The 222285-nt window shown below is 70.4% G+C and carries 225 protein-coding genes, 4 tRNA genes and 2 pseudogenes (2 of these 231 cut by a window edge); 74 read left to right on the top strand and 157 right to left on the bottom strand.

The window, feature by feature from the left end; translation table 11 throughout:
• The 3 genes from ACIQZO_RS07695 to ACIQZO_RS07685 form a co-directional block, all read left to right on the top strand.
• Positions 1 to 281, top strand: the 3' portion of a protein-coding gene (locus ACIQZO_RS07695; protein WP_403621596.1) for a sensor histidine kinase. It extends 763 nt beyond the left edge of the window; 281 of the gene's 1044 nt are visible here — the last part of the coding sequence; the start codon falls outside the window, past its left edge; its stop codon occupies positions 279 to 281.
• A gap of 115 nt (positions 282 to 396) precedes the next feature.
• The gene (locus tag ACIQZO_RS07690) at positions 397 to 1593 is read left to right on the top strand and encodes an LCP family protein (RefSeq protein ID WP_403621594.1); all 1197 of its coding nucleotides are present in this window, start codon (positions 397 to 399) and stop codon (positions 1591 to 1593) included.
• Entirely contained in the window at positions 1581 to 2996 is a 1416-nt protein-coding gene (locus ACIQZO_RS07685; RefSeq protein WP_403621591.1) for an FtsW/RodA/SpoVE family cell cycle protein, read from the top strand. The genes ACIQZO_RS07690 and ACIQZO_RS07685 overlap by 13 nt, the downstream gene beginning before the upstream one ends.
• A 344-nt stretch (positions 2997 to 3340) precedes the next feature.
• Here ACIQZO_RS07685 and ACIQZO_RS07680 read toward each other — a convergent pair whose 3' ends face one another.
• Together ACIQZO_RS07680 and ACIQZO_RS07675 are read right to left on the bottom strand one after the other, a co-directional pair.
• Positions 3341 to 4228 carry a polysaccharide deacetylase family protein gene (locus ACIQZO_RS07680; RefSeq protein ID WP_403621588.1) on the bottom strand — a complete coding sequence of 296 codons (888 nt, stop codon included), beginning with the start codon at positions 4226 to 4228 and terminating at the stop codon, positions 3341 to 3343.
• A complete protein-coding gene (locus ACIQZO_RS07675; RefSeq protein ID WP_403621584.1) occupies positions 4225 to 5172 on the bottom strand; it encodes a polysaccharide deacetylase family protein in 948 nt (315 codons plus the stop codon). The genes ACIQZO_RS07680 and ACIQZO_RS07675 overlap by 4 nt, the downstream gene beginning before the upstream one ends.
• 111 nt (positions 5173 to 5283) lie before the next feature.
• Here ACIQZO_RS07675 and ACIQZO_RS07670 point away from each other — a divergent pair, with 111 nt between their 5' ends.
• Positions 5284 to 6522: a methyltransferase domain-containing protein gene (locus ACIQZO_RS07670; protein WP_403622119.1), complete on the top strand. Its 1239-nt coding sequence runs from the start codon at positions 5284 to 5286 to the stop codon at positions 6520 to 6522.
• Between the two features lie 211 nt (positions 6523 to 6733).
• Here the strand turns inward: ACIQZO_RS07670 and ACIQZO_RS07665 are convergent, their stop codons facing one another.
• The 4 genes from ACIQZO_RS07665 to tsaB are packed head-to-tail and all read right to left on the bottom strand — an operon-like array spanning position 6734 to position 9309.
• Positions 6734 to 7006: a hypothetical protein gene (locus ACIQZO_RS07665; protein ID WP_403621581.1), complete on the bottom strand. Its 273-nt coding sequence runs from the start codon at positions 7004 to 7006 to the stop codon at positions 6734 to 6736.
• Positions 7003 to 8154, bottom strand: a complete 1152-nt coding sequence (tsaD, locus tag ACIQZO_RS07660) for a tRNA (adenosine(37)-N6)-threonylcarbamoyltransferase complex transferase subunit TsaD (RefSeq protein ID WP_403621578.1) — start codon at positions 8152 to 8154, stop codon at positions 7003 to 7005. The genes ACIQZO_RS07665 and tsaD overlap by 4 nt, the downstream gene beginning before the upstream one ends.
• Positions 8147 to 8626, bottom strand: a complete 480-nt coding sequence (gene rimI, locus ACIQZO_RS07655; RefSeq protein WP_403622115.1) for a ribosomal protein S18-alanine N-acetyltransferase — start codon at positions 8624 to 8626, stop codon at positions 8147 to 8149. The genes tsaD and rimI overlap by 8 nt, the downstream gene beginning before the upstream one ends.
• 20 nt (positions 8627 to 8646) lie before the next feature.
• A complete protein-coding gene (tsaB, locus tag ACIQZO_RS07650) occupies positions 8647 to 9309 on the bottom strand; it encodes a tRNA (adenosine(37)-N6)-threonylcarbamoyltransferase complex dimerization subunit type 1 TsaB (protein ID WP_403621575.1) in 663 nt (220 codons plus the stop codon).
• 121 nt (positions 9310 to 9430) lie between these two features.
• Between tsaB and ACIQZO_RS07645 the strand changes: the two genes are divergently transcribed.
• Positions 9431 to 9982 (top strand): hypothetical protein, encoded by a 552-nt coding sequence (locus ACIQZO_RS07645; protein WP_403621572.1) that lies wholly within the window; start codon positions 9431 to 9433, stop codon positions 9980 to 9982.
• A gap of 59 nt (positions 9983 to 10041) precedes the next feature.
• Here the strand turns inward: ACIQZO_RS07645 and ACIQZO_RS07640 are convergent, their stop codons facing one another.
• From ACIQZO_RS07640 to ACIQZO_RS07605, 8 genes are all read right to left on the bottom strand, one after another.
• Positions 10042 to 10227, bottom strand: coding sequence for a hypothetical protein (locus ACIQZO_RS07640; protein ID WP_107470028.1), 186 nt, complete (start codon positions 10225 to 10227; stop codon positions 10042 to 10044).
• A 114-nt stretch (positions 10228 to 10341) separates the two neighbouring features.
• On the bottom strand, positions 10342 to 10908 hold the full coding sequence (gene tsaE / locus ACIQZO_RS07635; RefSeq protein WP_403621569.1) for a tRNA (adenosine(37)-N6)-threonylcarbamoyltransferase complex ATPase subunit type 1 TsaE: 567 nt from the start codon (positions 10906 to 10908) through the stop codon (positions 10342 to 10344).
• Entirely contained in the window at positions 10859 to 12118 is a 1260-nt protein-coding gene (locus ACIQZO_RS07630; RefSeq protein ID WP_403621566.1) for an alpha/beta fold hydrolase, read from the bottom strand. The genes tsaE and ACIQZO_RS07630 overlap by 50 nt, the downstream gene beginning before the upstream one ends.
• Complete coding sequence (gene alr / locus ACIQZO_RS07625) at positions 12063 to 13199, bottom strand: alanine racemase (RefSeq protein ID WP_403621563.1); 1137 nt, start codon at positions 13197 to 13199, stop codon at positions 12063 to 12065. The genes ACIQZO_RS07630 and alr overlap by 56 nt, the downstream gene beginning before the upstream one ends.
• Positions 13200 to 13450: 251 nt before the next feature.
• A complete protein-coding gene (locus ACIQZO_RS07620; protein ID WP_403621559.1) occupies positions 13451 to 14857 on the bottom strand; it encodes an NAD(P)H-hydrate epimerase in 1407 nt (468 codons plus the stop codon).
• Positions 14858 to 14866: 9 nt separating this feature from the next.
• Positions 14867 to 15238, bottom strand: coding sequence for a holo-ACP synthase (locus ACIQZO_RS07615; RefSeq protein WP_403621556.1), 372 nt, complete (start codon positions 15236 to 15238; stop codon positions 14867 to 14869).
• 18 nt (positions 15239 to 15256) lie between these two features.
• The gene (gene glmS, locus ACIQZO_RS07610; RefSeq protein ID WP_403621553.1) at positions 15257 to 17104 is read right to left on the bottom strand and encodes a glutamine--fructose-6-phosphate transaminase (isomerizing); all 1848 of its coding nucleotides are present in this window, start codon (positions 17102 to 17104) and stop codon (positions 15257 to 15259) included.
• A gap of 111 nt (positions 17105 to 17215) precedes the next feature.
• A complete protein-coding gene (locus tag ACIQZO_RS07605; RefSeq protein WP_403621550.1) occupies positions 17216 to 17986 on the bottom strand; it encodes a hypothetical protein in 771 nt (256 codons plus the stop codon).
• Positions 17987 to 18283: 297 nt separating this feature from the next.
• Here ACIQZO_RS07605 and coaA point away from each other — a divergent pair, with 297 nt between their 5' ends.
• Both coaA and ACIQZO_RS07595 read left to right on the top strand, forming a co-directional pair.
• Complete coding sequence (coaA, locus tag ACIQZO_RS07600; protein WP_403621547.1) at positions 18284 to 19333, top strand: type I pantothenate kinase; 1050 nt, start codon at positions 18284 to 18286, stop codon at positions 19331 to 19333.
• A gap of 23 nt (positions 19334 to 19356) precedes the next feature.
• Positions 19357 to 20328: a DUF389 domain-containing protein gene (locus ACIQZO_RS07595; protein WP_403621544.1), complete on the top strand. Its 972-nt coding sequence runs from the start codon at positions 19357 to 19359 to the stop codon at positions 20326 to 20328.
• Between the two features lie 4 nt (positions 20329 to 20332).
• Here the strand turns inward: ACIQZO_RS07595 and glmM are convergent, their stop codons facing one another.
• The 37 genes from glmM to ACIQZO_RS07410 form a co-directional block, all read right to left on the bottom strand.
• A complete protein-coding gene (glmM, locus tag ACIQZO_RS07590) occupies positions 20333 to 21691 on the bottom strand; it encodes a phosphoglucosamine mutase (protein WP_403621541.1) in 1359 nt (452 codons plus the stop codon).
• Positions 21692 to 21826: 135 nt separating this feature from the next.
• Positions 21827 to 22348, bottom strand: coding sequence for a 30S ribosomal protein S9 (gene rpsI, locus ACIQZO_RS07585; RefSeq protein WP_403621538.1), 522 nt, complete (start codon positions 22346 to 22348; stop codon positions 21827 to 21829).
• Between the two features lie 42 nt (positions 22349 to 22390).
• Positions 22391 to 22834, bottom strand: a complete 444-nt coding sequence (rplM, locus tag ACIQZO_RS07580) for a 50S ribosomal protein L13 (protein ID WP_403621535.1) — start codon at positions 22832 to 22834, stop codon at positions 22391 to 22393.
• A 235-nt stretch (positions 22835 to 23069) separates the two neighbouring features.
• The gene (locus tag ACIQZO_RS07575) at positions 23070 to 24353 is read right to left on the bottom strand and encodes a glycosyltransferase family 87 protein (RefSeq protein WP_403621532.1); all 1284 of its coding nucleotides are present in this window, start codon (positions 24351 to 24353) and stop codon (positions 23070 to 23072) included.
• A 75-nt stretch (positions 24354 to 24428) separates the two neighbouring features.
• Positions 24429 to 26057 carry an ABC-F family ATP-binding cassette domain-containing protein gene (locus ACIQZO_RS07570; RefSeq protein WP_403621529.1) on the bottom strand — a complete coding sequence of 543 codons (1629 nt, stop codon included), beginning with the start codon at positions 26055 to 26057 and terminating at the stop codon, positions 24429 to 24431.
• Positions 26058 to 26090: 33 nt separating this feature from the next.
• Complete coding sequence (gene truA, locus ACIQZO_RS07565) at positions 26091 to 26942, bottom strand: tRNA pseudouridine(38-40) synthase TruA (RefSeq protein ID WP_403621526.1); 852 nt, start codon at positions 26940 to 26942, stop codon at positions 26091 to 26093.
• Between the two features lie 98 nt (positions 26943 to 27040).
• Positions 27041 to 27502 carry a 50S ribosomal protein L17 gene (rplQ, locus tag ACIQZO_RS07560; protein WP_030154710.1) on the bottom strand — a complete coding sequence of 154 codons (462 nt, stop codon included), beginning with the start codon at positions 27500 to 27502 and terminating at the stop codon, positions 27041 to 27043.
• 105 nt (positions 27503 to 27607) lie between these two features.
• On the bottom strand, positions 27608 to 28630 hold the full coding sequence (locus ACIQZO_RS07555; protein ID WP_008739666.1) for a DNA-directed RNA polymerase subunit alpha: 1023 nt from the start codon (positions 28628 to 28630) through the stop codon (positions 27608 to 27610).
• 185 nt (positions 28631 to 28815) lie between these two features.
• The gene (rpsK, locus tag ACIQZO_RS07550; protein WP_003956432.1) at positions 28816 to 29220 is read right to left on the bottom strand and encodes a 30S ribosomal protein S11; all 405 of its coding nucleotides are present in this window, start codon (positions 29218 to 29220) and stop codon (positions 28816 to 28818) included.
• Between the two features lie 54 nt (positions 29221 to 29274).
• A complete protein-coding gene (gene rpsM / locus ACIQZO_RS07545; protein WP_069921529.1) occupies positions 29275 to 29655 on the bottom strand; it encodes a 30S ribosomal protein S13 in 381 nt (126 codons plus the stop codon).
• 200 nt (positions 29656 to 29855) lie between these two features.
• The gene (rpmJ, locus tag ACIQZO_RS07540; protein ID WP_003956441.1) at positions 29856 to 29969 is read right to left on the bottom strand and encodes a 50S ribosomal protein L36; all 114 of its coding nucleotides are present in this window, start codon (positions 29967 to 29969) and stop codon (positions 29856 to 29858) included.
• A gap of 73 nt (positions 29970 to 30042) precedes the next feature.
• Positions 30043 to 30264 carry a translation initiation factor IF-1 gene (gene infA / locus ACIQZO_RS07535; RefSeq protein WP_014047798.1) on the bottom strand — a complete coding sequence of 74 codons (222 nt, stop codon included), beginning with the start codon at positions 30262 to 30264 and terminating at the stop codon, positions 30043 to 30045.
• Between the two features lie 138 nt (positions 30265 to 30402).
• On the bottom strand, positions 30403 to 31254 hold the full coding sequence (map, locus tag ACIQZO_RS07530) for a type I methionyl aminopeptidase (RefSeq protein WP_109778530.1): 852 nt from the start codon (positions 31252 to 31254) through the stop codon (positions 30403 to 30405).
• Between the two features lie 103 nt (positions 31255 to 31357).
• Complete coding sequence (locus tag ACIQZO_RS07525; protein ID WP_403621521.1) at positions 31358 to 32005, bottom strand: adenylate kinase; 648 nt, start codon at positions 32003 to 32005, stop codon at positions 31358 to 31360.
• A complete protein-coding gene (secY, locus tag ACIQZO_RS07520; protein WP_403621518.1) occupies positions 32005 to 33318 on the bottom strand; it encodes a preprotein translocase subunit SecY in 1314 nt (437 codons plus the stop codon). Before secY ends, ACIQZO_RS07525 begins: the two co-directional genes overlap by 1 nt.
• A 187-nt stretch (positions 33319 to 33505) precedes the next feature.
• On the bottom strand, positions 33506 to 33961 hold the full coding sequence (rplO, locus tag ACIQZO_RS07515; RefSeq protein ID WP_403621515.1) for a 50S ribosomal protein L15: 456 nt from the start codon (positions 33959 to 33961) through the stop codon (positions 33506 to 33508).
• 1 nt (position 33962) lies between these two features.
• Positions 33963 to 34145, bottom strand: a complete 183-nt coding sequence (gene rpmD / locus ACIQZO_RS07510) for a 50S ribosomal protein L30 (protein ID WP_053682614.1) — start codon at positions 34143 to 34145, stop codon at positions 33963 to 33965.
• Positions 34145 to 34747 (bottom strand): 30S ribosomal protein S5, encoded by a 603-nt coding sequence (rpsE, locus tag ACIQZO_RS07505; RefSeq protein ID WP_073912880.1) that lies wholly within the window; start codon positions 34745 to 34747, stop codon positions 34145 to 34147. Before rpsE ends, rpmD begins: the two co-directional genes overlap by 1 nt.
• A gap of 45 nt (positions 34748 to 34792) precedes the next feature.
• Positions 34793 to 35176 carry a 50S ribosomal protein L18 gene (gene rplR, locus ACIQZO_RS07500; RefSeq protein WP_008739696.1) on the bottom strand — a complete coding sequence of 128 codons (384 nt, stop codon included), beginning with the start codon at positions 35174 to 35176 and terminating at the stop codon, positions 34793 to 34795.
• Between the two features lie 2 nt (positions 35177 to 35178).
• Positions 35179 to 35718 (bottom strand): 50S ribosomal protein L6, encoded by a 540-nt coding sequence (rplF, locus tag ACIQZO_RS07495; RefSeq protein WP_109778528.1) that lies wholly within the window; start codon positions 35716 to 35718, stop codon positions 35179 to 35181.
• A 20-nt stretch (positions 35719 to 35738) separates the two neighbouring features.
• On the bottom strand, positions 35739 to 36137 hold the full coding sequence (rpsH, locus tag ACIQZO_RS07490; protein ID WP_007265911.1) for a 30S ribosomal protein S8: 399 nt from the start codon (positions 36135 to 36137) through the stop codon (positions 35739 to 35741).
• A gap of 223 nt (positions 36138 to 36360) precedes the next feature.
• Positions 36361 to 36546: a type Z 30S ribosomal protein S14 gene (locus ACIQZO_RS07485; protein ID WP_003956452.1), complete on the bottom strand. Its 186-nt coding sequence runs from the start codon at positions 36544 to 36546 to the stop codon at positions 36361 to 36363.
• A gap of 5 nt (positions 36547 to 36551) precedes the next feature.
• Positions 36552 to 37103, bottom strand: coding sequence for a 50S ribosomal protein L5 (gene rplE / locus ACIQZO_RS07480; protein ID WP_030388859.1), 552 nt, complete (start codon positions 37101 to 37103; stop codon positions 36552 to 36554).
• Entirely contained in the window at positions 37103 to 37414 is a 312-nt protein-coding gene (gene rplX, locus ACIQZO_RS07475; protein ID WP_403621510.1) for a 50S ribosomal protein L24, read from the bottom strand. The genes rplE and rplX overlap by 1 nt, the downstream gene beginning before the upstream one ends.
• A 2-nt stretch (positions 37415 to 37416) precedes the next feature.
• The gene (gene rplN, locus ACIQZO_RS07470) at positions 37417 to 37785 is read right to left on the bottom strand and encodes a 50S ribosomal protein L14 (protein WP_008739701.1); all 369 of its coding nucleotides are present in this window, start codon (positions 37783 to 37785) and stop codon (positions 37417 to 37419) included.
• A gap of 105 nt (positions 37786 to 37890) precedes the next feature.
• Positions 37891 to 38172, bottom strand: coding sequence for a 30S ribosomal protein S17 (gene rpsQ, locus ACIQZO_RS07465; protein WP_112447744.1), 282 nt, complete (start codon positions 38170 to 38172; stop codon positions 37891 to 37893).
• Positions 38172 to 38396, bottom strand: a complete 225-nt coding sequence (gene rpmC / locus ACIQZO_RS07460; RefSeq protein ID WP_073912892.1) for a 50S ribosomal protein L29 — start codon at positions 38394 to 38396, stop codon at positions 38172 to 38174. The genes rpsQ and rpmC overlap by 1 nt, the downstream gene beginning before the upstream one ends.
• The gene (gene rplP / locus ACIQZO_RS07455) at positions 38396 to 38815 is read right to left on the bottom strand and encodes a 50S ribosomal protein L16 (protein ID WP_112447745.1); all 420 of its coding nucleotides are present in this window, start codon (positions 38813 to 38815) and stop codon (positions 38396 to 38398) included. The genes rpmC and rplP overlap by 1 nt, the downstream gene beginning before the upstream one ends.
• A 5-nt stretch (positions 38816 to 38820) precedes the next feature.
• Complete coding sequence (gene rpsC, locus ACIQZO_RS07450; protein ID WP_008739710.1) at positions 38821 to 39663, bottom strand: 30S ribosomal protein S3; 843 nt, start codon at positions 39661 to 39663, stop codon at positions 38821 to 38823.
• Positions 39663 to 40010, bottom strand: a complete 348-nt coding sequence (rplV, locus tag ACIQZO_RS07445; RefSeq protein WP_007265904.1) for a 50S ribosomal protein L22 — start codon at positions 40008 to 40010, stop codon at positions 39663 to 39665. Before rplV ends, rpsC begins: the two co-directional genes overlap by 1 nt.
• 43 nt (positions 40011 to 40053) lie before the next feature.
• Positions 40054 to 40335, bottom strand: a complete 282-nt coding sequence (gene rpsS, locus ACIQZO_RS07440; RefSeq protein ID WP_008739713.1) for a 30S ribosomal protein S19 — start codon at positions 40333 to 40335, stop codon at positions 40054 to 40056.
• A 12-nt stretch (positions 40336 to 40347) separates the two neighbouring features.
• A complete protein-coding gene (rplB, locus tag ACIQZO_RS07435; RefSeq protein WP_008739715.1) occupies positions 40348 to 41184 on the bottom strand; it encodes a 50S ribosomal protein L2 in 837 nt (278 codons plus the stop codon).
• 39 nt (positions 41185 to 41223) lie between these two features.
• The gene (rplW, locus tag ACIQZO_RS07430; protein WP_356649541.1) at positions 41224 to 41547 is read right to left on the bottom strand and encodes a 50S ribosomal protein L23; all 324 of its coding nucleotides are present in this window, start codon (positions 41545 to 41547) and stop codon (positions 41224 to 41226) included.
• A complete protein-coding gene (gene rplD / locus ACIQZO_RS07425) occupies positions 41547 to 42197 on the bottom strand; it encodes a 50S ribosomal protein L4 (RefSeq protein WP_365621716.1) in 651 nt (216 codons plus the stop codon). Before rplD ends, rplW begins: the two co-directional genes overlap by 1 nt.
• A 4-nt stretch (positions 42198 to 42201) precedes the next feature.
• A complete protein-coding gene (gene rplC / locus ACIQZO_RS07420) occupies positions 42202 to 42846 on the bottom strand; it encodes a 50S ribosomal protein L3 (protein ID WP_215015311.1) in 645 nt (214 codons plus the stop codon).
• 14 nt (positions 42847 to 42860) lie between these two features.
• Positions 42861 to 43169, bottom strand: coding sequence for a 30S ribosomal protein S10 (gene rpsJ / locus ACIQZO_RS07415; RefSeq protein WP_003948644.1), 309 nt, complete (start codon positions 43167 to 43169; stop codon positions 42861 to 42863).
• Positions 43170 to 43638: 469 nt separating this feature from the next.
• The gene (locus tag ACIQZO_RS07410; protein WP_403621501.1) at positions 43639 to 44661 is read right to left on the bottom strand and encodes a hypothetical protein; all 1023 of its coding nucleotides are present in this window, start codon (positions 44659 to 44661) and stop codon (positions 43639 to 43641) included.
• Positions 44662 to 44832: 171 nt separating this feature from the next.
• Between ACIQZO_RS07410 and ACIQZO_RS07405 the strand changes: the two genes are divergently transcribed.
• Positions 44833 to 47460 (top strand): N-acetylmuramoyl-L-alanine amidase, encoded by a 2628-nt coding sequence (locus tag ACIQZO_RS07405; RefSeq protein ID WP_403621497.1) that lies wholly within the window; start codon positions 44833 to 44835, stop codon positions 47458 to 47460.
• 95 nt (positions 47461 to 47555) lie between these two features.
• Here the strand turns inward: ACIQZO_RS07405 and ACIQZO_RS07400 are convergent, their stop codons facing one another.
• From ACIQZO_RS07400 to rfbB, 7 genes are all read right to left on the bottom strand, one after another.
• Positions 47556 to 49376 (bottom strand): hypothetical protein, encoded by a 1821-nt coding sequence (locus ACIQZO_RS07400; RefSeq protein WP_403621494.1) that lies wholly within the window; start codon positions 49374 to 49376, stop codon positions 47556 to 47558.
• 4 nt (positions 49377 to 49380) lie between these two features.
• Entirely contained in the window at positions 49381 to 50682 is a 1302-nt protein-coding gene (locus ACIQZO_RS07395; RefSeq protein ID WP_403621491.1) for a hypothetical protein, read from the bottom strand.
• Between the two features lie 25 nt (positions 50683 to 50707).
• Positions 50708 to 51592, bottom strand: coding sequence for a glycosyltransferase family 2 protein (locus tag ACIQZO_RS07390; protein ID WP_403621488.1), 885 nt, complete (start codon positions 51590 to 51592; stop codon positions 50708 to 50710).
• A 9-nt stretch (positions 51593 to 51601) separates the two neighbouring features.
• A complete protein-coding gene (locus ACIQZO_RS07385) occupies positions 51602 to 52408 on the bottom strand; it encodes a glycosyltransferase family 2 protein (RefSeq protein ID WP_403621485.1) in 807 nt (268 codons plus the stop codon).
• Entirely contained in the window at positions 52405 to 52806 is a 402-nt protein-coding gene (locus ACIQZO_RS07380; protein ID WP_403621482.1) for a DUF2304 family protein, read from the bottom strand. Before ACIQZO_RS07380 ends, ACIQZO_RS07385 begins: the two co-directional genes overlap by 4 nt.
• A gap of 143 nt (positions 52807 to 52949) precedes the next feature.
• Positions 52950 to 53861 carry a dTDP-4-dehydrorhamnose reductase gene (rfbD, locus tag ACIQZO_RS07375; protein ID WP_403621479.1) on the bottom strand — a complete coding sequence of 304 codons (912 nt, stop codon included), beginning with the start codon at positions 53859 to 53861 and terminating at the stop codon, positions 52950 to 52952.
• A complete protein-coding gene (gene rfbB / locus ACIQZO_RS07370) occupies positions 53858 to 54835 on the bottom strand; it encodes a dTDP-glucose 4,6-dehydratase (RefSeq protein ID WP_403621476.1) in 978 nt (325 codons plus the stop codon). Before rfbB ends, rfbD begins: the two co-directional genes overlap by 4 nt.
• An 82-nt stretch (positions 54836 to 54917) precedes the next feature.
• Between rfbB and rfbA the strand changes: the two genes are divergently transcribed.
• Together rfbA and rfbC are read left to right on the top strand one after the other, a co-directional pair.
• A complete protein-coding gene (gene rfbA, locus ACIQZO_RS07365) occupies positions 54918 to 55793 on the top strand; it encodes a glucose-1-phosphate thymidylyltransferase RfbA (RefSeq protein ID WP_403621473.1) in 876 nt (291 codons plus the stop codon).
• Positions 55790 to 56389, top strand: coding sequence for a dTDP-4-dehydrorhamnose 3,5-epimerase (gene rfbC, locus ACIQZO_RS07360; protein WP_403621470.1), 600 nt, complete (start codon positions 55790 to 55792; stop codon positions 56387 to 56389). Before rfbA ends, rfbC begins: the two co-directional genes overlap by 4 nt.
• 196 nt (positions 56390 to 56585) lie before the next feature.
• Here rfbC and tuf read toward each other — a convergent pair whose 3' ends face one another.
• From tuf to rpsL, 4 genes are all read right to left on the bottom strand, one after another.
• Positions 56586 to 57779, bottom strand: coding sequence for an elongation factor Tu (gene tuf, locus ACIQZO_RS07355; protein WP_403622112.1), 1194 nt, complete (start codon positions 57777 to 57779; stop codon positions 56586 to 56588).
• Positions 57780 to 57927: 148 nt separating this feature from the next.
• Positions 57928 to 60060, bottom strand: a complete 2133-nt coding sequence (gene fusA / locus ACIQZO_RS07350; protein WP_403621467.1) for an elongation factor G — start codon at positions 60058 to 60060, stop codon at positions 57928 to 57930.
• Between the two features lie 39 nt (positions 60061 to 60099).
• Entirely contained in the window at positions 60100 to 60570 is a 471-nt protein-coding gene (gene rpsG, locus ACIQZO_RS07345) for a 30S ribosomal protein S7 (RefSeq protein WP_362133533.1), read from the bottom strand.
• Between the two features lie 2 nt (positions 60571 to 60572).
• Positions 60573 to 60944, bottom strand: coding sequence for a 30S ribosomal protein S12 (rpsL, locus tag ACIQZO_RS07340; protein ID WP_007265893.1), 372 nt, complete (start codon positions 60942 to 60944; stop codon positions 60573 to 60575).
• Positions 60945 to 61312: 368 nt separating this feature from the next.
• On the opposite strand from rpsL, the gene ACIQZO_RS07335 reads away from it, so the two are divergent.
• Complete coding sequence (locus ACIQZO_RS07335; protein ID WP_403621462.1) at positions 61313 to 63802, top strand: YfhO family protein; 2490 nt, start codon at positions 61313 to 61315, stop codon at positions 63800 to 63802.
• Positions 63803 to 63906: 104 nt separating this feature from the next.
• Here the strand turns inward: ACIQZO_RS07335 and ACIQZO_RS07330 are convergent, their stop codons facing one another.
• The 12 genes from ACIQZO_RS07330 to ACIQZO_RS07275 all read right to left on the bottom strand — a co-directional run bounded on the left by ACIQZO_RS07330 (position 63907) and on the right by ACIQZO_RS07275 (position 78209).
• Positions 63907 to 67806, bottom strand: coding sequence for a DNA-directed RNA polymerase subunit beta' (locus ACIQZO_RS07330; RefSeq protein WP_403621459.1), 3900 nt, complete (start codon positions 67804 to 67806; stop codon positions 63907 to 63909).
• A gap of 97 nt (positions 67807 to 67903) precedes the next feature.
• Positions 67904 to 71386, bottom strand: a complete 3483-nt coding sequence (gene rpoB / locus ACIQZO_RS07325) for a DNA-directed RNA polymerase subunit beta (protein ID WP_403621456.1) — start codon at positions 71384 to 71386, stop codon at positions 67904 to 67906.
• 566 nt (positions 71387 to 71952) lie between these two features.
• The gene (gene rplL, locus ACIQZO_RS07320) at positions 71953 to 72333 is read right to left on the bottom strand and encodes a 50S ribosomal protein L7/L12 (RefSeq protein WP_403621453.1); all 381 of its coding nucleotides are present in this window, start codon (positions 72331 to 72333) and stop codon (positions 71953 to 71955) included.
• A gap of 110 nt (positions 72334 to 72443) precedes the next feature.
• Positions 72444 to 72974, bottom strand: coding sequence for a 50S ribosomal protein L10 (rplJ, locus tag ACIQZO_RS07315; protein ID WP_030008449.1), 531 nt, complete (start codon positions 72972 to 72974; stop codon positions 72444 to 72446).
• Positions 72975 to 73221: 247 nt separating this feature from the next.
• Positions 73222 to 73845, bottom strand: a complete 624-nt coding sequence (locus ACIQZO_RS07310; RefSeq protein ID WP_403621450.1) for a hypothetical protein — start codon at positions 73843 to 73845, stop codon at positions 73222 to 73224.
• Positions 73842 to 74147 carry a hypothetical protein gene (locus ACIQZO_RS07305; RefSeq protein WP_403621447.1) on the bottom strand — a complete coding sequence of 102 codons (306 nt, stop codon included), beginning with the start codon at positions 74145 to 74147 and terminating at the stop codon, positions 73842 to 73844. Before ACIQZO_RS07305 ends, ACIQZO_RS07310 begins: the two co-directional genes overlap by 4 nt.
• A gap of 65 nt (positions 74148 to 74212) precedes the next feature.
• A complete protein-coding gene (locus tag ACIQZO_RS07300) occupies positions 74213 to 75160 on the bottom strand; it encodes a hypothetical protein (RefSeq protein ID WP_403621444.1) in 948 nt (315 codons plus the stop codon).
• A gap of 183 nt (positions 75161 to 75343) precedes the next feature.
• Positions 75344 to 76072 (bottom strand): 50S ribosomal protein L1, encoded by a 729-nt coding sequence (gene rplA, locus ACIQZO_RS07295; protein WP_266996557.1) that lies wholly within the window; start codon positions 76070 to 76072, stop codon positions 75344 to 75346.
• Positions 76073 to 76159: 87 nt separating this feature from the next.
• A complete protein-coding gene (rplK, locus tag ACIQZO_RS07290) occupies positions 76160 to 76594 on the bottom strand; it encodes a 50S ribosomal protein L11 (protein WP_008739735.1) in 435 nt (144 codons plus the stop codon).
• A gap of 168 nt (positions 76595 to 76762) precedes the next feature.
• The gene (nusG, locus tag ACIQZO_RS07285; protein WP_403621441.1) at positions 76763 to 77665 is read right to left on the bottom strand and encodes a transcription termination/antitermination protein NusG; all 903 of its coding nucleotides are present in this window, start codon (positions 77663 to 77665) and stop codon (positions 76763 to 76765) included.
• 83 nt (positions 77666 to 77748) lie between these two features.
• The gene (gene secE, locus ACIQZO_RS07280; RefSeq protein ID WP_030388883.1) at positions 77749 to 78030 is read right to left on the bottom strand and encodes a preprotein translocase subunit SecE; all 282 of its coding nucleotides are present in this window, start codon (positions 78028 to 78030) and stop codon (positions 77749 to 77751) included.
• A 106-nt stretch (positions 78031 to 78136) separates the two neighbouring features.
• Positions 78137 to 78209 (bottom strand) — tRNA-Trp (locus ACIQZO_RS07275).
• A gap of 192 nt (positions 78210 to 78401) precedes the next feature.
• Between ACIQZO_RS07275 and ACIQZO_RS07270 the strand changes: the two genes are divergently transcribed.
• Positions 78402 to 79628 (top strand): pyridoxal phosphate-dependent aminotransferase, encoded by a 1227-nt coding sequence (locus ACIQZO_RS07270; RefSeq protein WP_403621438.1) that lies wholly within the window; start codon positions 78402 to 78404, stop codon positions 79626 to 79628.
• Positions 79629 to 79847: 219 nt separating this feature from the next.
• Positions 79848 to 80867 (top strand): adenosine deaminase, encoded by a 1020-nt coding sequence (locus ACIQZO_RS07265; RefSeq protein WP_403621435.1) that lies wholly within the window; start codon positions 79848 to 79850, stop codon positions 80865 to 80867.
• Here the strand turns inward: ACIQZO_RS07265 and ACIQZO_RS07260 are convergent.
• From ACIQZO_RS07260 to ACIQZO_RS07215, 10 genes are all read right to left on the bottom strand, one after another.
• Positions 80857 to 81273, bottom strand: a complete 417-nt coding sequence (locus tag ACIQZO_RS07260) for a hypothetical protein (protein ID WP_403621432.1) — start codon at positions 81271 to 81273, stop codon at positions 80857 to 80859. The genes ACIQZO_RS07265 and ACIQZO_RS07260 overlap by 11 nt on opposite strands.
• Before the next feature lie 16 nt (positions 81274 to 81289).
• Positions 81290 to 82429, bottom strand: coding sequence for a UDP-N-acetylmuramate dehydrogenase (locus ACIQZO_RS07255; protein WP_403622109.1), 1140 nt, complete (start codon positions 82427 to 82429; stop codon positions 81290 to 81292).
• Positions 82426 to 82824 carry a DUF3291 domain-containing protein gene (locus tag ACIQZO_RS07250; RefSeq protein WP_403621429.1) on the bottom strand — a complete coding sequence of 133 codons (399 nt, stop codon included), beginning with the start codon at positions 82822 to 82824 and terminating at the stop codon, positions 82426 to 82428. Before ACIQZO_RS07250 ends, ACIQZO_RS07255 begins: the two co-directional genes overlap by 4 nt.
• A gap of 79 nt (positions 82825 to 82903) precedes the next feature.
• The gene (locus ACIQZO_RS07245) at positions 82904 to 84358 is read right to left on the bottom strand and encodes an MFS transporter (RefSeq protein ID WP_403622106.1); all 1455 of its coding nucleotides are present in this window, start codon (positions 84356 to 84358) and stop codon (positions 82904 to 82906) included.
• A gap of 75 nt (positions 84359 to 84433) precedes the next feature.
• Positions 84434 to 85003 carry a TetR/AcrR family transcriptional regulator gene (locus ACIQZO_RS07240; protein WP_403621426.1) on the bottom strand — a complete coding sequence of 190 codons (570 nt, stop codon included), beginning with the start codon at positions 85001 to 85003 and terminating at the stop codon, positions 84434 to 84436.
• A 306-nt stretch (positions 85004 to 85309) separates the two neighbouring features.
• Positions 85310 to 85738: a MaoC family dehydratase gene (locus ACIQZO_RS07235; protein WP_403621423.1), complete on the bottom strand. Its 429-nt coding sequence runs from the start codon at positions 85736 to 85738 to the stop codon at positions 85310 to 85312.
• Position 85739: 1 nt separating this feature from the next.
• Entirely contained in the window at positions 85740 to 86192 is a 453-nt protein-coding gene (locus tag ACIQZO_RS07230) for a MaoC family dehydratase N-terminal domain-containing protein (RefSeq protein ID WP_403621420.1), read from the bottom strand.
• 149 nt (positions 86193 to 86341) lie between these two features.
• Complete coding sequence (gene rpmG / locus ACIQZO_RS07225; protein WP_006604855.1) at positions 86342 to 86506, bottom strand: 50S ribosomal protein L33; 165 nt, start codon at positions 86504 to 86506, stop codon at positions 86342 to 86344.
• Between the two features lie 88 nt (positions 86507 to 86594).
• Positions 86595 to 86667: transfer RNA gene (locus ACIQZO_RS07220), tRNA-Met, on the bottom strand.
• Between the two features lie 48 nt (positions 86668 to 86715).
• Positions 86716 to 86788: transfer RNA gene (locus ACIQZO_RS07215), tRNA-Thr, on the bottom strand.
• 374 nt (positions 86789 to 87162) lie between these two features.
• On the opposite strand from ACIQZO_RS07215, the gene ACIQZO_RS07210 reads away from it, so the two are divergent.
• Positions 87163 to 88449 (top strand): amidohydrolase family protein, encoded by a 1287-nt coding sequence (locus tag ACIQZO_RS07210; protein WP_403621417.1) that lies wholly within the window; start codon positions 87163 to 87165, stop codon positions 88447 to 88449.
• A 53-nt stretch (positions 88450 to 88502) separates the two neighbouring features.
• A complete protein-coding gene (locus tag ACIQZO_RS07205) occupies positions 88503 to 89159 on the top strand; it encodes an SDR family oxidoreductase (RefSeq protein ID WP_403621414.1) in 657 nt (218 codons plus the stop codon).
• A gap of 57 nt (positions 89160 to 89216) precedes the next feature.
• Here the strand turns inward: ACIQZO_RS07205 and ACIQZO_RS07200 are convergent, their stop codons facing one another.
• The 4 genes from ACIQZO_RS07200 to ACIQZO_RS07185 all read right to left on the bottom strand — a co-directional run bounded on the left by ACIQZO_RS07200 (position 89217) and on the right by ACIQZO_RS07185 (position 91565).
• Positions 89217 to 89657, bottom strand: a complete 441-nt coding sequence (locus ACIQZO_RS07200) for a DUF3574 domain-containing protein (RefSeq protein WP_403621411.1) — start codon at positions 89655 to 89657, stop codon at positions 89217 to 89219.
• 41 nt (positions 89658 to 89698) lie between these two features.
• A complete protein-coding gene (locus ACIQZO_RS07195) occupies positions 89699 to 90088 on the bottom strand; it encodes a hypothetical protein (RefSeq protein WP_403621408.1) in 390 nt (129 codons plus the stop codon).
• Positions 90089 to 90289: 201 nt separating this feature from the next.
• On the bottom strand, positions 90290 to 91252 hold the full coding sequence (locus tag ACIQZO_RS07190; RefSeq protein ID WP_403621404.1) for a hypothetical protein: 963 nt from the start codon (positions 91250 to 91252) through the stop codon (positions 90290 to 90292).
• Between the two features lie 231 nt (positions 91253 to 91483).
• Positions 91484 to 91565, bottom strand: a tRNA-Tyr gene (locus tag ACIQZO_RS07185).
• A gap of 200 nt (positions 91566 to 91765) precedes the next feature.
• Between ACIQZO_RS07185 and ACIQZO_RS07180 the strand changes: the two genes are divergently transcribed.
• On the top strand, positions 91766 to 92254 hold the full coding sequence (locus tag ACIQZO_RS07180) for a YajQ family cyclic di-GMP-binding protein (protein WP_330298052.1): 489 nt from the start codon (positions 91766 to 91768) through the stop codon (positions 92252 to 92254).
• Positions 92255 to 92282: 28 nt separating this feature from the next.
• Here the strand turns inward: ACIQZO_RS07180 and ACIQZO_RS07175 are convergent, their stop codons facing one another.
• On the bottom strand, positions 92283 to 93605 hold the full coding sequence (locus ACIQZO_RS07175) for a tyrosine-type recombinase/integrase (protein WP_403621401.1): 1323 nt from the start codon (positions 93603 to 93605) through the stop codon (positions 92283 to 92285).
• The gene (locus tag ACIQZO_RS07170; protein WP_403621398.1) at positions 93598 to 94155 is read right to left on the bottom strand and encodes a helix-turn-helix domain-containing protein; all 558 of its coding nucleotides are present in this window, start codon (positions 94153 to 94155) and stop codon (positions 93598 to 93600) included. Before ACIQZO_RS07170 ends, ACIQZO_RS07175 begins: the two co-directional genes overlap by 8 nt.
• A gap of 96 nt (positions 94156 to 94251) precedes the next feature.
• Between ACIQZO_RS07170 and ACIQZO_RS07165 the strand changes: the two genes are divergently transcribed.
• From ACIQZO_RS07165 to ACIQZO_RS07130, 8 genes are all read left to right on the top strand, one after another.
• Positions 94252 to 94503, top strand: a complete 252-nt coding sequence (locus ACIQZO_RS07165; RefSeq protein ID WP_403621395.1) for a helix-turn-helix transcriptional regulator — start codon at positions 94252 to 94254, stop codon at positions 94501 to 94503.
• 507 nt (positions 94504 to 95010) lie between these two features.
• Positions 95011 to 96510, top strand: coding sequence for a phage/plasmid primase, P4 family (locus ACIQZO_RS07160; RefSeq protein WP_403621392.1), 1500 nt, complete (start codon positions 95011 to 95013; stop codon positions 96508 to 96510).
• A 220-nt stretch (positions 96511 to 96730) separates the two neighbouring features.
• On the top strand, positions 96731 to 97093 hold the full coding sequence (locus ACIQZO_RS07155) for a hypothetical protein (RefSeq protein ID WP_052874787.1): 363 nt from the start codon (positions 96731 to 96733) through the stop codon (positions 97091 to 97093).
• Positions 97090 to 97425: a hypothetical protein gene (locus ACIQZO_RS07150; protein ID WP_403621389.1), complete on the top strand. Its 336-nt coding sequence runs from the start codon at positions 97090 to 97092 to the stop codon at positions 97423 to 97425. Before ACIQZO_RS07155 ends, ACIQZO_RS07150 begins: the two co-directional genes overlap by 4 nt.
• Positions 97422 to 97850, top strand: a complete 429-nt coding sequence (locus ACIQZO_RS07145) for a helix-turn-helix domain-containing protein (RefSeq protein ID WP_403621387.1) — start codon at positions 97422 to 97424, stop codon at positions 97848 to 97850. The genes ACIQZO_RS07150 and ACIQZO_RS07145 overlap by 4 nt, the downstream gene beginning before the upstream one ends.
• Positions 97847 to 98551, top strand: a complete 705-nt coding sequence (locus ACIQZO_RS07140) for a hypothetical protein (protein WP_403621384.1) — start codon at positions 97847 to 97849, stop codon at positions 98549 to 98551. The genes ACIQZO_RS07145 and ACIQZO_RS07140 overlap by 4 nt, the downstream gene beginning before the upstream one ends.
• A complete protein-coding gene (locus tag ACIQZO_RS07135) occupies positions 98548 to 98928 on the top strand; it encodes a hypothetical protein (RefSeq protein ID WP_403621381.1) in 381 nt (126 codons plus the stop codon). Before ACIQZO_RS07140 ends, ACIQZO_RS07135 begins: the two co-directional genes overlap by 4 nt.
• A gap of 32 nt (positions 98929 to 98960) precedes the next feature.
• Positions 98961 to 99701 (top strand): hypothetical protein, encoded by a 741-nt coding sequence (locus ACIQZO_RS07130; RefSeq protein WP_403621378.1) that lies wholly within the window; start codon positions 98961 to 98963, stop codon positions 99699 to 99701.
• A 60-nt stretch (positions 99702 to 99761) separates the two neighbouring features.
• Here the strand turns inward: ACIQZO_RS07130 and ACIQZO_RS07125 are convergent, their stop codons facing one another.
• Genes ACIQZO_RS07125 through ACIQZO_RS07110 form a run of 4 tightly spaced genes read right to left on the bottom strand, consistent with a single transcriptional unit; the run spans position 99762 to position 102832 of the window.
• On the bottom strand, positions 99762 to 100313 hold the full coding sequence (locus tag ACIQZO_RS07125) for a GNAT family N-acetyltransferase (RefSeq protein ID WP_403621375.1): 552 nt from the start codon (positions 100311 to 100313) through the stop codon (positions 99762 to 99764).
• Entirely contained in the window at positions 100310 to 100945 is a 636-nt protein-coding gene (locus tag ACIQZO_RS07120; RefSeq protein ID WP_403621372.1) for a lasso peptide biosynthesis B2 protein, read from the bottom strand. Before ACIQZO_RS07120 ends, ACIQZO_RS07125 begins: the two co-directional genes overlap by 4 nt.
• A complete protein-coding gene (locus ACIQZO_RS07115) occupies positions 100942 to 102642 on the bottom strand; it encodes an albusnodin/ikarugamycin family macrolactam cyclase (protein WP_403621369.1) in 1701 nt (566 codons plus the stop codon). The genes ACIQZO_RS07120 and ACIQZO_RS07115 overlap by 4 nt, the downstream gene beginning before the upstream one ends.
• A 58-nt stretch (positions 102643 to 102700) precedes the next feature.
• Complete coding sequence (locus ACIQZO_RS07110) at positions 102701 to 102832, bottom strand: albusnodin family lasso peptide (RefSeq protein ID WP_359949617.1); 132 nt, start codon at positions 102830 to 102832, stop codon at positions 102701 to 102703.
• A 747-nt stretch (positions 102833 to 103579) separates the two neighbouring features.
• On the opposite strand from ACIQZO_RS07110, the gene ACIQZO_RS07105 reads away from it, so the two are divergent.
• Together ACIQZO_RS07105 and ACIQZO_RS07100 are read left to right on the top strand one after the other, a co-directional pair.
• Entirely contained in the window at positions 103580 to 104302 is a 723-nt protein-coding gene (locus ACIQZO_RS07105) for a DUF5919 domain-containing protein (RefSeq protein WP_359949614.1), read from the top strand.
• A complete protein-coding gene (locus ACIQZO_RS07100) occupies positions 104289 to 104756 on the top strand; it encodes an NUDIX hydrolase (RefSeq protein ID WP_403621365.1) in 468 nt (155 codons plus the stop codon). The genes ACIQZO_RS07105 and ACIQZO_RS07100 overlap by 14 nt, the downstream gene beginning before the upstream one ends.
• 87 nt (positions 104757 to 104843) lie before the next feature.
• Here ACIQZO_RS07100 and ACIQZO_RS07095 read toward each other — a convergent pair whose 3' ends face one another.
• Positions 104844 to 105089 (bottom strand): GntR family transcriptional regulator, encoded by a 246-nt coding sequence (locus ACIQZO_RS07095; protein ID WP_403621362.1) that lies wholly within the window; start codon positions 105087 to 105089, stop codon positions 104844 to 104846.
• Positions 105090 to 105285: 196 nt separating this feature from the next.
• Here ACIQZO_RS07095 and ACIQZO_RS07090 point away from each other — a divergent pair, with 196 nt between their 5' ends.
• The 3 genes from ACIQZO_RS07090 to ACIQZO_RS07080 all read left to right on the top strand — a co-directional run bounded on the left by ACIQZO_RS07090 (position 105286) and on the right by ACIQZO_RS07080 (position 108879).
• Entirely contained in the window at positions 105286 to 105618 is a 333-nt protein-coding gene (locus tag ACIQZO_RS07090) for a hypothetical protein (RefSeq protein WP_403621359.1), read from the top strand.
• A gap of 579 nt (positions 105619 to 106197) precedes the next feature.
• Positions 106198 to 107625, top strand: a complete 1428-nt coding sequence (locus ACIQZO_RS07085; protein WP_403621356.1) for a SulP family inorganic anion transporter — start codon at positions 106198 to 106200, stop codon at positions 107623 to 107625.
• Positions 107626 to 107643: 18 nt separating this feature from the next.
• On the top strand, positions 107644 to 108879 hold the full coding sequence (locus ACIQZO_RS07080; protein ID WP_403621353.1) for an APC family permease: 1236 nt from the start codon (positions 107644 to 107646) through the stop codon (positions 108877 to 108879).
• Here the strand turns inward: ACIQZO_RS07080 and ACIQZO_RS07075 are convergent.
• From ACIQZO_RS07075 to ACIQZO_RS07015, 13 genes are all read right to left on the bottom strand, one after another.
• The gene (locus ACIQZO_RS07075; protein ID WP_403621350.1) at positions 108863 to 109387 is read right to left on the bottom strand and encodes an SMI1/KNR4 family protein; all 525 of its coding nucleotides are present in this window, start codon (positions 109385 to 109387) and stop codon (positions 108863 to 108865) included. The genes ACIQZO_RS07080 and ACIQZO_RS07075 overlap by 17 nt on opposite strands.
• A 130-nt stretch (positions 109388 to 109517) precedes the next feature.
• A complete protein-coding gene (locus tag ACIQZO_RS07070; RefSeq protein ID WP_327263933.1) occupies positions 109518 to 109910 on the bottom strand; it encodes a YccF domain-containing protein in 393 nt (130 codons plus the stop codon).
• Positions 109907 to 110770 carry a zinc metalloprotease HtpX gene (gene htpX / locus ACIQZO_RS07065; RefSeq protein WP_403622103.1) on the bottom strand — a complete coding sequence of 288 codons (864 nt, stop codon included), beginning with the start codon at positions 110768 to 110770 and terminating at the stop codon, positions 109907 to 109909. Before htpX ends, ACIQZO_RS07070 begins: the two co-directional genes overlap by 4 nt.
• A gap of 201 nt (positions 110771 to 110971) precedes the next feature.
• On the bottom strand, positions 110972 to 112513 hold the full coding sequence (locus ACIQZO_RS07060; protein ID WP_403621346.1) for an NADH-quinone oxidoreductase subunit N: 1542 nt from the start codon (positions 112511 to 112513) through the stop codon (positions 110972 to 110974).
• Positions 112510 to 114063, bottom strand: a complete 1554-nt coding sequence (locus ACIQZO_RS07055; protein ID WP_403622100.1) for a NuoM family protein — start codon at positions 114061 to 114063, stop codon at positions 112510 to 112512. The genes ACIQZO_RS07060 and ACIQZO_RS07055 overlap by 4 nt, the downstream gene beginning before the upstream one ends.
• Positions 114064 to 114101: 38 nt before the next feature.
• Complete coding sequence (locus ACIQZO_RS07050) at positions 114102 to 116123, bottom strand: NADH-quinone oxidoreductase subunit L (protein ID WP_403621343.1); 2022 nt, start codon at positions 116121 to 116123, stop codon at positions 114102 to 114104.
• Positions 116120 to 116467: an NADH-quinone oxidoreductase subunit NuoK gene (gene nuoK / locus ACIQZO_RS07045; protein WP_403621340.1), complete on the bottom strand. Its 348-nt coding sequence runs from the start codon at positions 116465 to 116467 to the stop codon at positions 116120 to 116122. The genes ACIQZO_RS07050 and nuoK (ACIQZO_RS07045) overlap by 4 nt, the downstream gene beginning before the upstream one ends.
• Positions 116467 to 117108, bottom strand: coding sequence for an NADH-quinone oxidoreductase subunit J (locus ACIQZO_RS07040; protein WP_403621337.1), 642 nt, complete (start codon positions 117106 to 117108; stop codon positions 116467 to 116469). The genes nuoK (ACIQZO_RS07045) and ACIQZO_RS07040 overlap by 1 nt, the downstream gene beginning before the upstream one ends.
• Complete coding sequence (locus tag ACIQZO_RS07035; protein WP_403621334.1) at positions 117105 to 117722, bottom strand: NuoI/complex I 23 kDa subunit family protein; 618 nt, start codon at positions 117720 to 117722, stop codon at positions 117105 to 117107. The genes ACIQZO_RS07040 and ACIQZO_RS07035 overlap by 4 nt, the downstream gene beginning before the upstream one ends.
• Positions 117722 to 118690, bottom strand: a complete 969-nt coding sequence (locus ACIQZO_RS07030) for an NADH-quinone oxidoreductase subunit H (protein ID WP_403621331.1) — start codon at positions 118688 to 118690, stop codon at positions 117722 to 117724. Before ACIQZO_RS07030 ends, ACIQZO_RS07035 begins: the two co-directional genes overlap by 1 nt.
• Positions 118687 to 119880 (bottom strand): NADH-quinone oxidoreductase subunit C, encoded by a 1194-nt coding sequence (locus tag ACIQZO_RS07025; protein ID WP_403621328.1) that lies wholly within the window; start codon positions 119878 to 119880, stop codon positions 118687 to 118689. Before ACIQZO_RS07025 ends, ACIQZO_RS07030 begins: the two co-directional genes overlap by 4 nt.
• The gene (locus tag ACIQZO_RS07020; RefSeq protein WP_189733430.1) at positions 119877 to 120485 is read right to left on the bottom strand and encodes an NADH-quinone oxidoreductase subunit B; all 609 of its coding nucleotides are present in this window, start codon (positions 120483 to 120485) and stop codon (positions 119877 to 119879) included. The genes ACIQZO_RS07025 and ACIQZO_RS07020 overlap by 4 nt, the downstream gene beginning before the upstream one ends.
• Complete coding sequence (locus ACIQZO_RS07015; RefSeq protein ID WP_030388327.1) at positions 120476 to 120883, bottom strand: NADH-quinone oxidoreductase subunit A; 408 nt, start codon at positions 120881 to 120883, stop codon at positions 120476 to 120478. The genes ACIQZO_RS07020 and ACIQZO_RS07015 overlap by 10 nt, the downstream gene beginning before the upstream one ends.
• A 147-nt stretch (positions 120884 to 121030) precedes the next feature.
• On the opposite strand from ACIQZO_RS07015, the gene ACIQZO_RS07010 reads away from it, so the two are divergent.
• The 7 genes from ACIQZO_RS07010 to ACIQZO_RS06980 all read left to right on the top strand — a co-directional run bounded on the left by ACIQZO_RS07010 (position 121031) and on the right by ACIQZO_RS06980 (position 130590).
• Positions 121031 to 122227 (top strand): sensor histidine kinase, encoded by a 1197-nt coding sequence (locus tag ACIQZO_RS07010; RefSeq protein WP_403621323.1) that lies wholly within the window; start codon positions 121031 to 121033, stop codon positions 122225 to 122227.
• A gap of 324 nt (positions 122228 to 122551) precedes the next feature.
• Positions 122552 to 123844 carry a sensor histidine kinase gene (locus ACIQZO_RS07005; RefSeq protein WP_403621321.1) on the top strand — a complete coding sequence of 431 codons (1293 nt, stop codon included), beginning with the start codon at positions 122552 to 122554 and terminating at the stop codon, positions 123842 to 123844.
• Positions 123845 to 124079: 235 nt separating this feature from the next.
• The gene (locus ACIQZO_RS07000) at positions 124080 to 124739 is read left to right on the top strand and encodes a LuxR C-terminal-related transcriptional regulator (protein ID WP_403622098.1); all 660 of its coding nucleotides are present in this window, start codon (positions 124080 to 124082) and stop codon (positions 124737 to 124739) included.
• Between the two features lie 150 nt (positions 124740 to 124889).
• Entirely contained in the window at positions 124890 to 126833 is a 1944-nt protein-coding gene (locus ACIQZO_RS06995; protein ID WP_403621318.1) for a 2-oxoacid:acceptor oxidoreductase subunit alpha, read from the top strand.
• A complete protein-coding gene (locus ACIQZO_RS06990; RefSeq protein ID WP_403621317.1) occupies positions 126826 to 127896 on the top strand; it encodes a 2-oxoacid:ferredoxin oxidoreductase subunit beta in 1071 nt (356 codons plus the stop codon). Before ACIQZO_RS06995 ends, ACIQZO_RS06990 begins: the two co-directional genes overlap by 8 nt.
• A 184-nt stretch (positions 127897 to 128080) precedes the next feature.
• On the top strand, positions 128081 to 129025 hold the full coding sequence (gene rarD / locus ACIQZO_RS06985) for an EamA family transporter RarD (RefSeq protein WP_403621314.1): 945 nt from the start codon (positions 128081 to 128083) through the stop codon (positions 129023 to 129025).
• 248 nt (positions 129026 to 129273) lie between these two features.
• A complete protein-coding gene (locus tag ACIQZO_RS06980) occupies positions 129274 to 130590 on the top strand; it encodes a M28 family metallopeptidase (RefSeq protein ID WP_403621312.1) in 1317 nt (438 codons plus the stop codon).
• 81 nt (positions 130591 to 130671) lie between these two features.
• On the opposite strand, the gene ACIQZO_RS06975 is transcribed toward ACIQZO_RS06980, so the two are convergent.
• From ACIQZO_RS06975 to ACIQZO_RS06960, 4 genes are all read right to left on the bottom strand, one after another.
• On the bottom strand, positions 130672 to 131088 hold the full coding sequence (locus ACIQZO_RS06975; protein ID WP_403621309.1) for a hypothetical protein: 417 nt from the start codon (positions 131086 to 131088) through the stop codon (positions 130672 to 130674).
• Positions 131085 to 131288, bottom strand: a complete 204-nt coding sequence (locus tag ACIQZO_RS06970) for a hypothetical protein (protein ID WP_403621307.1) — start codon at positions 131286 to 131288, stop codon at positions 131085 to 131087. Before ACIQZO_RS06970 ends, ACIQZO_RS06975 begins: the two co-directional genes overlap by 4 nt.
• A 122-nt stretch (positions 131289 to 131410) precedes the next feature.
• Positions 131411 to 132682: an outer membrane lipoprotein carrier protein LolA gene (locus ACIQZO_RS06965; RefSeq protein WP_403621304.1), complete on the bottom strand. Its 1272-nt coding sequence runs from the start codon at positions 132680 to 132682 to the stop codon at positions 131411 to 131413.
• Between the two features lie 221 nt (positions 132683 to 132903).
• A complete protein-coding gene (locus tag ACIQZO_RS06960; protein WP_403621301.1) occupies positions 132904 to 133914 on the bottom strand; it encodes a polyprenyl synthetase family protein in 1011 nt (336 codons plus the stop codon).
• A 211-nt stretch (positions 133915 to 134125) separates the two neighbouring features.
• On the opposite strand from ACIQZO_RS06960, the pseudogene ACIQZO_RS06955 reads away from it, so the two are divergent.
• Both ACIQZO_RS06955 and ACIQZO_RS06950 read left to right on the top strand, forming a co-directional pair.
• A pseudogene (locus tag ACIQZO_RS06955) lies at positions 134126 to 134572 on the top strand (MFS transporter); the annotation flags it as partial.
• 107 nt (positions 134573 to 134679) lie between these two features.
• Positions 134680 to 136683: a CocE/NonD family hydrolase gene (locus tag ACIQZO_RS06950; protein WP_403621298.1), complete on the top strand. Its 2004-nt coding sequence runs from the start codon at positions 134680 to 134682 to the stop codon at positions 136681 to 136683.
• A gap of 31 nt (positions 136684 to 136714) precedes the next feature.
• Here ACIQZO_RS06950 and ACIQZO_RS06945 read toward each other — a convergent pair whose 3' ends face one another.
• On the bottom strand, positions 136715 to 137533 hold the full coding sequence (locus ACIQZO_RS06945; protein ID WP_403621295.1) for a Cof-type HAD-IIB family hydrolase: 819 nt from the start codon (positions 137531 to 137533) through the stop codon (positions 136715 to 136717).
• A 339-nt stretch (positions 137534 to 137872) separates the two neighbouring features.
• Between ACIQZO_RS06945 and fahA the strand changes: the two genes are divergently transcribed.
• The 3 genes and pseudogenes from fahA to ACIQZO_RS06930 all read left to right on the top strand — a co-directional run bounded on the left by fahA (position 137873) and on the right by ACIQZO_RS06930 (position 140708).
• Positions 137873 to 139096 (top strand): fumarylacetoacetase, encoded by a 1224-nt coding sequence (fahA, locus tag ACIQZO_RS06940; RefSeq protein ID WP_403621292.1) that lies wholly within the window; start codon positions 137873 to 137875, stop codon positions 139094 to 139096.
• A 295-nt stretch (positions 139097 to 139391) separates the two neighbouring features.
• Positions 139392 to 139997, top strand: a complete 606-nt coding sequence (locus ACIQZO_RS06935) for a hypothetical protein (protein ID WP_403621289.1) — start codon at positions 139392 to 139394, stop codon at positions 139995 to 139997.
• 109 nt (positions 139998 to 140106) lie between these two features.
• Positions 140107 to 140708: pseudogene (locus tag ACIQZO_RS06930) on the top strand (Uma2 family endonuclease).
• A gap of 55 nt (positions 140709 to 140763) precedes the next feature.
• Here ACIQZO_RS06930 and nuoN read toward each other — a convergent pair.
• From nuoN to ACIQZO_RS06860, 14 genes are read right to left on the bottom strand one after another with little or no spacing between them, the layout of a single operon-like run.
• Positions 140764 to 142419 carry an NADH-quinone oxidoreductase subunit NuoN gene (nuoN, locus tag ACIQZO_RS06925; RefSeq protein ID WP_403621286.1) on the bottom strand — a complete coding sequence of 552 codons (1656 nt, stop codon included), beginning with the start codon at positions 142417 to 142419 and terminating at the stop codon, positions 140764 to 140766.
• A complete protein-coding gene (locus ACIQZO_RS06920) occupies positions 142416 to 144017 on the bottom strand; it encodes an NADH-quinone oxidoreductase subunit M (protein ID WP_403621283.1) in 1602 nt (533 codons plus the stop codon). The genes nuoN and ACIQZO_RS06920 overlap by 4 nt, the downstream gene beginning before the upstream one ends.
• 1 nt (position 144018) lies before the next feature.
• Positions 144019 to 145962 carry an NADH-quinone oxidoreductase subunit L gene (nuoL, locus tag ACIQZO_RS06915; protein ID WP_403621280.1) on the bottom strand — a complete coding sequence of 648 codons (1944 nt, stop codon included), beginning with the start codon at positions 145960 to 145962 and terminating at the stop codon, positions 144019 to 144021.
• 9 nt (positions 145963 to 145971) lie between these two features.
• The gene (gene nuoK / locus ACIQZO_RS06910; protein WP_030864698.1) at positions 145972 to 146271 is read right to left on the bottom strand and encodes an NADH-quinone oxidoreductase subunit NuoK; all 300 of its coding nucleotides are present in this window, start codon (positions 146269 to 146271) and stop codon (positions 145972 to 145974) included.
• Positions 146268 to 147074: an NADH-quinone oxidoreductase subunit J gene (locus ACIQZO_RS06905; protein ID WP_403621277.1), complete on the bottom strand. Its 807-nt coding sequence runs from the start codon at positions 147072 to 147074 to the stop codon at positions 146268 to 146270. The genes nuoK (ACIQZO_RS06910) and ACIQZO_RS06905 overlap by 4 nt, the downstream gene beginning before the upstream one ends.
• Positions 147071 to 147667 (bottom strand): NADH-quinone oxidoreductase subunit NuoI, encoded by a 597-nt coding sequence (nuoI, locus tag ACIQZO_RS06900; protein WP_403621274.1) that lies wholly within the window; start codon positions 147665 to 147667, stop codon positions 147071 to 147073. The genes ACIQZO_RS06905 and nuoI overlap by 4 nt, the downstream gene beginning before the upstream one ends.
• A 3-nt stretch (positions 147668 to 147670) precedes the next feature.
• The gene (gene nuoH / locus ACIQZO_RS06895; RefSeq protein WP_403621271.1) at positions 147671 to 149038 is read right to left on the bottom strand and encodes an NADH-quinone oxidoreductase subunit NuoH; all 1368 of its coding nucleotides are present in this window, start codon (positions 149036 to 149038) and stop codon (positions 147671 to 147673) included.
• Positions 149035 to 151539 carry an NADH-quinone oxidoreductase subunit G gene (locus ACIQZO_RS06890; RefSeq protein WP_403621268.1) on the bottom strand — a complete coding sequence of 835 codons (2505 nt, stop codon included), beginning with the start codon at positions 151537 to 151539 and terminating at the stop codon, positions 149035 to 149037. Before ACIQZO_RS06890 ends, nuoH begins: the two co-directional genes overlap by 4 nt.
• Positions 151536 to 152912, bottom strand: coding sequence for an NADH-quinone oxidoreductase subunit NuoF (gene nuoF / locus ACIQZO_RS06885; protein WP_403621265.1), 1377 nt, complete (start codon positions 152910 to 152912; stop codon positions 151536 to 151538). Before nuoF ends, ACIQZO_RS06890 begins: the two co-directional genes overlap by 4 nt.
• Positions 152912 to 153667 (bottom strand): NADH-quinone oxidoreductase subunit NuoE, encoded by a 756-nt coding sequence (gene nuoE, locus ACIQZO_RS06880; protein ID WP_403621262.1) that lies wholly within the window; start codon positions 153665 to 153667, stop codon positions 152912 to 152914. Before nuoE ends, nuoF begins: the two co-directional genes overlap by 1 nt.
• Positions 153664 to 155004, bottom strand: coding sequence for an NADH-quinone oxidoreductase subunit D (locus ACIQZO_RS06875; protein ID WP_403621259.1), 1341 nt, complete (start codon positions 155002 to 155004; stop codon positions 153664 to 153666). The genes nuoE and ACIQZO_RS06875 overlap by 4 nt, the downstream gene beginning before the upstream one ends.
• Complete coding sequence (locus ACIQZO_RS06870; protein WP_403621257.1) at positions 155004 to 155723, bottom strand: NADH-quinone oxidoreductase subunit C; 720 nt, start codon at positions 155721 to 155723, stop codon at positions 155004 to 155006. Before ACIQZO_RS06870 ends, ACIQZO_RS06875 begins: the two co-directional genes overlap by 1 nt.
• Positions 155720 to 156274 carry an NADH-quinone oxidoreductase subunit B family protein gene (locus ACIQZO_RS06865; protein WP_329380917.1) on the bottom strand — a complete coding sequence of 185 codons (555 nt, stop codon included), beginning with the start codon at positions 156272 to 156274 and terminating at the stop codon, positions 155720 to 155722. The genes ACIQZO_RS06870 and ACIQZO_RS06865 overlap by 4 nt, the downstream gene beginning before the upstream one ends.
• 15 nt (positions 156275 to 156289) lie before the next feature.
• The gene (locus ACIQZO_RS06860; RefSeq protein WP_030653431.1) at positions 156290 to 156649 is read right to left on the bottom strand and encodes an NADH-quinone oxidoreductase subunit A; all 360 of its coding nucleotides are present in this window, start codon (positions 156647 to 156649) and stop codon (positions 156290 to 156292) included.
• A gap of 849 nt (positions 156650 to 157498) precedes the next feature.
• Between ACIQZO_RS06860 and ACIQZO_RS06855 the strand changes: the two genes are divergently transcribed.
• Positions 157499 to 158326 (top strand): C40 family peptidase, encoded by an 828-nt coding sequence (locus ACIQZO_RS06855; protein WP_403621252.1) that lies wholly within the window; start codon positions 157499 to 157501, stop codon positions 158324 to 158326.
• Positions 158327 to 158451: 125 nt separating this feature from the next.
• Here ACIQZO_RS06855 and ACIQZO_RS06850 read toward each other — a convergent pair whose 3' ends face one another.
• Both ACIQZO_RS06850 and ACIQZO_RS06845 read right to left on the bottom strand, forming a co-directional pair.
• Positions 158452 to 159417, bottom strand: a complete 966-nt coding sequence (locus ACIQZO_RS06850) for a hypothetical protein (protein ID WP_403621249.1) — start codon at positions 159415 to 159417, stop codon at positions 158452 to 158454.
• 29 nt (positions 159418 to 159446) lie between these two features.
• A complete protein-coding gene (locus tag ACIQZO_RS06845; RefSeq protein WP_403621246.1) occupies positions 159447 to 159857 on the bottom strand; it encodes a hypothetical protein in 411 nt (136 codons plus the stop codon).
• Positions 159858 to 160115: 258 nt separating this feature from the next.
• On the opposite strand from ACIQZO_RS06845, the gene ACIQZO_RS06840 reads away from it, so the two are divergent.
• Genes ACIQZO_RS06840 through ACIQZO_RS06820 form a run of 5 tightly spaced genes read left to right on the top strand, consistent with a single transcriptional unit; the run spans position 160116 to position 164555 of the window.
• Positions 160116 to 160568 carry a hypothetical protein gene (locus tag ACIQZO_RS06840; RefSeq protein ID WP_403621244.1) on the top strand — a complete coding sequence of 151 codons (453 nt, stop codon included), beginning with the start codon at positions 160116 to 160118 and terminating at the stop codon, positions 160566 to 160568.
• A complete protein-coding gene (locus tag ACIQZO_RS06835; RefSeq protein ID WP_403621241.1) occupies positions 160565 to 162157 on the top strand; it encodes a peptidoglycan-binding protein in 1593 nt (530 codons plus the stop codon). The genes ACIQZO_RS06840 and ACIQZO_RS06835 overlap by 4 nt, the downstream gene beginning before the upstream one ends.
• Positions 162154 to 162942 carry an ABC transporter ATP-binding protein gene (locus ACIQZO_RS06830; protein ID WP_403621238.1) on the top strand — a complete coding sequence of 263 codons (789 nt, stop codon included), beginning with the start codon at positions 162154 to 162156 and terminating at the stop codon, positions 162940 to 162942. Before ACIQZO_RS06835 ends, ACIQZO_RS06830 begins: the two co-directional genes overlap by 4 nt.
• On the top strand, positions 162939 to 164204 hold the full coding sequence (locus tag ACIQZO_RS06825; protein ID WP_403621235.1) for an ABC transporter permease: 1266 nt from the start codon (positions 162939 to 162941) through the stop codon (positions 164202 to 164204). The genes ACIQZO_RS06830 and ACIQZO_RS06825 overlap by 4 nt, the downstream gene beginning before the upstream one ends.
• A 57-nt stretch (positions 164205 to 164261) precedes the next feature.
• Positions 164262 to 164555, top strand: a complete 294-nt coding sequence (locus tag ACIQZO_RS06820; RefSeq protein WP_403621232.1) for a hypothetical protein — start codon at positions 164262 to 164264, stop codon at positions 164553 to 164555.
• Between the two features lie 62 nt (positions 164556 to 164617).
• Here the strand turns inward: ACIQZO_RS06820 and ACIQZO_RS06815 are convergent, their stop codons facing one another.
• Positions 164618 to 165901, bottom strand: coding sequence for a geranylgeranyl reductase family protein (locus tag ACIQZO_RS06815; protein WP_403621229.1), 1284 nt, complete (start codon positions 165899 to 165901; stop codon positions 164618 to 164620).
• A 97-nt stretch (positions 165902 to 165998) separates the two neighbouring features.
• Between ACIQZO_RS06815 and ACIQZO_RS06810 the strand changes: the two genes are divergently transcribed.
• On the top strand, positions 165999 to 166526 hold the full coding sequence (locus ACIQZO_RS06810; RefSeq protein ID WP_403621226.1) for a GNAT family N-acetyltransferase: 528 nt from the start codon (positions 165999 to 166001) through the stop codon (positions 166524 to 166526).
• Positions 166527 to 166580: 54 nt separating this feature from the next.
• Here the strand turns inward: ACIQZO_RS06810 and ACIQZO_RS06805 are convergent, their stop codons facing one another.
• Positions 166581 to 167510: a glutaminase gene (locus ACIQZO_RS06805; protein WP_403621223.1), complete on the bottom strand. Its 930-nt coding sequence runs from the start codon at positions 167508 to 167510 to the stop codon at positions 166581 to 166583.
• Positions 167511 to 167515: 5 nt separating this feature from the next.
• Positions 167516 to 168208, bottom strand: coding sequence for a demethylmenaquinone methyltransferase (locus ACIQZO_RS06800; protein WP_403621220.1), 693 nt, complete (start codon positions 168206 to 168208; stop codon positions 167516 to 167518).
• Between the two features lie 291 nt (positions 168209 to 168499).
• Between ACIQZO_RS06800 and ACIQZO_RS06795 the strand changes: the two genes are divergently transcribed.
• Together ACIQZO_RS06795 and ACIQZO_RS06790 are read left to right on the top strand one after the other, a co-directional pair.
• Positions 168500 to 169399, top strand: coding sequence for a DUF3152 domain-containing protein (locus ACIQZO_RS06795; protein WP_403621217.1), 900 nt, complete (start codon positions 168500 to 168502; stop codon positions 169397 to 169399).
• A gap of 48 nt (positions 169400 to 169447) precedes the next feature.
• Complete coding sequence (locus tag ACIQZO_RS06790; RefSeq protein ID WP_403621214.1) at positions 169448 to 169855, top strand: helix-turn-helix transcriptional regulator; 408 nt, start codon at positions 169448 to 169450, stop codon at positions 169853 to 169855.
• Here ACIQZO_RS06790 and ACIQZO_RS06785 read toward each other — a convergent pair.
• The 4 genes from ACIQZO_RS06785 to ACIQZO_RS06770 all read right to left on the bottom strand — a co-directional run bounded on the left by ACIQZO_RS06785 (position 169821) and on the right by ACIQZO_RS06770 (position 174628).
• A complete protein-coding gene (locus tag ACIQZO_RS06785) occupies positions 169821 to 170465 on the bottom strand; it encodes an imidazolonepropionase-like domain-containing protein (RefSeq protein WP_403621211.1) in 645 nt (214 codons plus the stop codon). The two genes, ACIQZO_RS06790 and ACIQZO_RS06785, sit on opposite strands and share 35 nt — an antisense overlap.
• Before the next feature lie 15 nt (positions 170466 to 170480).
• The gene (mqnC, locus tag ACIQZO_RS06780; RefSeq protein WP_403621209.1) at positions 170481 to 171680 is read right to left on the bottom strand and encodes a cyclic dehypoxanthinyl futalosine synthase; all 1200 of its coding nucleotides are present in this window, start codon (positions 171678 to 171680) and stop codon (positions 170481 to 170483) included.
• Between the two features lie 78 nt (positions 171681 to 171758).
• Entirely contained in the window at positions 171759 to 173555 is a 1797-nt protein-coding gene (locus ACIQZO_RS06775) for a serine/threonine-protein kinase (protein ID WP_403622095.1), read from the bottom strand.
• A gap of 209 nt (positions 173556 to 173764) precedes the next feature.
• Complete coding sequence (locus ACIQZO_RS06770) at positions 173765 to 174628, bottom strand: menaquinone biosynthetic enzyme MqnA/MqnD family protein (protein ID WP_403621206.1); 864 nt, start codon at positions 174626 to 174628, stop codon at positions 173765 to 173767.
• 237 nt (positions 174629 to 174865) lie between these two features.
• Between ACIQZO_RS06770 and ACIQZO_RS06765 the strand changes: the two genes are divergently transcribed.
• On the top strand, positions 174866 to 175069 hold the full coding sequence (locus ACIQZO_RS06765) for a cold-shock protein (RefSeq protein ID WP_030162033.1): 204 nt from the start codon (positions 174866 to 174868) through the stop codon (positions 175067 to 175069).
• 195 nt (positions 175070 to 175264) lie between these two features.
• Here ACIQZO_RS06765 and ACIQZO_RS06760 read toward each other — a convergent pair whose 3' ends face one another.
• Positions 175265 to 176953: a hypothetical protein gene (locus tag ACIQZO_RS06760; protein WP_403621203.1), complete on the bottom strand. Its 1689-nt coding sequence runs from the start codon at positions 176951 to 176953 to the stop codon at positions 175265 to 175267.
• A 434-nt stretch (positions 176954 to 177387) separates the two neighbouring features.
• On the opposite strand from ACIQZO_RS06760, the gene ACIQZO_RS06755 reads away from it, so the two are divergent.
• Positions 177388 to 177984, top strand: coding sequence for a dihydrofolate reductase family protein (locus ACIQZO_RS06755; protein WP_403621200.1), 597 nt, complete (start codon positions 177388 to 177390; stop codon positions 177982 to 177984).
• Between the two features lie 223 nt (positions 177985 to 178207).
• Here the strand turns inward: ACIQZO_RS06755 and ACIQZO_RS06750 are convergent, their stop codons facing one another.
• A complete protein-coding gene (locus tag ACIQZO_RS06750) occupies positions 178208 to 180091 on the bottom strand; it encodes an AMP-dependent synthetase/ligase (RefSeq protein ID WP_403621197.1) in 1884 nt (627 codons plus the stop codon).
• Between the two features lie 445 nt (positions 180092 to 180536).
• Here ACIQZO_RS06750 and ACIQZO_RS06745 point away from each other — a divergent pair, with 445 nt between their 5' ends.
• Complete coding sequence (locus ACIQZO_RS06745; RefSeq protein ID WP_403621194.1) at positions 180537 to 181316, top strand: DUF4190 domain-containing protein; 780 nt, start codon at positions 180537 to 180539, stop codon at positions 181314 to 181316.
• On the opposite strand, the gene ACIQZO_RS06740 is transcribed toward ACIQZO_RS06745, so the two are convergent.
• Positions 181211 to 182338: a helix-turn-helix domain-containing protein gene (locus tag ACIQZO_RS06740; protein WP_403621191.1), complete on the bottom strand. Its 1128-nt coding sequence runs from the start codon at positions 182336 to 182338 to the stop codon at positions 181211 to 181213. The two genes, ACIQZO_RS06745 and ACIQZO_RS06740, sit on opposite strands and share 106 nt — an antisense overlap.
• A gap of 454 nt (positions 182339 to 182792) precedes the next feature.
• Here ACIQZO_RS06740 and ACIQZO_RS06735 point away from each other — a divergent pair, with 454 nt between their 5' ends.
• The 3 genes from ACIQZO_RS06735 to ACIQZO_RS06725 are packed head-to-tail and all read left to right on the top strand — an operon-like array spanning position 182793 to position 184950.
• On the top strand, positions 182793 to 183236 hold the full coding sequence (locus ACIQZO_RS06735; RefSeq protein WP_403621188.1) for a hypothetical protein: 444 nt from the start codon (positions 182793 to 182795) through the stop codon (positions 183234 to 183236).
• Positions 183233 to 184633 (top strand): hypothetical protein, encoded by a 1401-nt coding sequence (locus tag ACIQZO_RS06730; RefSeq protein ID WP_403621185.1) that lies wholly within the window; start codon positions 183233 to 183235, stop codon positions 184631 to 184633. Before ACIQZO_RS06735 ends, ACIQZO_RS06730 begins: the two co-directional genes overlap by 4 nt.
• Complete coding sequence (locus ACIQZO_RS06725) at positions 184630 to 184950, top strand: hypothetical protein (protein WP_403621182.1); 321 nt, start codon at positions 184630 to 184632, stop codon at positions 184948 to 184950. The genes ACIQZO_RS06730 and ACIQZO_RS06725 overlap by 4 nt, the downstream gene beginning before the upstream one ends.
• A 104-nt stretch (positions 184951 to 185054) precedes the next feature.
• Here ACIQZO_RS06725 and ACIQZO_RS06720 read toward each other — a convergent pair whose 3' ends face one another.
• The 5 genes from ACIQZO_RS06720 to ACIQZO_RS06700 all read right to left on the bottom strand — a co-directional run bounded on the left by ACIQZO_RS06720 (position 185055) and on the right by ACIQZO_RS06700 (position 189470).
• Positions 185055 to 186374 (bottom strand): dicarboxylate/amino acid:cation symporter, encoded by a 1320-nt coding sequence (locus ACIQZO_RS06720; protein ID WP_403621180.1) that lies wholly within the window; start codon positions 186372 to 186374, stop codon positions 185055 to 185057.
• A 371-nt stretch (positions 186375 to 186745) separates the two neighbouring features.
• The gene (locus ACIQZO_RS06715; protein ID WP_403622092.1) at positions 186746 to 187018 is read right to left on the bottom strand and encodes a DUF4229 domain-containing protein; all 273 of its coding nucleotides are present in this window, start codon (positions 187016 to 187018) and stop codon (positions 186746 to 186748) included.
• Between the two features lie 149 nt (positions 187019 to 187167).
• Positions 187168 to 187692, bottom strand: a complete 525-nt coding sequence (locus ACIQZO_RS06710) for a GNAT family N-acetyltransferase (protein ID WP_403621177.1) — start codon at positions 187690 to 187692, stop codon at positions 187168 to 187170.
• A gap of 99 nt (positions 187693 to 187791) precedes the next feature.
• Entirely contained in the window at positions 187792 to 188955 is a 1164-nt protein-coding gene (gene mqnE / locus ACIQZO_RS06705) for an aminofutalosine synthase MqnE (RefSeq protein ID WP_266381746.1), read from the bottom strand.
• A gap of 59 nt (positions 188956 to 189014) precedes the next feature.
• On the bottom strand, positions 189015 to 189470 hold the full coding sequence (locus ACIQZO_RS06700) for an Lrp/AsnC family transcriptional regulator (RefSeq protein WP_403621173.1): 456 nt from the start codon (positions 189468 to 189470) through the stop codon (positions 189015 to 189017).
• A 123-nt stretch (positions 189471 to 189593) separates the two neighbouring features.
• Between ACIQZO_RS06700 and ACIQZO_RS06695 the strand changes: the two genes are divergently transcribed.
• Positions 189594 to 189731 carry a hypothetical protein gene (locus ACIQZO_RS06695; RefSeq protein WP_403621170.1) on the top strand — a complete coding sequence of 46 codons (138 nt, stop codon included), beginning with the start codon at positions 189594 to 189596 and terminating at the stop codon, positions 189729 to 189731.
• Here the strand turns inward: ACIQZO_RS06695 and ACIQZO_RS06690 are convergent.
• Entirely contained in the window at positions 189728 to 190414 is a 687-nt protein-coding gene (locus ACIQZO_RS06690) for a UbiX family flavin prenyltransferase (RefSeq protein ID WP_403621167.1), read from the bottom strand. The two genes, ACIQZO_RS06695 and ACIQZO_RS06690, sit on opposite strands and share 4 nt — an antisense overlap.
• An 89-nt stretch (positions 190415 to 190503) precedes the next feature.
• Between ACIQZO_RS06690 and ACIQZO_RS06685 the strand changes: the two genes are divergently transcribed.
• A complete protein-coding gene (locus ACIQZO_RS06685; protein ID WP_403621164.1) occupies positions 190504 to 191100 on the top strand; it encodes a rhomboid family intramembrane serine protease in 597 nt (198 codons plus the stop codon).
• Here the strand turns inward: ACIQZO_RS06685 and mqnP are convergent.
• From mqnP to ACIQZO_RS06670, 3 genes are read right to left on the bottom strand one after another with little or no spacing between them, the layout of a single operon-like run.
• A complete protein-coding gene (gene mqnP / locus ACIQZO_RS06680; RefSeq protein WP_403621161.1) occupies positions 191097 to 192020 on the bottom strand; it encodes a menaquinone biosynthesis prenyltransferase MqnP in 924 nt (307 codons plus the stop codon). The two genes, ACIQZO_RS06685 and mqnP, sit on opposite strands and share 4 nt — an antisense overlap.
• Positions 192017 to 192493, bottom strand: coding sequence for a hypothetical protein (locus ACIQZO_RS06675; protein WP_403621158.1), 477 nt, complete (start codon positions 192491 to 192493; stop codon positions 192017 to 192019). The genes mqnP and ACIQZO_RS06675 overlap by 4 nt, the downstream gene beginning before the upstream one ends.
• Positions 192490 to 193944: a menaquinone biosynthesis decarboxylase gene (locus ACIQZO_RS06670; protein ID WP_403621156.1), complete on the bottom strand. Its 1455-nt coding sequence runs from the start codon at positions 193942 to 193944 to the stop codon at positions 192490 to 192492. Before ACIQZO_RS06670 ends, ACIQZO_RS06675 begins: the two co-directional genes overlap by 4 nt.
• Before the next feature lie 90 nt (positions 193945 to 194034).
• On the opposite strand from ACIQZO_RS06670, the gene ACIQZO_RS06665 reads away from it, so the two are divergent.
• Positions 194035 to 194331: a PLD nuclease N-terminal domain-containing protein gene (locus ACIQZO_RS06665; protein ID WP_403621153.1), complete on the top strand. Its 297-nt coding sequence runs from the start codon at positions 194035 to 194037 to the stop codon at positions 194329 to 194331.
• A 103-nt stretch (positions 194332 to 194434) separates the two neighbouring features.
• On the opposite strand, the gene ACIQZO_RS06660 is transcribed toward ACIQZO_RS06665, so the two are convergent.
• Positions 194435 to 194800: a cupin domain-containing protein gene (locus ACIQZO_RS06660; protein ID WP_403621150.1), complete on the bottom strand. Its 366-nt coding sequence runs from the start codon at positions 194798 to 194800 to the stop codon at positions 194435 to 194437.
• Between the two features lie 97 nt (positions 194801 to 194897).
• Between ACIQZO_RS06660 and ACIQZO_RS06655 the strand changes: the two genes are divergently transcribed.
• Positions 194898 to 195362: a MarR family winged helix-turn-helix transcriptional regulator gene (locus tag ACIQZO_RS06655; RefSeq protein WP_403621148.1), complete on the top strand. Its 465-nt coding sequence runs from the start codon at positions 194898 to 194900 to the stop codon at positions 195360 to 195362.
• Between the two features lie 68 nt (positions 195363 to 195430).
• Here ACIQZO_RS06655 and ccsB read toward each other — a convergent pair whose 3' ends face one another.
• The 7 genes from ccsB to hemL form a co-directional block, all read right to left on the bottom strand.
• Complete coding sequence (gene ccsB / locus ACIQZO_RS06650) at positions 195431 to 196534, bottom strand: c-type cytochrome biogenesis protein CcsB (protein WP_403621146.1); 1104 nt, start codon at positions 196532 to 196534, stop codon at positions 195431 to 195433.
• Entirely contained in the window at positions 196531 to 198243 is a 1713-nt protein-coding gene (locus tag ACIQZO_RS06645; protein ID WP_403621143.1) for a cytochrome c biogenesis protein ResB, read from the bottom strand. The genes ccsB and ACIQZO_RS06645 overlap by 4 nt, the downstream gene beginning before the upstream one ends.
• 13 nt (positions 198244 to 198256) lie before the next feature.
• Entirely contained in the window at positions 198257 to 199030 is a 774-nt protein-coding gene (locus tag ACIQZO_RS06640) for a cytochrome c biogenesis CcdA family protein (protein WP_403621140.1), read from the bottom strand.
• 4 nt (positions 199031 to 199034) lie between these two features.
• Complete coding sequence (locus tag ACIQZO_RS06635; protein ID WP_403621137.1) at positions 199035 to 199667, bottom strand: TlpA family protein disulfide reductase; 633 nt, start codon at positions 199665 to 199667, stop codon at positions 199035 to 199037.
• A gap of 89 nt (positions 199668 to 199756) precedes the next feature.
• Positions 199757 to 200980 carry a hypothetical protein gene (locus ACIQZO_RS06630; RefSeq protein ID WP_403622090.1) on the bottom strand — a complete coding sequence of 408 codons (1224 nt, stop codon included), beginning with the start codon at positions 200978 to 200980 and terminating at the stop codon, positions 199757 to 199759.
• Positions 200981 to 201167: 187 nt separating this feature from the next.
• Positions 201168 to 201866 carry a histidine phosphatase family protein gene (locus ACIQZO_RS06625; protein ID WP_403621134.1) on the bottom strand — a complete coding sequence of 233 codons (699 nt, stop codon included), beginning with the start codon at positions 201864 to 201866 and terminating at the stop codon, positions 201168 to 201170.
• A complete protein-coding gene (hemL, locus tag ACIQZO_RS06620; protein WP_403621131.1) occupies positions 201863 to 203185 on the bottom strand; it encodes a glutamate-1-semialdehyde 2,1-aminomutase in 1323 nt (440 codons plus the stop codon). The genes ACIQZO_RS06625 and hemL overlap by 4 nt, the downstream gene beginning before the upstream one ends.
• 133 nt (positions 203186 to 203318) lie before the next feature.
• Between hemL and ACIQZO_RS06615 the strand changes: the two genes are divergently transcribed.
• Positions 203319 to 203918: a hypothetical protein gene (locus ACIQZO_RS06615; protein WP_078851388.1), complete on the top strand. Its 600-nt coding sequence runs from the start codon at positions 203319 to 203321 to the stop codon at positions 203916 to 203918.
• Positions 203919 to 204502: 584 nt separating this feature from the next.
• Here ACIQZO_RS06615 and ACIQZO_RS06610 read toward each other — a convergent pair.
• Positions 204503 to 205930, bottom strand: coding sequence for a hydrolytic protein (locus tag ACIQZO_RS06610; protein WP_403621128.1), 1428 nt, complete (start codon positions 205928 to 205930; stop codon positions 204503 to 204505).
• 163 nt (positions 205931 to 206093) lie between these two features.
• Between ACIQZO_RS06610 and ACIQZO_RS06605 the strand changes: the two genes are divergently transcribed.
• From ACIQZO_RS06605 to ACIQZO_RS06545, 13 genes are all read left to right on the top strand, one after another.
• Positions 206094 to 206759, top strand: a complete 666-nt coding sequence (locus ACIQZO_RS06605; RefSeq protein ID WP_403621125.1) for a LuxR C-terminal-related transcriptional regulator — start codon at positions 206094 to 206096, stop codon at positions 206757 to 206759.
• Positions 206760 to 206947: 188 nt separating this feature from the next.
• Positions 206948 to 210106 (top strand): hypothetical protein, encoded by a 3159-nt coding sequence (locus ACIQZO_RS06600; RefSeq protein WP_403621123.1) that lies wholly within the window; start codon positions 206948 to 206950, stop codon positions 210104 to 210106.
• A complete protein-coding gene (locus ACIQZO_RS06595; RefSeq protein ID WP_403621120.1) occupies positions 210103 to 210807 on the top strand; it encodes a DUF4255 domain-containing protein in 705 nt (234 codons plus the stop codon). Before ACIQZO_RS06600 ends, ACIQZO_RS06595 begins: the two co-directional genes overlap by 4 nt.
• The gene (locus ACIQZO_RS06590; protein ID WP_403621117.1) at positions 210804 to 212897 is read left to right on the top strand and encodes an ATP-binding protein; all 2094 of its coding nucleotides are present in this window, start codon (positions 210804 to 210806) and stop codon (positions 212895 to 212897) included. The genes ACIQZO_RS06595 and ACIQZO_RS06590 overlap by 4 nt, the downstream gene beginning before the upstream one ends.
• Before the next feature lie 169 nt (positions 212898 to 213066).
• A complete protein-coding gene (locus ACIQZO_RS06585; protein WP_403621114.1) occupies positions 213067 to 214623 on the top strand; it encodes a phage tail sheath family protein in 1557 nt (518 codons plus the stop codon).
• Positions 214624 to 214667: 44 nt separating this feature from the next.
• Positions 214668 to 215108, top strand: a complete 441-nt coding sequence (locus ACIQZO_RS06580) for a phage tail protein (protein ID WP_030388073.1) — start codon at positions 214668 to 214670, stop codon at positions 215106 to 215108.
• The gene (locus ACIQZO_RS06575) at positions 215105 to 215602 is read left to right on the top strand and encodes a hypothetical protein (protein ID WP_403621111.1); all 498 of its coding nucleotides are present in this window, start codon (positions 215105 to 215107) and stop codon (positions 215600 to 215602) included. The genes ACIQZO_RS06580 and ACIQZO_RS06575 overlap by 4 nt, the downstream gene beginning before the upstream one ends.
• Positions 215599 to 215757: a DUF6760 family protein gene (locus tag ACIQZO_RS06570; RefSeq protein ID WP_327263844.1), complete on the top strand. Its 159-nt coding sequence runs from the start codon at positions 215599 to 215601 to the stop codon at positions 215755 to 215757. The genes ACIQZO_RS06575 and ACIQZO_RS06570 overlap by 4 nt, the downstream gene beginning before the upstream one ends.
• A gap of 4 nt (positions 215758 to 215761) precedes the next feature.
• Complete coding sequence (locus ACIQZO_RS06565; RefSeq protein ID WP_403621108.1) at positions 215762 to 218893, top strand: hypothetical protein; 3132 nt, start codon at positions 215762 to 215764, stop codon at positions 218891 to 218893.
• 34 nt (positions 218894 to 218927) lie between these two features.
• Positions 218928 to 219353 carry a phage tail protein gene (locus tag ACIQZO_RS06560; RefSeq protein WP_319732158.1) on the top strand — a complete coding sequence of 142 codons (426 nt, stop codon included), beginning with the start codon at positions 218928 to 218930 and terminating at the stop codon, positions 219351 to 219353.
• Between the two features lie 70 nt (positions 219354 to 219423).
• Entirely contained in the window at positions 219424 to 220149 is a 726-nt protein-coding gene (locus ACIQZO_RS06555; RefSeq protein WP_403621105.1) for a LysM peptidoglycan-binding domain-containing protein, read from the top strand.
• The gene (locus tag ACIQZO_RS06550) at positions 220146 to 221963 is read left to right on the top strand and encodes a VgrG-related protein (protein WP_403621102.1); all 1818 of its coding nucleotides are present in this window, start codon (positions 220146 to 220148) and stop codon (positions 221961 to 221963) included. Before ACIQZO_RS06555 ends, ACIQZO_RS06550 begins: the two co-directional genes overlap by 4 nt.
• Positions 221964 to 222044: 81 nt before the next feature.
• A protein-coding gene (locus ACIQZO_RS06545) for a PAAR domain-containing protein (RefSeq protein WP_403621099.1) crosses the window boundary here: on the top strand, positions 222045 to 222285 show its 5' portion. 77 nt of this gene lie beyond the right edge of the window; 241 of the gene's 318 nt are visible here — the first part of the coding sequence; the start codon lies at positions 222045 to 222047; its stop codon lies beyond the right edge, outside the window.

The following is a 222285-nucleotide window of genomic DNA, read 5'->3' as shown; positions in this document are numbered from 1 at the left end:
TGGTCGTACGGGCCTCCGCGCACGAGGGCTGGGCGGTACTGGAGGTCACGGACGACGGACCGGGCATCCCGGAGGCGGACCGGGACCGGGTGTTCGAGCGCTTCTCCCCCAGCTGCCGCTGGGAGGGGCCCCCGGGGCCGGACGCGGACCGCGGCCGGGCGAGCGGCGGCACCGGGCTCGGTCTGGCCATCGTCCGGGAGATCGCGCGGGCGCACGGCGGAGATGTACGCGCGCTGCCGGCGCCCGGCGGGGGCGCGCGGCTGGTGCTGCGCATCCCGTAGCGCTCCGTCGGCGTGCTGCGCATCCCATGACGCTCCCCCGGCGTGCCGCGCTCCCGTGCGCTCCGCCGACGCCCCTCAGGATTCCTTCAGCGGACCTCCGTCAGCATCGACAGGCATGAGCGCGCACCGGAGGAAGCCGACGAACCGATCCCGCCGCCGCCCGTCCCGCGGGCGACGGCTGGGCCGCACGCTGCTGGTCACCGGGTGCGTGCTGGTGGCCCTGACGGGGGGCGGCGCCTGGTACCTGTATCGCGACCTCGCCGCCGGCATCGGCAGCTCCAAGGCCCTCGAGGGGGCGGAGAAGTCGAAGTACGGCGACAGCAACATCCTGCTCATGGGCCTGGACAGCCGCCGGGACCAGAACGGCGAGAAGCTGCCGGAGGAGGTCCTCGACAAGCTGCACGCCGGCAGCTCGGACATCGGCGGCTACAACGCGAACACCCTGATCCTGCTGCACGTGCCCGGGGACGGGAGCCGGGCGAAGGCCTTCTCGGTCCCGCGCGACGACTTCGTCGACATACCCGGGCACGGCAAGGACAAGATCAAGAAGGCTTACGGGCTGGCGAAGGAGAAGCGGCAGGAACAGCTCGCGGCACAGGGGGTCAAGGACGCCCGGCAGCTGGAGCGGGACGGCCGGGAGGCGGGGCGCGCGGCGCAGATCGAGACCGTGCGGAACTTTCTGGGGGTCCCGGTCGATCACTTCGCCGAGCTGAATCTGGCCGGTTTCTACCACCTCGCGGACGCGCTGGGCGGCGTACCGGTGTGCCTGAACAAGGCGGTGAAGGACAGGTACTCGGGCGCCGACTTCCCCGCGGGGCCGCAGACGCTCGACGGCCGTCAGTCGCTCGCCTTCGTGCGGCAGCGGCACGGCCTGGACGCGGGTGACCTGGACCGGACGAAGCGGCAGCAGGCCTTCCTCGCGGGCGCGACGAAGAAGCTGGGCTCGGCCGGGACCTTCACCGATCCGGCGAAGCTGATCAAGCTGATCGACGCCGCGAAGCAGGACGTGGTGACGGACGAGGGCTGGGATCTGCTGGCGTTCGTGAAGCAGGCGAAGAACCTGTCCGGCGGGAAGGTGCAATTCACAACACTTCCCATCGAAGGCTTCGGCAGGAACCATGGGGAGGACATCAACGTCGTAGATGATATGAAGATAAAGCGCCTCATTGCCGAGCAGATCGGACCCAACACTTCCGCCGGCCCCGGCGCCCCGTCCTCACCCCCGTACTCGCCGGAAGCGGCACCCCCGCCGTCCTCACCGCCCTCCCCGTCCCCCTCCAAGGGCGGCGGCGGTATCCCGTGCGTGGACTGAAACCGCTGACGACGGCGGTCTCCCGCCGCCGCACCGAGGCGCTTCTCCTGGTCTTCGTCATCGCCATCGCCGTCTTCGGCCACACCGCCGCGAGCCTGGCGATGAACGACGAGCTGCCGCCCAACCTCGCCGGCTTCACCCTGAGCATGACCCTGCTGTCGCTGGTGGGACACCTGGGCGTGCGCCGGTTCGCGGCCTACGCGGACCCACTGATCCTCCCGCTCGCCATGCTGCTCACCGGTCTCGGCCTGGTCCTGCTGCACCGCCTCGACCAGGGCTACATCGAGCGCTACAACTCGGACGCGAACGCCCCCGGCCAGCTGATGTGGACGGTGGTCGGGGTCGCCGCCTGCCTGCTGGTGCTGGCGCTGTTGCGCGACCACCGGCTGCTGCAACGCTTCATCTACATCACGATGGCCGTCGCGCTGGTGCTGCTGATCGCGCCCGCGTTCTTCGGCGCGGACACCTACGGCGCGAAGCGCTGGATCAAACTCTTCGGCTTCTCACTGCAGCCCGGCGAATTCGTGAAGATCATGATCGCGATCTTCTTCGCCGGGTACCTGGTCATCCACCGGGACTCGCTGGCCCTGACGGGCCGCAGGTTCCTGGGGATGCGACTGCCCCCGATGCGCCAGCTCGGTCCGATCGTCACGGTGTGGATCGTCTCGATGCTGGTCCTGGTCTTCGAGCGCGACCTCGGCACCTCGCTGATCTTCTTCGGGGTGTTCGTGGTGATGCTGTACGTCGCCACGGAACGCACCAGCTGGATCGTCTGCGGTCTGCTCATGGCCTCCATGGGCGCCTTCGTGGTCGGCTCGACGGAGCCGCACGTCAAGGCGCGCGTGGCCGCGTGGCTCAACCCGCTGTCGTACTACTGGGAGAACCGGCCGGCGGGAGTCACCTCGGACCAGTCGGCGCAGGCCCTGTTCAGCTTCGGCACGGGCGGTATCTCCGGCACCGGCCTCGGCATGGGCAACCCCGAGCTGATCGCATTCGCCGGGCGCAGCGACTTCATCCTGACGACGGTGGGCGAGGAGCTGGGCCTGGCCGGGGTCATGGCCGTGCTGATCCTCTACGCACTCCTCGTACAGCGGGGGCTGCGCATGGCACTCGGCGCGCGCGACCCCTTCGGGAAGCTGCTCGCGGTGGGCCTGGCGGCGGCGCTGGCCCTGCAGGTCTTCGTGGTCGCGGGCGGCGTGACGGGCCTCATCCCCCTGACGGGCAAGGCCCTGCCCTTCCTGGCCAAGGGAGGCTCCTCCCTCCTGGCCAACTGGATCATGATCGCCCTCCTCCTCCGCATCAGCGACAGCACGGAACGCCAACGCGAGGCGGAAACCCACGGCCCGGCGGAAACGACGATCACGCCGGTGGTGGCGGCGGCGGTGGGACCGGGCGGCGGGTGACGGGGGGCGGGTGACGGGGGGCGGGTGACGGGGGGCGGGGCCACCTGGAGCGGCCCCCCGGGTGGCCCCGCCTCCCGGACATGCCCAACCCCGCCTCCGGCCGCCCCGCCCCTCAAAGCCTGGTCCCGGCCCGTTCTTTTGGGGGTTTCCCGGCAGTCTTCGGATTTCCGGGGCGGGTCGGTCGGTCAAGGGTGGAGCGCAGCGACATCGCGCAGCGACGCGACCGAAGGGAGCGCCCTTGAGGGACCGGCACGACACGGAGAGACGATGAGGCTGACGGGAAACCCCATACGCATCCCTGACTACCGGCCCCGTGGATCCCGCCCCCACCGAAGCCCCCACCCCTACAAGTAGTCCTCCAGCCGCCCGATCCGGTAGCCCTGTTCCTGGATCCGCTGGAGCATGCGCGTCGTCATCTGGGTTTCCGTCGTGCCCTTGAGCTCACCCGGGCCGCGGAAGTGGGCGAGGACGATGTCGCCCGGTTTGAGGGCGGCGCCCTCGGCGTACTGGAAGTTGTTGATCTGCATCGAGACCCGCCACAGCAGCAGGGACGAGACTCCGCACTCCGAGGCCGCCCGGAGGGTGTCGTCGTTGTAGTTGCCGAAGGGCGGGCGGAACAGCGGCGGGCGCTGGCCGAAGCGCTTCTCCAGGCGTTCCTGCTGGCCGCATATCTCCTTCTTCTGCCCTTCGAAGGACAGGGTCCGCAGGTTCGGGTGGGTCAGCGTGTGGTTGTTTATCGTGCTCGCCGAGCCGTTGTCGCGGAGCTTCTCGAAGTGCCCGTAGTCCGACGAGGCCACGCTGTCCGTGAGGAACATGCTGATCGGCAGCTTGAGATCGGCCGCCATCTTCAGGAACTCGGGATCCTTCTCCGCACCGTCGTCGAAGGTCAGGAAGACGACCTTGTCGTCCGCCGGGACGGGTATTCGGTCTATCACCGCGGCCTTGCCCGGGCCCGGCTTCGGGATCTGCGGTTTGCGGTCCGGCTTGGGCGCGTACTGGAGGGGGGCCGTCAGGCCCCACTTCCTGTACGCCTCGTCGGATGCGCCCCCCGGCGCCGGCGAGGCGGAGGACCCGGCCGGCGACGGCGTGGCGCCACCGGCGTCCGGTGTCGCCTCCGCCGTCTTGCGGCCCAGCCGTTCGGTCGGGTGGACGTTGTCCCCGCACCCCGTCAGGGACAGCGCGAGCGCGCCGGCCGCCAGCGTTCCGGCTACCAACCGGCGCGCGTGCTTCACAGATAGTCCTCCAGGCGAGCCACGGCATACCCCTTGTCCGTGACGGTCTTCATGACATGACGGATCATGTCAGGCATCGTTCCCTTCCAGTCCTCCTTACCCCGGAAGTGCGTGAGGATGATGTCACCGGGGTGCAGATCGCGGTCCCACTCCCGGTAGTCCATCCGGTTGGTGAACGCCTCCGCGTTCCACAGCGGGACCGCCTTGATGCCGCAGGACTTCGCCGCGCGCAGCGTGTCCTGGTTGTAGTTGCCGTACGGCGGCCGGAAGAGCGTCGGCCGCTTGCCGAACTGCTTCTGGATGGTGTCCTGCTGGCCGCAGATCTCCTCGCGCTGCTGCTCGTAGGACAGACCGGGCATGTAGCGGTGGTTGAGCGTGTGGTTGTTCAGAGTGACGCCGGCGGCCTGCATCTGCTTGAAGTACGGGTAGTTGTCCCGTACGACGTAGTCGCTGAGGAAGGCCGTGTACGGGATCTTGAGCTCCTGCATCATCTTCAGGAACTCGGGGTCCTTCTCCGAGCCGTCGTCGATGGTCAGGAAGACGACCTTGTCCTCGGTGGGGACGGTGGTGAAGACGTTGGGGTACTCCTCCTGGTCCTCCACCTCGAAGCCGTCGCGCGTGTGGATCTCGGGCTTCCCCTTCGGCGCCGGCGGGGCGGCGAGCGGGGTCTTGCGCAGACCCCACTTCTTCGCCGCGACGACGCGCGCCTGCTGGGCCGCCTTGGCCTTCTCGGCGGCGCTGAGCGCACCGGCGGCGCCCGCCTCCGCCGCCTTGGCGGCCTTCTCCTTCGCGGCCTTGTCCGGCCCGGAGTCCCCGGAGCCGCACGCCGTCCCGAGGGCGGCGACGAGCAGGACCGCCACGGCCGCCCCGAACCGGCCGCGCGGACCCGCCGCGTACCGGTGACCTTGTTGCGACTTATTTCCCTTTTGTCGTACTAGCTGCATAGCAGCGCATCCTGACACCCGACACACGGACTCTCCGGAAGACACCCGCGAAGGCGGTCCCACCTTCCTTCGACTGGCCCACACCGCCCGGCCCGGATCCCGCCCGCCCGGATCCCGCCCGCCCAGGTCCCGCCCGTCGCCGACAATGGACCCGTGACCCCCGAAGACTTCGCCGCCCTCCTCGCCCCCGAGGGCCGCGCCCTCCTCGACTCGCTCCGCGACTACGACCCCGCCCAGGAGCTGGCCGTCGCCACCCGGCTGCGCCGCGAGCACCCCGCCGGGCTGGTCTCCGCCGCGCTCGGGCAGGCCCGGCTGCGGCAGCGCGCGGTGGCCAAGTTCGGTGCGGAGGACGCCTTCCGGATGTACTACACGCCCGGCGGCGGCGAGATGGCCACCCGGGCGTCCGTGGCCTCGTACCGGGCCGAGCGGCTCGCGGCCCTCGGTGTACGCAGCCTCGCGGACCTGTGCTGCGGCATCGGCGGGGACGCCCTCGCGCTGGCCCGGCTCGGCATCCGGGTGCTCGCGGTGGACCACGACCCGCTCACCGTCGCCGTCGCGCGGGCCAATGCCGAGGCGCTGGGGCTGGCGGACCTGATCGAGGTCCGGGAGGCGGACGTGACGGAGGTGGACACCTCCGGCTACGACGCCGTCTTCATCGACCCGGCCCGGCGCGGGGGGCGCGGCCGGATCTTCGACCCCGAGTCGTACTCACCGCCGCTCTCGTGGGCGGTGGAGACGGCCCGTGCGGCGAAGTACGCCGCCATCAAGATCGCTCCCGGGATCCCCCACGAGGCCGTGCCCGCGGAGGCCGAGGCCGAGTGGATCTCCGACCAGGGCGACGTCAAGGAGGCCGTGCTCTGGTTCGGGACCGCGCCGGGGACCGTGCGCGCCACCCTGCTCCCGGGGCCGCGCGAGCTGCGCACCACCGATCCGCTGCCGGATCCGGAGGCCGGGCCGGTCGGCCGCTGGCTCTACGAGCCCGACGGGGCCGTCATCCGCGCCCATCTGGTCGCCGAGGTCGCCGAACAGCTGGACGGCCGGCTGATCGACCCGACCATCGCCTACATCACCGCCGACGAGCTGCGCGCGACGCCGTACGCGACGGCGTACGAGATCACCGACGTGCTGCCCTTCGGCCTGAAGAAGCTGAAGGCGCTGCTGCGCGAGCGCGGGGTCGGGATCCTGACCGTGAAGAAGCGCGGCTCGGCGATCGAGCCGGAGGAGCTGCGCAAGAAGGTCAAGCCGCAGGGACCGAACTCCGCGACCGTCTTCCTGACCCGCGTGGCGGGCGCCCCGTCGATGCTGATCGGCTCCCCCGCCGTACCGCCTGCGGCGACGCCCGACCGATGAGGCCCGCACCCCGCCACCCGGCCACTGACGTGCCGGGCGGCGGCGCGGTGCGGGCAGCGACCCGGCCAGTACGGGCAGGGCCGTGACCAGTCGGGCCGTGGCGGCACGGTGCGGGCCGCGGTCGGTGCGGTGCGGGCCGCGGTCGGTGCCGCACCGGGCCCGTGGTGCGGCTCCCGCGAGGGCGCCGGCGTCGGCGTCGGCGTCGACCGGGTCAGGCTTCGTCGGCCTCTACGGACTCGAACCGCCAGCGGTGCACCGCCCGCGTGATCAGGTCGGCCGCCGGCTCGGGCAGCTCGGGGAGGTCCGCCGACACGCCCTCGGCGGCCTCCCACCAGGTGATCACGAGCACCCGGCCCTGCGGGGCCCGGAACACCTCGCGGCGTACCGGCTCCCGGGCGAGGATCTGGGCGCGGGCCCACTCCAGCAGCTCGTTGCCCCGGCCGTCGGCGGCCCGGGCCTCCCACATCAGAGCGACGGTGCTCACGAGTACAGGTTGTCCTTGCTCAGCTCGTGCACGTGGTCGTGATCGTGCGTGTGGCCGTGGCCGTGGCCGTGACCATCGCCGTGGTCGTGCCCCGCCGCGTGCGCGGTACCCGGCACGTGCGGGTCGGTCACCGGCAGCGAGGAGTCCGCCGACAGGTCCCAGTCCGAGGGGGGCCGGTTCCGCTTGACCATTTCCGCGCCCAGGGCCGCCACCATCGCGCCGTTGTCGGTGCACAGCTTCGGCCGCGGCACCCGCAGGATGATCCCCGCGTCGTCGCACCGCTCCTGCGCCAGCGAGCGGAGCCGCGAATTGGCCGCGACACCGCCGCCGATCATCAGGTGGTCGACGCCCTCGTCCTTGCACGCCCGGATCGCCTTGCGCGTCAGCACGTCCACCACGGCCTCCTGGAAGGACGCCGCCACATCGCGCACCGGGACCTCCTCGCCCGCCTTACGCTTCGCCTCGATCCAGCGGGCGACGGCCGTCTTCAGTCCGGAGAAGGAGAAGTCGTAGGCGGCGTCGCGCGGCCCCGTCAGCCCGCGCGGGAATTTGATCGCCTTCGGGTCGCCCTCGCGCGCGAGCCGGTCGATGACCGGGCCGCCGGGGAAGCCCAGCTGGAGCACGCGCGCGATCTTGTCGAAGGCCTCGCCCGCCGCGTCGTCGATGGTCGCGCCGAGCGGCCGTACGTCGGAGGTGATGTCCGGGGCCAGCAGCAGTGAGGAGTGCCCGCCGGACACCAGCAGGGCCATCGTCGGCTCCGGCAGCGGCCCGTGCTCCAGCTGGTCCACGCAGATGTGGGAGGCCAGGTGGTTCACGCCGTACAGCGGCTTGCCCAGCGCGTACGCGTACGCCTTGGCCGCCGAGACGCCCACGAGCAGCGCGCCCGCGAGGCCGGGGCCCGCCGTGACCGCGATGCCGTCGAGGTCTCGGGGGCTGACCCCGGCCTCCTTCAGGGCGCGTTCGATGGTGGGGACCATCGCCTCCAGGTGGGCCCGCGAGGCCACCTCGGGCACGACGCCGCCGAAGCGGGCGTGCTCGTCGACGCTTGACGCGATCGCGTCCGCGAGCAGGGTGGTGCCGCGGACGACGCCGACGCCGGTCTCGTCGCAGGAGGTCTCGATGCCGAGGACGAGCGGTTCGTCAGCCATTGCTCTCACTGCTCTCAGTTCGTGCTTGTGCGGGGTCGGTCAGTCGCATGACGAGCGCGTCGACGTTGCCGGGCTGGTAGTAGCCGCGCCGGAAGCCGATGGGCTCGAAGCCGAAGCGCTCGTAGAGCTTCTGGGCGCGCGTGTTGTCCACCCGTACCTCCAGCAGCACCTCGGCGCACTCGAATGCGGTGGCGGCGCGCAGCAGGTCGGTCAGGAGCCGGGCGCCGAGCCCGGTCCCCCACTGGTCGCGGGCGGCCGCGATGGTCTGTACGTCGGCCAGGTCGCCGGCGGCGGCCAGTCCGGCGTAGCCGACCAGGCGGCCCGTCCCGTCCTCGGCGACGATGTAGCGGCGCGTGGCCTGCGGGCCTCGGGCGTGGGCGAGTTCGGACCAGAACATCCCGGCGGACCAGGCGTCGTCGGGGAACAGCTCGTGTTCCAGTTCCAGCACGGGTCCGATGTCCCACCAGCGCATCTCGCGCAGCGTGTGGGACGTCACTGCGGGGTGACCACCTTGTAGTTCTTGGGCACCTGCGCGTCGGGCCGGCGCAGGTAGAGCGGGGTCGGAGGCAGGAACTCCAGGCCGGCCGCCAGTCGTTCCGCGGCCAGCGAGGCCAGTGCGGCGGCCGACTGGTGCTCGGGGCCCCGGGCGTCCGTGAACACCTCGGGGTACAGGAGCGCGCCCTGGCCGACCGCGGGCACGCCCGCGACCTGCTCGGCGATGTCCGCCGGGCGGTCCACGGCGGGCTCGCCGACGCGGGTGCGCGGGTCCTCGTACCGGGCCCAGTAGACCTCCTTGCGCCGTGCGTCGGTGGCGACGGTGAAGGGGCCCTCGATCCCGGCGGCGCCCGCGGCGTACGCGAGACCGTCGAGGGTGCACAGGCCGTGCACGGGCACGCCCAGCACGGCGGCGAAGGTGGAGGCGGTGACGAGGCCGACGCGCAGCCCGGTGTAGGGACCGGGCCCGACGCCGACGACGACGCCGGTGACGGCTTCGAGGGTGACCCCGGCCTCGGCGAGGACCTTGTCCACGGAGGGCAGCAGAAGCTCCCCGTGGCGGCGGGCGTCGACCTGGTTCGACTCGGCGACGACGGACTCACCGTCGTGCAGGGCGACGGTGACGGCGGGCGTGGCGGTATCTACGGCGAGCAAGAGCACGCGAACAGCCTACGACTCCGGGGGCCGCGCCCCTTGCGGCCGGTCTGGGAGCAGGGCGGCTGCTACCTTTCGACCGGGGTATCGAACCGTGGTGCCCATCGGCGCGGAGAGGTGGAGCAAGGTGGCACGCAGCAGCTCGGGAATCGTGGCCGGGCTCACCGCCGTAGCGGTGGCCGTCGTCGGCTTCCTCGGCTACCAGGCCTCCGCCACCGCTCCCGCGCACCCTCCTCGGGCGGCCGTGCAGGAGCCGGCCCCCGCCGCGAGCCAGGCCAAGCAGGACCCGGCGAAGCCTATGGCCGTGCCGGAGGGTTCCGGCACCGGGGTGCGGGTCGTGTACTCGGTGGGCCAGAAGCGGGTGTGGCTGGTGGGCGACGCCGCGCAGGAGCCGAAGTCGTTCACGGTGATGCCGAGCACGGTGCACCCCAAGGCGGGCACCTACGCGGTCGGTTCGCGCTCGGGTTCGGTCACCGGCTCGGACGGGGTGCCGATCGAGCACGTCGTGCGGTTCGCCACCGCGGAGGGCGTGGCGGTCGGTTTCAGTGCCCGGACGGACGGCGCGCTGCCGGAGCCCGACCCGAACAAGAAGACCGGCGGCATCCGCATGACCCGCGCCGACGGCGACGCGATGTGGGCCTTCGCGACGATCGCCGCGAAGGTCGTCGTCGTTCCCTGACGGATCGCCCGCCCTTCACCCGACCGGGTGAGGTGCCCGGATGCCCGGGACGCCGCCCGCTAGGCCGCTTCGGATTCCGGAGCGGCTTCTTCGTGTGCGGGGTCCGCCGGCCCGCCCGTGCCCGTGGCGTACTCCCGTGCGGGTGGTGTGGAGACGGCGGTGGCGGCCACGCCGGCGGCGAGGAGCGTCCACATGGAGACGGTGGACGGGCGGGGTTCGCGATGTGCTCCTGCTGGTGCCGACATGGCTGCCTCCTGGACCCGGGACACCGTACTTAGGCATACCTAAGAAACTCTCGGTACCATGTCATCACGAGTGCTACCGACAAGCAATATCTTGCCGACGAGTTGTCGGTACGTTTACTCCGAGAAGGCCTCCGCCAGGGCATCCAGCCCGGCTCCGGCGCCCCAGCGCGCCCCGACACCGCGCACCGACACCTCGCGTACGTCGTCCAGGACCTCCTCGTGGCCGACCGCGCGCGCGATCACCACGTGCAGCCGGTCGTCGGAGAGCTCCTCCACCTTGCCGTCGCCCCACTCCACGACGACCACGGACTCGGGCAGCGAGACGTCGAGGTCCAGGTCCTCCATCTCGTCCAGCCCGCCGCCCAGCCGGTACGCGTCCACGTGCACCAGCGCCGGCCCACCGGTCAGCGAGGGGTGCACGCGGGCGATCACGAAGGTCGGCGAGGTCACGGCCCCGCGCACGCCCAGGCCCTCGCCGAGCCCGCGGGTGAGCGTGGTCTTGCCCGCGCCCAGCTCGCCGGTCAGCAGGACGAGGTCGCCGGGGCGCAGCAGGGCGGCGATCCTGCGGCCCAACTCCTGCATCGTGTCCGGGGATTCGATGGTGATGCGGGTCTGCGAGCCGGCTCCGGACTCAGCTGCCGGCGCCTGGCTGCGCTGTGCTTCCAGCGGTACTTCTTCCATGCGCGCCAACGTTAGTCGCTGCGGGGACCGCGACCGCCCCGGTGCGCGCCAGCAGCTCGGTGAGCAGCCGGGTCACGGTTTCCGGGCGTTCCAGCATCATCAGGTGCCCCGTGGACTCCAGGACCACGAGGTCGGCGCCGGGCAGTGCCTCCTTGATGGCCACGCTGTGCGCGGGCGGGGTGATCATGTCCCGGTCCCCGGCGATGACGGTGACCGGCAGGTCGGCGAACAGCTGGAGCGCGCCGGACTTGTCGTGGGTCTGGAAGGCCGGGTAGAACTCGGCGACGACGTCGATGGGCGTGGCCTCGATCAGCCGCTCTGCGAACCGCGCGACGCCCGGATCCACGTCCCGGGAGCCGAACGAGTACATCTTGATCATTCCGGCGAAGAGGTCCGCGGTCGCCCGGCGGCCCTTCTCCACCAGCTCCACCTGCGAGCCGAGCGCCTTGAGCACGCCCGGCAGGATCCGGCGCACGGCACCCATGCCCGCCGTGGGGAGCCCGTACGTCACCTCGTCGAGGCGGCCGCTGGAGGTTCCGACCAGGGCCACGCCGACGACGCGGTCGCGCACGATCTCGGGGTACTGCTCGGCGAATCCCATGATGGTCATTCCGCCCATCGAGTGACCCACCAGGATCAGCGGCCCCTCGGGGGCGGCGGCGTCGATGACGGCCTTGAGGTCCCGGCCGAGCTGGTCCATGGTCAGCGGATCGCCGTCCGCCTGGGCGAGGCCGCGGGCGCTGCGGCCGTGGCTGCGCTGGTCCCAGTAGACCGCGCGGACCACACCGCGCAGGGCGGCGCGCTGGAAGTGCCAGGAGTCCTGGCCGAGGCAGTAGCCGTGGCAGAAGATCACGGTGGCCGGGGGCTCGGGCTTGCGCCGCAGGCGCCGCCGCTTGCCGTCCTCGGGGAGCTCGTCGACCTCGTAGTAGAGCTCGGTGGCGTCCTCGGCCCGGCAGATCCCCTGGGTGCCGCGCAGGGAGCCGTAGTCCCCGGCCGCGTCGAGCGCCAGGCGCGCCTTCATGCGCATACCGCGCCCCACGGTGATCCGTTCGACCGCGACACCGGCCGCCGCACCCGCGGCTATCACGCCGATGGCGGCGCCGGCCCAGCCGGCCTTGCGCCAGTTCTCGCTCACGCCGCCGCCCTCACTCCGCTCAGCCGCCCAGGTACACCCGGGGCACACGTCCACCGATACGGGTGACGATCTCATACCCGATCGTGCCCGCCGCCCGGGCCCAGTCCTCGGCGGTGGGTTCACCGCGCTCCGCGTCCCCGAAGATGACGGCCTCGTCACCCGCGCGGGCGTGGTCTCCGTCCAAGTCGACCACGAACTGGTCCATCGCGATGCGCCCGGCGACCTGACGGACCTTGCCGCCGACGAGCACCGGGCCGAGGCCGGAGGCCTGCCGCGGGATGCCGTCGGCGTAGCCCGCCGGGATCAGCGCGAGGTTCGTCTCGGCGTCGGTGACGTAGTGGTGGCCGTAGCTCACTCCGTGCCCGGCGGGGACGGTCTTGACCAGCGCGAGAGAGGCCTTGAGCGTCATCGCGGGCCGCAGGCCCAGCTGGGCCGGGGTGCCGAGCTCGGGCGCGGGCGAGACGCCGTAGACGGCCAGCCCGCAGCGCACCAGGTCGAAGTGGGACTCGGGGAGGGTGAGGGTGGCCGGCGAGTTGGCGATGTGCCGGACCTCGGGCTCGACGCCCTCCTTCTCGGCGTACGCCAGCATGTCGCGGAAGGCGGCCAGCTGGAGCTGGATGGAGGGATGCCCGGGCTCGTCGGCGCAGGCGAAGTGCGACCAGAGCCCGGTGACCTGGACGGTCCCCTCGGCCTGGGCGGCGACGGCCGCCCCGACGAGCGCCTCCCAGTCGGCGGGCTGGCAGCCGTTCCGGCCGAGGCCGGTGTCGGCCTTGAGCTGGATGCGCGCGGTGCGGCCGGCCGCGCGGGCGGCCTCGCGCACCTCGTCGAGGGCCCACATGCCGCTGACTGAGACGTCCAGATCGGCCTCGACGGCCTCCCGCCAGGGCCCGCCGGGGGTCCAGAGCCAGCACATGACGCGGCCTTCGATGCCGGCGGCGCGCAGCGCGAGGGCCTCGTCGGGGGTGGCCGTGCCGAGCCATGTGGCACCTGCCTGCCGGGCGGCCCTCGCGCACTCCACGGCCCCGTGCCCGTAGGCATTCGCCTTGACCACGGCCATGAACTCGGCCCGGGGCGCCCGCTCGCGCAGTGCGCGCACGTTGGCCCGTACGGCGTCAAGATCGATCTCGGCGTACACGCGCGTCGCTGTCTCGTTCATCGGCCCCAGTCTCTCAGAATCCTTGGCCCGGCCCTGCGGGGCCGGGCCAACCGGGAACCGAGCTTCCGCTCCGACCCCGGCCGGCCGGCGCGCTACGACGGGCCGCGGGGTGGGCGCGGGGTGCGCCGCGGGCCGCCGCTCCCCGGGCTCCGCCCGGACCCGCGCCTCAAACGCCGGCGAGGCCGGGTGGGGCAGCCCCCTCCGATGAGGCTGAAACACCCGGCGCCGCCGGGGTGATGCCGGCGGGCCCGTCAGGGGTGGCGGGTGTCGCGCCAGGCTGCCGGGAGGGCTTCGGCCAGCTGGTGGGCCAGGAGGGGGCCTCCGGTCCGGCGTGCCGCCAGGCCGTGGAGGTACGCGCCCACCGCGCCCGCGTCCGCGCCGGACAGGCCGCCCGCCAGCAGGGACCCGGCCAGCCCGGACAGCACGTCCCCGCTGCCGGCGGTGGCCAGCCACGGGGTCCCCGTCGGGTTCACCCGGACGGCGGTGTCCTCCCCGCCGGAGGCGACCAGCGTCGTCGAGCCCTTCAGCAGCACCGCGGCCCCGTACCGCTGCGCCAGCACCCGTACCGCGTCCAGCCGGCCCCCCTCCACCGACTCCCGCGACACCCCCAGCAGCGCCGCCGCCTCCCCCGCGTGCGGGGTCAGCAGGGTCGGGGCCGTCCGGGCCCGCAGCGCGGCCGCGTCCAGCCCGCGCAACCCGTCCGCGTCGACCAGTACTGCCGCGTCCCCGGCCAGCAGCTCCGCAACCTCCCCGGCCCGCCCGTCGCCCAGCCCCGGGCCGACCACCCAGGCCTGCACCCGGCCGGGCCCGATCAGCGTCTCGGGGTAGCGGGCGAGGACCGCGTCGGCCGCCGGCCCCACGTACCGCACCGCGCCCGCGCCGCCGCGCAGCGCGCCCGCCACGGCCAGTACCGCCGCTCCGGGGTACTGCGCGGACCCGGCGACGATGCCGACCACGCCCCGCCGGTACTTGTCGCTCGACGCCGTCGGCTCCGGCAGCAGCCCCGCCACGTCCGCGTGCTGGAGGGCCTCCACCTCCGGCGGCGGCAGCTCCAGCCCGATGTCCACGAGGTGCACCGCGCCCGCCCGGGAGGCTCCGGGGTCGATCAGCAGACCCGGCTTGTACGCCCCGAAGGTCACCGTCACGTCGGCCGTGACGGCCGGACCCGCGAGCTCCCCGGTGTCCGCGTCCACGCCGCTCGGCAGGTCCACGGCGACCACGGGGACCCCCGGCGGGATCCGCTCGACCAGGGCCGCGGCCGCCGGGCGCAGTCCGCCCCGCCCGCCGATCCCGAGCAGCCCGTCCAGGACGAGGTCCGCCCGCTGCGGTACGGCCGGCTCCACCCGTCCCCCGGCGGCCCGCAGCGCGGCCAGCCCGCCCGCGTGCATCCGTTCGGGGTCCATCGGCACCGCCGTCACCCCGGCGCCGCGCCGCGCCAGCCGGGCGCCCGCGTACAGCGCGTCACCTCCGTTGTCCCCGGGGCCGACGAGGAGCACGACCCGCGCCCCGTAGACGCCGCCGCGTGCGCGGCGCAGCAGCCCCGCGCACGCGGCGGCCAGGCCGGCCGCCGCCCGCTGCATCAGGGCGCCCTCGGGCAGCCGGGCCATCAGCTCCCGCTCGGCGCCCCGTACGGTCTCCACGCTGTAAGCAGTGCGCACGGACTGCCCCTACCCTTCTGCGATCACCACGGCCGAGGCCACCCCGGCATCGTGACTGAGCGAGATGTGCCAGGACTTCACGCCCAGCGCCAGCGCCCGCGCCTCCACCGTCCCGCGGACGCGCAGCCGGGGCTGTCCGGTGGCCTCGACGTACACCTCGGCGTCCGTCCACAGCATCCCGCCGGGCGCGCCGAGGGCCTTGGCCAGGGCTTCCTTGGCGGCGAACCGTGCGGCGAGCGAGGCGATCCCGCGCCGTTCACCGCTCGGCAGCGTCAACTCGGCGTCGACGAACAGCCGCCCGGCCAGGTTCGGCGTGCGCTCCATCGCCGCACCGAACCGCTCGATCTCCGCGACGTCGATCCCCACACCGATAATCACCAAAGCCGCCCTACTGCTCCACTACTCCACGGTCACGGACTTGGCGAGGTTACGCGGCTGGTCCACCTCGTTGCCGCGCGCCGTCGCCAGCTCGCACGCGAACACCTGCAGCGGGACCGTCGCCACGAGCGGCTGGAGCAGCGTCGGCGTCGCCGGGATCCGGATCAGGTGGTCGGCGTAGGGAACGACCGTCTCGTCGCCCTCCTCCGCGATCACGATGGTCCGCGCCCCGCGGGCCCGGATCTCCTGGATGTTCGACACGATCTTGTCGTGCAGCACCGACCGGCCGCGCGGCGACGGGACGACGACCACCACCGGCAGGTCCTTCTCGATGAGGGCGATCGGCCCGTGCTTGAGCTCGCCCGCCGCGAAGCCCTCGGCGTGCATGTACGCCAGCTCCTTGAGCTTGAGCGCGCCCTCCAGCGCCACCGGGTAGCCGACGTGCCGCCCGAGGAACAGCACGGTGTTCTTGTCGGCGAGGGAGCGCGCGAGCTGCCGTACCGGCTCCATGGTCTCCAGTACGGTGTCCACCGCCGCGGCGATGTCCGACAGCTCCCGGATCACGGACTCGATCTCGTCGCCCCACTTGGTGCCCCGGACCTGGCCGAGGTACAGCGCGACCAGATAGCAGGCGACCAGCTGCGTCAGGAAGGCCTTGGTCGAGGCGACGGCCACCTCGGGACCCGCGTGCGTGTAGAGCACCGCGTCCGACTCGCGGGGGATCGTCGATCCGTTCGTGTTGCAGATGGCCAGTACCTTGGCGCCCTGCTCGCGCGCGTGCCGCAGCGCCATCAGGGTGTCCATGGTCTCGCCGGACTGCGAGATCGCGACCACCAGCGTGCGCTGGTCGAGGATCGGGTCGCGGTAGCGGAACTCGCTCGCCAGCTCGGTCTCGCACGGGATGCGGGTCCAGTGCTCGATGGCCAGCTTCGCGATCATGCCCGCGTGGTAGGCCGTACCGCACGCCACGATCACGACCTTGTCGACCTCCCGGAGCACCGAGACGGGGATGCGCACCTCGTCCAGGGTCAGCGAGCCGCTCGCGTCGATCCTGCCCAGGAGGGTGTCTGCGACGGCCTTCGGCTGCTCGGCGATCTCCTTGAGCATGAAGTAGTCGTAGCCCCCCTTCTCGGCCGCGGAGGCGTCCCAGTCCACGTGGTAGGCCCGCACGGTCGCGGCCGTACCGTCGAAGTTGGTCACCGTGACGCCTTCGCGGCGCAGCTCGACGACCTGGTCCTGCCCCAGCTCGATCGCGGACCGGGTGTGGGCGATGAAGGCGGCCACGTCCGAGGCGAGGAAGTTCTCGCCCTCGCCGACGCCCACCACCAGGGGCGAGTTGCGGCGCGCGCCGACCACCACGTCCGGCTCGTCGGCGTGCACCGCGACCAGGGTGAACGCGCCCTCCAGGCACCGGCACACCTGCCGCATGGCCTCGGCGAGGTCTCCGGTGGCCGAGAACTGCTCCGCCAGGAGGTGCGCCACCACCTCCGTGTCCGTCTCGGACTCCAGCCGGTGCCCGCGCTCGGCCAGCTCGGCCCGCAGTGCGGCGAAGTTCTCGATGATGCCGTTGTGCACGACGGCCACGCGCCCCGAGTTGTCGAGGTGGGGGTGGGCGTTGGCGTCGGTGGGCCCGCCGTGGGTCGCCCACCGGGTGTGCCCCAGTCCCGTGGAGCCGGCCGGCAGTGGGTGCCCGACCAGCTCTTTCTCCAGATTGACGAGCTTCCCGGCCTTCTTCGCGGCCGCCAGGCTGCCGTCCGCGAGCACGGCGACCCCTGCCGAGTCGTAGCCGCGGTACTCCAGCCGCTTGAGTCCGGCGATGACCACATCGAGCGCCGACTGCGCTCCCACGTAACCCACAATTCCGCACATACGGCGCAGCGTACGCCGTAGTTGGTCCTCTGCCCCGTAGCCGAACAAGACGAAAACCCCGCTCCGGCGAACGTGCCGGAACGGGGTTGACGCTCAGTCCTCGGGAAGGGGTCAGCCGAGCTTCTTGACCTGGACGTCCACGACGTCCTTCGGCTGCTCGGCGGCGCCGGCCAGGCTCACGGCCGAGAAGGTCGCCAGGGTGCTGCCCTTGCGGACGACCACGAGCTCCATGGTCATCGGCTCGCCGTCCGCGTCACCCGTCACCGTGTAGGCGAGGGCCTCGTCGCCGGCGGTGACGGCGGCACCCGGGGCCACCTTCGTGATCTTCAGCGAGTCACCGCCCTGACCGCCCGTGTAGCCGCCGGCGCAGGCCGTGCCCGCCGTCTTGAGGGTGGCGAAGGCCTCCGCGGCGCCCTTGCCCTCGTACGAGTGGAGGGAGACCGAGGTGACGGTGCTGCCCAGGGCGTCCAGACCGGCCTTGAGCTTCTCCTCGGCGCTGGCGTCGGCCGCGGGCTCCTTGCCCTTGGCGACGGCCTTGGTCCCGGCCGTCCCTGCGGCGGTGCCGACCGGGTTCATCGACTGCGCGGAGACCAGCGGCTGGCACTGCGGCTTGTCGCTCTTGGCGCCGGCCGCGGCGGCGATCTCGGCCGGGGTGGCCGGCTTGACCAGGTGGTTCGGCAGGTCGGCCTGGACCACGAGCACGCCGGCCAGCTCGGCGGTCGTCTTCGCCTTGGTGGCCGGGGCGGCCGACGTCGCCGCCGCCTCGGACGGCTTGGCGTCGGCCTTGGTGTCGGCCTTCTCGCCGCCGCAGGCGGTGACGAGCAGGGTCAGGGACACCGCGGACGCGGCCAGGACGGTACGACGGACAAGAGCATTGCGCACGAAAAAACTCCCCCATGAATACGACTACGACAGGGCAGCCAGGACCGCGCCTCGGAAGCGGGGCGTGGATATGACCGCGATGATCAATAATCTACGGGGCCGACGATCGGCCCGTTGCCACAGGCGGGGATCACCGCCAATCGTGACCCGGGCGAGACCCCAGGCATGTCCAATCGAAACCACTCGGCGTACAACCACCGGCGTCCCGGCCGGGCCCGGCCCGGTACCGGCCCCTCCCGTTGCACACGTGACCGACCACACCACCCACAACCGCCCCGGAGCCCCGACAATGGCGGTGTGATCACTTCGCCGCCACGAAGCAACACGCCGGACGACGCAACGGAGCGCACCGGTCGGGACGGGCAAACCGCACGCCCCGCACACCGCCGCAGCCCCGACGCCTCGCCGTACGTCGACCTCACCCGCGCCGAGTGGAGCGCCCTGCGGGAGCGGACCCCGCAGTCGCTGACCGCCGACGAGGTGGAGCAGCTGCGCGGCCTCGGGGACGTCATCGACCTCGACGAGGTCCGCGACGTGTACCTGCCGCTCTCCCGGCTCCTGAATCTCTACGTGGGCGCCACCAGCAACCTCCGCGGCACCCTGAACACCTTCCTCGGCGACGCGGGCAACAGGCACGGCGCCCAGCAGGGCACCCCCTTCGTCATAGGGGTCGCCGGTTCGGTCGCCGTGGGCAAGTCCACCGTGGCCCGCCTGCTCCAGGCCCTGCTGGCCCGCTGGCCCGAGCACCCGCGCGTGGAGCTGGTCACCACCGACGGGTTCCTGTACCCGATGAAGGAGCTCCAGCGGCGCGGGCTCACCTCCCGCAAGGGGTTCCCGGAGTCCTACGACCGGCGCGCGCTCACCCGCTTCGTCGCCGACATCAAGGCCGGCAAGGACGAGGTGCGGGCCCCGGTCTACTCACATCTGATCTACGACATCGTCCCCGGCGAGGAGCTCGTCGTCCGGCGCCCGGACATCCTCATCGTCGAGGGCCTCAACGTGCTCCAGCCGGCCCTCCCCGGCACCGACGGCCGCACGCGCGTCGCCCTCGCCGACTACTTCGACTTCAGCGTGTACGTGGACGCGCGCCCCGAGGACATCGAGCGCTGGTACCTGGGCCGCTTCCGGAAGCTGCGCGCGACCGCCTTCCAGAACCCCTTCTCCTACTTCCGCAAGTACACCCAGGTTTCCGAGGAGGAGGCCATGGAGTACGCGCAGACGATGTGGCGGACGATCAACCGGCCCAACCTGCTGGAGAATGTGGCCCCCACCCGCGGCCGCGCCACCCTCGTCGTCCGCAAGGGACCGGACCACAAGGTGCAGAAGCTGAGCCTTCGCAAGCTCTAGCCCCCAGTCGCTAGGGTGCGGGCATGCTGCATCTGCGGATGATCACCCCGCACCACCTCACCGAGCAGGTCGTGACGCTGATCGACCGGACGGTCGGAACCACTCATCTGGTGGTGCTGACGGGCGCAGCCCGCGACCCCGAGGGCGATCTCGTCCTGTGCGACGTCGCCCGCGAGGCGGCGGACGAACTGCTCCAGGCGATGCGCGGACTCGGTATCGACGAGACCGGTTCGATCGCCGTGGAGAACATCGACCTGTCGATCTCCAGGCGCGCGGAGGACGCCGAGGAGGAGGCACCGGGCGAGGCCGCCGACGCGCTGGTCTGGGAGCAGCTCGCCGAGTCGACGCACGAGGAGTCCACCCTCACGATCACCTACGCCACGTTCATGATCGTCGCGACGATGATCGCGGCCTGCGGTGTGGTCCTGGACAACGCGGTCCTGATCGTGGGCGCCATGGCGGTCGGCCCGGAGTTCGGCCCGCTCGCGGGCATCTGCACCGGCCTGGTGCAGCGCCGTCCCACACTCGCCTGGCGCTCGTTCATCGCCCTGGTGGTCGGCTTCGCGGCGGCGATCGTGGCGACGACGGTCTTCAGCCTGGTGATGGACGGGCTCGGCCTCTTCCACGAGGACATGCTGGAGAACCCGCGGCCGAACACCAGCTTCATCTGGCAGCCCGACCCGTTCTCCTTCGTCGTGGCGCTGCTCGCCGGCGTGGCCGGCCTGCTGTCGCTGACCTCGGCGAAGGCCGGTGCGCTGGTGGGCGTGGCGATCTCCGTCACCACCGTCCCGGCGGCCGCCAACGCGGCCGTGGCCCTCAGCTACGGCGACTTCGGCCAGATGTGGGGCTCGGGCATCCAGCTGGCGCTCAACCTGGGCGGCATCATCCTCTCCGGGACGCTCACCCTCATCTGCTGGAAACTGCTGTGGCGCACCCAGGAGAGCCGGATGATCCGGAAACCGGGTGCGCCACGCAGGCCGGGCAGCGGCTACTAGCGCCCTAGCCCAGAGCGGACTTCACGACGTCCGCGAGCCGGCCGGCGACCGCGCGGGCCTGCTCGATGTCGGCGGCCTCTACCATCACCCGCACGAGCGGCTCCGTACCGGACGGACGCAGCAGCACCCGTCCGGTGGTGCCCAGCTCGCGCTCGGCGTCGGCCACCGCCGCGGCGAGCTCGGCGGACGTGGTCACACGGGACCTGTCCACATCGGGAACGTTGATCAGCACCTGCGGCAGTCTCTGCATGACGCCCGCCAGTTCGGCGAGGGACTTGCCGGTGGCCGCGACACGGGCCGCCAGCAGCAGGCCGGTCAGCGTGCCGTCGCCGGTCGTCGCGTGGTCGAGGATGATCACGTGGCCGGACTGCTCGCCGCCGAGCGCGTAGCCGTTCTCCTTCATCGACTCCAGCACGTAGCGGTCGCCGACCCCGGTCTGCACGACCTGGATGCCCTCGGCCTCCATGGCCAGCTTGAAGCCCAGGTTGGACATCACGGTGCCGACCACGGTGTTCTCACGCAGCTGGCCGGCCTCGCGCATGGCCAGGGCCAGCACCGCGAGGATCTGGTCGCCGTCGATCTCCTCGCCGGAGCCGTCCACGGCCAGGCAGCGGTCCGCGTCCCCGTCGTGGGCGATGCCGAAGTCGGCGCCGTGCTCGACCACGGCGGCCTTGAGCAGGCCGAGGTGGGTGGAGCCGCAGCCGTCGTTGATGTTGAGGCCGTCGGGCTCGGCGCCGATCGTGACGATCTCCGCGCCGGCCCGGGTGAAGGCCTCGGGCGAGACGTACGCGGCCGCGCCGTGCGCCTCGTCCAGGACGACCTTCATGCCGTCGAGGCGGTTGGGGAGGACCCCGATCAGGTGGGCGACGTACTTGTCGAAGCCCTCGGTGTAGTCGGAGACGCGGCCGACGCCGGAGCCGGTGGGCCGGTCCCAGGGCGCGCCGGTGCGGTGCTTCTCGTAGGTCGACTCGATGCGGTCCTCGAGCTCGTCGGCGAGCTTGTGGCCGCCGCGCGCGAAGAACTTGATGCCGTTGTCGGGCATCGCGTTGTGGCTGGCGGAGAGCATCACGCCGAGGTCGGCGCCCAGCGCACCGGTGAGATACGCCACCGCCGGGGTGGGCAGCACACCGACGCGCAGGACGTCCACGCCCGCGCTCGCGAGGCCCGCCACGACCGCGGCCTCCAGGAATTCGCCGGAGGCACGGGGATCCCGGCCGACCACTGCGGTCGCCCGGTGTCCCTCGAAGGTGCCCGCCTCGGCGAGTACGTGGGCTGCTGCCACGGAGAGGCCGAGCGCGAGCTCCGCCGTCAGATCCGCGTTGGCAACGCCGCGTACACCGTCCGTCCCGAAGAGTCGTCCCACTGTTGTCCTCCCGAGTTTCCGCTTCGCGTATGACCGCTTGTGACAGGTATTTGCCGCTTGTGGCGGTAAACGAACCGCCCCGACAGCACAGAGAGTGCTGCCGGGGCGGTTTCGTTGCAGAACAGCAGGCGCAGATTAACGCTTGCTGTACTGCGGAGCCTTACGGGCCTTCTTGAGACCGGCCTTCTTGCGCTCGACCGCACGGTCGTCGCGGGAGAGGAAGCCGGCCTTCTTCAGCGCCGGGCGGTTGTTGTCCACGTCCGCCTCGTTCAGCGCACGGGCCACACCGAGGCGCAGGGCGCCGGCCTGGCCGGACACGCCGCCACCCGAGATGCGGGCGATGACGTCGTAACGGCCGTCGAGCTCGAGGAGCTTGAAGGGCTCGTTGACTTCCTGCTGGTGCACCTTGTTGGGGAAGTAGTCCTCAAGGGTGCGGCTGTTGATCTTCCACTTGCCGGTGCCCGGAACGATCCGGACGCGGGCGATGGCGTTCTTGCGACGGCCCAGGCCGGCGGCCGGCTGGGGGTCGCCGAAGCGGCCGGCAAGGGACTCGGAGGTGTAGTCGCCCTCGACTACGGCCTCGGACTCGCTGGTGTACTCCTCGACGTTGCCCTCGAACTCGTCGACGGGGGTCGTCTCGGCGGTGGTCTCGGCCACGATGCTCCTCAGAATTTTCTACGTCTTAGGGGGTGGCCGGAACTACTGCGCGACCTGGGTGATCTCGAACGGCACCGGCTGCTGGGCAGCGTGGGGGTGCTGGTCGCCCGAGTAGACCTTCAGCTTCGAGAGCATCTGACGGCCCAGGGTGTTCTTGGGGAGCATGCCCTTGATGGCCTTCTCGACGGCCTTCTCCGGGTTGTTCGCCAGGAGGTCGTCGTAGCGCACCGAGCGGAGACCGCCCGGGTAGCCGGAGTGGCGGTACGCCATCTTCTGGGTCGCCTTGTTGCCGGACAGGTGCACCTTGTCGGCGTTGATGATGACGACGAAGTCACCCATGTCCATGTGAGGGGCATAGGTCGGCTTGTGCTTGCCGCGCAGGAGGGCAGCGGCCTGGGTCGCCAGACGGCCGAGGACAACGTCCTGAGCGTCGATGACGAGCCACTGGCGCGAGATGTCGCCGGGCTTGGGGCTGAACGTACGCACGCGTATGCCTTCGCTTCTTCAGTGGTGGGTCATCCCCGGAGCGCAAGCGCACAGGGACGGGGTCCTGACAGGGTCACCACGGACGATCACGACAGCCCTCATTCACAACGGGGACGCAACCCGTGTGAACTGCTGGTCATCGGTCCGGTGGACCGGCGCAAGGCCCTTTCACATGAGAATGAGAAAGCCAATACGCATAACAAACCAGCAGGATACCCAAGCAGACCCTTACGGGTCAAAACGCGGTCCGCGATGCCGATTCAGTCGGCGTCGCGGCGCACTCCGGTTCGGTCCTGAGTGGGGACCCCGTAGTTGTTACGGGAACCAGAGTAACCCGCCCGGGGCGCAGTGCACGACGCCCCAGCACAATCGCGAGCCCGCACAGGGTGGCGCAGTCCTTGAAAGCACGCCTCTTGTGGGCCAATTCCGAGGGCCACGGGATCAGCGCCACCTGGGGCGCCAGGGCCAGCCAGAACCAGGGCGAGCGGGGCATCGAGCCGGGCCGCACCCCCGAGGCCAGCAGCAGCGGCAGCACCACCAGGAGGTAGTGGTCGAAGGAGGGACGGGAGACCAGGAATGCGGCGAGCATCACCATGCAGGCCGTCTCGACCAGCCGCAGCTGCCCCCCGTCGCGCTCGTCCGGCCGCCGCCAGCGCCGCCAGGCGCCCCACAGCCCGGCTCCGGCGCCCGCGAAGGCCACCGCCACCGCCACCGGCTCCGGCACCCCCAGCCGCGGCAGCACCGCGATCGGCGAGGCGTCCCAGGGCAGCGCGTACGCGTCCTGCCCCTTGAGCAGGAACGGCAGGGTCTTGGTGAAGAACAGCGACGGGCTCGGCATCATCAGCGCACCGGCCAGCGAGAACCCCAGCGGCACCAGCACCGCCGCGGCCAGCCCCCGCCACCGCCGGGCGATCAGGAACAGCAGCCCGATCGGCACCAGCATGGGCTTGCACGCGATGGCGAGACCCACCACCAGCCCGGCCGTGCCCCACGAACGCCGGTGCGCGAGCAGCAGCGCCACCGGCAGCGCGGCCGCCGAGATGGCGGTCCAGTTGCCGATCAGCACGAGGTTCACGTACGGCTTGTAGGCGAGGGCGAACACCGCGAAACCGCCGACCGCGAAGCGCGAGCGCAGCGGTATCGAGAACAACCGCAGCGACGCCAGCCAGCCCACGCCCAGCAGCCCCGACATCACGACCGGCAGCAGCCACCGCAGCACCTCGTGCGGCAGCATCGCCTCCGGCACCGCCATGATCACGGCGCTGGGCAGGTAGAGGAAGCGCTTGTCCTCGTACGGGGACCCGCCCGCCAGGAGCGTCTCCGCGGCCTTGACCACGAAGGCGTTGTCGGAGCCCCAGTTCGCCCGCAGGCTCGTGGAGACGGCGATCCCGAGGAGCACCGCGAGGGAGACGACCCGCCAGGAGCGGGCGGCCGGCTGCATCAGCCAGTCGACCAGCCGGTTCCCGAAGGGCCCGCCCCCGGTGCTCCGGCCCCCGGAGCCCTGGTTCTCCCACTTCATCAGCCAGATGCTAGGCCGCAGCCCCACGACGCCTGCCCCTCACTCCACCGAGGGGGTGACGGTCTCCCCCTACCCCTAGCGCTTGCGCTCGACTCTACGTTCGTCCCAGACGGGTTCCTGAGTCTCCCGCACAACACCGTCCGAACCGAAGACCAGGTAACGGTCAAATGTGCGCGCGAACCACCGGTCGTGCGTGACGCACAGCACAGTGCCCTCGTACGCTTCCAGCCCGTCCTGCAGGGCCTCCGCGGACTCCAGGTCCAGGTTGTCCGTCGGCTCGTCCAGGAGCAGCGCCGTCGTGCCCGCCAGCTCCAGCAGCAGGATCTGGAAACGCGCCTGCTGACCGCCCGAGAGGCGCTCGAACGGCTGGTCCCCCTGGCGCTCCAGCTCGTACCGGCGCAGGGCGCCCATGGCCGCGCCGAGCGGCATCGCGCTCTCCGTCCACAGGATGTCCACGAGCGTGCGCCCGAAGAGCTCCGGGTGCGCGTGCGTCTGCGCGAAATGGCCGGGAACCACCCGTGCGCCCAGCTTCCAGGTGCCCGTGTGCTTGACGTCCTCGCCCGCCATCAGCCGCAGGAAGTGGGACTTGCCCGAGCCGTTCGAGCCCAGCACCGCGACCCGCTCGCCGTAGAAGACCTCCAGGGAGAAGGGCTGCATCAGGCCGGTGAGCTCCAGGTTCTCCACGGTCAGCGCGCGTACGCCCGTACGCCCGCCCTTGAGCCGCATCCGGATGTCCTGCTCGCGCGGCGGCTCCGGCGGCGGGCCGGCCTCCTCGAACTTCTGGAAGCGGGTCTGCATCGCCCGGTACCGCGAGGCCATGTCCGGGCTGCTCGCGGCCTGATTGCGCAGTCGCAGCACCAGCGCCCTGAGCCGCGCGTGCTCCTCGTCCCAGCGCCGCTTGAGCTCCTCGAAGCGCGCGAAGCGCTCCTTGCGGGCCTCGTGGTACGTGTCGAAGCCCGACCCGTGCACCCACACGTCGGAGCCCATCGGGCTCGCCTCCAGGCTGATGATCTTCTCGGCGGCCCGGGTCAGCAGCTCCCGGTCGTGCGAGACGAAGAGCACCGTCTTGCGGGTGGCCTTGAGCTGGTCCTCCAGCCACCGCTTGCCGGGGACGTCGAGGTAGTTGTCCGGCTCGTCGAGCAGCAGTACCTCGTCCGGCCCGCGCAGCAGCGCCTCCAGCACGAGCCGCTTCTGCTCACCGCCCGACAGCGTGCGCACCTCGCGGAACTGCGCGCTGTCGTACGGGATGGCCAGTGCGGCCATCGTGCAGACGTCCCACAGGGTCTCCGCCTCGTAGCCCTGGACGTCGGCCCAGTCGCTGAGCGCCTGCGCGTACGCCATCTGGGCGGCCTCGTCGTCCACCGTCAGGATCAGCTGCTCGGCCCGGTCCACGGCCTTCGCGGCCTCCCGGATCCGGGGCTGTGCCACGGAGACCAGCAGGTCGCGCACGGTCGTCTCGTCCCGCACGGAGCCCACGAACTGGGACATGACGCCGAGCCCGCCGCTGACGGTGACCGCGCCGCCGTGCGGCTGGAGCTCACCGGAGATCATCTTCAGCAGCGTGGTCTTGCCGGCCCCGTTCGCCCCGACCAGGGCGACGACCGACCCCTCCCCCACCCGGAAGGAGACGTCGGGGAGCAGTACCCGCCCGTCGGGAAGGTAGTACTCCAGGTGGCTGGCTTCGAGATGTCCCATGCCGGGCATTGTCCAGGTCCCGCGCCGATCCGCCCAAACGGATTAGCAGCAGCCGGCGCCCGGCAGGGTCCGCACGTTGCGCGCTTCCTTGCTGCGGGCGGCCAGCAGCTCGTCCGCCGGGTAGCCGACCTCCTCCAGGGTCAGCCCGTGCGGCTTGACCACGTGCACCGAGGAGTCCCGTACGCCGGCGGCCAGCACCTTGCCGGGCCAGTCGGTGGGCCGGTGTCCGTCCCCGACGTGCAGCAGGGCGCCGACCAGCGAGCGGACCATGTTGTGGCAGAAGGCGTCGGCGCGGACGGTCGCGGTGATGACGCCGTCCTCGGCGCGCTCCCAGCTGAGCTGCTGGAGCGTGCGGATGGTCGTGGCGCCCTCGCGCTTCTTGCAGTACGCGGCGAAGTCGTGCTCGCCGAGCAGCTGGGCGGCCGCCTCGTTCATGGCGTCCACGTCGAGCGGCCACTGGTGCCACAGCACGTGCCCGCGGCGCAGCGGGTCCACGCCGCCCTGGTGATCGCCGACGCGGTAGGCGTAGCGGCGCCAGACGGCCGAGAAGCGCGCGTTGAAGCCCTCCGGGGCCTCGGCGACCTTCCACACCCGTACGTCGTGCGGCAGCCGGCCCGCGAGACGGCGCAGCAGCTTGTCGTGGTGCTCGGCCCACACCTCCTCGGCGAGGTCGAACTGCGCGACCTGACCGCGGGCGTGCACCCCCGCGTCGGTCCGCCCGGCCACGGTCAGCTCGACCGGGTCGGACAGCCGCATCACGGTCTGCAGGGCGGACTCCAGCTCGCCCTGGACGGTCCGCAGCACGCGCTGCTTCGCCCAGCCGGAGAAGTCCTTGCCGTCGTAGCTCAGGTCCAGCCGCACCCGGACGTGCCCGGGCTCCACCTCGTCACTCACGTGACCGATCCTCTCAGAACACCCATATGCAGAACGGGCCCGCCCCGGAAGGGGGCGGGCCCGTTCAGAGCCGTTCAAGCAAGCGTGATCCCGGGGGATCAGGCCTCCTTGGTCTCCTCGGCGGGGGTCTCGACAGCCTCCGCCTCCTTGACCGCGCGCTTGGTGGCGGCCTCGGCCTCACCGGTGGCCTGCTGGGCGACCGTAAGGGCCTCGACCAGCTCGATCACGGCCATCGGGGCGTTGTCGCCACGACGGTTGCCGATCTTGGTGATGCGCGTGTAACCACCGGGGCGGTTCTCGTAGCGCGGGGCGATCTCGGTGAACAGCGTGTGCACGATGCTCTTGTCCGTGATCGTCTGCAGCACCAGGCGACGGTTGTGGATGTCGCCCTTCTTGGCCTTGGTGACCAGACGCTCGGCGTAGGGACGCAGGCGGCGGGCCTTGGCCTCGGTGGTGGTGATGCGGCCGTGCTCGAAGAGCGCCTTCGCGAGGTTCGCGAGAAGGTGCTTCTCGTGCGCGGCGGAGCCGCCCAGACGGGCACCCTTTGCGGGACGCGGCATGGTGTTACTCCTTCATATCTGCACCGGCCGTGTCAGGTACCGGTGTCAGTTCCCTCAAGCGGTTGCAAGAGGGGGCGTGGGGGGCGTGAGCCCCCCCACGAGTTCTCAGTACTGCTCGGTCTCGACGAAACCGGCGTCCGCGTCGTCGTCGGCGCCGAAGGCGTCGGCGGCGGCGGTCGGGTCGAATCCGGGCGGGCTGTCCTTGAGGGCCAGGCCCATGCCGGCCAGCTTCGCCTTGACCTCGTCGATCGACTTCGCACCGAAGTTGCGGATGTCGAGCAGGTCGGCCTCGGAACGGGCGACGAGCTCACCCACGGAGTGGATGCCCTCGCGCTTGAGGCAGTTGTACGACCGAACGGTGAGCTCGAGCTCCTCGATCGGCAGGGCGAGATCAGCGGCCAGGGCCGCGTCCGTCGGCGACGGGCCCATGTCGATGCCCTCGGCGTCGATGTTGAGCTCGCGCGCCAGACCGAACAGCTCGACCAGGGTCTTACCGGCGGACGCCATGGCGTCGCGCGGGCGCATGGCCTGCTTGGTCTCGACGTCGACGATCAGCTTGTCGAAGTCGGTGCGCTGCTCGACTCGGGTCGCCTCGACCTTGTAGGTGACCTTGAGGACCGGGCTGTAGATGGAGTCGATCGGGATGCGACCGATCTCCTGGCCCAGCTGCTTGTTCTGGACGGCGGAGACGTAGCCGCGACCGCGCTCGACGGTCAGCTCCATCTCCAGCTTGCCCTTGCCGTTGAGCGTGGCGAGGACCAGGTCCGGGTTGTGCACCTCGACACCGGCCGGGGGCGCGATGTCAGCAGCGGTGACCAGGCCGGGACCCTGCTTGCGCAGGTACATCACGACCGGCTCGTCGTGCTCCGAGGAGACGACCAGCTGCTTGATGTTGAGGATGATGTCGGTGACGTCTTCCTTGACACCCGGCACGGTGGTGAACTCGTGCAGGACGCCGTCCACGCGGATGCTGGTGACAGCGGCACCCGGGATGGAGGACAGGAGGGTGCGGCGCAGGGAGTTACCGAGGGTGTAACCGAAGCCCGGCTCCAGCGGCTCGATCACGAACCGCGAGCGGTACTCGTCGACGACCTCTTCGGTCAGCGAAGGACGCTGAGCGATAAGCATGTCTGTGTTCCTTCAGTCGTGGACGCCCACTATTTGACGTCCGACGGGCACTACGTACAGCAAGGGTACGGGCGGCACGTCCCCCCGAAGGGGTTCGTACCGCCCGAACACTCAATGACGCACAGGCGTCGCTGCATCAGAAGACGCGGCTTCCCGATTCGACGAAGCGAGAAGTCCCGCAGTCGTCAGACGCGGCGGCGCTTCGGCGGGCGGCAGCCGTTGTGCGGGGTGGGGGTGACGTCCTGGATCGAGCCGACCTCGAGGCCAGTGGCCTGGAGGGAGCGGATCGCGGTCTCGCGGCCGGAGCCCGGACCCTTGACGAAGACGTCAACCTTGCGCATGCCGTGCTCCTGCGCGCGACGGGCGGCCGACTCGGCAGCCATCTGCGCGGCGAAGGGGGTGGACTTGCGCGAGCCCTTGAAGCCGACGTGGCCGGCGGAGGCCCAGGAGATCACGTTGCCCGAGGGGTCGGTGATCGAAACGATGGTGTTGTTGAACGTGCTCTTGATGTGGGCGTGCCCGTGAGCGACGTTCTTCTTTTCCTTGCGGCGCACCTTCTTGGCAGCGCCCTGACGACCCTTGGGGGGCATCTAAATCTCCTACGGGAGGTGGTCGGTCCTACAGCGCAAGACCGCTGAACAGGACTACTTCTTGCCCGGCTTCTTCTTACCGGCGATCGCGCGACGCGGGCCCTTGCGGGTACGCGCGTTGGTGCTGGTGCGCTGACCGTGCACCGGCAGGCCACGACGGTGGCGGATGCCCTGGTAGCACTGGATCTCGATCTTGCGGCGGATGTCGCCCTGGATCTCGCGGCGGAGGTCACCCTCGGTGCGGAGGTTGGCGTCCACGTACTCGCGGATCTTGACCAGGTCCTCTTCGGCCAGGTCACGAACGCGGGTGTTCGGGTTCACACCGGTGGCCGCAAGGATTTCCTTGGACCGGGTGCGACCGACACCGAAGACGTAGGTGAGTGCGATCTCCACGCGCTTTTCGCGCGGGATGTCAACACCGGAAACGCGTGCCATTCAATGGCTCCTGTGTGTTCGGGGGTCTTCAGCAGAACCGACCCCGACCGCCGACCACCCGAAAGTGGGTGATGGTACGTCCGGGTCCCCGGCCCCCGCCGGAGGTGCCGCCGGCCCCGTACAGGGCTGGGCGGGTTCTGCGTATGTACGTTTTCTTACGTCGCGCGAAGAACTGCGGAAGGCAGGTCGGTCGGCGTGCGTCAGCCCTGGCGCTGCTTGTGGCGCAGGTTGTCGCAGATGACCATGACCCGACCGTGACGGCGGATCACCTTGCACTTGTCGCAGATCTTCTTGACGCTCGGCTTGACCTTCATGTTGGTGAGGTTCTCCGGGTCAGTGCCACCACCCGCACCGGGACGGACGCCCAGGCAGGAGTGAGAGCAAGATCTACTTGTATCGGTAGACGATCCGGCCACGCGTCAGGTCGTACGGAGACAGCTCCACAACGACCCGGTCATCCGGGAGGATGCGGATGTAGTGCATCCGCATCTTGCCGCTGATGTGCGCGAGGACCTTGTGACCGTTCTGGAGTTCCACCCGGAACATCGCGTTCGGGAGGGACTCGATCACGGTGCCCTCGATTTCGATGGCACCTTGCTTCTTGGCCACGCTTCGCCTTTCGAATCGGCTACCTTGATCGGCTCAGTGCGCCATGCAGGCATGGAAGTGCACGAGAGCCGACGAGTCAGTCTACGTCAGGGCACCCAGAAAGACGAATCCGGAAAGTTTGCCCCAAAGTCTAGATCATTAACCGAGAGGGTCCGGAGCCGTGGTGACTCCGTACTCCGCCAGCTTCGCCTTGCCGCAGTCCGGGCTGGTCAGGACGATGGGGCCGGCCTCGGTCAGCGCGATGGAGTGCTCCCAGTGCGAGGACCAGGTGCCGTCGGTGGTGATGACGGTCCAGTCGTCCGAAAGCACTTCCGTCTGGGCGGTGCCCAGGGAGACCATGGGCTCGATCGCCAGGCAGAGGCCCGGGACGAGCTTGATCCCCTTGCCCCGCTTGCGCGAGACGTAGTTCAGCAGGTGCGGGTCCATGTGCATCTCGGACCCGATGCCGTGGCCGCCGTAGTCCTCGATGATCCCGAACTTGCCGAGGCTGTGCTCACCGGTGGTGGGGCGGGGCTGGCGCTTGATGTACGTCTCGATCGCCTTGGAGATGTCGACGAGGCGGTTGCCCAGCTTCATGGCGGCGATACCGGCCCACATGGACTCCTCGGTCACCCGGGACAGCTCGACGAGCTCAGGGGCGTGCCCGGTACCCACGAAAGCGGTGTACGCGGCGTCGCCGTGCCAGCCGTCCACGATCGCGCCGGCGTCGATCGAGATGATGTCGCCGTCCTTGAGCACGGTCTTGTCGTCCGGGATGCCGTGGACGACGACCTCGTTCACCGAGGTGCAGATGGTCGCGGGGAAGCCGCCGTAGCCGAGGAAGTTCGACTTGGCACCGGCGTCCGCGATGACCTTGCGGGCCACCATGTCCAGATCCCGCGTCGTGGCGCCCGGCACGGCCGCCTCACGGGTCGCAGCGTGGATCGCGGCGACGACCAGCCCCGCCTCGCGCATCTTCGCGATCTGCTCGGGGGTCTTGATCTGGACCATGGGAAATGCCTTCCACCTTCGGATCTGCGATGTTCAGGTCTTCTCAACAGTACGGCCGCGATGCCCTGGGGACACCGCGGCCGTACCTGCACACAAAGGGTGACTACTTCTTGAGGGCGTCCATCGCGCGCTTCGTGACGTCCGCGACCTCACCGAGGGCCGGGATGGTCACCAGCAGGCCCTGGGCCTTGTAGTAGTCGATGATCGGCTCGGTCTGCGTGTGGTAGACCTCCAGCCGGTTGCGGACCGTGGCCTCGGAGTCGTCACCGCGCTGGTAGAGCTCGCCGCCACAGGTGTCGCAGACGCCCTCGGCCTTCGCCGGGGCGTACGTCACGTGGAAGACGTGCGCGGAGTCGTTACGGCAGATCCGGCGACCGGCGATCCGCTTGACGACCTCGTCCTCCTCGACCTCCAGGTCGAGGACGGCGTCGAGCTTCATGCCCTCGGCCTGCAGCATCACGTCGAGCGCCTCGGCCTGGGAGACGTTGCGCGGGAAACCGTCGAGCAGGAAGCCGTTCACGGCGTCCTGCTGCTCCATACGGTCCTTCGCCATGCCGATGGTCACCTCGTCGGGGACCAGGTCGCCGGCGTCCATGAACGCCTTCGCCTGCTTGCCCAGCTCGGTGCCCTGGCTGATGTTGGCCCGGAACAGGTCGCCCGTGGAGATGTGCGGAATCGACAGGTTCTTGGCAAGGAACGCGGCCTGCGTTCCCTTGCCGGCACCGGGCGGTCCAACGAGGACGATTCGCATCAGCGGAGGAACCCTTCGTAATTACGCTGCTGGAGCTGGCTCTCGATCTGCTTCACGGTTTCCAGACCCACACCCACGATGATCAGGATGCTCGTCCCGCCGAACGGGAAGTTCTGGTTCGCTCCGAAGCCCGCCAACGCCATCGTCGGCACAAGAGCGATGAGACCCAGGTACAGCGACCCCGGCCAGGTGATCCGGTTGAGTACGTAGCTGAGGTACTCGGCGGTGGGTCGACCGGCGCGGATACCCGGGATGAACCCACCATACTTCTTCATGTTGTCTGCAACTTCCTCGGGGTTGAACGAGATCGCCACGTAGAAGAACGCGAAGAAAACGATCAGGAGGAAGTACACCGCGATGTAGTAGGGGTGGTCGCCCTTGACGAAGTGCTTCTGGATCCAGGTGGCCCAGCCCGCGGTGGACCCGCTGAACTGCACGACCAGCGCCGGGATGTAGAGCAGCGACGAGGCGAAGATGACGGGGATGATACCCGCCTGGTTCACCTTGAGCGGGATGTAGGTCGACGTACCGCCGTACGCACGGCGGCCGATCATGCGCTTCGCGTACTGGACCGGGATCCGGCGCTGCGCCTGCTCGACGAAGACCACCAGGCCGACCATCGCGAGGCCGACCAGCATGACGACGCCGAACTCGACCCAGCCGTCCGCGATCTTGCCCTGGAGCTTGATCTGCCAGAGGGCGCCGATGAAGCCGGCGGCGATCGAGATGAACATGAGGATCGACATGCCATTGCCGATGCCGCGGTCGGTGATGAGCTCACCGAGCCACATGACGACGCAGGTACCGGCGGTCATGGTGACCACCATGACGACCGTGGTGAAGATCGACCGGTCGGGGACGATCTGGCTGGCGACCTGGCAACCCTGGAACAGGGCACCGGTGCGGGCCGTGGCGACGAGGCCCGTGCCCTGCAGGATCGCGAGCGCGACCGTCAGATAGCGCGTGTACTGAGTGATCTTCGCCGTGCCGGACTGTCCCTCTTTTTTGAGGGTCTCCAGCTTCGGGATGACCACGGTCAGCAGCTGCAGAATGATGCTCGCCGTGATGTAGGGCATGATGCCGAGCGCGAAGATCGTGATCTGCAGCAGCGCACCGCCGCTGAACATGTTGACCAGACCGAACAGCCCGTTGCTGCTGCCTGCCTGGTCGACACAGATCTGAACGTTCTTGTAGCTCACGCCGGGAACCGGGATGTGGGACCCGAGCCGGAACAGCACGATGATGCCGAGCGTGAAGAGCAGCTTCTTGCGCAGGTCGGGCGTCTTGAACGCCCGGGCGAACGCGGTGAGCACGGTGCCTCCTGCGACCCCCGCGCTACTGCGTCAGAGGTGACGGTCTGAGGGATCGACGTATACGACAAAGCAAAGGTGCACGCCACCTTACCGGCGAGTGTGCCTTCCGTGGAACGACCAACCGGGGATGCCCCATATGTGAGGCATCCCCGGTCGGGTTTCGTGCTATTCAGCCACTGAAATCGTCTTAGACGAGCTCGGTGACGGTGCCGCCGGCAGCGGCGATCTTCTCCTTGGCGGAGGCGGAGACGGCGTCAACCGAAACCTGCAGCGCCACGGAGATCTCGCCCTGGCCCAGGACCTTGACGAGGCTGTTCTTGCGAACCGCGCCCTTGGCGACCAGGTCGGCCACCGTGACTTCTCCACCCTCGGGGTAGAGAGCGCCGAGCTTGTCCAGGTTCACGACCTGGAACTCGGTGCGGAACGGGTTCTTGAAGCCCTTGAGCTTCGGCAGGCGCATGTGGAGGGGCATCTGCCCACCCTCGAAGCGCACCGGGATCTGGTAACGGGCCTTCTGGCCCTTGGTACCACGACCTGCCGTCTTACCCTTCGACGCCTCACCACGACCGACACGGGTCTTCGCGGTCTTGGCACCGGGGGCGGGACGGAGGTTGTGGGCCTTCAGCGGGCTGTTCTCAGCCATGTTAGTCAACCTCCTCAACCGTCACGAGGTGGCGGACGGTCTGCACCATTCCGCGGAACTCGGGGCGGTCCTCCTTGACGACCACGTCGTTCAGGCGCTTGAGCCCGAGCGAACGCAGAGTGTCGCGGTGGTTCTGCTTGCTACCGATGTACGACTTCGTCTGCGTGATCTTGAGGCGAGCCATTACGCACCCGCCCCAGCACGTGCACGAAGCAGAGCCGCGGGGGCGACGTCCTCGAGGGGCAGACCACGGCGAGCCGCGATCTCCTCGGGACGCTGCAGGCCCTTGAGGGCCGCCACGGTCGCGTGCACGATGTTGATCGCGTTCGAAGAGCCGAGCGACTTCGACAGGATGTCGTGAACGCCGGCGCACTCCAGAACGGCGCGCACCGGACCACCGGCGATAACACCGGTACCGGGGGAAGCCGGCTTCAGGAGCACGACGCCCGCGGCACGCTCGCCCGTGATCGGGTGAGGGATCGTGCCCTGGATGCGCGGAACCTTGAAGAAGCTCTTCTTGGCTTCCTCGACACCCTTGGCGATGGCCGCGGGAACTTCCTTGGCCTTGCCGTAACCGACACCTACAGTGCCGTCACCGTCGCCCACCACGACCAGCGCGGTGAAGCTGAAGCGGCGACCACCCTTGACAACCTTGGCGACGCGGTTGATCGCGACAACGCGCTCAACGTAAGCGGTCTTCTCGGCGGCAGGGCCACCGTCGCGACCCTTCCGGTCCCGCCGCTCGCCGCCACCGGCACCGCTTCCGCGGCGCTGGGGTCCAGCCATTGGATTACCTCTCTCTGTTACGTCCGTTAGTCCCGGAACCGGGGCTTAGAACTTCAGCCCGGCTTCGCGGGCGGCGTCAGCCAGAGCGGCAATGCGCCCGGCGTATCGGTTGCCACCGCGGTCGAACACGACGGTCTCGACTCCCGCAGCCTTCGCACGCTCGGCGACGAGCGCGCCGACGGCCTGGGCCTGGGCGCTCTTGTCGCCTTCGCCACCGCGGATCGAGGTGTCCAGGGTCGACGCGGACGCCAGGGTGTGACCCTGGAGGTCGTCGATGACCTGAGCAACGATGTTGCGGTTCGAACGCGTCACGACGAGGCGCGGACGCTCCGCCGTACCCGACACGTTCTTGCGAATGCGGATGTGGCGGCGGGCCTTGGCAGCGCGCTTGTACGCGTCGCCCTTGGCGATCTTCACACCGTATGCCATGGCTACTTACCAGCCTTTCCGACCTTGCGGCGGATGACTTCGCCGGCGTACTTGACACCCTTGGCCTTGTACGGGTCGGGCTTCCGCAGCTTGCGGATGTTGGCGGCGACCTCGCCGACCTTCTGCTTGTCGATGCCCTCGACCGAGAACTTGGTCGGCGACTCGACCTTGAAGGAGATGCCCTCGGGCGCCTCCACCAGGATCGGGTGGCTGTAGCCCAGCTGGAACTCCAGGTTGGAGCCCTTCGCCAGGACACGGTAACCGACACCGCTGATCTCGAGAGCCTTGACGTATCCCGTGGTCACACCGGTGATCATGTTCGCCACCAGCGTGCGGGACAGGCCGTGCAGGGCCTTGTTCTGACGCTCGTCGTTCGGGCGGGTGACGTTCAGAACGCCGTCCTCACCCTTGACGATTGCGATGGGCGCCTTGACGGTGTGAGCGAGAGAGCCCTTGGGGCCCTTCACGGCGACCGTCTGGCCATCGATGGTGACGTCCACACCGGCGGGAACCTGGATGGGGAGCTTGCCGATTCGCGACATTGCTTTTCCTCCGTTCCCGACTACCAGACGTAGGCGAGGACTTCCCCACCTACGCCCTTCTTGCCTGCCTGCTGACCGGTCAGGAGACCGTGGGACGTGGAGATGATCGCCACGCCCAGGCCGCCGAGGACCTTCGGCAGGTTGGTGGACTTCGCGTACACGCGCAGACCGGGCTTCGAGATCCGCTTGATGCCCGCAATGGAGCGCTCGCGGTTCGGCCCGAACTTCAGCTCGAGGACGAGGTTCTTGCCGACCTCGGCGTCCTCGACCTTCCAGCCGGTGATGAAACCCTCCTGCTTGAGGATCTCTGCGATGTGCGACTTGATCTTGCTGTGCGGCATCACGACGGTGTCGTGGTACGCCGAGTTAGCGTTACGCAGACGCGTGAGCATGTCTGCGATCGGGTCAGTCATGGTCATGAAGTGGCCTTCGGCCTCTCTCGCCGGGGTTTCCTGTATGCGCCATCCCTCTCCCCACTCAGTGGCGGGACGGGTGCGGTGCGGGGACCTACGGCGTAGTAAGTCGTTATGGGCGGCGGACGCCCAACCACACAAGCCTAAGGCATGCGCGGCTGGGCACCCACCGTCCAGATGCTTACCGAGAGTGCCTGGTACTCCCCAAGTCCTTACGGACGAGGGTGAATTACCAGGAGCTCTTGGTCACGCCCGGCAGCTCGCCACGGTGAGCCATCTCACGAAGGCACACGCGGCACAGGCCGAACTTGCGGTACACGGAGTGGGGGCGACCGCAGCGCTGGCAGCGGGTGTACGCACGCACACCGAACTTGGGCTTACGGGCAGCCTTCGCGATAAGAGCCTTCTTCGCCATCTCGCTTACGCCTCCTTGAAGGGGAAGCCGAGGTGACGAAGGAGGGCACGGCCCTCGTCGTCGTTGGTCGCCGTGGTGACCACGGTGATGTCCATACCCCGGGTACGGTCGATCTTGTCCTGGTCGATCTCGTGGAACATGACCTGCTCCGTGAGACCGAAGGTGTAGTTGCCACGGCCGTCGAACTGCTTCGGCGACAGACCACGGAAGTCACGGATACGCGGCAGCGCGAGCGACAGCGTACGGTCCAGGAACTCCCACATGCGGTCACCACGGAGGGTGACGTGGCAGCCGATCGGCTGACCCTCACGCAGCTTGAACTGCGCGATGGACTTCCGGGCCTTCGTGACGGCCGGCTTCTGACCGGTGATCGTCGTCAGGTCCTTGATGGCGCCGTCGATCAGCTTGGAGTCGCGGGCGGCGTCGCCCACACCCATGTTGACCACGATCTTCACGAGGCCGGGGATCTGCATGACGTTCTCGTAGGAGAACTCCTCACGCAGCTTGCCCGCGATGTCCTCGCGGTACTTCGTCTTGAGACGCGGAGTGGTAGCCATCAGATGTCCTCACCCGTCCGCTTGGCAACGCGGATCTTGTTGCCCTCGTCGTCGAAGCGGTAGCCGACGCGGGTGACGACCTTCGTGCCGTCCTTCTCCACAACCAGCTGAACGTTGCTGACGTGGACCGGGGCCTCGGTGATCACAATGCCACCGGCCTGGTTCTGCGCAGCCTTGGTGTGCTTCTTGACCCGGTTGACACCCTCGACGAGGACACGGTTGTCGGCGGGGAAGGCAACGATGACCTTGCCCTGCTTGCCCTTGTCCTTACCGGTGATGACCTGGACCAGGTCGCCCTTCTTGATCTTCATGCTTACAGCACCTCCGGCGCGAGCGAGATGATCTTCATGAACTTCTTCTCGCGCAGCTCACGGCCCACCGGGCCGAAGATACGGGTGCCGCGAGGGTCGCCGTCGTTCTTCAGAATGACGGCGGCGTTCTCGTCAAAGCGGATGTACGAGCCGTCCTGGCGGCGACGCTCCTTGACGGTGCGAACGATGACAGCCTTGACGACGTCACCCTTCTTCACGTTGCCACCGGGGATCGCGTCCTTGACGGTGGCGACAATGACGTCACCGATGCCCGCGTAGCGGCGACCGGAACCACCGAGAACACGGATGCAAAGGATTTCCTTGGCACCAGTGTTGTCGGCGATACGCAGTCGCGACTCCTGCTGGATCACGTGTATCTCCTGTTTGTCTGCCGGTTCCCGGCGGGGGCTTCACTCCGGAGAGCGTCGCCCCCACCGAGCCTGGCGGAACGAACCTGAGGGAAACCCCTCAGATAATTACTTGGCCTTCTCGAGGATCTCGACGATGCGCCAGCGCTTGCTCGCCGACAGCGGACGCGTCTCCATGATGATGACGCGGTCGCCGACGCCGGCAGCGTTCTGCTCGTCGTGAGCCTTGAGCTTGTTCGTACGGCGGATGACCTTGCCGTACAGGGCGTGCTTCACGCGGTCCTCGACAGCGACGACGACGGTCTTGTCCATCTTGTCGCTGACGACGAGACCCTCACGGGTCTTGCGGAAGCCGCGGTCAGTCGTCTCAGTCACGTTCTTCTCGCTCATCAGGCGCTCTCCACCGTCTCGATACCGAGCTCACGCTCGTGCATCAGGGTGTAGATGCGAGCGATGTCCTTACGGACGGACCTGAGCCGGCCGTTGTTCTCCAGCTGACCCGTGGCCGCCTGGAAGCGGAGCTTGAACAGCTCCTCCTTGGCCTCGCGCAGCTTGCCAACGAGCTCCTCGTTGCCGAGCTCACGCAGCTCGGACGCCTTGGTTCCCGTCGCCATCACGACTCACCTGCCTCGCGCCGAACAATCCGGCACTTCATCGGAAGCTTGTGAGCAGCGCGGGTGAGCGCCTCACGAGCAATCTTCTCGTTCGGGTAGGACAGCTCGAACATGACCCGGCCCGGGTGCACGTTGGCGATCCACCACTCGGGAGAACCCTTACCGGAACCCATGCGGGTTTCGGCCGGCTTCTTCGTCAGCGGGCGGTCCGGGTAGATGTTGATCCAGACCTTGCCGCCACGCTTGATGTGGCGGGTCATCGCAATACGAGCCGCCTCGATCTGGCGGTTCGTCACGTACGCCGGGGTCAGCGCCTGGATGCCGTACTCGCCGAACGAGACCTCAGTACCGCCCTTGGCCATACCACTGCGCTTCGGGTGGTGCTGCTTGCGGTGCTTGACCCTACGAGGGATCAGCATGTCGGTCAGGCCTCCGTTCCGGTGCTCTCGGCCGGAGCGGCGGCGGGAGCGTCGGCCTTGGGGGCCTCGGCACCAGCAGCCTGCTGCGGCTTGCGGCCACCACGGCCGCCGCGCTCGCCACCACGGCCACCACGGCCGGCGGGACGGTCGCCAGCGCCCTGCGCGCCACGGGCCGGGCGGTTACCCGCACGGGCCGCAGCGTTCTCGGCGCGAACCTCGGCGATGTTCTTGACGTCGCCCTTGTAGATCCAGACCTTCACACCGATACGGCCGAAGGTGGTCTTGGCCTCGAAGAAGCCGTAGTCCACGTTCGCGCGCAGCGTGTGCAGCGGCACACGACCCTCGCGGTAGAACTCGGAGCGGGACATCTCGGCGCCGCCGAGACGACCGCCACACTGGATCTTGATGCCCTTGGCGCCGGCCTTCATCGTGCCCTGCATGCTCTTACGCATGGCGCGACGGAAGGAGACGCGGGAGGAGAGCTGCTCGGCAACGGCCTGGGCAACCAGCTGGGCATCGAGCTCGGGGTTCTTGACCTCGAGGATGTTCAGCTGGACCTGCTTGCCCGTGAGCTTCTCGAGGTCACCGCGGATGCGGTCGGCCTCGGCGCCACGGCGGCCGATGACGATGCCCGGACGAGCGGTGTGGATGTCCACACGCACGCGGTCACGGGTGCGCTCGATCTCAACCTTCGAGATGCCGGCGCGCTCCATGCCGGACGTCATCATCCTGCGGATGGCGACGTCTTCCTTGACGTAGTCCTTGTACAGCTTGTCGGCGTACCAACGCGACTTGAAGTCGGTGGTGATGCCGAGCCGGAACCCGTGCGGGTTTACCTTCTGGCCCATTACCGGGAACCTTCCTTGCTGCTGACGACCACGGTGATGTGGCTGGTCCGCTTGCGGATCCGGTAGGCACGGCCCTGCGCACGCGGACGGAACCGCTTCAGGGTCGGGCCCTCGTCCACGTACGCCTCGCTGATGACCAGCGTGGAGGCGTCCGGGTGGTTGTAGTTGTGTGCAGCGTTGGCAATGGCGCTGTCAAGCACCTTGCCAACCGGCACGCTCGCGGCCTGCGGGGCGAAACGCAGGACCGCCTGAGCCTCCGTGGCATCCATGCCACGGATAAGGTCCACCACTCGGCGGGCCTTCATGGGCGTGACGCGGATGTACCGCGCCTGGGCCCTGGCTTCCATGGTTGTCCCTTCGGTGTAAGTCATAGTCGTAACCACCCCGCCTTTAGCGGCGCTTCGACTTCCGGTCGTCCTTGACGTGGCCGCGGAAGGTGCGAGTCGGCGAGAACTCGCCGAGCTTGTGGCCGACCATCGACTCGGTGACGAACACCGGGACGTGGGTCTTGCCGTTGTGCACCGCGATGGTGTGACCCAGCATGCTGGGGATGATCATCGAGCGACGGGACCAGGTCTTGATGACGTTCTTGGTGCCGGCTTCGTTCTGGACGTCCACCTTCTTTACGAGGTGGTCGTCGACGAAGGGCCCCTTCTTGAGACTGCGCGGCATCTAAACCCGCTCCTAGCGCTTCTTGTTCGTCTTGCGGCGGCGGACGATGTACTTGCTCGAAGCCTTCTTCGGCGAGCGAGTACGACCCTCCTTCTGACCCCACGGGGAGACCGGGTGGCGACCACCACTGGTCTTGCCCTCACCACCACCGTGCGGGTGGTCAACCGGGTTCATCGCGACACCGCGGACGGACGGGCGAACGCCCTTCCAGCGCATACGGCCGGCCTTGCCCCAGTTGATGTTCGACTGCTCGGCATTGCCGACCTCGCCGACCGTGGCGCGGCAGCGCGCGTCGACGAGACGGATCTCGCCGGACGGCATACGAAGGTGGGCCATCGTGCCCTCCTTCGCCAGCAGCTGCACGGAGGCACCGGCCGAACGCGCGAACTTGGCGCCGCCACCGGGACGGAGCTCGATCGCGTGGATCGTGGTACCGACCGGGATGTTGCGGAGCGCGAGGTTGTTACCGGGCTTGATGTCGGCCGTGGGGCCGTTCTCAATCCGGTCGCCCTGCTTCAGAGCCTTCGGCGCGATGATGTAGCGCTTCTCGCCGTCCGCGTAGTGCAGGAGCGCGATGCGCGCGGTGCGGTTGGGGTCGTACTCGATGTGCGCGACCTTGGCCGGCACGCCGTCCTTGTCGTGACGACGGAAGTCGATCACGCGGTAGGCGCGCTTGTGTCCACCACCCTGGTGGCGAACGGTGATCCGACCGGTGTTGTTACGGCCGCCCTTGCTGTGCAGGGGGCGAACCAGCGACTTCTCCGGCGTGGACCGCGTGATCTCGACAAAGTCGGCGACGCTGGAGCCACGACGGCCCGGGGTCGTCGGCTTGTACTTGCGGATACCCATTTCTCAGTCCTCGTCCGATTCCGGACGACTAGACCTCCGTTAGGAGGCCTGGCCGCCGAAGATGTCGATTCGGTCGCCCTCAGCGAGGGTCACGATGGCGCGCTTCGTGTCAGCGCGCTTGCCGAAACCGGTCTTGGTGCGCTTGCGCTTACCCTGACGGTTGATCGTGTTGACCCCGGTGACCTTGACCGAGAAGACCGCTTCCACAGCCTGCTTGATCTGGGTCTTGTTCGAGCCGGGCGCGACGATGAACGTGTACTTGTTCTCGTCCAGCAGCGCGTAGCTCTTCTCCGAGACAACCGGCTTGATCAGCAGGTCGCGCGGGTCAGTGAAGGTCTTGCTGGTAACGGTCGCCTCAGACATCAGGCGTCGCTCCCTTCGGTCTCGTCGGCCTTGGGGCCAGACACGAAGGACTCGAAAGCGGCCTGAGTGAAGACCACGTCGTCAGAGACGATCACGTCGTACGTGTTCAGCTGGCCCGGCTCCAGGATGTGCACCTGGGGCAGGTTGCGGGCGGACAGCCACGCGGCCTCGTCGGCGCGGTCGACGACCAGGAGCAGGTTCTTGCGCTCCGAGATCTTGCCGAACAGCGTCTTGGCGGCCTTCGTGGAGGCGGCACCCTCGACCACACCGGTGACGATGTGGATGCGGGAGTGACGCGCACGGTCCGAGAGGGCACCGCGGAGGGCGGCGGCCTTCATCTTCTTCGGGGTCCGCTGGGAGTAGTCACGCGGCTGCGGGCCGTGGACAACGCCACCGCCGACGAACTGCGGCGCGCGGGTCGAACCCTGGCGCGCACGGCCGGTGCCCTTCTGGCGGTACGGCTTGCGGCCACCACCACGGACTTCGCCGCGACGCTTGGTCTTGTGCGTGCCCTGACGGGCAGCAGCCAGCTGAGCGACAACGACCTGGTGGATCAGCGGAACGCTGGTCTTCGCGTCGAAGATCTCCGCGGGGAGCTCGACGGTACCGGCCTTGTCGCCTGCCGGCGAAAGGATGTCAATGGTGCTCATTACCTCAAGCCCCCTTGGCCGCGGTACGGACCAGGACGAGGCCGCCGTTCGGACCGGGGACCGCACCCTTGATGAGGAGCAGACCCTTCTCCGCGTCAACCGCGTGGATGGTCAGGTTCTGGGTGGTGACGCGCTCGTTACCCATACGACCGGCCATGCGCATGCCCTTGAAGACACGCCCAGGGGTGGCACAGCCACCGATCGAACCGGGGGAGCGGTGCTTGCGCTGGACGCCGTGACCGGCACCGAGGCCCTTGAAGTTGTGACGCTTCATGACACCGGCGAAGCCCTTGCCCTTGCTGTTGCCCGTGACGTCGACCTTGACGCCCGACTCGAACACAGCGGCGGTGATCTCCTGGCCGAGCGTGTACTCGCTGGCGTCGGAGGTGCGGAGCTCCACCAGGTGGCGGCGGGGGGTCACGTCGGCCTTGGCGAAGTGGCCCTTGAGGGGCTTGTTCACCTTGCGCGGGTCGATCTCGCCGAAGGCGATCTGGACCGACTCGTAGCCGTCGATGTCGTTCTTACGGACCTGGGTAACGACGCAGGGTCCGGCCTTGACCACGGTCACCGGGACGACACGGTTGTTCTCGTCCCAGACCTGGGTCATGCCGAGCTTCTCGCCCAGGACGCCCTTGATCTGCTTTGCCATCTTCTCGACGCCTCTCAGAGCTTGATCTCGATGTCAACGCCGGCCGGAAGGTCCAGGCGCATCAGCGAGTCAACGGTCTTGGGAGTCGGGTCGAGGATGTCGATCAGGCGCTTGTGCGTGCGCATCTCGAAGTGCTCGCGCGAGTCCTTGTACTTGTGCGGCGACTTGATGACGCAGTACACGTTCTTCTCAGTGGGCAGCGGCACCGGGCCCGCGACCGACGCACCAGTGCGCGTCACCGTCTCGACGATCTTCTTCGCCGAGGAATCGATGACCTCGTGGTCGTAGGCCTTGAGCCGGATGCGGATCTTCTGTCCCGCCATGGCTACTCCGTAGTCCTGTCTGTATGTGGAAACGCTCTGGCTCCCGGTTGGCTGCGGGATAGATCCCGCGGCCTCTCCTCCGACCCACGCGGTCGGGCGTGTCGCACTCCCTCTACAGAAAATTCCCATACGGAAATTCCCTCGTCCAAGGGGGTGCGGTCCCTATGACCGCGATTCGGGGGAGAAACACCCACCGAGTGCCTGGTGTGCGCCGTGCTGACACTTCCCAGAAGATTCCCGTACGTCCGTCCCCATTGCTGCCCCGAGGGGCAGATTAAGGACGACGAGTACTGTGGGACTCGCTTCCGGTCCTCCCGGCGGGAGGCGCGCAGCATCGGCACTCAGCCGAGCAACTTGAGTAGTCTGCCATACGAGGCACGTACCTGGCCAATCGGGCGGAAGAGAATACCCCGCCACGCTGAGTGGTCAAACCGCACCACGCGCATCACCCGGCGGGTCCCTCCCCCGGTCAGGGGCGGGTGCTGGTCCCGCACCCGTCGCCCCGGACTTTGCCGCCGCGGTCGTACGGATCCACGGCGGGCCCGGTGGCCGGCGGCCCGGTCCGCGCGCCCAGCGGGAACTGCGGGTGCAGGAAGCCGCCTGCCGTCTCGCACTCCACGTTCGACCACTCCGCGTGGTAATCGCGCAGCTGGAGCCGGCCCCGCACGGTCTCCCAGCGCGCCGGGTCGAGCAGGGCGAGGGTGATCTGCCGGCGCACGATCGTGCGCTGCACGCTCGTTCCTCCCTGCGTCTTCGCCATCGGGTGCACGAAGGTGTAGTCCGTCACCACGAGCACCTCCCCCGGCTCCCCCTCCTCCACGCGCATGGCACCGCGCACCTTGACGACGTCACCGACCGGCTTGACCTCGGCCGGATCGAAGCGGGTGAAGACCGTCACCGGGCTGTCCTGCTCCGTGGGCTTCGTCAGGTACTGCTCCAGGCGCTGCGGGATCTCCGGCTGCCGGGGGTCCAGGAGCGCCAGGGCTCCGGCCGGGCGCTCCCCGCGCAGGGTCGCCGGGTCCAGGTTGGCCGTGACGAGGAACTGCCTGGTCTTCTGGAGCGCGTCCGCGACCTTCTCCTTCGGCATCCAGCCCACGGCCGAGGCTTCGGGGACCTCGATGCCGGCGGCGCCGTCGGCCCACTGGAGGGCCGGGGAGCCGCGGAAGGGTTCCTGGAGCGTCGGCTCGTCGGGGGCTGGCGGGGCCAGCGGGGCCGGCGCGGTCGGCCGTGCGGACTCCGCGGCCGGGGGCGGCCCGCCCGTCGCGGCCCGCAGGGCCCCGGTCTTCCCGGCGATCCGGTCGATCAGCAGCTCGGGGCGTACGGCGAGCAGCGCGAGCCCGGCTATGCAGGCGACGGCCAGGGCGATCTTGAGCAGCCGCGGGCCGCGGCGCCGTTCCTGCCAGGCCGGTCCGGTGCGCCATCCCGGCGGCTCGGCCCAAGGGTTCGGTCTGCCCTCGTTGTCGTTGGCGCTGCCGTTGTCGTCGTTCCTCATGTCCCCACCCTGAGACGCTCCTTGTGTGCTTCCCCGGAGTTTCTCATTCCCTCCCCCGGGCCGACCCCGCCGCGAGCCGGAGCGGTACGTGGCAGTAGCATCCGCCCCACCAGGGCTGTCACCTGGGTGAGTTCACGCATGGGGTGGGGAAACAACTTGAGACTAGGTCGTGTGCGCGGTACGGCTCTGGCCGCCGCGCTCGGTGTCGTCGCGGTACTTGGCTTCCAGGGGGCGGCCAACGGTTTCGGCTCGGACTCTCTGGACGACAACGGACTGCCGCGCTACAGCGCCTCGGGCAAGGCTCGGGGGCCGGTGGCGGGCAAGGTCCACAAGCTCGCGCTGAAGCCCAAGGGGACCGGCAAGGCCGTCCTCGCACAGCAGGACACGAAGCCCTTCGGCCTCCTGGGTGTCACCTGGACCGACCCCGCGGCCGATGTGTTGGGGTCCATCGAGGCCCGTACGCGCAACGCCAAGACCGGCAAGTGGTCGCAGTGGATCACGCTGGAGCAGGCCGAGGCCAACCTCGACGGCAAGCGCCCGGGTATGCGCGGCGCCACCGAGCCGGTCTGGGTCGGCCTGTCGGACGGCGCCGAGGTCCGGGTGGGTGGAGACGCTGCCGCGCTCCCCGCCGGGATGGAGCTGGCGCTCGTCGACCCCGGTTCCACCAGCGCCAAGAAGCCCGGTGACATCAAGGCCGATCCGGCGGCCTTCGCCGCTCCGGCGGCGGACCCCGTCCCGCCGACGCCCGCCCAGCCGCCGACGGTCCCGGGACCGGCCTCCACGGCGCCGAGGCCCGAGGTCGTCTCGCGCGTCCAGTGGGGTGCGGACGAGAGCCTGAACAACGAGGGCCCGATCTACCTCCCCGGAGCGAAGATCAAGGCCACGTTCGTCCACCACACCGCGGCCGCCGCGCCGTACGAGTGCTCCGAGTCCGCGGCGATCGTCCGCGGCCTGCACGTCTACCACGTGAAGGAGAACCTGTGGCGTGACCTCGGGTACAACTTCCTCGTCGACAAGTGCGGCACGATCTTCGAAGGCCGCCAGGGCGGTGTCGACCAGCCCGTGATGGGCGCGCACTCCTACGGCTGGAACTCCGAGTCGACGAGCGTCTCCGTCCTCGGTGACTACACGAGCGCCGGGGCCTCGCCGGCCGCGCTCGACGCCATCTCGAAGGTCGCGGCGTACAAGCTCGGCCAGTACGACGGCGACATGAACGGCACGACGACGCTGACCGCGGGCGCCACCCAGACCAACTTCTTCGGCAAGAGCTTCACCGCCGGGCAGACGTACGAGTTCAAGACGCTCTCGGGTCACCGGGACGGCTTCAACACCCAGTGCCCGGGCAACTCGCTCTACCCGCAGCTGGAAGCGCTCCGCAAGTCCGGTCCTCCGGCCGCGCTGCAGGTCACCAACGTGAACGGGGAGCCGGCCCGGCCCGGCGCGTCCTTCCAGACCCCCGGTCCCGTCTCGCTGGGCTTCGGCACCAGCACGGCGAGCAGCCTCGTGAGCAAGTTCGAGCTGCTGGTCGACGACAAGTCGGTCGCGACCACCGCGGGCACCGCCCGTACGGTGTCGACCTCGCTGACCTCGGGCAGCCACCAGCTCCAGATCCGGGCGACCGCGACCAACGGCAAGGTGTCCACGAGCCTTCCGGTCACCGTGGTCGCGGAGGTCAAGGACATCAAGTTCGTCCCGGTGGACCCCAAGCGCCTGATGGACACCCGTGAAGGCCTGGGCACCCCGCAGGCGAAGGTCGCCGGCGGTACCTCGGTCACCCTCCAGGTCGCGGGCGGCAGCACCGGGATCCCGGCGAGCGGGGTGACCGCGGCCGTCCTGAACGTGACGGCGACCGAGCCGACGCAGTCCAGCTTCGTGTCGGTGTACCCGGCTGGCACGGCCCGTTCCAGCGCGTCGAACCTGAACTTCACCGCCGGCCAGACGATCCCCAACCTGGTGGTCGTGCCCGTGGTCGACGGCAAGGTCAGCTTCTACAACCACGCGGGGGCGGTCCACCTCATAGCGGACGTCACCGGCTACTTCACGTCGAGCGGTGAGGGCGCCACGCACACCAACGTGGGTCCGACCCGGCTGATGGACACCCGTGAGGGCCTCGGCACGCCGAAGGCGAAGATCCCCGGCGGCACCTCGGTCACCCTCCAGGTCGCGGGCGTCGAAGGCATCCCCGCCACCGGCGTCAAGGCGGTCGTCCTCAACGTCACCGCCACCAACCCGACCCAGTCCAGCTTCGTGTCGGTCTACCCCAGCGGCACCACCCGCTCCAGCGCGTCGAACCTGAACTTCACCGCCGGCCAGACCATCCCCAACCTGGTGATCGTCCCCGTCGTCGACGGCAAGGTCAGCTTCTACAACCACGCCGGCACCGTCGACCTCATCGCCGACATCACCGGCTACTTCTCCGACAGTGCCGCGGGCGCCGTGCACACCAACATCGGCCCGACCCGGCTGATGGACACCCGTGAGGGCCTCGGTACCCCGCAGGCGAAGATCCCCGGCGGCACCTCGGTCACCCTCCAGGTCGCGGGCGTCGAAGGCATCCCCGCCACCGGCGTCAAGGCGGTCGTCCTCAACGTCACCGCCACCAACCCGACCCAGTCCAGCTTCGTGTCGGTCTACCCCAGCGGCACCACCCGCTCCAGCGCGTCGAACCTGAACTTCACCGCCGGCCAGACCATCCCCAACCTGGTGATCGTCCCCGTCGTCGACGGCAAGGTCAGCTTCTACAACCACGCCGGCACCGTCGACCTCATCGCCGACATCACCGGCTACTTCACCAAGTAGTCCGGTCGTCGCCCCCGAGGCGGCAACGAGGAAAGGGTGGACCCCCGGCCGATCGGCCGGGGGTCCACCCTTTTGCGCTGTCCGGCGGCGCCTGATCAGCCGCGGCGCCAGATCACGTACTCGTCCTCGCGGACGTACCGGTCGACGCGCCAGCCGGCCGGGGCGTTGCGCCAGCTGTCGGTGGCCGGCGCCTTCTTGTCGAAGAGGGCGAGCACGGCCACGTCGGCATCGGCCGGCGGGGTGTCGGTCCCGATCAGCGCGCGGGTCCAGACCCGGCCGTCGAGCACCTGGTAGGCCATCGTCATCCGGATCTCCCAGCGCACGTCCTTGTCCATCACCAGCTGGTCACCGGGCCGGATACCGGCCTTCTCGACGAATCCGGTGCCGTCCTTGCGGCGCTCCTGCGCATACGTCCTGGTGATGTTGTCGGTGACCGCGACGGTCGCGCAGCCCGCGAACACGGCCATCGCCACGCCCACGGCGCCGGTGGCGACGGCGGCCCGGCGGCTGCCGCCGAGCAGGCGCAGCAGCAGCAGGACGGCGAGCACGGCCAGGGCCACCCCGGTGGTGCGGGCCGCGTTGAAGGTGTCCCAGTCCTCCCCCGAGAGGCTGGAGAGGAAGGTGACGTCGGGCAGGCCCCAGAGGATGAACCAGGACTTGCTCCACTGCTGGCTGGCCATGTGGAGCAGGGCCGCCGTGAACACCAGGGTCAGGGCGCTCGCTGCCGCGCCGAGCCCGACGATCTTCTTCCAGCCGCGTACGTGGTACAGCACGGCGGCCGCGACGATCAGGTACACCGGGACCAGCAGCGACAGGTACCGGGCGTAGACGATGGTGTCGACCCGGTGGTCGTTGGGCAGTCCGGCGGCCGCCGCGAGCGCGATACCACCCAGCAGCGCGACCATCAGGAACGCCACCACCCGGTTGGCCAGGCTGAAGCGCGAGCTCAGCACGGCGCAGACGCAGACCACCACGGTCAGCGCGCCCAGACCCCAGGTGCTGGTCATGAAGTACCAGAGGTGGCCGATCAGCCGCATGATCGTGCGGCGCAGCAGCCGGGTGTTCTCCAGCGTCTGGAAGACGGCGTTGCCGACCTCGCTCGGGTGGGCGCCGTCTATCCGGGAGATCATCCAGGTGGTCATCAGCTGCTTGCCGAGGAACATCACGGCCAGCAGGCCCAGCGCCGAGGCGGTGGCGATCCGGGGGGCCCAGTTCAGGACCAGTGCCACGAGCAGCACCAGACCGGTCAGCGCGATGATCACGCCGCCGCGGTCATGGGTGAGCAGGCAGTATCCGGCGGCGAAGGCGGCCAGCAGGGCGAAAAGGATCCGTCGCTTCTTGCCGCCCTCGGAGAACAGGCCGTGCACACCGATGAGCCACGCCAGCACCAGGACGGGCAGCGGGGTGTCCGCCATCGCGTACTGCGAGTAGAAGACCACCGGCGGCACCAGCACGGCGGCGGTGGCGACGATGTAAGACACCGGCCTGGAGACGCTCAGCCGGCGCAGCGCCCAGTAGGCCATCGGCAGCACCAGGCAGCTGATCAGGGCATTGATGCCCATGATCAGGTGGTAGCCGAAGACGGGGTCCTCGGTGATGCGCAGGGCCGGCGAGATGAGGAACGAATAGCCGGCGGGGATGACCTGGTCACCGGGGATCTCGGTGGTCGGCCGACCCGCCAGGATCCTGGCCATCACCAGGTACATCGACTCGTCCGGGCTGACCGTCGGGAAGTCCTGCCTGGTGACCAGCAACAACCGGAACAGCACGTTGAGCACGTAGCCGAGGGCCAGCGCCGACGGCACCACCCACCGGGCGTGCCACCACCCGGCCGGAGTGCGGCCGTCCGCCGGGGAGTCCCCGGCGGTCCGGTCTCTCTCCGGATCGGCGGGGGACAGGGGGGCCAGTCGCGTCATCAGGTCAGACTTCCGTGAGATGTCCGTTGAGTACCGGGGCGGTGGTACGGCGGCGCTCCACAGCGCCGCGGAGGGTCAGGAGCATCGCGGCGGCGGTGGCCAGCGAACCGATCGCGTAGCCGAGACCGACGCGCAGCGCGATGTCGCCGGGGACCAGCGTGATGCCGAGCAGTACCGCGGTGCCGAACGCCCAGCAGGCGAGCTGGGCACGGTGCTTGTGCAGCACCATCTGGGCCTGGCCGAGCACCATCGCCAGCATGTAGCAGGTCGTCCCGATGGCGAACCACAGGAAGTCGAGCCGGCCGAGCTGGCCGGGCGCGGCACCGAACAGGACCTCGATCAGCGAGGGCCCGATCAGCACGGCCGGCACACCGCCGACGACGCCGAGACCGAGCACCACCAGGCAGGCCTTGCGCAGCATCCGGGCGAAGCCCTGGTCGTCGCCCCCGGCCACCACGGTGGACAGCCCGGAGAGCAGCGAGGCCTGCAGCGAGCCGAAGACGAACAGCGGCACGCGGGCCAGTACCAGGGCGCTGAGCAGGCCGGCGATCAGTTCGGTGCGGGTCGGCTCCAGCAGCTGGGCGCTCATCACCGCCGCGTTGACGACCACCTGGGCCAGCAGGGTGGAGGCGGTCAGCGGGCCGAGACCACGGACCAGCTCCCGGGTGGCCATGGGCCCGCCGGGCCGTGCCGCGCCCCGGGTCGGGGCCAGCGTGACCAGCAGGGCGATGAACGGTGCCACGACGAGGATCAGGCTGAAGGCGAGCGCCGAGTGCAGTCCGGCGAGGGCGAAGGCGAAGGCCAGGACGATCCGCAGGCCGCCGTCGACCGCGAGCTGGGAGCCGTAGGCGGTGAAGCGGCCGGTGCCGGCCAGGATGCCCCGGGTGAGGTAGCACAGGGCCATCCCGGCGAAGGCGGCGCCGAGCACGGCGACCAGCTGCCGGTCCCCGTGGAACAGCCGGTCGGCGACCGGCCCGGCGAACAGGGCGAGCGCGCCGAGGACCGCGGCGAGGATGCCGGCGGTCAGCAACCCCGCCTTCTTGAGTACCGGTGCGGCGCCCTCACCGCGCACCGCGCGGGCGGCGACGATCCGGGTGAGCTCCTGCTCGATCGGGAAGAACAGGCCGATCCCGACGGACATCACCAGGGTCCACAGCACCGAGACTCCGGCCTTGTCGGCCTCCGAGAGGCTGTGTCCGGCCACCGCGAGGTGAATGTAGGAGGCGGCGCCGAGCACAGCGGTGCCCCCCGCGACCATGGCGGTCCCGGGGGGCAGGGCCTTGAGCAGTTTCGAGATCGGGTTCATCCAGGAGCTTTCATCGGCCGCACGCTCAGCGCGTGGCGTGGCGGAGCATGGCGCTGACACCGGGCCGGCCGGCCTTCTTGGCGGCGCCGGGCAGCAGGGTCAGCGCGTGCAGCCGGGAGGAGAGGTGCAGCCGGGAGACCTTGGCGGCGCGCGGCCAGCCGTGCCGGTCCAGGCGGTCGGCGGTCTCCACGAAGAAGCGCTTGGCCTCTTCGAAGCGGTGTCCGGTGTAGGCCTTGGCCGAGGACTCGCTCTCGGCGTGCCGGCGGTAGCTGAAGCAGACCTCCGGCGTGGTGGCCAGGGACTCCCCCGCCACCAGCAGGTCCACCACCAGGGCGAGGTCCTGGATCACGCCGAGGTCGGTGCGGAAGCCGAAGCGCTTGACCGCCTCGGTGCGCCAGCAGATCGACGGGAAGTACAGCCAGTTGCCGCGCAGCAGGCTGGTGGCCAGCTCCTCGCCGCCGAGCAGGGCCCGGCCCGGGCCCTTGGGCGCGTAGAGCTTGCGCTTGGTCCGGTCGCCGAGGGTGTCGAAGGGCAGGCCGTCGGTGCCGATGACCTGGACGCCCGGCTGGATCATCGCCGCGGCCGGTGCGCGGTCGGCCGCGGCCCGTACGACCTGGAGGTAGTTCGGGTGCATGAGGTCGTCGCAGCCCATGAGGACGAGGTACTCGTACTCGGCGAGCTCGACGCAGCGGTTGAAGTTGCCGGTCACGCCGAGGTTGCGGTCGTTGCGCAGGTAGCGGACGCGGGGGTCGGCCAGCTGCTCGAACCACTCGGGGACGCCCGGCTCGCTGCCGTCGTCGACGACGGTGAGCCGCCAGTCGTCGCCGTCCTGGGCGAGGACGCTGCGGACAGCGTCCTGCATCAGTGCGACGTCGCCGTAGTACGGCAGGAGGATCTCAAAACGCGACATGTTCTCCGCCTAGGCCTTGGTCAGCTCACGGCGGACCAGCTCGGCGGTGCGCTGCTGGAACGCGGCGTACGCCGGGGTACCGGGTGTGAAGGTCTTGAGCTCCGTGGGCATCCGCCGGATCATCGCGAGCAGCAGCACGAGGCCGGCCCGGGTGAGGTAGACCATCGCCTTGAGCGGCGAGGCGCTCGGGCGGCCGGTGGTGCGCTCGCGCATCGCCACGGGGATCTGGCGCACGGTGAATCCGGAGCGGGCGGCGCCCACCATGGACTCGATGGTGTCGCCGAGGTACTCGACCGGGTACCAGCGGGCGAAGAACTCGATGAGCGGCCGGTTGCAGGCACGGAAGCCCGAGGTGGTGTCCGTGAGCTTGGTCCGGGTGATGCGCGAAAGCACCACGGACAGCAGGGACATCGCCCACTTGCGCGGGCCGCGCACCGTGTAGTCGCCGTCACCGGCGAACCGGGCGCCTATGACGAGGTCGGCGTCGCCGACCGCGAGGCGCTCCAGCAGCGCCGGTACGTACGCCGGGTCGTGCTGGCCGTCGGCGTCCACCTGGATCGCCACGTCGTAGCCGTGCTGCTGCGCGTAGCGGTAGCCGAGCCGCATCGCGCCGCCGACGCCGAGGTTGAAGGGCAGCTGGGCGACGGCCGAGCCGGCCGCCCGGGCCACCTCGGCGGTGTTGTCCGCCGACCCGTCGTCGACGACGAGGGTGTCGACGTAGGGCAGTTGCTGCTGGATCTCGCGCAGGACGGAGGGCAGGCCGTCCTCCTCGTTCCAGGCGGGAAGAATGATCAGAACGCGACGACCGTCGTTCACGAGTTCACCTGTGCCTCGATGGCGCCGGAATCCTCCGTGCGCGGCGACGTGCTGGGGTATCCGCCCTGCTGGACGAGATGCGCGCGGATCAGCGCGACGTCCTCGGCCAGAGTGCGGGTCTCCGCCTCCAGCCGGCTCGTCTCCCAGCTGAGGTGCAGGCTGACCAGCAGGACCAGCACGAAGCCGACGAACAGCACCAGGCTCACACCGGATGCGACGCCGAGGCTTCTGGCGACCGGGTCCAGCAGGTCGGGCACGAACCCGAGGGGGGCGACCAGCAGCCCGATCGCGAGCCATATCGCCGCGTACTTCTCCCGCAGTTGCTGGCGGCGCAGCAGCTCGAGAATGTACCCCAGCACCAGAAGACCGGTGATGGAGGTCAAAACGGAGAGTCGCACAGCGGACGGCGCCTTTCGCGCGAAGGGGCCAACATCTTTATAGGAGAAGCATATGGCACCCATGATGACGCCAACGGGGCCCGGAAGGTTCCGTCCCGGGCCCCGTCAGCGGGGTGCACACGCATGCGAGAGGCCTCGCGCGATCAGCTCTTCGGGGGAAGTCCCAGCAGATCAGCGAAGGCGGGCCGGGTGATCGCCTCGGCGAGCTGGGCCCGCCAGTTTGCCGGCGGTTCCATCCCGGCGTCCGACCAGCGGTCGTGACCAAGGACACTGAAGGCGGGCCGTACGGCGGGGCGTACGAACGCCTCCGAAGTGGTCGGCCGGATCCGCTCGGGGTCGAGCCCGCCGAGCCGGTAGGCCTCGCGGGCCAGTCCCATCCAGGTGGTCCGGCCGCTCGCGGTGCCGTGGTAGACCCCGGCCGGGGCGGTACCGGCGAGCGCGGCGAGGCCGAGCCCGACCAGGTGGCGGGCCAGCGCGTAGGACCAAGTGGGCTGGCCGTGCTGGTCGTCGACCACGTCGAGGGTGTCCCGCTGGGCGGCCAACTTCAGCATGGTGGCGACGAAGTTCGCCCCGTGCTCGCCGTACAGCCAAGCGGTCCGCACGGTGTAGCCGTCCCGCGGAAGCAGTTCGGCGACGGCCTGCTCGCCGACCAGCTTGGATCGCCCGTAGGCGTTGACCGGGCCGGTCTCGGCGTCCTCGGCGTACGGCTGCGTGGCGTCGCCGGGCAGGACGTAGTCGGTGGAGACGTGGAGCAGGCGCGCACCGGCGTCGGCGCAGGCCGCGGCGAGGACGCGTACGCCGGTGCCGTTGACGGCGGTGGCGGCTTCCTCGGCGGTCTCGGCGCCGTCCACATCGGTCCATGCCGCGCAGTTGACGACGACGGCGACACCCTCGACGGCGGCGCGGACGGCCTGCGGGTCGGTGATGTCGAGGTCGGCGCGGCGCAGGCCCACGGCCTCGATGCCGGCGTCCTTCAGGACGGCCAGGACGTCCTGGCCGAGCATGCCGGCCGCACCGGTGACGAGCCAGCGACCGGCTCGCGGGTTCGCGCTCACTTCTGCAGGGCCGCCTTCACCTTGAGCGGCTCCCACCAGGCACGGTTCTCGCGGTACCAGTCGATGGTGGCCTTGATGCCGTCCTCGAAGGTGACCTGCGGGGTGTAGCCCAGCTCGGCACCGATCTTGCTGATGTCGATGGAGTAGCGGAGGTCGTGGCCCTTGCGGTCCTCGACCTGCTCGACCATCTCCCAGCCGAGGCCGGCGGCCTCCAGCAGCACACCGGTCAGCTCCTTGTTGGTGAGCTCGGTGCCGCCGCCGATGTTGTAGACCTCGCCGGCCCGGCCCTTGCGCATGGCCAGGTCGATGCCGCGGCAGTGGTCGGAGACGTGCAGCCAGTCGCGGACGTTGCCGCCGTTGCCGTACAGCGGGACCTTCTTGCCGTCCATCAGGTTCGAGACGAACAGCGGGATGACCTTCTCCGGGAACTGGTAGTGCCCGTAGTTGTTGGAGCAGCGGGTGACCACCACGTCCATGCCGTGCGTGCGGTGGTAGGCCAGCGCCAGCAGGTCGGACGACGCCTTCGAGGCGGAGTACGGGGAGTTCGGCACCAGCGGCCACTCCTCGGTCCAGGAGCCCTCGCTGATCGAGCCGTAGACCTCGTCGGTGGAGATGTGGACGAAGCGGCCGACGCCGTGCTTGCGGGCGGAGTCCAGCAGCACCTGGGTGCCGACGACGTTGGTCATCACGAACGGGCCCGCACCGGCGATCGAGCGGTCCACGTGGGACTCGGCCGCGAAGTGCACGACGACGTCGTGACCGGGCATGACCCGGTCGACGGCCTCGGCGTCACAGATGTCGCCCTTGACGAAGGAGTAGCCGGGGTGGTCCGCGACCGGGGCGAGGTTGGCCTCGACGCCCGAATAGGTCAGCTTGTCGAAGACAGTGATCTGCGCCGCGGCATCTGCACCGAGCTGCTGGCGGACGAATTCTGAACCGATGAAGCCGGCGCCGCCGGTCACGAGGATGCGCATAATACGAAGAGTCTAGCCGCCCGCCGAACGTCACACGGTCTGAGCTCGGCTCCCCCACGCGCTCTCGCATAGGGTTCTCCCCATGCGTGGAATCCTCTTGGCCGGTGGCACCGGATCTCGTCTCTGGCCGCTGACCCGGGCAGTCTCGAAGCAGCTGCTGCCCGTCTTCGACAAGCCGATGATCTACTACCCCCTCTCCACCCTCGTGATGGCGGGCATCAGCGAGATCCTGATCATCACCACCCCGGACGACCGCGAGCAGTTCGAGCGACTGCTCGGCGACGGCTCGCAGTTCGGCCTGCGGCTGGAGTACGCCGTCCAGGAGCGCCCGGAGGGCATCGCCCAGGCCTTCGTCCTCGGCGCCGACTTCATCGGTGACGAGTCCGTCGCCCTGATCCTCGGCGACAACATCTTCCACGGCAGTGGCCTCGGCACCCGCCTCGCCCAGCACACGGACGCCAAGGGCGGCCGCGTGTTCGCGTACCCGGTGGCGGACCCCACCGCGTACGGAGTCGTGGAGTTCGACGAGAACGGCCAGGCCATCTCCATCGAGGAGAAGCCGGAGAAGCCCAAGTCCCGCTACGCGGTGCCGGGCCTGTACTTCTACGACAACCGGGTCGTCGAGATGGCCCGGGGCCTGAAGCCCAGCGCCCGCGGCGAGCTGGAGATCACCGCCGTCAACGACGCCTACCTGCAGGCCGGCGAGCTCAACGTGACCATCCTCGACCGCGGTACCGCGTGGCTGGACACCGGCACCTTCGTCTCGATGGTGCAGGCCTCCGAGTTCGTGCGCGTGATCGAGGAGCGTCAGGGCTTCAAGATCGGCTGCATCGAGGAGGCGGCCTGGCGGGCCGGCCTCATCGACTCCGCGCAGCTGCGCGTGCTCGCCGAACCGCTGACCAAGAGCGGCTACGGCGACTACCTGCTGATGCTGCTCGCCGAGGAGGACGCCCGATGAAGTTCCGCGAACTCTCCATAGCCGGCGCCTTCGAGGTCAGCCCGCAGCTGCACGGCGACCCGCGCGGCCTGTTCACCGAGTGGTACCGCTTCGACCGCCTCGCCGAGGTCGTCGGCCACCCGCTGAACCTGGCACAGGCCAACCTCTCGGTCTCCGCCGCGGGCGTGGTGCGCGGCATCCACTTCGCCGACGTACCGCGCGGCCAGGCCAAGTACGTGACCTGCGTACGCGGCGCCGTGCTCGACGTCATCGTCGACCTGCGGGTCGGATCCCCCACCTTCGGCCAGTGGGAGGGTGTCCGCCTCGACGACGTGGACCGCCGCGCGGTCTACATCCCCGAGGGGCTCGGCCACGGCTTCTGCGCCCTGAGCGACGACGCGACGCTGTCGTACCTCTGCTCGGAGACGTACAACCCGACCGGCGAGCACTCGGTGCACCCGCTCGACCCGGACCTCGGCATCGAATGGCCGGCCGACGTCCCGCAGCTGTCCGCCCGCGACGAGGCCGCGCCCTCGCTGGCCGACGCCCTCGCGACCGGTCTGCTTCCCGACCACGCCGCCTGCCTGGAGTTCACCGAGTCCCTGCGCGTGAACTGACCCACCGCCTTGCACGAGTGAGGGCCGCACCCCGTCCGGGGTGCGGCCCTCACTCGTACCCGGTCTCCGCTCACCCGCACCCGCCCGCCCCGGTCCGGACACGCCGAAGGGCCCCGCCCCACCGCCGAGGCGATGGAACGGGGCCCTTCAGTGCAACTTGGTGCTCGATGAACGAGCTACCAGGTCAGAACCCGAATTACTTCGAGATCTTGGTGACCTGGCCGGCGCCCACGGTACGACCACCCTCACGGATGGCGAACTTCAGGCCCTCCTCCATGGCGACCGGCTGAATCAGCGTGACCGTCATCTCGGTGTTGTCGCCCGGCATGACCATCTCCGTGCCGGCCGGCAGGGTGACAACACCCGTGACGTCCGTGGTACGGAAGTAGAACTGCGGGCGGTAGTTGTTGAAGAACGGGGTGTGACGGCCACCCTCGTCCTTCGACAGGATGTAGGCCTGGGCCTCGAACTCGGTGTGCGGGGTGACCGAACCGGGCTTGATGATGACCTGGCCGCGCTCGACGTCCTCGCGCTTGATGCCGCGGAGGAGCAGACCGACGTTCTCGCCCGCCTGGCCCTCGTCGAGGAGCTTGCGGAACATCTCGATACCGGTGACCGTGGTGGTGGTCTTGGTCTCCTTGATACCGATGATGTCGACGGTCTCGTTGACCTTCAGGACACCACGCTCGATACGGCCGGTGACGACGGTACCGCGACCGGTGATCGTGAAGACGTCCTCGACGGGCATGAGGAACGGCATCTCGGTGTCACGCGGCGGGGTCGGGATGGCCTCGTCGACGGCAGCCATGAGGCCGAGAAGCTTCTCGCCCCACTCCTTGTCGCCCTCGAGCGCCTTCAGCGCGGAGACGCGGACGACCGGAAGGTCGTCGCCCGGGAACTCGTACTCGGAGAGGAGCTCGCGGACCTCGAGCTCGACGAGCTCCAGGATCTCCTCGTCGTCCACCATGTCGGCCTTGTTCAGGGCGACGACGATGTAGGGGACGCCGACCTGGCGGGCCAGGAGCACGTGCTCCTTGGTCTGCGGCATCGGGCCGTCGGTGGCGGCGACCACGAGGATCGCGCCGTCCATCTGCGCGGCACCGGTGATCATGTTCTTGATGTAGTCCGCGTGACCCGGGCAGTCGACGTGGGCGTAGTGACGCGCCTCGGTCTGGTACTCGACGTGCGCGATCGAGATGGTGATACCGCGCTGGCGCTCCTCAGGAGCCTTGTCGATCTGGTCGAAGGCCGAGGCCTCGTTCAGGTCCGGGTACGCGTCGTGCAGCACCTTGGTAATGGCGGCCGTGAGGGTCGTCTTACCGTGGTCAATGTGACCGATGGTGCCGATGTTGACGTGCGGCTTAGTCCGCTCGAACTTCGCCTTCGCCACGGGGTCCTCCTGGAGAGTGGTTCTGTACGCCTTGCTCATCGGCGCCAGGTGATCTTTGCTGGAAAGCCGGTCCCTCCGGGGCAACGAAGGGTTACTCCTGTTGCCCCAGAGGCTCCGGTGACAAGCCTAAAGCGTGTACTCGGAAGAGTTACTCGCCCTTGGCCTTCGCGATGATCTCCTCGGCGACGTTCCGGGGAACCTCGGCGTAGGAGTCGAACTGCATCGAGTAGCTGGCGCGACCCGAGGTCTTGCTGCGGAGGTCTCCGACGTAGCCGAACATCTCCGAGAGGGGCACGAGGCCCTTCACGAGACGCGCGCCGTGACGCTCCTCCATGGCCTGAATCTGGCCACGGCGGGAGTTGATGTCACCGATGACATCGCCCATGGACTCCTCGGGCGTGGTGACCTCAACGGACATCATCGGCTCGAGCAGTACGGGAGAAGCCTTGCGCGCGGCCTCCTTGAAGGCCTGCGAACCGGCGATCTTGAAGGCGAGCTCCGAGGAGTCGACCTCGTGGTAGCCACCGTCGAGAAGAATGACGCGGACGCCCGTCATCTCGTAGCCGGCCAGGATGCCGAACTGCATGGCTTCCTGCGCACCGGCGTCGACCGAGGGGATGTACTCCCTCGGGATGCGGCCACCGGTGACCTTGTTCACGAACTCGTACGCCGGACCATCGGCGTCCGTGATCGGCTCGATCGCGATCTGCACCTTGGCGAACTGACCGGTACCACCGGTCTGCTTCTTGTGGGTGTAGTCGTGACGCTCGACGGTCTTGCGGATCGTCTCGCGGTACGCGACCTGCGGCTTGCCGACGTTGGCCTCGACCTTGAACTCGCGCTTCATACGGTCGACCAGCACCTCGAGGTGCAGCTCGCCCATACCGCCGAGGATGGTCTGGCCGGTCTCCTCGTCCGAGTGAACGTGGAAGGAGGGGTCCTCCTCCGCGAGACTCTGGATGGCGACACCCAGCTTCTCCTGGTCACCCTTGGACTTGGGCTCGATGGCGACCTGGATGACCGGAGCCGGGAAGTCCATGGACTCCAGGATCACGGGTGCCTTGTCGTCACACAACGTCTCACCGGTGGTGGTCTGCTTCAGGCCCATGACGGCGACGATGTCACCGGCGCCCACCGCGGCGATCTCTTCACGCTTGTTCGCGTGCATGCGGTAGATCTTGCCGATGCGCTCCTTCTTGCCCTTGACGGAGTTCAGCACCGCAGTGCCGGCCTCCAGGCGGCCCGAGTAAACCCGGACGAAGGTGAGCTTCCCGAGGTGCGGGTCGCGCATGATCTTGAACGCCAGCGCCGAGAGGGGCTCCTCGTCGGACGGCTTGCGCTTCACCACAACCTCGGAGTCGCGGACGTCGTGGCCTTCGATGGCCTCGATGTCCAGCGGCGACGGCAGGTAGCGGACGACGGCGTCGAGCAGGGGCTGGACGCCCTTGTTCTTGAACGCCGTGCCACAGAACACCGCGGTGATCGTGGGCTCGCCCTTGCCCTTGCCGGAGCCGAGGATGATGCGACGGACGGCGGCGTGCAGCTGCTCCGTGGACGGCTCGTCGCCGTTCAGGAAGAGCTCCATCATCTCGTCGTCGTTCTCGGCGACGGTCTCGACCAGCTTGCCGCGCCACTCTTCAGCAGCCTCGGTGTGCGTGGCCGGGATGTCGACGATGTCGTACATCTCGCCCTTGGTCGCCTCGGCGGACCAGACGAACGCCTTCATGGTGACCAGGTCGACAACGCCCTGGAAGTCCATCTCGGCACCGATGGGGAGCTGCATGACGATCGGAACCGCACCGAGGCGGTCCTTGATCATGTCGACGCAGCGGTGGAACTCGGCGCCGGTGCGGTCGAGCTTGTTGACGAAGCAGATACGCGGCACGCCGTAGCGGTCCGCCTGACGCCAAACAGTCTCGGACTGCGGCTCGACGCCGGCCACACCGTCGAAGACGGTGACGGCGCCGTCGAGGACGCGGAGCGAACGCTCCACCTCGACGGTGAAGTCGACGTGACCCGGGGTGTCGATGATGTTGATCGTGTGGTCAACGTCTTCGAGGGGCCAGTGGCAGGTCGTCGCGGCAGACGTGATGGTGATACCACGCTCCTGCTCCTGCTCCATCCAGTCCATCGTGGCGGCGCCGTCGTGGACCTCACCGATCTTGTACGACACACCGGTGTAGAACAGGATGCGCTCGGTGGTGGTCGTCTTACCCGCGTCGATGTGGGCCATGATCCCGATGTTGCGGACCTTGGCCAGGTCAAGCGAAGTGGTAGCCATAAGGCTTCGGTCTTCTCTCGGTCTCGATGTGGGGTGGGACTACCAGCGGTAGTGCGCGAAGGCCTTGTTGGACTCGGCCATCTTGTGCGTGTCCTCGCGCTTCTTGACAGCAGCGCCAAGACCGTTGGAGGCGTCGAGCAGCTCGTTCATGAGGCGCTCGGTCATGGTCTTCTCACGACGGGCGCGGGAGTAACCCACGAGCCAGCGGAGGGCCAGGGTCGACTGACGACCCGGCTTGACCTCGACGGGGACCTGGTAGGTCGCGCCACCGACACGGCGGGACTTGACCTCGAGGGACGGCTTGACGTTCTCCAGCGCGCGCTTCAGCGTGATGACCGGGTCGTTGCCGGTCTTCTCGCGGAGGCCTTCCATGGCGCCGTAAACGATGCGCTCGGCGGTGGAGCGCTTGCCGTTCATGAGGATCTTGTTGATGAGCGACGTCACCAGAGGAGATGCGTAGACCGGGTCGATGATGACCGGGCGCTTCGGGGCGGGGCCCTTACGAGGCATTTCTACTTCTCCTTCTTGGCGCCGTAGCGGCTGCGGGCCTGCTTGCGGTTCTTGACAGCCTGGGTGTCAAGCGCACCGCGGATGATCTTGTAACGAACACCCGGCAGGTCCTTCACACGGCCACCACGCACGAGCACGATCGAGTGCTCCTGCAGGTTGTGTCCCTCACCCGGAATGTAAGCGGTGACCTCGATGCCGGAGGTCAGACGCACACGCGCGACCTTACGGAGCGCCGAGTTCGGCTTCTTCGGGGTGGTCGTGAACACACGCGTGCAGACGCCGCGACGCTGGGGCGAAGCCTCGAGCGCGGGGGTCTTTGTCTTCTCGACCTTGTCCTGCCGGCCCTTACGGACCAGCTGCTGGATCGTAGGCACTACTTCTCCGGTTTCTGTGTGCCGTGTAGTGAAACTAACCTGGAACATCCCCGACCCACGCGGTCGGGTGTGTCGAACACTGCACGCTTTCACCGAAGTGAGTCGGGCGCAGATTGCGGTGTGGTCTTCTCGGCTCTCCGCGGGGTCTTAAGCACACGCGGGAGCCCAGGGCACACCCCAGGCACAAGGTCAGAGCGTACCTACCTCACAGAGGTAGGTCAAAACAAATGCCCAGCACGAAAACCCGCCGCGCGCAAGCGGGGAGCGGCCCGATCGGCCCTTTGCCCCGCCCGGCGCCCTAAACTGACACCTTGCCCGGGCGCGGGACGCCCGCGAGTCGATCAGCAGGGAGCAGGACATTGGGGACCGTGGCACCCGAGCCGACCACAGTCGACACCCGTCCGCCCACCCCCGACGACCGGCCGGCTCCACGCCGCCCGGCCACCCGCCGGACCAGACGCCTGCGCGGCCCCCTGCTGGCCTTCCTGATCGCCGCGGGCGCCTTCTGCGCGGCCTGGGTGGCCCGTGGCACCTTCCCCTTCGGGAACACCGGCCGGGCCCTGAACGACCAGGCCAACCAGTACGTGCCCTTCCACCGGGCGCTGTGGGACCTGGTCCACGGACAGGCCGCCGGCGACCTGCTCTTCACCTGGCGCGGTGGCTACGGACAGCAGTTCCTCTCCGACTTCCACACCTACCTCGGCAACCCGTTCTCCTGGCTGGCCGTCCTCGTCCCCCGCGCCCACGTCGACCTCGCCGTCTTCGCGATCACCCCGCTCACCATGGGCACCGCCGCCGCCGTGATGACCGTGTACCTCGGCAAGCTGCACCCGGGCCCGTGGTGGCAGCGGGGCGCGCTCGGCGCGACGTACGGCCTGTGCGGCTGGGCGCTCAGCGACTCCTCGTACATCCCGATGTGGATGTGGGGCCTGGTCGCCCTCCCCCTGCTCGGCATCGCCGTCGAGTGGTGCCTGGAGGAGCGCCGCTGGCCGGGCGTGGCCCTGCTGGTCGCGCTCGCCTGGTTCGGGAACTTCTACACCGCGATGATGGCCACGATGGCCGCCTGCATCCTGCTGGCCATCCGGATGGCCACCCGCGAGATGACGGCCAGGGACCGGCTGCGCGCCCTGTGGCGGGCCGCGACGGCCACCGGGACCGGCATCCTGCTCACGCTGCCCCTCCTGCTGCCCTCGTTCCTGTCCAGCGGGGCGGCGCAGCCCACGAAGGCCGCCGCCTTCGACCCCGTACGGATCGAGATCTTCCTCGCGGGCATGCTCCCGGCCACGCACCTGTGGGGCGGCCGCCCGCGGCTCTACGTCGCCTCGCTCGGACTGATCCTGGCCCTCGCGTTCCTCCTGAACACCGCCGTCGCGAGGCGGACCCGGCTGGTGTGGGCGACGGCGACGGTGCTCGTGGCCGCCTCCTTCCAGTTCCCGCCCACGCAGTACGTGTGGCACGGGCTGGCGGTGCCGAACGGCAACCCGTACCGCGAGGCCTTCGTCTTCAGCGGGATGGTCGTGATCATGGCCTGGCTGGCCCTGGCCAACCGGCCGCGCCCGCTGCACCTGGCCCTGGTCACGGCCTTCCTGGTCGCCGCCACCTACGCCCTGCGGCAGACCGACGACTTCGGCGGCTGGACCTGGACGGCCGTCCTCGGCGGCGGGTCGGTCTCCCTGCTGGCCCTGGTCCTGCTGCGGCTCGGCGAGAAGCGCCGGTACCTGGTCCCGGTGGCCGCGGCCCTGATGATCGGCGTGGTCTTCGCCGAGTCCACGGTCGCCGCCGCGGGCGCCGACGCCCGCCGGGCCCGCGAGCGCTGGGCCAAGCCGGTCGCCACCTCGAACGCCTCGATCGGCAACCACTTCGACGCCGTGCGGGGCGTGACGGGCTGGCCCGCGTACCGGACCGACTCGGGCGCGCCGCAGAGCGCGTACAACGACGCCCTGGCGCTGCGGGCGGACGGGCCGCAGTCCTACAGCAGTTATCTCCCCGAGGCCACCTACCGGGCGCTGGAGCCCCTGGGATACGGCTTCAAGAACGACGGACGGACCTTCTTCGGCGCCGACAACCCGGTACTCGACGCGATCTTCTCGATCGGCGCGCGGGTCCGCCCGGGGACCGCCCCGAACACCTGGACGGCCGCGAAGTTCCCCGCGCCCCCGCTGGTCACCGTCCGCACCGGCCCCTACACCTCCCCCAACCCGGCGCAGAGCGTCTACGCCCGCCAGGAGAACGTCCTGGGCGCCACCGTCTACCAGGTCCCGCCCGTCACCCGGGGCACGGCCTCCGCCTCCGCCTCCGCCTCCGAGCAGACGTACGCCGCCCAGTGCACCCCCGGCTCCGAGGCGTTCTGGTACTCCCCCGGCCTCTACGGCACGGTCCGCGCCGGCGGCACCCGCATGCCCCTGGAGGACCGGACCACGGGCGTGACCCCGCTGGGCCCCGTCCCCGCCTCGGGCCGGGTCGACGTCACCGTGCAGACCGGCGACAAGGGCGGGGACGCGGGCGAGCACCCGCTCGGCTGCCTGGACCGCCCGGCCCTCGACACGGTCGTACGGCACCTGACCGCCACCGGCGCCACCTCGGTCCGCCCGGGCGGCCACACGATCGAGGCCACCCTCCCCACCACCGCCGGCGGCACGGCCGTCATCGCGACCACCGCCGTGCCGGGCTGGCAGTGCTCGGCCCCCGTGAAGCCCTTCCACGGCCTGCTGGCGGTGGACCTCCCCGCGGGCACGGACGCGTTCTCCTGCACCTTCACCCCGAAGGGCCTCACCCCGGGCCTCGCGGGCGCCGCACTGGCCCTGATGCTCCTCATCGGCGTCAAAACAACCTCCCTGCGCCGCCGCCGGCGCGACTGACCTCTGCCGGGGCGTCCGCGGGGTCTTCCCCGCGGCCGCCCCGGGAACGAAGAAGCCCCCCGCCGCTCCGAGAGGAGCGGCGGGGGGCTTCTTCTTACGAGCTGTCAGCCGTTGTACGGGCCGTAGTCGTAGTCCTCCAGCGGGACAGCCTGGCCGGAGCCGGAGCCGAAGGGCGAGTAGTCGATGTCGTCGTAACCGACGGCCGAGTACATCGCGGCCTTGGCCTCTTCGGTGGGCTCGACCCGGATGTTGCGGTAGCGGGCGAGACCCGTACCGGCCGGGATGAGCTTACCGATGATGACGTTCTCCTTGAGGCCGATCAGGGAGTCGGACTTGGCGTTGATCGCCGCGTCCGTCAGAACCCTGGTCGTCTCCTGGAAGGACGCCGCCGACAGCCACGACTCGGTGGCGAGCGAGGCCTTGGTGATACCCATCAGCTGCGGACGGCCGGAGGCGGGGTGACCGCCCTCGGTGACCACACGACGGTTCTCGGTCTCGAACTTCGACCGCTCGACCAGCTCGCCCGGCAGGAGCTCCGCGTCGCCGGACTCGATGATCGTCACGCGGCGCAGCATCTGCCGAATGATGATCTCGATGTGCTTGTCGTGGATCGACACGCCCTGCGAGTTGTAGACCTTCTGGACTTCGCCGACCAGGTGGACCTGGACGGCACGCTGACCGAGGATGCGCAGCACGTCGTGCGGGTTGGTGGCACCCATGGTGAGCTTCTGGCCCACCTCGACGTGGTCGCCCTCGTGCACGATGACCTTGGCGCGCTTCGAGATCGGGAACGGCGTCTCGTCGCTGCCGTCGTCGGGCGTGATGACGATCTTCTTCGTCTTCTCGGTCTCCTCGATCCGCACGCGGCCGGCGGCCTCGGAGATCGGGGCGACACCCTTCGGGGTACGGGCCTCGAAGAGCTCGACGACACGCGGCAGACCCTGCGTGATGTCGTCACCGGCCACACCACCGGTGTGGAAGGTACGCATCGTCAGCTGGGTACCGGGCTCACCGATGGACTGGGCGGCGATGATGCCGACCGCCTCACCGATGTCGACCAGCTTGCCGGTGGCGAGCGAGCGTCCGTAGCAGAAGGCACAGGTGCCGACCGCGGACTCACAGGTCAGGACCGAACGGGTCTTGACCTCCTCGACGCCGTTGGCGACCAGGGCGTCGATGAGCACGTCACCGAGGTCGACGTTGGCCGGCGCGATGACCTTGCCGTCGATGACGACGTCCTCGGCCAGCATGCGGGCGTAGATCGAGGTCTCGACGTCGTCGGCCTTGCGCAGCGCGCCGTCCTCGCCGCGAACGGCGATCTTCAGCTTCAGACCGCGCTCGGTGCCGCAGTCCTCCTCGCGGATGATCACGTCCTGCGAGACGTCCACCAGACGACGGGTCAGGTAACCCGAGTCGGCGGTACGCAGGGCGGTGTCCGCCAGACCCTTACGGGCACCGTGCGTGGAGATGAAGTACTCCAGAACGGTGAGGCCCTCACGGAAGGACGCCTTGATCGGACGCGGGATGGTCTCGTTCTTCGCGTTCGACACCAGACCACGCATACCGGCGATCTGTCGCATCTGCATCATGTTTCCTCGGGCACCCGAGTCAACCATCATGAAGATGGGGTTCGTCTTGGGGAAGTTCGCGTTCATCGCCTCGGCAACCTCATTGGTCGCCTTGGTCCAGATCGCGATGAGCTCCTGCGTGCGCTCGTCCTTGGTGATCAGACCGCGCTCGTACTGCTTCTGGACCTTCTCGTCCAGCTCCTCGTAGCCCTTGACGATGGCCTTCTTGGCCTCGGGCACGACGACGTCGGAGATGGCCACGGTGACGCCCGAACGGGTCGCCCAGTGGAAGCCGGCCGCCTTCAGGTTGTCGAGCGTCGCCGCCACGATGACCTTGGGGTAGCGCTCCGCCAGGTCGTTGACGATCTCGGAGAGCTGCTTCTTGCCCACCGAGTAGTCGACGAACGGGTAGTCCTCGGGCAGCAGCTCGTTGAAGAGCGCGCGGCCCAGGGTGGTGCGCAGACGGAAGCTGTCGCCCGGCTGGAACTCCTGCTCGCCCTCTTCGCGGACCGGGGGCACCCAGCCGCGCGGCGGGATGGTGCCCACCGGGAAGCGGATGTCGACGGCCGACTGGAGAGCCAGCTCGCTGTTGTCGAACGCCATGGTCGCCTCGGCGGTCGAGCCGAACGCACGGCCCTCGCCCTTGACGTCACGGAGCTCGCCGTCGGTGGTGAGGAAGAACAGACCCAGCACCATGTCCTGGGTCGGCATGGTGACGGGACGACCGTCTGCCGGCTTCAGGATGTTGTTCGAGGACAGCATCAGGATGCGGGCCTCGGCCTGCGCCTCTGCCGAAAGCGGCAGGTGCACGGCCATCTGGTCACCGTCGAAGTCCGCGTTGAACGCGGTGCAGACGAGCGGGTGGATCTGGATGGCCTTGCCTTCGACCAGCTGGGGCTCGAAGGCCTGGATGCCGAGGCGGTGCAGCGTGGGCGCGCGGTTCAGCAGAACCGGGTGCTCGGCGATGACCTCTTCGAGCACGTCGTAGACGACCGTGCGGCCGCGCTCGACCATGCGCTTCGCCGACTTGATGTTCTGCGCGTGGTTCAGGTCGACCAGGCGCTTCATCACGAACGGCTTGAAGAGCTCCAGCGCCATGGCCTTGGGCAGACCACACTGGTGCAGCTTCAGCTGCGGACCGACGACGATCACGGAACGCGCGGAGTAGTCCACGCGCTTACCGAGAAGGTTCTGACGGAATCGACCCTGCTTGCCCTTCAGCATGTCGCTGAGGGACTTCAGGGGACGGTTACCGGGACCGGTCACCGGACGACCACGACGACCGTTGTCGAAGAGGGCGTCCACGGCCTCCTGAAGCATGCGCTTCTCGTTGTTCACGATGATCTCGGGCGCACCGAGGTCCAGGAGACGCTTCAGACGGTTGTTGCGGTTGATCACGCGGCGGTACAGGTCGTTCAGGTCGGAGGTCGCGAAGCGGCCACCGTCCAGCTGCACCATCGGACGCAGGTCCGGCGGGATCACCGGCACGCAGTCCAGAACCATGCCCTTGGGCTTGTTGCTGGTCTGCAGGAACGCGGAGACGACCTTGAGGCGCTTGAGCGCACGGGTCTTCTTCTGGCCCTTGCCGGTACGGATGATCTCGCGGAGGCGCTCGGCCTCCTCGTCGAGGTCGAAGGACTCCAGGCGCTTCTGCAGCGCCGCGGCGCCCATGCAGCCGTCGAAGTACGTGCCGAAGCGGTCACGCAGCTCGCGGTACAGGAGCTCGTCGCCCTCCAGGTCCTGGACCTTGAGGTTCTTGAAGCGGGCCCACACCTCGTCGAGGCGGTCGATCTCGCGCTGGGCGCGGTCACGGAGCTGCTTCATCTCGCGCTCGGCACCTTCGCGCACCTTGCGGCGTACGTCGGCCTTCGCGCCCTCGGCCTCGAGCTCGCCCAGGTCGGTCTCGAGCTTCTTGGCACGGCCTTCGAGGTCCGCGTCACGGCGGTTCTCGATCTGCTGGCGCTCGACGGAGACGTGCGCCTCCAGCGACGGGAGGTCGCGGGTGCGACGCTCGTCGTCGACGAACGTGATCATGTACGCGGCGAAGTAGATGACCTTCTCGAGGTCCTTCGGCGCGAGGTCCAGCAGGTATCCGAGGCGCGACGGGACGCCCTTGAAGTACCAGATGTGGGTGACGGGAGCGGCAAGCTCAATGTGGCCCATCCGCTCACGGCGCACCTTGGCGCGAGTGACCTCGACGCCACAACGCTCACAGATGATGCCCTTGAAGCGGACACGCTTGTACTTACCGCAGTAGCACTCCCAGTCCCGGGTAGGACCGAAGATCTTCTCGCAGAAGAGTCCGTCCTTCTCGGGCTTGAGGGTGCGGTAGTTGATGGTCTCCGGCTTCTTGACCTCGCCGTGCGACCAGGTTCGGATGTCGTCCGCGGTGGCAAGGCCGATCCGCAGCTCGTCGAAGAAGTTGACGTCGAGCACTGTGCGTCAATCCCTCTTTCGGGGTCGAGTCTCAATCATGGTCTGAACGGTCCCGGGGATGACGGGGGGCTCTTGAGCGAGCCCCCCGTCAGGCCCGTCAGACCTCTTCGACGCTGCTCGGCTCGCGCCGGGACAGGTCGATACCGAGCTCCTCCGCCGCGCGGAAGACGTCCTCGTCGGTGTCGCGCATCTCGATGGACATGCCGTCCGAGGACAGCACCTCCACGTTGAGGCAGAGCGACTGCATTTCCTTGATGAGCACCTTGAAGGACTCGGGAATGCCCGGCTCGGGGATGTTCTCGCCCTTGACGATGGCCTCGTAGACCTTCACGCGGCCGGTGACGTCGTCGGACTTGATGGTCAGCAGCTCCTGGAGGGCGTAAGCGGCGCCATAAGCCTCGAGCGCCCACACCTCCATCTCACCGAAGCGCTGGCCACCGAACTGCGCCTTACCACCCAGCGGCTGCTGCGTGATCATCGAGTACGGACCGGTCGACCGAGCGTGGAGCTTGTCGTCGACCAGGTGGTGGAGCTTGAGGATGTACATGTAGCCGATCGAGACCGGCTCCGGGAACGGCTCGCCGGAGCGGCCGTCGAACAGGTGCGCCTTACCGGTCGGCAGGACCAGGCGGTCCCCGTCGCGGTTCGGCAGCGTGTGCTCGAAGAGGCCGGCGAGTTCGTCCTCGCGGGCACCGTCGAACACCGGGGTGGCGACGTTGGTACCGGGCTCGACCCGGTCGGCGCCGATGACCTTCAGTCGCTCGGCCCACTCCTCGGCGACCCCGGAGACGTCCCAGCCGCGACTGGCGAGCCAGCCGAGGTGGATCTCCAGGACCTGTCCCGGGTTCATTCGGGACGGGACACCCAGCGGGTTGAGGATGATGTCGACCGGCGTGCCGTCCTCAAGGAAGGGCATGTCCTCGATCGGAAGGATCTTGGAGATGACACCCTTGTTGCCGTGGCGGCCGGCGAGCTTGTCACCGTCGGTGATCTTGCGCTTCTGGGCGACGTAGACGCGAACCAGCTGGTTCACGCCCGGAGGAAGCTCGTCGCCCTCCTCGCGGTCGAAGACGCGGACACCGATGACCTTGCCGATCTCACCGTGAGGAACCTTGAGCGAGGTGTCACGCACCTCGCGGGCCTTCTCACCGAAGATCGCGCGGAGCAGGCGCTCCTCCGGGGTCAGCTCGGTCTCGCCCTTGGGCGTGACCTTGCCGACCAGGATGTCGCCGGCGACGACGTCCGCACCGATGCGGATGATGCCGCGCTCGTCGAGGTCCGCGAGGACCTCCTCGGAGACGTTCGGGATGTCCCGGGTGATCTCCTCGGGGCCCAGCTTGGTGTCACGGGCGTCGACCTCGTGCTCCTCGATGTGAATCGAGGAGAGGACGTCGTCCTGTACGAGGCGCTGCGACAGGATGATCGCGTCCTCGTAGTTGTGACCTTCCCAGGGCATGAACGCGACGAGCAGGTTCTTGCCGAGGGCCATTTCGCCCTCTTCGGTCGCCGGACCATCGGCGAGCACCTGCGCCTCGACGATGCGGTCACCCTCGTTGACGATGACCTTCTGGTTGACCGAGGTGCCCTGGTTCGAGCGGGAGAACTTGGCGACGCGGTACGTGGTGTACGTGCCGTCGTCGTTGGCGACGGTGATGTAGTCGGCCGAGACCTCCTGGACGACACCGTCCTTCTCCGCCTTGATCGAGTCGCCGGCGTCGACCGCACAGCGGTACTCCATGCCGGTGCCGACGAGCGGGGCCTCCGCCTTGATGAGCGGAACGGCCTGGCGCATCATGTTCGCGCCCATGAGGGCACGGTTGGCGTCGTCGTGCTCCAGGAAGGGGATCATCGCGGTCGCGACGGACACCATCTGGCGCGGGGAGACGTCCATGTAGTCGACGTCGTCGCCGGCGATGTAGTCGATCTCGCCGCCACGACGGCGCACCAGCACGCGGTTCTCGGTGAAGCGCATGTCGTCGGACAGGCCGGCGTTGGCCTGGGCGATGACGAAGCGGTCTTCCTCGTCGGCCGTGAGGTAGTCGACGTCGTCGGTGACGACACCGTCGATGACCTTGCGGTACGGGGTCTCGACGAAACCGAACGCGTTGACGCGACCGTAGGAGGCGAGCGAGCCGATCAGACCGATGTTCGGGCCTTCAGGGGTCTCGATCGGGCACATGCGGCCGTAGTGCGACGGGTGAACGTCTCGGACCTCGAAGCCGGCCCGCTCACGGGACAGACCACCCGGGCCGAGCGCCGACAGACGGCGCTTGTGGGTGAGACCCGACAGCGGGTTGTTCTGGTCCATGAACTGCGACAGCTGGCTGGTGCCGAAGAACTCCTTGATGGAGGCGACGACCGGCCGGATGTTGATCAGGGTCTGCGGCGTGATCGCCTCGACGTCCTGCGTGGTCATCCGCTCGCGGACGACGCGCTCCATACGAGCCAGACCCGTGCGGACCTGGTTCTGGATGAGCTCGCCGACGTTGCGCAGACGACGGTTGCCGAAGTGGTCGATGTCGTCGGTCTCGACGACGATCTCACGGCCGGACTCGCCGGTGGTCTCGGTCTCGCCGGCGTGCAGCTTGACCAGGTACCGGATGGTCGCGATGACGTCGTCGGTGGTGAGAACACCGGCGTCGAGCGGCTCGTCGGCGCCGAGCTTCTTGTTCACCTTGTAGCGGCCGACCTTGGCGAGGTCGTAGCGCTTCGGGTTGAAGTAGAGGTTCTCGAGCAGCGTCTGAGCGGCCTCACGGGTCGGCGGCTCACCCGGACGCAGCTTGCGGTAGATGTCGAGCAGCGCGTCGTCCTGCCCCTGGGTGTGGTCCTTCTCCAGGGTGGCGCGCATGGACTCGTACTCGCCGAACTCCTCGAGGATCTGCTCGGTGGTCCAGCCGAGAGCCTTCAGGAGGACGGTGACGGACTGCTTGCGCTTGCGGTCGATGCGGACACCGACCATGTCGCGCTTGTCGATCTCCATCTCCAGCCAGGCACCCCGGGACGGGATGATCTTGGCGGAGAAGATGTCCTTGTCGGACGTCTTGTCGATCGAGGAGTCGAAGTAGACACCGGGGGAGCGGACAAGCTGCGACACGACGACACGCTCGGTGCCGTTGATGACGAAGGTGCCCTTGTTGGTCATGAGCGGGAAATCGCCCATGAAGACCGTCTGAGACTTGATCTCTCCGGTCTCGTTGTTCGTAAACTCGGCCGTGACGAACAGCGGAGCCGCGTACGTGAAGTCGCGCTCCTTGCACTCGTCGACAGAGTTCTTCGCCGGCTCGAAACGGTGGTCGCGGAAGGTCAGCGACATCGACCCGGAGAAGTCCTCGATCGGCGAGATCTCCTCGAAGATCTCTTCCAGACCGGACTTGGTGGGGACGTCCTGTCCACTCTCAAGCGCCGACTCGACGCGAGACTTCCAGGCGGCATTGCCGAGAAGCCAGTCAAAGCTCTCGGTCTGCAGCGCCAAGAGGTTCGGAACCTCGAGGGGCTCCTTGATCTTTGCAAAGGAGATGCGCAGCGGGGCGGTGCTGGCACCGTTGTTCGTATTGGTCGAGGCGTTGCGCGAGGCGGCCAAGAGGGGGTCCTTCCGAGGGCTCGGACTCACTACGCGCGTACCGGTCCCAGCAGACACAGAAGACAAGCCCCCCAAATCCAACCGAAAAGGCCAGGTCGGGGTGGATCAATCAAGTGTGCTCAAGCGTGGGCATGTCCCTGGCGACGGGCAGGGGACAGCTAACAGGCAGCGCAAAGGGTCAGTGTAGCCACTAGGCTCACTGATGTCCAGACCAGGTCTCCGGAAACCGGCAACAGGCCTTCCCCATGTCGTTCAACACTGCGTCCAACGCTTCGGCCCTCATACACAAAGCGCGTATCAGTACTGCCCTCTTCGTAGTCGATCCATGCCTCGGATCTCGCATCGAGGTGGCCGACCTCTCGACGGGTCTGAGAATTGCGCGCCGCGTCCCGTTCGTCAAGGCCCCCTGCTCCGACCGGATCATCTCAGGACCCTCCCGCGGAGCAACGATGATCACCCTACTCCCCAACGAGACCAGGGCAAGTCAGGCACTACGGGTACGCCAAAGGGCGACCACCCTTACGGGTGATCGCCCTTGGTTGGGGCCCCAGAGGGCCCCAGAGGTGTTACTTGACCTCGACAGCCGCGCCGGCAGCCTTGAGGGACTCGGCGGCCTTCTCAGCGGCCTCCTTGGCGACCTTCTCGAGGACCGGCTTCGGAGCGCCGTCCACGAGGTCCTTGGCCTCCTTCAGACCCAGGGAGGTCAGCTCACGCACGACCTTGATGACCTGGATCTTCTTGTCGCCGGCACCGGTGAGGATGACGTCGAACTCGTCCTGCTCCTCAGCGGCCTCGGGGGCGGCAGCGCCACCGACCGGGGCAGCGGCGACGGCCGCGGCGGCGGTGACGTCGAACTTGTCCTCGAACGCCTTCACGAACTCGGAGAGCTCGATGAGGGTCATCTCCTCGAACTGGGCGAGGAGGTCGTCCTGAGAGAGCTTCGCCATGATGGGCGATCCTTCCACTAATTCGGCAGGTGCCGGATGTATATAGAGGCGGGCGTAACGGCCCGCTGCGACCCACGCACTAGGCGGCGTGGATCAATGCGCGAGCCGAATTACTCGGCACCGCCCTGCTCGGCGAGCTTGACGCGAAGCGCTTCCGCGGTGCGGACGAACTTCGACGGCAGCGCCTGGAAGAGCGAGGCAGCCTGAGACTGCTTGCCCTTGAACGCGCCGGCCAGCTTGCTGAGCAGAACCTCGCGGGACTCGAGGTCCGCAAGCTTCTTGATCTCATCGGCGGTGAGCGCCTTACCATCAAGGACACCCGCCTTGATGATGAGGTTCGGGTTGTCCTTGGCGAAGTCACGCAGGCTCTTCGCCGACTCCACCGGGTCACCGGTGATGAAGGCGACCGCGGTCGGACCAGCGAAGTGCTCGTCCAGCGCGGTGATCCCGGCCTGGTTGGCCGCAATCTTGGTCAGCGTGTTCTTCACCACGGCGTACTGGGCGTTCTCACCAAGGGAGCGACGCAGCGTCTTGAGCTGCGCGACGGTGAGACCCCGGTACTCGGTCAGCACGGCGGCGTTCGAGCTCTGGAACGCGTCCTTGAGCTCGGCTACCGATGCAGCCTTGTTGGGCGTCGGCATGGTGCGTTCGCCTCCTTCCGGGTGATGAGGACCGCTCAGAAGGGGCTGAAATAAGAAACGCCCCGGCGCAGGCGCCAGGGCGTGGCTCAACCGGAACGAATTCCGGGAACCTTCCACAGTCACCTACGCGGGTCGTCCGCATTCAACGGATCCTTCGGCCACCGAACCCTTGCAGGCACGGCAACGACCAGCGGTCTTTGGCTTCTGGAGAAGACTACGTGAAGGGGTGCAGCCGAGGCAAATCGCCTCAGGAGTCGAGGTCCAGGCCGCCCAGTCCGGCGTCCCGGAGCGTCTTGTCGGCCTCCTTCAGGTCCTCGTCGGCCTGCTTGAGCTTGCGGTCGGTCTCCTTCATCACCGCGTCGAAGGCGATGACCTGGTCGGCCGGCGGGGCCTGGATCGGCCCGACCTTGCCGTAGTCGGAGAACGTGGCCGTGGTCTTCGTCGTGCCCTTGCCGTCCGCGCTCACGGTGTCCGCGCGGACCGGGTAGCCGTCCTTGCCGATCCACAGGTCCACCTCGAAGGTGGTGATGTGCTTCACGGACTCGTGGAGGTAGGTGCGGTTCGCCGCCTCCATGGCTTTGGTGGACTCGTCCGCCTTGAGCAGGTCGGCGTTGGTGAAGCTGCCCTTGTAGTGCTCGGCGTCGATGCCGTCGGACGTCTTCCCGGCGCCGACGTGCGTGAGCTGCTCCTGGCCCAGGAGCATGCCGAGGTACTCGGCCGGGTCGTCGTTGAGCCGCACCCCCGGCTTGCCGTCCTTGGCCAGGTTCATGCTCATCCAGGCCTTGCCCTCCAGGGGCTCGCCCTGGTGGGTGTAGACCATGTCGCCGATCATGATCGAGCGGGTGTCGGGCTTCTCGCTCTTGAGGATCACGTCGTGGCTGGACGGGTACCAGCCCCTGGTGCCGGACTGGCCGCTGGTCTGCCGTCGCTCTCGACGATCGACAGCTCCGCCTTGGCGAACCGGGCGGCCACCGTCTTCAGGTAGGACGCCTTGATCGCCTCCACGGGCGAGTGCGCCTTCTCCGCGGCTGCCTTCTCCGCGGCGGCCTTCCCCCCGTCGCCCGCGCCGGTGCCCGCGTCGGCCTTGCCGCCGCCGCAGGCCGTGAGGCCGCCCACGAGCAGTGCGGTGCCCGCCATCGCGATTCCGGCTCGGGTCCGGACAGCCTTGTTCATCTGGTTCTCCCCCAGTGTGGATCTTGTTGCTGAAATGCGTCGTGCTGCTCGGGCGCACGGGGAGGTCAGGCCCCCGCGCCGAGCCCGCCCAGTTCCTTGAGCATCGCGAAGAGGTCGAGGGTCTCGCTCTCCGGCGGGGTCTGCACGGTGGCCGCGGAGCCGTAGTCCGAGTAGTAGGCGTCCATATTCATGGCCCCCTGGGGCATCCCGATGCCCACCTTCATATGGACCGGGTAGCCGTCCTTGTTGAGCCACACGTCCATGTCGTAGCCCTTGATGCCGGCCTTCTTCGTGGCCTCGACGAGCTTGGTGCGCTCGGCCTCCGAAAGCACCTTGGCGGACTCGTTCACCGCGAGCATCTCCTCGAAGCTCACCGTGCCCTTGTAGTGCTCGGCGTCCACACCCTCGACCTTCTCGGCCCCGAGGTGCTTCACGTTCGGCGAGCTGAGCAGCAGGGCGAGCTGCTTGGCCGGGTCCTGGTTCTGGTCCATGGTGCTCATGCCGCTGAGCTTCTTGATCGCCTCGGCGTCGCCGGAGGCCTCCGCGGCAGCGGTGATGTCCAGCTTCATCCAGCGCTTGCCGTCCAGGCCCTCGGACATCGGGGAGTCCTTCGGCACCTCCATGTACATGACGTTGTTCGACATGATCATGCGCATGGAGTCGGCGCCCGCACCCGGGGTGAGCGCGCCCTTCATGGTGATGTCCATGACCTGCGGGTCCCAGCCCTGGGTACCGGTCATCTCCACGGTGCCGCCGCCGCCCAGCGTCGCGGGCATCGACATGGTCATGCGGACCTTGGCCGACTTGGCCGCCGAGGTCTTCTTGTACGCGGCCGCGAGCGCCTCGGTGGCCGAACCGCCGGCCGCGGGCTTGCTCGGCTGCGCGGAAGCCCCGGTCGCGGCCTTGCCCGCGTCGTCCTTCTTGCCGCTCTCGCACGCCGTGGCCCCACCCACGAGCAGTACGGCGGCCAGCGCGGCGCCGATGGTCTTCTTCCGGTACGCGGACACGCGCATCCCCCACCTCTTGATCGATCGCTTGTTCCAGCCGACCTTACGTTCCTGATCGGCGGGATCGCGCCCCGATTAGGACCCATGAGGGGGTATGTGGCCCTCAACACGGAAACGGGCCCCTCGCCGCCCTGTGAAGGGGGCGAGGGGCCCGTTCAGTCGATCGGTGAGCCGTTGGGCTCAGCCGGATCAGACAGCAGCCGGGTCTTCCTCGACGAGGAGGTTCCGGGTGCGGTTGGAGTCCAGCTGGATGCCGGGGCCCATGGTGGTGCTGAGGGCGGCCTTCTTGATGTAGCGGCCCTTCGCGGCGGACGGCTTCAGACGAAGGATCTCGTCCAGGGCCGCGCCGTAGTTCTCGACCAGCTGCTCATCGGAGAAGGAGACCTTGCCGATGATGAAGTGCAGGTTCGAGTGCTTGTCGACGCGGAACTCGATCTTGCCACCCTTGATCTCGGTGACAGCCTTCGCGACGTCCATCGTGACGGTGCCGGTCTTCGGGTTCGGCATGAGGCCACGGGGACCGAGCACGCGGCCGAGGCGGCCGACCTTGCCCATGAGGTCCGGGGTGGCCACAACGGCGTCGAACTCGTTCAGGCGGTTGCCCTTGGCGATCTCGTTGATCAGCTCGTCATCGCCGACGATGTCGGCGCCGGCGGCTTCCGCGGCCGCAGCACGGTCACCGGTCGCGAAGACCAGGACCCGGGCGGTCTTGCCGGTGCCGTGCGGGAGGTTCACGGTGCCACGGACCATCTGGTCGGCCTTGCGCGGGTCGACACCCAGGCGGAAGGCGACCTCGACGGTGCTGTCGAACTTGGTCGCGGAGGTCTCCTTGGCGAGACGGACGGCCTCGAGCGGGGCGTACTGCTTCTCCCGGTCGATCTTGGCGTCCGCAGCGCGGAGAGTCTTGCTGCGCTTCACTTCTGCTCCTGTATTTCGGCTTCAGGCATGGAGTCGTGGTGCGGACCAGCGCTTGGCCCTACCACTGGTGGTGCTGGGGTGGCTGGATCAGCCTTCGACCGTGACGCCCATCGAGCGCGCGGTGCCGGCGATGATCTTCATCGCGGCATCGACGTCGTTGGCGTTCAGGTCGGGCATCTTCAGCTCGGCGATCTCGCGGACCTGGGCGCCGGTGAGCTTGGCGACCTTGGTCTTGTGCGGCTCGCCGGAGCCCTTCTCGATGCCCGCGGCCTTCAGGATCAGGCGCGCGGCCGGCGGAGTCTTGGTGATGAAGGTGAAGGAGCGGTCGTCGTAGACCGTGATCTCCACCGGCACGACCATGCCACGCTGCGACTCGGTCGCGGCGTTGTAGGCCTTGCAGAACTCCATGATGTTGACGCCGTGCTGACCGAGCGCGGGGCCGACCGGCGGAGCCGGGTTGGCCGCACCGGCCTTGATCTGGAGCTTGATAAGCCCCGTGACCTTCTTCTTCTTGGGAGGCATTGCTCTCTCCGGGTCCTAGTGAGAGTTTTTCGCCGCCAATCCGGTCATCCGGATGGAGGCATACCGCACCACGATAACGGGTATCGGAGCGGGGCTGAAAACCGAGCAGGTCAGACCGCCCTTCAGGGGGCAATCTGACCTGTCCGGAAGCGTTGGCTCAGAAGATCGTCAGTTCTTCTGGATCTGGTCGAAGCTCAGCTCGACCGGGGTCTCGCGACCGAAGATCTCGACGAGGCCCTTGACCTTCTTCGAGTCGGGGTTGATCTCGTTGATGGTCGCCTGCAGCGTCGCGAACGGGCCGTCGGTGACGGTGACCGAGTCGCCGACCTCGAAGTCCAGGACCTCGATGGTGCGCTTGACGGAGGGCGCGGGCAGGCCGGCCTCTTCCGCGGCGGCCTTGGCGGCCTTCTCCTGCGCCTCCGGGGCGAGCATCTTGAGGATCTCGTCCAGGGTCAGCGGGTAAGGGTCGTACGCGTTGCCCACGAAGCCGGTGACGCCAGGCGTGTTGCGGACGACGCCCCAGGACTCGTTCGTCAGATCCATGCGAACCAGAACGTAACCGGGCAGCTTGTTCTGCCGGACGTTCTTGCGCTCGCCGTTCTTGATCTGGACGATCTCTTCCTCGGGCACCTCGGCCTGGTAGATGAACTCCTCGACGTTCAGCGAGACGGCGCGCTGCTCCAGGTTGGCCTTCACGCGCTTCTCGTAGCCGGCGTAGGTGTGGATCACGTACCACTCGCCGGGCAGGAGACGCAGCTCCTCGCGCAGGGCCTGGATGGGGTCGACGGGCTCGGCGGGCTCGACCGGAGCGGCCTCTTCCGCCTCTTCGGCCTCTTCCTCGTCGGCCTCGGCGTCGTCAGCAGCCTCTTCGACCTCGGTGTCAGCCTCGGCCTCGACCTCGTCGGACTCGGACTCGACGTGCAGCGCGGCCTCTTCGGCGGCGGCACCCGCCTCGGCGTCGGCGAGCTCGACCTCGTCGGGGTCCACAGCGTCCGCCGCCTCGACGATGTCGAGCTCGTCCTCGACGGACTCGACGGAGTCGTGGCTCGCGTTCAGGTTCGGGTCAGACACGGTGGCTGCTTCTTCCTGGATACAAAAGGTGGTGGAACATGCGAAAACGGGCGACACCATCAAGGCGCCGCCCCCCGCGGGGATCAGCCGAAGACGAACTTGATGGCTTTTTCGAACCCAAAGTCAATCACGGTCACCAGACCGATCATGATGACCACGAAGACAATCACCACGGTGGTGTACGTCGTGAGCTGGTTGCGAGTCGGCCAGACAACCTTGCGGAGTTCCGCGACAATCTGGCGGTAGAAAAGCGCGAGCCGGCCCAGAGGACCCTTCTTGCCGCGCTTGCCGCCCTTGCGGGCCTTCTTCTCGCGCGTCTCGTCCTCGGCGTCAGGCATGTCGATGGAGCCCAGGGCGTCCGTCACGTCTCTCACCTGAATCCGGGTCGTGGCCGTACCGCGCCCGGTTGCGCCGCACGGCGTTGCATCTAAGTACGTACCTGCGCACACACGTCCGAGATGGAGTGTGGAGCAGGGCCGGAGGGACTCGAACCCCCAACCGCTGGTTTTGGAGACCAGTGCTCTACCAATTGAGCTACGACCCTTTGCGTCCCCCAACCTACCGCATCCGAGCGAGTGCACGGAGTGCTCACGCTTTGCGCGGTCGGCGAGGTCCAACGACAGGTGAGTGTACGTGAACCGGGACCTGACGTCGAACAGCACCCGAGCTGACATGCGCCAGTCCGTTGACTGAAACGGTGTGCGGTGCTTCTTTGCCGTCTGGGACGATTGCCCGTATGACCTCTGCAACGCCTTCCTCCGAGCGCCGGGTGTCCGCCCGTATCGGCGCCATTTCCGAGTCCGCCACCCTCGCCGTGGACGCCAAGGCCAAGGCCCTCAAGGCCGCCGGACGCCCGGTGATCGGCTTCGGTGCCGGCGAGCCCGACTTCCCGACCCCGGACTACATCGTCGAGGCCGCGGTCGAGGCCTGCCTCAACCCCAAGTACCACCGCTACACACCGGCCGGCGGTCTGCCCGAGCTCAAGGCCGCGATCGCCGCCAAGACGCTGCGGGACTCCGGCTACGAGGTCGAGGCCTCGCAGATCCTGGTGACCAACGGCGGCAAGCAGGCGATCTACGAGGCCTTCGCGGCCGTCCTGGACCCGGGTGACGAGGTCATCGTCCCGGCTCCGTACTGGACCACCTACCCGGAGTCGATCCGTCTCGCCGGCGGTGTCCCGGTCGAGGTCGTCGCCGACGAGACCACCGGCTACCAGGTCTCCGTCGAGCAGCTGGAGGCCGCGCGCACCGAGCGCACCAAGGTCGTCCTGTTCGTCTCCCCGTCCAACCCGACGGGCGCCGTCTACAGCGAGGCCGACGCCCGCGCGATCGGCGAGTGGGCCGCCGGGCACGGCCTGTGGGTGCTGACGGACGAGATCTACGAGCACCTGGTCTACGGCGACGCGAAGTTCACCTCGCTGCCCGTGCTGGTCCCGGCCCTGCGCGACAAGTGCATCGTCGTCAACGGCGTCGCCAAGACCTACGCGATGACCGGCTGGCGCGTGGGCTGGATCATCGCCCCGCAGGACGTCATCAAGGCCGCGACGAACCTCCAGTCGCACGCCACCTCCAACGTCTCCAACGTGGCCCAGGTCGCGGCGCTCGCCGCCGTCTCGGGCAACCTGGACGCGGTCGCGGAGATGCGGAAGGCCTTCGACCGCCGCCGCCAGACCATGGTCCGGATGCTGAACGAGATCGACGGCGTCCTCTGCCCCACCCCCGAGGGCGCGTTCTACGCGTACCCCTCGGTCAAGGAGCTGCTCGGCAAGGAGATCCGCGGCAAGCGCCCGCAGACCTCCGTCGAGCTCGCGGCCCTGATCCTGGACGAGGTCGAGGTCGCGGTCGTCCCGGGCGAGGCCTTCGGCACCCCCGGCTACCTGCGCCTGTCCTACGCCCTGGGCGACGAGGACCTGGCGGAGGGCGTGTCCCGCATCCAGAAGCTCCTGGCGGAAGCCAAGGCCTGACACCCACCCGAGGCGGCGGCTCCCCTTACACGGGGAGCCGCCGCTTTTTCACCCCCGCCGGCGCTCTTTTCAGCCCCGCCGGCGTTTGCGAGGCGCGGGTCCGGGCGGCGCCCGGAAGGCCGCCGCGCAGCGGCCCCGGCCCCCGCTCACGCGTTCGCGCAAGCCCCCGATCGGTAAAACCCCCTCCCGCCGAGCGCAGCGGTACGGCAGGATCACCAGATGGAGCACGCACGCGATCTCACGCTTCTGCCCAAGGCCCATCTCCACCTGCACTTCACAGGGTCGATGCGGCCATCGACCCTGCTGGAGCTCGCCGACAAGTACGGCGTGCGCCTTCCCGACGCCCTGACGGGCGGGGAGCCGCCCAAGCTCCGTGCCACCGATGAGCGCGGCTGGTTCCGCTTCCAGCGGCTCTACGACGCCGCCCGCTCCTGCCTGCGCGAGCCCGACGACATCCGGCGCCTGGTCCGCGAGGCCGCCGAGGAGGACGTACGGGACGGCAGCGGCTGGCTGGAGATCCAGGTGGATCCCACCTCCTACGCCCCGCTGCTCGGCGGGATGATCCCGGCCGTCGAGATCATCCTCGACGCGGTCGACGCCGCCTCCCGCGAGACCGGCCTCGGCATGCGGGTCCTCATCGCCGCCAACCGCATGAAGCACCCGCTCGACGCCCGCACCCTCGCCCGTCTCGCCGTCCGCTACGCCGACCGCGGCATCGTCGGCTTCGGTCTCTCCAACGACGAGCGCCGTGGCATGGCCCGCGACTTCGACCGGGCCTTCGCCATCGCCCGCGAGGGCGGCCTCCTCGCCGCGCCGCACGGCGGCGAGCTCACGGGCCCGGCCTCCGTCCGCGACTGCCTCGACGACCTGCACGCGTCCCGCATCGGGCACGGGGTCCGCGCGGCCGAGGACCCCCGGCTCCTCAAGCGGCTCGCCGACCGGCAGATCACCTGCGAGGTCTGCCCGGCCTCCAACGTCGCCCTCGGGGTCTACGAACGGCCCGAGGACGTCCCGCTGCGGACCCTGTTCGAAGCCGGGGTCCCGATGGCGCTGGGCGCCGACGACCCGCTGCTCTTCGGGTCCCGGCTCGCGGCCCAGTACGAGATCGCCCGCCGCCACCACGCCTTCACGGACGCGGAACTCGCCGAGCTGGCCCGCCAGTCGGTCCGCGGGAGCGCGGCGCCCGACGACGTACAGGCCAAGCTGCTGACGGGGATCGACCACTGGCTCACCGGGTGAGCCGCAGGTCCCCCTCGTAGCAGTCGGCGCGCACCCGCCCGCCGTCCAGGAAGCCGATCTCCAGGTGGGTGCGGCCCTGCGCGGGCAGCGCGAACTCGGCGACCGACGCGACGGTCTCGCCGACGTGCCGCAGGAAGGGATGGTCGCCGAGGTCCTCGCCGACCTCGATGCGGCCCCACTCCCCCATGTCGTACGCCTTGTGGGGTGCGGCGGACTCGACGATGAGGCACTGGTCGGATCCGGTGGTGATCCGGATGGTGTCGCCGATGCTGTCGATCAGCCAGACGTCGAGGGGCGCCTCGGAGCGTTCGCCGTCACTGATGTGCCAGGACGCGACGACTCGGCTGAGTGTGCGCCCCACGAGACGGGTGGGGTCCGTACCGGCCCCGTGCAGGGGACAGAGCATGGGCGGCCGGGGCTCCTCAGATGCTGACGCCGACCGTCACCGGCTCATTGACCAGGGTGACGCCGAAGGCCCCGTGGACGCCCGCGACGACCTCGCGGGCCAGGGTGAGGAGGTCCTCGGTGGTGGCCTCGCCGCGGTTGGTGAGGGCGAGGGTGTGCTTGGTGGAGATGCGCGCGGGACCGGTGCCGTAGCCCTTGGTGAAGCCGGCCTTGTCGATCAGCCAGGCCGCGCTGGTCTTCGTACGGCCGTCGCCCGCGGGGTAGGCGGGCGGGGCGGTGTCGGGGCCGAGGCGGTCCTGGGCGCGGGCGAGGAAGGCGGCGTAGGCCTCGTCGGTCAGGATCGGGTTGTGGAAGAACGATCCGGCAGACCAGGTGTCGTGGTCGGCGGGGTCGAGGACCATGCCCTTGCCGGCGCGCAGGCGCAGTACGGTCTCGCGGGCGGTGGCGGCGGGGACCCGGTCACCCGCCCCGACGCCGAGGGCGCGGGCGGTCTCGGGGTACTTGATCGGCGCGGACAGGCCGCCGGCGTCCTCCAGGGCGAAGCGCACGCGCAGGACGACGTAGCGGTCGGGCTGGTCCTTGAAGGTGCTGCTGCGGTACCGGAAGGCGCACTCGGCGGCGCTCAGGGTGACCGTCTCGCCGGTGCTGCGGTCGTAGGCGACGACCTCGGTGATGGTGTCGCAGACCTCCTGGCCGTACGCCCCGACGTTCTGGATCGGGGTGGCGCCGGCCGAGCCGGGGATCCCGGCGAGGCACTCGACACCGGCGAGGCCGGCCTCGACGGTGCGGGCGACGGCGTCGCTCCAGTTCTCGCCCGCGGCGAGCTCCAGCGTGGTCCCGTCGAGGGTGAAGCCGGTGGTCGCGATGCGCAGGGCGGTGCCGTCGAAGCCACGGTCGCCGATGACCAGGTTGCTGCCGCCGCCGATCACCAGCAGCGGGGTGCCGCTCCCGTCCGCGGCGCGCACGGTGGCGACGACCTCGGCGTCGGTGGTCGCGGTGACCAGGCGGGCGGCGGGACCACCGAGACGGAAGGTGGTCAGCGGGGCGAGGGGGGCATCGTGGAGTTCCTGCACGTGGACAAGAGTACGGTCCGTGCCCCTCGCATCCCTGCGGGGCCACGGAGCGTACTCACTCGTCCCCCCTGTCGGCGGGGTCAGTGGGTCGTGTTCCGGTCGGCGAGGCGGCGCTCGGCCTCGGCCCAGGTGAGGGGCAGCTCGGCGGCCGGAACGGTCCAGTAGGTGAAGGCCGATTCCTTCATGTAGGCGCTGGCGGCGCGGGAGCCGGAGCGGTGGGGCTCGCTGCGGGCGAAGCGGTGGAGCGCGTCCCGGTCCTCCCATGCGGAGAGCGTCAGGAAGGTGCGGCTCAGGACGCGGGCGCGCAGGGCGACGCCGTGGGCGCCGGGGGCCTTGCGGATCTGGAGGATGATGCCGGGCGCCTTGAGGAAGAACCTGACGGCGCCGGCGAGGGTGGCGGTCTCGAAGCGGGAGGCCATGACGTAGACCTCGGCGTCGGGGGCGGCCCGGTGGGGTGTGGACCAGGGGATGTCGGGCATGACGGGTGCTCCTCGGGTGCGGGACGGGAGTCGCGGGGCCGGGCGGTGCGGGCGGGCGGGCCAGCACGATCGGGCTGGATCAGCCCGCGGCCGGCACCTTCTCCGGGAGGACGGCGGCCCGGTCCGCGGGGACCCGGTCGGCCGCCTTGGGCTTGCGGGGCACCAGCAGCGCCAGTGCGGCGGCGAGGGCGACCGCGCCGGCGCCGATCCACAGGGCGGGGATGGTGCCGTCGGTGAAGGCCTGCGGGGATTCGTAGCCGCCCTGGGCGGAGAAGACCGAGGCCATGACCGCGACACCGAGGGCTCCGCCGACCTCACGCAGGGCGTTGTTGGTGCCGGAGGCCTTGCCCTGGTCGGCCGGGGTGACGGTGGACATCAGGACGTTGGCGGCCGGGGCGAAGTAGAGAGCCATACCGATGCCGCTGAGGATGAGCGGGGGGAGCTGGGCCGCGTACGAGACGTCCGCGCTCAGGATCGCCGCGAACCAGCCGAGACCGAGGGCCTGGAAGGCGAGCCCGGCGGCGACGACGGGGCGGCCGCCGATGCGGTCGGAGAGGATCCCGGCCAGCGGGGCGACGATCATCGGCATGCCGGTCCAGGGCAGCATGCGCAGACCGGCCTCGGTGGGCGAGTAGCCGGCGACGCCCTGGAGGAACTGGCTGAGCAGGAAGATCGAGCCGAACATGCCGAGGAACATCAGCAGGCTGGCCAGGTTGATCCCGAGGAAGCCGCGGTCGCGGAAGAGCCGCATGGGGAGCATGGGGTTGGCGTGGTTGAAGCCGTGGTGGACGAACCCGCCGACGAGCGCGGTGCCGACGATCAGGCCGGTCAGGACGGGGGCGCTGGTCCAGCCCTCGGAGTTGGCGTTGACCAGGGCGTAGACGATGCCGAAGAGGCCGCCGCTGATGAGCAGCGTGCCCGGGATGTCGAGACGCGCGTCGGGGGCGGTGGACTCGGCGAGGCGCAGGCGGGCGAGCGGGATCAGGGCGATGCCTATGGGCACGTTGAGCCAGAAGATCCACTGCCAGGAGATGTGCTCGGTGAGGCTGCCGCCGATGAGGGGACCGCTGGCGACGGCGAGGCCGGTGACGGCGCCGTAAATACCGAGGGCCATGCCGCGGCGGGCGGCCGGAACGGCGGCGGTGAGCAGGGTGAGGGTCAGCGGCATCATGATCGCGGCGCCGACGCCCTGCACGGCGCGGGCGGCGATGAGGGCGTCGATGCCGGGCGAGAGGGCGGCCGCGGCGGAGGCGCCGGTGAAGATGGCGAGCCCGACGATGAAGAGCCGCCGTCGCCCGAACCGGTCGCCGAGGGCGGAGCCGAACATCAGCAGGACGGCGAAGGTGAGCGTGTACGCGTTCACCGTCCACTCCAGGTCCTCCAGCTTGCCGCCGAGGTCCTCGCGGATGGCGGGGAGGGCGGTGGTGACGACCAGGTTGTCGAGTGCGGCCATGAAGCTGGCCACGCCGGTGAGGATGAGGGCCCAGACGGCGGGCCCTCGGAGCTTGGTGTCCGACTCTTGCGTGTGCACGATTCCCCCTGCAGTTGGTTAGTTATTACTGACTAACTTCAATGGCCATGCGCATGCGCGCGCAGAGCGCGCGCACTGTCAATGCTCCGGACGGCCCTTGTCGCGCGCCGACGGGTTGAGCCCCTCCCAGACGCGATGGCCGGGCGGGAACCCCATGGCCGCGAGGGTGTTGATCAGCATTCCGTACGCCATGAAGGTCGCGGTCTCATGCGCATCGCCGCCCAGCGGCAGCCGGACGGTGTCCCACAGCTCCAGCCAGCCGGCCCGGACGACCTCACCGAACTCGTGGTCGCCGGCCGCCTCGGCCGCGGCCACGGTGACGTAGACCTGGAGCTGCATCTGAAGCTTGTCCGGGTCCTCTGCGATCAGCCGGGTGTAGGCGTTGGCCATCGCGTGCAGGGCCTCTTCACCGCTGAGCCCTTCGGAGGCGACGGCGAAGACTTCACGCGTATCCCGGAGGCAGCGCTCGGATGCGGCCAGGAAGATCGCCTGCTTGTTGGGGAAGAGACGGAACAGATAGGGCTGCGAAACCCCCACCCGCTTGGCGATCGCCTCGGTGGAGGTTCCGTAGTAGCCACCCCGAGCAAACTCATGCATCGCCGCGCGAATGACGCTCTCACGCCGCTCGTCTGCGCTCATCCTGACCATGAGGCAAAGTTAGTGCTCAATCACTAACTATGTCAAGGGGTGGGGCGGGAGTGGGGCACCGCGGCGGGGGTGGGGTCGGGCGGGGGCTGCGGCGGGGGGGGTATCGCGGTGAGGGGCGGGGCGCCGCGACAGAGAGTGAGGTCGGGCGGGGTTCTGTCCGCGCGGGGTGGCTTCGGTGGAGGCGGGATCCACGGGGCCCACCCCGCCCCCGCCACGCACAAGGGGCGGAAGCCCACCGGCCCCCGCCCCACTCCAACCTCACACCCACACCCACGCCGGCCCGCCCAGACTCACGGGCCCCGCGCCTCAGGCCAGTTCGACCACCGCGCGGGACATGCCCAGGACCTTCTGGCCCGCGCTCATGGCCGTCAGGTCGACCCGGACGCGGTTGTCGTCCAGCTTGACCGCGACCTTCGCCGTGACCTCGATCAGCCCGCCCTGGTCGTCGTTCGAAACCACGACCGGCTTGGTGAAGCGCACTCCGTACTCGACCACCGCTCCCGGGTCGCCGACCCAGTCGGTGACCACGCGGATCGCCTCGGCCATGGTGAACATGCCGTGCGCGATCACGTCCGGCAGTCCCACCTCCTTGGCGAACTTCTCGTTCCAGTGGATCGGGTTGAAGTCGCCCGAGGCGCCCGCGTACTGGACGAGCGTGGCGCGCGTCACGGGGAAGGACGCCGCCGGCAGCTCGGTGCCGACCTCGACGTCGGCGTACTGGATCTGCGCTGCCATGTCAGGCCTCCTCGGGGGCGCGGGAGACGAGCTTCGTCCACGCCGTCACCACGTGCTCGCCGGACTCGTCGTGGACCTCACCGCGAATGTCGATGACGTCGTTGCCCGCGAGGGACTTCACGGACTCGATGGTGGAGACCACCGAGAGCCGGTCACCGGCCCGCACCGGGCGGGAGTACGCGAACCTCTGGTCACCGTGCACGACGCGGCTGTAGTCCAGCCCCAGTTGCGGGTCCTCGACGACTTGGCCGGCCGCCTTGAATGTGATCGCAAACACAAAAGTCGGCGGAGCGATCACATCGGAGTAGCCGTACGACTTCGCGGCTTCGGGATCGGTGTAGACGGGATTGGCGTCACCCACCGCAACCGCGAATTCGCGGATCTTCTCCCGGCCGACCTCGTACGGATCGGTGGGCGGGTAGCTCCGCCCCACGAAGGACTGGTCGAGAGCCATGACTCACTACCTCCTGATGAAGGGACACAAATGACGCAAGAACAAAGACGGAACGGGCACGAGAACGGGCGCCGAAAACGACACGAGGCCGCCCCCCAAAGCAGGGGACGACCTCATGACGGTGCCTGTTATTCGAGACTTCGCTGGGGTCAGCGGGTCTCGCGGTGCGCGGTGTGCGAGTTGCAACGCGGGCAGTGCTTCTTCATCTCAAGACGGTCCGGGTCATTACGCCGGTTCTTCTTGGTGATGTAGTTCCGCTCCTTGCACTCCACGCAGGCCAGCGTGATCTTCGGGCGGACGTCGGTGGCAGCCACGTGAGTGCTCCTTGACGGAAATTGGGACGGATGAACGCATACAAGAGTAGCCGACCGGGAGACCGACCCCGCAATCGGCTACTGTGTGTAGCGGCGACCGGACTTGAACCGGTGACACAGCGATTATGAGCCGCTTGCTCTACCGACTGAGCTACGCCGCTTTGATGTGATCAGCTCCCCACCCGAGGGCAGGGGACCTCTCTCACCAGAGCCCCAATGCGGAATCGAACCGCAGACCTTCTCCTTACCATGGAGACGCTCTACCGACTGAGCTATTGGGGCGAGCGATGAAGACATTACACGGTTGCCTACCGATCGCCCAAATCCTTTGCGGGGACAGGGCTCCGAGGGGGTTCGCCCGACCTTCTCGATCGACCCACCGATCACTCCGGACCCACGTTTCGGTCAAAATGTGGGCGGGCTCACACTCCCGTGCCTGCCGGCCGGAGCCACCGGGGCCGGCCCGGCGCACGCGCGGGCGCTCCGGCGCGCGAGCACCACACCGGTACGACTATTGCGCTCTTCCGCGAAGCGGGGTGCACCGCGCCCTAGGCTCTGAGCACGCTGCGTGATCTTGGGTCGCAGGCCGCGGGCTCGGCCACCGCCACTGCCATGGCCACGGCTCCAGGAACCGCCCGAGCCACCGCAGGAGCGCGATGTCCGACAGCCAGCCGCAGCAGCCGTTCCAGTCGCCCCGCGGCGGCAACGGCAAGGGTCACGGCAATGGCCATGCGGCTGCGGCCGAAGCCACGACCCTGCTGCTCACCGGGGCCCGGCTCACCGACGGCCGTACCGTCGACGTCCGTCTCGGCGGCGGCCGGATCCAGGCCGTCGGCACCACGGGCAGCCTCCCCTCCCCCGCGCTGTCCCGGGTGGACCTCTCCGGCTACCTCCTGCTCCCCGCCCCCGCCGAGCCGCACGCCCACGGGGACACCGCGCTGACCGCCGACGGCGAGGGGCCCGTCTCCTACGCCCCCGACGAGGTCCAGCGCCGGGCCACCGAAGCCGCCCTGCTCCAGCTCGGCCACGGCGCCACCGCTCTGCGTACCCACGTCCGCATCGGCGACGTGCACGGGCTGGGCCCCATGGAGGCCGTGCTCCAGGCCCGCCGCTCCCTGCGCGGACTCGCCGACCTCACCGCCGTGGCCGTCCCCCGGCTGCTGACCGGGGTGGCGGGTGCGGACGGGCTCGCCATACTGCGGGACGCGGTCAAGATGGGCGCCTCCGTGATCGGCGGCTGCCCGGACCTCGACCCGGACCCGACGGGCTTCCTCGAAGCCGTCCTGGAACTCGCCGCCGAGCACGGCTGCCCCGTGGATCTGCACACGGACGGTGACGACCCCGGCCGCCTCGCCCGGCTCGCGACGATGGCCGGCGGGCTGCGCCCCGGGGTGACCATCGGCCCCTGCGGCGGCCTGTCCCGGCTCCCCCTGGACGCGGCGGCCCGCGCTGCCGACCAGCTGGCCGCCGCCGGTGTACGGGTGACCTGCCTGCCCCAGGGCGACTGCGCGGCCCTGGAACGCCGCGGCCTGCGCACCGCGCCCGTACGGCTGCTGCGGACCGCCGGAGTGCGCGTCGCGGCCGGCAGCGGGGCGCTGCGGGACGCCGGGAACCCCGTCGGCCGTGGGGACCCGTTGGAGGCCGCGTACCTGCTGGCCTCCCAGGGCGGCCTGCGCGCGGGCGAGGCCTACGACTCCGTCAGCGCCTGCGCCCGTGAGGCCATGGGCCTGCCGGAGGTCCGGGTGGAGGCCGGTTTCCCGGCGGAGCTGCTCGCCGTGCGCGGGGACCGGATCGCGGGCGTGCTGTCCCTCGCCTACAGCCGGATCGTGATCCACCGCGGGCGCGTCGTAGCCCGTACGAGTGCCGTACGCGAGTACTGCGACTCCGCCGTCGCGGTGGCCCTTGACCTGCCCCGGCAGGGCCGGACGGAGCCCGGTCCCTGAAGTTCGCCGTCCGTTCGCGGGCGTGGGCGCCCGGCTCGTCGTACGGTCGGGTCATGCGCATCGTCATCGCGGGTGGACACGGTCAGATCGCGCTGCGGCTGGAGCGCCTGCTCGCCGCGGGCGGGTACGAGGTCGCGGGCATCATCCGCGATCCGGCGCAGGGCGACGACCTGAGGCAGGCCGGCGCCGAGCCGGTGCTCTGCGATCTGGAGTCGGCCTCGGTGGAGCACGTGGCGGGGATCCTGCAGGGTGCGGACGTGGCGGTGTTCGCGGCCGGCGCGGGACCCGGCAGCGGGATCGGGCGGAAGGACTCCGTGGACCGGGGCGCGGCGGTCCTGTTCGCCGACGCCGCCGAACGGGCCGGCGTACGCCGCTTCCTGATGGTGTCCTCGATGGGGGCCGACGCGCACCACGGGGGCGAGGAGGTCTTCGACGCCTACCTGCGGGCCAAGGGCGAGGCCGATGACCACGTACGGACCCGGCTGGGCCTGGAGTGGACCGTCCTGCGCCCGGGGTCGCTGATCGACGACGCCGGGACGGGTCTGGTCCGTCTGGAGGTGCGGACGGGCCGTGGGCCCGTCCCGCGCGACGACGTGGCGGCGGTACTGGCCGAGCTGGTCGAGACTCCGGCGACGGCGGGCCTGACCCTGGAGCTGGTCTCCGGTTCCACGCCGGTCCAGGTGGCCGTGAAGGACGTGGCGGGCAACTGAGGCCGGTGCTGCGGCCGTCCGGAGGTCCGGCCGCGGGTGCTCCGCCGGTCCCGTGGTTCAGAACCCGGCGCTGACCTTGTCGTCGGACCGGCCGACCGAGTCCTGCTGGTACTGGTCCTCGTAGGCCTGGCGGATCCGCTCGATGCGCGTGCTGCGCTCGCCGGCCTCCTTCTCCGGGTACAGCAGGACCACCTCGTACGAGGTCTCGCGGACGGTCTTGCCGTCCTGGCCGCGCCACTGGCCGTATCCGTCGTGGAGGGTCAGTCCCTCGGGGAAGGCGGGGGTGATCTCCCGGTCCAGGAACCGCATGAACTCGCGTTCCTCGACCTGGCCGCGGCCGTCGGCCCGTTGGCTGCCGAAGTACAGCCGGGTCTCCTGGTAGGGCTCCCCCACGTCCGGGTGGAGGGCCGCTCCCACCAGAGCCGGAATCCCCGCGCCGAGCAGGGCCATGAGTACCCCGCCGCCGACCTTCCCACGTGTGTCAGATGTCCATTTCACCCCTGGTGAACGAAATGCGGCCCCCGATGTTGCGGGCCTGTTCAGTACGTCAGCCGCCGCTGCCACCAAGGGTCGTCCGGGGCGGCGTACGGATCGCCCAGGGTGCGGGCGAGGAAGCGATCGTCGAGCGGCGTGATCACGGCACGCAACTCGCGCCGGGCGCGCGGGGGGAGGAGGAGGCAGACCGTCTCCAGGGTCCCCCGGCAGAAGCCCACCCAGTCGCAGCAGCCGAGGTCGTCGTCCGGCGCCGGGTAGATGATCCACGGTCCCCGCAGGTACGCGGTCCTGTGCCAGTGCCGCAGGGACCGGTAGGTGTCGCCGCGTTGGAACCGGCGGTGCTCGACGCGGGCGATCGCGGCGAGGGTGGCGGCGGACACCCCTGGGACGACCCCGCGCTCGCGGAGCCGGGGTGTGCGGGTGGGCAGGTCCATCCTGACCTGCGAAGGCGCCTTACGCGGCATGGGCCTTTCGGCTACTGATGCTGATCACCCGGCCAGGATGCCGCAGCCGCGCCGGCTCTGCCCAACCCTTTTGGCACACATCAGTGCCGCTGCGTCGGCGCCGGGAAGCCCGCTCCTCCGTGGTCACGGGCGGAGCGGGCTTCCGGTCGGTGCTGTCGTGCGCGGGTGGGGCTACCAGTAGATGACTACGTAGCCGTCGCCGCCGTCCTTGCCGCCGGTGCCGGAGTTGCCGACGGCCCGGTCGGTACCGCCTCCGCGGCCTCCGTCGCCGCCGACGGCCGCGCCCACCGGGAGCTCGACGATGCCGTCGGCGGTGCCGCCGCCGGTGCCGTCGGCGGTGCCCGGGTCGCCGTCGCGGTTGATGCCGCCCGAGGAGCACGATCCGCTGCCGCCCTGGCCGGGGGCGCCGGGGGCACCGGGACGGCGGGCGGCTGCGCCGCCGCCCCCGCCGCCGGTACCGCCGGTGGCGGTGACGAGGACTCTGTTGCTCGACGCCACGGTCAGGGAGGTGGTGGATCCCGCGGAGCCGGCGGTGCCCTTGGAGCCCGGCGCGCCGCCGGTGCCGCCGTCGCCGCCGGTGCCGACGTCCACCCCGTAGTCCCGCTGCGGGGTGACCGGGATGACGCACCAGGTGAAGCCGCCGCCTCCGCCACCGCCACCATGGCCACCGGTGTTGTTCCGCGCGGCTGCGGCGCCGCCCGCGGCCGCGTCGGCCGGGCCGTTCGGGTTGTTCGGGTTGTTCGGGTTGTTCGGGTTGTTCGGGTTACTCGGGTTGCCACCGCCGTTGTTGCGCGCGGGGCCGCCGCCACCACCGCCACCGCCGCCGGCTCCCCAGGCCTGGACGAACACCTGCGTGACGCCCGGCGGCGGGGTGAAGGTGTTGTCCGAGTTGAACTGCCTCAGGCCGTGGAGGGACCCGGGCGCGGGCGCGGGCTTCTTCGCGCTGTCGTTCTTCTTGCTGTCGGCGGGCTTGCTCGTCTGCTGCCCCGTCGTCGTGGGCCCGTCGGCGGATGCGGCCGGAGCCACCGCGATCAGCTGGCCGGTGAGGGCTGCCGCCGCGGCGACGGAGGCGAGCAGAACCCGGGAACGCCCCCGGGGCCGTTGAATCGTCGCCGTCTGATGGTTCAGGTTCATGGCTTCCTTACCCGCCGGCGCCGAGGGCTGCCGCGGGATGCGATGGGAGGGGTGCGTGTGTCACGCGCCGCCCATCCGACCTCGCCACGGCCGCACCGGGGCGTCGGCGGGGCCGGGGCTGTGGCCCAGTCAGGTGAGTACTTCATCTGCCCGGAGCAACGTTCGAGTGGCCGGGAACGAAAGAACCCCCGCTCACTGTGATTCCACAGATGAACGGGGGTTCCACTCGCGTGGCGGCGCCAGGGTTCGAACCTGGGTAGGCTGAGCCGGCAGATTTACAGTCTGCTCCCTTTGGCCACTCGGGCACACCGCCAAGAGATGCTGCCGTTTTTTCCACCTTGCGGCGGCGCTCCCCGGCAACGACGTAAACGATACCTGATGACCGGGGGTGCTTCACCACCGAATTGATCAGCGCTGAGGGTGGGCGCGGTGGCTAGGCTTTGCCGAGCGGGCCGGGCTTGTCCGGCCGCGCCCTCCGGGGTGATCACAACCGACTTCAAGGAGCCACAGCACATGGCCGACTCCAGTTTCGACATCGTCTCGAAGGTCGAGCGGCAGGAGGTCGACAACGCCCTCAACCAGGCCGCCAAGGAGCTCTCGCAGCGCTACGACTTCAAGGGCACCGGCGCCACGATCGCCTGGTCCGGCGAGAAGATCCTCATGGAGGCGAACTCCGAGGAGCGCGTGAAGGCCGTCCTCGACGTCTTCGAGACCAAGCTGGTCAAGCGCGGGATCTCGCTGAAGGCGCTGGACGCCGGGGAGCCCCAGCTGTCCGGCAAGGAGTACAAGATCTTCGCCACGATCGAGGAAGGCATCTCGCAGGAGAACGCCAAGAAGGTCGCGAAGATCATCCGGGACGAGGGTCCCAAGGGCGTCAAGGCCCAGGTCCAGGGCGAGGAGCTGCGTGTCAGCTCGAAGAGCCGTGACGACCTCCAGGAGGTCCAGGCGCTGGTCAAGGGCAAGGACCTGGACTTCGCGATCCAGTTCGTGAACTACCGCTGATCAACTGATCTGACCTGCACGGACGTGGCTAGGCAGACCTTGCAGGGCACAACGGGGGCACATCGCCGAGCACAGCCTCGACGGCGGCCCTCGTTGTGTCTTCCTCGTCGGGCCACAGGTGCGTGTACGTGTCGAGCGTGATCGACGGTTTGGCGTGGCCGAGCCGCTTCTGAACCGTCTTGACGTTCTCGCGGTGCTTGATGAGCAGCGAGGCGTAGAAGTGCCGCAGGTCGTGCAAGCTCGCGCCGTCCGGCGCCTCTATGCGGGCAGGCTCGCCCCCCTTGGGCTTGCCTGACCGCAGCCACGCCGCACGCGCCTGCCCGTACGCCTCGACTAGCGACTCGTTGGCGGAGCGCCTCGCCCTCGACCAGACGTGAGCCCAGGCGCCGCGCCGGACGGGCTTACGGTCCTGGTTGGGGAAGATCAGCCGCGCCGTGCGCTGGCGCGGCTTCCGCGGGTCGGTCCGGTCCTCGATCTGCAACGCCGGCGCGGGGAACCGTTCGAGGTGCGCGGCGAGGGCGTCCACGGCGGCTTTGGTGAGCGGGACCGTGCGGTAACTCTCATGGGTCTTGGGCTCACCGATGTACGGCAGGTCGCCGTCCGGGTCGATGAGCTGCTGCCGCACGGTGACCTCACGGCGTAGGAAGTCAACGCCGTCGACCTCCAGACCGAACAACTCCCCCTGCCGCAGGCCGGATGAGGCGGCGAGCAGGAGCAGGGCGCGGTACCGATCGGGTGCGGCATCGATGAGCGCCCGGACCGCGTCCGTATGCAGGGGCACAATCTCGGCCTTGCGCTGCTTGGGCAGACGTACGCCCTCGCACGGGTTGCCCGCGATGATCCGGTCTCGGACCGCGGTCTGTAGCGGCGTGATCAGGTACGCGTACGTCACAGCCAACGTCGACGGGGCGAGCACCTGTGACCGGTCCTTGATCCACGCCTGTATGTCCGATGGACGGATGCTCGCTACGGGTCGATCACCGAACGTCGGGTAGACGTGATTCCGCAGCCCCCGCTCGACGCGGGATGCAGTCGTGGACCGGTGAACTGCCGAGGTGCGCCACCGCTCGGCAACGGCCCGAAAGCTCTCCTTGCCGGCGGCAGGGTCGACGTACAGACCCCGATCAAGGTCAGCCTTGACGGTTGCCGCGCGGGTCTCGGCCGCGGCCCTCTTGTCGAAGTTCTCTTTGCGCTGCTTCCCACTCTCGTCGCGCCAACGGACCTGCCACCGCTTGCCCGTGCCGTGGTCGCCACTGGCGACGAGTGTGCGGGTCTTGCTGCTGTGCTCGCCGCACGGCTTGTCCGCCTTGCCCGGACGGGACTTGTGCCACCGGTCATAGACGTCAGCCATTGGACTCCCCCTCCTCTTCGTCGTCGAGGTGCCACCGTTCCGGCGGGATTTTGAATGCCTTGTCCAACGCCTCTAGGACTTGCTTGTTGAGCTCAGCCGCCTCCCTCGCGCGCCGGTTGTCCGACTTCCACTCGTCCGCCGGGACCTCGCCGCGATAGATCTGCTCATTCGTGAACGTCAGGGGGGCGTTACCCCTGATCCATTCACGAACCCAGCCAGCGGCTTCGCGTTGCAGCCCGTGCGTCGGCTGGGGCGGCTCGGGGGTGAGTTCGTATCGCGCTTCCTCCTCCACCTGCACGAGTAGGTGGATCGGCGCAACGTGTAGGGCCTGCGCCAAGATCAACCACTCTTCAAGGGTGACTTGCCTCCGGCGGCGTCCACTCAGATCGCGGCGCCCGCTCTCGATGTTGGCGATCACCGAAGCAGTCACGCCCGGCGCACCCATGAGGCGGCAGCGCTCAGCGAGCTCCTTACCCGTCAGCCCCTGCCGCTTCCGTAGCTCCTGCACCCGCTGAGCGACCACGTCGCTCGGGGTCGGGGTCTGCCCCACACCAGCTCCTATGTCGTTTCGACAATTTCCAAAGTTACTTTGACATGCACGGCGAATCGACGGCAAGGTGATCACATAACGGAAAGATAACGGTGGATGTCGTTAAGACATCAGGTCCAAGGAGACGCAGTGCCCGTCGCTCAGATTTCGGCCGCCCCGAGCCCTACTCGGGGGAGGTTGGCCACCGCCCAGGAACTCGCCGACTACTGCGGCGTCCCGCTCGCCACCGTCTATCAGTGGAGCCATCGGGGAGGTGGGCCACGCATGATCAAAGTTGGTCGCCACCTCCGTGCCCGGTGGGCGGAAATAGACCGGTGGCTCGATGCCCAGACGATGGATGCCGTCTGATGAGCACGACTGAAGCGCCCGCCCGCCACGTTGCCCCTGCGGCACCAACCGAGGTGGGAACCGACGCTGTAGCCCTTTGGGCGTCCTCTCAGGTGACTGCGCTCGGCGTCGCCGATGCCCCCGATTACGGCAGCCCCGCATGGTCAGCTCTCCACGCCACCGATCCGCGGCGTGCGGTCGCCATCATCACGGCGGCCGAACAGTGGCGCCGCTACGCAGCACGTGAGGCGTGGCTCGATCACCTTCTCGACGAGGACCCGGAGCGGTGGTTCGCGTACGTCACGGCGGACGCCAACGATTACGCCCGCAGCATCGTGGGCGGCCTCGCTCGCCGACCGACTCACGACGAACTCCTCGCCCGCCGCGCTGTCCGGGCCCGCCCCCACACCGTGACCGCTACGCCCGGCTGGCCACCCATAGCAATCCCCGGACGACCCGGATGGGTCCGCACTCTCCCCCGCAATGGCCGACAGGTCGACCGCCCCCGACTTCACCAGGAGCCCTCACGTGACCCCGCACGACACCCGCGTCTACCGAACGGCGGATGCATCGACACCGCCGCTTGACCCGGTCGTGCGGATGCTGACCTACCCGCCGGCTCCCTACGGCCGGCCCGACGCACCCACGCACTTCGAGCACATCACTAGCCCTGCGTCCGCGGCTGGCACGGTGGCGGAGCGCCACCGCGGGCACCTCCGCATGGCCGAACGGTTCGTCGCCGAGCACACCGACCGCCTTCGTCATGTGCATGGGATCGGATGGCACTGCTGGGACGGAGCGAGGTGGTCCGTAGACGAGCAGCGCGCCGACGTCGAGGCCGCCGTCGCCACGATCAAGAGTGCCCTTGGTGAACTCGACCGCCTCGACGGCGAAGAGCGAGCCTCGCTGTTCAAGGACGTCCGCCGGTCCGAGTCCGCTACGGGCATCGACGGCATGGTGCGGATCGCGTCCGCGCTACCGCCGATCTCGACCGCCTCGAAAGCCCTCGACGCCGACCCACACCTGTTCAACACCCCAACGGGCACGGTGAACCTACACACCGGGACCGTGCACGCCAACGAGCGGGCCGACCTGCTGACCAAGGTGGCCGGCGGACAGCTCGCAGCCGAACACAACCCTGAGTGGCAAGGGTTCCTCGCCCACATCCTGCCCGACGAGGAGGTGCGCACCTTCGTACAGCGCCTGTTCGGGTACGCCATGCTCGGCAAGGTCACAGAGCACGTGATGCCGATCTTCACCGGCACCGGTGCCAACGGCAAAGGCACCCTGCGCGACGCGCTCATGTCCGCCTTCGGTGACTACGCGATCGAGGGCGACCCGTCCATCCTCATGGAGTCCAAGCACGAGCGGCACGGCGCCTTCAAGATGCGCTTGCGGGGTGCCCGTCTCGCGTTCTGCTCGGAGACTGATAAGGGACGCCGGTTCGCCGAGGCCACCATGAAACGACTCGTCGGCGGCGACCCGATCGAGGCGAACCTCATGCACAAGAACCCGATCACTTTCGACCCCTCGCACACCTTGGTCATGCTGACCAACTTCCTGCCCCAGGTGTCGGGAGACGACCCGGCGATATGGCGCCGCATCCTCATCGTCCCGTTCGACGTGACGATCCCCGAAGCAGACCGCGACCCGGGTCTACCCGACCGGCTCAAGAACGCCGCCCCGGCAGTGCTCGCGTGGGCGTACGACGGATGGCGCGACTACCAGCGCCAGGGACTGAACCCGCCCGAGGCCGTACGCGTCCGCACAGCGGCCTACCAGGCTGCAAGTGACGTACTGGCACGCTTCCTTGACGAACGAGCGCTCACGTCACCGCACGCCGTCGTCAAGGCCCGCGATCTGTTCACCGCTTGGTCCCGCTGGTGTGGGGAGAACGGCGAGCAGCCTGGCAGCGAGGCCGCATTCGCCGAGTCCATGACGAAGCGCGGCCACGGCAAGACCCGTCGCAGCACAGGACAGTTCTACCTCGGCCTGATGCTCGCCGGCACCGACGACGACACGCCCTGACCCGCCCGAATGTAGGGCCGTGTAGGGATTTCCGAAACTCCCTTACGCGGGTGAGTGCAGGGATTACCGGAAAACCCGCCACACCCCTACACCCGAGCCTCCCCCCTGCGGTCCCCGAATGCCCCGAGCCCATTCCGGGGCGACCCGCCCAGCCCATATGTCCATCCGCGTCGTGCCGCGTCTCGCGCGCGTGCGCGAGACGCGTTAAGGAGTTCCGATCTTGAGTACCAAGCACCGCCCCGCCGCCGTCCTGGCCCTGGCCCAGGGACGGACCACCGGGCAGGCCGCCACCGCCGCCGGAGTCTCCGGGCGAACCGTTCTGCGGTGGCTCGACGACCCGACGTTCCGGCAGGACGTCACCGACACCCGAACCGAGTTGCTGCACCTCGCCGTCGGGCGCCTCGCAGCCGGCGCCACCAAAGCCGTTGACGCCCTGGTCGACGCCCTCGACACCGAGAAGGGACAGGCCCGCGTGCAGGCCGCCCGAACGCTGCTCGACGCCTGCCTGTCGCTGCGCGAATCCCTCGACCTTGAGCAGCGCCTCGCCGCCCTTGAGGCCGACGAGGAGGCTCGCCACCGATGAGCCGTTCAGCCCCGCTCTCCCGCCGCCTGGGCGCCGTCGAACAGAAGCGCGACGGCCGACGCCTCATGCATCCCCACAGGCTCACTGACGGCCGCACAGTACGCCTGTCCACCCTCGACATACTGGGCGCGCTACAGGACGGCCTCGCGCTGCACGGCCAGCACGTCACCGAGCCACCCTCGGACGTGGTCCGCACCCTGGCCATGCTCGACCCCGACGACGACACATCGATGATGGGCCGCCTCACCCGCGCCGTAGCCGTCGAGTGGTGCGCCGCCTACGACGAGGGCCGCACCGTGGCGCTCTACGGCGCCGAGGGGGCCGACGGGTGAACCATGCCGATGCCGAGCATCTGACGCGCGCCGACGGTTCGGTCATCGTCCCGCCCTACGTCGCGGGTGACGTGCTGCGCGCCCTCGTACGCGACCTCACCGCCCGCGTGCGCGCCGACGGGGGCGAGATCACCCCCGGCGTGCGCCGCCTGCTTTACGCCTTGCACACCGCCGCACAGACAACCGAACTGGAGTGCGACAACAGCACCGCGCCGCGGCCTGCCGCTACCGGAACCGCGCCTCACACGCCGGGCACGGTGGCAGTAGCCGAGGCCGCCGCGCTCATGGGCTGCTCGCCCCGCCACGTCCGCGCACTGATCGGCGCCGGACGACTGCCCGCCCAACGCGTTGGGGCGCGCGTGTGGGGCATCGACCGCGCCGCCCTCGACCACTACCGCCACGGAACAGGAGACACCACACCATGACCACAGCACCGACAACCGACCGCCCCGAGACCGGGGCCGCCGTCGAGCAGGCCCAGCAGGAAGCGACCGAGGCCGAACAGCTACTCGCCGCCCTTGAGGAACGCGTTCGCGAGGGAGACGAGCAGGTCACGGCCGACCAGCTCGCCGGCGCCCGCGAACTGGGACGGTTCGCCAAGCTCAGGGCCGAGGCCGCCCGCCGTAAGGCCGACCGCGCAGCGGCCGACGCCGCCGAGCGGCAGCGCGTCGACCGCCTCGCCCAGGCCGCCGCCATGACGGCCCCCGGCGGACCCCTCGATACGGGCGCTCTCGCCGCTACCTACGCCACCGCCCGTGACGCCGTACGCGCATTCATCACCGCGTCCGAGACGTACAACGCCGCCATTGCCGATGCCGCCCGGCTGCTCGTGGCTGCCGGGGTCCCCGACAGCAGCACGGGGCAGTACCCCGAGCCCGGAGCGTTGGCCTATTGGGGGACGCAGACACTCAGGCTCTCGGACGGGTCGGGCATCTCCGCCACAGGGACGGGGCGGCGCCTCGCCGTCCTTTTAGACGACCTCGACACCGAAGCGGGTGAGATACCCACCGGGGACTACCACACGCCATTCACCCGGACGCCGATTCGCGAACAGGCTGACCGTACCCGCCACGAGTCCCCGCAACTGCATCTGCTCGCCGCCACGGACGGGGGCGAGACCCCGTGACGACCGCGACCGTGAACAGCTCCCAGTGGGACGACACCACTCCGCTCGGTCTCAAGATTCCGTGGCGCAAGGTCACCGCTCCCGATGCCCGGTCGGGCCCGCTCAGCACGCACCCGGTGATCGGTGAACACGGCATCGTGCACACCGCCCCGTGGTGGGTCGACGGGGTCCTCTACACCGACAACGCCCGATGGCTTACCCACATCCGCGACCAGGCCCGCCAGTCCGGTGAGCAGATCGGCGAGGAAGTGGCGCCCGACGGGCCGCCTGCCGACCACCTCGCCGAGATCGAGGCCATGCGGCGCCACGCCGAGGCACACGAGCTACGCCCCGCCAGCGTCCCCACCCCGGACGCTCCGCGCGTCCGTCCCTACTGACGTCCCAACCAGCCGAAGGAACTTGACTGTCCATGCCCGCGATCTCCGGACCCGACTACGTCGACGCCAACAGTGCCGTGCACCGGCTCACTCAGACCCGCAAGACCGAGCTTGTCGAACTGCGCCGGCGCCTGTCCGATGCATTCAGCCACGCCCGCACGTTCCGTGACCCGGACCTGACCGAAGAGGCCAACGCCCGCCGCCGCGCCGAGCTTGAACGTACGGCTCGCGAGCAGGCCGCCGCCGACCTCGACCGGATCGAGCGCGAGACCAGTACGGCCGTGACCCTCGTACGCACCGTCGCCGACAAGGCCGCGACACCACCGCGCGGCACGACCGAGCAGCTTCTCGCCGAGACCCGCCAGGCCCGCGCGTGGGAACGTGCTCGCTCCCTGCTCGACGCAGGCCGCACCGCTCAGGAAGTCGTCAAGGGGGCCGACCTCGACACCCTGCACGCACTGCGCGCCGAGCTGCCGACCTACCTTGCTGCCCAGCGCACCAAGCCGCAAGGGCTCGCCGGGGCCGACTTCACCGAGCCCGACCCGGCCCGCATCCTGCACACCATCGACCGTGCCCGCCTCGACCACCTGCCCAAGGAACAGGCCGCGGCTCTGCGCGCCCGCCTCGACCTCGACGCCATCGAGCCCGGCCTACGCGAGACCCTCGCCGGCCTTCGCCGCGAGGCCGACGGCACCGCGGACGCCAGTAACGGCCTGCGTTCCGCCATCGCTGCCCGCTTCGCCGACCAGGCCGCCGCCCCACACACCGCGTAGCAGGTCGCCAGCGCCGCCCCGCCACCCACGAGCACAGGTGACGGGGCGGCGGCGTCGGAGTCAGGCGGACTCGGCCGCACTCAGGAAGTCGTCGGCGGTGGCGTCCATCAGGATCTCGTCGCAGGATCGGCCGAGCCAGTAGCCGGACTGTCGCAGGCGGCCGGCGGGCTGGAATCCAGCCTTCTGGTACGCCGTCACGCCTGCCGCATTGGCCTCCAGCACCTTGAGCCAAACCATGCGCAGGGCGGCGTACTCAAAGGCCCAACGCAGGGTCAGCGCGGTGGCTTCGGTGGCGAGCCCCTTCCCCCGGGATTCAGGGGCGATGAGGATGACGAACTCGGCCGTCCGTACCGCCGAGTCGATCTGCAACGTCGTGAGCCCCACCGGGGTGTGATCGTCGGTGGTGATGATCTCGAACTGGGCGTAGTCTCGGTTACGACCCTGGCCCTCCCAACCGCCGGCGCGAACCTCCCAAGACTGGGTCACCTGCGTGCCGTAGCCGAGGATCGTGGCGGGGTCGTTCTCCCACCGGTGGTAGTCGGGCAGGTGGTCGCGATCGGTCATCGCGAGACTGACGCGCTCGCCGGCCAGCAGGATGTGCGGAGTGCTCATCGGGGTTCGGCTCCAGAGGGGTTGGACGTGTTGATCGGGGTGTAGTCGTCAGTGTGCCCGGGTTCCTCCACCGGACGTCCGTGTTCATCGGAGATCCAGGCGTGAAGGCGAATCGGGTCAGCGGCGACGCCGTGGCGCCACGCCTTCCCACGGCCGCCGGCCGCGAGGAGCAGGGAGGCCGCGGTGGACTCTTCAAGACAGGCGACCCGGGCCGGAATGGCACGCGCGGCCCAGCGGACGGAGCGCACCGCCGTGCGAGCGTGAGCGGTGCCGGCCGGGGGCAACGCGTCACCGACCTTGGCGAGGCGGACCAGGCGCCCGAACCTTCGCTCAGAACGGCCGGCCTGGCGGGCGGTGAGCGTAAGAGCGACACAGGCCAGCGCGGCGACCCGCCAAGCCCAGGGCGGGGCGTCACGGGCTTCGAGTCGGGCCGCCGTCTCGTGCGTCCCCCATGAGGCGCCGGGGCTGGCAACGGTGACCGGCTCGGGTGCGTTGGCCTGTCGAACAGCGGACAGCCATTCATCCAGGGCACCGCCCGTCAGGACGACGGTGGCGCCAGTGCGGTAGTTGACGACGACCCCCGCGCGGTCGGTCACGGCGGTCCGGGTCTCTGCTGTGGGAACGGGAATCATGCGGCTCTCTCCTCCCAGGTGGTCCACTGATCGACCTTCTCGGCAGCCCTCAGCCACAGTTCCGCCCCGAGGACAGGTTCGAGTCGGCCCCAAGGGATGTCGACTCCGAGGACGGCACGGCGTAGCGTCGCGCGGACCGCCGCCGGGTTGATGAGCCCGAGGTCGGCGAGGCGCCCGTCTGCCAGATCGAGCGTCCGTTGCAGGTTGGCGCGCAACCCGTGGTGGTGATCGACGGCGAACATGCCCTTGGCGCCCCGCCGGACAACGGGCGGGGGCAGTAGGCCGGCCACGGCGTCGGAGAGCAGCGGTTTGTACCGACGAGCGGACCAGCGCTCGACAGCCGGGGCCGCCAAGGCAGCTTCCACGACTCGCGTGTCGGTGAAGGGGTTGTGCATCTCGATGCCGTGCGCGGCGGCGAGCTGGTTCTCGGTCGCCGCGGTGCGGCCCACGTACCGGGCTTCGGCCAGTAGGGCACGATCCGCGTGTCCCATACTCAGTGTGTCGGGATAGGCCGTCGTGACGGGTGCGGCCAGTTCCTTGGCGTAGTCGGTCATCCACGGCATCGGCCTCGATGCACCGGCCAACGTGCGAGGTCGTCGTACCGCGCTCGCGAGGAGAGGCCAAGGGCTCTGTCGGTAGAGACGAGCCCAGGTCTGCGCGTCGGCCGCCAGTCGCAGCCAGCGGCCCGAACGGGCGAGGTCTGCCAGATGGACCGGCGGGGGCATGAACAGGTTGTCCCCGCCGTCTCCGGTCAGGTGGACCACGGCGCCGTGGTCGACGAGGAACCGCAGTTGCGCGGTGAACTGCGCCACGGTGATGGCGGACGGCGCGGGCTCATCGGTGAGCGGCAAGGCGTCAAGATCGCTGAACGGAAGGTGCGAGTCGCCCAGGGCCATGAATTCATGTCGGATCGCGGGGTGCGCACGCGCCACGAGACGCGCGTGGTCGACGTCGCCGCCCGCCTTGATCCCTTCGGGGTGGTACGTGACCCCGGTCACCGGTCCGCAGCGGGCAGCCAGTGCCGCGAGGGTGCTGGAATCCAGACCACCGGAGAGATCAGAGGAAGCCGGGCGTCCGGCGACGCGGATGCGGACCCCCTCCGCCAGGTCATCCCGCAGCCGGTCCACCGCTTCCTCTCGCGAGAGGGTGGGCGGCGTCCAGTAAGGGACGGGGACAGGCTCAGTCCCAAGGCCGGCGGCGACCCTGTGGCCGGGCTCCACCTGTTCAACATTGGACCAGGCGGAGAACCCCGGGGTCCATCCCGTGGGGTCCACGAGATGGGCAGCCATCCATCCGGCATCCGGCATCGAGTTGCACAGCGCGGCCAAGGCCATTGAGCTTGAAGCCCACACGGTCGACCCGTTGAAGGTGCATGTGTAGAGCGGGCAAGCCCCCGCGGGGTCGGCCCAAACCGTCTGTCCGCCGTGGCCATCGCCGTAGAGCAAGGTGTAGGCGCCCGCCCAGGCCGTGGCCGCCGAATCGAGCGAGCGGAGATCCCCGGCCCACATCAGCCGATCGAGGTCGTCCCCCGTGGCGCCACACGGGCCGAATACAACCAGCCGTCGCCCGTCAGGCCCGTCGACCAGCCGAACCGGCACGCCGTCGGACCACACCGGAGGGTCTTGCAAGAGAACCTGTGCCCCGACAGGGACCGCCGGCCGAGGGGCCCTCGTGAGGTAGCCGCCGAACCAGCCCATGTGATCACCTCCGTGGAAGGGTGCGGCGGCACCCGAGACCGGGTGCCGCCGCTGGGGATCAGGCGGAGTACGGGGAGCGCTTGTTCTCGACGCTCTCGCTGCTGCTGCCCTTCGTGAGGGCCGCCGCGTCGCCGAGGGCCACGACCTCCTCGTCCTGCTCGGGGTCGTTTGCCGTGATGATCTTGTCCATGCTGGTCACCTTCCTTGCTGGCTGGTGATCGCAACGGGGGTTCCCGTTGCGGCGGTGCAACCTCCCGAATCCGGTGTCGTCGCGGGAACCGGGAGGGGCTTGGGGATGCCGGCGGAACTGACCGGCTACGAGGTGACGTACACGCCTGCGGCGTACAGACCGATGGAGCCGACGAGCATCGCCAGGTACAGAGGGCCCGCGAAGCGTCCACATCGGCGCAAGAGCCATCGGCCTAAGCCATGCACTACGCCGCTCCCGGCTCGACCACCGCCGGGCGAAGCGCACGCGCCGACACTGTTTGCGGACCCGCGCACCGCGCGCATTCGCAGAGCGGGTACCGGCCCGGGTCGGAGAGGATCGCCACCGGGTCGCCCTCACGTACCGCGGATTCCTGTTCCCAGGTCTGCCCTGAGTCACGGGACACCCGGAGCGTCATCAGGACGCGTGGCTCTTCGTCGCCCAGGCCCCGGATCACAGCGGCCACCCGGCAAGAGCACCGAGCATCGGCGACTTACTACGCATAACCGGCCTCTCTCTAGCAGCGGTTCGCTACACGGCTCGGCCCGGAGGAGTCTGTTCACAGGGGGTACGCCGGGCACATAACGATGCTGCGTCCCACGTCAGAGCGTTACTACCCCGTTTGACGGACGTTTGGGACGCTTCGCCATTACGGTTCGTCCCGTTCCCAACGGCCCAGGGAGGCGAACTGTGAACCACGCTCTCCGCCGCGCAATGGCGAGTGCCAAGATGACCGAGAAGCAACTCGCAGAGGCTTGCGGTGTCGATGCCAAGACGATCGGCCGATGGATCACAGAGCCGAACCGCGTCCCCCACGCCCGCCACAGATGGGCAGCCTGCGAGGCATTAGGCGAGGAGGAGAAAGTGTTGTGGCCCAACGCCATCCGCTCAGCACTCGCAACGGGTCCCGACCGGGAGATCGTTCAGGTCTTTCCCTACCGGTCGGCAGCACCGTCAAGCCTGTGGCGTTCCCTGGTGACCAAGGCACAGCGGGAGTTGGTGTTCGCCGGATACACCAACTACTTCCTGTGGTTGGAGCAGGCGAACTTGGCCGGCGCCCTACGTCGGAAGGCGCAGAGCGGGTGCCGGGTCCGGTTCCTGATCGGTGACCCCACCAGTCCTGTCACCGCGGCGCGCGAAGCCGAGGAAGGCGTACCGCTCACGCTCTCCACTCGAATCGCGGTGACACTCGCCGAGTTGGAGAAGCTGCGGGACGTCACCAGTATCGAGGGCCGTTTCGAGACAGGCCACGTCAACCTCTCGGTCTTCCGATTCGATGACGAGATGATCGTGACACCGATCCTTGCCCGCAGGGTGGGTCACGATTCGCCGATGATGCACCTGCGACGTGCACAGACGGACGGAATGTTCGATCGCTTCTCCGCACACGTCGAGGAGCTGTGGACCCGAGGGCGCGACATCAGGGAGGCACCGCAAGATGGCCAGGCGTGACTATGAGGATGACCCCAACGCTCCCGAGGCGAACAGCTTGGTGCCTGCTGCTTCTGCCGTCGTCGTCGACGAGGGCGGACGGGTGCTGTTGCAGCGGCGCACCGATAACGGGATGTGGGCCCTGCCCGGCGGAAAGATGGATTTGGGAGAGTCCATCGGAGAGTGCGCCATCCGGGAGACGTTCGAGGAGACCGGGGTGAACGTCGAGATCACGGGCATCGTCGGGACGTACACCAACCCCGGGCACGTGTTCGCCTACTCCGATGGGGAAGTGCGTCAGGAGTTCTCGATCTGCCTCCTGGCCCGCCCCACCGGCGGCACGCTCCGCACCTCGGACGAGTCATTCGAGGTCGCGTGGTTCGCCCAGGATGCGATTGACGATCTCCCGATGGTGCCGAGCATCCGCAAGCGCATCAACGACTGGCGGGCCGGCCAGGGTCCTGTTGTCCGCTGACACCTGCCGACTCTGAATAAAACAGGACCCCGGTTCCAGGATTCGGAACCGGGGTCGCGTGCTGTTTGAGGGCTGTCGGTTCGAGCCCTATTCACCCTGCCGGACGAAGCTGCCCTTCCCCCATTCGGTGACCACGAGACCGCGCTCCCGAAGGACCTGCACCGCTCGCCGCGCGGTCATCCGCGCGACCCCGTGCGCTTCGCAAAGCTCCGCCTCACTCGGCAGCCGACTGCCCGGCGGCAGTGCGCCCGACTCGATATCGGCAACGAGCGCGTCCAGCACCCGCATATACGGGGCGCGCGGGGCGGTCGGGTCGCTCGGGCTGTCTGGCATGAGGAGAGCGTAGACAACGGGCCAAATCACGACGACTTAGACAGGCAGATGAGTTAGACAGGTAGACGAGTTAGACAGGTAGACGAGTTAGACGTGTTGGCTTAGCGTGATGGGTGGAACGCAAAGCGCCCCGGAAGACCGCTGGTATCGGTCCGCCGGGGCTTCGTCACACAGCTAACGAGGAGCTGCACGACCCATGGATCTTATCGCCCAACTGTTCGCATGGACGCTCGCCGCTTTCATCCCCCGCCGACCCGGACGGCACTCCGCCGCCTACCTCACCGAGCAGCGAGCACCCGAGACAACCGCTAACCCTTGGTCCCGCCCGTGGACCGGCCCGAGCGCCGCCCAGGTGCGCGCCGTCTTCCGCCCCGAGACCTCAGCGGAAAGCACACTGCCCCTGTCCCCGATGCAGCGGGAACGGCGATGGGCCGTGCAGTTCGCCGAGATCGGCGTCGACTATCCGTACAGCTACCCGGGGGCGCCGTTCGACGCTCGGGCGTTCCACGGCGCCGCAGTCGCCGCATGAGCGCCCGAAGCGAGGTCGCGCTGTGCATCGGGTGCCACAGGCTCACCACCGCCCCCGTTGCCATGCGCTGGATCGAGAGCAGCAGCGGCCCAGGCGCAACCCTGTGGGGATGCCCTGGCTGCGCGCCCAAGCTCGGCACGGGACCCGATCTCGCGGAAGCTGAGCGCACCGCCACTCACTGAGCAGCCCACCAAAGCCATGCGCCCCGTTCGGTCCCCCACCGAACGGGGCGCATCCTTTTCGAGGGCACAACGAGGGCACACGACCTCAGAAGAACCCGGAAAATGGCGGCAACTACCGAAAGTAGTTTCCGCAGGTCAGACCCCATATTGCCGAGTCCGCGCAGGTCAAGAGATCATGGCGGGAAGTTCGTGAACTACCGCTGACCTCAGCTCCGCGATCTGCCTCACGCCGGCCCGGCGGTCCTCAGGACCGCCGGGCCGCGGTGGTTGCGAGGGGGTGTGTGCGGGGCGTGTGCGGCGCACGCGCCACTGCGGGCTCCTGTGGGCACTTGGGCGGCGATGAGTGCGCCCACCACGCTGAGTGGCATCACATCACCGCGTGGCAGGGGGTTCTCGCATGCCTGGGGACGGCACGTTTCGGGACGACTTCGGGGCATCCGTCGTCGTCGCGCTGGTCGCACTGCCCCTGTGCGTGGGGGTGGCGGTCGCCTCCGGGGTGCCGGCCGAACTCGGGATCGTCACCGGGGTGGTCGGCGGGCTGGTCACCGGATGGTTCCGCGGGAGCTCCCTACAGGTGAGCGGGCCCGCCGCCGGGCTCACCGTGCTCGTCTACGAGGCGGTGCAGGCCTACGGTCTTCCCGCTCTCGGGGTACTCGTGCTGGCCGCCGGGGTGGTGCAGCTGGGCATGGGGGTGCTGCGGCTCGGGCGGTGGTTCCGGGCGATCTCCGTCGCTGTCGTGTACGGGATGCTGGCCGGGATCGGGCTGGTGCTGATCTCCGGGCAGCTGTACGCCCTGGGCGGTGTGGAGGCTCCGGGGCCGACCCTCGCGAAGCTCGGTGGGGTCCACGAGCTCGGGGCGCGGGCCGACTTGGCCGCGGTACTGCTCGGGGTCGGGACCATTGCCGCCATGGCGGTCTGGCGCCGGGTGCCCGCCAGGCTGCGGATCGTTCCCGGAGCGCTCGTCGGGGTGTCCGCCGCCACCGCCGTGGCCGTCCTGCTGCGGCTGCCCGTCGAGAAGGTGCGGGTGACGGGCGTACTGGCAGCCGTGTCCCCGCCGGGCTGGGGCGACTTCGGTGTGTTGGCCTCGGTCGGCGCGGCCGGGACCGTGGTCGCGCTGGCGCTGATCGCCTCCGCCGAGACGCTCTTCAGCGCGGCCGCCGTGGACCGCATGCACAACGGGCCGCGGACCCAGTACGACAAGGAACTCATCGCCCAGGGCGTGGGCAACAGCGTGTGCGGGCTGCTCGGCGGGCTGCCGATGACCGCGGTCATCGTGCGCAGTGCCGCCAACGTGGAGGCCGGGGCGCGCACCCGCGCGGCCAGGGTGATGCACGGCGGCTGGCTGCTGCTTTTCGCCGTGGCCTTCCCCCGGGTGCTGGAGAGCGTGCCGCTGGCCGCGCTGGCCGGGGTGCTGCTGCACGCGGGCTGGAAGCTGCTGCCCGCCAGGGCGGTGGCCGTGCTGTGGCGGACTCACCGGGGCGAGGCGGTGGTGCTCGTGGTCACGGCCTCGGCGATCGTGATCACCAACCTCTTCGAGGGGGTGCTGATCGGGCTGGGGCTCGCCGTCGCCAAGGCGGCCTGGGAGACCTCCCACGTGCACATCGAGGAGGTGTGGGAGGACGAGGAGCTGTGCGTGAAGGTCGTGGGGAACGCCAGCTTCCTGCGGCTTCCGAAGCTGCTCGACTCCCTGGACTCGCTGCCGCACGGCCAGCCGGTGCGGCTGGACCTGAGCGGGCTGCGCCACCTGGACCACGCCTGTCTGACCGCTCTGGAGGGGTGGGAGCGCGCGCGGGCGCCGCTTCCCGGCCGGGAGGGCGTCATCTAGCGGGGTTACCCCCCGCCCGTGGAAAACGAGTTGAGGCGCACCCTGGGGGTGTCCGACGCCGTCGTCGTCGGACTCGGCGCGATGGTGGGCGCCGGTATCTTCGCGGCGCTGGCGCCCGCGGCGCGGGCGGCGGGTGGAGCGCTGCCGGCAGCGCTGGCCGTGGCGGCTCTGGTGGCCTACTGCAATGCGCACTCCTCGGCGCGGCTGGCCGCCCGGTATCCGGCCTCCGGCGGCACGTACGTCTACGGGCGCGAGCGGCTCGGGCCCTTCTGGGGGTATCTGGCCGGCTGGGCCTTCGTGATCGGCAAGACCGCCTCCTGCGCGGCGATGGCCCTCACGGTGGGGGCGTACCTCTGGCCCGGGCAGCAGCATGCCGTGGCTGTCGCGGCGGTGGTGGCGCTGACCGCCGCGAGCTACGGCGGCGTGCAGAGGTCGGCCCGCGTCGCCCGGTCGATCGTGGCGGCGGTACTGGCGGTGCTGGCCGGTGTGGTCGTGGTGTGCCTGTCGTCCGGGGCGGCCGAGCCGGGGCGTCCGGGCGGGTCGCCCTGGGGTGCCTTCGGGCTGTTGCAGGGCGCCGGTCTGCTGTTCTTCGCCTTCGCGGGCTACGCCCGGATCACCACCCTGGGCGAGGAGGTGCGCGACCCGCAGCGGACGATCCCTCGGGCGGTGCCGCTCGCGCTGGGGATCGCGCTGCTCGTGTACGCCGCGGTGGCGGTGGCGGCGTTGTCGGTGCTCGGCGTGGAGAGGCTGGCACGGTCGGCAGCGCCGCTCGCCGACGCGGTGCGGGCGGGCGGCCGGCCGGAGTTGGTCCCGGTGGTGCGGGTGGGCGCCGTCCTGGCCGCGCTGGGCTCGCTGCTGGCGCTCGTGCTCGGGGTGTCGCGGACGGTCCTGGCGATGGCGCGCGACGGCCATCTCCCGCGCGCGCTGGCGGCCGTACATCCCCGGCATCGGGTGCCGCACCATGCGGAGCTGGCGGTGGGTGCGGTCGTGGCGGTGCTGGCGGCCACCGCCGATCCGCGGGGCGCGATCGGTTTCTCATCCTTCGGAGTGCTCGTTTACTACGCGATCGCGAACGCCTCCGCGTGGACTCTCGATTCAGCTGTCAAGGGCCGGGCCGTGGCAGCGGTCGGGCTGTCCGGCTGTGTGGTGCTGGCGTGTGCGCTGCCCCTCGCGTCGACGCTCTGGGGGGCGGTCGTACTGGCTGTGGGCGTCCTGGCCCACGGGGTGCGGGGGCGGCTCAGATCCGGGATCTGAATCCGTCCCAGGGCGTCAGCTCCAGGTCGTACTCCTCCCCCGCCGGCGATCCGTCGCAGAACCATGCGGTGCCGTCGAGCCAGCCGCCCAGCCAGGCCGCCAGGCTGGGGGTGTCGATGGACCAGGCGAGCTCCGGCTCCCCGGGATCGTGGTCGAAGAGCAGGACCTGGGCGGTGTCGGAACGGCAGTCGACACAGACGTACATGCCGCAGCCGAAGTCGGCTATCGGCAGCACGCCCTCGGGCCAGCGCCTGGCGGACGCGCGGCCCGCCCCGTACGCGCTGACGGCGTGGCCCAGTGGGAGCAGTCCGCACTCGGGGCCGAATCCGCCGTCGCCGACACGGGTGTAGAGCGCTGCGAGCAGGGGCGGCAGGGCGAAGCCGAGTATGCCCTCGGCCCGGGCGATCTCCTCCGCGCCCAGGGCGGCGGGCAGGGGCTTTGCCTGCCCCTGCGCGGAGTTGCGTACGCGCGTGGCGACTTGCTCCAGCAACTGCTCCGTCTCGTTCATGCGTTCAGGGTGACGCACACCACCGACAGCCCGCCGGCCCTGTGGACAACTCCGCCCGCAGGCCGATCGGGACGGCCTGCGGGCGGGGTGTGCGTGTACGTGTACGTGCGGGTGTAGGTCTCCGCCTGTGTCAGCGCGAGGCGAACGGCGCGTCCGTCGGGACGATCTCGCGGCCCAGCGGGAGCAGGGCGAGCGGGACCATCTTGAAGTTGGCGATGCCGAAGGGGATGCCGATCAGCGTCACGCAGAGCGCGATGCCCGTGAAGATGTGGCCCAGGGCCAGCCACCAGCCGGCCAGGACGAGCCACAGGACATTGCCGATGGCGGAACCGGCGCCCGCGTCGTGGCGCTCGACCGTGGTGTAGCCGAAGGGCCAGAGGGCGTAGACCGCGATACGGAAGGCGGCGATGCCGAAGGGGATGCCGATGATCGTGATGCAGAGGATCGCACCCGCGAGGACGTAGCCCAGGAACAGCCAGATACCGCTGAGGATGAGCCAAATGATATTGAGGATTGTCTTCACTGGCGGCGGCCTGCCATCTGTTCGAGCCGGGCGATGCGCTCGGCCATCGGAGGGTGTGTGGAGAACATCTTAGAAAGGCCCGCGCCCGGACGGAACGGGTTGGCGATCATCATGTGGCTCGCCGCCTCCAGCCGGGGCTCCGGGGGCAGCGGAAGCTGCTTGGTGCCCGCGTCGAGCTTGCGCAGGGCGCTGGCCAGGGCCAGCGGGTCCCCGGTGAGCTGGGCGCCGGAGGCATCGGCCTCGTACTCGCGTGAGCGGCTGATGGCCAGCTGGATCACGGAGGCGGCCAGCGGGCCCAGGATCATGATCAGCAGCATGCCCAGGAGGCCGGGGCCCTCGTCGTCGTTCGACCGACCGATCGGGATCAGCCAGGCGAAGTTGACCAGGAACATGATCACCGAGGCGAGCGCGCCGGCGACCGAGGAGATCAGGATGTCGCGGTTGTAGACGTGGCTGAGCTCGTGGCCGATGACCCCGCGCAGCTCGCGCTCGTCGAGGATCCGCATGATGCCCTCGGTGCAGCAGACCGCGGCGTTGCGCGGGTTGCGGCCGGTGGCGAAGGCATTGGGCGCCTCGGTGGGCGAGATGTACAGGCGTGGCATGGGCTGGCGCGCGGACGTGGAGAGCTCGCGCACCATGCGGTAGAGCTGTGGCGCCTCGAACTCGCTCACGGGGCGGGCGCGCATCGCGCGTAGAGCCAGCTTGTCGCTGTTCCAGTACGCGTAGGCATTCGTCCCGAGGGCGACGAGGACGGCGATGATCAGGCCGCCCCGTCCGAAGAAGCTGCCGATGAGGATGATGAGTGCGGACAGCCCGCCGAGGAGTACGGCGGTCTTGAGCCCATTGTGCCGGCGGTGCACGGTACGCCCTCCAAGTGGTGCGGCAGGGGAGCCCGTCATGGATGTGAGGGTCTACGGTCCAGTGGACCCTCCCTTCCTGGTCAACGCGAGGTGAGGGCGTCTGGTTCCCGGGGCACGGCGGGGCAGCCGCCTGGCGCCGCCCCTTGCCGGGGAGCGGCGAGGCCGCGGAGGGTGTTACTCCGTACGGGTTGACCGCGCCCGTTATTGCGCGAAGAGGCTGCCCGAGGTGACGCGCAGGATGAGCTCCGGGGCGCCCGAGAGGACGATCGCCGTGATCGCGGTGAGGACGACGGCCGCCGTCACGGGCCAGGGGGCCCGGGTACGGGTCTGCGCGCCCTCGGGGGTGCGGAAGAGCAGCGCCGTCCAGCGCAGGTAGTAGTACAGGGCGATGACGACGTTGATTGCCATGACCACGGCCAGCCAGCCCAGACCCGCGTCGACGGCGGACCGGAAGACGGTGACCTTGGCGAAGAGCCCGATGAGGCCGGGCGGCAGGCCCGCCAGGCAGAGCAGGAAGAAGGCCAGCGACAGGGCGGCCAGCGGGCGCTCGGCGTACAGGCCTCGGTAGTCGCTGAGCCGGTGGAGCGGCTTCGTACGGGCGACCAGGGCGGCCACGGAGAAGGCGCCGAGGTTCACGGCGGCGTACATCAGGGCGTAGGCGACGGTGGAGCCGATCTGGTCGCGGTCGGAGTACGCGGCCGCGGCGATCGGGACCAGCAGGTAGCCGGCCTGGCCGACCGAGGACCAGGCGAGCAGCCGGACGGCGCTGTTCGGGCGGTCCGCGGACTGCCGGACCGCGGCGGTGTTGCCCAGGGTCATGGTGAGCGCGGCCAGCACGGCGAGGGCCGGGCCCCAGATGTCGGAGTACGCCGGGAAGGCGATCACCGTGACGAGGATCAGGCCGGTGAAACCGACGGCCTTGCCGATCACCGAGAGGTAGCCGGCGATGGGCAGCGGGGCGCCGATGTAGGTGTCGGGGACCCAGAAGTGGAAGGGGACGGCCGCGGTCTTGAAGGCGAAGCCGACGAGGGTGAGGGCGACACCGGCCATGGCGAGGGTGTCGAGCTGCCCGGGGACGTCCTCGAGGCGGTCGGCGACCTGGGTGAGGTGCAGGGAGCCGGTGGCGGCGTAGACGAAGCTGACGCCCATCAGCGACACGGCGGTGGCGGTGACGGAGGACAGGAAGAACTTCAGGGCGGCCTCGGAGGAGAGCCGGTCGCCGCGGCGCATGCCGACGAGGGCGAAGGCGGGCAGCGAGGCGACCTCGAGCGCGACGATCAGGGTGGCGAGGTCGCGGGAGGCGGGCAGCAGGGCCGCGCCCGCGGCGGAGGAGAGCAGCAGGAACCAGTACTCGCCGGCCGGCAGGCGCGTGTCCCGGACGGCGGTGACCGACACGAGGGCGGTGACCAGGGCCCCGGCCAGGACCAGGAACTGGATGGCGAGCGTGAAGTGGTCGGCGACGTAGCTGCAGGCCGCCGGGTCGTCGGTGAGGCAGAAGGTGGCGCGGTCACCGGCACGCAGGGGCAGCAGGGCGGCGGTCGCGGCGGCCAGGCCGGCCACCGAGATCCAGCCGAGGACCGGCTTGTGGCGCTCGGCGAGGAACAGGTCGGCGACGAGGACGACCAGGCCGACCGCGGCGGTGATCACCACGGGTGCGATGGCGAGCCAGTCGACGGACTGGACCAGGCTCGGGGCCTCGGCGGAGAGGACCGTCATGGCCGTCATGGCCGTCATGGCCGTCATGAGTTGCCTCCTGCGAGGAGCTTCTGGACGGCCGGGTCGGTGAGGCCGAGGAGGACCGCGGGCCACAGGCCGGCGAGGACGGTGAGGGCGACGAGCGGGGTCCAGGCGGCGAACTCGTAGCGCTGGATGTCCGCGACGGCGAGCTCGGGACCGGCCTTGGGGTCGCCCATGCAGACGCGCCGTACGACGATCAGCAGATAGGCGGCGGTGAGCAGGGTCCCGAACGCGCCGATGGCCGTGTAGGTGAGGAACGCGGGGCGGGAGAGGCCCTCGGCGGGGTCGAAGGCGCCGAAGAGGGCCAGCATCTCGCCCCAGAAGCCGGCCAGGCCCGGGAGGCCCAGGGAGGCGACGGCGGCGAAGGCGAGGAACGCGCCGAAGCGGGGGGCGCGGCCGTAGAGGGCGGCGCCGGTGGCTCCGGCGAGGGTGTCGAGGTCGGCGGTGCCGTAGCGGTCCTTGAGGGCGCCGACCAGGAAGAAGAGGAGGCCGGTGATCAGGCCGTGGGCGATGTTCGCGAAGAGTGCGCCGTTGACCCCGGTGGGGGTCATGCTCGCGATGCCGAGGAGGACGAAGCCCATGTGGCCGACGGAGGAGTAGGCGATCAGGCGCTTGAGGTCACCCTTGTTCCCCTTGCGGGCCAGCGCGAGGCAGGCGAGCGATCCGTAGACGATGCCGACGACGGCGAAGGCGCCCAGGTAGGGGGCGAAGGTGGCCATGCCGTCGGGGGTGATCGGCAGCAGGATGCGGACGAATCCGTAGGTGCCCATCTTCAGCAGGACGCCGGCCAGCAGGACGGATCCGACGGTGGGCGCGGCCGTGTGGGCGTCCGGCAGCCAGCTGTGCAGGGGCCACATCGGGGTCTTCACGGCGAGGCCGAGGCCGATGGAGAGGACGGCCAGGAGCTGGGTGGTGTGGGACAGTTCGCGGCCGTTGTCAGAGGCCAGTGCCACCATGTCGAAAGTGCCGCTGCTCAGTCCGATCAGCAGCAGACCGAGCAGCATGACGACGGAACCGAGGAGCGTGTAGAGGATGAACTTCCAGGCGGCGGCCTGCCGCTGAGCACCGCCCCAGCGGGCGATGAGGAAGTACATCGGGATGAGGACCATCTCGAAGGCGAGGAAGAAGAGCAGCAGGTCGAGGACGGCGAAGGTGGCGAGGGTGCCGGACTCCAGGACCAGGAGCAGCGCGACGAAGGCCTTCGGGGAGGGGCCCGCGGGGAGCTTGAAGTAGCTGTAGAGCGCGCAGAGGAAGAACAGCAGCGCGGTCATCAGGAGGAGGGGGAGCGAGATGCCGTCGATGCCGAGGTGGATCCGGACGTTCAGCGCCTGGATCCAGCTGATGTCCGTCGTCGCCTGGAAGCGGGACGGGGCGTCGTGGTCGAAGCCCAGGGTGAGGGCGATGGCCGCGGCGAGGATCACGCCGGTCACAGTCACGCCGTGGCGCAGCACGGCCTGTTCGGGGCTCTTGCCCTTGAGGCCGGGCGGGGCCGGCAGGAGCGCCGCGGCGGAGCCGAGGAGCGGTGCGGCCAGGATGAACACCAGAAGGAACTGCATCACGGACGGGCTGATATCAATCACGGCTGACTCACGGCTCACGATCCGGCGTTGACGTTGGCGAGGACGGCGGTGGCGATCGCCAGGACCACGGCGCCGGCGAGCAGGGCGCTGAGGTAGCTCTGCACGTTGCCGGTCTGGGCGCGGCGGACGAGGCTGCCGAGCAGCTGGGTGCCGGTGCCCGCGCCGCGGACGTACGTGTCCACGACCTCGCGGTCGAGGAAGCGGACGAGGCTCGCGGCGGCCCGGACGGGCCGGACGAAGAGCCGGTCGTAGACGGCGTCGAGGTGGAAGCCGTCGGCAGCGTGGCGGTGCAACGGGCCGAGGAGCGCCTTGCCGGGGTCGGCGGCGGGGCCGACCGGGACGGCGGGGTGGTCGTGGGTCACCTCGGCCACCTCGGGGGCTTCCGCGGCGGACGCGGCGGCGACGACGGCGGCGGGTGCTCCAGCCGTGGCCGCGTCCCGGGTGCCGGCAGCGGTGGCCAGGGCTGCCTTCGCACCGGCGCGCTGCCAGAGAGCGTAGGTGAGCATCGCGCCGATGGCCGCGGCGCCCGTGCCGAGGACCGAGGTGACCACCGTCGGGGTGAGGTCCCCGCCGTCGAACCAGTCGGTGATGGGGCCCGCCGCGAGGCCGAAGCCGACCGACGGGATCGCCAGCAGCCACAGCACGCCGGTCATGGCGAGGGGCTCCTTGCCGTGGTCGGGGGCGGGCGCGCCCCGGCCGCGGAAGGCCATCAGCCACAGCCGGGTCGCGTAGGCGGCGGTGAGCAGGGCGGTCAGCAGACCGGCGACGAGCACGAGCCAGCCGGCGGCGCCGGGGGCGAATTCCGAGTGGCCGGTCGCGGTGTGCTCGGCGGCGACGAGGACGGCTTCCTTGGAGAAGAAGCCGGCGAAGGGCGGGATCGCGGCGAGCGCGAGCAGCGCGATCGTCATGGTCCAGAAGGCATCGGGGATGCGCTTGGCCAGGCCGCCCATCCGGGACATGGCGCCCAGGGAGTTCGTGCCGCCGGCGTGGATGATCACGCCGGCGCCGAGGAAGAGGAGCGCCTTGAAGGCGCCGTGGGACAGGAGGTGGAAGACGGCGGCGCCGCGGTCGCCGACGGCCAGGGCGCCGATCATGTAGCCGAGCTGGCCGATCGTGGAGTAGGCGAGCACCCGCTTGATGTCGTCCTGGGCGATGGCGGCCAGGCCGGAGCCGACCATCGTGACGGCCGCCATCACGGCCATGACCACCAGTGCCGCACGGGAGGCCGCGAAGACGGGCAGGAGGCGGGCGATGAAGTAGACACCGGCGGCGACCATCGTCGCGGCGTGGATCAGCGCCGACACCGGAGTGGGGCCCGCCATGGCGTCGGGGAGCCAGGTGTGCAGGGGGAACTGCGCGGACTTGCCCGCGACTCCGGCGAGCAGGAGCAGCGCGATCAGGGTCGGGTGGTCGAGTCCGCCCGCGGCGACGGTGTTCAGGATCTTCGGGATCCGGAAGGAGCCGGCGTCGGTGGCGAGCGCGAACAGGCCGATCAGGAAGGGGACGTCGCCGAGCTTGGTGACGAGGAAGGCCTTCAGGGAGGCGGAGCGGGCCGCTTCGGTCTCCCAGTAGTGGCCGACCAGGAAGTACGAGCAGATGCCCATGACCTCCCAGCCGACCAGCAGCACCATCAGGTCGCCGGAGTAGACGACGAGCAGCATGGCGGAGGTGAACAGCGAGACGAGAGCGGCATACGACGGGTAGCGCGGGTCCTCACGCAGGTACGCCGTCGAGTAGAGCTGTACGCAGGTGGCGACGACCCCGACGAGGACGGCGACCAGCACGGCGAAGCCGTCCAGGTAGAGCGACAGGTCGATCGGCACCGAGCCGGTCGGGGTCAGCTCGGTCGCGGTGTCGATCGGCTCGCCACCGCCCTGGCGGACGGCGACGATCACGGCCAGGACGGCGGCGGCGAGCGTCGGCAGGATGGCGAGCGGCCGGACGAAGCCGGGAGCCTTGCGGCCGAGCAGCAGTCCCGCCACCGCGCCCAGGAAGGGCAGGAGCGGGACGAGGACGGCGAGGGTCGTGGTGCTCACGCGGTGACCTCGCTCTGGTTGTTCGCGGCGGACTCGTGGCCCTCGGCGGTGTCGCGCAGCCGGTCCACGTCGGAGGTGCCCCGGTTGCGGTAGACCATCAGCACGATGGCGAGGCCGATGCCGATCTCGGCGGCGGCGATCGCGATGGTGAAGAGGGTGAGGGCCTGGCCGGCGTGCAGGGCGTCGCGCAGCCAGACGTCGAAGGCCACCAGGTTGAGGTTGACGGCGTTGAGCATGAGCTCGACGGACATCAGGACCAGGATGGCGTTGCGGCGGGCCAGTACTCCGTACAGGCCCGTGCAGAAGAGGAGCGCCGCGAGCACGGCGGGGTAGGCGAGGTGCATCAGCGCCGGCCCTTCTTCTCGCCGGGGCCGGCCGGGGTGGCGGCGTCCTCGGCGTCGGCGGCGGGGTCCGCGGGGTCGGCGGCGGGGTCGTTCCTGCGGGACAGCACGATGGCGCCGATCAGGGCCGCGAGGAGGAGGACGGAGAGCGCCTCGAAGGGCAGCACCCAGTGCTGGAAGAGGATCTCGCCGGAGACCTTCGTGGAGCCCTGGACCGGTCCGTCGAGATCGATCCAGGTGGTGCGGAAGGCATCGATGACCACCCAGACCAGCGACACGGCCGCGACGACGGCGACGCCGAGCGCGACCGGGCGGTTGCCGGAGTCCGCGTCCGGGGAGCGGCCGATGGGGGCCTTGGTGAGCATCAGCCCGAAGAGGAGGAGGACGACCACGGAACCGAGGTAGATGAGGACCTGGACCCAGGCGATGAACTCGGCGGTCAGCAGCAGGTATTCGACGGCGATGCCGCCGAGCGCGACGACCAGCCACAGGGCGGCGTGCACCAGCTGCTTGGTGGTGACCGTGACGAGGGCCGCGCCGAAGGTGGCGATTCCGACGAGGACGAAGGCGATCTCGACGCCCGTCGGGGAGAGGAAGCCGGGCCCGGTGGTGGCGGCTGCGGCCAGGGTGGCGGCGGGGCTCACGCGTCTCCCTCCGGGGTCGGGTCGGTCGGCGGTGCGGTGGGCGGTTCGTTCTCGGCCGCCCGGGCGGCGGCTTCGGCGGCGGCCGCCGCGGCGACCGCGGCTTCGGCCTTCTCCACTGCCTTGCGGGCGGCGGCGATCTCCTTGGGCTCCTCGGCGGCCGGGTCCAGCGCGGGCGGCGCCGGCACGGTCCACATCCACTCGCGGAGCTTGTCGCGCTCGTGGGTCAGCTCGTGGATGTCGGTCTCCGCGTACTCGAACTCCGGCGACCAGAAGAGGGCGTCGAAGGGGCACACCTCGATGCAGATACCGCAGTACATGCAGAGGGAGAAGTCGATGGCGAAGCGGTCGAGGACGTTGCGGCTGCGCTCGCGGCCGCCGGGGGCGGACGCCGGGACCGTCTCCTTGTGGGAGTCGATGTAGATGCACCAGTCGGGGCACTCACGGGCGCAGAGCATGCAGACGGTGCAGTTCTCCTCGAACAGACCGATGACCCCGCGGGAGCGGGGCGGGAGTTCGGGCTGGGCCTCGGGGTACTGGGCCGTGTGCGAGCGCTTCGTCATCGTGCGCAGCGTGACGGCCAGGCCCTTGGCCAGGCCGGATCCGGGGATGGGCATTACTGGATCGCCACCTTCACGATGCCGGTGAGCGCGATCTGGGCGAGCGCGAGCGGGATGAGTGTGGTCCAGGCGAGCTTCTGGAGCTGGTCCTCGCGCAGCCGCGGGTAGCTCACACGGAGCCAGATCACGACGAAGGCCAGGATCGCGGCCTTGAGCAGGGTCCAGACCCAGCCGAGGCCGTCGCCGCCGAAGGGGCCGTGCCAGCCGCCGAGGAACAGCACGGTGGTCAGGAAGCAGAGGACGACGATGCCGGCGTACTCGGCGAGCAGGAACAGCGCGAAGCGCAGGCCGGTGTACTCGGTGTACGCGCCGAAGATGATCTCGGAGTCGGCGACGGGCATGTCGAAGGGGGGACGCTGCAGTTCGGCGAGGCCCGCGGTGAAGAAGACGAGGGCGCCGACGATCTGCCAGGGCAGCCACCACCACTCGAAGGCCTCGACGATGCCGGGGAGGGAGACCGTACCGGCGGCCATGGCCACGGAGGCGGCGGCGAGCAGCATGGGGAGCTCGTAGGCGAGCAGCTGGGCGGCGGTGCGCAGGCCGCCGAGCAGGGAGAACTTGTTCGCTGAGGCCCAGCCGGCCATCAGTGAGCCGAGGACTCCGACGCCCATGACGGCCAGTACGAAGAACAGGCCCGCATCGATGACCTGGCCGACGGCGCCCTCGCCCGGGCCGATCGGGATGGCCAGGAGGACGAGGAGGTACGGCAGCAGGGCGACGGCGGGGGCGAGCTGGAAGATCCGGCGGTCGGCGTTCGCCGGGACGATGTCTTCCTTCTGCGCGAACTTCACGCCGTCGGCGACGAGCTGGGCCCAGCCGTGGAAGCCGCCGGCGTACATGGGGCCGAGGCGGCCCTGCATGTGGGCCATCACCTTGTGCTCGGTCTGCCCGACGACGAGCGGGAGCACGAGGAAGACGGCGAAGACGGCGATCAGCCGCAGGGCGACGTCGAGGACGTCGTTCACGCGTCGCCTCCGTTGTCGGGGGTGGGGTCGGTCTCGGGGGTGGCCGCGCGCTCGGGCTCGGGTACCTGCTCGGGTTCCGGCTCGGGCTCGGCCTTCGGCGCGGGCCGGGGGGCCGGCTCTTCGAAGGCGGGCTTCGGGTCGTGCCAGGGGGCGTCCGAGCTGCGGGGCGCGGGGCCGCGCGGCGGAGCGGCCGCCTCGCCCGCGTCCGGGACGCCCGGGGCGGGAGCCTGGCTCGCCGAGCCGTCGGCGACCGAGCGGGTACGACGCGGCGGGCGCGCCGCAGCCTCCGGAGCGGGCGCGTCCGGGGCGGCGGCACCGGCGTGCGGTGCAGCGGCGTCCGGGGTGGCCGCGGGCTCCGTGCCCGCGGCCGACGCGGCCGGGGTGGCGGGATCCGCGGCCTGGCTGGCCGAGCCGTCCGACACCGAGCGGGTGCGGCGCGGCGGGCGGGGGGTGGGGTCCGTGGTCGGGTCGGACGGGGGCTGGGTGGCCGAGCCTTCGGTGACCGAGCGGGAGCGGCGTACGGGTGCACCCTCACGCGGGGTGCGGGCGGCGGCGGCGCCCGCCGCGCCGGCCGCGCGCGGGGTACGGGCCGGGCGGGCGGGGGCCGGCGGGAGCTGGCCCTTCATCGGGCCCCAGTCGTTCGGGTCCGGGACGCCCGGCGGAAGCATCTGGCGGCGCTTGGGCGCGTCCGGGTCGTGCGCCTCGCCCGGCTCCTTGGCGCCGGGCCAGGCCTTGGCGACGCGCGCGGCCAGGACGAAGTCCTTGCGCAGCGGGTGGCCTTCGAAGTTCTCGGGGAGGAGCAGGGGGACGAGGTTCGGGTGGTCGGTGAAGGTCACCCCGAACATCTCGAAGGTCTCGCGCTCGTGCCATTCCGCGCCTGCGTAGACGGCGACCGCGGACGGCAGGGAGGCGGCGCTGTGCGGCACCGTGGTGCGCAGCAGCAGCCGGCGCACCCGGTGGTTCTCCAGGGAGACGACGTGCGCGCAGATCCGGAAGCCCGTGCCGGGCTCGTCCACCGCGCTCAGCCAGTCGAAGTACGTACAGCCCAGCTTGTCCCGGGCGATTTCGAGGGCGGGGATCCAGCTGCCGACGGGCACGTCGACGGTGAGGACGTCGTACGAGAACTCGGCGACGGCCTCGGCGCCGAAGACCGTCGGCGCCGCGTCCGGGAGGGAGTCGTAGAGGTTCACGCGCCGGCCCCCTGCGCGGGTGCGGGCGGGGGCGTGACCAGGCCGCTCGTCAGCTGGGAGACCGACGGCCCGGCCGCGTAGCGCTCCGCCAGCGACTCGCGGGCGATCTTCTCCTGGAGCTTGAGGATGCCCTGGAGGAGGGCTTCGGGACGCGGCGGGCAGCCCGGTACGTAGACGTCGACGGGGATGATCTGGTCGACTCCCTTGGTCACCGAGTACGAGTCCCAGTAGGGGCCGCCGCAGTTGGAGCAGGCGCCGAAGGAGATGACGTACTTCGGCTCCGGCATCTGCTCGTAGAGCCGCTTCACGGCCGGCGCCATCTTGTCCGTGACGGTGCCCGAGACGATCATGAGGTCCGCCTGGCGGGGGCCGGGCGCGAAGGGGATCACACCGAGCCGGATGAAGTCGTGGCGGGCCATCGACGCGGCGATGAACTCGATCGCGCAGCAGGCCAGACCGAAGTTGAAGACCCACAGGCTGTACCGGCGGCCCCAGTTCAGGACCACCTTCATCGGTTCCGGGGCCAGGCGGGAGAGAACTCCGAGGCGCTTGGGCTCCGGGAGCAGCACGCCCTCGGTCGGCGTCACAGCCGGTGTCACGTCCATTCGAGGACGCCCTTCTTGTACGCATAGAGCAGGCCGACGGCCAGGAAGCCCAGGAAGATGAACATCTCCACCAGCGTCGTGGCGCCGTAACCGGCGGCGGCGAACACCGTCGCCCACGGGAACAGGAAGATCGAGTCGACGGCGAAGATGACGTAGAGGAACGCGTAGACGTAGTAGCGGACCTGGGTGTGCGCCCAGCCCTCGCCTACCGGGTCCACGCCGCATTCGTACGTCAGCAGCTTCTCGGGCGTGGGGACGACGGGCCGCAGCAGGCGGCCCGCACCGAAGGCGACGGCCACGAAGAGCACACCGAGGACGGCCAGCAGGCCGACGACCGAATAACTCCGGAAGTAGTCCGCCGCGAGCACGGTTACGGTCGATACCGTTGGTTCGGGCACGTCCGTTCCTCGCTCCTCGGTCACTGTCGACGATCTGGTACGGACGGGAGTCTAGGGCCTGCCTCACACGGGGTGGGGTTATCCCCCGTTCACAGCACCCCGGCCACCCCATGGCATCAGCGGGTCGCACTTGACAGGCTGTGGCGCATGACCCTGAGCCACGCCATCCCGGACAACGATCGTCCTCCCCCCGTACGCGCCGTTTTCAGTGCGGTGACGTGGAAGGAGATCGCCTATCTGGTGAGCAACCTGCCGCTGGCGGTCGTCGGTTTTGTTTATGCGGTTGTCATGGTTTCCACCGCGGGCGGCCTTTCCGTAACCGCGATCGGAATTCCGCTGCTCGCGTGCGGTCTGTACCTGTCCCGCCAATGGGGGCGGCTGGACCGGGCGCGCGCCCGCGGACTGCTGGGCGTGCGGGTCGACGAGCCGAGCCCGATCCCCGGTCCCAAGCGGTCCGGCGGATTCTTCCCCTGGCTGTGGACGAGCATCAAGGATCCGGTCGGCTGGCGGACGGTGTTGTACCAGCTGATCCGGCTGCCGTGGGGAGTACTCACCTTCACGGTAGCGCTGACCGGCCTGTTCGTGCTGTGGCCGGTGCTGCCGTATCTCGTGCGGATGATGGCCAATGTGGACCGGGCGATGGTACGGGGGCTGCTGTCGCCCTCCGAGGACCTTGAGCGGCGGATCGCGGAGCTGGAATCGGACCGGGGCGTGGTGGTCGACACCGCGGCGGCCGACCTGCGGCGCATCGAGCGGGACCTGCACGACGGGGCGCAGGCCCGGCTGGTGGCGCTGGCGATGGGGCTGGGCCTGGCGAAGGAGAAGCTGCTGGAGGACCCGGAGGGCGCGGCGGCGATGGTCGACGAGGCGCACGGGGAAGTGAAGCTGGCGCTCCAGGAACTACGGGATCTCGCGCGCGGGATCCACCCGGCGGTGTTGACGGACCGGGGGCTGGACGCGGCGCTCTCGTCGGTGGCGGCGCGGTGCGTGGTGCCGGTGAAGGTGGCGGTGGACCTGCCGGGGGATCCGGCGGGGGCGGGGGCGCGCCCGGCGGAGGCGATCGAGGGGATCGCGTACTTCGTGGTGTCCGAGCTGCTGCAGAACGTGAGCAAGCACGCGGGGCCGGGGGCGCGGGGCGCGGTGGTGGAGGTGTGGCGGGCCGGGGCCAGGCTGATGATCCGGGTGTCGGACGACGGGTGCGGCGGGGCGAGTGCGTCCGGGGGGAGCGGGTTGGCGGGGCTGGCGGAGCGGTTGGGCGCGGTGGACGGGGTGCTGGTGGTGGACTCGCCCCCGGGGGTGGGGACGGTGGTCACGGCCGAGCTGCCGTGGCGGGACCGGGGTTAGGCCCCGCCCGGGGCCCCTGTGTGGGTGGGTGAGCGGGACTCCTGTCCGGGATGGGCGGGGGTCCCGTTCGCGTGTCCGGCGCGGCGCCGTTTCCCAGGGCTCCGCCCCGGACCCCGCGCCTCACACGCCGGCGGGGCTGGATTTGGCGGCGCCCCTTACCTGCGCGGTGGGGGCGAGCGGGGCACCTCGAACGCCGGCGGGGCTGGATTTGGCGCGGGGTGGGGTTAACCCCCCGGTGGAGAGGCCGACTCGCCGCATGGTTGTGGGGGGTCGGGGGCGGCAGGGTGAGGGGGTAATGGCGGCGCGGAAGGGCGGGACGGGATCATGGGCAACGGCAAGGGCGGGGTCGGCGCGGTGCTGCGGGCTCCGGTCGAGGGGCGGACCTGGCGGGAGTTCGGGTACCTGCTGATCGGACTGCCGCTGAGCACGCTGTACTTCTCGCTCACCATCACCGGCGTGAGCCTCGGCGCCGGGCTGCTCGTCACCTTCCTCGGCGTGCCGGTTCTCGCCGGCATGCTCGCCATGTGCCGCGGGTTCGGTCACCTGGAGCGGGCCCGGGTGCGCGCGCTGCTCGGGACCGACATCGCCGCCCCGGCGCCGATCCGGGCCCGGAAGGCCGGGCCGCTGGCCTCCATGGGGGCGCTGCTCAAGAGCGGGAGCGCCTGGCGCCACGCGCTGTACTCGGTCATCCACTTCCCGTGGGCGGTCTTCTCCTTCTGCCTGTCCCTGGTGCTGTGGTCGTGCGGTTGGGCGTACCTGCTGTACCCGCTCTGGTTCTGGGTCTTCCCCGCCTACACCGACCAGCCCGGTCTGCAGCTCTTCCAGAACGACGACTACTCCTTCTACCTCGACTCGCCCGGCGAGATCGCCCTCACGAGCCTCATCGGGCTGGCCGTCACCCTCGCCACCCCCTGGGTGATCCGGGCCCTGGCCACCGTCGACCGGGTGATGGTCGGCGGGCTGCTCGGGGCGTCCAGCCTGGCCGGCCGGGTCAGTGAGCTGGAGTCCGACCGCGGGGTGGTCGTGGACACCGCCGCCGCCGACCTGCGGCGCATCGAGCGGGACCTGCACGACGGGGCGCAGGCCCGGCTGGTGGCGCTGGCGATGGACCTGGGGCTGGCGAAGGAGAAGCTGACCGAGGACCCGAGGGCGGCCGCCCTCATGGTGGACGAAGCGCACGGCGAGGTGAAGATCGCCCTCCAGGAGCTGCGCGATCTGGCGCGCGGGATCCACCCGGCCGTGCTGACGGACCGGGGTCTGGACGCGGCGCTGTCGTCGGTTGCCTCGCGGTGCACGGTGCCGGTACGGGTGGCCGTGGACCTGCCCGCCCGGCCCGCGGCGGCGATCGAGGGGATCGCGTACTTCACGGTGTCGGAGCTGCTGCAGAACGTCAGCAAGCACGCCCGGGCCCGCTCGGCCTCGGTGGACGTGTGGAAGTCCGGGGGGCGGCTGCTGATCCAGGTCGCCGACGACGGCCTGGGCGGGGCGGGACCGCGGGAGGGGACGGGGCTGGCGGGGCTGACCGAGCGGCTGGACGCCGTGGACGGGGTGCTGGTCGTGGACTCCCCCGCCGGGGGCGGGACGACGGTCACGGCCGAGCTGCCCTGGCGGGCGTAGGGCCTCGCAGAGCTGCTGGTGCAAGGGCCGGGCCGAATGGCCCGGCCCTTGGCAACTCCCTCCGCGCGCGGCACCCGTTTGCGGTATGCGACCTTCCAGTACGCGAAAACTCCCCCCGTACGCCGACGTGTTGTCCCGGCTCTGCCTTCACCGGGACTTAAGGCTGGGATGCTTGGCTGAGTCGGGTAGTGCGGGAACAAATGGACGCGGGAGCTGCTGAGTCGTGGAAGACAGGGTGCGGGTCGTCATCGCCGAGGATTCAGTGCTGCTGCGTGAGGGCCTGACCCGGTTGCTGACCGACCGGGGGCATGACGTCGTGGCGGGCGTCGGGGACGCTGAGGCCCTGCTCAAGACGGTGGCGGACCTGGCGGCCGAGAATGCGCTGCCGGATGTGGTGGTGGCGGACGTGCGGATGCCGCCGACCCACACGGACGAGGGGGTGCGGGCCGCCGTCAGGCTGCGCCGCGACTACCCCGGGATAGGCGTGCTCGTGCTGTCCCAGTACGTGGAGGAGCAGTACGCCACCGAACTGCTGGCCGGTTCCAGTACCGGGGTGGGGTATCTGCTCAAGGACCGGGTGGCCGAGGTGCGGGAGTTCCTGGACGCGGTGGTGCGGGTGGCCCGGGGCGGTACGGCCCTGGACCCCGAGGTCGTCGCCCAGCTGCTCGGCCGCAGCCGCAAGCAGGACGTACTGGCGGGTCTGACCCCGCGCGAGCGCGAGGTGCTCGGGCTGATGGCCGAGGGCCGGACGAACTCCGCCGTGGCGAAGCAGCTGGTCGTGAGTGACGGAGCGGTGGAAAAGCACGTCAGCAACATCTTCATGAAGTTGGGCCTGTCACCGAGTGACGGGGATCACCGGCGCGTACTGGCCGTTCTCACCTATCTGAAATCTTGATCGACTGACACTCTGTCAGATATGGCATACCGGCAGGGCCGTCTCGAGGGGCGGTCCTACGGTCCAGAATGTGACCGCTCCTGGGGGCCTTGATCCCTACCGTCGTAGGGTGGGTCCCGGGGGGTCACGCCTCGAAGGAGGTCCAGTTCAGTGACCAGCCAGGTCAGTAGCCCAGCCGAGCAGGCCGACGGGGCCGGGGGTGCGGTCGTCGGTGGACAGCGCACCCCGGAGAGCCCCGGCGGCAAGGAAGTACGCCGTCTGGATCGTGTGATCATCCGATTCGCGGGTGACTCCGGTGACGGTATGCAGCTCACCGGTGACCGGTTCACCTCGGAGACCGCGTCGTTCGGAAACGACCTGTCGACGCTGCCGAACTTCCCCGCCGAGATCCGGGCCCCTGCCGGAACCCTCCCGGGCGTCTCCTCCTTCCAGCTCCACTTCGCCGACCACGACATCCTCACGCCGGGCGACGCCCCGAACGTGCTGGTGGCGATGAACCCGGCGGCCCTCAAGGCGAACATCGCGGACGTGCCGCGCGGCGCGGAGATCATCATCAACACGGATGAGTTCACCAAGCGCCCGATGGCCAAGGTCGGCTACGCGACCTCGCCACTGGAGGACGGCTCGCTCGACGCCTACAGCCTGCACCCGGTCCCGCTGACCACCCTGACCGTCGAGGCGCTGAAGGACTTCGGCCTCTCCCGCAAGGAGGCCGAGCGCAGCAAGAACATGTTCGCGCTGGGCCTGCTGTCGTGGATGTACCACCGGCCCACCGACGGCACCGAGAGCTTCCTGCGGCAGAAGTTCGCGAAGAAGCCCGAGATCGCCGAGGCGAACATCGTCGCCTTCCGCGCCGGCTGGAACTTCGGGGAGACCACGGAGGACTTCGCGGTCTCCTACGAGGTCGCCCCCGCCACCCGGGCCTTCCCCACCGGCACCTACCGCAACATCTCGGGGAACCTGGCGCTCTCCTACGGTCTGGTCGCCGCGAGCCAGCAGGCCGATCTGCCCCTCTACCTGGGCTCCTACCCGATCACCCCCGCCTCGGACATCCTGCACGAGCTGTCGAAGCACAAGAACTTCGGCGTGCGGACCTTCCAGGCCGAGGACGAGATCGCCGGCATCGGCGCGGCGCTCGGCGCGGCCTTCGGCGGCGCGCTCGGCGTGACCACCACCTCCGGGCCCGGTGTGGCGCTCAAGTCGGAGGCGATCGGCCTCGCGGTGTCGCTGGAGCTTCCGCTGCTGATCGTGGACATCCAGCGCGGCGGCCCCTCCACCGGTCTGCCGACCAAGACGGAGCAGGCGGACCTCCTTCAGGCCATGTTCGGCCGCAACGGCGAGGCCCCCGTACCGATCGTGGCGCCGAGGACCCCCGCGGACTGCTTCGACGCCGCCCTCGACGCGGCCCGGATCGCGCTCACCTACCGGACCCCGGTCTTCCTGCTCTCCGACGGCTATCTGGCCAACGGGTCCGAGCCCTGGCGGATCCCGGAGGTCGCCGACCTGCCCGACCTGAAGGTCAAGTTCGCCACCGGCGCGAACCACACCCTCGGCGACGGCACCGAGGTGTTCTGGCCCTACAAACGCGATCCGGAGACCCTCGCGCGGCCCTGGGCCATCCCCGGCACCCCCGGCTTGGAACACCGCATCGGCGGCATCGAGAAGCAGGACGGCAGCGGCAACATCTCCTACGACCCCGCCAACCACGACCTCATGGTCCGCACCCGGCAGGCCAAGGTCGACGGCATCCTGGTACCCGACCTCGACGTGGACGACCCGGACGGCGCCACCACCCTGGTCCTGGGCTGGGGATCCACCTACGGTCCCATCACCGCGGCCGTCCGCCGGCTGCGCGGCGCCGGACTCCCCGTCGCCCAGGCCCATCTGCGCCACCTCAACCCCTTCCCCAGGAATCTCGGCGAGGTCCTGGAACGTTACGAGAAGGTAGTGGTGCCGGAGATGAACCTCGGGCAGCTCGCCACCCTGATCCGGGCGAAATACCTGGTCGACGCCCAGTCGTACAACCAGGTCAACGGAATGCCGTTCAAGGCGGAGCAGCTCGCCACGGTTCTCAAGGAGGCCATCGATGACTGAGGTGACCGAAGGGGAGCGGACCCTGCTCTCGCTGGTACCGAAGGCCGAGAGCAAGCAGTCGATGAAGGACTTCAAGTCGGACCAGGAGGTCCGCTGGTGCCCCGGGTGCGGTGACTACGCCGTGCTGGCCGCCGTTCAGGGCTTCATGCCCGAACTGGGCCTCGCGAAGGAGAACATCGTCTTCGTCTCGGGCATCGGCTGCTCCTCCCGCTTCCCGTACTACATGAACACCTACGGGATGCACTCCATCCATGGCCGCGCCCCGTCCATCGCGACGGGCCTCGCCACCTCCCGCCGCGACCTGTCCGTCTGGGTCGTCACGGGTGACGGCGATGCCCTCTCCATCGGCGGCAACCACCTCATCCACGCCCTCCGCCGCAACGTCAACCTCAAGATCCTGCTGTTCAACAACCGGATCTACGGGCTGACCAAGGGCCAGTACTCCCCCACCTCCGAGATCGGGAAGATCACCAAGTCGACGCCGATGGGCTCACTGGACGCGCCCTTCAACCCGGTGTCGCTGGCGATCGGCGCCGAGGCCTCCTTCGTCGCCCGCACCGTCGACTCCGACCGCAAGCACCTGACCGAGGTACTGCGCCAGGCCGCCGACCACCAGGGCACGGCGCTCGTGGAGATCTACCAGAACTGCAACATCTTCAACGACGGGGCCTTCGAGGTCCTCAAGGACAGGGATCAGGCCATGGAGGCCGTGATCCGGCTGGAGGACGGGCAGCCGATCCGCTTCGGTGCGGACAACGCGAAGGGTGTCGTGCGCAACCCGGCCACCGGGGACCTGGAGGTCGTCGAGGTGACCGCGGCCAACGAGGCGCGGATCCTGGTGCACGACGCGAGGAACGCCAGCGCCACCACCGCGTTCGCCCTCTCGCGCCTGGCCGACCCGGACACGCTGCACCACACCCCGATCGGGGTGTTCCGCAGTGCCGAGCGGCCCGTCTACGACACGCTCATGGCCGACCAGCTCGACGCGGCCATCGACCGCAGCGGCAAGGGCGACCTGGGGGCCCTGCTGAACGGCAACGACACCTGGACCGTCGTCGGCTAGCGCGCACCTCCCCGCACGCCGCGGAGCCCGGATCCTGCGCCAGGATCCGGGCTCCGTCGCGTCCGGCGCGGCGGAGCCTCGCGGGCCCGAAAGATGTCATGAGTATCTCTTGGTTACGGGCATGACATCTGGGCCGTACGGCGATACCGTCGTGAAGTTGGCTGGAAGTCGCACAGGAGGCCCCGTGAAGGCAGAGAACGAGCAGCGCACGGGTTTGCTCTACGGATTCGGCGCATACGGGATGTGGGGGCTGGTCCCCCTCTTCTGGCCGCTGCTGAAGCCCTCCGGAGCCGTCGAGATCCTCGCCCATCGCATGGTGTGGTCCCTGGCCGTGGTCGGTCTGGCCCTGCTCGCCCTGCGCCGCTGGGGCTGGATACGGGAGCTGCTCCGGCAGCCCCGCAAGCTCGGCATGACCACCCTGGCCGCCCTGGTGATCACCGTGAACTGGGGCCTGTACATCTGGGCCGTCAACAACGGGCACGTCGTCGAGGCGAGCCTCGGCTACTTCATCAATCCGCTGGTCAGCATCGCCATCGGGGTGCTGGTCCTCGGCGAGCGGCTGCGCCGCGCGCAGTGGGTGGCGGTCGGCCTCAGCTTCACCGCCGTCCTGGTGCTCGCCATCGGCTACGGGCGCCCTCCGTGGATCTCGCTGGTCCTGGCCTTCTCCTTCGCCACGTACGGGCTGATCAAGAAGAAGCTCAACATGGGCGGTCTGGAGTCGCTGGCCGCGGAGACGGCCGTACTGTTCCCGCCGGCCCTCGGCTACGTCCTGTGGCTCGGCGCGCAGGGCCAGTCCACCTTCGCCTCGCACGGAGTCGGCCACTCGCTGCTGCTGGCCGCGACCGGGCTGGTCACCGCGATCCCGCTGGTGTTCTTCGGGATGGCGGCGATCCGGGTCCCGCTGTCCACCCTCGGGCTGCTCCAGTACATGGCCCCGGTGTTCCAGTTCGGGCTCGGCGTCCTGTACTTCCACGAGGCCATGCCACCCGAGCGCTGGGCGGGCTTCTCCCTGGTGTGGGCCGCGCTCGCGCTCCTCACCTGGGACGCGCTGCGTACGGCACGGCGCTCCCGGGTCAGGCTGGCGGCAGCGCCGGCCGTCGTGTCGGTCCCGGCCCGCGAGCCCGCGTAGCAGGAGCGGCAGGGCGCGCCCCTGGGCACGCACCAGGCCACGCACCAGCAAACCCTTCACACCCTTGATCCCCGGTACGGACCGCCCGCACCGGGGATCGTCCGTTTTCCGAACTGCCCTGACCGAATTGTGGTCTTGACGGACAGTCATACTCTCGCTGAACATCAGGCTCGCACTGACGCACTAACGCTCACCTGCTCTATCCCCACTCGTTCCGTCATATCCCCGCGGAATCCCGGAGCCCCCACATGAGCCTGTCCGTCTCCCGGCGCCTTGCTGCCGTGACCGCGTTCGCGGTCGCCGGCCTGTTCGCCTCCGCCGCCCCCGCCGCACTCGCCGCCCCCACGGCGGTCACCGCGGCGCCGACACCGCCCGACATACCGCTGGCCAACGTCAAGGCCCACCTGTCGCAGCTCTCCACCATCGCCGCCAACAACGGCGGCAACCGCGCCCACGGCCGGACCGGCTACAAGGCCTCGATCGACTACGTGAAGGCCAAGCTCGACGCCGCCGGCTTCACCACCACCCTGCAGACCTTCACCTCCAGCGGCGCCACCGGCTACAACCTGATCGCCGACTGGCCGGGCGGCGACCCGAACTCCGTGCTGATGGCCGGCTCGCACCTGGACTCGGTGACCTCGGGCGCGGGCATCAACGACAACGGCTCCGGCAGCGCGGCCGTCCTGGAGACGGCCCTCGCGGTCTCCCGGGCCGGCCTGCAGCCCACCAAGCACCTGCGCTTCGGCTGGTGGGGCGCGGAGGAGCTGGGCCTGATCGGCTCGAAGTACTACGTCAACAACCTGCCGGCCGCCGAGAAGTCCAAGATCTCCGGCTACCTGAACTTCGACATGATCGGCTCGCCGAACCCGGGCTACTTCGTCTACGACGACGACCCGACCATCGAGCAGACCTTCAAGAACTACTACGCCGGCCTCGGCATCCCGACCGAGATCGAGACCGAGGGCGACGGCCGCTCCGACCACGCCCCGTTCAAGAGCGCGGGCATCCCCGTCGGCGGCCTGTTCTCCGGCGCCGACTACACCAAGACGGCCGCACAGGCGCAGAAGTGGGGCGGCACCTCCGGTCAGGCCTTCGACCGCTGCTACCACTCCTCCTGCGACAGCCTGTCGAACATCAACGACACCGCCCTGGACCGCAACTCCGACGCCGCCGCATACGCGATCTGGACGCTCGGGGCGGCCGCCACGGTCCCGCCGGGCCAGTCCTTCGAGAACACGGCGGACGTCACGATCCCGGACTCCCCGGCGGCTGCGGTGACCTCGTCGATCACGGCCTCCGGTGTGACGGGCAACGCGCCCGCGACCACCAAGGTCGACGTGAACATCGTCCACACCTACCGCGGTGACCTGGTGGTCGACCTGCTCGCCCCCGACGGCACGGTCTACAACCTGCACAACCGCAGTGGCGGCAGCGCCGACAACCTCGTCCAGACGTACACGGTCAACGCCTCCAGCGAGGTCGCCAACGGCGTCTGGAAGCTCCGGGTGAAGGACGCGGCCGCGCAGGACACCGGCTACATCAACAGCTGGAAGATCACCTTCTAGCCTGTCGGTTTCCCGTCCGCCGGCCCACTGATCCACGGCTCCGGCACGCTTCGATCCGATCGGGTCGGGTCGTGCCGGAGCTCAGGCGTCCTCGGCCCGGGACTGCCCCGACACCTGGAGCGGTCCCTGGATCCGGGCGCGCAGCTCCGAGGCCACGGCCGCGATGTCCGCGCGCCCGAGCTTCGCCGCTTCCACCAGATCGCCGAGCTCCTCCGGCGACGGCAGCTGCTTCGCCCCGGCCACCCGCAGGTACGAGCGGGTGGCCGCGGCCGCGTAGAACTCGTTCATCGGGGATTCCAGCGCGGGGCACACCGCGAGGGTGTGCAAAAACGCGGCGGCCCGCCACGCGGTGTCCGGGGCGGGCTGTTCGGGCACGAGGACGAGGTCGTTCTGGTGCCGGGCGACCGCGGCGGCCACCCCGGAGGGATCCCACACGGCGGGATCGGACGGGAGATGGTGGGCGAGGGCGGTCCAGGCCCACTCCATGGTGATCTTCAATTGCCGAACCGCTCCTGGAAGTAACTCCAGTGGTCGGCGAACTCCTCTATGCCGGAGAGGAACTTCTTCCGGTCCTCGTCGAGCTCGCGTTCCGTGACCTCGGTGATCAACGCGGTGACCGTCGTCCCCAGCGCCGCCGCACGTGCCTTGAGGCGTTCGTGGAACTCTTCGTCCAGGCGGATGGTGACGTGTCTCGACATGTCCAACACCGTACAGCGGGTGTGCTGTACGGGTGGCAGGAATGCCGCAGGGGTGGGCAGGGACACAGTCCCGGCCCACCCCTGCGGCGCGCTCGCCCGTCGGGCGGGCGACCGGCGTGCGACTACTTGTTGGCGTTGGCCGCCTGCACCAGCGCGTCCTTGGTGACCGCGCCGACGTAGACCTTGCCGTCGTCCGTGATCAGGGCGTTGACCAGGCGGGTCGACAGGACGCGGCCCTCACCGAACTTCCCGTTGACCTTGTCCCCGAGGGAGTCGAGGAACTGCTTGGCCTCCTTCGGGGTGTTCTTGTCGTTCTCCAGGTCCTTCAGGCTCCGGTCCGCGCCCGAGTCGATGCGGGCGATGGTCGACCAGCCCTCGCCGAGCACCTTCACGTCGCCCTTGCCGTTGGCGCCGCCGGCCAGGCCGCCGAGGCCCGGGAAGGACTCCAGCGCCTTCCAGTGCTCGTCCGCGCCACCCTTGCCCTGGTCCGCGCCGTCCACGCCCTCGGTCACCTTGGCGCCCTTGGGCGCGGTGAAGGCGAAGGTGTCCGCGGCCGGCTTGGCGAAGTCCACCTTGGTGAAGCCGGCGTCCACGATCGGCTTCCCGCCCTGGGCGGAGAGCAGCTGCACGCGCAGCGGCACGCCGTTCTTCGCGTCCACCGCGATCTGGACCGAGCCGACCGTGGAACCGCTCTGCTTGGGCTTGAGCACCAGCTGGTAGGCGTCCCGCCCGGCCACCTGCGCGGTCTCGCCGACGCTGATGTCCGTGGTGGGGCCGGCGGCCGCCAGGACCTCCTCGGCCAGCTTCTGCGGCGAGGCGGCGAGGCGGTCGCCGGTCTTGTGCTCCTTGCCGTCCTTGCCCTTGCCGTCCTTGCCCTTGCCGTCCTTGCCCTTGCCGTCCTTGCCCTTGCCGTCCTTGCCCTTGCCGGCGTCGGCGTTCTTCTCGTGGAAGACCTCGTTGGACTTGGAGTCGTAGCCCCACACGTCCTCGCCGTTGTGGATGAGGCTGTACTCGTCCTTGCCGTCGAGGAAGGTCAGCCGCTGGCGGTCCGGGCCGTCGGCCGCGACGCGCAGGGTGTGGCTGCCGTTCGCCAGCTGGGCGACCTTGTCCTCCGGGTTGGCGGAGCCGCCCGCGATGCCGCCGCCGCCGAGCAGCCCGCTCGCGATCTTCGGCAGACCGAGGTCGGTGGTGATCCGGGCGGTGCCGGACAGCTGCTGAACGTCCGAGGCGGCGACCTTCTCGATGAGCTGCTGCGCCGTCACCTTCGGCAGGTCGGGCCCGCCGGCGTTCGCGAAGGCCGGGACCATCGCAACGGTCGCCGCGGCCACACCCGCCACCGCTACCGGTACGGCGTACCGAGCGGCCTTGCGAGAAGTCTTGGTGTTCGGTGCCATGTCAGTGCCCTGCCCTCTGTGTCGACTGCGGTGACCACCGTGTCGCCGCGCTCACCCGATCTGGTGGGGTTGATGACTCCATCTGACCAAATCCGCGGCCCCGGGGCGTCAGTCCCCGGACGCAACTGCGCGTACGCCCGTGGGATGACATGAAAAGGGCCCCTCTCCCCCGACCCGTAGGGGTCGCCGGGGCTGAAGGGCCCGTTCCGCAGGTGCGGCGGTTATCCGGCGCGGTGCACCACTGCATCGCACAGCTCTTCGAGCGCCGACTTCGCGAAGCACTCCGGCAGCGGGGCGAGCGCGGCCCGCGCGTCCTCGGCGTACTGGATGGTGTCGCGGCGGGCCCGCTCCAGGGCGGGGTGCGCCCGCAGCCGGGTCAGGACCTCCGCGTGGCGCGCGTCGTCCGTCAGGTCCCCGTCCAGGAGGCGTACGAGCTCCAGGTCGGCGGGGTCGCCACCCCGGGCCGCCATCTCGCGCAGCCGCAGCACGGGCAGCGTCGGGATGCCCTCGCGCAGGTCGGTGCCCGGCGTCTTGCCGGACTCGTGCGCGTCGGAGGCGATGTCGAGGACGTCGTCGGCGAGCTGGAAGGCGGTGCCGAGCCGCTCCCCGTACTGGGTCAGGATGTCGACGACCGACTCGTCGGCGCCGGACATCAGCGCGCCGAAGCGGCCGGAGACCGCGATCAGCGATCCGGTCTTGCCGGCGATGACGTCGAGGTAGTGGGCGACGGGGTCGCGGCCGTCGCGCGGACCGGCCGTCTCCAGGATCTGACCCGTCACCAGCCGCTCGAAGGCCTCGGCCTGGATGCGCACGGCCTCCGGCCCGAGGTCGGCCAGGATGTGCGAGGCACGGGCGAACAGGAAGTCACCCGTCAGGACGGCGACCGAGTTGCCCCAGCGGGCGTTGGCGCTCTCCACCCCGCGGCGGACGTCCGCCTCGTCCATGACGTCGTCGTGGTAGAGCGTCGCGAGGTGCGTGAGCTCGACCACGACGGCGGACGGCACGATGCCGGGCGCGTACGGGTCACCGAACCGGGACGCGAGCATCACCAGCAGCGGCCGGAACCGCTTGCCGCCGGCCCGGACCAGGTGCTGTGCGGCCTCGGTGATGAAGGGGACTTCGCTCTTGGTGGCTTCCAGCAGACCCGCCTCGACGGCGGCCAGTCCGGCCTGGACATCGGTCTCAAGAGCCTGGTCCCGCACGCTCAGTCCGAACGGCCCGACGACGGTCACGAGGGGTACTCCTGTCTGCTGACGATCACGCTGACGATCACATGGATTGTCGATGTGTCGCTGCCATCACTCAAGCCAGCGTATCGGGTCTGTTTTCGATCACCGAGAGCGCCTTCCCGGCCATCACTCGCGCACTGTCCGTTGCGCACCGGTATGTTCTTGAGAAGCCGAATCAACCGGAGAATGCGTTTTGCCCAGAACTGCGACCTATATGGACGAGCCCGCGGATCCGGAGGCCGACCGGCCACCGCCCCGCGACGACCACGCCTTCCTCGGCCACCCCCGGGGACTGGCCACGCTCCCCGGACTGGAGGTCTGGGAGCGCTTCTCATTCCTGGGCATGCAGGCCATCCTCGTCCTCCACTTCGCGGACACCGTGGCGAACGGCGGCCTGGAGATGGACCCGGGCACCGCGGCCTCCGTCTCGGCGGCCTACGGGACCATGGTCTACCTCGTCTCCGTCGCCGGCGGATGGCTCGCCGACCGCATCCTCGGTTCGTACCGGGCCGTGCTCCGGGGCGGCATCCTGATCGCCTGCGGCCACTACGCCATGGCCGTGCCGACGGCCGCCATGGCCCGGGCCGGCCTCGGCCTGATCAGCGCGGGCACCGGCCTGCTCACGCCGAACGCGGCCACCACGGTCGGCAAGCTCTACCGGCTGCGCCCGTACGTGGTAACGGCGCCGTGGTTGCGGCGCACGATGCACCCCGTCCACTGAGGCCGGGTCCGAGGCGAACGTCCGAGGCGATTGGCGGCTGAGACCAGATGATCATCCGTACCGACTTCCCGTACGGCACCTCCCACGAGGATGTCCGGATCCCGCTGCCCGACGGTGTGGAGCTGTACGCGCGGATCTGGCGCCCGGTGACGGACGAGCCCGTTCCGGCCCTGCTGGAGTACCTCCCGTACCGGCTCACCGACTGGACCGCGCCGCGCGACCGGCAGCGCCACCCCTGGTACGCGGGGCACGGCTACGCCTCGGTGCGGGTGGACGTGCGCGGCCACGGCTGCAGCGGGGGCCGGCCCGGGGACGAGTACGACGCCCGCGAGCTGGCCGACGGCGTGGCGGTGGTGGAGTGGCTGGCGGCGCAGCCGTGGTGCACGGGCTCCGTGGGGATGTTCGGGATCTCGTGGGGCGGGTTCAACTCCCTCCAGATCGCCGCCCTGGCCCCCGAGCCCCTGAAGGCGGTCGTCACCGTCTGCTCGACCGACGACCGGTACGACAACGACGTCCACTACATGGGCGGCTCGGTGCTCGCCGTGGACATGCACGCGTGGGCGGCGACCATGCTGGCCTTCGCCTCCCGGCCGCCGGACCCGCAGTTCGTCGGCGACGGCTGGCGCCGGCAGTGGCTGGACCGGCTGGAGGCGGTGGAACCCCTCGTCCACACCTGGCTCTCTCACCAGACGCGCGACGACTACTGGCGCCACGGCAGCGTCTGCGAGGACTACACGGCGATCGGCGCGGCCGTGCTCGCCGTCGGCGGCTGGCACGACCCCTACCGGGACACGGTGCTGCGGCTCGTCGAACACCTGCCGCCGGCCCGCGTACGGGGCCTGATCGGGCCCTGGTCGCACCAGTACCCCGACCGCGGGCTGCCGCCGGGACCCGCCATCGGCTTCCTGCAGGAGACCCTGCGCTGGTGGGACCACTGGCTCAAGGGGGCGGACAACGGGGTCATGGAGGAACCGCTGCTGCGCACCTGGATCAGCGACTCGCACCCGCCCGCGACGGTGTACGAGGAGATGCCGGGGCGCTGGGTCGGCGAGAAGGCCTGGCCCTCGGCGTCCGTCATCCCCGTCCCGTACGTGTTCCAGGGCGCGCCCGTGGACGTCGCCTCCCCGCAGCACACCGGACTGGACGCGGGCCGGTTCTTCCCCTTCGGCAACGACGCCGACCTGCCGCCGGACCAGCGGGAGGAGGACGCGAAGTCGGCCTGCTTCGAGTTCCCGGTGGGGCGCGAGGAGCCGGTGGAGATCCTGGGGCGGCCGTCGGTGACCCTGCGGCTGCGGCTCGACGTGCCGTACGGGCAGGTCGTGGCCCGGCTGTGCGACGTCGCCCCGGACGGCTCTTCGACGCTGGTCACGCGCGGCGCGCTGAACCTCTCCGCCCGCCGGGGCCGGGACCGGGCGCTGCCCTGGCCGGTGGGCTCGTACGAGGACGTCGCCTTCGAGCTGAACGGCATCGGGCACGCCTTCGCCCCGGGACACCGGATCCGGCTCGCCGTGTCCTCCGCGTACTGGCCGTGGATCTGGCCGCGGGCCGGTTCCGAGGCCGGCTGGACCCTGGACCCGGCGGGCAGCGCGCTGACCCTGCCGGTGCGGGCCTCGTCGGCGTCGGACGGCGGGATCGTCTTCGAGGCGCCGGAGCAGTCGGAGCCGCTGGGGGTGGTCTTCCCGGAGACGCTGGACGAACCGCGGCCGGAGCGGCTCGTCGTACGGGACGTCGCGCGCGGGACGTGGCGGCTGGAGGTGGACCCGCGGTACGGGGGCACCCGGGTGTTCCCGGACGGCCTGGAGTACAGCGAGGACGCGCAGGAGGTGTACGAGATCCAGGACGCGGACGCGTTGTCGGCGCGGACGCTCTCGCGGTGGCGGATCCGGCTCCACCGGCCGGAGCTGGGCTGGGACGCGCGGGTGGAGACCCGCTCGGAGATCCGCTGCGACGAGGGCGGCTTCCTGACGGCGAACGAGGTGGTGTGCCGGGAGGGGGACGAGGTGGTCTTCCACCGGACGTGGGAACGCCGGTTGCCGCGGGCGGCGGGCTGAGCCGTTCAGTGCGGCGCCGCGGCTGGATCGGCTACGCGTAGAGCCGCTCCAGGACCACCGCGATGCCGTCCGCCTCGTTCGAGAGGGTGACCTCGTCGGCGACCGCCACCAGCTCGCGGTGGGCGTTGGCCATGGCCACCCCGTGGGCGGACCACGCGAACATCGGGATGTCGTTCGGCATGTCCCCGAAGGCGATCGTCGCGGCCGGGGACGCGCCCAGGATCTCCGCCGCCCGTGCGAGCCCGGTGGCCTTGTCGATGCCCGGCGGCTGGAGTTCCACCGTGTGCTCGCCCGCCATGGTGACGTTCACCAGGTGGCCGACCACCGAGCGCGCGACCCGCGTCAGTTCGTCGTCGTCCAGTTCCGGGTGCTGGAGCAGCACCTTGTTGATCGGCGCCGACCACAGGTCGCAGCGCCGCGGGACGCGGACCGTCGGCAGGTGGGGGTGCCACATCCGGTAGCCCGGCCCTATCAGCATCTCCGCGTCCACCCCCTCCTGGTTGACCGCCGCGTAGACCTCGCCGATCTCCGCCTCGATCTTGCCGAGGGCCACCTCGGCCAGCTCCCGGTCCATGGAGGCGGAGTGCAGCAGGCGCCCGCGCGCCGCGTCGTACACCTGCGCGCCCTGCCCGCACACCGCGAGCCCCGTGTAGCCGAGCCGGTCAAGGACGTGTCGGACCTGGGGGACGGGGCGTCCGGTGACGACGATGTGCTGGGCGCCGGCCGCGCGCGCCGTCGCGATTGCCTCGTACGAGCGCGTGGAGACGGTGTCCCCGGCTTGCAGCAGAGTCCCGTCCAGGTCTGTGGCGATCAAGGCATAGGGAAGGGCCGGAGGCGGGGCGGAAGTCACGGCGCCTAGGATACGGACCCCTTTGGACAAGTCCTACAAATAGAGCCCGAATCCGGCCTCCCGCACGCCCCATCCGTCACTCTGGCATGCTCCTGCGTCGAGCAGGGCAGGTACGGGACAGGGAAGTGCACAACCCCGACCGTAGAGCCCTCGATCGGCGGCACGTACCAAAAGATCAGATATGACCGGAACTGTGGATACCTGACCACGAGCGTCGTCCCGGGTGTGTTTCATCTCCGCCCGGGTACCCGCGCTTTCCCGCGGGATCCTGAGTAGCGTGTCCCGCACCGTGTCTACCGGGACACCCCCCGGACCGCGTCGAAAGCGAGGCAGTACCCCATGCCCCAGCAGAGCCCCCTCGATGTCCCCGAGGGCGACCCGTTCGGGCCGCACAACCTCCCCTACGGCGTCTTCTCGACCGCCGCGGAAGGCCGCCGCCGGATCGGTGTGCGCATCGGCGGGCACGTGCTCGACGCGGGGGCGGCCGCGGCCGCGCTCGGTTCCCCGTACGCCGGGCTGCTCGGGCAGTCCTCCCTCAACCCGCTGCTGGCCGCCGGGCGCACCACCTGGCGCGACGTCCGCCGCGCGCTGACCGCCTGGGTGACCGACCCCGGCCACCGCCCCACCGTCGAGCCGCACCTGCTGCCGCTCGACGAGGTCACCCTGCACCTGCCGTACGAGGTCGCCGACTACGTCGACTTCTACGCGAGCGAGCACCACGCCACCAACGTCGGACAGATGTTCCGCCCGGACGGCGACGCGCTGACGCCCAACTGGAAGCACCTGCCGATCGGTTACCACGGCCGCTCCGGCACCCTCGTGGTCTCCGGCACCGACGTCGTACGCCCCTCGGGGCAGCGCAAGGCGCCCACCGACCCGGCGCCCGTCTTCGGCCCCTCCGTCAAGCTCGACATCGAGGCCGAGGTCGGCTTCGTCGTAGGCGCCCCCTCCGAGCTGGGCACCCCGGTGCCGCTGGGTGCGTTCGAGGACCACGTCTTCGGGCTGTTCCTGCTCAACGACTGGTCGGCGCGGGACATCCAGGCCTGGGAGTACGTGCCGCTCGGCCCCTTCCTCGGCAAGTCCTTCGCCACCTCCGTCTCTGCCTGGGTCACCCCGCTGGAGGCCCTGGACGCCGCCCGCGTCGCACCGCCCGCCCGGGACTTCCCGCTCCTGCCCTACCTGGACGACGCCGCCCTCGACCGCCCCGGCGGCTTCGATCTGCGCATCACCATCTCCATCAACGGGCAGGAGGTGGCGCAGCCGCCCTTCGCCTCCATGTACTGGACGGCCGCCCAGCAGCTCGCCCACATGACCGTCAACGGCGCCTCCCTGCGCACCGGCGACGTCTTCGGCTCCGGAACCGTCAGCGGTCCCGAGGTCGGGCAGCGCGGCTCGCTGCTGGAGCTCACCTGGAACGGCCGCGACGCCATCGAGCTGACCGACGGCAAGCGCACCTTCCTGGAGGACGGGGACACCGTCACCCTCACCGCCTGGGCCCCCGGCCCGGACGGCACACGCGTCGGCCTCGGCGAGGTCACCGGCCGCATCGCGGCATCGCGCTAGTCCAGCGCCAGCGGTACCGGTCGGCGGGGTGGCGGATCTTTCCACCACCCCGCCGGACCCGCAGGTCAGAGCCCTGCCGGCCCACCGGGACACCTCGGAGGCCCGGGCGGTCCTCGCGGCGGATGTCTGCGACCCGGACGCGGACGTCCGCGGCTGCGCCGGGCGGGGCCGAGAGATGCCGCGGCCCCCGTTCGGAGGCGCGCCGCGTGCGGCCGGCGGGCGGGGCCGAGATGGTGGACGGACAAATGGGCGCGGGAACCCGTACCCCGTACCCCCACCGCGAGGAGCCGCCGACATGTCCGTCCGCAGTCTGAAGACCGTCCTGGCCTGTACGGCCGCCGTGTCGCTGAGCCTGGTCGCCGTGGCCCCGGCGCACGGGGTCGAGGGGCCCGCGCCCGACCCGAGGAACAAGCAGGCCATGCGGGACATGGCGACGGCGATCGCGGTGACGGCCAAGTACGTGGACGAGCGGGCCGCGATCAAGGACGGGTACGTCCCGCACGGCGAGACGTGCATGACCAACCCCTTCGGGGTGGGCTCCATGGGCTACCACTACGTCAAGCAGGCCAACTGGGGCTCGAAGGACCCGGCCAGGCCGACCGCGCTCCTCTACAGCACGGCGAAGGACCGCAACGGCCGGCGCAAGCTGGAGACCGTGGAGTGGATGGCCACCGACCGGGACCAGGACCTGAAGACCAGCGACGACCGGCCGAGCATGTTCGGGCTGCCGTTCGACGGGCCGATGCCCGGCCACTGGAAGGGCATGCCCAAGCACTACGACCTCCACATGTGGGCGTACAAGGAGAACCCGGCCGGACGCTTCCACAACTGGAACACCGCGCTGACCTGCCCGGGCAAGGCCCCCGCCGCGGCGGGCCCCGCACACACGCACGGCCACTAGTCCGGACCGGCCTGTGCGGTCAAGTGCCCTGCGCATACGACTCACCCATGAGGACGGTGTTCCGCGAATCCCCGGCGATACGCTGGTCGCCCTCGCGAGACTCCGGCTCATGGGAGCACTGATGAACCCGGAACACAGCTGGCCGATCCCCCCACCGGGCGGCTGGACTGCCGACGACCTGGACACGCTTCCGAATCCGCCTCCGCACACGGAGCTGATCGACGGGAGCCTGATCTTCGTGAGTCCGCAGACCCTCTGCCACTCCAGGGCGGTCGACCTCTTCAACTGGCAGCTCCAGTCGTTGGTCCCGGAAGGCCTTGAGGTCCTCAGGGAGTTCACCATCGATATCGACCGGCGCAACCGCCCCGAACCCGACGTCATCGTGTGCCGTGAGGACGTCGTCGGCGACCTGGCCCAGACCCGCCTGCCGGCCGAGACGGTGCTGCTGGCGATCGAAGTGGTCTCGCCCGAATCAATCGACCGCGACCGCGAGACCAAACCGGTGAAGTACGCGCGGGCCGGGATTCCCCACTACTGGAGGGTCGAGAACCGGACGGCCGGGCAGTCGTCTACGTCTTCGAACGCGAGCCGGTCAGCCTGGCCTACGTCGCGTCGGGCATCTTTCACGACCGCCTGAAGGTCTCCGTCCCCTTCCCCGTCGACCTGGACCTCACCTCCATCACGCCGAAGCGCGGCCGTCCCGCGCAGTAGCCCGAAGGGCCCGGCTCCCCGTGGGAGCCGGGCCCTTCACCGTATGGCGGACCGGTCAGCGGACGAAGGTGCTCGCCTGACCCGCCAGGTCCAGGAAGTACTGCGGGGCGAGGCCCAGGACGAGGGTGACGGCGACGCCCACCGCGATGGTGGTCATCGTCAGCGGCGAGGGGACCGCCACCGTCGGGCCGTCGGCCTTCGGCTCGCTGAAGAACATCAGGACGATCACCCGGATGTAGAAGAAGGCGGCGATCGCGGACGAGATCACACCGATGACGACCAGCACCCCGGCGCCGCTCTCCGCCGCAGCCTTGAACACGGCGAACTTACCGGTGAAGCCCGAGGTCAGCGGGATGCCCGCGAAGGCCAGCAGGAACACCGCGAAGACCGCCGCCGTCAGTGGCGAACGCCGGCCGAGACCGGCCCACTTGGACAGGTGCGTGGCCTCGCCGCCCGCGTCGCGCACCAGCGTGACCACCGCGAAGGCGCCGATCGTCACGAAGGAGTACGCGCCCAGGTAGAAGAGGACCGCCTGGACCCCATCCGCCGAGGTCGCGATCACACCGGCCAGGATGAAGCCGGCGTGCGCGATCGAGGAGTACGCCAGCAGCCGCTTGACGTCCGTCTGGGTCACGGCGATCACCGCGCCCGCGAGCATCGTGACGATGGCGACCGCCCACATCACCGGGCGCCAGTCCCACCGCAGCCCCGGCAAGACCACGTAGAGCAGCCGCAGGAGGGCGCCGAAGGCGGCCACCTTCGTCGCCGCCGCCATGAAACCGGTGACCGGGGTCGGGGCGCCCTGGTAGACGTCCGGGGTCCACATGTGGAAGGGGACCGCGCCGACCTTGAAGAGCAGGCCCATCAGGATCAGCGCGCCGCCGATCAGCAGCAGCGCGTCGTTGCCCATGGTGGAGGCCAGCGCCGGGTCGATGTTCGCCACCGTGCCGTCGACGACGTCGGCGATCACCGCGTATGAGACGGAGCCCGCGTACCCGTAGAGCAGCGCGATGCCGAAGAGGAGGAAGGCGGAGGAGAAGGCACCCAGCAGGAAGTACTTCACCGCGGCCTCCTGCGACAGCAGCCGCTGGCGGCGGGCGAGGGCGCAGAGCAGGTAGAGCGGGAGGGAGAACACCTCAAGGGCGATGAACAGCGTCAGCAGGTCGTTGGCCGCCGGGAAGATCAGCATGCCCGCGATCGCGAACAGGGCCAGCGGGAAGACCTCGGTGGTCGTGAAGCCCGCCTTGACGGCGGCCTTCTCGCTGTCGCTGCCCGGTACGGACGCCGCCTGGGCGGCGAAGGAGTCCACCCGGTTGCCGTGGGCCGCGGGGTCCAGCCGCCGCTCGGCGAAGGTGAACACCGCCACGACCGAGGCCAGCAGGATGGTGCCCTGCAGGAAGAGCGCCGGTCCGTCCACGGCGATGGCGCCCATGGCCGCGATGTGGGCCTTGCTCGACCCGTACCCGCCGGCCGCGAGGCCGACGACTGCGGCGAAGGCCGAGGCCAGTGCGGCGACGGTGAGGAACACCTGCACGTAGTAGCGGGACTTGCGGGGCACGAAGGCCTCGACCAGGATCCCGAGCACCGCCGCGCCCACCACGATCAGCGTGGGCGCGAGCTGTGCGTACTCGATGGTCGGTGCCGGGATCCGGTCGGCCGGCCCTTCGGCCGCCAGTGTCCACAGGCTGTGGGCGGAAGTCAGTGTGCTCACTTCGCCGCCTCCCCGTTCTTCGCTTCGACGTCGACCTCGGGCTTCGGGTCCGTCTGCTTCACGTCCGACATGGTGTGCTCCACCGCCGGGTTGACGATGTCGGTGAGCACCTTCGGGTAGACACCCAGCCCGATCAGCAGGGCGATCAGCGGGGCGACCACCAGTACCTCCCGCAGGCGCAGGTCCGGCATGGTGCGGACCTCCTCCTTCACGGGGCCGGTCATCGTGCGCTGGTAGAGCACCAGCGTGTAGAGCGCGGCCAGCACGATGCCGGTGGTGGCGATGATCCCGACGACCGGGTACCGGGCGAACGTGCCGACCAGGACCAGGAATTCACTGACGAAGGGCGCGAGGCCCGGCAGTGAGAGGGTGGCGAGGCCGCCGATCAGGAAGGTGCCGGCGAGGACCGGTGCCACCTTCTGGACGCCGCCGTAGTCGGCGATGAGCCGCGAGCCGCGCCGCGAGATCAGGAAGCCGGCCACCAGCATCAGCGCCGCCGTCGACAGGCCGTGGTTGACCATGTAGAGGGTGGCGCCGGACTGGCCCTGGGAGGTCATCGCGAAGATGCCCAGGACGATGAAGCCGAAGTGCGAGATCGAGGCGTAGGCGACCAGCCGCTTGATGTCCCGCTGGCCGACCGCGACCAGCGCTCCGTAGACGATGCTGATCAGGGCCAGGACGAGGATCACCGGCGTGGCCCACTTGCTGGCGTCGGGGAAGAGCCCGAGGCAGAAGCGGAGCATCGCGAAGGTGCCGACCTTGTCGACGACCGCGGTGATCAGTACGGCGACCGGCGCGGTGGACTCCCCCATCGCGTTCGGCAGCCAGGTGTGCAGCGGCCACAGCGGAGCCTTCACCGCGAAGGCGAAGAAGAAGCCGAGGAACAGCAGCCGCTCGGTGTTGGTCGCCATGTCGAGCGTGCCGGCGGCCCGGGCGGCGGTGATCTCCTGGAGCGAGAAGTTCCCGGCGACCACGTAGAGGCCGATAACGGCCGCCAGCATGATCAGTCCGCCGACCAGGTTGTAGAGGAGGAACTTGACGGCCGCGTACGAGCGCTGGGTGGCCGCGTTCTCCTCCGAGCCGCCGTGGGCCCGGTCGCCGAAGCCGCCGATGAGGAAGTACATCGGGATGAGCATGGCTTCGAAGAAGATGTAGAAGAGGAAGACGTCGGTGGCCTCGAAGGAGATGATCACCATCGCCTCGACCAGCAGGATCAGGGCGAAGAAGCCCTGGGTCGGCCGCCACCGCGAGTCCGCCGGGGATTGAGTCTCCAGGGGTTCGGCGTCGTGCCAGCCGGCCGCGATCACGAAGGGGATCAGCAACGCGGTGAGCCCGATGAGCACCACCCCGATCCCGTCCACGCCGAGTTCGTAGCGGACGCCGAAGTCGGCGATCCACGAACGGGATTCGGTGAGCTGGTAGCGGTCACCGCTCGGGTCGAAGCGGACCGCGACGAGCACGGCCAGGGCCAGTGTCGCCAGCGAGAAGAGCAGCGCGAGCCATTTGGCGGCGGTCCTGCGGGCGGCCGGGACGGCCGCCGTCAGGACCGCGCCGACCGCGGGGACCGCGGCCGTCACCGTCAGAAGCGGGAAATTCATCTCACACCGCCCTCATCAGCAGGGTCGCGGCGATCAGGACCACCGTGCCCCCGAACATCGAGACCGCGTAGCTGCGGGCGTAGCCGTTCTGCAGCTTGCGCAGGCGGCCCGAGAGCCCGCCGACCGAGGCGGCCGTCCCGTTGACCACCCCGTCGACCACGCTGTGGTCGAGGTATACGAGCGAGCGGGTCAGGTGCTCCCCGCCGCGCACCAGCACGACGTGGTTGAAGTCGTCCTGGTAGAGGTCCTTGCGGGCCGCCCGGGTGAGGATCGAGCCGCGCGGGGCGACGACCGGGACGGGCTTGCGCCCGTACATGGCCCAGGCGATGCCGACACCGATGACGAGGACCACCATGGTGGCCGCCGTGACCGTCATGGCGCTGACCGGCGGGTTGCCGTGCTCGTAACCGGTGACGGGCTCCAGCCACTTCAGGAAGCGCTCGCCGATCTCGAAGAAGCCACCGGCGAAGACCGACCCGAAGGCCAGGATGACCATCGGGATGGTCATGGACTTCGGGGACTCGTGCGGGTGCGGCATGTGGCCTTCACCCGCGGCGGAGCCGCTGTCGGACACCGTCGGCTGCCAGCGCTTCTCACCGAAGAAGGTGAGGAGCATGACGCGGGTCATGTAGAAGGCGGTGATGCCGGCGCCCAGCAGGGTCACTCCGCCCAGGATCCAGCCCTCGGTGCCGCCCTTCGCGAAGGCCGCTTCGATGATCATGTCCTTGGAGAAGAAGCCCGACAGGCCCGGGAAGCCGATGATGGCCAGGTATCCGAGTCCGAAGGTCACGAAGGTGACCGGCATGTACTTCCTCAAGGCCCCGTACTTGCGCATGTCGACCTCGTCGTTCATCCCGTGCATCACGGAACCGGCGCCGAGGAAGAGGCCCGCCTTGAAGAAGCCGTGCGTCACCAGGTGCATGATCGCGAAGACGTAGCCGATCGGGCCGAGGCCCGCGGCGAGGATCATGTAGCCGATCTGCGACATCGTCGAGCCCGCCAGGGCCTTCTTGATGTCGTCCTTCGCGCAACCGACGATCGCACCGAAGAGGAGCGTGACCGCGCCCACGACGGTGACCACCAGCTGCGCGTCCGGCGCCGCGTTGAAGACGGCGGCCGAGCGGACGATCAGGTACACGCCCGCCGTCACCATGGTGGCCGCGTGGATCAGGGCCGAGACCGGGGTCGGGCCCTCCATCGCGTCTCCGAGCCAGGACTGCAGCGGGACCTGCGCGGACTTGCCGCAGGCGGCCAGCAGCAGCATCAGGCCGATCGCCGTCAGCGTGCCCTCGGAAACCGGAGCGGTAGCGACTGATGTCCCCGCGCCCACCGACGCGAACACCGGCTCGAAGGCGAAGGTGCCGAAGGTGGTGAACATCAGCATGATCGCGATCGACAGGCCGATGTCACCGACTCGGTTGACCAGGAAGGCCTTCTTCGCGGCGGTGGCCGCGCTGGGCTTGTGCTGCCAGAAGCCGATCAGGAGGTACGAGGCGAGGCCCACGCCCTCCCAGCCGAAGTACAGCAGCAGGTAGTTGTCGGCGAGGACCAGCAGCAGCATCGCCGCGACGAACAGGTTCAGGTAGCCGAAGAAGCGGCGGCGGCGTTCGTCGTGCTCCATGTACCCGATCGAGTACACGTGGATGAGCGTGCCCACCCCGGAGATCAGCAGGACGAAGGTCATCGACAGCTGGTCCAGCTGGAAGGCCATGTCCGCCTGGAAGCCCTCGACGGGGATCCAGGTGTACAGGTTCTGGGTCAGCGTCCGGTCCTCGGACGTGCGCCCCAGCATGTCGGCGAACAGTGCGACGCCGATCCCGAAGGAGACGGCCGCGAACAGGGTGCCGATCCAGTGACCGACCTTGTCGAGGCGCCGGCCGCCGCACAGCAGCACCACCGCTCCGAGCAGGGGCGCTGCCACCAGCAGCGCAATCAGGTTCTCCACAGCGACCCCTTACAGCTTCATCAGGCTGGCGTCGTCGACCGAGGCCGAGTGGCGGGTACGGAACAGCGACACGATGATCGCCAGGCCGACCACGACCTCCGCGGCGGCGACGACCATCGTGAAGAACGCGATGATCTGGCCGTCGAGGTTGCCGTGCATCCGGGAGAACGCGACGAAGGCGAGGTTGCAGGCGTTGAGCATCAGCTCGACGCACATGAACAGCACGATCGCGTTCTTGCGGATCAGGACCCCGGCCGCACCGATGGTGAACAGCAGGGCCGCCAGGTACAGGTAGTTGACCGGATTCACTTCGAGGCCTCCTCACGGCCGAGGCGCTCCGAGGAGGCCTGCTCCAGTGCCTTGAGGTCGTCGATCGCCTGGCTGGAGACGTCCCGGATCTGGCCGCGGGCACGCAGCGTCCGGTTGACGGTCAGCTCGGACGGTGTGCCGTCCGGCAGCAGACCGGCGACGTCCACGGCGTTGTGCCGGGCGTAGACGCCGGGCGCGGGCAGCGGCGGGAGCTGGACGCCCTCGCGGACCCGCTTCTCGGCGAGCTCGCGCTGGGTGGCCGCCCGTTCCGTGCGCTCGCGGTGCGTGAGCACCATCGCGCCGACGGCTGCCGTGATCAGCAGGGCGCCGGTGATCTCGAAGGCGAAGACGTACTTGGTGAAGATCAGCTGCGCCAGGCCCTCGATGTGCCCGCCGGAGTTGACCCGGCCGAGCCCGTTGAAGTGGGTGAGCCCGGCGTTGGCGATGCCGGCGATCAGCAGGGTGCCGAAGCCGAGTCCGCACAGGACGGCCAGCCAGCGCTGCCCCTTGATGGTCTCCTTCAGTGAGTCGGCGGCGGTGACGCCGACGAGCATGACCACGAAGAGGAAGAGCATCATGATCGCGCCGGTGTAGACGATGACCTGGACGACGCCCAGGAAGTACGCCCCGTTGGCGAGGTAGAAGACGGCCAGGATGATCATCGTCCCGGCCAGGCTGAGGGCGCTGTGCACGGCCTTCTTCATCAGGATCGTGGCCAGTGCGCCGATGACGGCGACCGTGCCGAGGATCCAGAACTGGATCGCCTCGCCCGTGGAGGTCATGGAGGCGGCCATGGCGCTCATGCGTCCACCTCCTCGGACTTCCCGTTCTCCGGGGCGACTTCACCCTTGGAGACGGCGACCTGCCGGACCGTGCCCGGGGCGGCCCCGGTCACCAGTCCGCGGTAGTAGTCCGTGTCGTCCGTACCGGGGAAGATCGAGTGCGGCGCCTCGACCATGCCCTCGGTCAGGCCGGAGAGCAGCTGCTCCTTGGTGTAGATGAGCGATTCGCGGCTGGAGTCGGCCAGTTCGAACTCGTTCGTCATGGTGAGCGCCCTGGTCGGGCACGCCTCCACGCACAGCCCGCACAGGATGCAGCGGGCGTAGTTGATCTGGTAGACGCTGCCGTACCGCTCACCCGGGGAGTAGCGCTCCTCCTCGGTGTTGTCCGCGCCCTCCACATAGATCGCGTCGGCGGGACAGGCCCAGGCACACAGCTCGCACCCGATGCACTTCTCCAGACCGTCGGGGTGCCGGTTGAGCTGATGCCGTCCGTGGAAGCGCGGTGCGGTCGTCTTCTGCTGCTCCGGGTACTGCTCGGTGAGGCGCTTCTTGAACATGGCCTTGAAGGTCACGCCGAAGCCCGCCACCGGGTTCTGCCACTTCTCGTCGGACATCTCTCAAGCCTCCTCTCGGTCACTTTCAGTATTCGTCCCGCCACTGACAATCAGCTCCCGCTCGGTGCGGGAGCGCCTGCGCGGTACGGGTGCCAGGTGCTGGCCGGGCTTGGGCGGCACGGGGAATCCGCCCGCCAGCGGGTCGAAGGGCTCGGTGTCGTGCACGGCCTCCGCGGCCACCGCCTTCTCCCGCTTGTCGCGGAAGACGTCCGCGACGAAGGAGAGGAGCAGGATCGCCACGACGGCGCCGCCGACGTAGAGGACGATCTCGCTGAAGTCGTACGCCTCGTTGCGCAGCGCCCGGACCGTGGCCACCAGCATCAGCCAGACGACCGAGACCGGGATGAGCACCTTCCAGCCCAGCTTCATCAGCTGGTCGTAGCGCACCCGGGGCAGGGTGCCGCGCAGCCAGATGAAGAAGAACAGCAGCAGCTGCACCTTGATGACGAACCAGAGCATCGGCCACCAGCCGTGGTTCGCGCCCTCCCAGAAGGAGCTGATCGGGTACGGGGCCCGCCAGCCGCCCAGGAAGAGGGTGACCGAGACCGCCGAGACGGTGACCATGTTGACGTACTCCGCCAGCATGAACAGCGCGAACTTGATGGACGAGTACTCGGTGTTGAAGCCGCCGACCAGGTCGCCCTCGGACTCCGGCATGTCGAAGGGGGCGCGGTTCGTCTCGCCGACCATCGTGATGACGTAGATGATGAAGGACACCGGCAGCAGCACGATGAACCAGCGGCCCTCCTGGGCCTCCACGATCGCCGAGGTCGACATCGACCCGGAGTAGAGGAAGACCGAGGCGAAGGCCGCGCCCATCGCGATCTCGTAGGAGATCATCTGCGCGCAGGAGCGCAGGCCGCCGAGGAGCGGGTAGGTCGAGCCGGAGGACCAGCCCGCGAGCACGATGCCGTAGATGCCGACCGAGGCCACCGCGAGGATGTAGAGCATCGCGATGGGCAGGTCGGTCAGCTGCATCGTGGTGCGCTGGCCGAAGATGGAGACCTCGTTGTCCGCGGGCCCGAAGGGGATCACCGCGATGGCCATGAAGGCCGGGATCGCCGCGATGATCGGGGCCAGGACGTAGATCACCTTGTCGGCCCGCTTGACGATCAGGTCTTCCTTGAGCATCAGCTTCACACCGTCGGCGAGCGACTGGAGCATGCCCCAGGGGCCGTGCCGGTTCGGGCCGATGCGCAGCTGCATCCAGGCGACGACCTTGCGCTCCCACACGATGGAGAAGAGCACCGTCACCATCAGGAAGGCGAAGCAGAAGACCGCCTTGAGGAGGACCAGCCACCAGACGTCGTGGCCGAACAGGGACAGGTCCTCGGCGGCCACCTGCACGAAGTCGCTGTGTACCGCGTTCACGCGCCCACCTCCGCAGTGGTGTCGCCTGCGCCGGCCGGCATCGCCGGGCCGATGCGTACGAGGGTGCCCGGGCGGGCGCCGGCGTCGGCGAGGACGCCGGAGCCGGTGGAGTTCAGCGGGAGCCAGACCACGCGGTCGGGCATCTCGGTGATCCGGAGCGGGAGTTCCACGGTGCCGGCCGGGCCGGTGACCGCGAGGACGTCGCCGTTCTTGACGCCGGTCTCGGCGGCCGTGGCGGCCGAGAGCCGGGCACTGGCCTCGTGCCGGGTACCGGCCAGGGCCTCGTCGCCCTCCTGGAGCCGGCCGAGGTCCAGGAGGAGCCGGTGGCCCGCGAGGACCGCCTCGCCGATGCCCGGACGGGGCAGCGCCGCGGTGTCCACGCTCTGCCCGGCGGCCCGCTCCCCGGCCCACGGGCCGAGCCGGTCGATCTCCCGGCGTACGGCGTGCACGTCGGGCAGCGCGATCGGCCGGTCGGCCGCGTCGGCCAGCATGTGCAGCACGCGGGCGTCGGCCGGGGCGAGCCGGCGGGTCATCTGGTCGGGCTTGAGCGCGGCCTCGAACGGCCGGACCCTGCCCTCCCAGTTGATGAAGGCGCCGGCCTTCTCGGCCACCGCGGCGACCGGGAGGACCACGTCCGCGTGGTCGGTGACCTCGCTGGGCCGCAGCTCCAGGGAGACCACGAAGGCCTCCTGGAGGGCGGTCCGCGCGCGGGCCGGGTCCGGCAGGTCGGCGACCTCGACTCCCGCGATCAGCAGGGCGGAGAGCTCCCGGGTCGCCGCGGCCTCGACGATCTGGTCGGTGTCGCGGCCGTAGCGGTGCGGGAGTTCGTCCAGGCCCCAGGCGGCCCTGACCTCGTCGCGGGCCCGCGGGTCGGTGGCCGGACGGCCGCCCGGCAGCAGGGACGGCAGCGCGCCCGCCTCGATGGCGGCCCGCTCACCGGCCCGCCGCGGGATCCACACCAGGGTGGCCCCGGTGACCCCGGCGGCCCCGACGGCGGCGGTCAGCGCGCCCGGCACTCCGGCGAGGCGCTCCCCGACGAGGATGACCGCACCGGGCAGGCGCAGCGCCTCGGCGGCCTCGGCGCCCCCGGTCTCCAGTCCGGTCCGGGAGGCCAGTGCGTCGAGCCACTCGGGCTCGGTGCCGGGGGCGGCGGCCAGCAGGCGACCGCCGGCCTTGTCCAGGCCGCGGGTGGCGAAGGGGGCGACGGAGAAGGTCCGCTGCTTGTGCTTGCGGTGGGCCTTGCGCAGCCGCAGGAAGACGCCGGGGGCCTCCTCCTCCGCCTCGATGCCGACGAGCAGCACCGCCGGGGCCGCCTCCAGGGCGGTGTACGAGAGCCACTGCCCGCCGAGGTCGACCCCGTGGCCCGCGACCTCCGAGGCCAGGAACTCGGCCTCCTCCGCGCTGTGCACGCGGGCCCGGAAGTCGATGTCGTTGGTGTCGAGCACCACCCGCGCGAACTTGGCGTACGCGTAGGCGTCCTCGACGGGGAGCCGGCCGCCGGTCAGCACTCCGGCCCGGCCGCGCGCGGCGGCGAGTCCGTTCGCCGCGGCCTCCAGGGCCTCGGGCCAGCTCGCCGGCTCCAGTACTCCGGCGGCGCTGCGCACCAGCGGGGTGGTCAGCCGGTCCGGGCGCTGCGCGTAGCGGAACCCGAAGCGGCCCTTGTCGCAGAGCCACTCCTCGTTGACCTCGGGGTCCTCGGCGGCGAGGCGGCGCAGCACCTTGCCGCGGCGGTGGTCGGTGCGGGTCGCGCAGCCGCCCGCACAGTGCTCGCACACGCTCGGGGAGGAGACGAGGTCGAACGGGCGGGAGCGGAACCGGTAGGCGGCCGAGGTCAGGGCGCCGACCGGGCAGATCTGGATGGTGTTGCCGGAGAAGTACGACTCGAAGGGGTCGCCCTCGCCGATGCCGACCTGCTGGAGCGCGCCGCGCTCCAGCAGCTCGATCATCGGGTCGCCGGCGATCTCGTTGGAGAAGCGGGTGCAGCGCGCGCACAGCACGCACCGCTCGCGGTCCAGCAGCACCTGGGTGGAGATCGGCACCGGCTTCTCGTAGGTGCGCTTCTTGCCCTCGAACCGGGATTCGGCGTTGCCGTGCGACATCGCCTGGTTCTGCAGCGGGCATTCGCCGCCCTTGTCGCAGACCGGGCAGTCCAGCGGGTGGTTGATGAGCAGCAGCTCCATCACACCGCGCTGGGACTTGTCGGCGACCTCGGAGGTCAGCTGGGTCTTGACGACCATGCCGTCGGTGCAGGTGATGGTGCAGGAGGCCATCGGCTTGCGCTGGCCCTCCACCTCGACGATGCACTGGCGGCAGGCGCCGGCCGGGGAGAGCAGGGGGTGGTCGCAGAACCGGGGGATCTCGATGCCGAGCTGCTCGGCGGCCCGGATGACGAGGGTGCCCTTGGGGACGGACAGCTCGACCCCGTCGATGGTCAGCGAGACGGTGTTCTCCGGGGGAACCGCCGCTCCGCCCCCGGAGGCCGCTGTAGTGGTGACGGTCATGCGTTCACCTCCGTGTCGGCCCAGAGGGTCGACTTCCTGGGGTCGAAGGGGCAGCCCTTGCCCGTGATGTGCTGCTCGTACTCCTCGCGGAAGTACTTGAGCGAGGAGAAGATCGGGCTGGCCGCGCCGTCGCCGAGCGCGCAGAAGGACTTGCCGTTGATGTTGTCGGCGATGTCGTTCAGCTTGTCGAGGTCGGACATGACGCCCTTGCCGGTCTCGATGTCGCGCAGAAGCTGGACCAGCCAGTAGGTGCCTTCGCGGCACGGCGTGCACTTGCCGCAGGACTCGTGGGCGTAGAACTCGGTCCACCGGGTCACGGCCCGCACCACGCAGGTCGTCTCGTCGAAGCACTGGAGGGCCTTGGTGCCGAGCATCGAGCCGGCGGCGCCCACGCCCTCGTAGTCCAGCGGGACGTCGAGGTGCTCGTCGGTGAACATCGGGGTGGAGGAGCCGCCCGGGGTCCAGAACTTCAGCCGGTGCCCGGGGCGCATGCCGCCGCTCATGTCGAGGAGCTGGCGCAGGGTGATGCCCAGCGGGGCCTCGTACTGGCCGGGTCCGACGACGTGCCCGGAGAGCGAGTACAGCGTGAAGCCGGGGGACTTCTCGGTCCCCATGGACTTGAACCAGTCCTTGCCCTTGTTCAGGATCGCGGGAACCGAGGCGATGGACTCGACGTTGTTGACGACAGTGGGGCAGGCGTAGAGCCCCTCGACCGCGGGGAAGGGGGGACGCAGGCGGGGCTGGCCGCGCCGTCCTTCGAGGGAGTCGAGCAGCGCCGTCTCCTCGCCGCAGATGTAGGCGCCCGCGCCCGCGTGCACCGTGATGTCGAGGTTGCGCCCGGTGCCGTCGATGTCCTTGCCGAGGTATCCGGCCGCGTACGCCTCGCGCACGGCCTCGTGCAGGCGCCGCAGTACGGGCACCGTCTCCCCGCGCAGGTAGATGAAGGCGTGCTCCGAGCGGATCGCGTAGCAGGCGATGATCATTCCCTCGATGAGGGAGTGCGGGTTGGCGAAGAGGAGGGGGATGTCCTTGCAGGTTCCCGGCTCCGACTCGTCCGCGTTCACGACGAGGTAGTGCGGCTTTCCGTCGCCCTGCGGGATGAACTGCCACTTCATTCCGGTGGGGAAGCCCGCGCCGCCGCGGCCGCGCAGGCCCGAGTCCTTCACGTAGGCGATGAGGTCGTCCGGGGTCATCGCGAGCGCCTTGCGCAGGCCCTCGTACCCCTCGTGACGGCGGTAGGTCTCCAGCGTCCACGACCGCGGCTCGTCCCAGAAGGCGGACAGCACCGGGGCGAGGAGCTTCTCCGGGCTCGTCCCGCCCCCGGCCTCCGGGTGGGAGGTGCCGCCGTTGCTCAGTTCGGAAGACACGGACATCACTCCCCTCCCTCGGCGGCGGCCTCGCCACGCGGGTGGACGATCGAGGTGTGCGCGGATTCGCCGCGCGCGATGCGCAGCCCGATCAGGGAGGCGGGCCCGGCGCCGCCGGTCGCCTCGACCGCGCCCTCGCGCTCGTCCGGGAAACCGGCCAGGATCCGGGCGGTCGCCTTGTACGTGCACAGGGGCGCGCCCCGGGTCGGGGAGACCTCGCGGCCGGCCAGCAGGTCGTCGACCATGGCCTTGGCGGATTCGGGGGTCTGGTTGTCGAAGAACTCCCAGTTGACCATCACCACGGGGGCGAAGTCGCAGGCGGCGTTGCACTCGATGTGTTCGAGGGTGATCTTGCCGTCGGGCGTGGTCTCGTTGTTGCCGACCCCGAGGTGCTCCTTGAGCTCGTCGAAGATGGCGTCGCCGCCCATCACCGCGCACAGGGTGTTCGTACAGACCCCGACCTGGTAGTCGCCGGAAGGCACCCGCCGGTACATCGTGTAGAAGGTCGCCACGGCCGTGACCTCGGCGGTGGTCAGCCCCAGTACCTCGGCGCAGAAGCGGATGCCGGTGCGCGAGACGTAGCCGTCCTCGGACTGCGTCAGGTGCAGCAGCGGCAGTAGCGCGGAGCGGCTGTCGGGGTAGCGGGCGATGACTTCCTTGGCGTCGGCCTCGAGGCGCTCGCGTACCTCCGCCGGAAAGTCGGGGGCCGGCAGCTGGGGCATGCCCAGCGAGACCCCTTGGTTCGCAGGACTGGCGGTCATCGGTCGACGCCTCCCATCACGGGGTCGATGGAGGCGACGGCGACGATGACGTCGGCGACCTGGCCGCCCTCGCACATCGCGGCCATGGCCTGCAGGTTGGTGAAGGACGGGTCGCGGAAGTGGACCCGGTAGGGGCGGGTGCCGCCGTCGGAGACCACGTGGACGCCGAGCTCGCCCTTGGGCGACTCGACGGCCGCGTACGCCTGGCCGGCCGGTACCCGGAAGCCCTCGGTCACCAGCTTGAAGTGGTGGATGAGGGCCTCCATGGAGGTGCCCATGATGTTCCTGATGTGGTCCAGCGAGTTGCCGAGGCCGTCGGGGCCCATCGCCAGCTGCGCCGGCCAGGCGATCTTCTTGTCGGCGACCATCACCGGGCCCGGCTCCAGGCGCTCCAGGCACTGCTCGACGATCCGCAGCGACTGGCGCATCTCCTCCAGGCGGATCAGGAACCGCCCGTAGGAGTCGCAGCTCTCGGTGGTCGGCACGTCGAACTCGTAGTTCTCGTAGCCGCAGTACGGGTCCGACTTGCGCAGGTCGTGCGGCAGGCCGGCGGAGCGCAGGATCGGGCCGGTGGCGCCGAGCGCCATGCAGCCGGTGAGGTCGAGGTGGCCGACGTCCTGCATGCGGGCCTTGAAGATGGGGTTGCCGGTGGCGAGCTTGTCGTACTCCGGCAGGTTCTTCTTCATGGTCTTCACGAACTCGCGCAGCTGGTCGACCGCGCCCGGGGGCAGGTCCTGGGCGAGGCCGCCGGGGCGGACGAACGCGTGGTTCATGCGCAGTCCGGTGATCAGCTCGAAGATGTCGAGGATCAGCTCGCGGTCGCGGAAGCCGTAGATCATGATCGTGGTCGCGCCCAGCTCCATGCCGCCGGTGGCGATGCACACCAGGTGGGAGGAGAGCCGGTTGAGCTCCATCAGCAGGACCCGGATGACGGTGGCGCGGTCCGGGATCTGGTCGGTGATGCCGAGGAGCCTCTCGACGCCGAGGCAGTACGCCGTCTCGTTGAAGAACGGCGTCAGGTAGTCCATGCGCGTCACGAAGGTGGTGCCCTGCGTCCAGTTCCGGAATTCGAGGTTCTTCTCGATGCCGGTGTGCAGGTAGCCGATACCGCAGCGGGCTTCGGTGACCGTCTCGCCGTCGATCTCCAGGATCAGGCGCAGCACTCCGTGGGTGGAGGGGTGCTGCGGGCCCATGTTGACGACGATCCGCTCGTCGTCGGCCTTGGCGGCGGACTGGACGATCTCGTCCCAGTCGCCGCCGGTGACGGTGTAGACGGTGCCCTCGGTCGTCTCGCGGGCGGAGGCGTGGTTTTCTGCGCGATTCGAGGTGGGGGACATCAGCTGTACGACCTCCGCTGGTCGGGAGCCGGGATCTGGGCGCCCTTGTACTCGACGGGAATCCCGCCGAGCGGGTAGTCCTTGCGTTGCGGGAAGCCCTGCCAGTCGTCCGGCATCATGATCCGGGTGAGGGCCGGGTGCCCGTCGAAGATCAGGCCGAAGAAGTCGTACGTCTCGCGCTCGTGCCAGTCGTTGGTCGGGTAGACGGCGACGAGCGAGGGGACGTGCGGGTCGCTGTCCGGGACGGACACCTCCAGCCGCAGGATCCGGCCGTGCGTGAGCGAGCGCAGGTGGTAGACGGCGTGCATCTCGCGGCCCTTGTCCCCGGGGAAGTGCACGCCGGAGACGCCGGTGCAGAGCTCGAAGCGCAGGGCCGGGTCGTCGCGCAGGGTCCGCGCGACCAGCACGAGGTGCTCGCGGGCGATGTGGAAGGTGAGCTCGCCCCGGTCGACGACCGTCTTCTCGATGGCGTTCCCGGGGACCAGGTCCTGCTCCTCCAGGGCGCCTTCGAGCTCGTCGGCGACCTCGTCGAAGTAGGAGCCGTACGGTCGGCTCGTCGCGCCGGGCATGGCCACGGTCCGCACCAGGCCGCCGTAGCCGCTGGTGTCCCCGCCGCCCGCGGCGCCGAACATGCCCTTGCGGACGCCGATGACCTCGGGGCCCTGGGCGCGCGGCACGGGTACGTTGCTGCCGTTCTCCGGCTCTTGGGTCTCGCTCACCGGAGCAGCCCCTTCATCTCGATCATGGGGAGGGCCTTGAGGGCCGCCTCCTCCGCCTCACGGGCCGCCTCTTCCCGGTTCACGCCGAGCTTGGAGCCCTGGATCTTCTGATGGAGCTTGAGGATCGCGTCCATCAGCATCTCGGGGCGGGGCGGGCAGCCGGGCAGATAGATGTCCACCGGAACGATGTGGTCGACGCCCTGGACAATCGCGTAGTTATTGAACATTCCGCCTGAAGATGCACAAACACCCATGGAGATGACCCATTTGGGAGCGGGCATCTGGTCGTACACCTGCCGCAGCACCGGCGCCATCTTCTGACTGACCCGGCCGGCCACGATCATCAGATCGGCCTGGCGCGGGGATCCGCGGAAGACCTCCATGCCGAAGCGGGCCAGGTCGTAGCGGCCCGCTCCGGTGGTCATCATCTCGATGGCGCAGCAGGCCAGGCCGAAGGTCGCCGGGAAGACGGACGACTTGCGCACCCATCCCGCGGCCTGTTCGACGGTGGTCAGCAGAAAGCCGCTCGGCAGCTTCTCTTCCAGTCCCATGGAAAATTCAGCCCCTCAGTCCCATTCCAGGCCGCCGCGGCGCCACACGTAGGCGTAGGCGACGAAGACGGTGAGCACGAAGAGCAACATCTCGACGAGCCCGAAGATCCCCAGGGAGTCGAAGGTGACGGCCCAGGGGTAGAGGAAGACAACCTCGATGTCGAAGACGATGAAGAGCATCGCCGTCAGGTAGTACTTGATCGGGAAGCGGCCACCGCCGGCCGGCATCGGCGTCGGCTCGATGCCGCACTCGTAGGCGTCGAGCTTTGCCCGGTTGTAGCGTTTTGGGCCGATCAGCGTGGCCATGACCACGGAGAAGATCGCAAACCCTGCGCCGAGGGCGCCGAGCACGAGGATGGGCGCGTACGCATTCACGCTCCTCGCTCCTTCCAGTCGTCCTTGACCGTTGGACCGCTGCCGGCGCCGCGTGGACCACCTCGCGAAGATCACGCTTTCGATGAAGCGCTTGCATGTGAGGCAGTTCACAAGCCGGACTGGTCCGCATCCTATGCCTGCTCGTCTGTGATCTGCGACACGGGTTGCAACACCGAGTTTGTGATCTCCACCACCTGACGAACGATCATGAAGTCCGATGAGTGGTGATCTTCATACGCGAAGCATCCACATGATCACCAAAGGTGACATCCAGGCCCGTTACCGCAGGTAGAAGGCCGCTTGCCCTATCAAAGGATTCCCAGTGCAGGCAAATTGGCAACGGGGGTGCGGTGATGATAAAGGGATCGCCGTCGCCCGGTCGGGGGACCCCGTGCGTACGGAGGTGGACGCGGGACGGAGGCGAGGGCGGCGGGAGTGAATGAAGTCGCGATCGAGGGGGCAGGTGCCGGATGAACGGAGGCCCCCGGCGACCGCGTGCGGGACGCCGCGCGTGCGTGCATCCGTTCACGAACCTCTCGGCCCGTTCACAGGAAGGTCACGGGAGGGGCACAGCGTCCACATGGCGTGATGCGACTGTGACCTGCGCCACTCTGAATTGATCGTTCCGAAACGGGGCTTGGCCATCAGTGCGGAGTGATGGTAGGTCAGGGATCAATTAGGACTTAATTCCGAAACCCCATGATCACAGCCTTGTGAAGGCCTGTCCGTTTCGCCCGTTACGGCGTCAATAAGAAGCGAGAGACGCCCGGTTAGCGGCCTTCGCGCGCAACTGTGGCGCAACCCACGTTTCTTGAAGGGAACCCGGGCACCCTGATAGCGGTTGTCCTCATGTCCCACACCGCTCACATACCCAGCCACCGGAAGCCCCGCCGCAGCGCCTCGAAGCTCGCGGTCCGCGCCGGAGTTGCCGGTGGCGTCCTCAGCACCCTGGCCATGGCCGGCACCGCGAGCGCGTCCCCGTCCGCCGAGCCCGTGGCCGAGACGACGCTCGAAATGCCGGTCCTGAACCTGGACCTGGGCGCCGACGTCTCCTCCGCCGTCACCAAGGCCGCCGAGAACACCCGCTTCGCGGCCGTCGAGGGCGAACTGACCGCCCAGGAGGAGAGCGCCCGCAGCGGCGCCGCCGCCGAGGCGAAGCAGGCCAAGGAAGAGGCCCAGAAGAAGGCCGACGCCGAGAAGAAGGCGAACGAAGAGGCCGCCCGCAAGGCCGAGGCCGAGCGCTCCAGCCGCAGCTCCGAGCGCACCACGCTCAAGAGCGCCGCCGCCCCGCAGGGCACCGGCACGGTCTCCGCCCCGGCCACCGGTTCCGCCGCGGCCATCGTCAACTTCGCCCGCGCGCAGGTCGGCAAGGCGTACGTGATGGGCGGCACCGGCCCGTCCTCGTTCGACTGCTCCGGTCTCGTCCAGGCCGCGTACCGCCAGGCCGGCATCAGCCTGCCGCGCATGTCCCAGGCGCAGTCCTCGGCCGGCACCTCGGTGTCGCTGAACGCCCTTCAGCCGGGCGACATCCTGTACTGGGGCTCCAAGGGCAGCGCGTACCACGTCGCCATCTACGTCGGTGGCGGCAAGTTCGTCGGCGCGCAGAACCCCAGCACCGGCATCGTCGAGCGCAACCTGAGCTACGACAAGCCGACGGGCGCCGTTCGCGTCCTCTGAGCACCCCGCTCGGTCCGCGGCACCTGAACGCACGGACACGGCCCCAGGGCCGGCACTCCCCCGCTCGGGGGTGGAGTGCCGGCCCTGGGGCCGTTCTTCGCGCTCCGGCGGCGCCGGGCCCTTCCTCAGCCCAGCGAGGCCGCCAGCCTGAAGCGGGCCTCGCGCTGCGTCCTGTAGAGCGCGAGCGTCTCGGCGTGCTCCTCGACGAGCCGCTCCTGGTAGGCCTTCTCGGCCGCGCCCCAGATCCCGACGAGGTTGACCTCGCGCTTGCACGCCACGTCCGCCGTGGCGGCCGTGACGGCCCTCTGGCCGCCCTTGTCGTCCTCCAGGCCCAGCTTCTCCACGACGTCGTACGGTGATTCGATCCCGGCGTATCCCGACTTGTCCATGCATGACGTCCACTTCTTGAGGGCGTCGACGACCCGGGAGTCCTGTCGGGAGCGGTCGTGCGCCTCCGAGGCCAGCTCGAAGGTGAAGAGCAGGTCCACGCTGTCCTTGGTCGGGGCGTACAGCTTGCGGAACCCCTCCCGCCCGCACCCGCCGGCCGGCACCCGCTGCCCGGCCGCCGTCAGACCGCTGTCCACCGTCGTGGCCTCCTCCTCGGTGTTGGCGTCGGGAGCCTTCCCGCCCTGCGTTCCCGGCTGCTCGCCGGTCATCACGACGGACGCGCTGTCGCTCAGCTGCGGGGCCCCGGGCTTGGCCGGTGTTCCCTCGCCGGCGGACTTGTCGTACCCGTGCGCCGCCGCGAACTGCGGATCGGCCAGGCCGAAGAGGTACCGGTGGCGGTCCTCGGCCCCGGCGCCGGACGGCTCGGCCGACCTCACGCCCTCGTAGGTGAAGCCGTACCGGGCCATGCACCGGGAGACCAGGGTCTGCTGGACCTGGCCCATCCGGATCCGTTCGGCCTCGGTGTCCGTGTACGCGTCCATCGGGAGGGACAGCGCGGCCGTCGCCGGGTTCACCTCGACGGGACCGAGCTCGGGTTCGCCGTCCCCGGCGCCGCCGGTCCCGGCGCAGCCGGCCAGGAGAACGGCCGTCAGCAGGGCGGCGGCCGGAGCGGCGGCGGGCCGACGGCGCCGGGGAGTGTGCATCGCGGGGAACTCCTTCTGCCGGATCCGGATTACGGGTGGAGGGTGTACTTGGCCGAGCTGATCTTGTTCTTGAACTTGTCCGAGGCGTTGCCCGCGTAGTTCGACGGGATCTCTCCGACGTTGCCGCCCAGGTCCTTGTCGGTACCGACCTTCCAGGCGTAGATGTCCCGGTTCCGGTAGGACTCGGTGGTGTCGTTGATCCACGACCCGCTGACCGAGCAGGAACCCTGGTACTTGTCGTCGCTGAAGTTCACGTCATTGGTCACCAGGTCGAAGACACAACCCGACTGGGCCTGCCAGTAGTAAAGCCCGAACTCGTGGTTCTCCAGATTTCCGTCGCGCGCCCAGGCGGCCGCGGGGCCCGCGGTTCCCAGCAGAATGGCACCGACCGAAACGGCGGCGACGCATCCGGCCGCCAGCTTGCGCATTGCATTGTCCATCGCGCTTGCCTCTCTCTTCGGGTGAAAATCGGGGTGTGTCGGACGGGGCGGCATGGCGCATTTCCGCCCGGCCGGGATTCAACAGCGAACCCCTGTGCAGGAACAAGTCTTTTCTCAGCTGATGGACAGTCATTTCTGTTGTCTGATAGGTAACTTGCCCCAACCGGCCACTGCTATCTACTATCTGGCGGCGCGGACCCCCCACCCCCGCAAACGGATGCGCAAAATCCACTCCTACCGCCGCAAGGGAAACCCGTCGTGCACGCAAGGTATTTGACCGGACTGTTCATCCTGTGCATTTCTCTGACGGGATGCGGCGGCGGGGACGGAGAACCTGTAGCAAGCGACAGTCCGCCGCCCACCGCGGAGGAAATCGCCTACCACGATTGCCTGAAGAAGCAGGGCCAGGCGATCGTCTATACGGATTACGGGGCTCCGCGCGTGGACAAGTCGAAGCCCTGGAATGCGGAGGCACACAAGGCCTGCGAATCCCTGCTGCCGCCCCCGGCGAAGCCCCAGCCGGCCACACCCGCCCAGGTCGCCGCCGCGCGGAAGGAGTCCGCGTGCCTGCGGGCCGAGGGCGTCTCCTGGTACCCGGACCCGGACCCGGTCACCGCCCAGATCGACGAACGCAAGGGCACTCCCGAGCAGTGGACCGCGCTCAAGCGCGACCACGTCGACGCGTTGAAGAAGTGCCGGCCGGAGAGATGAGCGAACCGGAGCAGGTCGTGGAACACACCGAGGCCCCGGCCCCCGGGGCGACCGCGGCCCCCGACGACGACCGGGGCCCCCTCGCGCGCGGACGGCGCGTGGTGCTCTCGGTCGTCGGCGGGGCCGCGTTGATGGCCGTCGGCGGACTGCTGGCCACCACCTTGGTGAAGTCCCCTGCGCAGGTGGCCGCCGAGACCGGCCCGCCCGCGCAGGGGGCCCTGACCGCGGAGGTCGAGCGGCGGGTGCTCGCGCAGACGGTGGTGATGCGCGGGACCGTGGCCGCCGACCAGAGCGTCGCCGTGTCCCCGCAGGGCATGCGCTCCGGGGAGGGCGCCGGGACCGCGGTGGTGACCAAACTGCCGCTGAAGGCCGGGGACCCGGTCACGGCGGGGCAGCTGATCGCCGAGGTGTCGGGGCGGCCCGTCTTCGCCCTGCACGGCGCGCAGCCGATGTACCGCGACCTGAGGCCCGGCGCCACCGGCGACGACGTCGCGCAGCTGCAGCAGGCACTGCGCGAGCTCGGGCACGGCACCGGCGGCGACGCGAAGGGGGTCTTCGGGACCGGTACGAAGGCTGCGCTCGCCGCCCGCTACCGGGCCATCGGGTACGAACCGCTGCCCGCGGTCGCCGACGGGGGCGCGGCGCTCAAGTCGGCGCGGGAGGCCGTCCGGTCGGCGACATGGGCGGTGGAGGACGCGCGCGGCCCCGCTGCCGCGCCCGCGGAGATCGGCACCGGCACCGGCACCGGTACCGGCAAGGGCGGCGGGACGGCGGCCACCCCGAGCCCCGGCGCAGGCGACGGCTCGGGCTCCGGCAAGGGCGGCGGCTCCGTCTCGCGTTCAGGCTCCGGCCGGGAGCTGGCGCGGGCGCGGCAGGCGCTCGGCGAGGCCCGGGCCGCGCTCGCGGCGGCCGAGGCCGTCGACGGGCCGATGCTGCCCACCACCGAGACCGTGTTCCTGGGCTCCTTCCCGGCCCGCGTCAGCTCCCTCGGAGCCCGCACGGGCTCCCCCGTGGCCGGGCCGGTGCTCACGCTCTCCGCCGGGGAACTCGTCGTGGAGGCCTACCTCAAGGACGACAAGCGGCAGCTGCTGCGCGCCGGGATGGCCGTGGTGATCTCCTCCGAGGTCTCCGGCACCGATGTCCGCGGCAAGGTGGCGCTCGTCGCCACCGAGCGCTCCGCCGCACCGCCCGCCGGAGCGCAGCAGCAGCAGGGCCAGGGCCCGGACGCCAAGGGCGGCGGGAGCGGAGGCGGCGCGGGCGCCGACCTCGGCTACCGGATGGTGGTCCGCCCCGACCAGCCGCTGCCCGCCGGGTTCGCCGGGCAGGACGTCCGGCTGACCATCGAGTCCGCCGCCACCGACGGCGAGGCGCTCGTCGTCCCGGTCACCGCCGTCTCGGCGGGCGCGGACGGGCGTACGGTCGTCACCGCCGTGTCCGCCGAGGGCGCCCAGCGGCGCATCGAGGTGCGCACCGGCACCAGCGGCGACGGCTTCGTGTCCGTCACCGCGGCGCAGGCGGGCGCACTGGCCGCCGGGACCCGAGTGGTGATCGGCGTCGCGCCCCGGCAGACCCCGGGGAGGACCAAGTGAGGCTCCTGGGGGAGCCGTCGCGGCGACGTCCGCAGCCCACGGGCGCGGGTGCGGGCGCGGGTGCGGGCGCGGGCGTGCGCGAGAGCGTGTGCGACGGCGACGGCGACGGCGACGGCGACAGCCCCGTGATCGAACTCCGTGGGGTCGGCCTCACCTACCCCGGGCCACCGCCCGTCGCGGCCCTGCACCCCTGCGACCTGAGCGTGCGGCGCGGTGAGTTCATCACCGTCGTCGGCCCCTCCGGCTCCGGCAAGTCCACCTTCCTCAACGTCGCCGGGCTACTGGACTCCCCCACCAGCGGCCGGTACCTCCTCGACGGGATCGACACCGCCGCACTCCCCGACCGGGAGCGCACCGCCCTGCGCGGCCGCCGGATCGGCTTCGTCTTCCAGTCCTTCCACCTGCTGCCCCACCGGTCCGCCCTGGAGAACGTCACCCTCGCCATGCTCTACACCGGAGTCCCGCGCGACCGGCGCCTCGTACGCGCCCGTGAAGCCCTCGACCAGGTCGGTCTCGGACACCGGGCCGGCGCCGTGCCCGGGCGGCTGTCCGGCGGCGAGCGCCAGCGGGTGGCCATCGCCCGCGCCCTGGTCGGGCGGCCCTCGCTGCTGCTGTGCGACGAGCCGACCGGCAATCTCGACTCCGCCAACGCCGCGTCGGTCCTCGGGCTGCTCGCCGAGCTGCACGGAACCGGGATGACCGTCCTCGTCATCACGCACGACCCCGAGGTGGCCCGGCGCGGACACCGGACCGTCACCATCCGCGACGGGCGGCTGCACCCGTGAGCGCCGCCCCGCGAAGTGCGGCCCCGCGAAGCTCCGCCCCTCGCAGCGCCGTCGCCCCGACCCGGCTGTCCGTACGCGACGCCCTGGCCGAGGCCGTCGCCGGCATGCTGCGCCGCCCCGGCCGGGCCGTGCTCACCGCCCTCGGCACCGTTCTCGGCGTCGGCAGCTTCGTCGCCGTGCTCGGCCTCACCGCCACCATCTCCTCGCAGATCGACGGCCGGTTCAACGTGCTGACCGCCACCGAGGTCGGCGTCGAGGACGTCGCCGCCCAGCAGAACGAGTTCGCCGGGCCCGGCTTCCCCGCCGACGCCGAGCAGCGGCTGCGCGCCGTCGCCGGGATCGAGCACGCCGGGGTGCTGTGGACGGTACGGCTCGACTCCCGCACCACGGTCGGCCCGCTGCCGTCCGGGGCCGGGGACCCCACCACCGGCGCGGCCGTCGTCGCCGCCTCCCCCGGGGCCGTCGCCGCCCTCGTACCGACCCTCCAGCAGGGGCGCCTCTACGACGAGTTCGCCGAGCGCGGCCACGAGCGGGTCGTCGTCATCGGCAGCGGGCTCGCCGCCCGTCTCGGCATCACCACCCTGGCCACCCGGCCCGCCCTCTACATCGGCCAGGAGCCCTTCACCGTGGCGGGCATCGTCGCCGACCTCGAACGCCGGCCCGAGCACCTGATGTCGGTCCTCGTGCCGCGCGCCACCGCCGAGCAGCTCTGGGGCCCGCCCGCGCCCGGTGCCGCGAGCATGCTGATCGCCACCGAGCTCGGCGCCGCCCGGCAGGTCGCCGCCCTCGCCCCGCTCGCGCTGCGCCCCGACCACCCCGAGTACCTGAAGGCCGTCCCGCCGCCCGACCCGCGGATGCTGCGCTCGGGTGTGACCGCCGACCTGAGTGCGCTCTTCCTGCTGCTGGCCGGGATCTGCCTGGTCATCGGCGCGGTCGGGATCGCGAACACCACCCTGGTCGCCGTACTGGAGCGGACCGGCGAGATCGGGCTGCGGCGGGCGCTCGGCGCCCGGGGCCGGCACGTCTCGGCCCAGTTCCTCACCGAGTCCGCGGCCCTCGGGGCGCTCGGCGGCCTGGTCGGGACCTCGCTGGGTGAGCTGACCGTGGTCGCCGTCTCCCTGGCCCGCGACTGGACCCCGGTGATCCACCCGGTCACCGTGGCCGCGGCCCCGCTCACCGGGCTGGTCACCGGGCTGCTCGCGGGCCTCTATCCCGCCTGGCGGGCGGCCCGTGTCGAACCGGCCGAGGCCCTGCGAAGATAGCGGGGAAGGCAGCGGGCGGCGGCGCGCGCCCGACCGTCCCCCGGAGGTGGTGGTCCCGTGAACCCCGAGTCGTACGAGTACGAGTACGAGGGCGCCGGCGACCCCACCGCGGTCCCGGCGGCGCTCGGCCTCGGCCTGCTGGCCGTCGGCGGCTGGCTGCTGACCACCACCCGCCCGTGGGACAAGCCCGGCCACCCGTTGACGCTGGCCCTCGGCTGGACCGTCTCGGGAGCCCTGCTGGTGTGCGGGCTCCTGCTGCTCGCCCGCTGCGTACGCGCGGTCCACGGCCACCCGGACCCGCCCCTGGACCCGCGCCCGGACGCCGCGACGGACACCGGCACGGAGGGCTGAACGGGCGGGGCGGCTCGCACCGGCACGCCGCCCCCGCCACCCGGCTCACGCCAGCGCCCTGCTCAGGCCTTCGGGGCCACCTTCGAGAGGCCGTTGATGATGCGGTCCATCGCGTCGCCGCCCGTCGGGTCGGTCAGGTTGGCCAGCATCTTCAGGGTGAAGCGCATCAGCACCGGGTGGGTCAGACCGCGCTGAGCGGCGATCTTCATGACCTTCGGGTTGCCGATCAGCTTCACGAAGGCGCGGCCCAGCGTGTAGTAGCCGCCGTAGGTCTCCTTGAGCACCTTCGGGTAGTTGTGCAGCGCCAGTTCGCGCTGCGCCGGGGTGGAGCGGGCCTGGGCCTGCACGATGACGTCGGCCGCGATCTGGCCCGACTCCATGGCGTAGGCGATGCCCTCGCCGTTGAACGGGTTGACGAGTCCGCCCGCGTCACCGACCAGCAGGAGGCCCTTGGTGTAGTGCGGCTGCCGGTTGAAGGCCATCGGCAGGGCCGCGCCGCGGATCGGCTGCGTCATGTTCTCGGGGGTGTAGCCCCAGTCCTCCGGCATGGAGGCGCACCAGGCCTTGAGGACCTCGCGCCAGTCCAGCTCCTTGAAGGCGGAGGAGGAGTTGAGGATGCCGAGGCCGACGTTGGACGTGCCGTCGCCCATGCCGAAGATCCAGCCGTAGCCGGGCAGCAGCCGGTCCTGGGCGCCGCGCCGGTCCCACAGCTCCAGCCACGACTCCAGGTAGTCGTCGTCGTGCCGGGGCGAGGTGAAGTACGTCCGCACGGCCACGCCCATCGGGCGGTCCTCGCGCCGGTGCAGTCCCATCGCGAGGGACAGCCGGGAGGAGTTGCCGTCGGCCGCGACGACCAGCGGGGCGTGGAAGGTGACCGGGGTCTTCTCCTCGCCCAGCTTCGCCTGGACGCCGGTGATGTGGCCGGTGCGCGCGTCGCGCACGGGCTCTCCGACGGTGCAGCGCTCGTACAGCCGGGCGCCGGCCTTCTGCGCCTGGCGGGCCAGGGTCTCGTCGAAGTCGTCCCGCTTGCGGACGAGTCCGTAGTCCGGGTAGGAGGCGAGTTCCGGCCAGTCCAGCTGGAGCCGCTGCCCGCCGCCGATGATCCGCAGACCCTTGTTCCGCAGCCAGCCGGCCTCTTCGGAGATGTCGATACCCATCGCCACGAGCTGCTTGGTGGCGCGCGGGGTCAGGCCGTCGCCGCAGACCTTCTCGCGCGGGAACGCCGTCTTCTCCAGCAGCAGGACGTCCAATCCGGCCTTGGCGAGGTAGTAGGCGGTGGTCGAGCCGGCGGGCCCGGCCCCGACGACGATCACGTCCGCGGAGTGTTCGGAGAGGAGCTCGGTCACTGCGGGGTCTCCCGAAGGCTCGATAAAGGGTGCCAGACGGCACCGGACATGTGCAGTCTATGCAGCGAGAGAGATCGCGATCCGAAGGGTGCCTCCGATGACCACCTCGCCGACCCGGCCGCTTCCCGCCGTACAGCTCCGCGTTCCCACGGACGAGGACGCGCACGCCTGGCACTCGGTCTTCGACGACCCCGACGTCATGAAGTTCCTCGGGGGTCCCGCGGAGCTGTCCGCGTACGAGGAGCTGTCCGCGCGCCAGCGCATGCACGACGCCCAGCTGGGCTACTGCCTGTGGACCCTGCTGGACGCGGAGGGCGCGGTGATCGGCTTCACCGGTGCCCAGCCGTGGCCCCGGGAGAAGGGGTGGGGACCGGTCGGCGAGATCGAGATCGGCTGGCGGCTGGGCCGCTCCGCGTGGGGCCAGGGGTACGCGTACGCCGCCGCGCTGGCCACGCTGGACCGGATCCGGGCGGCCGGCCTGACCCGGGTCGTGGCGATGATCGACGCCCGCAACGGCCGTTCGGTGGCGGTCGCGGAACGCCTGGGGATGGTGCTGGCCGAGGAGTTTCCCACCCCGTCGGGCAACCCCGGCCGCCGCTACGAACTCACGCTCGCCCAGGGGTGACGAACGGGCGGCGGCGTGTGGGTGACGAGCAGGTCCCCCGCACACCTCCGCCCCCTAGAACACCGAGAGGCCCGTCAGGGTCGTGAAGCGGTCCAGCGCGGCCACGCCCGCGACCGAGTTGCCCCGGGCGTCCAGGCCCGGGCTCCACACGGCCAGGACGCACTGGCCGGGGACGACCGCGACGATGCCGCCGCCGACGCCGCTCTTGCCCGGCAGGCCGACGCGGTAGGCGAATTCACCGGCCGCGTCGTACGTCCCGCAGGTCAGCATCACCGCGTTGATCTGCTTGGCCTCGCTGCGCGTCAGCAGCCGCGAGCCGTCCGCGCGGAGCCCGTGCCGGGCCAGGAAACGCCCGGCGCGGGCCAGGTCGGCGCAGCTCATCTCGATGGAGCACTGCCAGAAGTAGTGCTCCAGCAGGGCGGGTACCGGGTTGTCGATGTTCCCGTACGAGGCCATGAAGTGGGCGACGGCCGCGTTGCGGTCGCCGTGCTCCTGCTCGGAGGCGGCGACCTCGGCGTCGAAGCCTATGTCCGGGTTCTGGCTCTCCTGCCGCAGGAACTCCAGCAGTTCACTGCTCGCGTCGCCCGTCAGCGTCTGGAGCCGGTCCGTGACGACGAGGGCGCCCGCGTTGATGAAGGGATTGCGCGGAATGCCGTTTTCGTACTCCAGCTGCACGAGCGAGTTGAACGGGTTGCCGGAGGGCTCCCGGCCGACCCGCTCCCACAGGCTGTCGCCGCCCTCGGCCAGGGCCAGCGCGAGCGCGAAGACCTTGGTGATGGACTGCGCCGAGAAGGGCACCTGCCAGTCCCCGACCCCGAAGACGTTGCCGTCGAGGTCGGCGACGGCCATGCCGAACTGCCGCCGGTCCACGGCGGCGAGCGCGGGGATGTACTCGGCCGGGGTGCCGCTGCCCATCAGCGGAGCGATGTCGGCCGCGATCCGCTTGAGCAGGGGCCCGTAGTCCGTGGGCGCGACGTCGGGCACGGCGGTCAGTCCTTGATGCCCCGGTGCAGGGCGACGATGCCGCCGCTCAGGTTGCGCCAGGCCACCTTGGCCCAGCCGGCCTTCTGCAGCAGGGCGGCCAGCGCCGGCTGGTCGGGCCACTCGCGGATGGACTCGGCGAGGTACACGTACGCGTCGGGGTTGGAGGACACTGCGCGGGCCACCGGCGGCAGGGCGCGCATCAGGTACTCCATGTAGACCGTGCGCACCGGCGCCCAGGTGGGCTGCGAGAACTCGCAGATCACGACCTGCCCGCCGGGCTTCGTCACCCGGTACAGCTCGCGCAGCGCGGCATCGGTGTCCTGGACGTTGCGCAGCCCGAAGGAGATCGTGACGGTGTCGAAGGTGTCGTCCTTGAACGGCAGCTTCGTCGCGTCCCCGGCGGTCAGCGGCAGCCAGGAGTGCTTCTTCTTGCCCTCCATGAGCATGCCCAGGGAGAAGTCGCAGGGGACGACGTACGCACCGGTGGCGGCGAAGGGCAGCGAGGAGGTCGCGGTCCCGGCGGCCAGGTCGAGGACCTTGTGCCCGGGGCGCGCGTCGACCGCCTTGGCGACCTCCTTGCGCCACAGCCGGGCCTGGCCGAGCGAGAGGACGTCGTTGGTGAGGTCATAGTTCGCGGCCACACCGTCGAACATGGAGGCGACTTCGTGCGGCTGCTTGTCCAGGGAAGCCCTTGTCACTGGCGTTCGCCCCTCGGTGTGCGATGCGGATCGGCGGGTACGTCCCCATCCTCTCAGGCCGCACCCCCTCCGGGCCGCCGGGGCTCCGCCACCTCCGGGCGACGGTCCTGCCGGCCCCCCCGACCGGTCCACCCACCGCACGGATGTCGGAAACTGTTCCGAAGGACAGTTACGCCGCGACCCCGCGGACACGTTGACTGACAGGGTGCGGCCCGGTGAGGGTCACCCACCGGACCGGCACCCGAATCGTGGCCGGACCGGCAGTGGCCGCCGCGAACAGAAAGCTTCACGATGCCGGCAGGCCATTCCACCGGTCGCTCCAGCCGCAGCGGCCCGCGCGCCAAGCGCCGGGCCGAGCGGCGCAAGCGGCTGCGGCGCACGATCCTCCTCGGCTCGGCGGCACTGGTCGTGGTCTCGGCGACCGCGTACACGCTGCTCCCCGGGGACGACGGCGCGAAGACCGCCGCGGGCCGGACCGCGGCCTCGCCGGACCCGACGGACGCGGAGTCCGCCGACGGCTCCGGGAACGCCGTCCCGCAGGGCGGCCAGAAGTCCCCCTCCCCCGAGCCATCCGCCTCGCCTTCGCCGCAGGCCGAGGGCTCGCCCTCGCCGCAGCCCTCCGCGACGGCCGCCCGGCCGGGTGTCTTCAAGGCCTCCGCCGCCGCCGGCAAGGCGCAGGGCAAGGGGCCCGCGCGCCGCTGGCGGATCGAGGTCGAGGAGGGCAGCGGGGTCGACCCGGAGGCGGCCGCCCGCTCGGTCGAGGCGATCCTCGGGGACCCGCGCGGCTGGACCAAGGACTCGAAGTACGGCTTCCAGCTCGTCGCGGCGGGCCAGCCCGTCGATTTCACCATCAAGATCGCGACGCCCAAGACCACCGACAGCCTGTGCGACGTGGTCACGCCCGAGCTCATAGGCGAGACCAACTGCAGCACGGGGCACACCGTCGTGGTCAACCTCAAGCGCTGGCAGGAGGGTTCGCCGCAGTTCAGCGGCTCGCCCGAGGAGTACCGGGCGCTGATCATCAACCACGAGGTCGGGCACGAGCTCGGCCGCGGGCACGAGTCGTGCCCGGGCCCCGGCCAGCCCGCCCCGGCGATGATGCAGCAGATCAAGGGACTGCTCGGCTGCAAGTCCAATGCCTGGCCTTACGACTCGAATGGAACCTACCTGTCCGGTCCGTCCGTCCTATAGGACGAGAGAGCCGATCACAGGGCGGGTCGGCCGGGGCTAGGAGATCATGTGCGCGTCGTCAGCTTCAGCGTCCCCGCGTGGTTTCCCTCGTACGAGGAACCGGGCGCGGAGGGGGAGGCGCCGCGCGAGGACGTGCCGAGCGAGGACAGACCGGCGGCGGACCGGCCCACCGCGGACCGGCTCGCCGATGCCCAGCTGACCGAGCAGGAGTCGGCCGTGTTCCTCTGCCTGGCCACCGGCGCCTCCAACAGGGAACTCGCCGTCGAGCTCCAACTCTCGGTCAGCACCGTCAAGTTCCACGTCGTGAACATACGGGCGAAGCTGGGCGGCATCAGCCGCCTCCAGGCCTGTCTGCTGGCCGCCCTCGCCCGCGAGGACACCCGCCGCGCCGCCGGCCCCGCGCACTGCGGGCGCACCGGCCTCAGCGACGGCGGTGCAGCAGCCGCCCACCGATGACCGTGGCCACGCAGGTGGTCGCGCCCCGCTCCAGCAACGCGGCCTCGTCCGCCACCGCGAAGACCGCGAAGCGCGCCGGAACCCCTGCCTCCAGGATGCCGTGGAAGGCTTCCGAGGCCGCTCCCCTTCCGGCGAGGGGATCCAGGGCGGGCAGCCCCTCATAGGCGACCGGCGCCAGGATGGTGAGTCCGGACCGGGACACCGCCGTGCGGACCGCCGGGACCGTGAAGCGGCCGCAGACCGCCACCACCCCGCGGGCCAGGAGCCGCTGCGTGCCCCGCCGGGCGCTGTTGCCCCACCGCGGCTCGGTCATCTTCAGCGCGTCGAGCGCGGCCTGGCCCCTGATCGGGTCGGCGCCGAGCTCGGTGACCTCGTACGGGTCGTCCGGGTAGTACGTCCGCTCCAGCAGCTCGTCCGCGCCGCGCACGACCAGCCCCGGGGTGATCACCCCGGGCCAGCGGCGGGTCCGGGCGTGCGGGTGGGCCGCGGCGACCTCCTCGTACGGGCCGAGGCGGGCTATTCGGTCGCCGTCGACGAGGACCGCACCGCCCGGCAGCGGCGCGGTTCCCGGCCCGGGGACGAGGAGTTCGGCGGTGTGGAGCGTCAGCATCGTCGGCGGGCTTCGTCAGTTCGTGGAGATGAGCTTCAGCTCGGGGTGCGCCGTGCCGCCTTCGAGGGCGGTGGAGGAGATGTGCGAGACCACGCGCTCGTCGACCGGGTCGTTCGCCGGGTCGTCGTGCACGAGCAGGTGCTCGTACGTGGTCGCGCGCTGCGCCGGGGTGCGGCCCGCCTTGCGGATCAGGTCGATGATCTCCTGGCGGTTGGAGCGGTGCTTGGCACCGGCCGAGGAGACGACGTTCTCCTCCAGCATGATCGAGCCGAGGTCGTCCGCGCCGTAGTGCAGCGAGAGCTGGCCCGCCTCCTTGCCCACGGTCAGCCAGGAGCCCTGGATGTGGGCGATGTTGTCGAGGAAGAGGCGCGCGATCGCGATCATGCGCAGGTACTCGAAGATCGTCGCCTGGGTGCGGCCCTTGAGGCGGTTGTTCTCGGGCTGGTAGGTGTACGGGATGAAGGCGCGGAAGCCGCCCGTACGGTCCTGCGTGTCCCGGATCATCGCGATGTGCTCGATGCGCTCGGCGTTGGTCTCGCCGGTGCCCATCAGCATGGTGGAGGTGGACTCCACGCCCAGCTTGTGGGCGATCTCCATGATCTCCAGCCAGCGCTCGCCCGACTCCTTGAGCGGGGCGATCGCCGTGCGCGGCCGCTCCGGCAGCAGTTCGGCGCCGGCGCCCGCGAAGGAGTCGAGGCCGGCCGCGTGGATGCGCTGGATGGCCTCCTCGGCCGAGACGCCCGAGATGCGGGCCATGTGCTCGACCTCGGACGCGCCGAGGGAGTGGATGACCAGCTGCGGGAACTCCTTCTTGATGGCGGAGAAGTGGTGCTCGTAGTACTCGACGCCGTAGTCCGGGTGGTGCCCGCCCTGGAACATGATCTGCGTACCGCCGAGCTCGACGGTCTCCGCGCAGCGGCGCAGGATGTCGTCGAGGTCGCGGGACCAGCCCTTCTTCGCGTCCTTGGGGGCCGCGTAGAAGGCACAGAACTTGCACGCCGTGACGCACACGTTGGTGTAGTTGATGTTCCGCTCGATGATGTACGTCGCGATGTGCTCGGTACCGGCGTAGCGGCGGCGGCGCACCGCGTCGGCCGCCTGGCCGAGCGCGTGCAGCGGCGCGTGGCGGTAGAGGTCGAGCGCCTCTTCCTTGGTGATCCGGCCCCCCGCGGCTGCGCGGTCGAGGACAGACTGGAGAACGGCCTGGTCGGTCACCGGTGCGTCACCTTTCGGCGGTGTGTCTGTGTCAAGGTCCGGACCGATCCAGCCTACGCCAGGGCCGACCGGCGCATTTCAGGGGCTGCGCCTGAGGTCGCCCTCGGGGTTTCCGGCCGGGGTGTCGCCCGACTTGTAGTGCAGCGTCCCGTCGGGGTTGAGGGCGAAGCGCTCGTCGGCGGAGCCGTTGGAGCAGACGCCGGGGGCCGGGTTGGGGCCGGCCGAGGTGTCCAGGACCAGCGAGCGGTCGGTGGCGGAGGAGAGCTTCCAGTCGCCGCTGCAGTCGGTGCCGAGGACGTCCAGGACCGACTTGTCCCGCGCGACGACCTCACCGACCTTGCCCGCCCTGATGGTGATCTCGAACTCCGAGGAGAGGCCGAGCCGGGCCGTGGTGACCGTGCCCTTCCAAGTGCCGACGAGCTCCTTGGGGACGTCCTGACGTGTTCCCTTGGGCGCGACGGGACTCCCGCTCCCGCCCGTGCTCGGGGTCCCCGCCGGGTTCGGGGCCGAGGCTCCGGGGGCGGGCGAGGAAGCGGAGGGGCGCGCTCCGGCGTCGGCGAGGTCGCGTCCCCCGGCGCCCTGGCCGGGCAGGACGTCCAGCCAGTACAGCCCGCCGGACAGCACCGCCAGCACGGCGGCCGCGGCCAGGACGACGGTGCAGCTGAACCGGCGCCCGGCCGCCCGGACGGTGACCTGCCGCGCCGGTACCTCGGCGGCGGTCCGCTGGCCGGGCAGCCCCCCGCCGCCGGTTCCCGGCCCGGGGGTCGCGTACGGACCGGATCCGCCGGGCGGGTCGGCGGCCGACGCTCCGGCGACCCGTCCCGCTGCCCCGTACGCGGGGTCGGGCGGCCCGAAACCCCCCGCCCCTGCAGGGCCTCCGTACGAGGCCGCCGTGAACGGCACCGGCCCCGACGGGACATCCGCGTACGGCGAGTGCGGCGCCCCGAAACCCCGGCCGGCCGACGCGTCGGACCCGCCCCCGGAGGTGTCCGCGTCCAGGTCCAGCAGGGCCACCGCGGCCCGGCTGGCTTCCTCCACCAGCGGTCCGGGAAGCCAGCCCGGGGCGCCCAGCGCCCCGCCGAGGGCCGCCGCGATCGCCTCGGGGGCGGGCCGCTCCGCGGCCGTCTTGGCCAGGCAGGCCTCGATCAGATCGCGCAGCTCCCCGGCCCGGAGCGCGCCGAGCTCCGGCGGCTCGTGGACCACCTTGTAGAGGAGAGTGGCCGAGTTGTCCCCCGTGAAGGGCGGCCGCCCGGTCGCCGCGAAGGCCATGACCGCGCCGAGCGAGAACACGTCGGCCGCCCCGCTGATCCCCTTGCCGAGGATCTGCTCGGGCGACATGTAGCCGGGCGAGCCGACGGAGACCCCGGTGGAGGTGAGCGAGGCCGTTCCGTCCGAGGCCCGCGCGATCCCGAAGTCGATCAGGCGCGGCCCGTCGAGGCTGAGCATCACGTTCGACGGCTTCACGTCCCGGTGTACGAGGCCCAGGCCGTGCACGGCCACCAGGGCGCGGGCCAGCCCCGCGCCGATGGCCCGTACCGAGGCCTCGGGCAGCGGCCCGTGCCCGGCCAGCGCCCGGTCCAGGGAGGGGCCGGCGACGTATCCGGTGGCCACCCACGGCACCGGGGCGTCGGGGTCCGCGTCGAGCACGGGCGCGGTCCACTCGCCGCCCACCCGGCGGGCCGCCTCGACCTCCCGGCGGAACCGGGCCCGGAACTCCTCGTCGGAGGCGAAGTGGGGGTGCACGATCTTGACCGCGACGGTCCGGCCGCCGGCACTGCGTCCCAGGTAGACCCGGCCCATGCCACCCGCGCCGAGCCGGCCCAGCAGCCGGTACGCGCCGATGGTCCGCGGCTCCCCGGCATCGAGCGGCTGCATCACGTCCCCCAATTCCCCGTGTTCGCGGGCGCCTTGTGCCGCCCGGCCGAGCAGCAGCAGCCTAGGCGGTGCCGGGGCGGGGCGGGGGAAGGAGCACAGCCACCCTTTTGCATTTCCACCCCGGGGCGAGAAATACACAAAGGGCGGGAATTCCCGGTAAACCGCATATTCACCCGGGCGACCTTTGCACTACCGCGGGGTAAACCCGGTCAGCACTCCTGGACCACCGTGCTCAGCAGCTCCACGGAGACATCCGCGGGATACCCCGTCGTCGGTCCCGTACGGCGTGCGAATTCCCGTACGCCGGCCAGCTGCTCGGGACCGAAGCGGAAGTCGAGCGTCGTGAAGTAGCGCTCCAGCAGCTCCGCGTCGAAGGCCTCCCAGCGGGCCGCCTGCTCGGCCACCTTGGTGACCTCCTCCAAGGAGACGTCCCGGGAGGAGAGGAAGGCCTCGTGGACCTCACGCACGACGGTGGGCTCGCGGGCGAGGTAGTCCTTGCGGGCGGCCCAGACGGCGAAGACGAACGGCAGCCCGGTCCACTCCTTCCACATGTGCCCGAGGTCGTGCACGGTCAGCCCGAGCCGGGGCGCGTCGTGCAGCGAGGCGCGCAGCGCGGCGTCCCCGATCAGTACGGCCGCGTCCGCCTCCTGCATCATCACGCTCAGGTCGGGCGGGCAGGTGTAGTAGTCGGGCCGTACGCCGTACTGCTCCGAAAGCAGCAGCTGGGCGAGGCGTACGGACGTACGAGAGGTGGAGCCGAGCGCGACGCGGGCGCCGTCGAGCTGCTCCAGGGGGACCTGCGAAACGATCACGCAGGACATCACCGGGCCGTCGCAGCCGACCGCGATGTCGGGGAAGGCGACGAGCTGGTCGGCGTTGCGGAGGAACTCCACGAGGGTGATCGGGGCGATGTCCAGGTCTCCCTGGACGAGGCGCTCGCTGAGCTTCTCGGGGGAGTCCTTGGTCAGCTCCAGGTCCAGCAGAGTGCCGGTTCTGGCCAGCCCCCAGTAGAGGGGCAGGCAGTTCAGGAACTGAATGTGGCCGACGCGGGGTCGGCTGCGATAGAGGTCCACATCGCGAGACTAGTACCCGGGTCAGCGTCAGCCTTCCAGCGGGTCTCAAACGTCCGAGTGACGTGATCTCTCCCTCTGGTCTCCGCCACAGGGTGCGTGCTAGGCTCGACGCAAGTTGCAGTTTGGTTTCCCTTGCAGTACGAGGCCTGCGGAGAATGTGACCCGCAGGCTTTTGTAGTTTTCAGACTTCTTAGCAGGTTCTGGAGCAGGGCGACCCTTTGGCCCATAGGAGGGCTCATGGCTACCGGAACCGTGAAGTGGTTCAACGCTGAAAAGGGCTTCGGCTTCATCGCCCAGGACGGCGGCGGCCCGGATGTCTTCGTCCACTACTCCGCGATCAACGCCTCTGGCTTCCGCTCCCTCGAGGAGAACCAGATGGTGAACTTCGACGTCACGCAGGGTCCGAAGGGCCCGCAGGCGGAGAACGTCACCCCGGCCTAGTCGCCTGGGCCAACTCGTCGCGGGTTGGAAAAGCAGTACCCAAGGAGCCCTGTCCCCTCTGCGCGAGCAGATCAGGCAGGGCTCCTGCCTTTTCCCCGGCCGTCCGCCGGCGGGGAGGGGCAACGCCAGTGGCCCCCGGCACCGTGGGAACGGCGGCGGGGGCCACTGGCGTACTCGCCGTAGGGGCGTCTTGCCTCAGGGGCGGGCCGCCGTCTTCGCGGGAGACGGGTCCGGGGTCGGGGCCGGAGTCGTGACCTTGAGCTCCAGGACCAGGATCACGTTCTCCTTGGTGGTCAGGCGCACGAAGTAAGTGCCCGGGGCCACATCCGCGGTGAACAGGTCCGGCAGGACGATCTTGCCGTCGGCGCCCGTCCTGTCCAGCAGCTGCCCGAAGACCTTCTTGCCGGCCGCGTCCTTGAAGTACGGGCCCTTCGCGGTCGCCGGGTCCACCGGGACCCACTTGCCGTCCGCGTCCTTCACGACCAGGTCGGCGACCGTCTCGGTCCCCGCAACGGCCTTGCCTGCGGCGGTGGCGAAGACCTCCACGTCGGTGAAGCTCTTGCCGGCGACCGCCTCCAGCGGCTTCGCGTCGCCCGCACGGGCCAGCTTGTCCGCGACCGTCACGGTGACCTTGCCGTCGAAGCTCACGGTGAACCTGCCCTGCGGGTCGTAGGCCGAGGCGCGCAGGGTGAAGGTGCCGGCCTTGGAGCCTGCCTTCAGCCCGGGCGCGGCGGCGATGCCGTCGGCGCCCGCCTTGACCACCAGGGAGTCCGCGGTACCGAAGCGGGTGCCACCGGTGGTGTCCTGCTCGACCACGAAGACGACCTCCTGGTTGACGGCGGGCTTGCCGTCGCTCAGGAGCACCTTGACCCGCGGGACCTCGGTGAAGGCCGCACCGGCCTCGGCCGTGAGGCCGGGACCGCTGAGGACCTTCAGCTCCGCCAGGCGCGCGGCCGGCGGCTTCGGCTGCTCCGGGGTCGGAGTGGGCGTCGGAGTCGGCGTGGGCGTCGGGGTCGGCGTGGGCGTCGGAGTCGGGGTCGGAGTCGGCGTGGGTGTCGGCACGTGCGACGGCGTCGGCAGGGTGCTGCCGGGCGGCTGCGTCGGGTAGTTGCCGACGGGCGGGTTCGGCACCTCCGCGGCGCCACCCGACTGGTACTGGCGCATGTAGCCGAGCACGGTGTTCACGTACTCGCGGGAGTTGTTGTAGCTGAGGATCGCCGCGTCGAGCTTGGCCGCGACCGACAGGTCGCGGTCGCCCGCGCACAGGTAGAGACCCGCGCCCAGCGCCGCGTCATAGATGTTGTTCGGGTCGCGCTTGGAGTCGCCGTTGCCGTCGGCGCCCCAGGTGGACCAGGTGGACGGGATGAACTGCATGGGCCCGACGGCCCGGTCGTAGACCGCGTCCGCGTCCCACTCGCCCTTGTCCGTGTCCCGGACCTCGGCGAAGCCGTTGCCGTCGAGGCGCGGGCCGCGGATGGGCTTCTCGGTGTAGCCGTCGGCCTTGAGGCCGTAGCCCGAGGCGTGGACGGACTCGACCCGGCCGATGCCGGCGAGCAGCTGCCAGGGCAGCTTGCAGCCGGGGAGCGCCGCGGCCACCGACACCTCGGCACGGTGATAGGCGTCGAGGGCGGTCGCGGGTATCCCGCTGGCTCCCTCGGTAGCGCCGACCCCGGTGGGCGGCGGGTCGGCGACGATGTCGGGCAGGTCCAGCCGGGCGTCACCGCGGTCGGTGGCCTGCGGACTGTCCGGAGTGGGCTCGGACTCTCCCGCGTCGGCGGTCGACGGACTGGTCACGACCGCGGCGGTGGTCAGGCTGGCCGCGAGCGCGGCGGTGCACAGGACCTTGCGCGAGGTGTTGACGAGGTGGCGGTGAAGCGGCTTCACAGTGCGGCGATCCCCCCAAGGAGCCGTCAAAGGTATACGGCCGGTCTAGCCGTGAATATCCACTGTCTATCAGGTATTCGAACCCGACTCGCCGTCCCGTCGGGAGATGTGACGCACCATTCGTCTCGGCTTCACCGCACTCTCATGACCGAACGGACAGATCGCCCAACTCGGCGCCCGAATCGCCCTGATGGCCACCTATTTACGCTCCACCTGGCGGTTGTGGCCGAAGGTGGCTCAAAGCGGCCGAAGGTGGCCGAAGGTCGCCGGTGAGCCCGCTCCGGCCGAGTACGGTACCCGGGGGCGACGGGTCGCGTGACCGGGGTCACAGTACAGAAGTCCGGCGGGTGCGATGAATTCCGGGGGCGGCCGCGGTCTCCCCTGTGCACACGCCGCGGGGCACCGAGGAACACCGAGGAAGAGGAACGACTCCCATGCGCATCGTCATCACCGAGTTCATCAGCCTGGACGGCGTCGTACAGGCCCCGGGCGGTCAGGGCGAGGACGACGACGGCGGCTTCGCCCACGGCGGCTGGTCGCACCCCTTCTTCGACCCGGAGATCGTGGGCGGATCCTTCACCGAGGCGATGGAGAACGCCCAGGCGCTGCTGTTCGGGCGCCGCACCTGGCAGACGATGGCCGAGGCGTGGCCCGGGCGGGCGGGCGACCCGTTCGCCGACCGGATGAACTCCATCCCCAAGTACGTCGTGTCCAGGTCCCTGGGCGAGTCCGATCTGACCTGGAACAACACCACCCGGATCGCCGGGGACCGGGCCGTCGCCCACCTCCGGGAGCTGCGCGGCGCCGAGGGCGGCGACCTGGTCGTCATGGGCAGCCCCACGCTCGTCCGCACCCTGCTGGCCGAGGGCCTGGTCGACGAACTCCGGCTGATGGTCATGCCGGTGCTGCTGGGCGGCGGCAAGTCGATCTTCCCCGCGGACGGCGCCCTGCGCACCCTCGAACTGGTCTCGACGAAGATCAGCCCAGCGGGTGTGCACGTATGCACCTACCGTCCGTCCGCCAAGGACTAGCGGCCGGACGGCGGATGCGGGGCGAGGGCCAGCACCAGCACCAGGGCCAGGTCAGCGCCGGACGACGGCCCGCCAGCGGACCGGCCAGTTCGTGGAGGAGCCCGCGTTGCCGGCGACGAGGGCGCGCGGTGCGGAGGCCGGGGCGACGGGTGAATCCCCCGTCTGACGATCATGAGCATGCTAACGCAGCGTCATCCGGGCCGCCCCGCACCGCCTGCCCGTCTCACCCCTCCCGCGGGCCCCGGTAGAGCTCCTGGATGCGGTCCGCGTAGTCCCGGGCTATCGCGCCCCGGCGGAGCTTGAGCGACGGGGTGAGGTGGCCGCGGGCCTCGGTGAAGTCGCGCGGCAGGACGGCGAAGCGGCGGATCGACTCGGCCCGCGAGACCAGCCGGTTGGCCTCGTCCACCGCCCGCTGGAGGTCGGCCAGCAGTTCCTCGTCCCGTACCAGCTCGCGCATCGGCATGTTCTGCTTCTTGTGCATCTGGCGCCAGTGGTGGAGCCCGTCCGGTTCCAGCGTGATCAGCGCGGTGATGTACGGCCGGTTGTCGCCGACGACCATGCACTGGCCGACCAGCGGGTGGGCCCGCAGCCAGTCCTCCAGCGGCGCGGGGGCCACGTTCTTGCCGCCGGAGGTGATGATCAGGTCCTTCTTGCGGCCGGTGATGGTGAGGTACCCGTCGGCGTCGAGCTCGCCTATGTCGCCGGTGGCCAGCCAGCTCCCGTACGGGGCCGCCTGCGCGGCGTTCCAGTAGCCGGCGAAGACGTGGCCGCCGCCGAGCAGCACCTCCCCGTCGTCCGCGATCCGTACGGCCGTGCCCGGCAGCGGCCAGCCGACCGTGCCGAGGCGGGGCCGCTGCGGCGGGGTCACGGTGCTCGCACCGGTGGTCTCCGTCAGCCCGTAGCCCTCGAAGACCTCGATGCCGGCGCCGGTGTAGAAGGCGGCGAGCCGTCGGCCCAGCGGTGATCCGCCGCTCAGGACGTAGCGGACGCGGCCGCCGAGCGCGGCCCGGATCCGCCGGTAGACGAGCGGGTCGTACACGGACCGGGCCAGGCGCAGCCCGAGGCCGGGGGTCCGGTCCTCGGCGAGCTCGCCGAAGCGCTGCGCGATGCGGGCGGCCCGGTCGAAGGAGGAGGCGCGGCCCATCTTCTCCGCGGTGGCGCGGGCGGTGTTGTAGACCTTCTCCAGTACGTAGGGGATGGCCAGGAGGAAGGTGGGCCGGAAGCCGGCGAGGTCGGCGAGGAGGTCCTCGGTACTGATGCTGGGCGCGTGCCCGAGCTTGACGCGGGCCCGCATGCAGCCGATGGCCACCATCCGCCCGAAGACGTGACTGAGCGGCAGGAACAGCAGGGTGGAGGCCGGGTCCTTGCTGACGGACCGGAAGACGGGGTGCAGCAGCTCCACCGCGTTGTCCACCTGGGCGTAGAAGTTGGCGTGGGTGATCACGCATCCCTTCGGCTGCCCGGTGGTGCCGGAGGTGTAGATGAGGGTGGCGACGGAGTCCGGTGTACGGGCGGCCCGCCGGGCGTGCACGAGCGCGTCCGGGATGCGTTCCCCGGCCTTGACCAGCCGGGCCACGGCGCCGGTGTCGAGTTCCCACAGGTGCGTCAGCCAGGGCAGGTTGCCCCGCTCGGCGCTGATGAGGCGGGCCTGCGCGGTGTCCTCGACGGCGCAGGCCACGGCCCCGGAGTCCTGGATGATCCAGCGCGCCTGGAGGGCGGAGGAGGTCGGGTAGATCGGTACGGTGACCAGCCCGGCGGCCCATCCGGCGAAGTCGAGCAGGGTCCACTCGTATGTGGTGCGGGCCATGATCGCCAGCCGGTCGCCCTCGCGGAGCCCTTCGGCGATCAGCCCCTTGGCGACGGCGAGCACCTCGGCCGCGAACTCCGCGGCCGTGACGTCGCACCAGCTGCCGTCGCGGTCCTTGCGGGCGAGCACCGCCTCCCCGGGAGCCTCCCAGGCGTTCTGGAACGGCAGGTCCCCGAGGGACCCCCGGTCCGGCGGTCCCGCGAGCGCGGGCACCCGCACCTCCCGGACCACTCCACCGATCACGGTCTTGACGGGTTCTACCGGTCTCACGGGCCCGGCCGGCTTCAGCTCGGCTTCCACGGCATACTCTCCTCGGCTCGGCACGAGCGTTACCGCCGGTAATCTACGGAGCGAAAACCCGGCCCGACCAGCCCCTGAACCCGTTCTTCACGGACGCTCCACGCCACCGCCCCACACGCCGGACGCGAGGGTGGTCCGCAGGTAGTCGCCGAAATCACGCTGTTCACGCCCCAGCACCCGCTGCACACCGTCCGCGAGCGACGCGAAGCGCCCCTTCGCCGATCCAGCCGTGGAGCACGTTCAGCAGGGCGGCGAAATCCGCCGGCAGACCGTGCCGCGCGGCGTGGCCGGCGAACTCCTCCGCCGAGGCGGAGCGGTGGGTGATCTCCCCCGAGGGGTGTCGGACCCGCCAGGTAGCGTGAGGGCCGCACGACAACATCGGCAGGCATGCATCGGGGCACGGGTGTTGATCGTGACCCACCCTCGAGCAAGGAGCTCCACCAGCATGTCCATACCGCCGCAGCCACCGTCCGCTCCCGGCCCGTACTCGCAGCCGGGACCCTACGGACAGCCGGGCCAGCCCGGACCGTACGTCGGTGGCCCGCAGGGCTGGTACGCGCCGCAGTCGCAGAAGACCAACGCGCTGGCCATCGTGGCGTTCGTGATGTCGCTCGTCTGCGCGCTGCCGCTGGTCCCGCTGGTCCTCGGCTTCGTCGCCCTCTCCCAGATCCGCACGCGCGGCGAGAAGGGCAAGGGCCTCGCCATCGCGGCGATCGTCATCCACGGCGTGACCATCGCGTTCTACGGGATCTTCGTCGTCCTCGGCCTCACCGGCGCGCTGGACGACACCCCGCCGAAGCGCGACACCAGCGGTGCGGTCACCGAACCGGCCTCCAGCGGCGTGAACGACGTCCGCGTGGGTGACTGCTTCAACACCACCGACGATCTGTCGGACTACCACGACAAGGAAGGCGGCCAGGCCGCCCTCTCCGTGCGCATCGTGCCGTGCGCCCAGCCGCACAAGGGCGAGACCTACGCCGTCATCAACCTGGACGACGGCGTGTACCCGGGCGCGGACAAGATCATCGCCATTGCCGAGGAGAAGTGCGCCGGCCAGGCACTGATCTCGTACGTGGGCGCGGACGCGAAGCTCCCGGACAAGCTGGAGATGTACTACTACTACCCGCAGGCCAGCACCTGGATCCGCGACGACCGCAAGATCAGCTGCTTCGTGGGCGACCCCACCGGCCCGTCCACCGGATCGGTCCGCGTCACCGGTTCCTGATCCGCGCCCTTCTCGGGCGGCGGGCAATCGCGGCAGCGTCCCGGTTGCGGGGCGCGGAAGGCCCGATCGCAGCCGCCGCAGGTCTGGAACGGGTCCGGCCGTCTCGCGTCCCGCACCACCGGACCCGCCGGCGCCCTCGGCTCCGGGGGCAGGTGGGGCGGGATCAGCTCGGTGAGCCGGTACGCGAGTACGGACGCGGGGCGCCGCATCTGCACCGGCAGGTCCGCGGACAGGGCCCGCGCGACCGTCTCGGGAGCGACCCCGCGCTCCAGCCAGGCCGATACGCCCGGCGCGAGGCGCAGTACGTCGCGCTCGGCCAGCAGCAGCCGCGGATCGCGCCGCCGCAGCCCGGCGAGCAGGTCGGTCGCACCGGGGTGCACGGGCCGCTCCGCGGGTGAGGCCATGTCGTCCGGCGCGGGCCGCTCGGGTACGGGTACGGGAGGTGCGGGCGGTGCGGGCGCGGGCCCGTAAGCCCCCCGCGGCTCCGGCTGCGGCTGCGGCTCCGGCTGCGGCTCCGGCTCCGGCTCCGGCTCCGGCTCCGGCTCCGGCTCCGGCTGCGGCTCCGGCTGCGAATTCGGCACCCGCACCGGCTGCGGCACCTGCGGCACCGGCACCCGGTCCGGTGGAGGGGGTGGCTCCGGCGGCCCCTCCGCGAGGGCACCCGGCACGTTGTACGAGTACGTCCGCGTCACCACCTGCCCGGTCGCCAGCCGCTCGCGCCGCCGCTCCAGGAAGCCGTGCCTCTCCAACTCCCGCAGGGCGCCGGCGATCCGGATCTCCCCCTCCGGGAACCGCGCGGCGAGCGCCTTGACGCTGACCGGGGACCCGGCGGACAGCGACTGGATGTGCACCGCGAGGCCGATCGCCATCGCGGACAGTTCGCCGTGCTGGGAGAGGCAGTTGGCGACCACGGTGTAGTGACGGCCGAGCCGCACGTTGACGTGCATGACACCGGTTCGGGGGGTCCCGGAGGGAACGCGGGACGAGACGCGCACGGGCGCGATAAGGTGCTCAGGAGCCATGGGGAAGGTCTAGCTTCCTACTTGGTCAGGCCCTCGCCGGGATTCGCCGTCCTGTCGGGGGCCGTCTCATTTCTGTGGTTGTCGGGGCGAGCATATGCCAAGCAACCAGTTGGAAATCCAGCCCAGTTGCCACGATTCACCCGACCGAGCGACGCAAGCCGGTGGGGTGGGGTCGGTTGGTTCTTTCCCCGGTTCTTTAACTCCTTTTACGTCTTGGCGCACCGGGTCACGACTGCCCACGACCCGGTGCCACCGCCGCTCGGCCGCCCCGTGACACGGCCCCCTCCACCCCCTCGACGCTCGTCGATCCTCGCGGAACCGTTCGGCCCGCTCTCCGCGTCTCCGCTCCGAGAGCGGCACCAGCGCACCATTTCATGGACGCATATCCCCGTATTAGCATGCACATGACCGACTGGTTCCGGCCATGTCCTGTTGCCAACTCCCCAGGGGACACATGACGTTCGACGCGGAATGGGCTGCGCACAAAGCTGCGGCCCTCGCACGGCAGTCACCCGTCATGCGGCTCCATCACGCCCCCGCCGACGGCGGCGCGGCGGGGAGTCCGGCCGGGAGCCTGGTGGCCGGGGCCGCCTCCATCAACGGCAACGCCAACCTGCTGATCGAGATCGCCGCGCTCCTCCACGAGGGCCGGCCCGACGGTGACGCGAGCACGATGGCACGCGCCCCGCGGGCGCACGCCGACGTCTCGACGGAGGTCCTGCGCTTCGCCCGGTTCGCCGACGACCAGTTCAAGGACACCGTCCACCTGCTCGCCGCCCTGGCCACGCGGCTGAAGACGACCGGCACCAACTTCGCCCAGGTGGACGACGGCACCGCCCGCTCCTTCCTCGGCACCCTCCTCGAATCGGGGCAGTACGTGAAACCGGAAGCCAAGTGAGCGGGCTCAGCCACCGCAAGGACGTCGAGTTCCTGGAGGAGTGCAACCCGGCGCTGGTGGAGCGCAACGCCGCCGAGTTCAAGCGGCTGCGCGATCTGCTCGTCCAGGCCGAAGAGCCCGCCCGGCGCGCCGAGACCCGTACCGAGTGGCACAGCGACGGCAGCCACACCTACACCGCGCGCCTCTCCGAGGCGCGGCAGCTCGTCCAGCACATCGCCGAGGGGTACGACAAGGCGGCGAGCGCCCTGCACGCGTACGCGGCGGCCCTGACGACTGCCAAGTCCCACTACGCGAACGGCAAGGGCTCCGAGCGCAAGCTCGCCACCCTGATCGCCACGAAGGGCACCGCGATCACGCGTACCGCCCAGGAGGCAGAGCCGATGCGCCAGTGGGAGGACATGCGGGCGACGACCGGTTTCCTCGACGGTCTCGCCGAGCTCACGATGGACGTGGACGACATCCGCGAGGAGGCGAACCGCCTCCACGACGACGCCGGCGGCAACTTCCAGCTGGCCAGGACCGCCGAGCAGGAGGCCCGCAGCTCGTGCGTCCACGCGCTGAAGCAGGCGTACGAGCTGCTGCCCGAGTTCAAGCTGAAGGGCGGGGCGGGCGGGGTCGACATCTACGCGGCCATGGCCGACATCCGCCGCGAGGCGGCGGAGGCCCGCACCAACCCGCTGACCCATCTGCCGGGCAGCGGCCCGAAGAAGGACATGACGGGCCCGGTCGGGCCGGACACCCCGGTCTCCCCGCAGCTCCGCGACATCCGGATGCGGGTCGCGGGGCTGCCCGACGCCGCCGACAACTACTGGGTCCCCCTCGTCACGGACGGCATGCACGCGGACTGGGTCTCCCAGAACAAGGAGCTCCTGCGGGCGGCGGCCAAGAACGCGGGACTGCCGCAGGAGCTGCTCGCGGGCGTGGCCTGGCAGGAGATCGGCGGCTATCAGCCGGGCCTGCTGGACGACGTGACCGCAACGATCCGTGAACAGGCCGCGGCTCCGTGGGGCCTGAGCCCGGTCACCCCCGAGAATCTCCCGTGGCGTCTCGGCGGGAAGCTGGACGAGACCTCCTACGGACCGATCGCCATCCAGCTGCGCCGCGGCGCCGAGGTGCTCGGCTACGACCCGGCGAACCTCACCGACCACCAGCGGACCCTGGTGGAGGAGGCCCTCCAGGATCCCCAGCAGAATGCCTACATAGCCGCCGGCTACCTGGCCCAGATCAAGGCGGAGAGCGGTCTCGCCGATGTGCCGGCCGACCGGATGACGGAGGCCCAGATGCGGGAGATCGCCGCCCGCTACAACGGAGGACCCTACTGGGACCTCCCCAAGGCCCAGGGCTACGGTGACCGGTTCCTCGGAAACCTCGGCCAAGCGAAGGACGCAATGCGATGACGTACCCCCGCGAGAGCATCGACCTGCCCGAGGATCAGGGCTGCCTGCGGTGGGTGCTGGGGGTCCCGCTCGGGATCATCCACCTGCTGAACGCCGTCGCCGTGTTCGGGGCCCTCTTCGCCGGACCCCGGGCGGAGTGGGACCACCAGGGGTACGAAGGCGTCTCCGCGATGTGCTTCGTCTCCGTGTCGCTGAGCGTGCTGGGCCTGCTCATCACCGCCGTCCCGAGCGTGCGCCGGACGATGGGCCTGTGGTGGTTCGCCCCGCCCCTCCTCCTCGGGCTGACGGCGTACATCCGCGGCGCGACGCTCGGCTGAGACCCGACCGCGCGGGCGTCGGCGCGCGGGATGCGCGAACGCCGCAGCCCCCGCCCGGACGGGGCGGGGGCTGCGGCGAGCGGTGCGGTGCGGTGCGCCGGCGGTCAGGCAGCGACGGCGACCTGTTCGGCGGCCGGAGCCGGCTCGTCCAGCGGGGAGGCCGAGGCGGAGGCGTAGGCCTCCTTGTCCAGGATCCCCTCGCGGGCCGAGACGATGACCGGGACCAGGGCCTGGCCGGCCACGTTGGTGGCGGTGCGCATCATGTCCAGGATCGGGTCGATCGCCAGCAGCAGGCCGACGCCGGCGAGCGGCAGGCCCAGGGTGGAGAGGGTCAGCGTCAGCATGACGGTGGCGCCCGTCAGACCGGCCGTGGCGGCCGAGCCGATGACCGAGACGAAGACGATGAGCAGGTACTCCTTGATGCCCAGCTGCACGTCGAAGATCTGCGCGATGAAGATCGCGGCGAGCGCCGGGTAGATCGCGGCGCAGCCGTCCATCTTGGTGGTGGCGCCGAACGGGACGGCGAAGGAGGCGTACTCCTTCGGAACGCCGAGGCGCTCGGTGACCTTCTGGGTGACCGGCATGGTGCCGACCGAGGAGCGGGAGACGAAGGCCAGCTGGATGGCGGGCCAGGCGCCCTTGAAGAACTGGATCGGGCTGACCTTGGCGACCGTCGCGAGGAGCAGCGGGTAGACGCCGAACACCACCAGGGCGCAGCCGATGTAGACGTCGGCGGTGAAGGTCGCGTACTTGCCGATCAGGTCCCAGCCGTACGTGGCGATCGCGGTGCCGATGAGGCCGATGGTGCCGATCGGGGCGAGGCGGATGACCCACCACAGGGCCTTCTGGAGCAGTTCCAGGGCGGATTCGGCGAGGTCCAGGACCGGCTTGGCCTTGGCGCCGAGCTGGAGGGCGGCGATGCCGGCGACGACGGCCAGGAAGACGATCTGAAGGACCTTCAGCTCAGTGAAGGGCGTCACGATGTCCGTCGGGACGATCCCGGTCAGGAAGTCGATCCAGGAGCCGGCCCGCTTGGGGTCCTTGCCGTCGGCGGCGGTGAGGCCGGTGCCCGAACCCGGGTCGGTCAGCAGGCCGATGCCGATGCCGATGCCGACCGCGATCAGCGACGTGATCATGAACCAGAGCAGCGTGCGGGTGGCGAGCCGCGCGGCGTTGTTCACCTTCCGCAGGTTGGTGATCGACACCAGGATCGCGAAGAAGACGAGCGGGGCGATGGCCAGCTTCAGCAGCTGGATGAAGATGTCGCCGACCTTCTCCAGGGTGGTGCCGAGCCAGCTGATGTCCTGGCTGCGGGCTATCCAGCCGAAGAGGACACCGAGGGCCAGACCGGCGACGATCTGGGCCCAGAAGGGGAACTTGAACGAGGCCTTGGCAGGGGCCTGGGGGGTCGCGGACACGGACACTCTCCGGAGGTGGCGCACGAAGACAGGGGGAAGTACTGCGGTGGTGAAGCGGTGCGGCAGCAGCCGGAAGGGCCGGCCGGGACCGCTGCTGTATCGATTCAGCTCAACAGCAACAGGCCGCGGACGCGCGGCGGCAGAGGTCGACGTGCAGGCGCGTCACGAGCGGAACGCTCGCGATCAAAGGGTGCGCAACTGTGGTCAACATGTTGAACACGCTAACACCTCTCCTTTGAGAATCTCAAAGGGGCCCTTTGAGACAACGGCGCACGGGGCCCCCTTGCGCGGGCCCGGAAAAACACCACCGCCCCAGCGTTACGGGCGGTGTACCCGGTGCTGGGGCGGTTCGATGTGTGAGGAAGCCAACCGTGGCGTTACGAGGTCACGCGCGCCGCATCGTCGGCCTGGTCCTCCTGGCTGCGGTTCGCGGCGAGCCGCTCCTTCGCACCCGTGACGCGCCCGGAGATCTGCGTGGACATCGCGTCGCGCTGCTTGCGCAGAAGGACGAAGGAGAGCGGGGCGGAGATCACCAGGGCGAGCAGGACGACCCAGGCGACATTCGCGTCCCCGAGCCCCGAGGGCACCCAGCCGAGCCGGACGAGGCCGGCGACGACGACGAGGCATCCGACGAAGATGCCCAGGCGCATCGCGGTGTAGCGGATCGTTGCGCTCGGCTTGAGGGACACGGTGACCCCTTCTCTCTCGTCGTGGTCTGCGGCGGTCGGTGCCCGTCCAGTGAAGCACGCCGGGACCCGCCCGCCGCCCTCCGGGGTGCGGCGGCGGGCGCGGGCGCACGTCAGTACAGCGGCAGCAGCATCGTGATGTCGTCGCGGTCGTCGCCCGGGGCCACGCGGACGGCGCCGGGGACCCGGCCGACCTCCTTGTAACCGCAGGAGGCGTAGAAGTGCTCCAGGCCGAGACCGCCGCGGCAGGTGAGGCGGATGGCGTCGATGTCCCCGATGGAGCGCGCCGCGGCCTCCGTGGCGGCCATCAGCTCGCGCCCGTACCCCTGGCCCTGATGGCGCGGATGGACCATCACCGTGTAGGCCCACAGCCAGTGGAGCTGGAGCCGGTGGGTGTTGTGGGTGAGGAAGGCGGTCGCGGCGACCGCCCCGCCCCCGTCGTACCCGACGAGCAGTCGGCAGCCCCCGTCGGCGGCGGCCGCGAGGTGCTTGTCGAGCGAGGGGCGGATGTCGTCGGGGGTGACCGGGGGCACGAAGCCCACGGCGCCGCCCGCGTTGGAGACGTCGGCCCACAGCGCCAGGATTCCATCACGCAGGGAGGGGTCGACGACCGGGTCCAGGGTGAAAGTAAGGGTCATTTGACAAGTTTACCCATTACCTCATCGGCCCGTCCAGAAAAAGTTAAACCCCGGCCCATGGGCCGGGGTTAACTCGCCGGGAGGCGGTCGGACGAGGGGTCAGACGCGCATCGCCTGCGGGGTCTCGCGCAGACCCGCGTCCGGACCGGGGTACTCGCGGATGATCTCGTAGCGCGTGTTGCGCTCGACCGGGCGGAAGCCGGCTTCCCGGATCAGCTCCAGCAGATCGTCACGGCCCAGCTTGTTCGGGGTGCCGTAGTTGTCCGCGTCGTGCGTGATCTTGTACTCGACGACCGAGCCGTCCATGTCGTCGGCGCCGTGCTGCAGCGCGAGCTGGGCGGTCTGCACACCGTGCATCACCCAGAAGACCTTGACGTGCGGCACGTTGTCGAAGAGCAGCCGCGAGACGGCGAAGGTCTTCAGCGCCTCGGCGCCGGTCGCCATCGTCGTGCGCGCCTGGAGCTTGTTGCGCACCTTGCCGTCCTGCATGTCCACGAAGTCGTGCTGGTAGCGCAGCGGGATGAAGACCTGGAAACCGCCGGTCTCGTCCTGGAGCTCGCGCAGCCGCAGCACGTGGTCCACGCGGTGGCGCGGCTCCTCGATGTGCCCGTACAGCATCGTCGAGGGGGTCTTGAGACCCTTCTCGTGCGCCAGCCGGTGGATGCGCGACCAGTCCTCCCAGTGGGTGCGGTGGTCGACGATGTGCTGGCGGACCTCCCAGTCGAAGATCTCCGCACCGCCGCCGGTGAGCGACTCCAGGCCGGCCTCGATCAGCTCGTCGAGGATGTCGGACGCCGACATCCCCGAGATCGTCTCGAAGTGGTGGATCTCGGTCGCCGTGAACGCCTTCAGCGAGACGTTCGGCAGCGCCTTCTTCAGCTCGGAGAGCGAGCGCGGGTAGTAGCGCCACGGCAGGTTGGGGTGCAGGCCGTTGACGATGTGCAGCTCGGTGAGGCTGTCGTTCTCCATGGCCTTGGCCAGGCGCACGGCCTCCTCGATGCGCATCGTGTACGCGTCCTTCTCGCCCGGCTTGCGCTGGAACGAGCAGTACGCGCACGAGGCGGTGCACACGTTCGTCATGTTGAGGTGCCGGTTGACGTTGAAGTGGACGACGTCACCGTTCTTGCGCGTGCGCACCTCGTGGGCGAGGCCACCGAGCCAGGCCAGGTCGTCCGACTCGTAGAGGGCGATGCCGTCCTCACGGGTCAGCCGCTCGCCGGAGCGGACCTTCTCCTCCAGCTCACGCTTGAGCCCAGCGTCCATGTACCGGTCGCCTCCTTAGATGCCTCTGCCTGTCCTGCGAACCCTGGCCAACCGTACTCTCAGGCTTCCTCGGGAAGTTCCCCGACCCGGTTCTCCCACTTGGTGGAGAGCACGATGGTGGTGCGGGTGCGGGAGACGCCCTTGGTGCCGGAGAGCTTGCGGATGATCTTCTCCAGGCCGTCCACGTCGCCGACCCGCACCTTGAGCATGTACGAGTCGTCGCCCGCGATGAACCAGCAGTCCTCGATCTCCGCGAGGTCGCGCAGCCGCCGGGCCACGTCCTCGTGGTCCGCGGCGTCGGAGAGCGAGATGCCGATCAGCGCCGTGACGCCGAGGCCGAGCGAGGCCGAGTCCACCGTCGCGCGGTAGCCGGTGATCACGCCGGCCGTCTCCAGCCGGTTGATGCGGTCGGTGACGCTGGGGCCGGAGAGGCCCACGAGACGGCCCAGCTCCGCGTACGAGGCACGACCATTTTCCCGTAGTGCCTGGATGAGCTGCCTGTCCACCGTGTCCATTTACGTGGAGCCTTCCATTATTCGGCGATCCTGCAAGTTTAGGTATAGAATCTAAGGCACACAGGGTCAACACCCTGTGAAATCATATCGCTGATCAATCACGATCTTCAGGAGTGGTTCACCGTGTTCACGATCGAGATGGCCTATGCCCACATGCGGGGGCTCCAGGAGCTGGCCAACCGATCCCGTGCCCACCAGCCCGCCGCGGCCTACCGCGTCGACAAGGCCCGCAAGCCGCTGGGCCGCACGAAGAAGGCCTAGTCACCGGCCTGCCCCCGGGCAGCGCGGGAGCCTCCCAGCTCCCCCTCCCAACGGCGGTACAGCAGGTGCGGCACCCCTGCCGCGTCCAGCACCCGCCCCGCGACGAAGTCCACCAGATCCTGGATGTGCGTCGCACCCGTATAGAACGCCGGAGAGGCGGGCAGCACGACCGCGCCCGCCTCGTCCAGCGCCACCAGATGCCGCAGCGTCTGCCCGTTCAGCGGGGTCTCCCGCACCGCGACCACCAGCCGCCGCCGCTCCTTGAGCGTCACGCTCGCCACGCGCTGGAGCAGGTCCTTCGACAGCCCCAGCGCCACCCCCGCCACACAGGCCGTGGACGCGGGGACGATGAGCATCCCCTTGACCGGGTACGAGCCCGAACTCGGGCCCGCCGCCAGGTCTCCCGCGCCCCAGTACCGCACGTCGTCCAGCTCCGGCCGGGCGAAGGTCTCGGGCTTGCCATCGGCTCCCCGCCCCAGCCACTCCCCCAGGTCCTCGCGCCAGTGCGCGTCCCGGAAGGCGATCCCGGTCTCGTCCAGCAGGGTGAGGCGCGAGGCGCGGCTCACCACCAGGTCGACGCTCTCGCCCGCGGCCAGCAGCCCGCGGAGCACCGCCGCCGCGTACGGCGTCCCGGACGCCCCGGAAACCCCGACCACCCACGGGGTGCGCTTGCGCTCAGTCATACCTCCGAGACTATCCGGCCACCACCGATGGGCACTCAGTAAGGTGTCCGGACGTTCCCGTGACGGGACGCGGCGAGGGGACGAAGCGGATGAGCACGACGGTGGATCCGGGCTGGACGCAGCTCGACCGGGCCAAGGCGGCCGGGAAGCTGATGGCCGGCTGGGTGGCCCTGCTGTGGCTGATCGAGCTGGTGGACGCGGCCACCGGGCACGCGCTGGACGGGTACGGAATCGTCGCCCGCGCACCGGACGGGCTCACCGGGATACCGCTCGCGCCCTTCCTCCACTTCGGCTTCGACCATGTGGCGGCCAACACCGTCCCGCTGCTGGTCCTCGGCTTCGTCGCCGCCCTCAGCGGCATCCGCCGCTTCCTCGCCGTGTGCGCCGCCGTCGTCGTGGCGGACGGGCTCGGCGTCTGGCTGGTCTCCCCGTCGGACACCGTCACGGCGGGCGCCTCGGGCCTGATCTTCGGCCTCTTCGGCTACCTGCTGGTCCGCGGCTTCGTGGAACGGCGCCCGCTGGGCGTGGTGGTGGCGGTGGTGATCGCCGCCGTCTGGGGCAGCACCGTCCTCCTCGGCATCCTGCCGACGGACTCGGGAGTCAGCTGGCAGGGCCACCTCTTCGGCCTCCTGGCGGGCGCCGCGGCGGCCTTCGCCCTCCCGCGCCGCACACCGGACGCCGGCTAGAAGGTCAGGCCCCGTACGGCCAGATCCCCCAGGGCGCAGACGAACAGGGCGATCCCGATGAAGCCGTTGACCGTGAAGAAGGCCCGGTTCAGGCGGGACAGGTCGTGCGGCTTCACGATCGTGTGCTCGTAGAGGAAGGCCGCGACGACGACCGCCAGGCCGGCCCAGAACAGCACGCCCGCGTCCGTGGCGAGCGCGTACCAGGCCAGCAGGGCCGTGGTCACCACGTGCGCGCCGCGCGCGCCCCAGAGGGCGGCCGGGACGCCGAAGCGGGCGGGGACGGACTTGACGCCCTCCGCGCGGTCGGCGGCCACGTCCTGGCAGGCGAAGATCAGGTCGAAGCCGCCGATCCACACGCCCACCGCCAGGCCCAGGATCACCGCGTCCCAGGACCATGTGCCGGTGACCGCGAGCCAGGCCCCGACCGGGCCCATCGCCTGGGCCAGGCCCAGGATGGCGTGCGGGAAGTTCGTGAACCGCTTGCCGTACGGGTAGACCACCATCGGGATCACGGCGACCGGCGCGAGCGCCAGGCAGAGCGGGTTGAGCAGCGCCGCGGAGCCGAGGAAGACGAGGAGCGCGATCCCGGCGCCGGTCCAGGCCGCGCGGACCGACACCGCGCCGGTGACCAGCTCACGGCCGGCCGTGCGCGGGTTCCGGGCGTCGATCTCGCGGTCGATGATCCGGTTGGCGGCCATCGCGAAGGTCCGCAGCCCCACCATGCAGATGGTGACCAGGAGCAGGACGCCCCAGTGGATGCGCCCGTCGAGCCGGGACATGGCGGTGAACGCCGCGATGTAGGCGAAGGGCAGCGCGAAGACCGAGTGCTCGATCAGCACGAGCCTCAGGAAGGCCTTGACCTTGCCGCTCGCCTCCGGCGCGGAGCCGGGGCCCAGGACGTCTTCGGCGGTGGCCATCATGCGAGGCTCCGGCGGAACGCCTCGACCTCGGCGCGCAGCTCGTCGACCGGGAGCGTGCCGAGCTCCAGGTCGAGCGGTCCGCCCTCCGCCCCGGCCGGCGGTACCACCCGGGCGGCCAGGGCGTTGCGGCCCTCGCCGGCGTTGGTGACGCTGAGGACGAGGACACCGTCGGCGAGCTCCAGCTCGCAGTCGCCAGTACCGGCCAGCCCGATCAGCAGCTCGTCCGCGAAGACCGCGGCGTCGCCGTCGGCCAGCTCGGGCAGCTCGAAGGAGCGCCCCTCGCCGTCCGTGCGGTCGGCCATGACCTGCCAGACGCCGGACACCCCGGCGAACTCCTCGGGGGTGACCCCGGCCTGCTCGGCGGCGAGGCGCAGCCCCTGGTCGTTCACGTCGAGTTCGGGGCGCGCCAGTGCGACGCACGGCGTGCCGTCGCCGAGGAACAGGGCGGGGCCGCCCACCACGATCGGGCTCACAGTCCGTACTCCTTCCAACGGCTGTCCACCAGGGCCGCGGTGGCCGGGTCGGACTCGACCATGTCGGGCCAGCCGCCGTCGCGGGTGTAGCCCTCCTCGGGCAGCTTCTTGGTGGCGTCGATGCCCGCCTTGCCTCCCCAGAACTGCTGGTACGAGGCGTGGTCCAGGTGGTCGACCGGTCCCTCGACGACGGTGAGGTCGCGGGAGTAGTCGGTGTTGCCCAGCGCCCGCCAGGAGACCTCGTGCAGGTCGTGGACGTCGCAGTCCTTGTCGACCACGATGATCAGCTTGGTCAGCGACATCATGTGCGCGCCCCAGATGGCGTGCATGACCTTCTGGGCGTGCTTCGGGTACTTCTTGTCGATCGAGACGATCGCGCAGTTGTGGAAGCCGCCCGATTCCGGGAGGTGGTAGTCCACGATGTCCGGCACGATGATCTTGAGCAGGGGCAGGAAGAACCGCTCCGTCGCACGGCCGAGCGGACCGTCCTCGGTCGGCGGGCGACCGACCACGATCGACTGGATGAGCGGACGCCTGCGCATCGTCACGCAGTCGATCTTCAGGGCCGGGAAGGGCTCCTGCGGGGTGTAGAAACCGGTGTGGTCGCCGAAGGGACCCTCCGGGAGCATCTCGCCGGGCTCCAGCCAGCCCTCGATCACGACCTCGGCGTTGGCCGGGACCTGGAGCGGGACCGTCTTGCAGTCGACCATCTCGATCCGCTTGCCCGCGACGAAGCCGGCGAACAGGTACTCGTCGATGTCGCCCGGCAGCGGCGCCGTGGACGCGTACGTCACCGCGGGCGGGCAGCCGAAGGCGATCGCGACCGGCAGCCGCTCGCCCTTGGCGGCGGCGACGGCGTAGTGGTTGCGGCTGTCCTTGTGGATCTGCCAGTGCATCCCGATGGTGCGCTTGTCGTGGCGCTGGAGCCGGTAGAGGCCGAGGTTGCGCACGCCCGTCTCGGGGTGCTTGGTGTGGGTCAGGCCGAGGTTGAAGAAGGACCCGCCGTCCTTGGGCCAGGTGAACAGGGCCGGCAGCCGGTCCAGGTCCACGTCGTCGCCGGTGAGGACGACCTCCTGGACGGGGGCCTCGCCCTTGATCTTCTTCGGCGGCACGTGGACCATCGAGCCGAGCTTGCCGAAGGCTTCGCGGACCCCGATGAAGCCCTGCGGGAGTTCCGGCTTGAGCAGGCCGCCGATCTTCTCGCTGATCTCGCCGTACGACGTGAGGCCGAGGGCCTTCAGGAGGCGGCGGTCGGTACCGAAGACGTTCATGGCCAGCGGCATCGCCGAGCCCTTGACGTTCTCGAAGAGGAGCGCCGGGCCCCCCGCCTTGTTCACTCTGTCGACGATCTCCCCGACTTCCAAGTACGGGTCGACTTCGGCCTTGATGCGCTTGAGGTCGCCCTCCCGCTCCAGGGCCCGGAGCAGCGAGCGGAGATCGTCGTAAGCCATAGGGGTCAGTATCCGTCACCAACTACCCTGGGGGCGTCACCGGGGCCCGACGCGGGCCCCCCGTCACTGACTGGGAGTCGGTCCCACACCGTGCTGCGCTATCTGCCGTTCCTGCTGATCCTCGCGCTGACCATCTACGCCTTCATCGACTGCCTGAACACGCCTGAGGAGGAGGTCAAGCACCTCCCCAAGGTGGTCTGGGTGATCATCATCCTGCTCTTCTCCATCGTGGGGCCGGTGGTGTGGCTGTTCGCGGGCAGGCGGCGGGTGGGATCGGGCGGCGGCCGGGCGCGCCGGACGCAGTGGGTGGCGCCCGACGACAACCCGGAGTTCCTGAAGTCGCTGCGCGACGAGCAGGAGAAGAAGGACCGGGACGACAAGGACTGAGCCCGGCCGACCGGTCCGGTGCGACGCGGCTCGGCGCGGTGCGGGTCGAGTGCGCTGCGGGTCGAGTGCGCTGCGGGTCGAGTGCGGCGCGGCGCGGGCGTCCCTAACGGGCCCACGGGAGTACGCGGGTGCCCTCCTCCCCCGGGACCGTCACCACCCCGTCGGCGCGCATCGCGACGTACGCCTCGAAGGTCTCGGCGGCGTGGATCCGGCGCGGCACGTCCGGGGGCAGGACCAGGGCCTGGCCGGCCGTGACCCGCTCGGTGCGGCCCTCGCAGGTGACCTCCAGGAAGCCGGCGGTCAGGGTCCACACCTGCTCGCGGCTGACGGAGTGCTCGGGGCCGGTGGATCCGGCGGGCATGACGACGTGCCAGCTGCTGAGCTCGCAGCTGCCGCGACTGGGGGCGGCGAGGCCGGTCATGGTGGCGTTGGGGGTGACGGTGACGTTCTCGGGCGAAACGCTGATCACGTGCAAGGCAGGTCCTCGTCTTCCGGGCGCGAGTGAGTAAAGCTTCTTTACTCAGCGAGAGTAAAGCAGCTTGACTCGGTCGTGTCACCATATTTGTGTGACGAGAGACGAGAACGAGGGCGTCGAGCTGCTGTTCCTGCTCGGCCTGGGCTTCCAGATGCTGCTGAGCGAGTTCACCCGGCGCGTCGCCGAGGCCGGATACCCGGACCTGCGGCCCGTGCACGGCATGGCCTTCCAGGCCATCGGGGGCTCCGGTGTCACCGCCACCGAGCTCGCCGAGCGGCTCGGGGTGACCAAGCAGGCCGCGGGACAGATCGTCGACGACCTGGAGAAGCGCGGCTACGTCCGCCGCGAGCCGCACCCCGAGGGCGGCCGCCGCAAGCTGGTGGTCCTCACCCCGGCGGCCCGGGACCACCTCGCCGTCGCGGGCCGGATCCTGCACGAGCTGGAGGCCGAACTCGGCCACGGAACCGACCTCGCCGCCCTGCGCCGAGGGCTGGGGCAGGTCGTGCGCACGTTTCACGGGGAAGGACCACTGCCGCCGCTGCGGCCCGTGTGGTGACAGGGCCCGGTTGCTCGCCGGTGGCACGGCTCACGAGGGCCGTGCCACCGGCGTACCGCTTCCGCCGGTCAGACGCCGGCGTACGAGTGCTTGCCGCTGAGCAGGATGTTCACGCCGTAGTAGTTCCAGATCCAGCAGGCGAAGGCGAAGAGCGCGAGGTACGCGGCCTTGCGGCCCTTCCAGCCGGCGGTGGCGCGGGCGTGCAGGTAGCAGGCGTACGCCACCCAGGTCACGAAGGACCAGACCTCCTTGGGGTCCCAGCCCCAGTAGCGGCCCCAGGCGTCGCCCGCCCAGATCGCGCCCGCGATGATCGTGAAGGTCCACAGCGGGAAGACGGCCGCGTTGATGCGGTACGAGAACTTGTCGAGGGAGGCCGCCGAGGGCAGCCGCTCCAGTACCGAACTGCGGAACCTGCCCGGCGTGCGGCCCGCCTCCAGCTGGCTCTCGTAGGAGTCCCGGAAGAGGTAGAGGACCGCGCCGGCGGCGCCGATGTAGAAGACGGCGCCGCAGAAGATCGCGGTGGAGACGTGGATCCACAGCCAGTACGAGTGCAGGGCCGGGACCAGCTGGTCGCTGTCGGTGTAGAGCCAGGTGACCGCGATGCCGAGGTCCAGCAGGACGGTGGTGACCAGGATCAGGCCGAGCCAGCGGATGTTCTTCTTCAGGGCGAGGAGCACCAGGTACGCACCGACGGCCACCGTGGAGAAGGTGATCGAGAACTCGTACATGTTGCCCCAGGGGGCCCGCTGCACGGACATGGCGCGGGCGACGACCCCGGCCGCCTCGATGAGGAAGGCGAGCGCGGTCAGCGAGACCGCGATCCGCCCGTACAGGTCGCCCTGCACGGTGCCGCCGGCGGCGCCCGGGCCGTCCGGTACGTCGCGGATGCCGGCGGCGGAGCGGGTGGTGACCTTGGGCTGGTCGAGGACGGCGGTGGCGCCGGCCTTGCCGCGGACCTGCACGGCGGGGGCGGCCGCGGCCGTCCCGGCCGCTCCGGCCTCCTTGGCGGCGGTCAGCGCGGCGGCCGTACGGGCCACCTTGCTGCGGCTGCCGAAGGTCCACTCGGCGATGTGCGCGAAGAAGGCGAGCATGTAGACCGCCATCGACGAATAGATCAGGTAGTTGCTGATCTCAGCCAGATTCTCGTTGGCTGCGGCTGCGAGCGGCGTCATCCGCGCTCTCCTTCAGGGGTTTCTTCAACACGTGTTTCGGCCAATGCGGCAGGAGCGCTCGGCGCCTGCCGGTGCAGCGTGGCGGCGAGCTCCGCCAGTTCCTGGGGGAGCCTGGTGGACTCGCTGCGGCCCAGACCCGCCATCTCGACGACGGTCACTCCGTCCTTGCCGGTCACCGCGCGGACCCAGATCCGGCGGCGCTGGATGAACAGCGATCCTGCCAGGCCCGCGATGGCGGCGATCGCGCCCGCGAGGGCGAGGCCGCTGCCGGGCTGGTGGGTGACGGAGAAGGTGGCCCACCGCTCGATGCCCTCGAACTTCACGGTGCCCGCCCCGTTCGGCAGGGTCATCGTGTCGCCGAGCGCCAGCTTCTGCTTGAACTGCTGGCCCGACTCGTCCTTGAAGGGCTCCAGCTTCGCGGTTTCGAGCCGGTAGACGTTCTGCGGCAGCCCCGAGTCCACGCCGAGGCTGCCGTGGAAGGCGTTGAGCATGAGCTGCGGGTTCAGGAGGGCGGGGAACTGCGAGAACATCGTGCCCATGCCCTCGCCGGCGAAGCTCGGCACGAAGACGGCGTTGAAGCCGAGCTGGTCCTTCTTGCCGTCCTTGTCCTTGTAGCCGTCGGTGACCTTGACGGCTCCGGTGGAGGTGAGGTTGGCGTCCTGCGGGAGCATCGGCACGGCGTCCTTGAAGATCACCTTGCCGGTGGGGTCGGTCACCGAGACGATCGGCGCGTAGCCGTGGCCCAGCAGGTACACCTTGGAGCCGTCGACCTCGAGGGGCTCGTTGACCTGGATCTCACGCTTCTGGGGCGCACCGTGGGCGCCGTCCGAGAAGGTGACGTACGCCTTGAAGTCGCGCGGGGTGCCCCGCTGCGGGCCCGTCATCTCGTACGTCGCGTCGAAGCGGTCCAGCGTGAAGCTGAAGGGCGGCAGGTCGTCCGGGTCGAAGAGGGCGCCTGACTTGAAGTCGTCGTACTGGGTGAGCGTGTTGGAGAAGCCGCTGCCGCGCAGGACCAGCTTGCCGCCCTCGGACTTGAAGTACTGGCCCCAGGCGAAGGCGACCAGCATCACGATCAGCGCGACGTGGAAGATCAGGTTCCCGGCCTCGCGGAGGTAGCCCTTCTCCGCCGCGACGTGGCCCGTGCCGTCCTCGGTACGGAAGCGGCTGCCGCGCAGCACCTCCCTCGCGGACGCGAGGACCTCGTCCGGGGTCTTCATGGTGCGCCAGGTGGTGTGGGCGGGGAGCCGGTCCAGACGGCGGGGCGCGCCCGGCGGACGGCCGCGGAGCTGGCCGACGAACTGCCAGGAGCGCGGCACGATGCAGCCGATGAGCGAGATGAAGAGCAGCAGGTAGATCGCGGAGAACCACACCGAGCTGTAGACGTCGAAGAGCTGGAGGGCCTCGGCGACGCCCACGTACGAGCCGTTCGCCCGCTTCCATTCGACGACCTTCATCGGGTCGACGTTGCTCTGCGGGACGAGGGAGCCGGGGATGGCGCCCAGGGACAGCAGGAAGAGCAGGATCAGCGCCACCCGCATGGAGGTGAGCTGGCGCCAGAACCAGCGGACCCAGCCGATCACGCCGATGCCGACGGCCGGCCCGCTCGGGCTGTCCTCCAGCGGCGCGGTGGAGAGCTGGGCACCTGCCGCGGCGTCGGTGGGGTCCGCCGCGGCGGACGTGTCGGAGCTCGCTTTGTCTGTCGTACTCATGTGCCTTTAGTCCTCAGATCCCCACCGTGAAGCTTTGGGTCCAGCTCTGCATGTCGCTGATGATGCTGTCCCACAAACCTGTGACGAGCAGCAGACCGGTGAGGATCAGCATGCCGCCACCGATGCGCATCACCCATGCATAGTGCTTCTTCACCCAGCCGAACGCACCGAGTGCCTTGCGGAAGGCGATCGCGGCGGCGATGAACGGCAGGCCGAGCCCCAGGCAGTAGACGACCGTCAGCAGCGCGCCCCGGCCGGCGCTCGCCTGGTCGATGGAGAGGGTGTTGACGGCGGCGAGGGTCGGTCCCATGCAGGGGGTCCAGCCGACGCCGAAGAGCACCCCGAGCAGCGGCGCGCCGACCAGGCCGGCCGTCGGCTTCTTGTGGAAGCGGAACTCCCGCATCGTCAGACCCGGGATCGCCCCCATGAAGAAGAGGCCGAGCACGATCACCAGACCGCCCAGGACCCGGGAGATGATCTCCTTGTTCTCCTGGAGCTCGGCGCCGAAGTAGCCGAAGAGCGCGCCGGTGGAGACGAAGACGGCCGTGAAGCCGGCGATGAACAGGCTCGCGCCCGCCAGCATCCGGCCCCGGCGGGCCTCGGCGAGGTCGGCGCCGCTGACGCCGGTCACGTAGGAGAGGTAGCCGGGGACCAGGGGCAGCACGCAGGGCGAGAAGAACGAGACGAGGCCCGCGAGCAGCGAGATCGGCAGCGCCAGAAGCAGCGCCCCGTTCAGGACCGTCTCGTTCACGCCCGTGACTTCCGCGGCGAGGATGTGCTCGACCACAGCGTCACTGCTCCGCGAGGAGCGGGTCGATCATCGATCGCAGCTGTTCCTCCGTGACCGCGACCAGGGTGCGGGCGGCGATCCTGCCCTCCTTGTCGAGGACGATCGTGGAGGGGATGGCGTTCGGGTTGAGCGTGCCCTTGGGGAAGCGGAGCATCAGCTTGCCGGCGGGGTCGAAGAGGCTCGGGTAGGTGATCCCGAAGCTCTCCTCGAACGCGGTCGCGTTCCGCTTGCTGTTGTCGCGGGTGTTGATGCCCACGAAGGCGACGTCCTTGCCGGCGTCGGCGAGCTCCTTGGACACCTTCGCGAAGCTGGGGGCCTCGGCCCGGCAGGGCGGGCACCAGGAGCCCCACACGTTCAGGACGACGACCTTGCCCTTGAGGGCAGTGGTGTCGAGCGTTCCGCCGTCGACCGTCTCGCCGTCGAGCTTGGGGGCCGCGGTGCGCTCCGCCGCGGAGACGGTGGAGATGCCGCTCGCGCCCGTGACGTAGTTTCCGCCCGACCCGCCGGCAGCCTTGCCGCCGTCGGAACCCGAGCATGCCGACAGCGTGAGGGCGCCCGCGAGGGTCACCGCGGTCAGCAGGGTGGCACGGCCGCCGGTCGAGCGGCGGCGGCGGGGGGCGCGGCTAGGGCTCATGTGAAAAGTTTCGCATGAGCAATTCGCGGATCTTGCGCGCCCCCCGGAGGGATGTCAATGCCCTGGTCAGGCGATACTCCGCGGAACCGTCAGCTTGCGGCCAGGTACGCGCTCCAGCCGCCGGCCGGGGCCTGGCCCGGGCCGAGACCCCGGAGCCTGGCGAGCATCTTGGGGTCCTGGACCTCCAGCCAGTCGGCGAACTGCCGGAATGATACGAGGCGTACATCCCTTTTGTCCGCCATGCCCTTGAGGGCTTCCTCGACGGCGTCCATATAGATGCCGCCGTTCCACTCCTCGAAGTGGTTGCCGATGAAGAGGGGAGCGCGGTTGGTCTCGTAGGCCCGCCGGAAGCCGCCGAGGTAGGTGGCCGTGGCCTGGGCCCGCCAGCCCGGGTAGTTGGCGGGCAGCCCCCTCGTGCTGTTCTTCGACTGGTTGGCGAGGATGTTGTAGTCCATCGAGAGGACCTCGAAGGAATGCCCCGGGAAGGGCAGGGACTGCAGCGGCAGGTCCCAGATGCCCGACCTGCGCTCCGGCCAGACCTGGAGTCCGCCGGGCGAGCTGGAGTCGTAGCGCCAGCCCAGCCGCTGGGCCGTCGGCAGCAGGCTGTCCCGGCCGAGCAGGCAGGGGGTGCGGGCGCCCTTGAGTTCCCTGGCGTAGTCGAAGGGCAGGGGTTCGAGGTCGGTGAAGCCGGTGTTCGTGCGCCAGTTGGTGACGAACGACACGGCCTGGTCGATCTCGCTCTGCCAGTCCTCCTGGGTCCACCGGGCGACCGAGCCGGATCCGCCGCAGAAGTGGCCGTTGAAGTGGGTCCCTATCTCGTGCCCGTCGAGCCAGGCCTCGCGGACGTACTTGAGGGTGGAGCGGACGTTCTCGTCCTTGAGGTAGCCGATGTCCGAGGCCCCGACGGGGTTGTTCGGCGGCCGGTAGAGGTGCTGCTTCGACTCGGGCAGCAGGTAGATGCCGGAGAGGAAGAAGGTCATGGCCGCGCCGTGGTCCTTGGCGAGCTTGAGGAAGCGCGGGAAGAGGCCGTTGCCGATCTCCCCCGCGCCGTCCCAGCTGAAGACGACGAACTGCGGCGGGGTCTCGCCCGGCTGGAGCGGCACGGGCGCGTCCGGCTGATTGGGCTGCGGGCCGGTGTCGGAGGTGGAACCGTCACCGATGGGCCTGGACTCCGGCTTCCGGCCGGGCTTCGGATTCTTGACGGGTCCGGGAGCGCCGGGACCCGGTTCGCCCGATGAGCCGCAACCCGCGATACCCGCGGCGGCCGCACCGAGTCCCAGTCCCAGCAACCCCCTCCGACTGACTCCCCTGATGTCGCGCATGTCACCGTCCCCACTGTCGATCACCCATACCGACCGAAGTCCATATAAACGGACAATCAGATCTGGTATGCGAGCTGACACGGTGATTCCCGCGCGTCTTGTATTTAGTTGGGGAGAACCGTAACGGCCTGTAACAGTCCGCCGATCAGGCCTGGATCACGTCCGGATCAGGCCCGGATCAGGCGCCGAACGCCTTCGACTTGCCCTTCACCGGCTTGGCCCCGGCCAGCAGATGGGCCGGGACCAGGTCCCGGGCCGGCTCGCTGTAGCCCACCGAGACGAGCTTGTCGCCCTGGAAGGTGAAGGACGTCATCGAGGCGAGCGTGCACTGCCGGCGCCGCGGGTCGTGCCACAGCCGGCGCTTCTCCGCGAAGCTGCGCACGATCCAGATCGGCAGCTGGTGACTGACCGCCACCGCCTCACGGCCACGGGCCGCGTCGCGCGCCGCCTCCAGCGCGCTCATCATCCGGACCACCTGCTCGACGTACGGCTCGCCCCAGGACGGCTTGAACGGGTTCGTCAGGTGCTTCCAGTTGCCGGGCTTGCGCAGCGCGCCGTCACCGACACCGAAGGTCTTGCCCTCGAAGACGTTCTCCGCCTCCAGCAGCCGCCCGTCGGTCGCCAGGTCCAGGCCGTGGACCTTGGCGATCGGCTCCGCCGTCTCCTGCGCCCGCTCCAGCGGGGAGGACACCACGTAGGCGATGTCGCGGCCCTTGAGGTGCTCGGCGACCCGGTCCGCCATCTGCCGGCCCAACTCGGAGAGGTGGTATCCGTCACGGCGCCCGTAGAGCACGCCGTCGGGGTTGTGCACCTCACCGTGGCGCACCAGGTGCACGACGGTGATCTCGGGGGTGGCGGGCGTGGCGCTGCTGCTCATGCGGTGGCCTCCGCGGCGGCTCGGGCGGCGGCCGGCAGTGCGGCCGCGATGCGCTCGATCGCCTTCTCGTCGTGGGCGGTGGACACGAACCAGGACTCGAAGGCGGACGGCGGCAGATAGACGCCCTGAGCCAGCATCGAGTGGAAGAACCCGTTGAAGCGGAAGCTCTCCTGCTTCTTCGCGTCGTCGTAGTTGCGCACCTCGTCCTCGGTGAAGAAGACGGAGAACATGTTGGACGCGGTCTGCAGCCTGTGCGCCACGCCCTCCTTGGCGAGCGCGCCGGTGACCAGGCCCTGGATCTCCCGGGAGACCGCGTCGACCTTCTCGTACGCGGCCGCGTCGAGCAGCCGTAGCTGCGCGAGACCGGCGGCGGTGGCGATCGGGTTACCGGAGAGCGTGCCGGCCTGGTAGACGGGACCGGCCGGGGCCAGGTGGCCCATGATGTCGGCGCGGCCGCCGAAGGCCGCGGCGGGGAAGCCGCCGCCCATGACCTTGCCGAAGGTCATCAGGTCGGGCCGCACCCCGTCGATGCCGTACCAGCCGGCGCGGGAGGTACGGAAGCCCGTCATGACCTCGTCGGAGATGTAGAGCGCGCCGTTCTCACGGCAGAGGTCCGCGAGTCCCTGGTTGAAGCCCTCGGCGGGGGTGACCACACCCATGTTGCCGGGCGCCGCCTCGGTGATCAGGCACGCGATCTCACCGGGGTGCGCGGCGAACGCCGCCCGCACCGCTTCGAGGTCGTTGTAGGGGAGGACGATCGTGTCGCCGGCCTGCGCGCCCGTCACACCGGGGGTGTCCGGCAGCGCGAAGGTCGCCAGACCGGAACCGGCGGCGGCCAGCAGCGCGTCCACGTGACCGTGGTAGCAGCCGGCGAACTTCACGACCTTGGCGCGACCGGTGAAGCCGCGTGCCAGCCGGATCGCCGACATGGTCGCCTCGGTGCCGGAGGAGACCAGGCGGACCTGCTCCACCGGTTCGATGCGCGCGACGATCTCCTCGGCCAGCGCCACCTCGCCCTCACCGGGCGTACCGAAGGACGTACCACGGGCGACGGCGGCCTGGACGGCCTCGATCACATCGGGGTGCGAATGGCCGAGGATCATCGGTCCCCACGAGCACACGAGGTCGACATACTCACGACCGTCGGCATCGGTGAGGTACGGACCGGTCCCGGACACCATGAACCGGGGCGTACCGCCCACGGCGCGGAAGGCGCGGACGGGAGAGTTCACGCCGCCCGGGGTCACGAGGGAGGCGCGCTCGAAGAGCGTCTGCGAAACTGGGGCTTCATACGGGTACGGGTAGCTCACACCAGCCATGGTCTCAGAGGCCGCGACAGACTTGCGGACGGGCGTTTCACCGCGTCGCCGCGGGGGAGGTCACTGCCATGATGATCAGGCTGCGTGGCGGGGGCCGCGGGGCCGTGGCAAGCAAGACCAGTCGGGTGGAGATATGCAACGCGGTGGTGGACCGGGCGAGGGAACGGACGGCCTCGATCCGCAGCGCGCCCGCGAGGCCCGCCGCCGGGGCAAGCACCGCCGCCGCGGGACGGAGGCGGCCGACGCCGTCCCCGTGCCCACGAGCCCGTCCGACGACCTGCCCAAGGGCCGCGGCATGGGAGTGACGTACAAGTACTTCGGCGCCCCCGACGGCGCCACGGCGGCCCGGGTCCCGGTCACGATGCGGCCGGAGGAGCTCGGCGGCGACGAGCTCGGCATGGGCGGCCTCTTCACCAAGATCAAGCCGGAGACGGTGGCCGCGATGGTCCTGACCGGCATCGAAGGCATACCCCTGCACAAGGTGCCCCCGCTGGAGCTGGTCGTCCTCCACCCCGATTACGCGGTGGTCAAGCTCCCGATGACCGTGGTCGACCCGCTGCGCGGGATCGGCGAGGAATCGGTGGGCGCGGCGGCCTTCATCTGGTCCACGGTGCCGGACCGCGGCGGCCCCAGTGACGCCTTCAACGTCTACCAGCTGCTCCACGAGTGGCAGGATTTCAGCCACCGCCTCCATGAGGCCGGCCACCAGCCGTACTGCCTGGTCTGGCCCTGACAGGAGCTCCGGCGAGGAGCGGCCGGGTCCGGGCGTCCCCGGATCGGGGAGGTTCTGCCCCCGGGCGCGCCCGCAGGCTCGTCCCGCACGGGCGATCGCACGGGTAGGCAGGAGCGCGTCCCGCCGCACCTCCCGAGAGACACATCCCACACGAGTTCCCGCCCGCGGCAGGCGGCGGCCGAGGCCGGCGAGGCCCTCGAGGCAGGCAAAGAGGACGCCGCGGTCCGGCGGGCGACCCCGCACCAGGCGCGCTCCGGTATCCGGGGCGGCTCTCGACGCGCCTCTGTGCGAGGAGACGGAGTGCCGGCTCGGCGTCGGCGGACCCGGAATCCGGGCTGCCGGTGAAGGCCCCCATGCAGGGACCGGGCCAAAAGAGAGAGACCGATTCAAGCCATTTTTGGCGGTGCGTCAACAGGGGCCGTGGCTACCGGGGGTTACCCGTGCCACGCACTGCCGAAACGAAAGTGTGCGGTTGCGTGGGGAACACCCGATCGATACTCGGGAGTAGCTATTTCCGGACGCCGGGGCAAAGGCCCTCTTTGCCCCGGCGTGCAACCTGACCGACTATGTCCGTGCCGCTCGGGTCACCGGAGGTCGCTCAGTACGCCGCTCACGTTGAGCACCTCGTGGCACTCCTGCGCCTGACGGCCGGTGGCCGGCGTTCCTGGCTTCGCACAGGTCACCTGCACGGTCACAGTCTGGCTCTCGGTGATGCTGATGGGGGTGACCCAGTGGTAGTCCTGGTTGCGGAATGTCTCCAGTGCGATCGTTGTGATCTTTCGGTCGCCGAAGTCGATGGTCACCACACCTTCGTCGCCCTGGAAGTTGGCGACAACGATGTCCGTGATTCCGAAGGCCTTGCCGGCGGGCACCGTGTAGGTACCGGTCTTGCTCTGCCCGCCGCCCGTCTGCAGGTCGATGGTGGCCGAGCTCTGCTGCCCGCCGATCCCGGTACCGCCGCCCCCCGTGCCACCGCCGGTGGCGCCTCCCTGGCCGCCGCCGCCCGCACCGGGCTGGGTGCCGGTGCCCTTGCCGCCGCCCGGCTGCTTGCCGTCGCCGGTCACCGGGGTCTGCCCGTTCAGGTCCGCACTGGGCGCCGGCTTCTTCTGCGCCTCCTCGGCGGCCTCCTTGGCCGTACTGCGCACGGCGGGACGCACCAGCAGGAACCAGGCGAGCAGCAGCGCGAGCAGCGCGGCCAGGACCGCGAGCAGCCACTTCGGGAAGATCGGGATCTGGACGAACTCCGCGTCCAGCGAGGCCCGGACGGGTTCCCGCTCGGGCCGGTCCTTGGCGTCCTTCGCGTCCTTGCCGTCCTTGCCGTTCTTGGCGTTCTTGGCGTTCTTGGCGTCACCGCCACCGTCGCCGGTACCGGCCGCGGCTTCGGCTTCGGTTTCGGCCACCTCAACGGTGAACGGCCAGGTCACCGGCGTCCCGAACCATACGGGCCGGCCGGTGCGGACCCGCAGCACCACCTCCGCCGACTCCCCCGGCTCCAGCTTCAGCTCCGTGGGCGTGAAGGCGAACTTCAGTTCCTCGCCCGCCTGCCCCGGCGTGAACCCCAGCCGCACCGGGCAGTTGCCCTCGTTGCGCACGGCCAGTCGATAGCGTCCTCGCAGCCAGCCGCGGCGCCGCCTGGGAGCGCTCTCAGCCCGCAGTTCCCGGAATTCCTCGATGTGCACGGTGGTTTCGGGGACCCGAACGGCCTCGGGCTGCTCGGTCGGCAGCACGCGCACGGCGAGCGGCACGTCTCCGGCCCGAACCTGTGGTGAACGGGGCGGCGCCAGCCGGATCGTCACCGTCTCCGAGGTGCCGGGGTAGAGCGACACCCGCTCCGGTTCCACCGTGGTCCAGGCAGCGCAGTCGCCGACGACCTCCAGGCGGTACGCCTCGACGATGTCGCTGTCGTTGCGGACGGTCAGGCTGGTGGATGCGGTACCGCCCGGCGTCACGGTCACCGGCGGGATGTCGAGGCCGGGCGCGCCAGGGCTTGAAGAGGCTGCTGGGGATATCACACCTCGACGCTACGCCGCCGTCCCCGCCGCCTCCACGGACGCGGGGGCAACGCCCCGGGCAACCCCGATGCCCCTGCGGACGCCCGTCAACTACGCGTGCCCGAGCTCGCCTTGCTCATCCCTCCGTCTGTAACGCCACACATGCATCCTGGAACAGGTACACATGACCCCGCTTGAGAACAACGGACCCCTGTCCTCGTCCGACGCCGGCAAACGGGTCACCGTGGCCGTGTACGCAGCGGACCCGATCCTGCACGTCGGGGTCGTCCACCAGCTGCGCCAGCGCCCCGAGATCGAACTCGTCGACGCCGCCGACGGCGCGCAGGTGTCGCTCGTCGCCGTGGACAGCGTCGACGACGAGACGGCCTCCCTGCTGTACCGGCTGCGGCACGACTCCAGCACGCGCACCGGGCTCGTGGTCGGCACCTTCGAATCCGGGGACGCCCTGCAGCGCGCCATCGAATGCGGGGTCACCGCGGTGCTGCGACGCGGCGAGGCCGACCAGGACCGGCTCCTGCGCCTGGTCCTGGCGATAGCCAACGGCGAGGGCGTGCTGCCCGGCGACCTGCTCGCGAAGCTCCTCGACCACGTGGGCAGCCTGCAGCGTTCGACCCTCGACCCGCACGCCGTGTCCCTGTCCACCCTGACCTCGCGCGAGGTCGACATGCTGCGCCTGGTCTCGGAGGGCCTGGACACCGGGGAGATCGCACGCAAGACCTCCTACTCCGAACGGACCGTCAAGAACGTGCTGCACGAGATCATCACGCGGCTGAACCTGCGCAATCGCACCCATGCGGTCGGCTACGCCCTGCGCAACGGGCTGATATGACCCTACGGAGGCCCCTGCGGCGGGTGCCGTCGGTCCGCCTGCCCGGGCGGCCCCCACCCCCGCTGCCCGAAAGCGCACCGGGCGCTTCCCCCGGGTACGGCCCCGCGGCCCTGCCGGGCGCGCGCGCCGGGCACCAAAGTGGCGGGGTCGTACGTGAATTGCTGTACCGGACTGTGAGGTGGACCGTGATGGGCACGGGTGGCTCAGACAGTCGTCGACGCCGCTGGGGGAGGACCGGCGCGCCGTTGCTGCTGCTGGTCCCCCTCCTCGCGGTGACGGCGGCCACCGGCCCGGGCGACGCCGAGGCGCGCCCCCAGGCAGCCGACGCCGGTGACGGCCGGGTCGTGTACGCCGGCACGCGCCACCGCAGCCTGGGCCGCGTGGCGACCGGCACGTCCACCACCCCGCTGTTCGGCGAGGGTCCGGCCCACCTGGACACCCAGCCCGCCGCGCTGGGCGACCAGTTGGTCTTCGCGGGCCGCCGGGACGAGCGGACCCCGCAGGTCTACCTGCGCTCCGCGGACGGCTCGGTGCGCCGCCTGACCAGCGGCCTGGACGCGGCGAACCCCCGACTGACACCGGACGGCCGGGCCGTCGTGTTCGACTCCGCCCAGTCCGCCGGATCCGGCGGCACCCAGCGCGACCTGTGGCTGGTGCGCACCGACGGCACCGGACTCACCCGGCTGACCGACTCCCCCGCGAACGAGGAGCACCCCACGGTCTCGCCGGAGGGCGGCCGTCTGGCCTACTCCTCCGACAGCGACCGGGCCGCCGGGCGGCAGGTCTACGTACGTCCCCTGCGCGGCGGCGCAGCCACCCGCGTCACCGACCCCGTTAACGGCACGGCCACCGAGCCGGTGTGGAACCCGGTGGACGACAAGGCCAACCGGGACGTGATCGCCTACACCGCCACCGTGGCGGCCGGGCCCCGCCTGCGGTGGACCGACGGGCGCACCGACGGACCGCTGCTGGCGGGCGCCCAGGCGAACTGGCGCACCCACGGGGCAGGTTGGCTGCCCGACGGGAAAGGTGTGCTCTTCCTCAGCCCGGACCGCACCTGCGACTGCGAGGGCGACTGGGACCACGTCTTCCGGGCGCCCGCCCACTCGGCGGACGCCCCCCAGGTGGTGCTGAGCGAGGACCGCGAGATCGGCCCGCCCACCTGGCTCGGCCCGCTGAACGGCGGCGGCGTCGTGGTCGAGCGGACCTCGGCGGCCCGACCCCACGTGGTGACCCTGCAGGACGCCCGGATGGACGGCTCCGACCCCCGCGACCTCAACCTGCCGATCCTCAAGGAGGACCCGGCGGCCGACACCAACACCGACCCCGCGAAGGACCCGCTGTTCCAGCCCGGGCCCGGGTTCGACCCGTGGACCGAGCGGCAGAACTACACGCCCGACGGGCGCCGGATCGTGCTGACCCGCTTCGAGGACACCGAGGCCGGCCGGATCGAACGGATCTGGATCGCGGACGCCGACGGCACCCACGCCACCGCCCTGCCGCTCGCGGGCCGCGGCCCCAAGGACTGGGACACCGACCCGACGTTCTCCCCCGACGGCCGGCTCCTGGCCTTCACCCGGACCTCGCCCGGAGGCACCGGCGGCGACACCGGCATCCCGCGCATCCTGATCGCGGACGCCGCCACCGGCGCGATCCGCGGCGAGATCACCGCGCCCGGCGGCGGGGACCGGCTCGGCGACGCCCAGCCCAGCTGGTCCTCCGACGGCACGACCCTGGCCTTCACCCGCAACCTCGTGATCAAGGGCAACGGCGGCAACAAGCACATCTGGACCGTGCCCGTGGACCACCTGGACCGCCAGCGCGACCTGAGCGCCACCCTCTGCCCCGGTGCCTGCGAAGTCATCGACGACAGCCCGGCGTTCTCGCCCGACGGCGCCACCATCGCCTTCAACCGCAAGAACGGCGGCGGCCGCGTCGACGAGCGCAGCGGCATCCTGCTCGCCTCCGCGGCCGGCGGCGGCGCCTGCCGGGTCCTGCTGCCCGACGCCGCCCGCGACGTGCCGGGGGCCTGCGGCCGGGAACTGCCCGAGCCCACCTCCAAGGGACCGTTCCAGCCCCGCGACGCCGCCTGGACCGCCGACGGCAAGAGCCTGGTGCTCAGCGCCCGCGGATCACGGGCCCCCAACAGCCCGGAGAAGCTGAAGCTGGTGGACGTGGCCTCCGGCGACCACGGCCTGCTCGTCACCGGCCTGCCGGGCCGTCAGAAGGAACCCGGCGTACAGCAGTCGGTCGACCTCGCCGTGCGGGCACCCGAGAAGTCCGCGCCGCTCACCGTCGGCGGCTCCGCCACCGTCCGGGTCGACGTCGTCAACCAGGGCCCGGCGGCCTCGCCCGGTACCCGGCTGACCGTCGCGCCCCCGCTCGGCGTGAGCGTCACCGCGCTCACCGCGCCCGGAGCCACCTGTGACGCGGCCGCGCTGACCTGCGCCCTGGGCGTGGTGCCCCCCGGCACCACCGTCCCGGTGACCGTCACCCTCACCGGCGTCACCCCCGGGGACCAGCCGGTGGACTGGTCGGTCACCGGCACCGTGCTCGACCCCCGCCCGAGCGACAACTCCGGCCGGACCGTGGTGCCGGTGCGCGAAGCACCCGTACCCCCGAAGCCGACCCCCACCCCGCCGACGCCCACCCCGGCCCCGCCGACCACCGCCCCGCCGCAGCCCGAGCCGCCCGCACCCCCGGCCGGCCCCGGGCTGAGCATCACGGCCCAGCCGAACCCCGGCTACGTGGGCGGCCGCGTCGTCGTCACCTACACCGTCCGCAACGGCCGCAATGCCCTGGCCACCGGCCTGCGGCTGCGCATCGGCCTCCCGCAGGGCGTGCCGAGCGCCGGTCCGCCGCCGGGCTGCGACCAGAACGGGGAGTGCGTCCTGCCGGACCTGGCGCCGGGCGCACGGACCGTCCTGCGGGTCGTCCTCAACCCGGACAAGGCGCTCACCGCCCAGGTGACCGGCACCCTGACCACGACCGGTACGGACGCCGACCCCCGTGACAACACCGCCCAGCAGCAACTGCGCATCCTCCAGCCGCGCATCGTGGCCGTGCCGCCGATCGGCAGGCCCGGCTTCGTCACCTCGGTGCGCGGCGAGGACTTCCCGCCCGGCGCCCCGGTGCGGTTCACGTGGAAGCCGGGCATCACGGCGGCGGCGGCACCGACCGTCCCCCGCCGCGACGGCACCTTCATCGGCCAGCTGCTGATCCTGGCCAAGGACCAGACGGGCCCCCGCGTCATCATCGCGAGCGGCCCCGGCTTCTCGCCGGTGCAGACCGACTTCCTCGTGGTCAACGGCTCGGTGCAGCCGCCCGACGAGGTGACCCGCCGGTGATCCACGAAGTCGACGAAGGGCTGCGCCGGCTGCTGGCGGAGTCCGGCCTGGAGGCCTCGGGCGTCGAGGTGGTCTTCGACGCCCCGACGAGCGACTGGGCGGCGCGCCGCACCGCGCCCACGGTCTGCGTGTTCCTCTACGACATCCGCGAGGACCACACCCGGCGCGGAAGCGGCGCGGGCGAGGTGTACGACGCGGACGGGTTCGTCGTCGCGCGCCGCACCCCGCCGCGCTGGTTCGAGCTGACGTACCTGGTCACCGCATGGGCGACCCGGCCGCAGGACGAGCACCGGCTCCTCTCCCAGGTGCTCGCCCGCCTCGTGACCACCGACACGCTGCCCCCGCACCTGCTCACCGGCACGCTCGCCGAACTCGGCCTGCTCGTCGACGTGGACGCGGGCGGCACCGGCATGGACGCACCGGCCGCCTCCGACGTGTGGTCGGCGCTCGGCGGCAACCTGAAACCGTCCCTCGGGCTGCGCGTGAAGGCCCCGCTGGCCGGCATCAGCCGGGGCGCGGCCCCGCCGGTCACCGAGGGGCTCGTCGTGAACTCCGTATCGCAGACCGCGCCGGACACGACCGAGGGCGGCCGCCGGCTGCGCTACACCGAGCTCGGCGAGCCGGGACCGGAGGGCTTCGGCGGATCCCGGGAACGGCCGGGCGCTCCCGCGCGCCGCCGACGGGGGGAACGGCAGCCGTGACCCAGACCGTACGGACGGCCCCCGCGCCCGCGGCGCCGGCCGACACCACGCCGTACCTGTGGGCACGGCTCCAGCTCGTCGAGGAGCGGGTGCGCCGGGCCGTGGAGCTCCGGCGGGCCGTCGACCCCGACCCGGACGCCCCCTACCGGGGCCAGTACCTCACGCCCGAGGCGGTCGCCCGCCTTCTGGACGCACCGCACGGCTCCGCCCTGTCCGCGCTCGCGCCGGCCGCGCCACCGCCCGGCTCACCGCTCGACGTGCTCGCCACGCGCTTCGCCCTGGAACCGCTCGACGTGGACCTGCTCCTGGTGGCCGTCGCGCCGGACCTGGACGCCCGCTTCGAGCGGCTCTACGGCTACCTCAACGACGATCTGACGCGCCGCCGGCCCACCGTCGGACTCGCCCTCGAACTGTGCGGCCGCACCGGATCGGCGAGCGCGCGGTTGCGGCTCTCCCCCACCGCGCCGCTCGTCGCGGGCGGTCTGCTGGAGGTCACCGAGCCGGAGCGGCCGCCCCTGTCGAGGGTGCTGGCCGTCCCGGACCGGGTCACCGCCCATCTGCTCGGCGACGCCTCGCCCGATCCGGGGCTGGCCGATGTGCTCGGCCGGGCCCACGAGGACCCGGCCGTCGACCCGGCCGAGCTGCGGCGGGCGCTCGCCGCGGCCGGCAGCGGCACCCGCCACGTCCACCTGCGCTCCCGCGGTGGCGATCCCGAGGGCCTGGCGGCCGCCGCGCTGCACGCGTGCGGGCCGGGTCCCCTGGCCCTGGACACGGCGGCGCTGGCCCAGCAGGCCCGCGCCGTGACCGCCATCGCCCGCACCACCGCCCGCGAGGCCCGCCTGACGGGCGCCGGGGTGCTGCTGGGGCCGCTGGAGGAGCTGCCCGACAAGCCCGACGAGCGGGCCCGCGTCCTGCGCACGCTGTGCACCGCGCTGCGCGGCATCCCCCTGTTCACCTACGGAACGAGCGGCTGGGAACCCGCCTGGGCGGCCGACACCCCCGTCACCCTGACGGTGGCCGCCCCCACCCCCGACCGGCACGTCACCCGCTGGCGGCACGCGCTGGAGGGGGCTTCCGCAGGACGCGGCACGGACGTGGACGCCCCCGCGCTCGCCCGATCCGTCTCCGCGCACCGCCTCGACGCCGGGCAGCTGCGGCGCGCCGCCGACACCGCGGTGCGCACCGCCGCTCTCGACGGGAGCCCGCTCACCCCCGACGGCCTGCGCATCGCCGTACGGGCCCAGAACGGCGCGGGGCTCGCCCGCCTCGCCCGCCGGGTGGAGCCCGCGGTGGGCTGGGACGACCTGGTGCTGCCCGATCCCACCCACCGCCGGCTGCGTGAACTCGCCGTACGCGCCCGCCACCGCGACCAGGTGCTCGGCCAGTGGGGCATGCGGCCCGGCGGCGGGCGCGGACGCGGGGTGATCGCGCTGTTCGCCGGGTCCTCCGGCACCGGAAAGACCATGTCCGCCGAGGTGGTGGCGGCCGACCTGGGCATGGACCTGTACGTGGTGGACCTGTCCACGGTCGTCGACAAGTACGTCGGCGAGACCGAGAAGAACCTGGAGCGCATCTTCACCGAGGCGTCGGCCGTCAACGCGGTGCTGCTGTTCGACGAGGCCGACGCGATCTTCGGCAAGCGCTCGGAGGTGAAGGACGCCCACGACAAGCACGCCAACATGGAGTCGGCCTACCTGCTCCAGCGGATGGAGTCCTTCGACGGCATCGCGATCCTCACCACCAATCTGCGGGCCAACCTCGACGAGGCGTTCACCCGCCGCCTCGACGTGATCGCGGACTTCCCGGTGCCCGACGCCGCCCAGCGCCTGGCCCTGTGGGAACGGTGCCTGGGCGACCGGCTGCCCCGGGCCGGCGACCTCGATCTCGGCTTCTGCGCCGACCGCTTCGATCTGGCCGGAGGCTCGATCCGGTCCTGCGCCGTGACGGCCGCCTACTTCGCGGCCGCGTCGGGCGAACCGCTGGCCATGGGCCAGGTGGTGACGGCGGTCGCCCAGGAGTACCGCAAGCTCGGACGCCTGGTCCTGGAGAGCGAGTTCGGGCCGTATCTGAGCCAGGTCACCGCCGTGTGAGCCGGGGCGGCCGACGCGCGTAGCCCGGTGCCTGGCCGGTCCGGCGGGGGCGACCCGAAGGGCATCGCACTTGCCCCCGGCCAGGTCCGAACGTCCTTGTCCCGGACGGCGGTCGCCGGAAAGGCTGTGGCCAGACCTATTTGCGCAGCTGTGACCCGAAGGAGCGAGCATGCCGACGTACCTCACCCCGGGCGTGTACGTGGAGGAGGTGCAGTCCGGTGCTCGCCCGATCGAAGGGGTCGGCACCGCCGTCGCCGCGTTCGTGGGCTTCGCCCAGAGCGGCCCGTTCCACGAGCCGACGCTGGTCACCAGCTGGGACCAGTACTCCCAGCGCTTCGGCGGCTTCACGGAGGGCACCTACCTGCCGCACGCCGTCTACGGGTACTTCGCCAACGGCGGCGGCGCCGCGTACGTAGTCCGCGTCGGCGGGCCGGCCCAGAACGCCTCCGCGCCGGCCGCCGCGGGCACCCTCCCCCAGCCCCGCGCCGCGGAGCCGGTCGAGCTCGGCGGCTTCCTCGTCGCGGCCCGGCCGGGCGTCAGCGGAGTGTCGGTGGAGATCGCCGACGCGGACGGCGAGAACCCGCCCGAGGACCGCTTCAAGATCCTGGTCCGCCAGGGCGAGCAGGTGGCGGAGACCTACGAGGTGTCCGCCCGCAAGAACGTCAAGGGCTACCTCCTCACCCAGACCCGTGCCTCGAAGCTGATCGAGGTCACCGAGCAGCGGGGCGCGACGCAGACCCGGCCCGCCGGGCAGACCGTCGTCCTGCCCGACGCCTCCGCCGCGGCGCCCGCTCCGGCCGGCGGCGGCGTGGCCCGGCTCGACCCGGCCGAGTACGTCGGCGACTCCGCGGCCCGCACCGGCTTCGCCGGCCTGGAGACCATCGACGAGATCACCATGGTCGCGGTGCCGGACCTGATGAGCGCCTACGAGCGCGGCGACATCGACTCCGAGGGCGTGCGCACCGTACAGCTCGCGGTGATCTCGCACTGCGAGCAGATGGGCGACCGGGTCGCCGTCCTGGACACCCCGCCCGGACTCTCCGCGCAGCAGGTGCGCACCTGGCGCAACGACGAGGCGGGCTACGACTCCCGCTACGCCACCCTCTACTACCCGTGGGTGCGGGTCTTCGACCCGGCCGCCGGGCGCAACACGACCGTCCCGCCGAGCGGCCACGTCGCCGGCGTGTGGGCGCGCAGCGACGCCGAGCGCGGTGTGCACAAGGCCCCCGCGAACGAGGTGATCCGCGGCGCGGTGGACCTGGAACTGCGCCTCAGCAAGGGCGAGCAGGACCTGCTCAACCCGATCGGCGTGAACTGCGTACGGGCCTTCCCCGGCCGAGGCATCCGGATCTGGGGCGCCCGCACCCTCTCCTCGGACCCGGCCTGGCGCTACCTGAACGTGCGCCGCCTCTTCAACTACCTGGAGGAGTCCATCCTCCTGGGCACCCAGTGGGTGGTCTTCGAGCCGAACGACGACCGGCTCTGGTCGAGCATCCGGCGCAACGTCACCGCGTTCCTCACCGAGGAATGGCGCCGGGGCGCACTGTTCGGCCGCACGGCGGCGGAGGCGTTCTACGTCAAGTGCGACCGGGACAACAACCCGCAGGAGTCGATCGACCAGGGCCGCGTGGTCTGCGAGATCGGTGTGTCGCCCGTCAAGCCCGCCGAGTTCGTGGTGTTCCGGCTGGCCCAGTTCTCCGACAGCACCAGCCTCATCGACGAGTGACCCTCCGGGGCAGCAGCAGCAGCAAGGAAAGGTGAAGGACAGTCATGGCAGAGGGCGATGCTCTTTCCACCCATATCTTCGGCGTCCAGCTCGGCGGCTACCTGGTCGAATCGATCCAGGAGATCAGCGGTCTGACCGTCGAGGAAGAGGTCGTCGAGGTCCGCCAGGTCAGCGCGGAGGGCAAGCAGATCATCCGCAAGCAGCCCGGCGCGCGGCAGGCGGGCGAGGTCACGATCACCCGGGGACTCGACAAGAGCAGTGAGTTCACCAAGTGGATCAAGGAGACCCTGAACAACGGGGCCGTCGACACCGCTCGGCAGAACCTCACCATCGAGATCAAGGACTCCACGGGCGCGACCGTCCGCCGCATCCAGCTGATGCAGGGCTGGGCCTCCAAGTGGGAGGGCCCCTCCCTCAAGGCCGGCGAGTCCGCCGCGGCCACCGAGTCCGTGACCATCGTGTTCGAGGAGATCATCGTCGAATGAGGCGCCGCACGGTGACGGCGGGCAACCTGGAGGAGATCCTCCAGGCCACTGCGCCCGCCACGGCCCCGGAGCCGGCGGCCGCATCCCCGGCCGCCGCCGCTCCGGCGGCGCGCGAGGACCACGGGCTGCGGACGGAGTTCGAGTTCGAGCTGCCGCGCGGGTACGTCGACGAAGCGGGCACGGTGCACCGGCACGGCTCGATGCGCCTGGCCACCGCCCGCGACGAACTGCGCCCGCAGATCGACCTGCGGGTCAAGGAGAACCCGGCGTACCTGAGCGTGGTGCTGCTCAGCCAGGTGATCACCCGGCTCGGCACCATCACCGACGTGCACGCCGGGGTCGTGGAGCGCATGTACGCGACCGACGTCGCGTTCCTCCAGGACTTCTACCGGCGCGTCAACAGCGAGGGGCACACCCGCGCGGCCGTCACCTGCCCGCACTGCGAGGGCGGTTTCGAGGTCGACCTCTCCGGTGGGCGCCTGGGGGAATCGTGACGTACGCCCTCCCCCGGCTCAGGGAGGAGATCGCGTACATCGCCTACCACTTCCACTGGCAACGCGACGAGATCCTCGACCTGACCCACGGCGAGCGCCAGGAGTGGGTCTCCGAGATAGCTCGCATCAACACCCGTGTGAACGAAGGCGGTTGAAGGCATGGCATGGCGGGACAGGCTGCGTCGGCGAGCCGCCGTGCCGGAGGCCCCGGCCGCGGCGCCGGTTTCCGCCGGGCCGGTGGCCGCAGGGCCGGTTTCCACCTCGCCGGCGGCCGCGCGGAACGGGTCCGTACCCGGCGACTGGGACGGCGGCTGGCGTGTGACGGCTCCGCCCGCGCTGACCGTGTCCCGCGCGGCGATGGGCGTCAGCGACGGGCTCGCCTTCCGGGCCGGCCTGGCCGCGTGGCGCGATCCGTCGTTCGACACCGGGCTCGCCCACGCCGTGCTGCCGTCCGCCCCGGCCGGCCTCGTACGCGGGGTCGCCCGCCCCGCCGGTCCCCGCAGCGCCACCGGCAGCGGCGGCCCGCTGCTGCTGCGGGCGCTGCGGCAGCCGCACGAAGCGGAGCCGCCCCCGTCGCCCGGCACACCGGACGCCCCGCGCGCACCGCGCGCACCGCGGAAGGGCGCCACCCCGCAGATCTCGCGCCGGGTGCGGCCCGGCGCGGCCGCGGCTCCGGCTCCGGTGGTGTCCGGAGCGGGCACGGCCGTGCCGAACCCCGCGCCGCCGGCGCCGTCCCACGGGGGCGCGTCCGCGCACTCCGCGGCCGCACCCGCCGTACAGCGGGCCGTGGTTCCGGCCGCGCCCGGCCGTACGCCGACGCCGCCGCGGTTCCCGCTGGTCCGCCGTATCGCGGTGGTCCCCACCGCGTCGGGGACCCGGGGCCCGTCCGCCGGGGGTACCGCCCCGACCACCGCCGGTCCGCCCGCACCCGAGGCGCCCGGCACCGCCGTGGTCCGACCGCGCTCCGTCGGCCGTACGCTGACCGTCGCGCGGGTCCCCGCCACACCCGGGCGCCGCGTGTCGGTCGTCCGCCCCTCACCGGTGCGAAAGGCCTCGCCCGAGCCGGAAACGCCGGTGCAGCGCGCACCACTCGGCGCGCCCGTCACCGAACTCCCGCCCACCGAAGCCCCGTCGGCGCACCCGACGGCAGCCGCCGCGCCCGCTCCGACCCTGCCCGTACTCCAGCGCCGGGCGGAGCCTTCCGCGGACCCGGTCCTGCCCGTGGTCCAGCACCCAGCGGCACCCGCCGCCGGCCGCGAGACCTCCGTGCAGCGCGCGGAAGACCGGCCGCGGCTCGGCGCCCCGGCCGCCGAACTCCCCTCCGCCGCAGGCCCGTCGGACCACACGGCAGCAGCGCCCGCCGCCACACCCACTCCGGCCCTGCCCGTACTCCAGCGCCAGGCCGAGCCCTCCACCGACAGCGGCGCCCCTGCCACCCGCGGTGGAGCCACATCCCCCGCACAGCAGGGCACGGACAGCCGTCCGCCCCTCGGCACGCCGCCCACCGGACCCCCCACCACCGCGGCGGCGTCGGAACGACCCGCACCCGCGGCCACTCCGGCCCTGCCCGTGGTCCAGCGCCAGGCCGAGCCCTCCGACGGCAGCAGCGGCAGCGGCAGCGGCAGCGGCAGCGGCACGCAACGCCGAGCAGACCCCGCAGCAGCGGGCCCGGACGCATCCGTGCAGCGCACGCAGAACCGACCGCCGCTCGGCACGCGGACCACCGAACTCCCCACCACTGCCACACCGTCGGAACGACCCGCACCCGCGGCCACTCCGGCCCTGCCCGTGCTCCAGCGCCAGGCAGAACCCGCCGCGGGCCCGGACGCGTCGGAGCCTCGCACGCAGAGCCGACCCCCGCTCGGCGCCCCGCTCACCGAACTCCCGGCCACCGCGACGGCGTCGGACCGCACCACGGCGGCTCCCGCACCCGGGATGCCCGTGCTCCAGCGCCACACCGAACCCGCAGCGGGCCCGGACGTGTCCGGGCCGCGCACGCAGAGCCGTCCGCCGCTCGGCACGCCGGCCACCGAGCGCACGGCCACCGCCAAGCCGTCGGAACGACCCGCACCCGGGATGCCCGTCCTCCAGGACCGTGCCACTCCCGATCGCGGGGGACCCGCGCCCGGCGCGGGCCGCGCGCGAAGCCGCGCACCGCTCGGCGCGCCCCTCGCCGAACTCCCCGCCACCGCCGCACCGGCTCCCGCCCCCACCCCGGCCCTGCCCATCGTGCAGCGCCAGGCCGAGCCCTCGGCCGGGGGCGGCGCCGGGCCCGAGGCGACCCGCGGGTCCGGCCCGGGGCGGTCCGCCCCGCGCGTACGCACCGGTCTGGGGGCCCCGCTGCCCGCACTGCCGCCGAGCGCCGCACTGCCCTCTTCCTCCTCGGCCCGGTCCCGCCCGGCGTCCGGGCCCGCTTCCCCGGCCGCCGTGCTGCGCCCGTCCGCGCCGGGGTCGCCGCTGCTGGGCGCGGACGCGGCGCAGCGCCGTACCGCCGCGCCCGCACCCGCCGTGCCCGCCGCGTCCCGGGCCGGCGGCGGCACGGCCGGTGCTCCCCCGCTCGTCCGGCGGGCCACCGCCGTCCCGCCGGTCGTCGTCCCCCCGGTCGCCGACCGGAGCACGGCCCCGCACCGCACCCTCCAGCTGCTGGCGGCCCGGCCCCTGGCTCTCGGTACCCGTGACATGGGGAGCGCCGCCGCCCCCGCGGCGGTCCGCCCGGCGGGCCGTCCCGTGGTCCCGGCCCGCTGGCCCGCCCCGTACGCCCCGTACGCCCCGCCCGTCTCGCCCACCGCGCCTCGGCAGGTCCAGCGAGCGGCGGTGGACGGGCCGCGCGCGACGACCCCGCCGCCCGCCGTGCGCGCCGTACGCGCCGTGCGCCCCGCGCCCGCGGCGGCCCCCACCCGCGCCGCGGCCGCCCCCCTCCCCGTGACCGTCCCGCACGCGCCGCCGCTCGTGGTCCAGCCGGCGCCGGCCGCCTCGCCGGCGCAGCCCGTACCCGTCGTGCGCCCCAGGACACCGGCCCCCGCGTTCACCGCCCCGGCGGCGACCGCACCCGCTCCACCGCCACCGCCACCGGTACAGCGCGCCCCGAGCGGTCCCGGCACCCGGACGGGCCCCGGGCCGGCCGGCGGCGGCACGTCCGCCCCGGCCGAGCGGCACGCGGCACCGCAGGTCCCCGACTCCGATCTGGACGATCTCGCACGCCGCCTGCTGGACCCGGTATCCCGCCTGCTGCGCACCGAGTTGCGCCGCGGCCGGGAACGCGCGGGCCGGCCCTTCGACGGCCGCCGCTGAGAACGCGTACGAACGAGAAACGGACGACGGACCGATGACGGACAACATCTTCGCCACCAGCGTGTTCTTCCGACTGGCGATCGGCGGCAACGACCTGGGCGCCTTCCACACCTGCTCCGGCATGGGCGCCGAGGTCGAAATGGAGAGCTACGCCGAGGGCGGCAACAACGGCTTCACCTGGCAGCTGCCCGGCCGCGTGACCTGGTCGAACATCACCCTCACCCGTCCCGTCACCACCGACACGGCGAAGATCGGCCGCTGGCTGGACGAGACGCTGCGGCGGGTCGAGCCCAAGGACGGGGAGATCGTGGCGCTGCGGCCCGACCTGAGCCGGATCATCAGCTGGCAGGTGTTCGGGATCGTCCCGGTCCGGTGGCAGGGGCCGTCCTTCGACCCCGCCAACTCCGCCGCGGCGGTGGAGACGTTGGAGATCGCCCACCAGGGGCTGCTGCCCTCCTGACCGCCCGGCACCCCCACCCGCATCCGTCCTCCCGCGCCACGCCACCCCCGCTCCGGAAGGGATCCACGCCATGGCCTCATCGGCACGCGCCAGCCGCGCCAGGGCCCAGCTCACCCTCAAAGAGCCGCCGACCTCGGTCGGGGCCAAGCCGGGCGGAGTGATCGCGAAGCTCGACCTCCAGTTCAACCCGTCGACCCTGCAGTTGGGCAAGACCACCGAGTGGCGGCGCTCCCCGTCCCGGATGGCCGGGCAGTCGGCGCTGCCCGAGTTCGTGGGCAGCGGTCCGCGCACCCTGAGCCTGGAGGTGTTCCTGGACGCCACCGCCACCCACGACAACTCGGTGGAACAGGCGGTGGAGAAGCTGATGAAGGCGTGCGTGCCGACCCCGGCCAGCCTCGGCCGCAAGAAGCCGGCGAGCCCCTGGGTGCGCTTCGAGTGGGGCAGCGCGCGGACGACCTCGTTCGACGGGGTCCTGTCGAACCTGTCGGTGTCGTACACGCTCTTCGACGTGGACGGCAAACCGCTGCGGGCCACCTGCTCGCTGTCCATCGAGGAGGCGAGCGTCGACCCGCCGGGCCAGAACCCGACCTCCGGGTCACGGACCGCCCGCAGCACGCACGTCGTCGTGGCGGGCGACAGCCTCGCGATGCTCGCCTGGCGCGAGTACGGCGACGCGACGGCCTGGCGGGCCATCGCGGAGGCCAACGGCATAGACGACCCGATGGCCCTCGTCCCCGGCACCGAGATCGTGGTGCCCGGCACGCAGGACCAGCACGGCGAGGAGGAGCAGCGGTGAGCGGATCCGAACCCGGCGGCCGGTCGTTCGCGGCCGACCCGATCGTGGAGGCCCCCGGCGAGCTGCCGCAGATCTGGGCGGCACAACTGGTGAGCTGCGTGGTGGACGAGAACGTGGGCCTGCCGGACACGGCGGTGCTCACCTACCGCGACCCCGACCACGAGTTCCTGCGCGCCACCGGCATCACCATCGGCTCCCCGCTGCGGGTGTCGGTGGCGACCGTGAAGGGGCAGGCGCGGGAGCGGCTGTTCAACGGCGAGGTCACGGCCCTGGAGATCGACCGGGACCGCACCGGATCCTTCACCGTCGTCCGCGCCTACTCCAAGGCGCACCGCCTCCAGCGCGGCCGCAAGGTCGTGGCGTACCGGAACATGACGGCCGCCGCCATCGTCCGCAAGGTGGCCGCCGGAGCCGGTCTCGCCGTCGGCAAGGTGGAGGCGGCGCCGGTCACGTACAAGCAGCTGTCCCAGGCGAACGTCTCCGACTGGGACTTCCTGCAGTACCTCGCGGGCGAGAGCGGTGCGCAGGTGCGCGTCGACGACAAGGGGCTGCTCCAGTTCACCCGGCCCGTGAAGGCGTCCGGGGCGCCCGCCCCGTCGACGTCGGCCGTCCGCGATCCGATGGTCCTGGAGTACGGGAGGAACCTGCTGGCGCTGCGGGCGGCGCTGTCGGCCGCCGACGGCTCCTCGACCGTGCAGGTGCGCGGCTGGGACGTGACCACCAAGCGGGCGCTGGTCGCCGAGCAGCCTTCGGTGGTCAGCGACACGGTGGTGCCGGGTCTCAGCCCGGCGCTCGCTGCCCGCTTCGGCAAGTCGGCCGTGGCCGTCACGGACACTCCGTACCGCACGCAGGCCGAGACCACGGCGGTCGCGAAGGCGACGGCGGACCGGATCGGCTGCGGTTTCGGCGAGCTGGAGGCGGTGGCCGAGGGGAACCCGCTGCTGCGGGCGGGCAAGGCGGTGGCGCTCGGCAACGTGGGGCAGGCGTTCTCCGGCCGGTACACGGCGACGGCGGTGCAGCACGTCCTGGAGCCGCACGGCGGCTACCGCACCACCGTGTGGGTCAGCTCCAGCCCGGACCGCTCCCTGACCGGCCTGGTGACCGGCGCCAACGCGCCGGGGCGCGGCCCGCGCATCCCCGGCCTCGCGATCGGCGTGGTGACGGACGTGCGCGAGCCGAACGGCTCCCAACGCGGCGGGGTACGGCTGAAGTTCCCCTGGCTGGACGACACCTACGTCAGCGACTGGGTGCGCACCGTCCAGTGGGGCGGCAAGGGCGGCGGCGGCGTGGTGAGCCCCGAGGTCAACGACGAGGTCCTCGTCGGCTTCGAGCAGGGCCTGCTCGACAGTCCGTACGTCCTCGGCGGGCTCTACAACGGCGTGGACCAGCCCTCGCCGCACGACGTGCCACTGATCGACAGGACCAGCGGAAAGGTCAACCGCCGCTCGGTGGTGTCGCGTTCGGGCCACCGCGTGGAACTGCTGGACGCGTCGGCACCCGGACCCTCCGGGCTGCGGCTGGTGACCGGCGACGAGCGGCTGGAAGTACGCATGGACGACCGCCGGGACCGCATCGAGCTCACCGTGTACGGGGGGCCGAAGCGGCCGCTGACCTCCGTCGTCCTGGACAAGACCGGCATCACCCTGGACGCCGGCAAGGGCACCGTGAAGGTGTCCGGCAGTCAGGTGGACATCGACGGCACGGCCGGGGTGAGCATCGGCGGCCGTTCGGTGAAGGTGTCCGGAACGGCGGACGTCACCGTCAACGGCGGGCTGCTCGCCGTCCTCAAGGCCCGGCTCATCCGGATCAACTGAGCCCTCCCGCGGCCCTCCCGCGGCCCTCCCGCGGCCCTCCCGCAACCCGTCCGCCCGCCCCCCTTCCCCGAGGAGCCCCCGATGCCAGCCGCAGCCCGTACGGGCGACCCCACCAACCACGGTGGCCGGATCGCCACGCCGCCGCCCGGCGCCGCCGCGGCGGTCGCGACGGTGCTGATCGGCGGGCAGCCCGCCGCCGTCGTGGGAAGCCTGCACGTCTGCCCGGTCCCGCCGCACGCGGCGACGGGACCGGCCAACGTGCTCATGCCCAACCCGGCCGCCCTCGCCGCGGGCGCGGTGCTCATCGGCGGTCTGCCCGCCG

Source organism: Streptomyces sp. NPDC097617 (assembly GCF_044761485.1).
Classification (GTDB): Bacteria; Actinomycetota; Actinomycetes; order Streptomycetales; family Streptomycetaceae; genus Streptomyces.
This window is presented reverse-complemented; position numbering and strand designations above follow the sequence as displayed.

What these genes read in the sequence shown, in the direction of transcription:
- ACIQZO_RS06970 (WP_403621307.1), bottom strand. Translation starts at nt 131,288, where the DNA reads ATGTCGAGACACGTCACCATCCGCCTGGACGAAGAGTTCCACGAACGC.
- ACIQZO_RS07090 (WP_403621359.1), top strand. Translation starts at nt 105,286, where the DNA reads ATGGATCTTATCGCCCAACTGTTCGCATGGACGCTCGCCGCTTTCATC.
- ACIQZO_RS06845 (WP_403621246.1), bottom strand. Translation starts at nt 159,857, where the DNA reads ATGGACAATGCAATGCGCAAGCTGGCGGCCGGATGCGTCGCCGCCGTT.
- ACIQZO_RS06755 (WP_403621200.1), top strand. Translation starts at nt 177,388, where the DNA reads ATGCGCATCGTCATCACCGAGTTCATCAGCCTGGACGGCGTCGTACAG.
- ACIQZO_RS06585 (WP_403621114.1), top strand. Translation starts at nt 213,067, where the DNA reads ATGCCGACGTACCTCACCCCGGGCGTGTACGTGGAGGAGGTGCAGTCC.
- nuoI (WP_403621274.1), bottom strand. Translation starts at nt 147,667, where the DNA reads ATGTCCGACGAGAAGTGGCAGAACCCGGTGGCGGGCTTCGGCGTGACC.
- fahA (WP_403621292.1), top strand. Translation starts at nt 137,873, where the DNA reads ATGCCCCAGCAGAGCCCCCTCGATGTCCCCGAGGGCGACCCGTTCGGG.
- ACIQZO_RS07130 (WP_403621378.1), top strand. Translation starts at nt 98,961, where the DNA reads ATGCCCGCGATCTCCGGACCCGACTACGTCGACGCCAACAGTGCCGTG.
- ACIQZO_RS07570 (WP_403621529.1), bottom strand. Translation starts at nt 26,057, where the DNA reads ATGCCCGGCATGGGACATCTCGAAGCCAGCCACCTGGAGTACTACCTT.
- rplW (WP_356649541.1), bottom strand. Translation starts at nt 41,547, where the DNA reads ATGTCTGAGGCGACCGTTACCAGCAAGACCTTCACTGACCCGCGCGAC.
- ACIQZO_RS07300 (WP_403621444.1), bottom strand. Translation starts at nt 75,160, where the DNA reads ATGCGCGTGTCCGCGTACCGGAAGAAGACCATCGGCGCCGCGCTGGCC.
- ACIQZO_RS07575 (WP_403621532.1), bottom strand. Translation starts at nt 24,353, where the DNA reads ATGAAGTGGGAGAACCAGGGCTCCGGGGGCCGGAGCACCGGGGGCGGG.
- ACIQZO_RS06765 (WP_030162033.1), top strand. Translation starts at nt 174,866, where the DNA reads ATGGCTACCGGAACCGTGAAGTGGTTCAACGCTGAAAAGGGCTTCGGC.
- ACIQZO_RS07260 (WP_403621432.1), bottom strand. Translation starts at nt 81,273, where the DNA reads ATGCTCTGTCCCCTGCACGGGGCCGGTACGGACCCCACCCGTCTCGTG.
- ACIQZO_RS07265 (WP_403621435.1), top strand. Translation starts at nt 79,848, where the DNA reads ATGGAGCACGCACGCGATCTCACGCTTCTGCCCAAGGCCCATCTCCAC.
- tsaE (WP_403621569.1), bottom strand. Translation starts at nt 10,908, where the DNA reads ATGGAAGAAGTACCGCTGGAAGCACAGCGCAGCCAGGCGCCGGCAGCT.
- ACIQZO_RS06600 (WP_403621123.1), top strand. Translation starts at nt 206,948, where the DNA reads ATGGGCACGGGTGGCTCAGACAGTCGTCGACGCCGCTGGGGGAGGACC.
- ACIQZO_RS07390 (WP_403621488.1), bottom strand. Translation starts at nt 51,592, where the DNA reads ATGTCGCGTTTTGAGATCCTCCTGCCGTACTACGGCGACGTCGCACTG.
- ACIQZO_RS06950 (WP_403621298.1), top strand. Translation starts at nt 134,680, where the DNA reads ATGATCATCCGTACCGACTTCCCGTACGGCACCTCCCACGAGGATGTC.
- ACIQZO_RS07150 (WP_403621389.1), top strand. Translation starts at nt 97,090, where the DNA reads ATGAGCCGTTCAGCCCCGCTCTCCCGCCGCCTGGGCGCCGTCGAACAG.
- ACIQZO_RS07010 (WP_403621323.1), top strand. Translation starts at nt 121,031, where the DNA reads ATGACCCTGAGCCACGCCATCCCGGACAACGATCGTCCTCCCCCCGTA.
- rplK (WP_008739735.1), bottom strand. Translation starts at nt 76,594, where the DNA reads ATGCCTCCCAAGAAGAAGAAGGTCACGGGGCTTATCAAGCTCCAGATC.
- ACIQZO_RS06865 (WP_329380917.1), bottom strand. Translation starts at nt 156,274, where the DNA reads ATGGGACTGGAAGAGAAGCTGCCGAGCGGCTTTCTGCTGACCACCGTC.
- ACIQZO_RS06810 (WP_403621226.1), top strand. Translation starts at nt 165,999, where the DNA reads ATGACCACCTCGCCGACCCGGCCGCTTCCCGCCGTACAGCTCCGCGTT.
- map (WP_109778530.1), bottom strand. Translation starts at nt 31,254, where the DNA reads ATGGTCCAGATCAAGACCCCCGAGCAGATCGCGAAGATGCGCGAGGCG.
- ACIQZO_RS07075 (WP_403621350.1), bottom strand. Translation starts at nt 109,387, where the DNA reads ATGAACGAGACGGAGCAGTTGCTGGAGCAAGTCGCCACGCGCGTACGC.
- rpsS (WP_008739713.1), bottom strand. Translation starts at nt 40,335, where the DNA reads ATGCCGCGCAGTCTCAAGAAGGGGCCCTTCGTCGACGACCACCTCGTA.
- ACIQZO_RS06965 (WP_403621304.1), bottom strand. Translation starts at nt 132,682, where the DNA reads ATGGCACCGAACACCAAGACTTCTCGCAAGGCCGCTCGGTACGCCGTA.
- rpsE (WP_073912880.1), bottom strand. Translation starts at nt 34,747, where the DNA reads ATGGCTGGACCCCAGCGCCGCGGAAGCGGTGCCGGTGGCGGCGAGCGG.
- ACIQZO_RS07165 (WP_403621395.1), top strand. Translation starts at nt 94,252, where the DNA reads ATGTCGTTAAGACATCAGGTCCAAGGAGACGCAGTGCCCGTCGCTCAG.
- tsaD (WP_403621578.1), bottom strand. Translation starts at nt 8,154, where the DNA reads ATGGCTGACGAACCGCTCGTCCTCGGCATCGAGACCTCCTGCGACGAG.
- ACIQZO_RS06685 (WP_403621164.1), top strand. Translation starts at nt 190,504, where the DNA reads ATGAGCACGACGGTGGATCCGGGCTGGACGCAGCTCGACCGGGCCAAG.
- ACIQZO_RS07140 (WP_403621384.1), top strand. Translation starts at nt 97,847, where the DNA reads ATGACCACAGCACCGACAACCGACCGCCCCGAGACCGGGGCCGCCGTC.
- ACIQZO_RS07125 (WP_403621375.1), bottom strand. Translation starts at nt 100,313, where the DNA reads ATGAGCACTCCGCACATCCTGCTGGCCGGCGAGCGCGTCAGTCTCGCG.
- rpsK (WP_003956432.1), bottom strand. Translation starts at nt 29,220, where the DNA reads ATGCCCCCCAAGGGTCGTCAGGGCGCTGCCAAGAAGGTGCGCCGCAAG.
- ACIQZO_RS06700 (WP_403621173.1), bottom strand. Translation starts at nt 189,470, where the DNA reads ATGGACACGGTGGACAGGCAGCTCATCCAGGCACTACGGGAAAATGGT.
- rpmC (WP_073912892.1), bottom strand. Translation starts at nt 38,396, where the DNA reads ATGGCGACGGGAACCAAGGCGTCCGAGCTGCGTGAGCTCGGCAACGAG.
- rplE (WP_030388859.1), bottom strand. Translation starts at nt 37,103, where the DNA reads ATGGCTACCACTCCGCGTCTCAAGACGAAGTACCGCGAGGACATCGCG.
- rplP (WP_112447745.1), bottom strand. Translation starts at nt 38,815, where the DNA reads ATGCTGATCCCTCGTAGGGTCAAGCACCGCAAGCAGCACCACCCGAAG.
- ACIQZO_RS07210 (WP_403621417.1), top strand. Translation starts at nt 87,163, where the DNA reads ATGTCCGACAGCCAGCCGCAGCAGCCGTTCCAGTCGCCCCGCGGCGGC.
- rplQ (WP_030154710.1), bottom strand. Translation starts at nt 27,502, where the DNA reads ATGCCGCGTCCCGCAAAGGGTGCCCGTCTGGGCGGCTCCGCCGCGCAC.
- mqnE (WP_266381746.1), bottom strand. Translation starts at nt 188,955, where the DNA reads ATGGACGCTGGGCTCAAGCGTGAGCTGGAGGAGAAGGTCCGCTCCGGC.
- ACIQZO_RS07110 (WP_359949617.1), bottom strand. Translation starts at nt 102,832, where the DNA reads ATGGACAAGATCATCACGGCAAACGACCCCGAGCAGGACGAGGAGGTC.
- ACIQZO_RS07115 (WP_403621369.1), bottom strand. Translation starts at nt 102,642, where the DNA reads ATGGGCTGGTTCGGCGGCTACCTCACGAGGGCCCCTCGGCCGGCGGTC.
- ACIQZO_RS07240 (WP_403621426.1), bottom strand. Translation starts at nt 85,003, where the DNA reads ATGGTCAGGATGAGCGCAGACGAGCGGCGTGAGAGCGTCATTCGCGCG.
- ACIQZO_RS06980 (WP_403621312.1), top strand. Translation starts at nt 129,274, where the DNA reads ATGAGCCTGTCCGTCTCCCGGCGCCTTGCTGCCGTGACCGCGTTCGCG.
- ACIQZO_RS06710 (WP_403621177.1), bottom strand. Translation starts at nt 187,692, where the DNA reads ATGACCCTTACTTTCACCCTGGACCCGGTCGTCGACCCCTCCCTGCGT.
- ACIQZO_RS06615 (WP_078851388.1), top strand. Translation starts at nt 203,319, where the DNA reads ATGCAACGCGGTGGTGGACCGGGCGAGGGAACGGACGGCCTCGATCCG.
- ACIQZO_RS06795 (WP_403621217.1), top strand. Translation starts at nt 168,500, where the DNA reads ATGCCGGCAGGCCATTCCACCGGTCGCTCCAGCCGCAGCGGCCCGCGC.
- ACIQZO_RS07060 (WP_403621346.1), bottom strand. Translation starts at nt 112,513, where the DNA reads ATGACGGCCATGACGGCCATGACGGCCATGACGGTCCTCTCCGCCGAG.
- rplC (WP_215015311.1), bottom strand. Translation starts at nt 42,846, where the DNA reads ATGGCAAAGCAGATCAAGGGCGTCCTGGGCGAGAAGCTCGGCATGACC.
- ACIQZO_RS06735 (WP_403621188.1), top strand. Translation starts at nt 182,793, where the DNA reads ATGACGTTCGACGCGGAATGGGCTGCGCACAAAGCTGCGGCCCTCGCA.
- ACIQZO_RS07175 (WP_403621401.1), bottom strand. Translation starts at nt 93,605, where the DNA reads ATGGCTGACGTCTATGACCGGTGGCACAAGTCCCGTCCGGGCAAGGCG.
- ccsB (WP_403621146.1), bottom strand. Translation starts at nt 196,534, where the DNA reads ATGACGCCGCTCGCAGCCGCAGCCAACGAGAATCTGGCTGAGATCAGC.
- rfbB (WP_403621476.1), bottom strand. Translation starts at nt 54,835, where the DNA reads ATGCGCATCCTCGTGACCGGCGGCGCCGGCTTCATCGGTTCAGAATTC.
- ACIQZO_RS06575 (WP_403621111.1), top strand. Translation starts at nt 215,105, where the DNA reads ATGAGGCGCCGCACGGTGACGGCGGGCAACCTGGAGGAGATCCTCCAG.
- ACIQZO_RS07100 (WP_403621365.1), top strand. Translation starts at nt 104,289, where the DNA reads ATGGCCAGGCGTGACTATGAGGATGACCCCAACGCTCCCGAGGCGAAC.
- mqnP (WP_403621161.1), bottom strand. Translation starts at nt 192,020, where the DNA reads ATGATGGCCACCGCCGAAGACGTCCTGGGCCCCGGCTCCGCGCCGGAG.
- ACIQZO_RS06745 (WP_403621194.1), top strand. Translation starts at nt 180,537, where the DNA reads ATGTCCATACCGCCGCAGCCACCGTCCGCTCCCGGCCCGTACTCGCAG.
- ACIQZO_RS07410 (WP_403621501.1), bottom strand. Translation starts at nt 44,661, where the DNA reads ATGAGGAACGACGACAACGGCAGCGCCAACGACAACGAGGGCAGACCG.
- ACIQZO_RS07555 (WP_008739666.1), bottom strand. Translation starts at nt 28,630, where the DNA reads ATGCTTATCGCTCAGCGTCCTTCGCTGACCGAAGAGGTCGTCGACGAG.
- rplR (WP_008739696.1), bottom strand. Translation starts at nt 35,176, where the DNA reads ATGGCATACGGTGTGAAGATCGCCAAGGGCGACGCGTACAAGCGCGCT.
- rimI (WP_403622115.1), bottom strand. Translation starts at nt 8,626, where the DNA reads ATGCGCTGGTGGGACATCGGACCCGTGCTGGAACTGGAACACGAGCTG.
- rplB (WP_008739715.1), bottom strand. Translation starts at nt 41,184, where the DNA reads ATGGGTATCCGCAAGTACAAGCCGACGACCCCGGGCCGTCGTGGCTCC.
- glmS (WP_403621553.1), bottom strand. Translation starts at nt 17,104, where the DNA reads ATGTGCGGAATTGTGGGTTACGTGGGAGCGCAGTCGGCGCTCGATGTG.
- hemL (WP_403621131.1), bottom strand. Translation starts at nt 203,185, where the DNA reads ATGGCTGGTGTGAGCTACCCGTACCCGTATGAAGCCCCAGTTTCGCAG.
- rplD (WP_365621716.1), bottom strand. Translation starts at nt 42,197, where the DNA reads ATGAGCACCATTGACATCCTTTCGCCGGCAGGCGACAAGGCCGGTACC.
- ACIQZO_RS07690 (WP_403621594.1), top strand. Translation starts at nt 397, where the DNA reads ATGAGCGCGCACCGGAGGAAGCCGACGAACCGATCCCGCCGCCGCCCG.
- ACIQZO_RS06835 (WP_403621241.1), top strand. Translation starts at nt 160,565, where the DNA reads ATGAGCGAACCGGAGCAGGTCGTGGAACACACCGAGGCCCCGGCCCCC.
- ACIQZO_RS07095 (WP_403621362.1), bottom strand. Translation starts at nt 105,089, where the DNA reads ATGCCAGACAGCCCGAGCGACCCGACCGCCCCGCGCGCCCCGTATATG.
- ACIQZO_RS07250 (WP_403621429.1), bottom strand. Translation starts at nt 82,824, where the DNA reads ATGCCCGACATCCCCTGGTCCACACCCCACCGGGCCGCCCCCGACGCC.
- rpsM (WP_069921529.1), bottom strand. Translation starts at nt 29,655, where the DNA reads ATGGCACGCGTTTCCGGTGTTGACATCCCGCGCGAAAAGCGCGTGGAG.
- rplF (WP_109778528.1), bottom strand. Translation starts at nt 35,718, where the DNA reads ATGTCGCGAATCGGCAAGCTCCCCATCCAGGTTCCCGCCGGTGTGGAC.
- ACIQZO_RS07035 (WP_403621334.1), bottom strand. Translation starts at nt 117,722, where the DNA reads ATGCCCATCCCCGGATCCGGCCTGGCCAAGGGCCTGGCCGTCACGCTG.
- nuoF (WP_403621265.1), bottom strand. Translation starts at nt 152,912, where the DNA reads ATGTCCGTGTCTTCCGAACTGAGCAACGGCGGCACCTCCCACCCGGAG.
- ACIQZO_RS07675 (WP_403621584.1), bottom strand. Translation starts at nt 5,172, where the DNA reads ATGCAGCTAGTACGACAAAAGGGAAATAAGTCGCAACAAGGTCACCGG.
- ACIQZO_RS07485 (WP_003956452.1), bottom strand. Translation starts at nt 36,546, where the DNA reads ATGGCGAAGAAGGCTCTTATCGCGAAGGCTGCCCGTAAGCCCAAGTTC.
- ACIQZO_RS07595 (WP_403621544.1), top strand. Translation starts at nt 19,357, where the DNA reads ATGCTGCATCTGCGGATGATCACCCCGCACCACCTCACCGAGCAGGTC.
- ACIQZO_RS06775 (WP_403622095.1), bottom strand. Translation starts at nt 173,555, where the DNA reads ATGCAGCCGCTCGATGCCGGGGAGCCGCGGACCATCGGCGCGTACCGG.
- ACIQZO_RS06725 (WP_403621182.1), top strand. Translation starts at nt 184,630, where the DNA reads ATGACGTACCCCCGCGAGAGCATCGACCTGCCCGAGGATCAGGGCTGC.
- ACIQZO_RS06875 (WP_403621259.1), bottom strand. Translation starts at nt 155,004, where the DNA reads ATGTCCCCCACCTCGAATCGCGCAGAAAACCACGCCTCCGCCCGCGAG.
- rpmJ (WP_003956441.1), bottom strand. Translation starts at nt 29,969, where the DNA reads ATGAAGGTCAAGCCGAGCGTCAAGAAGATCTGCGACAAGTGCAAGGTG.
- ACIQZO_RS06625 (WP_403621134.1), bottom strand. Translation starts at nt 201,866, where the DNA reads ATGAGCAGCAGCGCCACGCCCGCCACCCCCGAGATCACCGTCGTGCAC.
- ACIQZO_RS07120 (WP_403621372.1), bottom strand. Translation starts at nt 100,945, where the DNA reads ATGATTCCCGTTCCCACAGCAGAGACCCGGACCGCCGTGACCGACCGC.
- ACIQZO_RS06560 (WP_319732158.1), top strand. Translation starts at nt 218,928, where the DNA reads ATGACGGACAACATCTTCGCCACCAGCGTGTTCTTCCGACTGGCGATC.
- rplX (WP_403621510.1), bottom strand. Translation starts at nt 37,414, where the DNA reads ATGAAGATCAAGAAGGGCGACCTGGTCCAGGTCATCACCGGTAAGGAC.
- ACIQZO_RS07190 (WP_403621404.1), bottom strand. Translation starts at nt 91,252, where the DNA reads ATGAACCTGAACCATCAGACGGCGACGATTCAACGGCCCCGGGGGCGT.
- ACIQZO_RS06935 (WP_403621289.1), top strand. Translation starts at nt 139,392, where the DNA reads ATGTCCGTCCGCAGTCTGAAGACCGTCCTGGCCTGTACGGCCGCCGTG.
- rpsH (WP_007265911.1), bottom strand. Translation starts at nt 36,137, where the DNA reads ATGACCATGACTGACCCGATCGCAGACATGCTCACGCGTCTGCGTAAC.
- rplL (WP_403621453.1), bottom strand. Translation starts at nt 72,333, where the DNA reads ATGGCGAAGCTCTCTCAGGACGACCTCCTCGCCCAGTTCGAGGAGATG.
- ACIQZO_RS07105 (WP_359949614.1), top strand. Translation starts at nt 103,580, where the DNA reads ATGACCGAGAAGCAACTCGCAGAGGCTTGCGGTGTCGATGCCAAGACG.
- ACIQZO_RS07205 (WP_403621414.1), top strand. Translation starts at nt 88,503, where the DNA reads ATGCGCATCGTCATCGCGGGTGGACACGGTCAGATCGCGCTGCGGCTG.
- ACIQZO_RS06990 (WP_403621317.1), top strand. Translation starts at nt 126,826, where the DNA reads ATGACTGAGGTGACCGAAGGGGAGCGGACCCTGCTCTCGCTGGTACCG.
- rfbC (WP_403621470.1), top strand. Translation starts at nt 55,790, where the DNA reads ATGAAGTTCCGCGAACTCTCCATAGCCGGCGCCTTCGAGGTCAGCCCG.
- ACIQZO_RS06715 (WP_403622092.1), bottom strand. Translation starts at nt 187,018, where the DNA reads ATGCGCCTGGGCATCTTCGTCGGATGCCTCGTCGTCGTCGCCGGCCTC.
- rpsQ (WP_112447744.1), bottom strand. Translation starts at nt 38,172, where the DNA reads ATGAGCGAGAAGAACGTGACTGAGACGACTGACCGCGGCTTCCGCAAG.
- ACIQZO_RS07020 (WP_189733430.1), bottom strand. Translation starts at nt 120,485, where the DNA reads ATGGACGTGACACCGGCTGTGACGCCGACCGAGGGCGTGCTGCTCCCG.
- ACIQZO_RS06890 (WP_403621268.1), bottom strand. Translation starts at nt 151,539, where the DNA reads ATGACCGTCACCACTACAGCGGCCTCCGGGGGCGGAGCGGCGGTTCCC.
- ACIQZO_RS06855 (WP_403621252.1), top strand. Translation starts at nt 157,499, where the DNA reads ATGTCCCACACCGCTCACATACCCAGCCACCGGAAGCCCCGCCGCAGC.
- rplO (WP_403621515.1), bottom strand. Translation starts at nt 33,961, where the DNA reads ATGGCTGAGAACAGCCCGCTGAAGGCCCACAACCTCCGTCCCGCCCCC.
- rpsG (WP_362133533.1), bottom strand. Translation starts at nt 60,570, where the DNA reads ATGCCTCGTAAGGGCCCCGCCCCGAAGCGCCCGGTCATCATCGACCCG.
- ACIQZO_RS07630 (WP_403621566.1), bottom strand. Translation starts at nt 12,118, where the DNA reads ATGAGATCGTCACCCGTATCGGTGGACGTGTGCCCCGGGTGTACCTGG.
- rpsJ (WP_003948644.1), bottom strand. Translation starts at nt 43,169, where the DNA reads ATGGCGGGACAGAAGATCCGCATCCGGCTCAAGGCCTACGACCACGAG.
- ACIQZO_RS07640 (WP_107470028.1), bottom strand. Translation starts at nt 10,227, where the DNA reads ATGTCGGCACCAGCAGGAGCACATCGCGAACCCCGCCCGTCCACCGTC.
- nuoE (WP_403621262.1), bottom strand. Translation starts at nt 153,667, where the DNA reads ATGACCGCCAGTCCTGCGAACCAAGGGGTCTCGCTGGGCATGCCCCAG.
- ACIQZO_RS07270 (WP_403621438.1), top strand. Translation starts at nt 78,402, where the DNA reads ATGACCTCTGCAACGCCTTCCTCCGAGCGCCGGGTGTCCGCCCGTATC.
- ACIQZO_RS07525 (WP_403621521.1), bottom strand. Translation starts at nt 32,005, where the DNA reads ATGCGAATCGTCCTCGTTGGACCGCCCGGTGCCGGCAAGGGAACGCAG.
- ACIQZO_RS07085 (WP_403621356.1), top strand. Translation starts at nt 106,198, where the DNA reads ATGCCTGGGGACGGCACGTTTCGGGACGACTTCGGGGCATCCGTCGTC.
- ACIQZO_RS06905 (WP_403621277.1), bottom strand. Translation starts at nt 147,074, where the DNA reads ATGAGCGCCATGGCCGCCTCCATGACCTCCACGGGCGAGGCGATCCAG.
- rplJ (WP_030008449.1), bottom strand. Translation starts at nt 72,974, where the DNA reads ATGCCGACGCCCAACAAGGCTGCATCGGTAGCCGAGCTCAAGGACGCG.
- nuoK (WP_403621340.1), bottom strand. Translation starts at nt 116,467, where the DNA reads ATGCACCTCGCCTACCCCGCCGTGCTCGCGGCGCTCCTCTTCTGCACG.
- ACIQZO_RS07005 (WP_403621321.1), top strand. Translation starts at nt 122,552, where the DNA reads ATGGGCAACGGCAAGGGCGGGGTCGGCGCGGTGCTGCGGGCTCCGGTC.
- ACIQZO_RS06645 (WP_403621143.1), bottom strand. Translation starts at nt 198,243, where the DNA reads ATGAGTACGACAGACAAAGCGAGCTCCGACACGTCCGCCGCGGCGGAC.
- ACIQZO_RS06635 (WP_403621137.1), bottom strand. Translation starts at nt 199,667, where the DNA reads ATGAGCCCTAGCCGCGCCCCCCGCCGCCGCCGCTCGACCGGCGGCCGT.
- ACIQZO_RS07395 (WP_403621491.1), bottom strand. Translation starts at nt 50,682, where the DNA reads ATGAACCCGATCTCGAAACTGCTCAAGGCCCTGCCCCCCGGGACCGCC.
- rpmD (WP_053682614.1), bottom strand. Translation starts at nt 34,145, where the DNA reads ATGGCTCGCCTCAAGATCACGCAGACGAAGTCGTACATCGGTAGCAAG.
- ACIQZO_RS06850 (WP_403621249.1), bottom strand. Translation starts at nt 159,417, where the DNA reads ATGCACACTCCCCGGCGCCGTCGGCCCGCCGCCGCTCCGGCCGCCGCC.
- ACIQZO_RS07055 (WP_403622100.1), bottom strand. Translation starts at nt 114,063, where the DNA reads ATGCAGTTCCTTCTGGTGTTCATCCTGGCCGCACCGCTCCTCGGCTCC.
- ACIQZO_RS06670 (WP_403621156.1), bottom strand. Translation starts at nt 193,944, where the DNA reads ATGGCTTACGACGATCTCCGCTCGCTGCTCCGGGCCCTGGAGCGGGAG.
- rplV (WP_007265904.1), bottom strand. Translation starts at nt 40,010, where the DNA reads ATGGAAGCCAGGGCCCAGGCGCGGTACATCCGCGTCACGCCCATGAAG.
- fusA (WP_403621467.1), bottom strand. Translation starts at nt 60,060, where the DNA reads ATGGCTACCACTTCGCTTGACCTGGCCAAGGTCCGCAACATCGGGATC.
- ACIQZO_RS06555 (WP_403621105.1), top strand. Translation starts at nt 219,424, where the DNA reads ATGGCCTCATCGGCACGCGCCAGCCGCGCCAGGGCCCAGCTCACCCTC.
- ACIQZO_RS06690 (WP_403621167.1), bottom strand. Translation starts at nt 190,414, where the DNA reads ATGACTGAGCGCAAGCGCACCCCGTGGGTGGTCGGGGTTTCCGGGGCG.
- rpsC (WP_008739710.1), bottom strand. Translation starts at nt 39,663, where the DNA reads ATGGGCCAGAAGGTAAACCCGCACGGGTTCCGGCTCGGCATCACCACC.
- ACIQZO_RS06565 (WP_403621108.1), top strand. Translation starts at nt 215,762, where the DNA reads ATGGCATGGCGGGACAGGCTGCGTCGGCGAGCCGCCGTGCCGGAGGCC.
- ACIQZO_RS06920 (WP_403621283.1), bottom strand. Translation starts at nt 144,017, where the DNA reads ATGAATTTCCCGCTTCTGACGGTGACGGCCGCGGTCCCCGCGGTCGGC.
- ACIQZO_RS07305 (WP_403621447.1), bottom strand. Translation starts at nt 74,147, where the DNA reads ATGAACAAGGCTGTCCGGACCCGAGCCGGAATCGCGATGGCGGGCACC.
- alr (WP_403621563.1), bottom strand. Translation starts at nt 13,199, where the DNA reads ATGAACGAGACAGCGACGCGCGTGTACGCCGAGATCGATCTTGACGCC.
- ACIQZO_RS07180 (WP_330298052.1), top strand. Translation starts at nt 91,766, where the DNA reads ATGGCCGACTCCAGTTTCGACATCGTCTCGAAGGTCGAGCGGCAGGAG.
- ACIQZO_RS07230 (WP_403621420.1), bottom strand. Translation starts at nt 86,192, where the DNA reads ATGGCTCTCGACCAGTCCTTCGTGGGGCGGAGCTACCCGCCCACCGAT.
- ACIQZO_RS06605 (WP_403621125.1), top strand. Translation starts at nt 206,094, where the DNA reads ATGACCCCGCTTGAGAACAACGGACCCCTGTCCTCGTCCGACGCCGGC.
- ACIQZO_RS07235 (WP_403621423.1), bottom strand. Translation starts at nt 85,738, where the DNA reads ATGGCAGCGCAGATCCAGTACGCCGACGTCGAGGTCGGCACCGAGCTG.
- ACIQZO_RS06580 (WP_030388073.1), top strand. Translation starts at nt 214,668, where the DNA reads ATGGCAGAGGGCGATGCTCTTTCCACCCATATCTTCGGCGTCCAGCTC.
- ACIQZO_RS06785 (WP_403621211.1), bottom strand. Translation starts at nt 170,465, where the DNA reads ATGCTGACGCTCCACACCGCCGAACTCCTCGTCCCCGGGCCGGGAACC.
- ACIQZO_RS06740 (WP_403621191.1), bottom strand. Translation starts at nt 182,338, where the DNA reads ATGGCTCCTGAGCACCTTATCGCGCCCGTGCGCGTCTCGTCCCGCGTT.
- ACIQZO_RS07195 (WP_403621408.1), bottom strand. Translation starts at nt 90,088, where the DNA reads ATGGACCTGCCCACCCGCACACCCCGGCTCCGCGAGCGCGGGGTCGTC.
- ACIQZO_RS07400 (WP_403621494.1), bottom strand. Translation starts at nt 49,376, where the DNA reads ATGACGCGACTGGCCCCCCTGTCCCCCGCCGATCCGGAGAGAGACCGG.
- rfbA (WP_403621473.1), top strand. Translation starts at nt 54,918, where the DNA reads ATGCGTGGAATCCTCTTGGCCGGTGGCACCGGATCTCGTCTCTGGCCG.